Below are 195,831 nucleotides of genomic sequence, written 5' to 3'. Positions count from 1 at the left end.
CAGGGTGGGGATCGCGATCACGCCCATCAGCACGATCAGAATGCTGCAGACCGTGGTGAGAACAGGCCGCTTGATGAACTTGTCGGAGAAGGCCATGGATCGTTCAGTTCGCGGTCTTCACAGGAATGCCGTTGCTCAGCAGGGCTGTGTTGCTCACCACGACGGTGTCACCCTTCTTCAGTCCTGACTTCAGGGGATAGAGATTGTTCTGCAACTCACCCAGTTGCACCGGTTTCTGCACCACGATCGGAGTGGTGGGGGGGAGTTTCTCCAGCTTTTTCTTCTGCTTGTCTGGAACGGAGGCTGAGGCCTTGATCTTCGGCAGGGCCTGGCTCAAGGGAACCGTGACGTAAACGAAAGGTTGCTGAGCCTGCATGAACACCGCCTGCACAGGCACGGCTAGGGCCTGCTTTTCCCCTACGACGATCTGACTCTTCACGAACTGACCGGTCTTCAGTTGGCCGGTGAGATTGGGGAAGGTGGCCTTCACCATCAGTGCGTTGGGGGAGCTGTTGGAGCCGCTGACGCCGAAATAGGGGGAAATAAAGGACACTTCCCCTTCCCCTTTGACCGGAGGATTGGTCTGGGAGGTCACGTTCACGGTCTGGCCGATTTTGACTTCGCCCGCTCTCGTGGCGGGGATCTGCATCAGGGTCCAGAGGGTGGAGTTGTCCACGATGCCCGTGATCGCTTGGCCGGCCTTTACGTAATCGCCCAGCTTTACTGAGTCGAGGTCGCCCACCACGCCATCGATCGGTGAGCGCACAAACTTGTAGCCAAGGGTGGCGGCATCGGCCAGGACCTTGTCGCGGGAGGAGATCGCCTGGGTGACGTACTGATCACGCTCTTTGGCGGAAGAGGCCCCGTTCTTGAAGAGAAACTCGTAGCGCTCGGCGTTGAGCTTGTCGGTGCGCGCTTGGGCCCGGGCAGCGTTCAGAGCTGCACTCTGTTGCACATTGTCGAGCTCGAGGATCGGCTGCCCGGCCTCTACCCGTTCACCGGCTTTGGCCAGCACCTTCACGACACGACCATCGGTTTCAGGTCTTAGCGACACTGTGGTGGTGGATTCCAGCATGCTGATTGCTTCAATGCTCGGCTGGAAGTTGGCTTCGGCGATACGGGCCGTCTTGACCGTCAGGATCTTTCCTGCCTCTGGCTTGGGCGCTCCACAGGCAGCCAGCAACGTTGCAGTGGTGAGGGTCAGCGCCAGTGTTCGCCGCACAGTGTGATGTCCCTGCTGCTCGGAACCTACTGGTTTTTTCTTGGGCCGTCGGTTGTTGTGTTTGTGCTTTGGCAAGCGTTGGTTGATGGGACTTGCTCGTCAGTGATTCGTGATTGATCAGCAGCTGTGAACAGACGTTGTATCCACGCTGACAACAACGTTCTTCACAGCTTTTCCACAGGCCTGTTCGTGCGAATCCTCCGCCAGATGAGGCCTAGGCCTGCCTGACGGGGAAAAGCTTTTTTCCCCTTGACGACGGGCTGGACGACCTCTAGGTGTTGTAACGCAAGACACATTTTATCCCTGATAACCCTGTGGTGCACAGGCTTTGCTGAATCAGTAAGGGGCTAAGTCGAAGTTGTTCCGTTTTTTTGACATCGCCGCGGTTGCCATGGCGTGATGGATGGGTTGACAGCGAAAGCCTGAGTTGCGCGAGACCCCTGATGCGATGCCTGTCCACGTGAGTGTGGAAAACCAAATGCCTGAGGATTTGCATCACGCCATGGGGGTGTTCATCGAGGAGCACCCCCAGTGGGATCAGTACCGTTTGGTTCAGGCCGCCATTGCTGGCTTCCTGTTTCAGCAAGGTTGTAAGGACCGTGCCGTGGTGCGCCACTACCTCGGTGGCTTGTTCCGCCGCGACACCAGTTCCCATCGGGTTGAGCCCTCCTGCTGACTGAGGTCAAGCGCCGAAGCCGTGATCGGGGCACAATGCGCTATCTCGCTTCAAGGCCCCATGGCTCACCGCCTGATTGCGTTGCTGGCCGTTCTTTGGATTGCGGTTGTGCCGGGCCTGCCAGCAGCGGCCTTGGGCCCCAGTGATCTGGAGCGCCAGTTGGCGAGCAAACAGGGAATCGCCGACTTGATGCCGGCTTTTCGCGATGGCAAGGGTCGGTTCCAAGTGCCGGATCCCACCAAGGATCCCCAGGCTTTTCTGAAAGCTCAACAGACCCTCACGATCCTGATTGATCAGGCGGAAAGTCAGGCTCTCCATCGCCTCAGTCCCAAGGAGGTGCAGCGCCGCATGAGCGGGTCGCCCACCCGCTTGCCCCCGGTGTGGAAGCGTTCTGAAATCGCTGTGCGCACGGATGGCCAAGTGGCGGATTGCGCCGATTCAGGCCCCAAGTGCTCCGCCTATGGTTCGGCCTCTTTTCTCAACACATTGGAGCCCATCAAAGGCTTGGAGCGAAGTTTTTATCGCAGCGTTTCCAGTGATGGCTCCGTTCCTGCGCTTGTTTATTTGCAGCCCACAGCCGTGCCCAGCGTGAGCAGGATCCTTTTGGCGGCGGCCAATTCCGCTGGTGTTTGGATTCCTGCGGCCTATGCACTCGGGCCAGCGGGAGGCGATGCTTTCTTGATCGTGAACAACTGCCTCGACCTCGCTCAGGAAGAGAACGGAGCTCTCAAGCCGTCAGCGATGCTGGTGGCCGCGCTGCAGTGGGTGGACTGACAGCGGCCCGTTTCATTGGCACGCTTGAGTTCGATTGCGCTGGGACTGCAGCGATCCACCGTTATGGCATCCGATCAACGCCCTGGGCAGAACGCCACGCCGAATCCCCAGTTGATCCATCGCCTGCTCGAGGTGATGGAGCATGAAATTGTGCCCCTCACAGCAAAGGAGGTTATTAAAGGCAACAAACTCTTTGGCGCTGCAATGCTGAATAAGCATGATCTATCCACGATCATTGCTGACACCAATCAGGAGACATTGAATCCTTTGTTTCACGCCGAAGTGCAAACAATTAATCACTATTATTCAATGCCAAAGCAGCAACATGTCGCCCCCGGCGATGTGTTGTTCCTGGCAACCCATGAGCCTTGCACGCTCTGCTCGTCGGCGATTACCTGGGCTGGTTTCGACAACTTCTATTACTTTTTTAGTCATGAAGACTCGCGAGATTCCTTCAAGATTGGCCATGATCTCAAGATCTTGAAGCAAGTGTTCAAGCACGAGCCGGGTGGCTATGCCCGCGAGAATGACTACTGGACGGGCTATGGCATCTGCGATCTGATTGAGAACTGCGCTCCAAGTGAGCGTGCCGCCTTCGAACAGCGCGCCTCGGCTTTAAGGGGCACCTACCAACAACTCTCTGATCTGTACCAGCAACGCAAGGGCCAGGGCCAAGTTGACGATCCTGCATTCATCCCCCTTGGATGAATTAGGGCGTCGTTGCTGACTGAGAAGGTGAGCGGATCAGACAACCAAGACCCACTGCAATCGCCACGGGAATGATGAAGGCTGTCATTGCTTCTTGGTAGAAGCGGAAGGAGAGAACGGTGTCATCCGTCAGCTCTCCGCCCACTCCTGCCATCAAGGCCCCAGCCCCCATGAAGACAATGGTGAGCAGCAGCGGAGATGCCACCAACGCAGCGCGCTCGGAGAGCTGCTGACGCACAAACGCAAGTCCGAGCGGTGCTGCTCCCAGGCCAAAGCCCAGCAAGAACAGCACCACAAAGGCGACTCCCTCGCTGAGCCGCACACTGATCAGAAGCATCATCATCAGCAGCGCCAGAATGGAGAACCATCGGGCTGGCCGCTGCAGACCTGTGCGCTCAGCCCAGACACCACTGATCACTCCACCCAGGCCCAGGCCCAGCACCGTCATGGCATTGATCGTGGCCGCAAGATTGGCCTTGTGGGCAAACACATTGATCTGAAAGCGGATGTTCCAGAGATCCTCAAGGGCCAGGAAGCACGAGAACAGGCCAAGGAAATAAAGGGTTCCAACCCAGAACGGCAGGCTGCCGAGACACTCCCGTAACCCTGATGCGATCGTGCGCCATCCCAGCGCTTGTGATGGAGCTGGAGCGGGGTCCATCCCATTCCCCAGGTCTCCAAGCAGGAGAAGCATCAGCCCAGCCAGGATCAGCAGGATCACAGCGCACAGGCTGAACAGGCGTGATGGCGTGTGCACCACCGGTACAAAGGCCAACAACCCCACCAAGGCACCAGCGCCATTGGCTGCGCTCTGGCTGATGTTGAGCATCAGTGGGAAGCGCTTGGGAGCGATCCTTCCGATCACATGCACCACGCCCACGAAGGCCATGCCAAAGCCAATGCCCAGGAGCACCCGAGCCCACAGCAAGGACAGGAACGATTCGGCCGTGACCATTCCCCAGGCTCCGATCGCTGCCACGACAGCGGTGCAGGCGATCAGTGGCCGCAAGGGGACGCAGGTGAGCAGCAGGCCAAGGGCGAATTGGGAGAGGGAATAGGCAACAAAGTAAGCACCACCGATCAGTCCCAACTGTCCTTGGGAGAGGTCGAGGTGTACCGCCAAATCGCCAGCGGCAATCGCGTACCCAACCACGCACACCAGGTTCATGCAGAAGAAGGCCTGCACGACCACCCATTGCATCCAAATCGGTCGCATCGCGTTTGCTGCGTTGGTTGTGGCCACCGTTTCATCATGATGAGCCTGTCTGTTGCCCAACCAGGCTGTTGTCTTTTTTGGGAATCGCCGGGCTGACGGCCCTGGGTTGGTGGTTGTCGCGCCGATGGATTTGGGGTCAGAGGCTGGGCGTCACCATGCTGGTGCTCCTGCTCGGTGTGGCGGTCCGCAATGGCCTCGGCTGGCAGCCGGACGCGCGGGTTTCGGGTTGGATCAGCGGTCCACTGACGTCGCTGGCGATCGCTGAGCTGCTGCTCGCGATCAGGCTGAAAACTTTGTTGCTGCGGGCCCGGCCGCTGTTGCTCCTCTTTGGCGTTGTTGTGCTGGCCACCGTGGTGGGCGTGGTGGTGGGTGCCGTTGCACTGGCGCAACCCCTCGGCGATCAGCGCTCCGTGCTCATGGGCCTTTACACCGCCACGTTTTCCGGTGGCAGCCTCAACCTTGTGGCGGTGGGGCGGATTTTGAATCCGCCGGATGCGTTGCTGGCCTTGGCGACAGCTGCTGATCAGATTGTGTTCACGCTCTGGTTCGCGTTGAGCGTTGGGTTCGGCCGCAGTGATCGTCTGAAGCGATCGGTCGGTCGGCCGCCGTCGTTGGCGCTCTCTCCGTCAGCCTCCCAGGCGCAGCCTGCAGGGTGGGTCTGGCCAGCGGCACTGCTCTGGGGTCTGGTCGCCCTCGGGCTGAGTGATCTGTTCAGCAAGGGTCTGGCTGGCATTGGGTTTGCGGCCCCCTCCATCCTTGTGCTCACCACGGTTGCTGTCGTGCTGGCCCAGGGTCCAGGCGCGGAGTCGCGGCGTGCTTGCAGCGAATTCGGTCAGTTTCTGATCCAACCGTTTTTCGCTGTGGTGGGCTTGGGGACGCCACTCGCTGGGGTGTTGACGGAGGGCGTCTGGATTCTTCTTTACGCCGCCATTGTGGTCGGCATGCATGGTGTCCTCGTGCTGGTGTTAGCGCGCTGGCGCGTTCCGCTTGCAGACATGCTTGTGGCTTCCCAGGCTGCGATCGGGGGCCCCAGTACTGCCCTCGCTTTGGCCACGGCCATCCATCGGAATGATCTTGCGGTGGCAGGCGTGGCCCTTGGCCTTCTGGGATATGGACTGGGGACCTACCTCGGGGTAGCAATGGCGGCCTGGGCGGATGGAAGTTTTCTCCAGATCGCCTCGTAGGACACCGGATCTGGAGAAACAACGCTGGGAATGGCTGTTGTGGTGATGGTCAATTGATCATTCTCGAGGTGGGTGATGCGGTGCTGGTCTGTGCCGATCCAGTTCGGATCAGCAGCAACCTCCACGTGATGGACAACGCCTGCAGCCGTGAGGCTGTAGCGCCCTGCGTAGCCATAGGAATGACGAAAGAGATCTGCTTGTTCGGCAACGTCAGCGGCCCCGGCACTGGGGGACCTTGTTGATCGTCCGGCTTTGCACAGCACCGCACTCATGCGCCCATCGGCGGTGTATGTCAGTTGGCCCAGAGGTTGCTCACCCCAGATGGGAACGGCCTCTGCGCCTCCCGCATCACGGATGGTGAGGCTCTCCAACGACCAGCTGCCCACGATGGTTGCCGAAGGCAGCGGTGATCGGTCACCGGCGAGAGGAGGGAAGGGGCTCTGGGCGATGAGGTCGCTTATTCCGAGGGCGTCTCGCCAATCACTCAGCGGTCGTTCCCAACCCTCTTCCCAGCGTTGAGCAAGGAGTGGTTTTGCCCTGGCTCCGAGGCTGAGGCCGTAGGCAACAGCGACGCCGAGGTCGACCGTTCGATCGCTCCCCTTGGTTTGGCTTGCCTCAGATTCGCTCACGCGGTGGATCAAATCCGCACTGATGAGCAGGGCGCTCCCCGGCCAGCGCAGTTGTTCTGTGGTCAGGCCGTTGGCAGCAGCTTCGCCAGCCATGGTGATCGGCAGCCCGGCAATCACATGCCAGATGTCGTGGGTGTGGCGAATGCGGTGTTGCAGATAGGTGTCTTCGCAAGAAACGGAGTCACCCAATTGGGGGTTGGGCAATTGGTTCAGCCCTTGTGATGCCATGAAGGTTCCATACACATGTCCCAGAGAGCCGGCCGGCATCGACCGCAGATCGCTCAGTGATGGCCATTCACCCCAGTACTGCTCGGCGATCAGCGGTTGGATGGAGGGATCCTCTTTGAGGCGATTGCGAGCGGCCTGGGCCACGTCGGTCCCGTAGCTGGCATTCAGCAGATCAAAAGCGTGATCAAGATCGTCGGGATTGCTGCAGAGTTTTGCCAGGTCAACAGCTAACCGTTTCAGCAGACTCTTGCTGTTGGCGGGCATGGAGAAGGCTTGATCAATGCAGGCAAACAAGCTTATGAACGAAAAGCGGATGGCTTCAATGCATCGGCGTGCAGGGGTAGGGAGGGCGTCTCTCCGTGTGATCGCGCCTGAACCCAATCGCACGATGCTGTCTGGTGGGAGGTTCATGGCCGCATGGACCCTGTTCTGAAGCTGTAGATGTTCACCGAGGACGGCGGCTGGCCCGAACCCTCGCAGCACGTCGATCCCACAATCGATAGTCCTCGCTGAGTTTTGAGATCCCGAAGGAAGGGTATCGACATCCACGATCTTGCTTCGCCATTGTTTGGATGGTGACGGGGGCTCACACTGCTGAGGAAGTGCATCGCTGTGATGCCCGTTGATGAGGCGATCACGCGGATTGTGAGGTTTTAGCGAAGAACTGCGCTCATGAATGTTTGGCAGCTTAGAATTCTTCAGGAATGATGATGAATGGGAAAGTAACTGGTTTGCTGCGAAGGAATCAGCGCTGTAAGCGTCTTTTCTTGATTGCTAATCTGCTGTTGATTGGTTGGGGTTTTTGCACTCCAGCCGTTGCATTGGCAAAGCCTCGTATTTTAAGGGTTGGCGTGGTTGATGGGAGCCAGCCTTGTAGTTATCGCGAAGCTGGTGTTTGGAAGGGACTGGCTGTTGAGCTTTGGACGCAAGTTGCGCAACGCGAAAATCTGCATTACAGGCTGTTGCCGATGTCTTCTATTCAGTCGATGTTGGATGCGACACGCTTGAATGAACTTGATGTCGCTGTTGAATGTATCAATTTAAGTCCTGGTCGGCTTCGTAAATATCAATTTAGTTTGCCTTTCCAGGAGGATGGTCAGGCTGTCATGGTTGCCAATGATCCTTTCAGTTTGAGTCGAGCTTTTCTTGCGGCGATGCTCAGTCCTTCGTTGGTGCGAATGGTCGCTCTTTTGACACTTTTGTTGTTTGTGATGAGTGCACTGGTTTGGTGGGTTGAGGATTACTCGAGTTTGGTTGAGCCTCGGGGGAAGAGTCCCTTGCATCGCTTTGTCAAAGTCTTTACGATTATTCTTACTGGTGAGGGTGATGCGGAGATTGTTGATACGACGAGAGGTCGCGCTGTATTGATGGCGGCTTATGTTGTTCGGAATATTTCTAGTGCGGTTTTGGTGGGATTTCTCACTGTTGAATTGGTTCAGGAAGCGCAAGGTTTGGCGAGTCGTCGTTTGAACTCTTTTGATGAATTATCGGCGATGCGCGTTGGTTATAAGTCTGGAACTGTCAGCGAGGAATTATTGAAAGAGCTTGGAATGCAGTTGGCTGATTCTTCGCGTCAGTCCCAGTCTGCACGTGTTCCGATTGATTCCATTCGTGATTCCTTGTTTGCTCTCAAAGAGGGTCGCGTGAATGCGGTGCTGGCAGATGAGTTGCAACTTCGTTATCTCCAGTCGCATGGGGGTTCTTCCGGAATCATCCCTGTTTTGTCGATGTCTGGCATTCGCCCAGAACTTCAGGGATTTGCCTTGTCCCCCAAGCTTAATCCTGAAACGGTGAAGCGCATCAACCTTTCGATTAGCCAGCTCAAGCGCAACGGTTTGGTCCAGCAGCTTCGCAATGAAGCGCTCGCAGGTCCAGGCTCTGCGAGCAATCGCTCAACGTTTTAGGCTCTTCCACGATTGAGCTCAATAGAAGGCGATCGACAAAATCCTGCCAGCTTATGCTTTGCTTGTCGCCCATAAAAAACAAATGCTTGTTCTTTTGACGTGAGTGGTGACTGGTCGATGCTCGTCAGGAGTCGGTCGAGTTCGCCGTGGTCGAGACGATCGTTGCCATTGGTATCTACTGGCATTAAGTAGAGCAGTAAGCGCTCCTCTTCCTGTCGCAGTCGTTGACGTCGTTGGATGAGCAGATTGAATTCATTGTGGTCGATTCGTCCATCAGCATTGAGATCCATCGAAGCTATCGTTGCCTCTAATTGATCATTCAGGGCTGATGTCCGTCGTGGTTGGGTACCATTGCTTGCCTCGTCTATTGCCAGTGCATGACGCAGTTCTTCAAGGCTGAGATTGCCATCACGATTGCGGTCGAGCTGACTAAAAAGATGTTGAATTTGGTAGTTTCTTTCTGTTCTTGGCTGTTCCAATCCAACGCTTGAGAAAGTGCTTTTGGTTCGTTGTTTCAGGTTTTGGCGGAAAGAGCCCAGCCGCTCGTTCGCCACGAAAAACTGTTTGCGATGTTCTTTAGGGGTGACCACGGCATGCAGGGCAACTGGAATTAAGGCCGGCAGCGCTCGTCCAGCCAGGCGCTGCATCAATCGCTGAGCCAGGATTGACAGCATTTGGATCAAGCAGTTGTGGCTGAGATTCTGCTGTTATCAGTCCCGGTTTTCGGTCACGTGAAGCCCATGCTGCCGATTGCCAGAGAGCTCGTCAGGCGTGGTCATCGTGTGCGCTGGCTGACAGGCGCTGCCTTCCGGGAGCGTGTCGAGGGAACCGGTGCGGACTACTGCGCTTTTCAGGAGGGCTTTGATTACTCACGCCCCGAGCTGGTGCCTGATCACCTGCAGGCTGATCGTGACTGCCTGCATGGCCTGAACAAGTTGCGCTTCGATCTCGCCACGTTTTTCATCGGGCCATGCGAAGGGTATTGCAAGGATTTGCTCCGCCTCCATGAGGAGAGTCCCGCTGAACTGCTGGTGTGCGACAGCTTTTTGATGGCCGGTGCCTGGTGGGCGGAAAAGACCGGTCGACCTTGGGTTCAATTGTGCTGCACGGTGCTGACCTTGCCCAGTCGTGCCTTGGCGCCGTTCGGGCTTGCGCTGCCTCCGGATGATTCTTGGTCGGGTCGGATTCGCAATCGCCTGTTGCAGCGGATCACGCGATCGGTGTTGTTTCGATCGCTTCGCAAGCGCGCCGATCAGGCTCGGCAGGCATTGTCTTTGCCTCCGGTCCGTCCTTGGCTGTTTGATGTTGTGTCGCCTCATCTCGTGCTGAGCGGAACGGTGCGGAGCTTCGAGTACCCCAGGCCCGACTGTCCGCCGCAGGTCCTGTTCGCTGGCCCCTTGCTGGAGAACAGCGATGAAGCATTCACGCCTCCAGCGTGGTGGACTGACCTTGACCACGCCACGGTTGTGCATGTCACGCAGGGCACGATCAGCAATGATCCCGCCCAATTGCTGCGCCCCACATTGGACGCACTGGCTGATGAGCCTGTGCTGGTCGTGGCTTGCACGGGGCGGCTTGATGGTGGCCTCGAATCGCTGGGCCCCTTGCCTGCGAATGCCAGGGCGGCCAGCTACATCCCCTATGCCGCCTTGCTGCCGAAAACATCGCTGGTGGTGAGTAACGGCGGGTTTCAGGGTGTGCAGGCCGTGCTGTCCCATGGGATCCCGATGGTCACGGCTGGTGAGAGTGAGGACAAACCTGAGGTTTGTGCGCGTCTGCTGCGAACCGGCGCTTCGATCGATCTGGCGACGGCCAATCCTGAGCCGGCATCCATCCGTGCGGCTGTCCGCCAGGTTCTCGATGACCCATCATTCAGCCTTGCAGCGGCTGCACTAGCCCAGGAGGCTGCAGAGGCTGGAGGGGCCAGTGGAGCCGTGGATGCGATCGGCACGGTTCTGCGCGACTTCAAGACGCCACACAGATAATTCACCCCATAGGGTTTGCAGAATTCAAATTGTTCTGATTGATGCCATATTTCAGCCTCTGGAGAAAGTTATAGAACTCGAGAGAGAGGTCTCTGAGATGGTCTAGAGGCTCCGTGAGTTATGCCCACAAGACCCTGTGCTGAAGGCGCACGACACTGTCGAGGGTGTCTTAGTTTCTTCAACATGGGCGTCAAGAGGCTCCCAAACGGATGCAGTTCTTGTCCTGGCAGCAGCATCTCGGTATCGCGTGGGTCAGGTGACGCTGATTCAGCTCCACTCCAACCGGCCTGTTCCCGACGGATTCCTAGGGGACTGCTTTTGAAGAGCTGCATGCCCTTCGTATGATTGGATCATGAGCGTGGCTTTGTCTTCTTGTTTGCTGGCAAGACTAAGTTCAATCAAATGATGACAGGGACAGGCAAAGCAGGTGTACGGAAAAAGCGTGGCAAGTTCCTGCGGCCTATCTTTCTCCCCAGAAGCTGCTGCTGGTCTCCAACAGATTGCTCGTTTCCGTGCATTCCAATTGGAGAAGATCTGATAAAAACCGCCAAAGACATCCAAAAACCTCCATGTTTTTCGCTAACTGATACAAGCCAGATTCTTTTTTAAGCTCATGCCTTACTTGTCGGATTAAAACTTGTCGAAGGCTCACTCCTGAGTAGCGATGAATAAGCAGGGGGGAAACAGCTGGCGAAGGACTGACCCGACGAATGGACTAACGGGATGCTCAACACCCTCAATGTGGTCCGTGAAATGGGACTGAAGAAGTCCGACGTTCACGATTCTCTACTCCGAATACCTCCTTTTAGAAGCACTAGGTCCGATACCTCACCAGGAAGCAATGGGACCGACTGTTGAAGAAGGTGATGGAACTCTTTAAAGGAGGAGCACGAACAGACCTATTAGTCTCGCAATACCAGGACCTTCAATTCTCCAAAGTGAACAACTAGAACCAGAGGAACTGGATGGATGTCTACGTCTGCTTGAACCCCATGCGGTTCTTTTGTCTTTGGGAAGAAGAGCCCCCCACGAATCAGAGTGGAGTGGTTCCAAGACAGAGGTGATCGTCTGCGTACTGGAAATCAGTAAAGGGGATAGGAACAAGCAAGAGATCACTCACTCGAGGGCTGATGCTGTGGAGAACTGGAGGCGGATGAATTAGAGGAGACCCATAGGATTCCTGCTGTTCCTTCACATCAAAAGATTAGGGGAAAAAACAAATCCAGAAATTGGTCGATGATTTGAAGACGCAAAGGCGACCCCTCCTAACTCTTCTCTTCCTCTCCCCGCACCCTGAGAAAATTATGGAACTTGAGGAGTTGCTGATCTTTAGATCACTTATGCTGGGGTTCCTTTTTTATGTCGGCGGTTCTTAGTCGGCAATTATTCGGGCACATAGGACCAACTTGCCTTCCTACAGCAAGCAAATATTTTCTCACCTCAGTATTGCTTTAGTTCCGATATTCTTGGTCTGCAGGTATGACAGCGACGAGCTCTTGCGACAAGTATGTGTGGGCAGGTCTCGAACATTTAAAGATGGGCAAATGCAGTCCAAGTCGAAAGCCAAAGAAAATGTCATGCCGGAGCTTCAAGGTGCCACGGCTCTGCTAAAGCGATTGGCAGGAAAAGGCGAATTAAATTTATACCCAAATAAATCTATTTCACATGCAAACCTTCTCTGAACGATAGAGATCATTTCGTCGTCATAGAAATCAATGTAGTTAGCTGTTGAAGAAGATGAAGAATTCTTTCTGGGAAGCGATAAATGCTCCGGTAACAGCAAGAGTTTAGAGACGCAATTAAAGTCTTCTTTTAGAAATTCATAATGCCCTAAAAAATCAACATTGATCGTGTTGTTCCCATCAACAAAGAAATCTAATTGAGAGCGCATGGAATGCAGCTTGTTAATCCATGTTTCCCCTGCTTCGCTGAGAACAAGAAAATTTTTGAAGCTTTTAATTGTATCAATTTCCTTCCTGGGGCGTGATTCATCAAGGTATCGATAAAGTGAATACATGCGAGACCATGGATTTCGAACGAATCCAAACCTAAAATAGCTACTGATTTCTTTAGACAGCTCTTTACTTTTTCCCGAAAAGCGACACTCATGCATGGAGCAAAACTCTTGAAGGGTTTCATGCTTAGTCTTCGCCAAAAGGAAACGATTATCTCCCGGAAGACTCCTAAGAACATGAGTAAGGCTTGATCCGGCAACCTTTGGGACGTGTACAAAAATAAATTTATATTTGTCGTTGATAACCAAAATTCATGACTTTAGCTAAATATAATTTTATCATTACAGCCTCTGGTCAGGTGGGAATATTAGAGTTCGATCTGTAGCTGTAGGGCGCAGGCGGGGGAATCCAAAAACAGAAAATAGGTCGCACAGCTCCTGCCGGAGCCCTACGCCAAAAGGTTTAACCTCAATCCCAGAATCAAGCGCAAGCTAAATGCTAAGTCTTGGATTTTGTCGAATGGTGATAAGAAACACCCTGAAAATTTGATTTCGGGTTTGGATCATATTAAGGCGACACCCAGATTGAGTTGGGTGTCAACCGTGACCGACAGATTCAGATGGGCGACCGTCTGACATGACGAGGGTATACCACTTCATGCCCGATCAATGATGGTGATTGCTGGCCGACGTCGATTGATTCAATTGACCAGATCTTTCCGTTGTGTCTTGTTTGCGGTCTTCACTGCTCATTAAGGCCTAGTTTTCTGATCAAGGGCTCAATCTTGCGTATGTCGATTCAGTTCATCGGGCCTGAAAGTCGCTGCTCTCTATCCCAGTGCCCAGGCAATTAACTTCACGCCGGAGGGATCCAAGGATTGAAGTTATTTCCAGATTGTTCTGAGCACTGTGTTGTGGTTTGAGATTGTGGTTGCTCTGTTCAGATCTTTGCGTTTGAACTCTTATAAAATTTGAGTAAATCTCGCTCAGATCGACTTCTGCAAAATCAAGAAATTACTCTCCTGTAATCAGTCGTATAGCTTGCGTTGCTTGTTGGCGAGATCCAGGGTTCTTAGTGCTAGACGATGTAGAGTTTTCGCTCAAAAGGTTTCTCCTGCTTCAAGCGAGCGTTCTCTAGGAGTAATGCTTCACCCTGTTCGATTTCTTGCAGCGCTTTGGTGCTCAAGTTCCTTTAGGGCGCGGAAGCGATAATCATCTTCTTGACGGAGGCCATGTAGGCACCAACTGTTGATGAAGCTCTCGAAGCTATTGCGGGCTTCCAACTCGGCAATGACCTTGCGAGTTGTTCAATGCTTATTGACTTATTTTAAGTTATTGCCACCACCAGTGCTGGTTGGATGGTGCTCACGATGATGGCCAATGTTGCTGAGTTTGAAACACGTTGGCTCACCGAGCGCACTAAGGAAGTCTTGGCGGCTGCAAAGGCCAGAGGAGTTTGTCTTTGGGGGTTCCGGGAAGGTGCTGCTGAGAAGGCTTCGGAGCTTAAGCAGAAGGCCATTGCTGAGACTGACGGTTTGTGTGGAGTCCTTGAGCCAATGGTGCGTGCTGGTTTGAGTTACGGGGCCATGGCTGATGCGCGCGCAGTTGTCGGCAAGTTCAGCAGTACAGGACGTCGTCCTCTCGCTCCGCCACAGATCGGTCGGATACTTCAGCGCTTCGGCTTATCGGGAAAGTTTCTGGTCAGTGATCAGGCTTGGGTTGCTGCCTGATGGGGCAACGTAGAGACGCTGAGTATTGCGACCTCAATGCGATAGCGCCTGAACTCAGCAAGTCTTTGTTGGCCTGGTGGGAGGTGCATGGCCGCAAGGACCCTGCGCTGAAGCCCTGGATGTTCAAGGCCGACGGCCTCTGGCCAGATCCTGATGATCTGCTCGACCCCTACGGCGTTCTGGTCGCCGAGGTGATGCGGTGCTCTGCGGCATAGGCGACTAGCTTGTCTGTGTCGGGCAAGCCTCTCCATGGCGCTGGCTTATTCCTATCGCCGCGTTTCCAGTGGTGGCCAGGCACAAGGCGATAAGTCAGGTCTGCAGCGCCAGGGTTGGTTTGGCCAGCGTTGCAGTCGCTGTCGCGGCTTGGAGCATTAGGCCCAACAGAACGGGCAGTGTCTGCAGAGGCCGTTGCCTGGATGGGTGTGTGTGAGTGGTCATGGTGTCAGTCCTCTTGGGGTTGGCGGGCTTGAAGGGCGGCCTGTAGGCAGTAGGCCAGCGATATGGCACCAGCATCTGGATGCCCCAGGCTGCGCTCACCGTGGGGCCGGGCTCGTCCTCGCTTGGGCAAAAGATCAGCGGTTGCCTGGGCGGCCTTGAGGGAGACAGCTGCTGCATCGTTCAGTGCTGCTTCCAGGCCAAGACCCTGTTTGAGGTTGTTGTGCAGACGTTGGTGAAATGGTTCGAGAGCATCAAGCATGGTTTTGTCCCCCAAGGAGGCCTGCCCAAGGGTGCGGACTGCCAGCAGTGCCGCTTCGATCGCTGTTGTCACCTGCTCGTCTACGGGACGATCCGAGATCCGCGCCAGGCTCTGACCGGCCGCCAGCAGTGCACCACCCCAGAGGGCGCCGGACGCCCCGCCGCCATGGTCCGACCAAGCTTCGCCGGCTTCCATCAACACTTCACCGGTTTCGCAGTTCTTGGCAAGGGCGGCATGGGCTGCTGCGGAGGCTCCCCGGATCCCGCGCACCATGCCGAGGCCGTGGTCACCATCTCCGGCGACGGCATCCAGTGCACCGAGTTCCTCCTCCCGTTGACAGAGGGCCTCTTCAACCGCTCTGAAGCGCGCCAACAACATCCGCTGCGGCGCGGTTAATTCGGCTGATTCGGCGGCGCTGGACTCGGCTTGTGGAGCTTTTGCGGAAGGCTGTCTGCCGACTGTGCTCGTGCCGGCGCCCGGAAGGGACGTTGCGATCTGGGCATCCAACCCACGTCGGTAAGCGGGGCTGTCGGCTGGGGCCCTCCAGAACGGTTCCAGCTCCGCATCCAGCCAGAACAGGCTGAGTGAGACTCCTGCCATGTCGAGGCTGGTGACTAGCTCACCGCATTCGCAATCGGCCACCGTGACGCCGGCCTGCTTGAGGCTGTCGCTGATCGATGCGAACAGTACGAACAGTTCCTCATATTTGAAGCCCCCGAGGCCATTGAGCAGCACTACAACACGCTGTTCCGCTGCCGTTACGTCCAATGGGCGTTCGTCCAGGAGCCGCTCCACCAGCAGCGAGGCAAGGCTGTCGGCATCACAGAGCGATCCCTCGCTCAGCCCCGGTTCCCCGTGCAGTCCCATGCCGATTGCCATCCGGCCACTTGGCACGGTGAAGAGCGGAGTACTCGCTCCTGGAAGTGTGCAACCGCTAAAGGCCACGCCCAGCGAGCGGGTGCGGGCATTGGCTTTTCGGGCCAGATGCTCCACCGCATCCAGGGACAACCCGGCCTCGGCGGCCGCACCAGCCACCTTGTAGACGGCTAACCCTCCGGCGATGCCTCGACGCTGTTCCATTTGATCGCTGCCGGCGCTGGCAATGTCATCGGTCACCGTCACGATCCGTACGTCGATGCCCTGGCGTCGCAGTCGCTCGGCTCCGAGACTGAAATGGAGGACATCGCCGGCGTAATTGCCGAAGGTCAGCAACAGGCCGCCGCCCTGCTCCACGGCGGCGCCAACCCGCTGCACCTGCCCTGCCGAGGGTGAAGCAAAGATGTTGCCGCAGACGGCTGCGCTGGCCATCCCAGCCCCAACCAAGCCAGCAAAGGCTGGATAGTGGCCTGAGCCTCCGCCCACGACCACGCCGACCTGGCCCGGGCCCATGGGGCTGAGGCGGATCACGCCACCGTCAACACGCTTTACATGTCGGGGATGGGAGGCGGCGAAACCATCGACGGCTTGCTCTGCGAACCGAGCCGGGTCTGTTGGTAGATAGCTCATGTCCAACTCTATGCAGAGTTGAGCATCCTGGTCAGCACGTTTGCAGCTGTTGTGATGACTGATTCAGAGGTCGCTGCCGATGCCCCTTGAGATCGCCGTGCCCTCAACTCAGGCGCTTCTGTCCTGGTGGGAAAACGAGGGCCGTCGCGACCCAGCCCAGAAGCCCTGGATGTTCAAGGCCGACGGTCTCTGGCCAGAGCCTGATGATGCGCTCGACCCCTACGGCGTTCTGGTTGCTGAGGTGATGCTGCAGCAGACCCAGCTGCAGGTGGTGCTTCCCTACTGGACTCGCTGGATGGAGCGGTTTCCTCAGCTCGACACTCTGGCCGAGGCGGATGAGCAGGATGTGCTCCTGTGCTGGCAGGGGCTGGGGTACTACTCCCGAGCCCGACGATTGAACGCTGCCGCTGGGATGCTCGTGGCGATGGGAGCAAGCGGTGCTGACCCCAGTGGTTGGCCGCGAGCACTCGACAGTTGGTTGGCCTTGCCTGGGATTGGCCGCAGCACCGCTGGCGGCATCCTCTCGTCGGCCTTCAACACTCCTCTGGCGATTCTGGATGGCAATGTGCGGCGTGTGCTGGCTCGGCTGCAAGCCCATCCCACGCCACCGATGCGGGCTCAGGCGCAGTTCTGGCTCTGGAGTGAGGCGTTGATTGCAGCTGCACCCGGCCGCGCCCGTGACTGCAATCAGGCCTTGATGGACCTGGGAGCAACGCTTTGCACGCCCCGCAATCCCAGTTGTGGGATCTGTCCTTGGAGTGACCATTGCGCTGCTTACGCTGCCGGCACCTCTGAGGCTTATCCCGTGACCGACGCTCCCCGTAGCCTTCCGTTCTCCGTGATTGGTGTGGGTGTGGTGCTCAACCAGGCGGGGGAGGTGCTGATTGATCAGCGCCTCAACGAAGGTTTGCTCGGTGGGCTTTGGGAATTCCCTGGGGGGAAACAAGAGCCTGAGGAGGTCATTACGGACACCATTGCCCGGGAGCTGCGGGAGGAGCTGGCCATTGAGGTGGCGGTGGATCAAGAGTTGATCACCGTTGACCACGCCTACAGCCATAAGAAGTTGCGCTTCATCGTGCATCTCTGCCGATGGGTGTCGGGTGAGCCCCAGCCTCTGGCCAGTCAGCAGGTGCTCTGGGTGAAGCCCGAAGAGCTCGGCAAGTACCCCTTCCCAGCAGCCAATGCCCGCATCATTGAGGCGCTGCATGGGCATTTCAAAGAATTGGCAGCAACATGAGCCATGGCCATCCTGCAGAGATCTGCAGGATGTTTGATGGTGAGCTCGCCTCCTCAGGTTCTTTGCGTTGGAGAGGCCTTGGTGGATCGGCTTGGTCCTCTGGGGGGCGATCCGAACACCGCTGCGCCTAGTGATTGCGACGATCGCCTCGGTGGTGCTCCGGCCAATGTGGCCTGTGCCCTGGCTCGTTTGGGGACGCCTGTGGCCTTCATCGGACGGTTGGGTCGTGATGCGATCGGTGACAGCTTTCTGGAGTTATTGAATGATCGAGGGGTGGATCTGCGCGGGTTGCAGCACGACGATCAGCGGCCGTCACGGGTGGTGCTGGTGCGACGCGACGCTAGTGGTGAACGGGTGTTTCAAGGATTCGCAGGCGATCGTGGTGCCGGCTTCGCCGACCAGGCTTTGGATCAGGCCGTATTGGATCCGCACTGGTCGTCTTTGGCGAAAGCAGCCCGCTGGCTGCTGATCGGCACCATTCCACTGGCCAGCGCTTCATCGGCGGCGGCGTTGCGATCGCTTTTGGCTCAGGCGCAGCGGGATGGCGTGCGGGTGGCCCTCGATGTGAACTGGCGACCCACCTTCTGGGACCCTGGCGCCGATCCCGCGGCTGGACCCGATGCCCAGGCCCTCGCTCTGATGCAGCCCCTGGTGCAGCAGGCCGATCTGCTCAAGTTGGCCCGGGAAGAGGCCGAGTGGCTGTTCCACACCAACACGCCGGATCAGATCAGTGCGGCCCTGCCTCGGCACCCGGATGTGGTCGTCACTGATGGTGGTGAACCCGTGCAGTGGTGCATCGCCGGACAGTGCGGCTCGATGCCGGTTCTGGCGCCGCCGCAAGTGGTGGACACCACTGGTGCGGGTGATGCGTTCACCGCCGGCCTGCTGCATCAATTGGTGTGCCTGGCGCCGGTGGCAGGTCAATCCCATCAGCTGGATAATGCCGCGGTGAAGGAGGTTGTGCGCTATGCCGCCGCCTGCGGTGCTCTGGTTTGTACCGGTGCCGGTGGCATTGATCCCCAGCCGCTGCCGTCCCGGGTGCTGGAGTTTCTGGAGCAGGTGTAGCGACGGCGGTTCTTGGCATTGATCTGGGGTACCACTTCCACGAAAGGGCTGGTGGTGGATGCCACGGCTTACGCAGCACCACTGTTGCCGGGACCTGAGGAGACGGGCTTGCAGGACAGACATGTGGTCTATCAGCAGCTTTATCCAGCGCTCAATCCGTTGTTCAGCCAGATCAGCAGGATTCAACCGTGATCGCGTGGCTCCCCATGAACTGCAGGGCTTCCTCCCGGTTGAACACGCTGCCGGTGGCTGATGTGCTGCGTACACAACTGGCTCCGAGGGCGCTGCCCCAGCGCAGGCAGGTGGGGAGATCATGGCCCTGAAGCAGAGCGGCGATGAAGCCGGCGTCGAAGGCATCTCCGGCGCCGGTGCCTCCCTGGAAATCGGTGGCATACGCACCGGCACGCAGCTTCAGCTGATCATTCAGCAGATGGGCGCCCCGATCTCCTTCGGTGATCACAACGGTTCGTGCGCCGGCGGAGCGGAAGGCTTCGGCTTGCTCCCAGGGATTGCTGAAGCCTGTGAGCAGGGCGGCTTCGTCGTTATTGGGAAGAAACACATCGGTGAAAGGAAGAAACCGTTGCAGGCGCTCCATGGCATCGGCATCGCCCACCTGCACCACATCGAGAAGAATGCGGGTTCCTGCTTTCCTTGCCTGGGCCAGGCGCTGGAGCATGGCTTCGCTTTCGAGGCCATCCAGCATCAGAAATCCGCCGATGTAGAGCACGGAGACCGATTCCAGCAGTTCGTCTGGGATCAATGCGGCGGTCATCGCTGTGTTGGCTCCGGCATAGGAGATGAAGCGCCGGTCCTGATCGGTCACGTTGATCACCGCGGTGGAGGCGGTGGCCACCTCGTTCGAGCGCACCACACCGCGCGTGTCCACCCCTGCAGCATTCAGGGTTTGAACGATGAAGTCAGCCAGCACGTCGTTGCCGACGCAGCCGCTGATCCCGGTCCTCACCCCCAGCTTGGCCAGATCGAAGGCGGTGTTGGCGGCGCAGCCTCCCAAGCTGAGCTCCATGCGTTCGGTTTCCATCAACTGCCCCTGGTTGGGCAACGCCGGAACGGGATGACAGACCAAATCAGCACACAGCAGGCCGAGGCAGAGGCAATCCACGGGCGGGGTTGATCACGGCACGGTGGATCCTGACACCTTGTCCACTTGCATCAGCTGCTGGGCTGCTGGCAAAACGAAATGCTGTGTTGCCCTGTTTGAGCGGGACACGCGCCCTCGTTCGCTTCACGCAAGCCTGAAATTTCGGAGACTACGCAAAGTTTCACCTCCACGTTTCTCAGGACGTTTCAACTCATGGTTATGCCATCGCGGACATCAATCCGGCCGATGACATCAACGTGCCTGTGGACGGTTCCTTCAGGCCCGAGCATGATCGCTCCTGATTGGACTTGGACGTGCCATACGCATTCACCGTCACCACCCCACGGGGACAAGTTCCCATTGAACTGCTCTGTGGCACGTTGAAGTCCTTGAAGGGAGAAGACTGCAAAGTATTTTCGGTGGTGGGAAATGAACCTTATTTCGTGCCCCACTTTTTGAAGCATTACCGAAAATTAGGGGCCTCACGATTCATATTTTATTTAGATCGTCCAAGTGAGGACCTCTATCAATACGTCATTAATCAGCCAGATGTAACGGCGTTCACCTCAAAAATGTCCTTTGGGACTGTCATGGGAAAATACTCCAATGGAGCGCTTTTCCGTTGGCATCATTTGCTGAATGACATGCTTACCGAAAAGCTTTTTTCTAAAAAATGGGCACTATCTGTTGATGTTGATGAGTTTGCAGTGCTCCCTAGTCGGTTTTCAACATTAGATCACTATTGCCACCATCTCGATGGATTGGGTGTTGTTCATGTTGGTGCCCCAATGATTGAGTTTTATTCGGAAACTTTAGCTCAATTGGATCATTTGGATTCTAGTGTCGATCCTTTTTCTGCATGTCAATATTTCGACTGTGGTCCCTACTATGAATGGTCTCCTGATCAGCAAAGTCCAAAACCTATCTACGCAGGGATTAGGCAAAGACTCTTTGAAAAAGTTCAAAGCCAGTATCCAGAGCATTTTGAGCAAATTGTATCGGCGGGCTATCGCTATCAGCCACCTAAAATGTGGAAAGTGCCTTTGCTGAAGCACGGTCAAGGTGTGAAAAGAATTATGAAACATGAGGCGACCCGTCCTCCCTACATTCCACAAGGATTGGCTTTAGTGCATTTCAAGTTTTTTCCTGGCTTTATACACAAAATTGTGGACGCTATTCAGCAGTCTCAATATTATCGGAATTCTATGGAGTACAAATTAATACATTTGGCTCTACAGAAATTTCCTGATTATTGTTTGACGGGTGATCGTCGAACGTGTGTTTATCAAGGGCCTGATACTTTGGTCGAAGCCCGACTTTTAATCAATAATTAGTGGTTGCTATCTATTGCGACCATATTGTTTGCAGCAATTGCAAATGTGTGTTGAGGCTAGACCTTTCAGCGAGCTTGAATCCCTCTTCGCGCATGTCTTCCGGATATTTATTTCGCAAAATTTTGCTTGCTTCGTCGGGAGTATTGTAAAGAAAGCCAGCACCGCCAATATAGTCCTTCAGGTCTGGTCGAATGTTGCGCATTAGGATTCCAAGTCCGGAAGCTTGCGCTTCCGCAATGGCCATGGGCCAGCCAACATTTTTGAGATAAGGGCATGCTGTATACAAAAGCCAATGATGTTGTTTGTACTCCCTTGCCATCAGCCAGGGCTCAACGCATTTTTTGATATTAACTCTGTTATGGATTGAATTATTCTGTTGTTTTAATTCTTCAACGTTATATCCTATTGCGTAGAGATTGAAAGTTATCCCTGGATTTTTGTCGGCGATGAAGAAGAATTCTTGCATATTCTTCTTGGGTATGGCTGCGCCCACATTCAGAATACCTTGTCCATTGTCGCCTCTATTGGCAAATCGTTTGACATCGACAACCGGGTACGAGGTAAATATTTTATGGCTTTTTATCCCGGCGTCCACGAAATTTTTTTTCAGAAATGGGAAGCAAATAATTCCACAGCATCGGTCTGAATTGATAGCGTCTTTGTACTGTGATAGGTAGTCGACGTGTTTCCCGATTACGTCAAATGAGTGTGTTCTTATGGTGTATTTGCAGCCACACAATAAAGCGGCTTTGTGTGCGAGGTGGGTAAGGTGCAAGTAGTGGCTATGAATGATATGTGGTTTTAGTTTTTGACATATTCGTAATGCTTCTTGTTTGCTTTTCGCATGCTCAAATGGCAGGTGATCTTGGTAGGGAGTGTCGTGACTAGCAAGACTTATGATTTTGACCTCACAATATGGCATGAGTGCTCTGGCTTCATTCTCTTTGTAGGTTTGAGAGAGCTGTGGGTATTCGGTTAATAAAAATACGACAAGTGGCTTCATTGTTGGGTTACTACGATTCATGCCTTAGCGCACAATAGCAAGATGGTTCCTTTTGTGAATTGAGGCAATCTCAGCTAATATTAAAGAATGGTTGTTGACAACATGGCATATGACCAGCGCTATACTTGACTATTGGAGTTAAAAAGCAGCTGAGAATTGTTTTTTAATTATTAATTTATGAATGTTCTTATCGCTCTTCCGCATTACTTCAAAGAAGCCGACCAAGCAACCTATGGGTCAGATCGACGGGGCCAGCGGCAAGCACGAAGCATTGCACTAATCCAATGCCTCAGCAGCTTGCTTGCGATGCGAAAGAATGCAGACGACTTGATCTTAAATATCCGTGCCAAGGGACTACAGAGTACTGGCTCGTTGTTTAAACGTCGTGAGGTTACGCTCGAGATTCATGTGTTTACGGACGGGATCAATATGATCAGCCCTGTCCTGAACATGTTCAAAGAGAGCATCAGCGTGCATACGTTCGAGCTTGACAATAGTCGCCATCTACCCCTGAAAGCGCGTGATCATCTCGTTGAGAACGGACATGCCTATGACCTCTGCCTGTACATGGAAGATGATCTGATCATTCGCGATAGCGAATTTTTGGATAAGCAAATCTGGTTCATCGAAGAAAGCGAACATAGAGCCGTGCTAATGCCGCACCGCACAGAATGGGTTCCCAATGGAAATGGGCAACGACTACTCGTAGATGGACCATTAAAAAAAGAGTTTATCGAGCGATTTTATATACCGAAATGCAATGCTGCCCAAGGGACGTACAAGGGTCGAGACGTCATTTTTGATCAACCTGATAACCCACATTCGGGACTCTTTTGCATCAGTGGAGCGCAAGCAAAACAATTGGCAACGCAGGAGCAACCTGTGCATGGATTTATTGGCCCACTGGAAACAGCGGCAACGTTGACGGTTTTGCGTCGGTATTTGGTGTTGAAACCGGCTTGGAAGGATCGTGATTTTCTCTGGATCGAGCACGGACATCCGTCCTTTCGAGGCTACTGTTCCAAGTGGTCCAAGCTCGATGATTCGGTTGAGATCAATGAAAATGAAAGGCCACAACTTTCGCAGTAATACTGCAAAATTAATGGATCATCGCTGCGCAATAAGTGAGGTGCAATGGCTGTCAGTATGACGTGAATAGCCTTGGTGGGGAAGCAATAAACGGATGATCTTGATGGCTTAGGTATTGAGTCAATCAATCATGCCTGTGCATAAAAACGCCCTTGTTGTATCCAGGCCTGCCGCTGTCGGCGAAAAATTGATCAATAACTGCAAGATGTGCACTCTGAAGCTGTCTCGGAGGAAGACAATTGATTACTATCAACTGTGCTGTTTTGGGCCGGCGTGCCGGCTTCGGTGCTGATGTTCATCGTTCTGCCGGCAGTACCCACCATGATCACTGCCTGGATCGTCCGCCCATGAGCATCACCCTGATCTCCGCGCTGATCGCTCTTGCTGTGTATCTCCTTGCATTGCTCTGGCTTGGTGCTCAGAGTCTTGGAGGCCAAACCAACAGCGCCGACTCCTATTTTTTGGCCGATCGCCGTCTGCGTGCTGGCGTGTTGTTTTTTACGCTGATCGCCACGAATTTCAGTGCGTTCTTTTTTCTTGGTTTTGCCGGCGCGGGGTATCGCATCGGGATCGCGTATTACCCAATGATGGCTTTTGGGACAAGTTTCGCGGCTTTGAGCTTTGGCAGTCTTGGCTGTCGGCTCCGGAAACTCAGCGCTCAACATGGCCTGATTACTCCTTCCGAATTGATTGGCCATCTCTTGCCGGGGGAGGGAGTACGCCTGTTGGTGCTTGTGGTGATGGTGTTGTTCACCCTTCCCTATCTAGCTCTCCAACCACTGGGTGCCGGTTATTTGCTGGAGAGTCTTACTGGTGGCGTCGTGCCTTTCGAAGTGGGAGCCGTGCTGCTGACGGTCGTGATTGTGCTCTATGTCGTGGGCGGTGGAATGCGAGCTGTAGCGCGGACTGATGTGCTTCAAGGCGTCTTGATGTTTTCACTGATGCTCATGGCTTTTGTGGCAATTTCCAACGGTGTGGGTGGAGTTCAAGCTGCAAATCGCACGCTTTTGCAAAAGCTTCCTGATCTGTTTAGCGCTGCTGGACGCAATGATTTTTTGAGGTCCCGCGTGATGGTGAGCTACCTGCTGCTTTGGCCTTTGTGTGTGCCGATGTTTCCGCAGATGCAGATGCGTTTTTTTGCTGCTGGCGATGACCGCTCGCTGAAGCAATCGATGGTGCTTTACCCCGTCGTGGCGGGAGTGTTGTTCATTTGTCCTGTGATGATCGGGATGTGGGGGCATCTTGCTTTCCCTGATCTTGTGGGTCGCGCATCCGATCAGATCATGCCCTTGATGTTGGGTCGTTACAGTCCGGAGTGGTTGACAGGACTGGTGATGGTGGGCGCCTTGGCTGCGTTTATGTCCACCCTGGACTCGCAGTTGTTGGCACTCTCATCGATGCTCACGCGCGACCTATACAAAAGGTATTGGCGTTCGCAAGCTTCATTGCAGGAGCAGGTGCGTGTCGGCCAGCTTGTGGTGATTGCCCTTGCTGTTGCTGGTCTGGCGATCGCCCTGCGTCCGCCGGAGGCGATTCTGTCGCTGGCCACCCATGCCTTTTCAGGTCTCGCAGTGCTGTTCCCGATGCTTGTGGGTGCTGTTTATGGCTTGCGATGGTCCACCTTCGCTGCCATCGCGTCGGTGATTTCGGGGGAATTGATTCTGTTGGGGCTTGCAACAGGCTTAATTCCTGAATCGATACAAGGAGGTTTCCTTCCTCTAATCCCAGCACTTGTTGTGGCATGCATGATTTTAGGAGTGGATTACATAATCACCCGCTCTGTAAGTTCTGCTGAAATCTGATCGGATCTTAGTGAAGTTGAAGCGTTTTTTTAGGACTGCAGGCCCAGGCCAGTTGTCGGGTCAGTTCAGCCTCAAGCACAGGGGCGACATCAAGCAGTTCTCGAAAGTCTGAGCCGTGAAAGGTTAAGGCCACAAGGCCAAGCTCACAGGCGTGAATGTTGTCACGGCCACCACTTGTACCTGAACCACCTAGGTAATCCAGCAATCCGAGAAATCTCAGGGGTGAGTCGTTGGTTGTTGGTGCTAAAAGCACTGTCTGGTTATTGAGTTCACAACCACCGCTGAGCAAAATAAAGACGCCGTCTTCTGAAAGTGTGATTTCTTCGCCTTGTTTCCAGGCCTGAATCGAACTGAGTGAGGGCAGTCTGCTCAGTGTTCTTGGCTCCAGAAGACTCAGGAGTTTTTGTCCCGCTGGTCGTTTCGCCAATCGGGTCAGTTCCTCATTCTCGTCGGGAGTTTGTCCAAGGCGAACTGCGGTGGCCCAACGCCGCGTTGAGGGATCAAACGATGACTTGGCAACGCTTTCGAGCACTCCTTCAGGCGAGGGAAGGTTTTGAAAATTGAGAGTGGCTTGTGGTCGTTGTTTTAACCAATGACTGAGTGCAAGGGTCGTGTTGTCTTCACTGCTGAGGAAGGTGTAGACGGTGTCTGGGATCGAGGCCAGCAGGTTGAGTTGATCCTCTTTGGGCCACTCCAGAGACTTGGCATTGAGGAAGCGTTGCTGAAGCTCGACCAAGGGTGGCATCAGCCTCGCAATGTGGTTGTCAATGCTGAGGAGCAACGGAAGTAAAAAGGGACTGTTCTTCGTTGTTTGGCGAAGAACCCAGCGTTCGCTGAGATGGCCCTCAATGGCTTGGTAAAGCTGATCCAGCTCTCGTTCACTACGGATTGAGTCGGGGGAGAACTCAAGGATCGTTTCCTGCCAGCTCTCGTTGTCGAGGCCGCTTTCGATTCGGATGCGCTCGAGTTCTTGACTGACAGCCTCTGGGATCAAGTCGGGTGTGATCGTTCTGCAGTGGCTGATGCGAAGCAGATGTTCAATTTCTTCCACGGCGGCACTGCGGCGGAGCTTCAGGCCTGCAAGATCCATTGCGCTGAGTTGCTGCAGCCTTGGATTTTCTGCCTCCAGCACTTCAATGGCCGCGCGGTGTTCGTCTTGGCTAAGACCAAGACTTAGTCGGAGTTCCTCGAGTTTTACGAAGGCGGTGCGGCGATCCAGGCGCCCCTGCTCCAGCTGTTCTTTCAACACGTTGCTGTAGATGGCTCGTCTGTCGCTTTTGGCGTTAGCAGGCAGTGCCTTCGCCAAGGTGAACACTTCAGAGGGAGTTAGATCGTCGAGACGACGCCCTCCGAGCCACTCGGAGAGCTGATCGCCAAGTTTCGTCAATTGCTTGCGCAGGCTTGTACTTGTGCTTTCGCGTTCATAAAGCTGCTGATTTCGGTTCCAACCCCGGTAGAGCCACATGGCCATGATCGCCATGACTCCCAGCTTGAAGACCGCATGTCCCCGTGGTCCGGTCAACGGCAACGGACTTCCCTTGAATAGGAAATAGCTATTCACCGCGATGACGGTGCTCAGCAATCGGGTTCGATGAATTGCGGTTGTTTTGGCATCTGGAAGATCGTTATGCAGGAAGTAGTTTTCCTGCCACTGTTGGATCTGCTGAAACAGGAGCCGGGAGATCAAGGCAGCGGCCGAAATAATGATCGGAACGGCGATCAGCCTCGGAACTGTGGGCCAGCCATCCGGAAGAATCGACTCCCATGCCATTGAGGCCAGACGGTTGTCGTAGGAATAAAGGTGACTTTTTAAGTAGTCGAGATAACTGATTGATGGGTCTGTTGGCGCATAGCTTTCGATGATTAGAAAGAAGCTGATTACCAAGCCTGGATAGGAATACCAGGCCCAGTTGAGGCCTCGTTTCCTTTGGAGATTGGCCCAGTAATGACGCTCAGAGTCAATGTCCATGCATGGTTTGATGCAAGCCACACAGGCGCTGGCATCGGCCTGCCCCACGTTGTCTGCCTTTGTACGGCACATCGATTGTGTCGTTCGTGATGTTGGGTTGAGATGGGCATCGCGGCCGGGCAGGCTTCGAGGACCGGTAATCACCTGCTGTGCCACTCCAAAGGGGCAGATGTATTGGCACCACGACTTACCTGCATAAGCCCATCCAGTGACGAGGGCACCGAGAAGCACAGCTCCGCTCATCACGGCAAGGACGATGCCATTGCTGTTGGCGATGAGGATGCGCATGCTCAGACCGGCGATCAGCAGGCTCCACTGCAACTGGATGTGATGGCGGCCAAGCCAAGATGATTCGTCAACGAAGACCAGCCTTTTTTTGCCGCGCTGATCGGTGACGGTGCGCTGAATCCCAAGGGCTTTGGCCAGCTGAGAGACGAAGGACAGTGGGCAAAGTCGACGCCAAAGGGCGTGGCTGAACACCACGCAGAGCAACACGGCAGGCAGGCCGATATTCCAGAAAATGTCATTGGCAACGCTGTCGCTGCAGATGCTGAGGTCGCTGCAAATCGCAGGGCGTGCCACATAGCCAGTGGGAAGCACCATCATCAACAGCAAACCCAGCCATCCAGCCAGTAACAACCAGCGCAGACCATGAACGCGCTTTTCATCAAGAGCTTCAGGGGGCATATTTTTTGGACAACTCCTGCTGTCGGTCTAGATGCTGTTCTTTGATTCAGCATCCATGGGCAACGTCGGGTGATGCAATTTGGCGCTGCGTCCGCCGCTCGGTGCATAGGTGATGTCCAAGCGCCAGGCTTCAGGAAGGGAAAGATTGAGGCGTTCCGGCCATTCCACCGCCATCAGGGCTCCTATCGCGCGGGCTTCTTCTTCTTCTTGCAGAAACAGCTCATCGGCTGACCCTGGAGCTTCCAGTCGGTAGAGATCCAGATGGATGAGGGGCGGATTCCCGTCTTGGTAGTGCTGGGCTAAGGCAAAGGTTGGACTGGTGATTGGTTCAGTGATGCCACAGGCCTTCGCAAGGCCTTGCACCAGAGAGGTTTTGCCCGCTCCCAGTTGGCCCTGCAAAAGCAAGATGCTTCCCCTGGGCAAATGCTTGACCAAGTGCTGTCCAAGCCGTTGCGTCGTCTCAAGGGTCTCAAGGTCCCAAACACTCTGTGTAAAGTCCAAATCGAGCGAGCCCGAAGCCTCGGCGTCTCTGCAGAGATTCACCTCCACGTTTCCCAGGGAGCAACAACTCATGGTGGCAGCGCCCACAACCGCGACGGAACTGAAGCTCGGCGCGGATTTCGTTATCGCGGACATCAATCAGGCGGAGTTCGGCCGCAAAGAGCTGGACATCGCTGAGACCGAGATGCCTGGTCTGATGGCCTTGCGTGAGAAGTACGGCAAGGAGAAACCCTTGAAGGGCGCCCGCATCGCCGGCTCCTTGCATATGACCATCCAGACGGCCTGTCTGATCGAGACCCTGGTGGAGCTCGGCGCCGAGGTGCGCTGGGCCTCCTGCAACATCTTCTCCACCCAGGATCATGCGGCGGCCGCCATGGCTGCCCGAGATATCCCGGTGTTCGCCGTCAAGGGCGAGACCCTGGAGGAGTACTGGGATTACACCCACCGCATCCTCGAGTGGAGCGACGGTGGCTCACCCAACATGATTCTGGATGACGGCGGCGATGCCACCGGGCTGGTGATGCTGGGCAGCAAGGCCGAGCAGGACATCACCGTGCTCGATAACCCTGGTAACGAGGAAGAAACGTTCCTGTTCGCCTCGATCAAGAAGAAGCTGGCCCAGGACCCCAGCTTCTATAGCCGCACCAAGGCTCAGATTCAGGGCGTGACCGAGGAGACCACCACAGGTGTGGCCCGTCTTTACAAGATGCAGAAGAGCGGTGAGCTGCCCTTTCCTGCCATCAACGTCAACGACTCGGTCACCAAGAGCAAGTTCGACAACCTCTATGGCTGTCGCGAGTCGCTGGTGGACAGCATCAAGCGGGCGACCGATGTGATGGTGGCCGGTAAGCAGGCCCTGGTGATGGGCTACGGCGATGTGGGTAAGGGTTCAGCCCAGTCCCTGCGCGGTCTTGGCGCCACTGTGTGCATCGCTGAAGTGGATCCGATCTGTGCCCTGCAGGCGGCCATGGAGGGCTACCGCGTGGTCCGTCTCGAGGACGTGGTCGGGGACATGGACATCTTCGTGACTGCCACCGGCAATTACCAGGTGATCCGCAATGAGCACCTCAAGAAGATGAAGGACGAAGCCATCGTCTGCAATATCGGCCACTTCGATAATGAGATCGATGTCGCTTCCCTCAAGGAGTACGAGTGGGAGAACATCAAGCCCCAGGTGGATCACATCACGCTGCCCAGCGGCAACCGGATCATCCTGTTGGCCGAAGGCCGTCTGGTGAATCTCGGCTGCGCCACCGGTCACCCCAGCTTCGTGATGAGCAATTCCTTCACCAACCAGGTGCTGGCTCAGATTGAGCTGTTCACCAAGGGCAATGAGTACGGCAAGGAGGTGTATGTGCTGCCCAAGCACCTCGATGAGATGGTGGCCCGTCTGCACCTTGATCGCATCGGCGCCAAGCTCACCGAGCTGAGTAAGGATCAGGCCGATTACATCAATGTGCCTGTGGAGGGTCCCTACAAGCCCGACCACTACCGCTACTGATCCTTCTGCTCGGTTGCCCGCGTGCCCCATGGAAGACTTGCGCGAGCTTGCGCAGGCTCCATGGGGCTTTCTGAATTCGTCACCCAGCTTCCGGAATGGATCGGTCAGGCCGTTGCCGCCAATCCCTTGGCTGGGTATGGAGCGATCTTTGCGGCCATGTTCCTCGAGAACCTGTTTCCGCCCATTCCCTCCGAATTGATCATGCCCCTCGGGGGGTTCTATGTGCAGCAGGGCCAGCTGCAGTTCATTCCCGTGGTGCTTGCCGGGCTTCTGGGCACCGTGATCGGTGCACTGCCTTGGTACGGCATTGGCAGGCTGATCAATGAGGAGCGCATCGAGCAATGGCTCGGGCGCCATGGCCGCTGGATCGGCATCAGCCCGGAAGAACTGGCCCGCAGCCGACGCTGGTTCAGCCGTTACGGCACAGCACTCGTGTTCTGGGGTCGCTTGGTTCCAGGCATTCGCACACTGATTTCAGTTCCGGCAGGAATTGAACTAATGCCGATCACGCCCTTTCTGATCTGGACCACAGCAGGGAGCCTGATCTGGACCTTGCTGCTCACCATTGCCGGCATGGTTTTGGGAGAGGGGTACAGCAATGTTGAGCTGTGGATTGATCCCGTCAGCAAGGTGATCAAAGTGCTGCTGGTGATCGCGGTGATCGCCGGTGGCATCTGGCTGGGCCTGAGGGTCTGGCGGCGGCGCAACGCCGCCGACTGAACCGCGCCTCAGAAGGGAACGTCCTCGTCGCTAGCGCTGCCACCACCGAAGCTGTTCCCACCACCGAAGGCTCCAGCGCCCGATTCGCTGTCACGCTTGGAGCCGAGCAGCTCAAGCCGATCCACTCGCACCACGGGTTTGCTGCGTTCCTCTCCGCTGTTGCGGTCGGTCCAGCGGTCGAGCTTGAAGCTGCCGATGATCCCCAGGAGGGACCCTTTCTTCACGTAGTCGGCGGCCACCTGGGCTTGCTTGCCCCAGATCTCCAGGTTGAACCAGTCGGGTTCGTCATCACGACTGCGGCGATTCACCGCGATGCTGAGGTTGGCGACCATGCTGCCCGATTCGAAATAACGGACTTCGGGGTCGCGGCCGGCACGGCCGACCAGGGTCACGGAATTGACTCCCATTGAATCTCTCCTGTTAGTGGGTCAATGATGCGCCACGGCTGTCAGAACTGACGGTTGTCGTGGCTGCCTTCAAGGAGTTCCACCTTCATCGGTTGATGTAACAGATGGGCCTGGAAACTGCCCCTATGATTCTTCGAACGATGTCTCAGCCAGTGCTCTTCCGTCGCTTCCAACTGTCCCGCGACATCGGTATCGACCTCGGCACAGCCAACACCCTGATTTACGTTTCAGGCAAAGGCATCGTGCTCCAGGAACCATCGGTGGTAGCGCTGGATCTCGAGCGGGGTGCAACGCTCGCCGTGGGCGATGAAGCCAAGTTGATGCTGGGGCGCACCCCAGGCAACATTCGAGCTGTGCGTCCGCTTCGCGATGGCGTGATCGCCGACTTTGACGCCGCTGAGCAGATGCTCAAAACCTTCATTCAGAAGGGCAATGAGGGGCGCGGCATCGTGGCCCCTCGGCTCGTGGTCGGCATCCCCAGCGGTGTGACCGGGGTTGAGCGCCGCGCCGTCCGGGAGGCTGGTCTCGCCGGTGCTCGGGAAGTGCATCTGATTGACGAGCCAGTGGCGGCTGCCATCGGTGCCGGACTGCCGGTCACCGAGCCCGTTGGCACCATGATTGTGGATATCGGCGGTGGCACGACCGAGGTTGCCGTTCTCAGTCTTGGCGGCACGGTGCTGAGCGAGTCGGTGCGGGTGGCTGGTGATGAAATCAGCGATTCCATCGGTGTTTATCTCAAAAAAGTGCACAATCTGGTGGTGGGTGAACGCACTGCTGAAGACATCAAAATTCGGATCGGTTCGGCCTTCCCTGACAACGAGTTCGATCAGACCGTGATGGATGTGCGTGGTCTGCATCTTCTCTCCGGGCTTCCCCGCACCCTTCAGTTGCAGGCCGGTGATCTGCGCGAGGCCATTGCCGAGCCTTTGAATGTGATTGTGGAAGCCGTCAAGCGCACACTTGAGCGCACCCCTCCGGAGCTCGCAGCCGACATTGTGGATCGCGGCATCATGCTGGCCGGAGGCGGAGCACTTGTGCGTGGCATCAGTGACCTGATCAGCCATGAGACCGGCATCTTTACCCACATCGCCGAAGACCCTCTGCTCTGCGTGGTGAAGGGGTGCGGGCAGGTGCTCGAGGATTACAAACGTCTGCAGCGCGTGTTGGATACCCCTGAATTCGTGAGAGCAGCGGCTGCCGTCTGACCGTCATGGGGTTGTCCCAGAGGCCTCAGGGGTCTCGATTGCGCTCTTTTCGCCGGCTCTGGCCCTGGTTCATCCTTCTTGTGGTTCTCGGCCTGGTGCGGCTGAGCAAGGGCGCCGGGTTCGCTGACGCCTTTGCTCTGCTCAGCCGGCCTTTCTGGCCTGGCTCAGCGCAGCGGGAGTGGATTGAGTCGGCCGTCCGTCAAGACGCTACGTCCCGCCTTCAGTTGCTGGAACAGGACAATGCACGGCTGCGCGGCCTGCTGGAGCTCGACCGGTTGTCCTCGGGCGATCGGGTGCAGGCGGCTGTGATTTCACGCACGCCATCGGGCTGGTGGCAGCAACTGGAGCTCGGTAAAGGGTCCTTCAACGGCATCGCTAAGGATGATGCGGTGATTGGCCCCGGTGGATTGGTCGGCCGCGTTCAGAGCGTGACCCCGGCCACCAGTCGGGTGCGCTTGCTAACGGCACCGGGGAGCCGCATCGGCGTCTGGTTGCCGAGAACCCGTCAGCACGGTCTGCTGGCAGGCCTTGGCACGGCACGCCCACAGCTGCAGTTTCTGGACAAAGAGGTGCAGGTGCGGCCTGGTGATCTCGTGAGCACATCCCCGGCCAGCACCCTGCTCCCCCCAAATCTGCCGGTGGCCGTCGTGCAGTCCATCAACCTGCGCGGCGTTCCCGCTCCGACCGCCCTGGTGCAGTTGATTGCTCCTCCCGATGCCATCGACTGGGTGCAGGTGCAGGTGCGTTGATTTATGGCTCGATTGCACCGTCAACCGATCTGTGTGGCCTCCGCCCTCCTGGTTCCCCTGTTCCAGCTGGTGGCTCCCTCCTGGTTGGTGTTGGATGGGGTAGGGCCCAGCTGGGCGATGCTCTGGTTGCTGCCTTGGGCGCTTGTGGATGGCCCAGTGTCCGGTGGGATTGCAGGTGCTGCGCTCGGTCTGGTGCTCGATGGCCTCAGCTTGGGGGATAGCAGCCAGATTCCTGCATTGGTGCTGATGGGATGGTGGTGGGGCCGCCTCGGGCGACGCGGTCAGCCGATCCAGCGCAGTCTCAACATCGGATTGCTGGCTTGGATCGGCACCCTGGTGCTGGGGTTAAGCCTCTGGTTGCAGCTGCTGATGCTGGAATCGGCCGACGTGCTGCTTCAGGCCTGGGCCCTGCACACCACCCTGGCCCAAGCCCTGATCACTGGACTGTTGGCGCCGATGGTCGGATCCTGGCAACTGCTCCTCTGGCGACGCCGCGCACCTGCATGACCTTCAAGCAACGACGACGGCGGACGCGGCAATGGCTGGTGGGCCTGGCTCTCGCCGGTGTGGCGACGCTCGGCTGGGGATGCCGAAGGCCGGCGGCACCGGAGGGGACGCTTCAGCTCTGGACCCTGCAGCTGGCACCCAAATTCAATCCATATATGACCTCGGTCATCAAGGCCTGGGACACGCGCCACCCTGAAGCACCGGTGCGGTGGACCGATCTGCCTTGGGGATCGGTGGAACGCAAGCTGCTGGCAGCAGTGTTCGCGCGCACGGCCCCGGATGTGGTGAATTTGAACCCCCCCTTTGCCGCCAATCTGGCCAGTAAGGGAGGGCTTGCGGATCTCACGCCGCTGTTGCCCGATGGTGCGGCAGAGCGCTACTTGCCGTCGGTCTGGGATGCGGCTCGGGATCCAGAGGCCGGACAGATCGCAATCCCCTGGTACCTCACGGTGCGTCTGAGCCTGGTGAACCGCGACCTGCTGCGCGAAGCAGGCCTGGACCAAGCACCCCGGCGCTGGGAGGAAATACCCGCCTATGCCAGGGCGATCCGCGAGCGGACTGGGCGTTATGGGCTGTTTGTGACCGTGGTGCCGGATGACTCCGCTGAGCTCTTGGAGTCGATGGTGCAGATGGGTGTGACCCTGCTCGATGATCGCCAGCGTGCGGCCTTCAACACCCCGGCCGGCCGCAAGGCTTTTGCGTTCTGGACGGATCTCTACCGGGAAGGCCTGCTGCCGAGGGAAGTGGTGAGCCAAGGGCAGCGACGGGCGATCGAGCTGTATCAGAGCGGGGAGTTGGCGCTGCTGGCCAGTGGTGCTGAGTTTCTGCGCAGCATCCAGACCAATGCTCCTGGGGTGGCGGCGGTCACCCTGCCTCAACCGCCGCTCACCGGTGCCGATGGAACGGCCAATGTGGCGTTGATGACCCTGGCGGTGCCGCGCCAGAGCGACCAGGCAAAGGAGGCTGTGGAGCTAGCTCTGTTCCTCACCAATGGCCCCAACCAGGCCCGTTTCGCGAAGGAAGCGCGAGTGCTGCCCTCGTCTCTGAAGGCTCTTGAGCAGGTGCGAGCTGAGCTGAAGTCCGAGCAACCGGCCAGTGCGGACGAGGCACAGATCCGTGAAGCCCGTTTGCTGTCCGCCGACACCCTGAAACGCGCACGGGTGTTGGTGCCGGCCACGCCAGGTATCAAACGGCTGCAGAGCATCATCTACACGCAGCTGCAGAGGGCCATGCTTGCTCAGATCAGCAGTGAGCAGGCTTTGCTGGAAGCGGAGCAACAATGGAATCGCTACGCCAGCTCCCGCTGGCCTTGATCCGCGACCCACTGATAGGGAGCGCCCTGTGTCGTCAGATTCTTAAAAGAACCCAAAGGCTGGATTTGGGGAGAGGGTTTGGCCTCAATCCGTTCAGGTTGAACGGTAGGGTTGCGTTTCTTCATTGACCATTTGATGTCAGACGGGCCATCCCAGCTTTTAAGTGGCCAGGGCCCCGTCAACAGCGGACCGGCAGCAGACAAAGCAACCCTGTTGGTGGTGGATGACGAGCCTGCTGTTCGTCGCGTCTTGGTGATGCGTCTCCAGTTGGCTGGTTATCGCGTGGTCTGCGCAGAGGATGGTGAAGAGGCACTTGAACTCTTCCATCGGGAGTCTCCCGATTTGGTAGTGCTCGATGTGATGCTTCCAAAGCTTGACGGTTTCGCCGTGTGCCGCCGTTTGCGGGCTGAATCCTGTGTGCCAATCATTTTCCTTTCGGCCCTCGAAGCCATCTCAGAGCGGGTGGCCGGCCTTGACCTCGGTGCTGATGATTACTTACCTAAGCCCTTCAGTCCAAAAGAGCTAGAAGCGAGGATCGCGACCATCCTTCGTCGTGTAGGCCGCGGCTCGGCAAGTGCAGAGCCGAGAGAACTACCGACTGGTCAAGGCGTTGTGAGGGTCGGAGAGCTTGTCGTGGACACCAATCGCCGGCAAGTCACCCGAGGCAGCGAGCGTATTGCGCTGACTTATACCGAATTCAGCCTGCTGGAACTGCTGTTCCGTGAGCCAGGGCGGGTGGTTCCCCGTGCTGAAATTCTGGAACAACTCTGGGGTTACCCTCCCCGCCGATCCGCCGACCTGCGCGTTGTTGATGTGTATGTGGCTCGCCTTCGGGGCAAACTCGAGCCCGACCCCCGCAATCCTGAGCTAATTCTCACTGTGCGTGGAATTGGTTACTCATCCCAACGGATGGGTGATAACGCACCGGTAGCAGTCGCAGGCTGATTATCGACCTGGGTCCCGTCGACCGGCAGGATGGCGCCGACTGCATTCTGCTCCGTGTCTGATCTGCGTGAGACCCGCCTTGAGAAGGTGTCTGCCCTGCGCGACCAGGGCCGGGAGCCCTACGCCCTCACCTTTGACCCCACCGACCGGATGGCTCGGCTGCAGACCGATCATGCCGATTTGCCCAAGGGAGAGGAGAAGGATTGCGCTGTGGCTGTTGCCGGTCGGGTGATGACCCGGAGGGTGATGGGCAAGCTTGCTTTCTTCACCCTTGCCGACGAAACCGGCACGATCCAGCTGTTTCTGGAGAAGGCGGCGCTCGGTGAGGCCTTTGCTCAGATCACGTCTCTTGTCGACGCCGGCGATCTGATCGGCGTGCGTGGCACGTTGCGCCGCACCGACAGGGGGGAGTTGTCGGTGAAGGTGGCGGAGTGGACCATGCTCACCAAGTCCCTGCAGCCCCTGCCGGATAAGTGGCATGGTCTGGCGGACGTGGAGAAGCGTTACCGCCAGCGCTATCTGGATTTGATCGTCACGCCCCAGTCGCGTGAGACCTTCCGTCGCCGGGCGTTGACCGTGAGTGCGATCCGGCGCTGGCTCGACGAGCGCGAGTTCCTGGAGATTGAAACGCCCGTGTTGCAGGCGGAGGCGGGTGGAGCTGATGCGCGCCCGTTCATCACCCACCACAACACACTGGATCTGCCGCTTTACCTGCGCATCGCCACCGAGTTGCATCTGAAGCGCTTGGTGGTGGGCGGTTTTGAGCGGGTGTACGAGCTGGGTCGTATCTTCCGCAACGAGGGGATGAGCACCCGCCACAACCCTGAGTTCACCTCGGTGGAGGTGTATCAGGCTTATACCGATTACCTGGGAATGATCGACCTCACCGAGTCGATGATTGCGTCGATTTGCCAGCAGGTTTGTGGCAGCACGCGGCTCGCCTATCAAGGCACGGAGATCGATCTCACCCCGCCCTGGCGCCGGGCGACGATGCATGAGTTGGTGGAAGAGGCCACAGGCCTCGACTTCACGACCTTCTCCGATCGTGAGGCGGCGGCTGAGGCCATGGCGGCCAAGGGGCTTCCCGTTCCAGAGAAGGCCGATTCCGTAGGTCGTCTGCTCAATGAAGCGTTTGAGCATGCCGTGGAAGCCAACCTGACCCAGCCCACGTTCGTGCTCGATTATCCCGAGGAGATTTCACCTCTGGCCCGCAAACACCGCAGCAAGCCCGGCCTGGTGGAGCGTTTCGAGTTGTTCATTGTTGGACGGGAGACGGCCAATGCTTTCAGCGAGTTGATTGATCCGGTCGACCAGCGCGGGCGCCTGGAGGCTCAGCAGGCCCGCCGGGCGGCCGGCGATGAGGAAGCCCAGGGGGTGGATGAGGACTTTCTGCAGGCGCTGGAAGTGGGCATGCCTCCCACAGGAGGCCTTGGCATCGGCATCGATCGCCTGGTGATGCTTCTCACTGACAGTCCCTCCATCCGTGATGTGATCGCCTTCCCGCTGCTGCGTCCGGAGGGGTGAGTATCAAGCTGGACCACCGGGCGAGCGTTTGGGCACCCTCGGGGTGGATAATGGTCAACAGTGGCATGGTCCCTTTCCAATGAGTGGTGAGCGCGTAGGTTTCCGCTTCAAGCACGCCGATGCGGTGGTCAAGCGCAATCCCCAAGGCCGTTCCCGCCGCGGCTGGGTGATGGAGCCTGTGGAGCAGACCACCAGCCGGGGCACCAAGATGCCCGCCTATCGGATTCGCTGGCGCGACAGTGAGCGCCCTGAGATTGTGCTCCAGCACATGCTGATCGCCGATCCCGATCCCACCCCTCCGCCGGAAAATGTGAGCCTGGAGCCTCCTGCTCCCAAGGCCTGATTAAGGAAGCGCTCGAGGCGGCGGTCAGTTGAGACCTTGGCGTTGCCGGAGCTCTTCCAGCTCCTGTCTGGCTTCGAAAAGGGCCCAGTCTTCATCAAGGCTGCGTCCTGTGGATTCACTTGTGGCCTGCCGGCGCAGATCGCTGATCTGCTGATCCAGGCCTTGAAAATCGCGTCCGAGTGTCTCCAGTTCACTCCAGAGAGCCCGGCCCTGCTCCATCAACGTCTGCACGTGGCGTTCAGCTCGAACCGCCAGTTCCTTTTCCCCGGCGGCGTCAGCCTTGCGGCTGCGTACACCCCAGGCCTGGACTTGTTCCGCCAGGGATAACAGCTGCCGGCGCAGGTCTTTGGCCTGACTCTGCATCTGATCCCGGCGACGGTTCAGGTCATGCTGGCGGTCTTGGAGATGCTGCTCGCGCAGCAAGCGATCCTGATCCGGGTTCGCCTGAAGAAAGGCATTGAGCCGATCCTCCAGGTTGCGTTCCAGTTGATCCAGCCAGGTCGGAGCCATCAGTCCACAGCCTCGTCGACGATCTCATCCGGTGCACGGGTGATCAGGGGCGCTTCAATCTCTTCCTGCAGGGGGGTGATCGCCCCATCCCGCGAGCGCAGCAGCAGCTGGGTGAGTCGGGCCACCGACCCGTCCCCGAGCTCCAGCTCACTGAGGCGCTCGAAGGCTTGCCGGTACACCGTCTCCAGCTCCTCCATCAGCGATTCCCGCTGCAGTCGCACCGTGCGCCGTTGCTCTTCTCGACTCATGGCGGTGCCTCGCTCGGTTTCTGGGCTCAGTTTGCCGCTTCCAGCCAGTGCAGGGAGAGATCGTCGGCCGGGTCGTGCCAGCGCTGCCTCCAACACCAGCCCGCTTCCGCGGCCAGGGCGCGGGCCATGGCCGGGGTGTATTTCACGCTGTATTCGGTGACCAGCGGTTGCTCGGCAGCGAAACCCCAGCATTCACCGGCGATCGACACCGACTGAGGCTCCCGGCTCACGAGGGCCATGCGTACCCGGTGCTCAGCAGCCTGCCAAAGCGCTTCGTAGCGGAAAGACTCCGGGTCGAATGTGGCCCCCAGCTCCGTGTTCAGCCGATGCAGCAGGTTGCGGGCGAAGGCGGCGGACACGCCGGCGGCATCGTCGTAGGCCGCCTCGAGCCGTGCGGGTGTCTTGGGCTGATCCAGGCCCAGGAGCAGGGGCCCGCCATCAAGAAGCTGCCGGAAACGCCGCAGCAGCGCAACAGCCTCCAGGCGGGTGAAGTTTCCCAGGGAACTGCCCGGAAAAAAGCCAATGCGGCGCTGGTCCTGCAGCAGAGGATGCTCCGGCAGGGCTTTCAGTTCGCTGTGATCGCAGCAGATGCCCAGCATGGGCACGCCTGGATAGCGGCTCTGCAGTGCGGCTGTGGCCTGGCGGAGATGGGCGGCGCTGATGTCGAGGGCGACGTAGGCGGAAGGTTGGAGGGCGTTGAGCAGGGGGCCGACCTTGCGGGCACTGCCAGCGCCGAACTCCACGATCACCCCGTCTCCCAGGGCGGCGGCGATCGCTGCCGCCGAGCGCTCCAGCAGCCCAATTTCCGTGCGCGTGAGGCTGTACTCGGGCTGCTCGCAGATCTGATCAAACAGCCGCGACCCCTCCGTGTCGTAGAGGAACCAGGCTGGGAGCTGGCGTGGCTCCTGTCGCAGGCCGTGCCGCACCATCCGGAGCATGTCCGCCGCCGGTGGATGTAGGTCGATCAGCTCTGGTCTCGAGGGCGTGAGCGTGGTCATCGAGCCAGGCGCAGACCTGCCGCCATCCAGCGACTGGCTGGGGGAAAGAAGTTCCGGTAAGTGTCGCGGGAATGGCCCCTGGGTGTGAGTTGACTGCTGCCCCGCAATACGAATTGGGAGGTCATGAACTTGCCGTTGTATTCGCCTACGGCACCGCTGGCCGCCTGGAATCCCGGGTAGGGGCGGTAAGGACTCGACGTCCATTGCCAGAGCTCACCGTGGCTTTGCTGCAGCTGCTCGCCATGGGTGTGGCTGGCTCGTTCCCATTCCGCCTCGCTGGGCAGGCGAGCCCCGGCCCAGCGGGCGTAGGCATCTGCTTCAAACCAGCTGAGATGACGTACTGGCCTGTGCTCTGCCAGGGCACAGCGTCCTCCAAGGGTGAACTCCCAGTGCCAGGGACCCTCGCCGGTGGGATCCCCCCGCCAGTAGCGGGGTGCCCTCCAGCCACGATGGCAGCATTCCGTCCAGCCTTCGCTCATCCAGAGCTCGGGGCGGTCGTAGCCACCAGCGTCGATGAACTGCCGGTAGTCGCCGTTGGTCACGAGGCGATCGGCGATCTGGAACGGTTCCAGCCACACCTTGTGTCTGGGCGTTTCGTTGTCGAAGTGAAAGCTGGCTCCTGCATGCCCCACCTCCACCAGGCCGCCTGTGCAGGCCAGCCAGGTGGGGCTGACGTCATCGGTGTGGATTAATGCGGGCTCCTGCCAGTCCCTTCGATAAGCCGGTTCGAGGGGTTGGCGGCTGAAGCCGTCGAGCAGATCCATCAGCATCAGCTCCTGATGCTGTTGCTCGTGCTGCAGTCCCAGTTCCACCAGGTCCATCCAGGGCGCGTCGTCGCAGCTCTCCAGCAGGCGTTCGAGAGCCGCGTTGACCCGGCTCCGCCATCGGCTCACCTCCCGCATCGGCGGACGACTCAACAGGCCCCGCTGGGGACGTGGTTGGCGCGGACCGACGGCTTCGTAATAGGAATTGAACAGGTAACTCCAGCGGGCATCGGCCGGTTCATAGCTCGGCTGGTGGGGCCGCAGCACAAAGGTTTCGAAGAACCAGGTGGTGTGGGCCAGATGCCATTTTGGGGGGCTGGCATCGGCCATCCCCTGAAGGTTGAGATCTTCAGTGTCCAGCGGTTCGATCAGGGCTTCACTGGCATGCCGCACGGCCATCAACCGGTTCAGAAGCGTGCCGGAGGCCATAGCGGGTGGGCGCACTGGCGGTGACCCTAGGGGCTACACACCCAGGTGTCAGCAGGACACAGCCTTTACCATCAGCCAACCATCGCCTCCATGTTGTGATCGGCACCCTGCTGGCTGACCGGTACCGCTTGGATCGCTGCCTGACCGCCGATCCCAGCCATCCCCAGGGAGCACTTTGGTGTGCGGAGGATCAGATGGCCGGCGGAGTACCGGTGGCGGTCCGTCAGCTCCAGGATGCTGAGGCCTCGGAGCGCATCCGTGCGCTCTGGCCGGCGATGCAGTCGGTTCTGCATCCCCAGATCCCCCGCTTCGGCGGATTGCTTGAAGAGCAAGGAAGCCTGTGGCTGGTGCGGGAATGGCAGGAAGGATCAAGTCTGCTTCAGATCCAAGAGCAGCGCCTGGAGCGCCAGCTGGTGTTCGGGCCGGGAGAAGTGCTGTTGCTGTTGCGTCAGCTGCTGTCGCCTCTGGCCGTGCTGCATGCACAGCAGCTGGTGCATGGTGATCTCAACCCCCGCAATCTGCTTCGGCGTGACCAGGACGGTCTGCCGGTGCTGATTGATTTCGGTTTGCTTCAGCGCAGCGGTGAGCAGCCGGTTCCCGGGGCTTCGGCAAGCTATGCCCCGAGAGCTCAGGGTCGGCAAGAGCCCGCTCAGGCCTGGATGGACCTGCACGCCCTGGGGGTGACAGCTCTCACGCTCTTGAGTGGACGTCCACCCGAGAAGTTGCTGGCGGCTCAAGGGGACGACTGGAGCGTTCCGGCAGATCTGGATCTTGAGCCGTCCTATCGCGAGGTGTTGGGTCGCCTGCTTTCGGAACAGGGCGATCAACGCTTTTCCACCTCTAGCGAGGCGCTTCAGGCGCTTCAGCGAGTCACCATGCCCGAGTCCACTGGTCCCCAGCCTCGGATCGACCGCACCGTGGTGCTGGCGCCGGTGGTGGTGGCTCCTCAGGCTCCGCAACCAGTTCCTGATCTGCTGCCTCAGCCTCAAGCGACTGCGTCCGGGGGGGGTGACGACCGGATGCGTCCTCGTGCTGAACAGCGTCTGCAGGCGGCTGAGGGCGGGATCTGGCCGGTTGTGGGAGCTCTGTTGGTGTCTGCGCTGGTGGGTACGGCGATCGGCTGGTTTCTTCTCAGCCGCAGCAATCCCCCTGGAGGTGCACCCTCCACGGAGCCCGATGTGATTGGGCGATCCCCCACGGCCAGCCTTCCGCCTGCAGAGGTGGATCAGCGTCAGCTGCTGCTGAGCCGCCTGAGAGCCCTGCAGGTGGATCGCAGCTGGTTTCTGCAGCTTGTGGATGCCAGTTTGCTGGCTCGTTTCCCAGAGCGTGGTGGACGCCTGCCCAGCGATTCACTTGAGGATGCACCCCTCAGGCGTGTTTGGAATGAATTGGCGGAGGAATGGCTGGCCCGAGTTGAGCAGCTTCCTCCGATGCTTCGCGGCCGACTGGGCCGGCTCAACAATTCTGATTGGCAGAAACAGCGACAGACGCTCGTGCAGCAGGGGGTGAATGCCAAGGTGGTGGAGCAATTGGTGAGTGCGTCGGCCCAGACGCTCCTGCCCGGTGTCGCTACGGGTGTGAAGCCGCCAGAGCCATTCCGGCAACTCTGGTTTGCGGCGGCACTGCGCAGCCTGGAGGATGTGCGCATCGAATCGGTGAAAGCCCGTGCAGGGGCGCCAACGGTGCTCTCGAGCCGGGTGCCCGCAGGTGGGGCTCGCCTGATTTCGATCACTGTTCCCGCCGGACGCCGGTTGGTGCTGGGGATCAACGGCACACCGCTGATGCAGATGACGGTGTATGGCTCCGACGGGGACGTGGCGGCGGATCGCGGGCCGTTGCGGGTGGTGACCCTTCCGGAAGACGCCGGATCGCCGTTGCAGGTGCTGGTGACCAATGACGGTGTGTCCTCCGGTTTGCTCACGCTGTCCTGCCGGGCGGATCGCCCGGCGTCGAAGCCCCTGCCCGCTGTGGATCCCGATCCCATTCCCGATCCGGCCACCGGGGCCGAGGGGCCCGTGGAGGCCTTGCCGGAACCGCCAGGGCCGAAACCGGCAGGGGTGGAGGAGCCATCGGCAGCGGAGGAGTCAGAGCCGTTGGTGGACGCAGACGCGCAGTCCACGTCTTCCGACACGAACTAGTAACGATTTTGCGTCGAATCAGTAACGCGACAGTGCTGCTCGGGTCTCTTTTTTGATTTGCTTGTCTTTTTCTGCGGCACGCTTGTCGTGGAGCTTGCGTCCTTTGCCCAAGCCCAGGGTGAGTTTGATCCAGGAACCCTGCAGATGCAGATTAAGGGGAATCAGCGTCAGTCCTTTCTGGTCCAGCTGGCCGCGCAGTTTGTCGATCTCCCGCCGGTGCGCCAGCAGGCGCCTCACCCGCAGTGGGTCGTGGTTGAAGTACCCGCTGGCATGGGTGTGGGGGGAGATGTGCACATTGTGCAGCTGCAGCTCTCCATTGCGGATCAGGCAGAACCCGTCGCGCAGGTTGGCCTGCCCGGCCCGGATTGATTTCACCTCGGTGCCCACCAGTTCGATGCCGGTTTCCAGTGTTTCGAGGATGTCGTACTGATGCCGGGCTAGGCGGTTATCCGCCAGCAGCCGGTTGGCTGCGGCGCGCGCTGCAGCGGCACTCTTCTTGCCTCCTCCTTTGGCCATCCCCCTTTAGGCCTCTCAGCCGCTTGATTCCCCGACCCTATCCAGAGGTCGGTACCCTTCCATCATGGCGATCGTTTCCTCTAACGCCGCATCTCAGCGTCCGCGGCCGGATCGCGTCCCGGATCGGGTGGTGGATGGGGCCCGTCAGGAGGGGGATGACGTCGATCTCGCACGGGCTGGTGTCAAGGAGGACAGCCTGCGGCCCAAGCGGCTTGCGGATTACATCGGCCAGCGAGAACTGAAGCAGGTGCTGGGCATCGCTGTTCAGGCGGCCATCGGCCGCGGCGAGGCCCTCGATCACGTGCTGCTCTACGGCCCCCCTGGCCTGGGCAAAACCACCATGGCCATGGTGCTCGCCGAAGAGCTGGGCGTGACCTGCAGGATCACCAGTGCGCCTGCGTTGGAGCGTCCCCGCGACATCGTGGGGCTGCTGGTGAACCTGCAGCCCAAGGATCTGTTGTTCATCGATGAGATTCACAGGCTGAGCCGGGTGGCCGAAGAGCTGCTCTATCCGGCCATGGAAGACCGCCGCCTGGATCTCACCGTGGGCAAGGGCAGCACAGCGCGCACCCGAGCCCTCGATCTGCCTCCCTTCACGCTCGTGGGGGCCACCACCCGGGCTGGTGCTCTGAGCTCGCCGTTGCGCGATCGCTTCGGGTTGATTCAACGGCTCGAGTTTTACGGCCTGGAGGATCTGCAGGCCATCGTGGAACGGGCCGCTGGACTGCTAAATCTCGAACTCAGTGAGGCGGCCTGCACGGAGATTGCCCGCCGCTGCCGGGGCACCCCCCGAATCGCCAACCGTCTGCTGCGCCGGGTGCGCGACGTGGCCTGCGTGCGGGCCTGCGAGGGCTGCATCGATCAACACCTCGTGGATGAAGCCCTCACCCTGCATCGCGTTGATGGCCGGGGATTGGATGCCAGTGATCGCCGCTTGATGGAACTTCTGCTGCAGTCCCATGGCGGTGGTCCCGCCGGCCTCGACACCCTGGCGGCCGCCTTGGGTGAGGACCCGTCCACCCTGGAGTCGGTGGTGGAGCCGTACCTGCTGCAGCTCGGTTTTCTGCAGCGCACCCCCCGGGGCCGGGTGGTGACCGCTGCGGGTCGGGGTCATCTCGGTTGGCCAGAGGGTCAGGAGCAGGTGGCATGACGCGATTGCGCCATTGTTTGACCTTGCTGGTGCTGCTCGCCTTGCTGCTTCTGCCCGGGCCGGTGATGGCGGCAGGCGATCCTGAGGCCGGAGACTTGCCGCGTCTGTTCGATCGGGCCTTGAGCCTGAGCCGCCAGGGCGATCCGGAGGCGGCGCTGCCCCTCTGGGATGAAGTGCTGGAGATGGCGCCGCGGGATGCTGCTGCCTGGAGCAACCGCGGCAACATCCGCTTGATGCTGGGGGATCCTGAGGGTGCGATTGCCGATCAGACCCGCTCGATCGCCCTGGCACCGGAGGATGCCGATCCCCACCTCAATCGCGGCACTGCTGAGGAAGCCTTGCAGCGATGGCCTGAGGCCGCGGCTGATTACGACTGGATCCTCCAGCGCGATCCCCTCGATGCCTCGGCCCTTTACAACCTCGGAAATGTGCGTGGGTCTGAGGGCGACTGGGCCCAAGCCCAGCGTCTGTATCGCCAGGCCGCCGATGCCCGTCCAGGCTTCGCCATGGCCCGCTCCAGCGATGCTCTGGCCCTCTATCAGCTCGAAGATCTTCCTGAAGCCGAACGTCAGCTGCGCAACCTCATCCGCCGCTATCCCTTGTTCGCTGATGCCCGCGCCGCACTCAGCGCACTGCTCTGGCGCGAAGGCTCTCGTGGTGAAGCCGAAAGCCATTGGGCCGCGGCTGCCGGACTGGATCCCAGTTACCGGGATTCCGCCTGGCTTGCGCAGGTGCGGCGCTGGCCGCCGACGCCGATCGCTGATCTCGAGCGCTTTCTCGCCCTGGAGGTGTCATGACCTCAATGTTGCCCTGGACTGAGCGCCTGGAGGCGATGCTGCCGGAGTTGATCGACTTCCGCCGCCATCTCCACTCCCATCCCGAGCTGAGCGGTGAGGAGCACCAGACCGCCGCCTTGATTGCGGGTGCTTTGCGGGAGGCCGGCTGGCGGGTGCGCGAAGGCGTGGGTCGCACCGGTGTGGTGGCGGATCTCGGCCCGGAGCAGGGTCCCAAACTCGGTCTGCGGGTGGACATGGACGCTCTGCCGGTGGAGGAACACACGGGGCTGCCTTACGCCTCCTTGCGCCAGGGGGTGATGCATGCCTGCGGGCACGACCTGCACAGCACCATCGGCCTCGGGGTGGCCCGGCTACTGGCTGGTGAGCCCGAGAGGCCAGTGGGCCTTCGCCTGCTGTTTCAGCCCGCTGAGGAACTGGCCATGGGGGCTCGTTGGATGCGGGAGGCCGGAGCCACTGAAGGGCTGGATGGGTTGTTCGGCGTGCACGTGTTCCCGTCCCTGCCGGCGGGGAGCATCGGTGTGCGCAGCGGCAGCCTGACCGCCGCAGCGGGCGAGCTGGAGATCGAAGTGATCGGTGAGGGGGGGCATGGCGCCCGTCCCCATCAATCGGTGGATGCGATCTGGATCGCCTCGCGGGTGGTGACGGGGTTGCAGGAGGCGATCAGCCGAAGGCTGGATGCGCTGCATCCGGTGGTGGTGAGTTTCGGACGCATCGAGGGGGGGAAGGCCTTCAATGTGATCGCCGATCGGGTGCGATTGCTTGGCACCGTGCGTTGCCTCTGCACAGAGGTGCATGACCGACTGCCTGCCTGGATCGAGGACACGGTGCAGGCCCTGTGCGCGGGGTTCGGCGCTACCGCTCAGGTGCACTACCGATGCATCTCACCTCCGGTTCATAACGACTCGACCCTCACGGCTCTCTTGGAACGCAGTGCCATCGAGCACCTGGGTCAGAGTCAGGTGCAGAGGCTGGAGCAGCCTTCCCTGGGGGCCGAGGATTTTGCCGAGCTGCTCAAGGACGTGCCAGGCACGATGTTCCGGTTGGGAGTGGCTGGGCCCGAGGGCTGTGCACCGCTGCATAACGGCCATTTCCTGCCGGATGAGGCCTGTCTGGGCGTGGGGATTCGTGTACTGACAGCGGCGATGCTGGCCTGGGAGCCACCGGCATGAATCGCCCCCCCCGTACCCGGTTGTATGTGCTTCTCTCACTGGCAGCGCCTCTGCTGGTGCTTCTTGGAGTGGTTGCTCTGTTGCAGCGAGAGGGAGCTGACAAATATCAGTCTCTCCCTGCCATTCTGGTGGGAACCGGCCTGGTGATCCATGCGGTGGTGGGCCGTCGCCGGCGGCGCCATCGGCTGCTGGTTGCTCTCCGCGATAGTCGATTCGAGGAAACCTGATCCGATGGCATCCACATCTGAACCGTCCCAAGGGGACGCCCCTGATCTCGAGGCCCTCAGGAATGCCATTGCTTCTGGGGATCCCACGCGAGCGATGCCCGCCCTCACCAAGCTGCGCTTCTGCAGCGATGAGGAAGCGGTGCCCCTGCTGGTGCTGGGAACGCAGCAGCAGGCGTTTCTGGTGCGTTCTCTCAGCTGCAGCGGTCTTGGCTACAAACGCACCGAGCAGGGGTGGATGGTGCTGGAGCAGCTCCTTGGCAGCGATGAGGATGCCAATGTGAGGGCTGAGGCAGCCAATGCCCTGGTGAGTTACGGCGTGGAGCGCTCCTGGCCGTTGCTTCGCACTGCTTTTGAGGCTGATGGTGCCTGGCTCGTGCGCTGCAGCATTCTCTCCGGACTGGCGGAACAACCGGAGATCAACCTGGCCTGGCTGTTGGAGCTGGCCGAGATCGCCATCGTGGATGGGGATGGCACGGTGCGGGTGAGTGGGGCAGAAATCCTTGGGAGGATCGTTCGAGAGTCCCAGGATCGTCCCATCGGCGAGCAGGCCCGTGTCCTTCTGCAGCCTTTGCAGCAGGACCAGGATCACAGGGTGGTAGCCGCAGCGCTCAATGGTCTTCAGGTGGGGTGATGTCCTGCTCCCCAGGACTCTTGCTAGCGTTTAAAAACCACTAGGGGTGCCCTGGACGTCTTCTTTGGCGGTTAGGGCTGAGATCACACCCTCCGAACCTGATCCGGGTCATGCCGGCGCCAGGGAAGTGAATGCACGTGATCTGCGGTTTGTCGACCGGCTCCTGGCAGTTCTCTCGCCGAACGAATCATGCGCGCTTCCTGGGTTGAGTCCCGACGCGGACAGGCCAACGTGTCCCAGATGCACTTCGCACGCCAGGGTGTGGTGACGGAGGAGATGGCCTACGTGGCCAACCGTGAGAAGTTGCCTGAATCCCTGGTGATGGAGGAAGTCGCCCGGGGTCGCATGATCATCCCGGCGAATATCAATCACACCGGTCTGGAGCCGATGGCGATCGGCATTGCCAGCAAGTGCAAGGTGAATGCCAACATCGGCGCTTCGCCCAATGCCTCGGATGCGGCCGAAGAGGTGAACAAGCTGAAGTTGGCGGTGAAGTACGGCGCCGATACGGTGATGGACCTCTCCACCGGTGGAGTGAACCTCGATGAAGTGCGCACGGCGATCATCGATGCATCGCCTGTGCCCATCGGCACAGTGCCTGTGTATCAGGCACTGGAGAGCGTGCATGGTTCGATCGAGAAGCTCGATGAAGATGATTTCCTGCACATCATCGAGAAGCACTGTCAGCAAGGTGTGGACTACCAGACGATCCACGCCGGTCTGTTGATCGAGCACCTTCCGAAGGTGAAGGGACGTCTCACCGGCATTGTGAGCCGGGGTGGCGGCATCTTGGCCCAGTGGATGCTGTATCACCATCGTCAGAACCCCCTGTTCACGCGTTTTGACGACATCTGCGAGATCTTCAAGCGCTACGACTGCACCTTCTCTTTGGGTGATTCCTTGCGCCCTGGCTGCCAGCACGATGCCTCCGATGCAGCGCAGCTGGCTGAGCTGAAGACACTGGGGGACCTCACCCGTCGCGCTTGGACCCATGACGTGCAGGTGATGGTGGAGGGACCAGGCCACGTGCCCCTCGATCAGATCGAGTTCAACGTGAAAAAGCAGATGGAGGAGTGCAATGAAGCGCCCTTCTATGTGCTGGGTCCCCTGGTGACTGATATCGCCCCCGGCTACGACCACATCACCTCAGCGATCGGTGCCGCCATGGCCGGCTGGCATGGCACGGCGATGCTTTGTTATGTGACCCCTAAGGAACACCTAGGTCTTCCCAATGCCGAAGATGTCCGCGAGGGCCTGATTGCCTACAAAATCGCTGCCCATGCGGCCGATATTGCCCGTCACCGGCCCGGTGCCCGTGATCGTGATGATGAGCTCAGCCGCGCCCGTTACAACTTTGACTGGAACAAGCAGTTCGAGCTCTCTTTGGATCCCGAGCGTGCCAAGGAGTATCACGATGAAACCCTGCCGGCAGACATCTACAAGCAGGCCGAATTCTGTTCGATGTGTGGACCCAAGCACTGCCCGATGCAGACCAAGATCACCGATGAGGATATTGAAGGCCTCGAGAAGGCTCTGGAGAGCAAACGCGGTGCTGGTGAATTGGCTGGGGTGAAGATGGAGAAAGCAGACTGATTGTCTGTAGAGGTGTTCGGAGGGAGATGCTCTTAATTGACGTCTCCTTTCAATCGCGACTGGAAGTCGGCAATGGTCCGGTCGAGGCCAGTCGCGAGGGAGATCGTTGGCGTCCATGCCAGAGCCTGGATGGCAAGACTGATCACAGGTTGTCGCTGAAGCGGGTCATCCTCGGGTAAGGGCTTGTTGATGATTTTTAATTCGGGATTGATGCGATCGCGAACCATCCTGGCGAGCTCTTGGATGGTGAATTCGTCCGGATTGCCAATGTTTATTGGTCCGGTGTGGTCGCTGTTCATCAGGCGGATCATGCCGTCGATTAGATCGTCGACGTAGCAGAACGAACGGGTCTGGGAACCGTCGCCGAAGAGTGTGAGCGGCTCGCCTTTGAGGGCTTGAACGATGAAGTTGCTGACAACGCGGCCATCATCGGGAAGCATGCGAGGGCCATACGTGTTGAAAATGCGCATCACGCGCACTTCGGTGTTGTGCATGCGTTTGTAGTCGAAACAGAGCGTCTCGGCGATGCGTTTGCCTTCGTCGTAACAGCTGCGGATTCCAATGGGATTGACAGACCCCCGGTAACTCTCGGGTTGAGGATGTACTTCTGGATCGCCATACACTTCGCTGGTGCTGGCTAATAAAAGTCTGGCTCCGACGCGTCTTGCCAGCCCCAGCATGTTGTAAGTGCCAAGAAAACTGGTCTTGGCGGTTTTAATCGGATTGAACTGATAGTGGATGGGTGATGCGGGGCAGGCCAGATGCCAGATTCGGTCGACCTCGAGTTTGATCGGTTCGGTGACATCGTGGCGGATCAGCTCGAAATCAGGGTGGCCCATCCATTGGGCAATGTTGCTTTTTCTTCCAGTGAAGTAATTGTCAAGGCAGATCACTTCTTCCCCTGACTTCATCAGGTGGTCGGTGAGGTGTGAGCCGAGGAAGCCTGCGCCTCCCGTGATCAGATTGCGCATGCCGTTATGGTCGCGTAAGCAGGCGATTGGTGCTCAAGAAAAAAGGCGGGAGATTCTTTCCCCCGCCCCGTCTGTTGATCCCAGCTGAAGTCTGGCTCAGCCCAGCAATGCCTTGGATTTGGCTACCACGTTCTCAACCGTGAAGCCGAACTTCTCCATGCAGGTGCCTCCAGGAGCGGAGGCACCAAAGCGATTCATCGTGACACTGTCGCCATCGAGGCCGATGAAACGGTGCCAGCCGAAAGCTTCGGCTGCTTCCACCACGATGCGCTTGCGCACCGCAGTAGGCAGAACTTGCTCTTTGTAGGCATCGCTCTGCTCATCGAAGAGCTCCACACAGGGCATGGACACAACGCGCACCTTCTTGCCTTCAGCACTGAGCTGTTTGGCGGCCTGCACGCAGAGGTCAAGCTCTGTGCCGGTGCCGATCAGGATCAGCTCAGGCGTGCCGTCGCAGTCTTCAAGGATGTAGCCGCCGTGGGCGACCTTGTCGATCGAAGAGTTGGCCTGGTTGGCCATGCCCTGGCGGCTGAGGCAGAGAGCACTGGGGCGATGACGGTTCTCGATGGCGAGCTTGTAGGCTCCGCTGGTTTCGTTGCCATCACCAGGGCGGAACACCAGCATGTTGGGGATGGCCCGCAGGGACGGGATGGTTTCGATCGGCTGGTGGGTGGGGCCGTCTTCGCCGACGCCGATGGAGTCGTGGGTGAGGACGTAGATCACACCCAGCTCGCTCAGCGCCGACAGGCGCATGGAGCCACGCATGTAGTCGGCGAAGACCAGGAAGGTGCCGCCATAGGGGATCAGGCCGCTGTTGTGATATGCAATGCCGTTGAGCACAGCGGCCATGGCGTGCTCGCGCACACCGAAGTGCAGATAACGCTTCTCGGGGGTTTCCGGTTGATACGAACCGGTCTCACCCTTGATATCGGTGTAGTTGGAGTGAGTGAGGTCAGCGGAACCACCGATCAGCTCGGGAAGGTTGGGACCCAGGGCACCCAGGCAGATCTGGGAGTGCTTGCGGGTGGCCAGTCCTTTGTCGTCGGGGGTGTAAGTGGGGAGCTCCTTGTCCCAGCCCTGGGGCAGTTCACCGCGGAGCATGCGCTCAAACTCAGCCGCTTCGGCTGGGTACTGGTTGCGGTAAGCGGCGAGGGTTTGATTCCACTCAGCCTCTTGGCTGGCACCACGCTCTATGGCCTGGCGGTACTGGTCGTAGGCCTCCTGAGGTACTTCGAAGGGGCCATAGCTCCAACCCAGCTGTTTGCGGGTGAGCTCGGCTTCTTCCTCACCCAGGGGAGCACCGTGCACACCGGCGGTGTCTCCCTTGTTGGGGGAGCCATAGCCGATGGTGGTGGTCACCTTGATGATCGAGGGCTTGTCGGTGACGGCCTTGGCGGCTTCGATCGCTTTGGCGATGGCGTCCACGTCGGTGTTGCCATCGGCCACGTGCTGCACGTGCCATCCATACGCTTCATAGCGCTTGAGCACGTCCTCGGTGAAGGACACGTCCGTGCGGCCGTCGATGGTGATGTGGTTGTCGTCGTAGAGCGCGATCAGCTTGCCCAGCTTCAGGTGGCCGGCCAGAGAACAGGCTTCCGAGGCCACACCTTCTTGATTGCAGCCGTCGCCCATGATCACGTAGGTGTAGTGATCAACCACCTGGGCGTCGGGCTTGTTGAACTTGGCCGCAAGGTGGGACTCAGCAATCGCCAGACCCACGGCATTGGAGATGCCGGCACCGAGTGGGCCAGTGGTTACTTCCACGCCGGGGGTTTCAAACGTTTCCGGGTGTCCCGGAGTTTTCGATCCCCACTGACGGAACTGCTTGATGTCCTCGATGCTCACCGAGTCGTAGCCCGTGAGGTGCAGCAAGGAGTACAACAGCATGCAGCCGTGTCCAGCGGAGAGGACAAAGCGGTCGCGGTTGAACCACTTCGGGTTCTTGGGGTTATGCCTCAGGAACTTGTCCCAGAGGGTGTAGCCCATCGGGGCGCAACCCATAGGCAGGCCAGGGTGGCCGCTCTTGGATTTGTTGACGGCGTCAACAGCAAGGAAACGAATGCTGTTGATGCAGAGCGTGTCGAGAGAGGCGGGCGCTGCGACCATGGTTCAGAAGTGAGTTGCGGACAGTTTGAAGGAGGGGTGCGGTGTCGCCGCTCACCCCATCGAGCGGAAAGCCAGGCAGACGTTATGGCCGCCGAAGCCGAAGGAGTTGGAAAGCACCGTTTCCAGTTTGTGGTCTCGGGCTGTATTGGGAACGACATCCAGATCACAGTCGGGATCTGGATTGGCGTAGTTGATCGTGGGGGGTACCACGTTGTGCTGCAGTGCTAGCACGCAAGCCACGGCTTCGATCCCGCCTGAACCACCCAGCAGGTGACCGGTCATCGACTTGGTGGAGCTCACCGGGATCTTTAGGGCACGGTCACCCAGAGCGCTCTTGATGGCGGCGGTTTCGTTGCTGTCGTTGGCGGGAGTGCTGGTGCCGTGGGCGTTCACATAGTCAACGACGCAAGGATCAATGCCCCCATCCTCAAGAGCGAGGCGCATAGCAGCCGCTCCGCCGACTCCACCCGGAGTGGGTGAAGTGATGTGGTGGGCATCGCAGGTGGTTCCGTAGCCCACGATCTCGGCAAGAATGGTGGCGCCGCGTGCCTCGGCGTGGCCGAGGGTTTCCAGCACCAGCAGACCGGCACCTTCGCCGATTACGAACCCATCACGGTCTCGATCGAAGGGGCGGCTGGCAGTTGCCGGATCATCGTTGCGGAAGGACAGGGCCTTGGCGCTGGCGAAACCGGCCACGCCCAGGGGGGTGATCGCCGACTCCGCTCCGCCGCAGAGCATGGCATCGGCTTTACCCAGCTGGAGCAGGCGGAAGGCATCGCCGATGGCGTTGGATCCGGCGGCACAGGCGGTGGATACAGCTGAACTTGGTCCTTTGGCTCCCACGGCGATTGCCGCCAGACCTGTGGCCATGTTCGGGATCATCATGGGCACGGTGAATGGACTCACACGGCTGGGGCCCTTCCCTTCCAAGACATGGGCTTGGGTCTCCATCATGAGCAGACCGCCCACGCCAGAGCCGATGATGATGCCGATGCGATCAGCGTTCTCTGGAGTGATGTCCAGGCCGGCATGGATCAGGGCTTGTTTGGCCGCGACAACACCGAATTTGCAAAACCGATCCCAGCGTTTGGCTTCCTTGGGTTCGATGAACCCAGACGGATCAAATGCTTCGACTTCGGCCGCGAAGCGACAGGCATGCCGAGACGCATCGAACAGGGTGATCCCTGCGACGCCATTGCGGCTGGACGTGAGTCCATCCCAGTAGTCGGCAACGCTGTTGCCGATCGGTGTCACCGCGCCAAGGCCGGTGACCACGACGCGTTGGAGACCCTCCACCATGCTGCGGAACCTCAGGCCTGCTTGTCTTCGATGTACTTAACGGCGTCGCCCACGGTGGCGATGCCTTCGGCGGATTCGTCGGGAATTTCGATGTCGAAGGCTTCCTCCAGGGCCATCACCAGCTCGACGGTGTCGAGCGAATCGGCGCCTAGATCGTTCTGGAAATTCGACTCCGGCTTCACTTCACCGGCGTCGACGCTGAGCTGCTCCGCCACGATCGAACGGACTTTTTCGAGGATCGCTTCCTGAGACATGGCCGTGAAGACGGGACGCCGCATCTTACGGGCTAGCGCAGGCAGCACCGGCCACGGGCGTTAACAACAGTGACGGCAGAGCGCGAGCTCGATCCCAGACGCGGGCGTGACAGGTACGTTGACTTCAAGTCAACCGCACTGAGACGGGTTCATGTCCCACGCCGTCAAGATCTACGACACCTGCATCGGCTGCACCCAGTGCGTGCGTGCCTGTCCCCTCGATGTTCTCGAGATGGTTCCTTGGGACGGTTGCAAGGCTGGTCAGATCGCCTCGTCCCCTCGCACCGAGGATTGCGTGGGTTGCAAGCGCTGTGAAACCGCCTGCCCCACCGACTTCCTCAGCATTCGCGTCTATCTCGGCGACGAGACCAGCCGCAGCATGGGGCTGTCGTATTGAGCGACCTCTCGGTCTTTCGGATCTATTACCCATAAGCTCAGCCCGGCACTGCCGGGCTTTTTTGTATGTGCGGAATCGTTGCGGTGATTGGCTCGCGGGACGCAGCACCGCTGTTGCTTGAGGGTCTTCGTCAGCTGGAATATCGCGGCTACGACTCTGCCGGTGTGGCCACGGTGGAGGCAGGGCAGCTGCATTGCATCAGGGCCAAGGGCAAGTTGGTGAACCTGTCGGCACGGGTGGAGCGTGAGGGAGCCCCGGGGTTGGTGGGCATCGGCCATACCCGCTGGGCCACCCACGGCAAACCCGAGGAGCACAACGCCCATCCCCACCGTGATGGCAGCGGTGCTTTGGCGGTGGTGCAGAACGGCATCATCGAAAATCACAGAGAACTGCGGGAGGAGCTCACCGCCAACGGCGTGAGCTTCCGCTCCGACACCGACACGGAGGTGATTCCCCACCTGGTGGCTGCGGAGTTGGGACGGTTGCAGGCCGCTGGCCGCGGCGCTGATGGAGCCCTGCTGCTTGAGGCCGTCCAAGCGGTGCTGCCCCGTCTGCAGGGGGCCTACGCCCTGGCCGTGCTCTGGGCCGAAGTTCCAGGGGCACTGGTGGTGGCCCGCAAGGCGGCCCCTTTGTTGATCGGTTTGGGGGAAGGGGAGTTCCTCTGCGCCAGCGACACCCCCGCCCTGGCGGGCTTCACCCGCACGATCCTGCCTCTGGAGGATGGCGAGGTGGCATTGCTCAGTCCGCTCGGCATTGAGCTCTACAACGCCAGCGGAGCGCGGCAGCAGCGCAGCCCTTCTCTGCTCAGCGGCCAGGAGCATGTGGCCGACAAGCGGCACTTCCGCCACTTCATGCTCAAAGAGATCCATGAGCAGCCCGAGACTGCTCGGCTCTGGGTGGAGCGGCATCTGCCGCCGGGGTTGCCGGCACAGCAGCCGGTGGCCTTGCCCTTCGATGAAGCTTTTTACGAGGGTATCGAGCGCATTCAGATCCTGGCCTGTGGCACCAGTCGCCACGCTGCTCTTGTCGGGGCCTATCTGCTTGAGCAATTCGCTGGTGTCCCCACCAGTGTGGATTACGCCAGCGAGTTCCGCTATGCACCGCCGCCGCTGGCTCCCAATACCCTCACCATCGGTGTCACCCAGTCGGGTGAAACGGCGGACACCCTCGCGGCCCTGGCGATGGATGTTGAGCGCCGCCAGGGCCATCGCGATCCAGCCTTTGCGCCTCGGCAGCTGGGAATGACCAACCGGCCGGAGAGTTCCCTGGCCAGGCAGGTGCCCCACATCCTCGACATCGGTGCGGGAATCGAGGTGGGTGTGGCGGCCACCAAGACCTTCCTTGGCCAGCTGCTCGCCTTTTATGCCCTAGCCCTGGGCTTTGCAGCTCGCCGCAACAGCCGCAGTGAGGCGGACATCGCCGGGTTGATCACGGAGCTGCGGGGTCTGCCGGAGCAGCTCAGTGCCTTGGTGGAGCAGCACGATCAACGCTCAGAAGCGATGGCGCACCGGTTTGCCGACACCCAGGATGTGATTTTTCTGGGGCGCGGCATCAACTATCCGATTGCGCTGGAAGGGGCGCTCAAGCTCAAGGAGATCAGCTACATCCACGCCGAGGGCTATCCGGCCGGGGAAATGAAGCACGGGCCGATTGCCCTTCTCGACGCCCGGGTGCCGGTGGTGTCCATCGCCGTGCCCGGGAAAGTGTTCGAGAAAGTGCTCAGCAATGCCCAGGAAGCCAAGGCTCGCGATGCCCAGCTGATCGGGGTGGCGCCTGAGGGTCCGGATACGGATCTGTTTGATGAGCTGCTGCCGGTGCCGGCGGTGAGCGAGTGGATCAGCCCCCTGCTCACGGTGGTGCCGATGCAGCTGCTGAGTTATCACATTGCAGCCCATCGGGGCCTGGATGTGGATCAGCCCCGCAACCTCGCCAAGAGCGTCACTGTGGAGTGAGTGCGCCCCTGGCGGCCGCATTGCTGCGGCCATACACGTCGTCGAAGCGCACGATGTCGTCTTCTCCCAGGTAAGCCCCGCTCTGCACTTCGATCAGTTCCACCGGGATCCTTCCCGGGTTGGTGAGCCGGTGCCGGCAACCGAGGGGGATGTAGGTGCTCTGGTTCTCGCCGATCAGCTGCTGGTCGCCATCGCGTTCCACCAGAGCTGTGCCCTTCACCACGATCCAGTGTTCGGCGCGATGGTGATGCATCTGCAGGGAGAGGCTGGCTCCGGGCTTTACGGAGATGCGCTTTACCTGCCAGCGGCTGTCTTCGACTACGCCGGTGTAGTGGCCCCAGGGCCGGTAGATCTTGCGATGGGCCTTGCCCTCTGAGCTGCCATCTGCCTCCAGCTGCTTCACGATCGTTTTCACGTTCTGGGCCTGGCTGCGATCGGCAATCAGCACAGCGTCATCGGTTTCAACCACCACCAGGTTCTCCACGCCCAGGCCCACCACCAAGCGGTGTTCGCTGCGCAAGTAGCAGTTGCGGCTGCCCTCGCTGATCACGCGGCCCCGCAGCACGTTGCCGTCGTCATCGCGATCGGCGGTCTCCCATAGGGCGCTCCAGCTGCCGACATCACTCCAGCCTGCTGCCAGGGGAAGCACGGTGCCAAGCTCGGTTTTCTCCATCACGGCCACGTCGATGGCCACATTGGGGCATTTGGCGAAGGCTTCGCGCTCCAGGCGGAGGAAATCAAGATCGGCCACGTCCTGTTCCAGGGCGGCGCGGCAACAGCTCACAACCTCCGGTGCCAAACGCTCCAGTTCGGCCAGCATGGCGCTGGCCTTGAATAGGAACATGCCGCTGTTCCAGGTGAAGCGGCCGCTGGCAAGGAACTGCTCGGCTGTGGCGCGGTCGGGCTTCTCCACGAAGCGGGCGATCGGCACGGGGGTGAGGGCACCGGGTTGCAGCGGTTCGGCCGCTTCGATGTAGCCGTAGCCCGTTTCCGGCGTTGTGGGCACGATGCCGAAGGTCACCAGCCGGCCGGCCTCCGCTTCCGTGCGCCCGGCGTCGATGGCGGTGCGGAAGTGGGCGGCATCACGGATCACATGGTCGGCGGCGAGCACCAGCAGCAGCGGGTCCTCACCACGGGCTGTGGCCTGGAGTGCGGCGACGGCCACGGCAGGAGCCGTGTTGCGCCCCATGGGCTCCAGCAGGATCGCGCCGGGCTCCACGCCGGTCTGGCGCATCTGCTCGGCCACGATGAAGCGGTGGTCGTCGTTGCAGATCAGTAGGGGAGGCGCCAGGTTGTCGAGTCCCTTCAGCCGCTGCTGGGTTTGTTGTAGGAGGGTCTCATCGCCGCTCCCCCCTAAGGGCCAATACTGCTTGGGATAGCTGGCACGGGAGAGGGGCCAAAGGCGCGTGCCGGTGCCGCCACAGAGAATGACCGGGATTAGAGGGGTGCTCACCGGATGCCATACATGTGACTAATATTTTCTCCCACCATCCTGGACTTTGTCTGTATTGGTTCTCAGCGCATGGTGCGCACGGCGTCGGTCGTTTTGCTCATGCGGCTAAACATCAGCTGGAAAATTGTGCGTTTTTGCAGTTTGATTTCAGCGTTGAGGGCCATGCCCGGCTGAAGTTCGAAGGTTTTGCCGTTTTTGCTGAGGCTCTGGGCACTGAGGGCCAGGGTGACGGGAAAATGTGGGTAGTCGTAGGGCGGTTCCGGCGGCAAGGAGTCCTGGCTTACCAGGGTGACCGAGCCTGGGAGCGTTCCATAGATGGTTTTGTCGTATGTGGTGAAGCTGATCTCGGCATCCTGGCCAGCACGGATGAAGGCGATGTCTGAGTCGCGGGCGAAGGTCTGGGCTACGAGGTCGTCAATCGGAACCAGCTTGAGGAGGGAGGTGGTGTTGTTCACCACAAGGCCTGTCTGAGCCTCCAGGTCGATCACGGTGCCAGCGACCGGAGCCCTGAGGGTGACCAGGTCAAGAGCGTTCTGAGACTTCACCAAGGAGGCTCTGAGCTGAGCTTGAACGCTTTGTGATTGGAAGGAAATGGTTTGCAGCTGCTCCCTGGCTTCGGCCAGGGAGCGTCGGGTTGCTTCGAGCTGGCGTTGCTTTTCAATCAATTGCAGCTGAGAGCTGGCACCCTGTTCCGCCAGCTGTTTGAAGGGCTCAAGGATCTGCCGATCGATCTCGAGCTGGGTCTCCAGACCTCGGATCGTTTCTCTGATGCGGGCCTGCTCCGATTGAAGACGAGCGGCTTCCGCTTCGAGCTGCTTTTGCAGTTCATCAACATTGCTGGTCTGGACCCGCGGGTCGAGCACCACAAGCTCCTGACCCTGTTGAACCACATCGCCGCTTTTGACCAACACCCTCTTCACCACCCCAGGCTCTGGCGTGGTGAGGTCTTGAGTGCTGCGTCGGGTGACCAGTTTGCCGGGCACCGAAACGATCTGATCGATCTTCACCGTGGAGGCGAAGTACACCACCACGAAAAACAGAGCTGAAAGGCTTCCGACCAGAACAGCCGGTAGCACTGGAGACGGCCTTGATTCCAGTCGCAGCGCTTCATCGCCCGATTCATTGACGCGGTTCGCTGAGGGGCTGGGGAGAGATTTCTGAGACATCGTGAAGGTGAAGGCTCTTGAGCTACCGGATTGCGGGGCAGACCGCTCAGACCACAACAGCTTCCTGCTGCTGCGCCAGCTTGGCAAAGGCGCCTTGCAAGGCCATCAACTCGTTCCAACTGCCCTGCTCCACCAGCACACCGCGGTCGAGCATGAGTATTCTGTCAGCGCTTCGCAGGCAACCGAGCCGGTGCGTGACCACAATCATGGTCTGGTTCGTGAACCGTTGGCGCAGGCGGCGCAGGACAAGGGTTTCTGTGGTGGGGTCGAGGGCCGAGGTGGCCTCATCGAGAATGATCATGCGTGGGTTCTGAAGCACCATCCGGGCAATGGCAATTCGCTGCTTCTGGCCGCCGGAGAGACCGCCACCGCGTTCGCCCACCTGGGTGTTGTAGCCGTCAGGCAGCGTCATGATGAATTCGTGAGCACAGGCCACGGTGGCGGCCTGCACCACGGCCTCGTAGGGCGCATCCGGCATGTTCAGGCGCAGGTTGTCCATCACCGTGCCGTCAAACAGGATCGATTCCTGCGGTACGAAGCCCAGCTGGCGCCGCAGACTGCCGATCTGAACCTTGCTGATATCAACACCATCGACGAAGACCCGGCCTTCATCAGGTTTGTAGAGGCCATCAAGGAGCTGCACCAAGGTGCTTTTGCCGCTGCCGCTGGTTCCCACCAGTCCGACCACTTGGCCCGCGTCGATGGACACATCGAAATGATCCATTTGGCTCTGTCCGTTCAGGCCATAGGAGAACGACACCTTTTCGAAATCAACACGACCTGTCACGGACGGCAGCGGCAGCATCGAGCCGCTGGCAAGTGAATCTTCCGCTTTCTGACTGAGTACATCGGCCAGGGAGTCCATGGCGGCACGTGCTTCTTGGTACTGATCTGAAACGGTTGATAACGACACCATCGAGCCGGCGATAGTTCCACCCAGAATCATGAAAATAAAAATGGCCCCTACAGATCCCTCGCCGTTGATTGCAAGAATAGCTCCGGTCAGGATCAAGGCGACGCGGCTCGCCTTGGGAATCAGTTTGTTGATTTCTCCGGAAATGGTCTTCATTTGACCAACCTTGAAATCTTCACCGGTGAAGATTCGGTAGCGGCTGAGCCATTGCCAGCGGGCCTGCGTGGCGAAGTTCTGTGTTTTCAGCGTGCGGATGGCTGTGAGGCACTCCACAAGGAACCCCTGCGATTTCGACCAGGCGCGATTGCGGCGGCTGATCAGGCGTTTAATCACTTTGGAAGTGAACCAGGTGTTGAAGAACATCAACGGAACCTTGATCATCACAACCAAGGTCATCAGGGGTGAGATCGACAGCAGGATGATCGCCAGCATTGGAATGAACAGCACATCAATGGCGGTGTCGATCACGGTGCCTGTGAGAAAGGCCCGCACCTTGCGCAGGTCATTGAAGCGGTTGGCGAGGTCGCCGACCGTGCGCCGATCAAAGAAGCGCATTGGCAGACGGAACAGATGCCCCACCATCTGACCGCCGAGGTTGGTATCGATCCGGTCTGAAAGGTCGGTGGTCAGCACGTTGTTCAACAGGGCGAGCACAGCCTTGACACCGATCAGAAGGCTCATGACGCCGACGATCGGCCAGAGCAGGCCCAGATCTCTGGTGATGATCACCACATCGATGATCTGCATGATCAGAAGGATGAAGAATGTATCCAGCACCTTCTGCACAAATCCGCTGATGAAAATCAGCAGCAGCTGTGGGCGGTATGGGCGAATGACTTCCCAGAACCAGCTCAAGTCGAACCGCGTGGCCAGTTGATCGCTTTCGCTGGATTCCGCAGGGCGGATCAGCATCAACTGGAGTGGGCCTTCACCCCACTGTTTCAGTTGCGCTGGGCTGAGTTTGCGGATGCCGTCTGTGGGGTCGGCCAGCACCAGGCCGCGCGCACTCGCTTCTTCCACCAGAACGAAGCGATCATCGAGCTTCAGCAACGACGGCGTCTCCAGCCGGTGCAGGCTGTTGGTGGGTGCAGCGAGGGGGCGAACCTCGAGGCCCAGACTCTCCAGGAGCTGACCCAGATGCAGAAGCGTGATCCCACCCAGCCGTGATTCACAGTCGCTGAGCAGCATCCGCGCTGTTTCACGAGGAAAGGGGAAGCGGTAGCGGTTGGAGAGGCGCTGCAGGCAGATCAATGCAGTTTCAAGACTCCCTTCGGCACGCCCGCGCATCTGAGGAATGCGCAGGGTGTAGTCCGTGAGCCCCAGGCTGGATGGGGCGATGGGATCGGGAAGCTCCTCCGCATCTCGGGCGCTTTGCCAGAGCGGTTCAGGAGCTGATCCCGAGCTGGCGCGGCTCGTACTCGGTCGGGTGGCCCGGACGGCCAGGGCTTCGTTCAAGGCGTCTCGGCGGATGCCGAGCAGACGGCCTCCGAGTGGTAACTCGCGCGACTCCTTGGAGGGGGACCAGTGTTCGATGGCTACACCGAGGGGTGCCCGGGGCGTCAGAGGAGCACTGGGAAGCCAGAGCCAGTTGTCATCTAGGGGGCAGGCGCTGCTCAGCGCTTCGCCGCTCAGCAACTGGAGGGCACCCGGGCGCCAGAGTTCTGTGAACAGTCCTGGGAGATCGCTGTAGCGATGGGGTTGGCGGCTGATCCAGGCCATCAGCAGCTCCGCAAGCTCACTTCTGGCCGGCTCCAGGCATCCCTTCTGAAGGGTTGGATCACTCGGTAGGAGTTGGAGAAACTGACGCGCGGGCAGGGCCGCTACGACGGTCGGCTCCATGGCGGTCACCGCTTCGCAGGGGCGGTTGCGCACCAGCCCGCACCAACCGATGGCCTCACCGGTGAACAAACGCGCCAGGGTGAAGGGTCCGCTTGCAGGGTCGTCACCGATGAGACGAACAGCTCCTTCGGCGATGAACATCACCTGGTGGGGAAGTCTGTCGGACTGCAGCAGTGGTTGACCGGTGCGGTACCTCAGCCATTCCAGCTTGGCCCGCTGGGAGGCCAGAAAGTTCTGAAGAGGAATCGGCAGTGCGGTGACGTTTTCGCTCATGGCAGGGGAATGGAACAGGTAGACCCCGGCTTGGGCTCCCCAGCCTGGAGCGATTTGATGGTGTCAGTCAGCCAGCGGCGATACAGCCGCTGAATCAGGTCAAGTCTGTCATTCCCGTCCCATTGAGCCGGTTGGCGGCTATCGAGCCGAAGCACAATCGTGCGCCCGTTGCCAAGCTGCAAGGGTGGCTGAATCACTCCCGGAGTGATACGCAGGAGTAGCCGGTCGAGAGGCGCGTCCAGATCTTCGAGGCGCAGCGGGCCAAGTCGGCCACCGGTCTCACGGCTACGGCCAATCGATAGCGGAGCCAGTTGGGCAAAACTGACATCGCCTTCTTGCAGCCGAAAGGCCCACTCCTGCGCAAGATTGGCATCCTTGGTTTGCAGCACCGAGAAGCAGAATCGGTCGAGCGCTGATCCTTTTTCGAGAAATTGATCGTGGGCCTGATTGGAGAAGTGGGCCACCTGCCATTCCTCCAGGGTGCAATCAACGGCGATGAGACGTTCGATGGTCCGTCCGAGCCAGAGGGTGAGCAGTTGGGTGCTTTCAAGGGCATCAAGCACTTCGGTACTAGGCCACTCCAGAGAGATTGATGAGATGTGATGAGATGGGGAAGGCTGATTCATGGGTTCAGTGCTGGACGTGCAGAACCGAGTTGATGCAGTCAGAAGGGCTGCGTATGAGGCGATTCAAGAGGCTGACTGGGAAGCGGCGGAAGGGTTGCTGCGTCGACTCATCCAGCTCAACCCTTCGGCAGGGGTGGATGTGTGGGACCACCTCGGTTTCACCTTGCTGATGCAAGGAGATTACCTGGGATGCCTGGAGGTTTTGAAGCCGTTTGCCAGCCACCCTCAGCGCAGTTTCTGGGTGCAGCACAAGCTTGGTGATGCCTATCGGGGCCTGAATCAGCTCGATGATGCCGTGCGCTCTTATCGCCTCTCGCTCCAGGAAGGTTCCGACAGTCCGCTCAGTTTTCGCAATCTGCTGCAAGTGTTGGATCGCCAGGATCCTCGGTTGGCCCTGGGGGAGCTGAAGCGTTGGCGGCAACTGGCCACAGGGATGCCGGACGCGGCCTGGGATGGTGCCCGGCAAGCGGCTTTGTTGGTGCCAGGTCCAGCCCTCGTGCAAACGCTGCAAAGCTGGGGGTTGGCGGATGGTGACTGTCGCCAGCGTTTGCTGAAAGCGGCTTGTTACGGAATGGACATCGATCAGGTCTGCGATCTGCTGCGGGAGGCCGCGGCACAGCCAGCAGGGCTGACAGCCTGGGAACAGGCACTGCAAGAACGCCTCAAGCGCTTGAATCTTTTGCCGTTGTCGCGTTCGGCAGCCACCAACGGCCGAGGCGCTGCCTCACGACCGCAGCCAAGCGGTGGGGGCTGAGCCGCTCCCTGACCAATCGGCTGCCTGCATCCCCGAGTTGTTCTGCATGGCCGGGGTTTCCGGCGAGGCGGCGCATGGCCGCTGCAGCAGCTGAGAGATCGGGTTCAGCCCAGTGGCAACCAGCGAGGTAGTCGCCATAGCTCCGTTCCAGAGGCTGGAGCTGCCAGGGAATCAGTGCTGCACTGCCCGGCGGCATGAAATCGAGGTTGCCGGAGTAGCCCGTGGCGATCACGGGCATACCCAACGCCATCGCTTCGGCAAGAGTGAGCCCGAATCCTTCGGCGCGGTGCAGGCTGACGAGGGCGTCGGCTTCGTCGTAGAGCGCATCGAGCTGCTCATTGCTCAGCAAGGCCTTGATCCAGCGGATGCGCGGATCGCCCGCTGTCAGGGCATCCATGGCCATGGCCTGTTCCGGAAACTGTTCGGCGCTGCTGGCTTTGATCAGCAGCTGAACCGAGGGTTGATCCTGCGCATGTCTGGGAAAGGCCTTTTGGAAGGCGCGGATCACCGCTTCCGGGTTTTTGCGCTCCGGAGTGCTCCAGAAATCGAAGAGCGTGAGAAAGGTGAAAGGGAGCCGGTCTTGGCGTTGGCGGCGCTGTTGCTGACGCAGTCGGCGGCGTTCGTCCAGGTGCGACCAGTCGGGGAGATGGGGTAAGGCGATCACTGGAATCGGTGATCGCAGAGCGAGGGACTGTGCCGTGAAACTGCTGGGGCACCAGATTTCGTCGTAGTCGCCAAAGAAGCGCTCCCATCCATCAGGAAACGCTTCAAGCTCCCAGGCCCAGTAACCGATGCGCAGGGGTGCGCTGAGGGGTTGGCGTTGGAGCAGTTCAGGATTGCTGGCGAGGATGTTGGGGTTGGTGTGGACCAGGTCCACTTGAGGGGTGATCTGCTGCTGGTCTAGGCATGACGTGTCCTGCGGCATGGCTTGCACTGCGGCATGACTGGCCAGTGCCAGATCCACGTAGTCGAGGGTGCAGCCTGCGGCCTGCAGGCAGCGGGCCGTGGCCCGGGCTCCTCCGGCGAGCCCAAAGCCAGCGCGGAGGTGGCCATAAAAACGCACGTGCATGGCTTCGGTCTAAACCCATGCGTGATAATGCCCAAACGAGGGTCATTTGACCGATGACCTGACGATGAATACCTGGGGTTGACGATGCAATCGCAACGGGAGTCTGCTGAGCAACGCCGTCGAGACCTGCATCGGCACCGCATCACCGGGACGCTTGAGGGGGCACGGTTCGCGACGGCTGTTGCCAGCTCTATTGGTCTTCCACTGGCTGCCTTGCATGAACACGTCGGTCCTTATCCCTTGTTTCTGCCTGGTTCGGATAACACCACGGAGACCCACCAACAGTTTTATTCGCAACATGCCGAACAGGAGCAGCTTTACCTAGCGCTCTGCCGACGCGTGGTCGAGGTCATCGGAGAGCCCTGTTTTGTGCAGCGTATTCCCACGTATCGATTTGGTTTGCCAGGGAATCGTTGGGTTGGCAATTATCATCGTGATTCAGATTTTGGGCATAGTAATTACGAATTCAATGCCATTTGTGCGCTCACTGTCATGAAGGGCAGTGCTGCTTTGCATGTGGAGCGAGATGCTGGCAGCCACTGTTTTGACCCTCTCGAGCTTGATGCTGGTGAATTAATCCTGTTCGACCACATCGATCGCTTGCATGGCTGTCCGTTGAATCGTGAAGGGGTTTCGGTGGCGAGCATTGACTTCCGCTTTGTTCCCGAGCGCTTTTCCACTGAAGCCTTCCGTACGGATGCCACCAGTTTGAATACAGGTACGGCTTTTCTGCCGGGGCATTACTTCACCAAGGAGCCGATCTGATGGGGTTTCGCAGCGTTCTGAAACGGAATCTGCGGCTGGGTTTGAACCGCAGTCAGGCGTCGTGGGAGCGAATGATTGGCCCCATTCAGGCCCGTCGTAATCGCGATCGCCTTCGTTCGATCAATGCTCTCGATCGCATTCAGGAGGTGCGGTTGCCGGGTACGGATTCGTCCAAGCTCGATCACTTGGTTCTGTTTTCCCATTTCCATCCAAGGGGTTGGTTGCAGCGCTGCATTCGCCGTGAACTGGCGGATCTGCGGGGGCGCGGCTGGCAGGTTTTGCTTCTCAGCGACCATCTCGATGCAGCGGCACTGGCCTGGTGTGATTCACAAGAGATCGGTTGGCTGCGACGCCGGAATGAAGGACGCGATTTCGGGGCTTTTCAGGATGGTTGGCTGATGTTGCGCCACCGTGGTCTCTCGGAGAGCATCGAGCGACTGGTGATGCTCAATGACAGTGTTTACCCCGTGGTGGACCTTGAGGGGAGTAGCTGGCCGATGTTTCTCGACGCGCGTGATGCGTCGGTGGTGGGTTTCAGTGATTCCTTCCAGAACGGCTATCACTTGCAGAGTTATGCCTTGAATCTGCCCGGGGCGATCTTGCAACAACCCTGGTGGGAGTCGTACTGGGCTACCTATCCGGGCTGGGGAGGCATGACCATTGCCATTCGTGATGGAGAAATCGGTTTGTCTCAGTTGTTGCTTCATCAGGGTGTTGCCCTGCGGGCGCTTCACCCAGTGAGTCGGCTCCGGGCCCAATTGGCCAGTGCCCATCTCTTGGAGCAGCTTCAGCTTCACTGTTCCAAGGAGGCGTCCCAGTGGATTCAGCAGCAGCTGCTGAGCACCGGCTTGAGTTCATTGAATTACGTATCGCCAGCTCACTATTGGGCCATTCCTCTGCTGTTAGATGGCTGCCCCTTTCTGAAGCGATGGCTGATGGAAAGCAACGTGAATCAGATGCTGGATCCCTTGCTGGTGGCTGGCGGGCAGGTGTCGCTGGTGGATCCTGACGAATTGGTGGATTACCTGCGGCCACCGGTGACCGGCTTTGCGGGATGAGCGGAGAAAACAGCGATTGTGTTGAGCGAGTGGCGACTTTGATGCTGTTCATTTGTAGTGATAGATCATGCTCTTGATCTGCGCTAAACTGCTTTGAAAAGGTGATGCTGATTATTCAAAGTTTGGTATTTTAAGAGCACTATTTATCAATATACTGAATAGATTTAATCGTAATTGGCGAGAATATCGGGTAAGCTGATTCTGAGATAGCTTCAGTGGTTGATCGGATCGCCGGAGATGTTGAGCGAAGTGATGGTGAGGTCTTGATCCCTTTTAATGAATTCAATTCTACATTCACGGCCAATATTTTATTGAGATCGATGGTCGTCTCTGCAGGTAAATCAGTGATGGTATTGACGAAATCCCCTTCGCCAAGGGTTGGGGGTCATTCCCGCGTTTCTTTGGAGCCAGGCTGCTACCCGCGCCTTTGCGCATGATCCCGTCTGAAGCATTGTTGAAGGCGAAGCCGGTTGAAGGGTGATATGAGCCAAATCGATCGGCCCTCATCTTCTCAAATGTGAATGCAGCCTCAGGCTATTCGAGTTTGCTTTGCATCAGTATGGTGAAAAAGAACATTCGCTTGAGGCAAATGAGTTGGTAGTTGGTGAGCACAGTTGATTCTGAATAGTCTCGCCTGGTTGTGTATAGTCATTGCTCTTCGGCTACATTTTGGAGACATAAAAAAGGGGCACCCTTGGCACCCCCTTGAAGAGCATAACTCTAATCAGTAATGCAATAGTAGATGTTTGAGATCAAACGATCTGGAAATCATCGGGGAATTCGAATGCATCGCCTTCGGAGATGACTTCAGTGGTTCCCTCGACTTCGCCGGACTCGTTCAGAAGAGTGACGGTGAAAGATTGACCGTCTTCAGCGAAGTCAACTTCGACACGGCTGAATACATCAGCTTCGATGGCAATCTTGTCTTCACCGGACGTGAAGTCGGTGATGATGTTGACGGAATCACCTTCGAACTGGTCAACGGTCCAGTACACCGTGTCGGCACCTGCACCCAGAGTGACGGAGTCGCTGCCGGAGCCAACACGAACCAGATCATCGCCAGCACCTGCGTTGATCCTGTCGTCGCCAGCGCCGCCACGAATGAAGTCGCTACCTGCAGATCCACCGAGCTGGTCGGGGCCTGCACCACCATTGATGTAGTAGGCGAAGTCACCTCCGAGTCCGCCTTCTTCGATCGTGCCGCCTGCTGCGTCAGCAATCGTGCCTTCTTCAGTTTCGATACTCAGGTCAACGCTAGCGCCTGAAATGGGAGCACCATCGAGGTTAGCGATGACAGCGCCATCGAAATCCTCAGCAACCTGGAAGGCTGAACCTGAGCCATCAAGGGCGTTTCCGGCAGCATCAAATGCTGTGGTGATAACAATCTCGTCACCGACAGCACCGTCAAGAAGGACGTTGGCGTTGTTAACACCTGAGGCAGCGAGGATGGCGCCGCCATCACCAGGGCCATTGATTTCAATGGGGCCGCTGGTGGGATCGGTTACTACAAAACTGTCGCCAGAGACACCGGTGCTGGAGGACCCAGCTGCCGGATTTTCGGCCGCGGCGGCGTCAAGAGCCGGAACGGGCGTAATGAAAATGGACACGTTGAAGAGGGAAATGCTTCGGTCCGAAATTAAAGGAAATCACAGGTTCTGTAACGCTTGGTATGCACTACTCGAACCATCCCACTGGTGATTCCTTGGTTTCTGTCGCGGATTGCTGACAATGGCTTTGCAGGAAGGCTCTGAGCTCTGATTCCAGGGATTTCGGGAGTGTGCTCCTGCGTCCAGGATTCACGTTGCGGGCTACCCACGCCTGCATCCAGGGCTCAGGATCGGAGTCAAGGCCAAGAAACCCCAGTACTTCACTCAGCTGGGGGCTTGGCTGGGAGAAGAGCCGCTCGCTTGAGATCACGAGTAGCTGCTGGGAACTCGGCAGAGATGATCGCCATCGCTGGAGGTGGATGTCGTAAAGGCTGTCCTGGAGCGCTCCAGTGCCGATCCGCCCCGATCTGGCCAGGGTGTCGGCATCGAGTGATTGCAATGATTCCAGCTCTTGGCTCAGCCAGGACTCCACGCTGCCTTCCAGTCCCTCGAGGCGTTGTAGGTGCTGGACCCAGCTCACAGCGCGCTCAAGAGGATCGCGGAGGAGCACCATCGTCTTGACATCCGGGATCAACTGGGTGACCCGCGCTGGGGCCTCTGGGTGGCTGAAGACATTGGGTGTGGCTTCTCCGCGCAAGATTCCGCTGCCGTCTTGAAAGCGCGGAAATTGGGCGCAGTACCACGCTTCTCCGAGGTGGTAATCGCCATCGAAGAAGTGCAGTTCCTTGCGCGGATGTCCCCAGATCTGGGGGTGTTCGCGTAACCAGGCGAAGAGCGATGTGGTTCCTCCTTTGGGTACACCCAAAACGAGGAAGTCGGGAGGGGTCGGTGCCAGGTCTTCGTCTGCTAACAAGCTTGTCCTTTGTCCAAGCTCCAGGCGCACAGACTTTTGAGCTGTTTTCCCCGCTTGGATGAGATCTCCCTGGCGCTGCTGGTACAAGCTCAGTTGCTGGAGCGGCAAGGCGCGCTCTGGATGGCGTCGATGAAGCTGTTCATAGAACCTCACGATGGGTCGCAGCATGTCATCGCTGCAGCGGCAGTACTGGAGCACGGTGTGCACGTGGGCGGGATTCGCATCCCGTTTGAGTGAGCGCAGCAGCCAGCGTGCGGCTTGATCGAACTCTCCTGTGGAGCGATGAAGCAAGCCGAGGTGATAACTCGCAACGGCAAAGCTGCTTCCATCACGACAGGAGCGACGTAAGGCTTTTTGGGCTGCATCAATCTGATTCAGTTGCTGCAGGACAAGGCCGCGCTGCAGAAAGGCCTGACCCCGTGCTTTGCGCCAGTTCAGGAGGTCCAGGCAGTGATGAGCCCGTTCAAATTCGCGCATCTGGCGAAGCCAGATTCCTGTCTGCAAAATCGCTGTCTGCCGGTCGTCTGCGCGAACAGCTTCAGTGAGAAGTGGCTTGAGCCAACGATCCAGTCGTTTCCAGTTGGGTTTCTGCTGAAACGCTCGCTGTAGGGAGAACACCTGTGACGCATTGAGATTTCCCCGACGGGCTTGGCGCCGCAAGATTGGCCAGAGCGCTGGCAACGAGTCACTCGTCACTGTGCGTTCCAGTTCTCTGTTTGTGGGTCATAACGCCAGATCTGAGCGTTGGTGTTTGGAATCCTTTCACCTGGATCGGCTGTCAGAACGAGATCAACGTCGCCATGGCGTTCAGGGTCCCAACTGGGCCAGAGATCAATCCGCGTGTTGGGAAGGAGGCGTTGGGCCTGTTGCTCAAGCCAAAGAGGGTCATGGCTGTTGATGAGATAAAGGCGTGTTTGGCTCGCCGCTGTCGAGTCGAGCTGGTCGGCCCAGACCTTCAGGACATTTGGATCCTCAAGGGAGACCAAAACAAGCGTCCGGCAGTTCAGAACACATTCATCGGGGAATGGGGAACAGGCCTGAAAGGACGGTAAGGCGGGTGGTTCCTGACCGTCCAGCAGGGCGAGCGAGCGTTCGGCGCGCATTGCCTGGAGCGCTTTGCGTTGAAGCTCAGGAGCAAATGCGTGTTGTGGATCTCTTTTCAGGGTTTGCCTGGCGTAGTGAAAGGCAAGTGTTGGTTGCTGTTGACGCAGGGCCTGGTATCCCAGACGCATCAGAGGCCAAACCTGTTGCGGTTGCAGGGTATGCGCTTGCGTCCACCAGGACTGGGCTTCGTTGAAGCGCTCTTGCTTTTCAAGCAGATCGGCCATGGAGCAGCAGAGCCGGGATGACAGCGTGTCACCTCGCTTTTGCATCGCTATGAGCAACGGGTGAAGCAGATTGAGGGCTTCCGTGAAATGCTCAGCCTCCAGCCATTGATTCAGCAATTTGACCAGATCATTTTCGGCCAATTCAGGTGGGTCGCTCAGCAGTTTTTTCTGAAGTGATGCAGCTTGTTTGAATTTTTTGCGCTCAAGCAAAACCGCCAGGCGTTCCCAGCTGTGGCGTTGGTCAGAGTCTGAGAGCAGTTGTACTGCCTGTTGGTTTTCACCGATTGCTCCCAAAAGTCTGGCGAGCGCAGGACGCAGTTCTTCGGAGCTGGGAGGCAGGAGACTCCAGGTTTGCCACTGCGCGGCCGTTTCGGCATCACCGCAGGCTCGACGCCAGCGGGCAATGCGTTCGAGCAGTACTGGATCTGGAGTTGTCTCCTCAGCCAGGCGGGCCAGAGCCTGCCGCAACTCTTCTGAAATCCTCGAACTGCTCATGAAGTCAATGATGCCAGAGCTTCTGCGGCAGGGCTTGACTCAGTTCCAAGATCAATGGGGAAAGCCAGAGGACCTGCATACAGCCATTCCTGCAGGGGCAAGGGGGTAGGGCGTGTCTCCAGTTTGCGGTGTCGGAGCTGTCGGCGGGCGATCAATCCGTCGAAATAAGGCGGTTGATAGGCGGGATTCACCAGCTCAATCACTTCACTCCCAACGGGAGCAGCCAAAAGATTGGCCATACCAGCCCCATGAGGTGCGATCACGAGATCGGTCTGCATCACCTGAGCCTGCTGTTCGCGGATGCTGCCTTGCTGCATGAAGGGTGCACGCAACTTGGTACTCCAGTGTTGTTCCCCGATCACCGTTCGGTGCAAGGCTCCAGGTCTGCCGAACCAGAGGCGAGTGCTGCCCTTCGCCGCCGTCGCTCTGGTGGCTTTGGATGGACCTGGGAGATCCCAGAAGCGTTCCAGCCAGGCGAGGTTCGCCGATGAAGGTTTGCCGAAACTGCTGGCAAAGCCAGGCACGATCAGCGTGCTCGCCGACAGGTGATCGCAACCAGGAAGGAGGCGGCTGCGGTTGATCCCCAGTCGTTCCAGACCATCTCTCACATACGACTTGTCCCCCCCGTTATGCCAGACACGCAGGTTGGGCCAGCGCTTGAGCGCTTCCCCCCAAACGCGCCCCAATCTGGGAAGCAGCTCCAGTTGCCAGTGAAAGAACATTTCTCCGGAAAGTTCAGCGACAGCGAGAACGGGGCTATCAACGACTTGGGCTTTCGACAGGGTTGATTCCGCCGCTTGCAACATCTGAAGACTGAGCGGTCCGAAGGCTTCCTGGTGGCGACAACCAGGCCATGGCCAGGGGTAATGGCGGCAGAGGTTTGTTTCGTAGCAACTGTTTTGGTTGATCACGGCCACACCGTGGCTGTGCGACCAGACGTTGCGATGTCGTTGCACCCAGATGCGACCGTTTGGGATCGCATGGAGATAAAGGGGAGGATCCTCAGGGGGTGGTAGCGCCTGGCAATCGACGCATCCCGAGGCTTGACAGGGCACGATCGGCCAAGGTTCCGGGGGATCGCTGGGTGCCGCCAGCCAATGGGCCCCGCTTCCATAGCCAAGCCGTGCATGCAGGTCGGCGAGCATCTGATCGAGCCGGTCGTTGCGGCCACAGCTCCAGGCCCGTTCGAGCAATTGCACAGCTCGTGAGGGCACTTCCGGCAGTGCCACTTCTCCCCAGCTCTGCAGCAGCCTTCCGAGCTGGTGCACTTCTGTGTCTGTGGGCGTGTGGACCAGCAGCTCATGGGCCAGTTGGATCGCCTGCCGACTGATCGAGGCCACAGGATCGGTTTTCAGAGTTGCAGCTGCGGCTTGCAGATGGCGATGCACTGCTGCGCTGTCCTGCTGGAGCAGCGCTTGCCATGCTTTCAAGGTGGCCAGCGGTCGTCCAGCTTCCAGGTCGGCCAGGGCCTGGGCATGGAGGCTTGAAGCAGTCTCCCGGGTTGGGCTCATCGCTGCAGAAGCATGGATTCCGCCTGCCGCCAGAATGCGCTGGCTAACAAGTGCTCACGATTGAATGGAGCGCCGATCCGCATGCTGCTGCGGTGCATGGCTTCGATCAAGTGCACCGGACGGCGCACGAGGGGATAGGGGCAAGATGCCATGGCACCTTTAAGCAATTGCAGTGCCAGGCTGGAGTTTCCAGCTTGCCACGCTTGCCATGCAGCCCAGGTGGCTGTGCTGTAGCGCTGGTCCTTGGCCCATCCCACCTGTGGATTCGGAAGGGTGTTGAGGTGATGATCGATCACCGACAGAAGGCCCTTGAGTTGGGGTTCCAGTCGACCGCTGGCATTGCCAGAGTGAATGCGATAGCGCACAAGCGGTTCATGAATCCAGTCTCCTTGGTGCCCTGCTGCTGCCAAGCGAAGGATCAGATCGACATCTTCGGAGTGGCGCAGGGCTGGATTGAAACCTCCCACCTGCAGGAGAGCGGATCGGCGGACGGTCCAGGCGCTTGGCAGAACGGCTTTATGTTCCATGAATTGGTGCCAGCTGAATCCAGCCCCCTCGTCCCAGGGGCGAACGGGTTGCTGCCGCTCACCCTGGGCGTTGCAGCGCCACCAGCCCCCGTGCACATGGCTGAGATGGGGGTTGGACGCCAGGTGATGCAAGGGCTTGCTGAGTCGTCCGGCGAAGGGGCGATCGTCGGCGTCGAGAAAGGCAATCACGGCGGCTCGGCTGGCCATGATGCCTTGGTTGCGGGCTGAGGAAACACCTTCTCCTTTGCCCTCGAGCAGTTGCCAACGTTCCGTAGGCCAGTGGGCACAGAGCTGACGAATGAGATCAGCACTACCGTCTTGGCTTCCGTCATCGACCACCACCAACTCGAAGCCCGTGTCCCAGTCGTGAACAAGTGCCGCCAGCAAACTCGGCAGCCATGGAGTTGCATCGCGCATTGGCACCACCACGGACACGCTGGGGGTGGCGGATGGCATCGCAAGGGCGGATTGAGTCGAAACAGCACTCTGCCGGATGGCTGCGAGAATTCTTGGGATTTTCGGCTGGATATGCCACGCTCATCGCGCCGCAGAGCTGTTCAACGGGCCTCTGCGCCGTCTTCCGTGACACGGGTTCGGCGCCGCAGTCGCAGATCTCAGGCTGAGACCAATACTTTTCAATCTTCACCTACTCCTTCCAAAGTGTCACCGATGCCTTCTGACGCCGAACAAACCAGCCAACCCAGTGGCGCGATGGCCGATCGTTATTACGAGCTGGCTGAGTCGATGAATCAGCGGGGGGCCATGGAGCTGGCGGTTCCCTTCTATCGCCAGGCGGTGGCCCTCTTGCTGGCTGAACGTGAGTCGTTGCAACAGCAGCTTCAGGGTGGTGCGGTCTCTCCCGCTCTTAAAGGCAGCGCTGACCAGGACGCATTGCACGGTCTGCTGGAAGCGGCGGATGTGCTCACTGACAAGCCAGTTGCTGCTGAACCCGCAGTGCAGCCTGTCGAGCCCTCTGCATCTCCAGCACCTGCGTCTCCATCCGTTGATCAAGATCAACTGGAAGCTCAGATCGCTGAACTTTCGGATGAGTTGTCGGCCAAGACGGCCCTTCAGGTGATGGCGGGTTTGAAAGCGCTGGCTGATCAAACCAAGGGCCAGCTGCCGGCTTCAGGCTTGGCCTTGCTGGGCAAGACTCAGATGGTTTTGGGAAAACCTGCGGATAGCTTGAAGAGCTTTGAAGCAGCACTCGTTAAGGACCCTCAATCCTTGGATCTACAGATCAATGTGGGTGCTGCCCACCTTGCCAACCAGAATGTGGATGCTGCTCTTGAGTTCCTGCGGGGGGTTTGGACAGCAGGATTGGATCAGATTGATGAGAAGTCACAATCAGCGTTGTTCCGCAATCTCTCCTCGGCGGAAGGGAAGGCAGGTCGGCCGTTAGTCTCTCTACAACTTCACCGGAGCTGGTTAGCACAGTTACCGGATTCTGTGCCCATTGAACGCGCCTTGAAGTGCGCCACTCAGGGTCTCAAATTAGGTGAGAATGATGGGCTGATTCAGAAAGAAGCTCTTCAATTGTTACGTGAACTGAGGGCAGTTCACCCATCGGAGAGTCAGGTCATCCAGGCACTGGCTGATGGGTTGGAATCAGTAGGAGATTACAGAGAAGCTGCACTTCTCTATCGGGAATTACTTAAATGATTCAAATGTTGAACTAGTTGATAATCGAATTTAAAAGTATTTTTGAATCTTTTCTGAAGGTTCGAGTTCGTGGTGAGCAGCTGCTTAAGTGATGCACTCTTTGGAACAAGTTTTTTACTGCACAAGTCAGCCAGGGTGAAGACACTCGCTTCAGGCTGATCGGAAAATGTCCATTCTTCAATCGGCAGTCGAGTGGAGTTCTTTTTTTCCGGAAGGAAATCCTCAAACCCCATACTTTGATTAATATATTTAAGGTCTTCATCAAAACTTTCTACCCTGAGAGGGTAAACTGCTTTGGAGTATTTTACAATATTATTGTAAAGGTTCCACTGCTTTTTGTTAGCGAGTTGCGGCGCAAAGTGCCCATTTAAATCATTGCGGTCAATGGTTGGATGAGTGATTGTTAAAATGAATTTTTTTAGCGAGAGTTTATTGACGGCTTTTGCATAATTCACTCTCTTTCTCTTGCGTTTTTTAGTTTTGCTTTCATCTTGTTCCTTGCGCTGAAGTGCTATAAATGTTTTAAGAAAGCTCTTTGCGAATTTCTGCAGCTTTTTAGGGTCCTCAGGTAATACAAGGCCTTGCTCTCCGCGAATCAAAAACTTGTTCACGAAGCTGCTTGTCATCCTTTTGACCGGATCGCGGTGAGAAACGATTAAATGGTCGATCTGAACATTATTTAAAAGCAATTCTTTTGCTTCGCTGAAGTCGTAGTTGCCATAACCTTCTCTACCCAAATAGGCTCTTGGTTTGTCTGTGCACTCTGAGAGTTCTTCAAAATTATGATCAATCCAGTAAACTAGCGATGTGCAAGCACATTTTTCAGCCCACAAGATCATCGTTTTTCTTGAAGGGAGATAATAAAAATGCATTCTATTTAAGCTAGATAGTTAATGATAACATATATCGATTGGGGCAGTCGCTCTTATGCTTGCTGAGAGGTCGCACGAGCCTGCTGGTCGGTTCTGAGGTAATGAAGCCACATTGTGCAGAGAGCAGTCTCCAGTGTCGATGACCTCCTTGCTTTCAAAAAGAGCTCAATCGGTTTTAATTAGACTTATTCAAGTTTCGAATTCATCAGGGGAGGAAGTGTGTGATCGCGTGACCCTGATGTATAATCATTAAAAGGTTTGTGCTATGAAACGGGTTGGTATTGCCCAAATTCTCGCAGGGCATGATGAATGCACAGTTCCATTGATTTTGGCGTTAAATCGCTTGGGAATCTATGCTGATGTTTATATCAACAATGAACTACGTGAAAAACGAGGAGACCTATTTCAGAGTTTGCATGTTGAGCACCATCAAATTTATATCGAACAGTCTACAAAATTAAAGACGCTTAATCCGCCCCCTCCATGCAATCGGGTTTTCTGGCTCGGCGTGATGGGAAATAAAGTCAAGAAACTAATTTATCTGAACAAGGAATATTCTTTGCCAATCATGTTTTGGACGACATTTGCGAAGAAGCCATCGCCGATGTTTGAATATTGTCAAGAAATAGGTATGCATCTCTATGCCTTTGTTCACGATGCAAGAAATGGCAAATTATCCCGTGTCTTGGCAGGATTGTCATCGGTCACGTCTGTTGTATTTTCAGATGGAATGGTGGATGCATTTTCGCTCCATGCTGAAAAGATCAAGCCACTAAAATTTTATCTTCCACCTCTTTCGGACCTTTCCAAGCGTCAAGGTCTTCAAGGACGAGAGGTTAACAACAGCAATGATTTACGAATCGTTGTTCCAGGCCGAGTTGCCTACGCAAGACGCGATTATGGTTTATTGATTGATTTTGCGAAGTCTTTGCTTTCGCAAGAGACGCTGAGTGTTGAGCCAACATTTGTCATTGCTGGAGGTATTTCAGGCGATGAGGGTAAGAGGTTTATGGATGATTTGGCATCCCAAAATCTTTTGAAATACTTCGAATGTCCGTGCATATCCTTAACCTCGGATGGCGCTCCTTTTATGAGCTATGAACAGCTTTTTTCTTGCCTTCTTGGTTCAGACTTGGCCGTTTCTAACAGCTTAGCCGTTAAAGGAGATTACACAAAGGTGAGTGGAGCCATTAATCTCTGCATTAATTTTAAACTACCAGTGCTGTATTTAAATGATTATCCGTTGTATCCTGAATTCAAAGATATGGCATCGATTATCATCGACTCATGTGATCAGTCTCAGGTGAGTGCATTTGCAAAGGAGATGCCTCAACTGGTGGTTCAAAAAAGGAAGGAAACACACCTTCTGAAGGACTCTATGGAGCAATGGAATCAACAAATTATACAGGAAATATTATCGCGGCACAAGTAATGTTGCCGCGATCAATCTAATCAGAATCATTGTAATTCAATTGCCTCGTCTTAGCTTTTTGTCGATAGGAATGCAGGTTGCACTGGGAGGGTGTATTGGTTGAATATCATTGTCTGATGGTTTTATTTTCAATCCTTTGCTGTTATCGTTTATTCGTTATTTGATGAGATCATGTTGCTTGTCAATAGGTGACCAGGCCCTTGACGTCATGCGTTTCAGGACCAACCGATCTTGTTGCTTGTTCTGACCCTGGCTGAGTCTCAATCGAGCCAACTTTTGGTTCTTGTCACATGTTGCGGTAGAGTCAGTTCATATGTCGGCGAGCAAATGAAACGTCCTGCCAATGTGTTTTTTGTGACACATAAATGTGGCAATCATTTTTTTGAATCTGTTTTTACAAAAGATCCCACATTTTCAAATCTTCAGTCAGTTGATCTAAGCTCGTCCAAACAATTGCCCGGAGAAACACCAAACAGTTTGGCAAATGTCAAGGGAGATTTTCTTAACCTAAGATGCAGAAATTTTGATCCAATTTCTATACTTAAGCTCTTAAAGCATTTAGATCCAGAAAAAACCCGTTTCTTTTTAGTCGTCAGGCATCCTGCATCTTTTTTCAGATCTGCATCGTCTTATCATGTCAAAAGTCCTGAGCGGTGGAGCAAAAACAGGATTTATAAGCACTTAGGGGATCGAACATTAAATAGTGCACTGCTTGAAACCGATAATGCCGATGATCGTCTTATTCTGACCATGAAACACTTTGGTTTTGCTTGGTATTTGCCACAGCGTTGGTTGATGAATGCTGAGTTTCTAAAATCTTCTGATTTAAATTTTAGTGTTCTTAAAACCGAAGATCTTTTTACGGATGGAACTGCCTCATATTTTGAGACCCTTGCATCTACTATGTCCCATGATGGGTATCAGATAGATGCTTCTCATCTGATGAATGCATCCCCAATCTTTATGAAAGAATTGCCACCCCATTCAACTGGTGAGTTTCGAAAAAGCTCCTTTGACGGATACGGCGACAAAGCTTTAGGCTTTTATAATCAACATTTTAAAAGCCTAGAGCAATACTTTTACCCATCATAGTCGATCAAAGCTTAAGGATTGAACTATCGCCGTTCGTATCCAAGCAACTCATAGTCAAGGCGGTAGAAATCATCGACTTTGTTTCGTATTTCAGGATTAATCGTATCGATCTGATGTCTGACTTCGTCTGAAATTTTTTGTTGATGGCTATTACGTGGTTTATGTAATTCGTATTTTACCTTTTCGGAGAATTTGCCACAAAGCGAGGGCAACTTTTGGTTAATCTCTTTGATGTCTATGACCAGCGGTTTTGCGATGTCAAAGGATGATTCAAGGCCGGCGTAGAGATATTGAGGTAAAAAATGGCATCCATAGAAGTGGCTTACTCCTTGAAACTGATAGGGGTCAGATTCAGAGTATTTTCGATTTGCTTTTTGAATAAAGTTTTGACAATAAGCCTCAAACGATTTATCTTGCGGGCTGATAAATCGCTTGCACTTTTGCGATACTTTCCGCGTGTACTCAGAAACAAATCGATCCCAGGGATGTCTTACGATAACAAATGATTTGTATTCATCGAAGATCCATTTTGGTGCGGCTTCTCGAATCAACGCGAAGCACAGATGGTCAAGTTCGTAACAGTTGCTTGAAGTTTTATGGTTGCCATATAAATAATGATAGGAGACTGTTTGAGGGCTAAAAGTAGAAACTGGCAGTCCCAAGCTCGTGAGAATTGCGTCATTGATTGAAGTTCCTCCACAGCGGGGGTTGTGAACATGAATGAGCTTTGCTTCGTGAAAGATAGGCATTGGAATTGCTATTTGCTTCGTGTTTAAGAGAGAATGTGTTTGGAGTACTGAGGGTGTTGCGCATAATATGTCTTTTGGAACACATCGAGATCAATGCGTTCGGCAATTAAGCTACATGCCTTCTCCCCAAGGGACGTCAAGGGAGAGTATTGCTCAACCTCATTCTTATAGTCAGAAAATGTTTTTTCGTCCCGCTCATGAGTTTTTGTATCTCGCTTTGTCGAACGGCTTGGGACCTTAGGCGGTGATTTGACTTCGCAGAAAAATTGTAAATTGTTCAAAAATCTGGAAACATCGCAGATTATATCTTCGTAATAGGCGATTGCAACGTTGGTTGGACAGTTTTTCTTGAGTTCAAGGTAAGATTCTGTTTTTCTGTTCCACAGTTCAACTGGAGAGCTTAGGTATGATTCAACGAGATTGTCGCGAGCGTTCGTTAGGATTGGTTGCTGAATAAAATCAGTCAGATCCTCGGATGGTTGAGGGAATAGATTGTATGGGCGTCTGTGTAGAGCTGAAACAAAACGCCACGGATTGCGAATGAGGCAGATGAAGAGGGTTTGTTCGAATTTTGGATTCTGCTTGAGTTGATTGCTACTGACTGCGGCATGTTTCCATCCATAAAGCTCAGGTATATCTTTTGCGCGATCGCTGTCAATCAAGCGTTCTAATATTATAGACCGAAGAGCTGGATTTCCCTTTGTAAGGTTTGGATTGCAAGTGATGATGTGTTCAAGGTTTCTGCGTGACGCTTCACTTGCCCCATCTGGGTGAACTAGCAGCTCTGCATTGGTATTGTTGCGGAGCAGTTTGATGAGGAAGTGGGTACCGGTGTTGCGTTCTCCAAAAACTTTAATGAACATTGGCTTGGGATTTTGATGGAAGTTTGTTTGATGTCGCAGTGAAAAGCTAAAGCTTTAAATGCTCTCCGCAGAGCTGTTCTGCATCTTCTAAGGCCCCGGCAAAAAATGTTTTCATTTTTTCAGTTGTGTCTGGGTCCAGAGAGAGCTTGATATCTGTCTCGTTCACTTTTTGTTGCAGACATGTTTCAGCTAAGGGGCGATCCACAACCAGGCCGGTGCGGTCTTCAAGGGCTTGAAAGGCTTTCTCTGGCTGCTGCGTCAACGTGTCGAGGCTCAGCACGAGGGCTCGATCTCCAAACACTGCTTGCAGGCGTTGTTGCGCTTCACGGTACTGATTGAAGCGCAGTTGAGCTCTAACCCATCCATCCTCCTCTCCTTGATCAAGCAGCAGGTTGAGGTTGCTCAGCAATGCATCATTCTCAGGCATGGGTTGTTCGGCGGGCCGCATGTAAAAGTGCCGCAGTTTGTAAGCCGAGAGGAACCGTTTGGCAGGGTTCCGAACCATCAGCACAGGCACAACGTGACCTGCGAACTGATCATGGACTCCCTGGAGTTGCTCTTCACTAAGCAGCATGTATTCCGGAGTCACCTCCCCAATCCATTGGTGATGCATCAGACAAGGTCGGAATAAATCCAAATAATTCACTTCGCTGATGTCACGTTCGCTGAAAATTGTGTTGGTGCGAATTTCACAGATCAGGCGTTTGCTTCCTTTCGCCTGAGCTGTGGCCAAGTCACCATGTTGATTCCTCAGCCGCTGGAGTTGATTCTTGGAGAAGCTCTGCAACGCCTTGCGAGGACGGAGATGATGGAGGGAATCAAACACATGCAGCTCCTTTACGGGATGCATGAACAGACCCTTCACGCTTTGATGCAGCAGCCGGTAGAGCAGGGTTGAACCGGCTCGTTGAGAGCCAACGCCAAGCAGCAAGCTCTGGGAGGTGTCGGTGGGTGATGAGTCAGTCAACGGTCGGGCTGGTGGTGATTTGACAGTGAGGGTTCGTTGATTGTCAGCGGTTGGATTGGATGTGGAGGGTCTCTTGCAGGGCTTTGGCGAGTTGCTCCACGTTCCTGGCTTCCACTTTGCGGCCATTGATTCCATCTTGGATGGGTTGGGCCAGGGCGCCGATATCGCTGGCAATCACCCAAAGACCCAGCTGCAGAGCCTCACGGGTGACCAAGCCAAAGCTCTCCGGCCAGATTGATGGTGCGACCAGAACGTCCTGGGACGCGTAGAAGCCATTCATCTGTGCCATTGGAATGGGTGCACAGAACTGCACAGGCGTTTTGCCCCATTGCAGGCTGTAGCTGGGGTCGCCCTCATCGAGGCGATGGTCGATCACCGTGACTCTGGCCTTGGTGCCGAGACCGGCCTGCTGCACGGCCGCCCTGAAGACGGCATAGCCCTTGTGCACGGCCATCCCGCCAACCATGCAGATCTCGATGGGATCATCTGGCTTGCGTTGGCGGCATTGTTTTAATTCCTGTTCTTCCGGCTGGGCCACTGTGTTGGTGCGCACGCCCATGCCGCGCACTCCGGCCCTGCGATGCAAGTCGGCGAAGGTGTCGGAGACAGCCAGTCGCTCCTGTGCACCATCGAGCAAGGCAAAGAGATCGCGGCGGCGGGAGCGTGCTGCCTCTTTGCTGGCGTCGGGTGCATCGCTGTCGATCGCGGACAGAGGGTCGATTGGGTCCACGGCGGTTCCGTCGTCGCGTGTCAGAAACTGCAGCTGGCTGAGCCACCAGCCGTCATGCAGGACCACGGTGTAAGGGATTCCCATCTCTTTGGCCACGCTCAGTGGAGCAGCCGTGATGATCTGCATGGAGTGAGCTTCAATGGCATCGAAGCCCTCCCGCTCGAACCAATCGCGGCAGAACGCTTCGACCTCACCATCGAAATGCCAGTCCCAGGGTTTCGGTGGCACGCTCAGGCGTACGACCCTGGCCCCGTGCCAGCTGTGGATATCAAGCGGCATGGCTCCTGCTGAAGGAGCCCCTTGCCAGGGGGAGAGATCCACACACAGCACGGTGACGTCTGGCGCATTCTCCTGAGCCAAAAGCTCTTTCACTCGGTTCTGAGCTACCCGGGTTGCGCCGCCCACGGACTGAGGCGCAAAGAAACAGTTGATGACCAGCTGTTTGCGGCGTCGAGACGGGGCTTGGGCGTTGGCATCGTTCTGATCAAGCTCTTCCCAGAAGCGTTGTCCCTGGGCTTGTCCGAACAGCGCTTTCGCCCGTTGCTGGGCGTTGACGGCCAGCTGGGAGCGAAGCTGGGGGTTGTGGATCAGTCGTTCAAGCGCCTGCACCCAGCCGTGGCGATCGGTGGCGAACAGCACATCCTCGCCATCCTGGAGGATCTCCTGATACGTGGCAGTGGGGCTCACGACTTAGGCCAGCCCCATCAGGCTGTATTCCATCCATTTGATGGCACTTTTGGCGTCGGTGACGATCCCGGGCTCCAGCGGTGCCAAGCCGATGTGGGCACGGCCCACGTGGCGAAGGTAGGTGGGATAGTCGCTGAAGGGCAGGCTGCGAATGCGCTCGCAGGCCACCGACTGCAGTTCCTGCGGCCATTCAATGCTGCCCACCAGATCGAGCTGCAGAGCAGGGTGCTTTTCAAGCACAGTGGCCAGCGCTGGTGCTAGCTCCTCCACCCACACCTGCTTGTGCGCCAGGGTGCCGCTGGACACCAGCAGCCTGAGTTGGTCTGCTGCCGCCTCTTGGTGCTGCAGGGGCTCGATGGCTCTGGCTTTGCGGCGCAGGGGCGGTGGTGCCATGTTCGCCAACACCATCACGGGTTGCTGGCTGTCGGGATGCAACGTCCTCCAGCGTGTCGCCAGCGTGCCGGTAGAGACAATCAGCGCATCAGCTTCCGTCATGGCCGCCTGAAACAGTGGGGCATCCATGGCAAGCCCCGTGTGCAGACTGGCTGAGATTGTGCCGCCGTAACTGTCTAGAGGTGGCGGGAAATTCTCCTGATCGAAAATCAGATCATCGATGTCGTAGTACACGGTGAGGCCCATGCGCCGTGCAAGGCCCATGGCGCGAAGCACGGGATAGGTGCCGGGTAGGCGGCAGACCACCACCCGGTCGGCCCAGAGCAGGGCGGACGCCACAGACCAGTTGTTGCAGTGCGCCACATCAAGAATGATTACCTCGCGATCGAGGGACTCCAGCTGTTCTTTCTTCTGTTCAACCCGGTAAAGGAAACACTGGGGCAGGGACGCATTGGCGAGCAGAAGCCAGCGCCGGGCTGAGCACTTCTGAGCGGGCAGGGGTGCAAGGCCCGGGGGATTGAGCGACTGGGTGGTGAGGGCGCTGATCAGGTTGAGGCCGCGGCGGCGCAACTCCTGGGCAGCGTTGATCGGCCCGCTGGCGAGGGCCATGGCATTGGTGTCATCCAGCACCCGTGTATTCAGCTTCCAGAGCAGCAGATCAACATCAGCACGCACCTGACTGCTGCGGGGGCGCTTGGCGAACTGATGCATCAGCTGCTGCGCGGTGGCCTGCCCCTGCTGCAGGTCAAGGGGCAGGTGACGTCCAGCCAGTTCAAGGTGTGCCCTGCAGAGACCGGCCTCAGCATTTATGGATCGTTGTTGTTTGGGGATGCGCAAGAGATGTCGGTTGGCTTCGACCGGGCGCGCTGCACCGAGGGCCATCAGTCCGCAGCGTTCATCCAATACGCGACGTTCGTTGTCTGAAAGCTCTGGTAAGAGAGCGAGCTGTTCGAGCAGGGTCAGCGCTCTCCAGTTGTCATTGAAATGCTCTGCGGCTACTTGCGCGACAGCCAGCACCAATAGAACCAATTCTTTGCTGTGTTGTGACCAGCCGTTGGTGAAACATTGGCTCATGGCTGTGACCATGTCAGCCAGAGTGTTGACCCAGAACTGATCCTCTAAATCGTTGTGTGGTAGCCAGAGCGTTTCCAGCAATGCACCGGCCAATGCCCTGGGCTGAACCAGTGTGCTGCTGTTCTGATCCATCAACACGCCCACCGCGATCAAAAGCAGTGGTGCGCGCGTTCCCAATGGGCTGGGGCGGCCAGCTTGCTCGCCACCCTGGCGGATGGCTGCTGCCAGCTGGATTGCTTCCGGCCAGCGCCCGCAGCGGGCCAGGGCCGCTGCAGCGTCCAGCCAGGTGAGCACCTGCGAGGCCGGCAGGCTGCGCTGCTGCTGCAAGGTCACAATGCGGGCGGCGGCGGCTTTGTGGTCCCCCGCTTGCAGTGCTTCTTGCACCTGCAGGTGGATCAGGCGGCATTGCACCCAGTCGTTGCCGGGGAGCAGCTTGTCGGCCTGGCGGTAGGCCTCCAGGGCAGCATCAGTTGCCCCGAGTGCGTCGCGGGCGCGGCCCAGCTCCATCCAGGCGTGACCGAAATCGTTCTTCAGGGCAATGCAGCGTTCCTGGGCAGCAGCTGCGGGTGCCCATTGCTCCCGCATGGCGAGACTGCGCCCCAGCAATTGAAAGCCATAGGGGAAGTCTGGAAGAGCTAGGCAGGCACGACGCAGTGGTGCTTCGGCCTGCTCGCTCAGCTCCAGTTCGAGAAGGGCACGCCCTTCCAAGTAGTCGAGGTAGCCACTGAGCTGGGGCTGGTCGCTGCTGTGGGGCTGCTGCCGTTGGGCGTAATCGAGCAGTTCGCTCCAGGCTTCGCTCTCCTCCAGCACCTGGGCCTGTTGCTGCACCTCACTGGGATTCAGTCTTGAGGAACTCATGTCTTGTCCGCAACGACCAGATGCGCGGATTTTCGCATCGTGGCGATAACTTCAAGCAAGTTGAAGAGGCCGTGTGTGTCACGTTGGCGATCGCTGGGTTGGGGAACAGCTCTGGCGCTGCTGGTGGTGTTGTTGATCGGTATCCAGCTCGGTCGTCTGCCGTTCCGCTATCGCCACTCCCTGTGGCAGCTCCAAGGCGCTGCCCTCGGTGGCGTGATCGGTTTTGCGTTGGGTCAGGTCAGCGCTCGCATCGGCCGCCGTCCATGAACCCTTCGACAGCTGCTGAACAGCTGTACAGCGCTGGCCGGAAGGCCTCGGAGCAGGGCCATTGGATCGCTGCCGAACCACTGCTGCAACGGGCGGTGGCGCTCGCTCCTGAGCATGGTTCGGCTCTGCATCTTTTGGGCAAGCTGCGCCAGCAGCAGGGGAATCACGCTGAGGCTTTGCAGTTGCAGGAGCGCAGCTGCCGGGTGGACCCGGCTCTTGGCTGGAACTGGTTCAGCGCCGGTGAACTCTTGGCGCAGCAGCAGCGCTGGGCCGATGCGCAGACCTGCTTCGAGCAGGCATTAGCGCGACTCCCCGGTGAGGTCTGGATTGCCGATCACTGGCAGCAGGTGCAAATGCGCTTGCTGCTGGGGGGGGAGGTGCTGCGCGATGGGTTCGGCCCCCAGGCCTATCGCTATTGGATTGACCACTGCGAGCAGCGGTTGCCGCCTTCGCCGCTACCCATGGTGACCCCCTTCTGGCTTTGGCGCGAGAACCACTGGCTTGCACTGCATGGCTCAGCACCTTTGCAACCGCAGCCGGCTCCCCTTGGAGAGTCCCCTTGGCCCGAGGAAGGCTGGTTGGTGCTGTTAGCGCCTGGGGTGCAGCTAAGGGACGGGGTGTTGCCGGCGTTGGAGCGCTGGTTGCAAGGCCAGCAGCCGGGGCCGGATCTGGTGTATGGCGATGAAGACCGATTGGATCGGCAGGGTGAGCGCTGCGATCCCTGGTTCAAGCCGGGCTGGCTGGAGGAGAGTTTCTGGGCCAGCCCCTGGCTGGAAAGCTGCAGTCTGTGGCGCTGCAGTTGGCTGCGCCATCAGTGCTTTCCATTGCCCCCAGCTGATGGGCTGGGACGCTGGCGTTGGCTGCTGGAGGCCTTGAACAGGCAACCCCAGGTGCAGGGTTGGCCTCAATTGCTCAGCCATAGCCCGCCGCAGCCTCCACCCGATCTGCGCCTTCAGGGCCAGAAGGCCCAGCTGTTGCGGGACCAGCTCAAGCAGCGGGGGGAAGCGATCGCGGCGGTGACGCCCCATGCGGAGCTGCCTGGTTGCTTTGCACTGAAGTGGGCGCTGCCGCAGCACTGGAGCTGCAGCGTGATCATTCCCACCCGGGATCGGGCTGACCTGCTGGCGCCTTGTTTGCAGAGCCTCTGGCGCACGACGGCAGTGGCGCGTCAGCAGGGACTCGCGCTGGAGCTGATTGTGGTGGACAACGGTTCGGTGGAGCCAGCGACGACGGCGCTGCTGCAGGGCTGGAGGCAGCAGCTGGGAGAGACGTTTGTTGTGTTGCGCGACGACGGCCCGTTCAACTGGAGCCGGCTGAACAACCAGGCGGCGGCCCGGGCCCAGGGCGAGTTGCTGCTGTTGCTGAATAATGACGTTGAGGCGCTGCAACCGGGCTGGTTGGAGGCGATGGCGGCTCAGGCTCTGCGCCCGAAGGTGGGAGCTGTGGGGGCGTTGTTGCTGTATCCAGATCGAACCCTGCAGCACGGGGGGCTGGTGGTTGGCCTCGATAGCCATGCAGAGCATGCCTACCGGCAGTTGCCGCTCGAGCACGGAGTGCATCGGGGCCGTAGTCAACTGCTCAGTCGTTGGGATGCCGTGACCGGCGCCTGCTTCCTGCTACGCAAGCAGTTGCTGGAGAGTCTGGGCGGCTTTGATGAAGGGCTGCCTGTGGAGGGCAACGATGTGGATCTCTGCCTGCGCTTGGAGCAGCTGGGGTATCACCAACTGATTCCGCCGCAGGCGGTGTTATTGCATCACGAGAGCCAAAGTCGTGATGTGCGCCAAAGCAGCACTGAAGCAAGGGCGGTGCTGCGGTTGCAGCGGCGTTGGGGGGTGCGCTTGCAGAGGCCCGGACCCTGCTGGCCCATGCAGGCCGACGGAATTCATCCAGACGGCAGGCCCAGGGGACTGGAACAGCTCCCGTAATCTGGTCCAACCTGGATTGACTCCCATGATTGCCACCCTGCGCGCCTTTTTGGTGAACAGCAGTCGGGCTTTGGGGGTGGAACCACAGCATCTCAATGATCCAGCTGCCGACGGAGATGTGCAGACGGCGCTGCTGAAAGATGTAATCGCCTTGCGCGAAGCCGGTGATGCCGATCGCTCTTTGCTGTTGCTTGAGGCTGCCATGGAGGCGGGCCTGGTGAGCGATTGGGTTGAGGCCAACAGAGCGCGGGCCCTGCTGGCTTTGGGGCGTGAACAGGAGGCCTTGCCCTTGCTCGAACTACTTAGCGCCTGTGGAACGGAAGCTGTGGCAGCTTCTGCTAAGGAACTTCTGTTGGAGCATTGGAAACAAACCTCTCAGTCCGATAGCGATGCTGAGGGTGAACAGGAGGAGCCTGCTGTTGATGGTGAAGAGGAGCAAGAGACCTTGATTGCCAATGATCGACCCATTGATCATTTGTTCACGAATTCGCATCGATCGGTTTCGGCAATCAATCAGCAAAAATTTTCATCTATTGAAGAAAAATTTAGTTCATTACTTACTTTTGGAAGGCAAGAGAGTCATTGCGACTTCTCTTTAATTGATGCTTATTTGCAGCATGCATCTGACAAGGATTTGCATCATACTGTTCTGGAGCAGGCGATTGCTTTACGCGAAACTGGACACTTTCAAGAATCGATCATGATCTTGGATTGTGCATGGCAAGCGGGAATTCAATCTGAGTGGATTATTGATAATAAAGTGCGCGTTTTACTGTCTCTTGGAGATGTTGAGAGCGCATCGAGTCTGCTGCAATTCCTTCAGCCTGATGAAACGCAAGAGCACCTGCGCAAGGCTATCAATGATCACCAGGGCGAAATTGCAAAGATCAAATCTTATTTCGCTAACTATGCCAATGCCGATTATCTTCGCAAAAGATATTTTTCTTTGAAAAATAAAACAGAATATGCATCTGTTAGGAAGCCCCAGGCCTCAGTCGATCAATGCCTTGCATTAGCAATTCAATTTAGAGAGGCGAGTAAGACTGAACAAAGTCTCTTGGTTTTGTTGTTGACAGCGGTCGAAGTTGATTACAACCCTTGGATCGAAGATAATTTTGCCCGCTTGGCTTGCAAGGCTGAAGATTGGAAGCGTGCTAACCAGCATTGGAGCAATATTATATCCAGTTCAGCAGATATCAATGCAACGGAAACAGCATTCGAAGCGATTAAAAGGCTAGAAAGTAAGGACGACCTTCAGAAACAAGTTGCGGTTGAGTTATTTGGACACCTCTTGTTTGAAGAAGCTCGCTTAAAACTTTGTCAGAATGGAGATGCGGAAATTGATTTAAACGACCTTGCAGAAAGATTTTGGAACTACGATGACTCCGTTGATCAATATTTAACTGGAGAGATCAATTGTTTTGTCTGGCAAGATTTTATGGGGGATGATTTAAGGCATGCAGCAAGATATTTGCTCAGAAACAAGCTTTATAATGGATTGAGTTTTTTAGAGGCAATTGCTCATGATGGAGGTCCTAAATTATCGGCAATGAGGTCGCGATGTAGTGAGTATTTTGATCAAGATTTTTATTTCTCTCAACGTAAAGATCTTGATCCTACTCTCATTAATGGCCTTGATCATTATTTGGAATTTGGCTGGAAAGAAGCTCCGGCGGCTGACGTCTATGTTGATCCCTCTCCTGATTTTTCCAGTAAAGAATATTTATCTTTGCAGAAAACTTGTGGGCTAAATCCTTTGTACCATTATGTATGTTGCAATGTTCTGTCTGGCAATCATGACCATTCACAATCAGCCATTGATATCAAGGATTCTCTGATCAGTGAATTTGGCCATGGGGTTTTACTCCCTCCCCAGAATATTCATCGACATAGTCAAGCTCTTGCAGCTGAAAATTTTCAAAATACTCCTTATTTTGATCCCAAAAAATTGTGGTCGATATGTGGCTCTGATGATGACTTTAGCTCAATGAGCATCCATTTTGTTATTCCTGATTTCTCAAAAGGTGGTGGTGGTCATATGACGATTTTCCGAATGATTCGTCATTTGGAAGAGAAAGGTCATCGTGTGTGTGTTTGGGTTATTAATCCAGAACGGTCTAATCATTCAGCTGACTTGAGAGAAGATGTTGTCAAGTTCTATCAGCCTATAAGAGCCAAAGTATTACCATTAGATTCTTCATTTCACTATGCTTCTGGAGATTGCATCGTTGCTACAGGCTGGCAAACAGTTGATTTTGTTCGACAATCTAAGGGGTTCCAGGCTCATTATTATTTCATTCAAGATTATGAACCCTACTTCTATGCTCGAGGAACGAGCTCTGTTTTGGCAGAACACACCTACCAATACGATTTGGCTTGTATCTGTGCGAGCCCATGGCTTGACAAGCTAATGACAGATAAGTACCAACGTTGGAGCCGCTTTTTGTGGCTTGCATACGATCACAATATTTACAAGACCAGTGAAAAAAAGATTCAATCTAAGTATCAAGAACTTAATGCTGATTGCTATACGGTGCATATTGCAGTGTATGCACGTTGTCATACTGAGCGGCGTTGCGTCGAACTCGCGCTTGAGTCTTTGGAACAGTTGTCGAAACTAAGTGCTAATTTTGTGGTTCACTTTTTTGGTGATGAAGATCTTGATATCAATCCAAGCTATAAGGCTGTCAATTATGGCATTCTCGATCACGAGCAACTTGCTAAACTCTATCAATTTTGTACCATTGGCTTGAGTTTTTCGGCGACCAATTATTCGCTCTTGCCTCAAGAAATGATGGCTGCGGGACTACCAGTCTTTGATTTAAATGTAGAGAGCACGAGAGCCATTTATCCTGAGAATGTGATTCAATTGATGGCGCCTTGTGCGCAAACAATTGCGAATACTCTGAATCATTATTCAAGAGATCCACAGCTATTGCAGCAACAGGCATTGGCGGCCTATGAATGGGTTGTGCAGTTCAGCTGGGAACGCGCAGGTGATGATTTTGAAAGGGCTTTGATTGATCGCTTGTCTGAGAGAGACACTCATGAACCAAAAAATTCTTATTCAATAGAAAAAATTCATCAAAATAGCCACAACGATCCTGCTAAACCTTACAAGGCTTCGATTGTTATTCCGACCTACAATGCAGGTCCCTTATTAGAACAAGTTCTTGAGTCTGTTGAAGCGCAACAAACTCCTTGGGAGTTTCAATGTGTGATTATTGACAGTGGAAGCCAGGATGAAACATTTCGGATTTGCAACAAGTTTAGTGATCGTCTTCCAGCTTTAGATCTTTATCAAATACCCAAGGGCGAGTTTCAACATGGTTATACCCGCAACGTCGGCGTTGATCTAAGCAACGCTGAATTCGTAGCGTTTATTACCCAAGATGCTATTCCAGCCAACGACAAATGGCTTTATAACTTAGTGAACGCACTAGAGTCAACACCAAATGCTGCTGGCGCATTTGGACGGCATGTTGCTCATGATGATGCTGATCCGTTTACTCATCAAGAACTGAAAAATCATTTCAAAGGTTTTGATCAACTGCCGGTGGTGATGTCTCTTACGACTGATCGAGAATCGGTTGTTGAAGATGATGAGGGTTGGAGAAAAATCCTTCACTTTTATAGCGATAACAACAGTTGTTTGCGCAAGAGTGTTTGGCGCTCATTGCCGTTGCCTTGTGTTCCCTATGGTGAAGATCAATTATGGGCCGATATGCTGATCAGAAATGGATATGAAAAACTTTATGTTAGAGATGCTGTTGTTAAGCACTCGCATGACTATAACGCTAATGAAACTTTTGAACGAGCATTAACCGAGTCAGAATTTTTCTCATCCTGCTTTGGCTATAATTTTCATCAACAAATTCAGTCTGCTTACAATGGAATTTCTGCTGATTTGCAGAATGTTTTAACAGAGGGAAAGCAATTGGGTTGTAGTGATGCGCAGATGATTAAACGCAGCTCTAATGTATATGCGAAGCATTTTGGGTGGTTGAAAGGTGTTGAGATTATTTGATCCTTCAATAAAATGCTCTTCTTTTTGTTCTCTCTCTCGCTGGAGATATTTCTAGATATTTCTTGCGTTTGCTACAATAGGCTGTCGCAAATCTTCTGGTGTTAAGCTCAGCTTAGCTTGGTAAGTCATGCCGCCGCCTGCCCAACATATCAAATTAGTAACTTCTTTCTCATCAAAAACATGTCGTTCTCTAGTGTTGGCGCAATCTACAAGCATATTATTGATATTAGCTCCGTTTTAAATACATCTGAAAAAAATATTTTGTTGAATCAATTGTCGGCATCGCCGGCATTAGGTGATACTTTTCATGCCATCACTGCGGTACTGATGGGAATGATTTATGACTGCCATACCCCTTCAGGTGACAACAAGATGCCTGACAATTTTGATTTCAAAGTCATATCTCTGAAGAATTCTGGTCGCATTTTTGATTTCTACAATTCATGGCCCCTAGACAAGCATGTTTCAATATTTGAAGGGACTAATGCACGATCACAAGATTTCGATATTGAATCTGAACGTTTCTATAATTCACATATCAAAGGCACTCTTACTGCTTCAGATTTAGGACATATGGGATGCACTTTGTCACATTACAAACTTTGGGATCAATCAGAGATTGATGAAGATGGTTACTTGTGTGTATTAGAGGATGATGCAATCCTGATGCCTTATGCTAAAAATCTTTTCCCACATATTGCGGCCAATATACCATCTGATGCGGATATTGTATTTATCAATGGAAGATCTTCGGAAAAACTGTACATTACTTCCGGAAATCGCCCCCCATATTCTTTTCCGGTTTTAGACTTATTTGTAAAAAAATCAGATCTTTACAGTATTATGAACAATAATTATAATTTCTTGCCTAAAGGGCTTGGAGCCAGTTCACCACTTCGGCATTGGTCTGGAACAGATGGTTACATTTTAACCAATAAAGGGCTTGACAAGTTGAAAAAATTTATAAATACTCGCGGCATACCTTCAATAGCACCTAGAGGTGCAGGCTCTAACATCGATTGCATTCTCTCCTTGTTAACAGCATCTAAATCTGATATTGGTACAAAATCAATTGGTTTTAATATAAAAAATAAGAATGCACGTGATTTGCTCGATACTACTCCATATTTAATGGGTTATGTAACTCGATATCCATTACTCGATACGCGAGACAGTTTGGGTTATTCTCACCAAAATCGTACTCTCCAAGCACTAAAAACTCCAACCGAAGATGAGATAGATATGATTCGTGATGCAGCATTCCTTATGTCCAAAATCGAGAAAAGTCAATCAATAGCCCTGTTAGAACTATGTCATAAATATCGTCCTAATGGTAAAGTTTTAAAGAGCCGGTTGGATAAATTGAAATCAGAACAAATAGAGACTGCGCAAATATGCATGAAGAAACATCTAATGTTTGTTCATATCCCTAAGTGTGGTGGAACATCGATCGATAATAGCGGTCTTTTTTCTCATAAAGTCTTGGGTCATAGAAGTTACTCAAAAATGATCCAAATGGTTGAGCCTTATTCACATAAATATCGTGTTTTGGTTCTATGTCGTAACCCGTGGGATCGACTCGCGTCTGCTTTTTATTATTTATCAGAAGGCGGATGTGGTAATGTTATTGACATGAAATACAAAGAAGATTTAGTCGGTAAATTTAATGGTAATTTTTCACTATTCTTAGAATCTTTTTGTGAGGATCCAAAGAGCTATTTAAATTGTATGCATATGCGTCCATCTATAAAATTTATAAAACCTAGCACATGTGCCAATCCGCTATATATTCAAAAGTTAGAAGAACTTTCAGATCCTAGCGGTATGTTTGATTTTGTTGGCGAGCAGTTTAACATAAGACATGACAGAAAAAGAAAAATTTATCCCGCTAAACGTACTTATTCAGATGCTTCTTTTCAGCAAGTTCGTGAAATATATTATGAAGATTGCGTAGAATTTGGGTATCTAGAGTATATGCTTCAAAATATTAGGAATTAGTTTTGAAAATCTTGAATAATGGCTGCTTTTGAAAGCGCTGTCGCATTACCACTTCTCAATAATAGCGTTTTGCGTTTAGTGACTTGTCGGAATGATATGAATTACTCCGACCTGCAAAAAATTACTGCCAATTAATTATATTTTTAATATTTTTCTCGTTGGAGGGGCGGTCTTCTGGCAATTTGAATGCATTGACGAGAGAATGTATTCATGTTGAGTTGCTAAAGGGAAGAGAAAGCTCTCTCGAAAAACGGTTTTTCTACTTAAGCAATCCTGTCTATCTAAGATATTGTAGCCGCTTAAACAACTTGGTTCGATTACTGTCTAATTTTTAAGACTCTTAGGCCATATCACTTTTGGGGATTAATCCACCTGGTGTTCTATGCTCAAAGCGAATTCCTTCCGCTTGGACTTATTGAATGATGACAAGAGTTCAGAGCTATTGGTTGAAACCATAAACGTTAAAGTTGTTTGATTCCTTGGTTTAGCATGCTAAGGTTAATGAACCTTTGAGTGAGCACTTTGGTGGCATTGGCGCAATTGCTGATTGATAAAGAAGTTCAATTTAATAGGTTAAAGGTAAAGTTTGCGGATTACGCGGGATGTGCCTCAAGCGTTGACCTGAGACAGATTAAAAATAACCTTATCGTTATTCTGACTACACAGCGAACTGGTTCAACTCTGTTATGCCAAGATATTGAGTCGGCTTTGCGCTTAGAGTATTCGCCTACAGAGGCATTTATTCCCTTGCTTCAGGGGTTTTCGAAGAGAGCGATTGAGCCTAATGACATTGGAGTAAAATTAGAGAGAATCTTGCAGAGTTGTTCGGGCGGAGACTTTAGTGTGTTCAAGATTATGATTGATTATGCTGGTTGGTTGGGTTTTTTATGTGCCGATAAAAATGCTGCATTAAATTTATCTTATGCGCAACTCTCTGCTTTATTCGTTGACAGGCTTAAATGCATTGATCAATTCAGCCTTCGCCGACTTGTGAGGCTAGACAGAAAAAACAAACTCAAGCAAGCGGTGTCCAGGTTGATTAATTCAATGGGGTTGCCTACGCACATTCAAACTGAAGATGATGCAATCAATTTTGAAAATCAGCTTAAAAGAAAGCTTTTTCAGCACCCTAATTATCATTGTATGATCGTGGATCAGTTGGGTATCATTTTGAGGCAGTCATGCTTGCTTGACGAATGCTTGCTTTGCTTGAATGAGACAGAGCTGTATTCTTGCTACGAGTTTGAAGCAGATCTTTTGAATAAGCAAGACTGTTATTTGAGCTCTTTAGTGGATGGCAGTGAGTTTAGGATTTCTAAAATACAGAGAAAATTAAAGCCTACATCGGGGCAAATCTCTCGAGAAATGCTGCGAAAGCTGCGCCAAGTTGTTGGTTCGAATGACTTGTAGCATCTGCTGTTAAAGACCTGGTTGTCTATTGTCTTAAATAAGTTCTTTTGGCTGTAATTTTATGCTCTTAAAGTAGGTCTTTCTAAAAATCAAATCTTGCAGACTTGTTTTGGTTGTTAATATTATTGCAAATTCTTGAAATGAGCCCCTGGCTGATTGGCGGCACTTATTATGCGCTCTTTAGCGAAATTTATGATTTACCTCCGGGTAAGCTGGCGCAGGCTATTTTTTACTTGATGTTTTGGTGTCAGTTCGAATGTTTCTGTAAGTTGGCAGCGTCGACAGCTTTCTATGTTTATTGGTGCTATACTGATTTGTTCAGTGCTACCATGAAAAAGTCGATCATAAGCTAGATTTTTAGTTTAAATTCCTTGGACCTATTTTTTAATCAACCACTTTTATTTGTCAATCCAGCTTAATTCATTCAGGCCCCCCAAAATCTTTCATTATGGCGACTAATTGGCTCTCTTTTTCAAAGTTGCAATTCCATCTTTTCTGAACATAGTCAATGATAAATTTAATTATTGCGGCTACGCAGCGATGTGGGTCGACGATGATCCTCGAGGATTTGAGGAATGCAAAAGTCTTTGGTTTGCCCGAGGAATACTTTATACCATGGTACAATAGTGAAAAAATAATTAATGTAAAGCGAGAGCTAGAGCATATTAATCGAAAGTCGAGAGGGGCGAATAATTTCTCCTCTGTGAAAATCATGGCTGATCAGTTGAAATGTATCGACCGTAAGCTTTCAGGCTCTAAACTTACTCCGTCAGGGCAAAATGGCTCGCAGTTTATGCCATGTGTAGCGGAACTATTCAGAAAATCATATTGGGTTTATGTAAAGCGTGACGATGTTTTGAGGCAAGCAATCAGTAGGCATATGTCAATTGAAACCAAGATTAACCACGCGACGCAAAATAATACAGATAGTCATTTTGCGGGGAATTTGTTAAAAGGCTATACCGCTTCATATAATGAAAGTGCGCGGTATGATTTTCAAAAAATTAAGCGTCATTGCGGCAATATTGTTATGGAAAATATTATCTGGGCGAACTTCTTTAAAGTGAATAAGATATGCCCATTGACTTTGACCTACGAACAGTTATGCTCTGATAATAGCTTTGCGTATTTGAATAGAATCGCTGGCTTTATTGGTGTCGATTTTAAAGTTGATAGTATCTCATTTCCTCGGCGTCAGATGGTGAAGCTTTCTAATCGGAAAAACGACAATTGGTATTTTAAGTTTCTTGCAGATATCAATGGCAAGTGATCGCTATAAGCGGTAGGTGAGTAGGGGTAATGATGTTTCTGGTTGTTATGTTTGATTATTTATTTTGGCTTGTTTGCTTGGTTTGATGTTCGTTATTGATTGCGCCATTGAAGATGGTCTAGATACCATTGCACAGTTGTCTCAATCGCTGTTGAGAAATCATGCCGCGGTTTCCAGCCGAGTTCGGTCTCAATCCGGGTGGGATCGATGGCATAGCGGCGGTCGTGGCCAGGACGATCCGTCACGCGAGTGATCAGTTGTGAATGGGGAGCTCTATCTGGCTTCAGTTGATCCATGTGGCTGCAGATGCACTCCACCACTTCGCGATTGTTACGTTCGCCGTAGCCTCCAACGCAATAACTCCGGCCTGATTCGCCTCTGCATGCTGCCAGCAGCAGGGCATCGACATGGTCTTCCACATAGAGCCAGTCCCTTACATTCAGTCCATCGCCATACAGCGGAATACGCTCACCTGCTGCTGCCTTGAGCGTGACGACAGGAATGAGTTTTTCGGGAAATTGCCAGGGGCCGTAGTTGTTGGAACAATTGGTCAATACCACCGGCAAGGCATAGGTGTGGTGCCAGGCGCTCACCAGATGGTCACTGGCTGCCTTGCTGGATGAATAGGGGCTGCGTGGGTCGTAGGGAGTGGTTTCAGAAAAACGGCCTTCTGCGCCCAGTGAGCCGAAGACCTCATCGGTGCTGATGTGATGCAGGCGGAAGTGCTCTTTGCGTTCACCGTTGAGGGTGTCGTAGTGCTCCCGTACGGCCTGAAGCAGGTTGTAGGTGCCGGTGACGTTGCTCTCGATGAACACTCCTGGGCCTGTGATGGATCGGTCCACATGGCTTTCGGCCGCTAAGTGCATCACCAGATCGGGATCCGCCGCCTGCACCGCTTCGCGCACAGCTGTGGCATCCGCGAGGTCGACCTGTTGCAGTACGTGGCGTTGGTCAGCCCCATCTCCGAGTTCGCCCAACACTTCCTCAATGGAGGTGAGATCGCTGGCGTAGCCCATCTTGTCGAGGTTGAACACGATGGCGTCGCTCTCGCGCAGCAGGCGTCGCACTACAGCACCGCCAATGAAGCCGGCTCCACCGGTGACCAGCACTCGCCGCCGGGATCCCAGCAGTTCAGCAGCATTTGGCATGGAGTTGGTCATCACTATCAAGGGGTCGTGGGGATGGCCTGCAGCACATCCTTGAGGGCTGCGCGCCAGGGCTGGGCCTGCAGCTGCAGCACCTGACGGCTGCCCTGGCAATCCAGCAGTGAGTAGTTCGGTCGTTTGGCCGGCGTTGGATAGTCGGCGGTTGTGATCGGATTCACTGTGGCTGCACATTCCAGCAGACCCAGTTCCATTCCCAGCTCACCCACGGCCACGGACACGTCGTACCAGCTGGCAGCCCCGCCATCACACCAGTGCAGCACCGGCGGGAGAGCGGCGCCTTGGCTGTGGCGCTGAATGGCTTGCCAACAGGCACTGGCGAGGTTGAGGGTGCTGCTCGGGCAGCCCACCTGATCGGCTACCACGCCTAACAGCTCTTTGTCTCGATGCAGGCGCAGCATGGTGAGCGCAAAGTTTTTTCCCACCGGCCCGATCACCCAGCTTGTGCGCAGCACCAAACCCTGGCCGCTCGCGCCCAGCAGCGCTTCCACCGCCTCCTCACCGCTGGCCTTACTGGCGCCATACACCCCCAGGGGATCGCGGCTCTGATCCACCCGGTACGGGGACCCCTGCTGCCCGTTGAACACGAAATCGGTGCTCAGTTGCAGCAACCGACCGCCGTGCTCCCGGATCGCTTCTGCAAAGGCGCGTGGGGCGGCTCCATTGACGGCGCCAGCCAGCTCCGGCTCCGCTTCTGCTTTGTCGACAGCGGTGTAGGCGCCGGCATTGAGCACCCAATCGGGGCGGTGCTCAGCCACCGCCTGCCGGCACGACGTTGCATCAGCTAGATCCAGGGCCAGAAGGCCCTCACCGCCATTGCGGCTGCTCGCTAGGAGTTCCATGCCCGCCGGCGCAGCATCGATCAAGGCCTGCCCGAGCTGGCCTGCAGCACCAGTAAGTAACACCTTCATCAGAACACGTCTCCAGCTGCCTTGGCCTGATCCAAGGACGCAGCGTCTGCATCCTTGCCTGACAGGCTCACCTCAGCTCCGCCCAGCTGATCGAGGGGCCACTGGATATTGATGCTCGCGTCATTCCAAACAATGGCCCGCTCACACTCCTTGTTCCAGAAACCCCGGGCCTTGTACTGCACTTCAGCGACAGGGCTCAAGGTGAGAAACCCATGGGCAAAGCCCTCTGGCACCCACAGCTGTTGCTTGTTCTCCGCACTCAAGTGGGCCCCCACCCATTGCCCGAAAGTGGCTGAGCCTTGGCGGATGTCCACCGCCACATCAAAGATTTCGCCAATGCTGGCTCGAACCAGCTTGCCCTGCGGTTCCGGCGCCAGTTGGTAGTGCAAGCCCCGCAGCACTCCCTGGACGGAGCGGGAGTGGTTGTCTTGGGAGAACACAACAGTTTCACCAGCGGCCTCATCGAACTTGCGCTGATTCCAACTTTCAAAAAACCAGCCGCGCTCATCGCCGAACGCCCGCGGGCTGATCAGCAAAGGCCCTGCGATGGTTGCCCCTTGGGGGCTTTGCAATGGTTCAACTTGCATGGTTGATCTCCAATGAGCGCTGCAGAGCGGCGTGGTCTCCAGTGCTTTCTCCAAGCACCTGGAGAAGGTAGGTGCCGTAGCCGCTTTTTTTGAGGGGCTGGGCCAGGCGTTCCAGTTGCTCATCGTTGATCCAACCCTGGCGCCAGGCCACCTCCTCAGGGCAGCCCACCTTCAGTCCCTGGCGATGCTCGAGGGTGCGGATGTAGCCACAGGCCTCGTGCAAGGAGTCGCAGGTGCCGGTGTCGAGCCAGGCCATGCCCCGGCCCATTAGCTCGACTCTCAATGCCTCATCCTTGAGATACATCAAATTAAGGTCGGTGATTTCCAGCTCCCCGCGGGCGGAGGGTTTCACCTGGCGGGCGCGTTCCACCACTGATGCGTCATAGAAATACAGACCCGTGACCGCGTAGCGGCTTTTGGGTTGGGCCGGCTTTTCCTCCAGGCTGAGCACGCGGCCTTCGGCATCGAATTCAGCAACGCCATAACGCTCTGGATCGCTGACCGGATAGGCAAACACCGTGGCACCGCGCTCCTGCTCGTTGCAGCTTTTGAGCTGGGGGATGAGGTCGTGGCCGTGGAAGAGGTTGTCGCCCAGCACCAGTGCAGCGGGTGCTCCATCCAAGAAGTCAGCGCCGATAAGGAAAGCTTGGGCTAGGCCGTCGGGGCTGGGTTGCACGGCGTAGTCGATTGTCATTCCCCAGCGGCTGCCGTCGCCCAGCAGGCGCTCAAAAGCATCGCGGTCGTGGGGCGTGGTGATGATCAACACCTCACGGATCCCGGCCAGCATCAGCGTGCTGAGCGGGTAAAAGATCATCGGTTTGTCGTACACCGGAAGGAGCTGCTTGCTCACCGCCTGGGTGATGGGATGCAGGCGCGTACCACTGCCGCCGGCCAAGATAATTCCACGCCTCGACACTTGCTTCGACGCCATCGGAGGATTTGGAAGTTTTGTCTAAATAGCACAACATCCAGCCGCTTGGGAAGCACGGCGCGTTTTGCGCCAGCAGGCGAAGATCTGTTTGCTTTGTTGAAGATTCTTTGGTGTTTGCTATGGCCTTCGATCTCTTTTCTTTTACAGAAAGCTGAATTGAAGTTGATTAGATTTCTGTTTAGCTTGTTTTGTTTTTACGTGTAGTGCCGACGATGGTGTTCGCGGGCTGTTGACAGTGGTCGGGTTTTGAGCAATCTTTTTTGAAAAAATAGGCGAGTCGATATTTGGTTAGCAAAAAAGTGTTGGAGATCTGTGTCTTTTGCGGATCGAGAGGATTTGCGGTGATTGGCTGTGGTGTTGATTTGGCGGGAAGGGCTGTGCTAGTATTAGATTAAATAAAAATTAAGTTCGTCTAAGAAACATGAATGTAGGCGAAGGGCGGCGAGGTTCTCAGTCTGATCTCGTGCTTCTCAAATCTCTTCACTATTTCATTCTTTCTTGCGGGCGGAGTGCTTTGCATCTACCAGAGAGTGATGAAGCTATAGAAGGTCTAGATCTGCAGACGTTAATTTTAAAAGAAGCGATTGCAGCGCGGAATGATCAGCAAGCGCAACTGTCGCTTGATCTGCTCGAGACAGCGATCGAGCATGGGTTTGATTCGTGCTGGATGTTGAACAACAAGGCGTTGGCCTTGCGGCAGATGGGAGATCTGGCCGGTGCGATTGCGGTTTGGAGTGACCTTGCAGATCTCGATGGACCGCTTGATTTCACCGAGAAAGTAAAAGGGCAACTCGAGGCAGCGCAGGAGCAACTGGTTGAGCAGCAACGAGAGCAATCGGGAGCTGTGTTGACAGCGCTGCATGGGCTTTTGGATCAGGCCAAGCGATCAGCGCTGCACTTGCCCGTGCGTGGTGCAGATGCAGACGATCTGGATCTGCAGACGTTGATTTTAAAAGAAGCGATCGCAGCACGGAATGATCAACAAGCGCAACTGTCGCTTGATCTGCTGGAGACAGCGATCGAGCATGGGTTTGATTCGTGCTGGATGTTGAACAACAAGGCGTTGGCCTTGCGGCAGATGGGAGATCTGGCTGGTGCGATCGCGGTGTGGAGTGACCTTGCCAATCTCGACGAACTTTCAGGTTTCACCGAGAAAGTAAAAGGGCAACTCGAGGCAACGCAGGAGCTACTCGCTGGGCAGCAACGAGAGCAAGCGGGAGCTGTGTTGACAGTGTTGCATGGGCTTTTGGATCAGGCCAAGCGATCAGCGCTGCACTTGCCAGTTCGTGATGCAGATACAGAAGGATTGAATCTGCAGACGTTGATTTTAAAAGAGGCGATTTCAGCGCGGAATGATCAGCAAGCGCAACTGTCACTTGATCTGCTGGAGACAGCGATCGAGCATGGGTTTGATTCGCTCTGGCTTGTGCACAACAAGGCGTTGGCCTTGCGGGAGATGGGTGATTTGGCCGGAGCGATCACGGTGTGGAGTGATCTTGCCAATCTCGATGGACTCCCAGAATTCACCGAGAAAGTGAAAGGGCAACTCGAGGCAACGCAGGAGCTACTTGCTGGGCAGCAACGAGAGCAAGCGGGAGCTGTATTGACAGCGCTGCATGGGCTTTTGGATCAGGCCAAGCGATCAGCGCTGCATTTGCCCATTCGTGATGCAGACACAGAAGGATTGAATCTGCAGACGTTGATTTTAAAAGAGGCGATTGCAGCGCGGAATGATCAGCAATTGCAACTGTCACTTGATCTGCTGGAGACAGCGATCGAGCATGGGTTTGATTCGCTTTGGCTTGTGCACAACAAGGCGTTGGCTTTGCGGCAGATGGGCGATCTGGCTGGAGCAATCGCGGTGTGGAGTGACCTTGCCAATCTCGATGGACTCCCAGAATTCACCGAGAAAGTGAAAGGGCAACTCGAGGCAACGCAGGAGCTACTTGCTGGGCAGCAACGAGAGCAAGCGGGAGCTGTATTGACAGCGCTGCATGGGCTTTTGGATCAGGCCAAGCGATCAGCGCTGCATTTGCCCATTCGTGATGCAGACACAGAAGGATTGAATCTGCAGACGTTGATTTTAAAAGAGGCGATTGCAGCGCGGAATGATCAGCAATTGCAACTGTCACTTGATCTGCTGGAGACAGCGATCGAGCATGGGTTTGATTCGCTTTGGCTTGTGCACAACAAGGCGTTGGCTTTGCGGCAGATGGGCGATCTGGCTGGAGCAATTGCGGTGTGGAGTGACCTTGCAGATCTCGATGGACTTCCAGAATTCACCGAGAAAGTGAAAGGGCAACTCGAGGCAACGCAGGAGCTACTTGCTGGGCAGCAACGAGAGCAAGCGGGAGCTGTATTGACAGCGCTGCATGGGCTTTTGGATCAGGCCAAGCGATCAGCGCTGCATTTGCCCGTTCGTGATGCAGACACAGAAGGATTGAATCTGCAGACGTTGATTTTAAAAGAGGCGATTGCAGCGCGGAATGATCAGCAATTGCAACTGTCACTTGATCTGCTGGAGACAGCGATCGAGCATGGGTTTGATTCGCTTTGGCTTGTGCACAACAAGGCGTTGGCTTTGCGGCAGATGGGCGATCTGGCTGGAGCAATTGCGGTGTGGAGTGACCTTGCAGATCTCGATGGACTTCCAGAATTCACCGAGCAAGTGAATGAACAACTGCAAGCAACGCAGGAGCTACTTGCTGAGCAGCCTCGACGGCAAGCGGGTGCAGTGTTAATTGCTCTGCATGTGCGTTTGGATCAGGCCAAGCGATCAGCGCTGCATTTGCCCGTTCGTGATGCAGACACAGAAGATCTGGATCTAGTGAAGTTAATTTTAAAAGAAGCATTTGAAGCGCGCAGAGATGGCCAAGCGCAGTTGTCGATTGATCTTTTGGAGATAGCGATCGAGCATAATTTTGACTCACTCTGGCTGTTCCACTACAAGGCTTTGGCTCTAAGGGACCTGAGTAAATTTGATGCTGCTCTTCGTATTTGGACTGATCTTTCTGTTCATAGGATCAAAGGCTTTAGCGAGCAAGTTCAACGTTGTCTTGATGAAGTGAAGCATCACCGCGTACTGGCGAATGCAGCCGATGCAGAACGAAGCGGAAACTTAGAGCTTGCTATTAACGTTTTGGTTCAAGCTTTGGTGGATTATCCCGATAACGAGATGCTCAATGCTGCACTCGCTGGCTACATGCGTAAGCGTCGTTCTGGTGACGTTGAAGAGTCTGATGCTTTTCAAACAGCACAATACTCAGACCAGCTGGATATTAACAGTGCTTTTCTAATGGAAATTCAGAGAAAGTTGAAGTTGTCTGATAGCGGCGATTAATGCTTGGGAGTGATTTGACATGGCCTTATGTTTTCGATCGACTGATTCTTGAAATCACCTTTTTCATGTCGTTGGCTTGTTGATTGTATTGCTGGAGTAATTCTTCCTTGGATCGTGAATCCAAGAAATAGTGTTCAAGTTCTTCCTGTACCTGATGGAGCTGCAGCAGAGTGAGTTCGGCTTCTTCACGAGCGTCGTTGGTTTGTTGATTGTATTGCTGGAGTAATTCTTCCTTGGATCGTGAATCCAAGAAATTGTGTTCAAGTTCTTCCTGTAGTTGATGGAGCTGGAGCAGAGTGAGTTCGGCTTCTTCACGAGCGTCTTTTGTTTCCGCTTGCGCGGCTTTGAGTTGTTCTTGAAGCGCGTTCAGCGTGTCGCTGAGATCCTGGCTGTCCTCTGGTGGTGATGCCTGGGGGCTGGCTTGCAACCGCAAGGCGAGACCGCCGATTACTACGCTAAGGATGGCAACGGCTGCGATCAGTGTGAGATCGAGGGCTGTGAGGGCATCCAGGCTGGTGGGCATCAGAGAAGCTTGGTCTGAAGTTATTGTTGCAGTAATGGACTCATTGCCCAAGCCATCAGGGCATAAAGAAGTCACTGTCCCTGCTGACGGGTGCAGAGTTCTCATGTCATTGTCAATTTTTACGCCAGAGCAACCGGGCGGCTGTGGTTCCACGTTGGGCCCAGAGTTCTTCCAGGCGCTTGAGATATCTGGCCCCGGCGGCTTCAAACGAAAACCGCTTGCGATAGTCAGCAAGCACCATTGCATCGCGACTGGGATCAGCCGCTTCTGGGTTGGTCGCGATCGCATGTCTGCGTTCAGCGACTCGCTGACAAAGGTCTGCGGCATGACCCAAATCCGGTTCAGCCCAACTGTGGCCATCAGCGTTCGGATAACTACCCCGAGGGATCGGTGCTTTCCGCCAGCGCACAGGATGGGCAAGGGGGCCTTTGCAGAAATCAGTGTTTCCACCGAAATCAGTCGTAATCACATCTACCCCCAGCTGTAGAGCTTCTGCCATACCGCGCCCAAAACCTTCGGAGCGGTGTAGAGAGAGGAATACATCACAGCAGCCGTAGAGCGACAGCAGCTCATCCCGCGGCAGACTCTCGGCAATCAAAACAATTCTGGAATCTTCTGCGGCACGGGCCTGCAGCCACTCCCATTCAGCGCTGAAACGCCGGGGGGGAAATGTTTTGATCATCAGGGAAACTTGCTCAGCCAATGGATGGCTGGGGCAATCGCGGCCGAATGTGGCGGGTAGATGGGGCAGGGGGAAGGCCCTTTGAAACACCTCGAGTGCTCCCATCGGGTTTTTTCGAATGGCGGTGGAGTTGAGATCAAAGCCGTAGCTGAACAGCACCGCCTCGGTCGGCAGGCCATGGCGCTGACGCGTGGCAATGCGGGCTGCGGCGTTACAGAAGCGATCAGGGTCTGTGATCTCTGCCGCCATCGGCATCACCTGCATTGGCCTACCAGCTTCTGCTGCTGGACCCGCCAAGGCTGCCGCTGTGAAGTGACTGGAAGGCCAGAGCTCATCAGCCACATCCAGCAATGGCAACCAGGCGTTGGGCCACTGTTGTGTTTCCCATGGCCAACTCGCGATGGTGTAGCGCTCACGCAGGGGATCACTGCCGACTTGGCGCAACCAGCGCGCCTGAATCGGTGCAGCCATACACACCCAATTGAAGGCATAGGGGCCACCTGCGGGGTCCGTGCAGATCAATGGCTCGAGGGTGCGGTCACTGCAGGCCGCACCGTTGGCGGCAGGGTGGTGGATGACGCAGCAGGGCACACCAGCGACTTGCAAGGCTTGAGCGGCCATGCGGATGTCTTCTCCAATGCCAAACATCTCAAAGGCATGGCCAATCAGATTCACCCCATAGGGACGCTCTTGAAAGGGTGTGATGGTTTTTGTAGATGGTTGATGGCCATTGGGTTGCCAGGAGCAGTGCTCACTTTGCGGATGAGGAGGTGGATCACCGGTGAGCCAGGTGCTTTGCAACTGCGTTGCAGCGTTAGGGCTTAGGGAGGGTTGAGCTTGTGCAAACAGATCATGCAGGTGGGCTTGAAGGTTGTCTTGCTCTGGGAGCTCAGCGAGACCGAGTTGCAGTTCCAGGGCGTAGTTGTGGAGGCGGGTTGCGTCAGCGGATCCGAACTGCCTGGCCAGAAGCTTTGTGGCTTCCAAGGCCACCTGGGCGCGTTGCTTTGAGGTGATCGTGCCACTGTGCAGGCGAGTGCGCCCTTGCAGATGAGGGATGTAGCCAATGCGATGGGGAAAGGCAGCGAAGGCCCTGAGCCAGTAGTCGAAATCGAAGGCGGTACGACATTTTTCGTTAAAAGAGCCCAGAAGCACACCCATGGAACGGCGGAAGACCACGGCGGGCTGGCAGATGAAGCAATGGGATTGAAAGCCACTGAGACTTACGGATGGAGGAAGAGTGGGATAGCGCTGAACCAGGCCGCTCTCCTCGTTGAATTCCTCACCTTCCCCGTAGACCATCAACCATTCAGGGTTCTCAGCCAAGGCATTAACTGCACGCGCAAAAGCCCCTGGAGGTGATAAGTCGTCGGCATTGAGCCATCCGATCAGGGTGCCGCGAGCGGCTCTGAAGGCTTTGTTGAGGGCCTCTGCCGGACCAGCGTCAGAGCGGCTGATGATGCGAAGGCGTGGATCGGCACTTGCCATAGTTTCCAGCGCTTCCAGGCTGCCATCGGTGGAACCTCCATCGGCCGCGAGCAGTTCGAGGCATTCCGGTTGGGAAAGCACTGATTGAACCGCTGCCTGCAAGAAAGGCCCGGCATTGCGGCAGGGCATCAGCACGGAAATAGAGTGTTTGCCGGACAAACGATATCTTTAAAAATTTTTCTTCTTTGTAATATTAGCTTGTCTGGTCAAGCCTTTGATTGAAAAAAAACTAGGAAGCAGATTGACTTAGTTCTGCCTTTTTATCTGGCTCTTTGACGGAGATGGCGAAGCCTCAGCTTATGGAATTCGTCTTCCAGCTCCTGTAGTTCCGCGGTTTTTGCAGTTAGTTCATTCTGAGTGGCTAATAATTCTCTTGACTTAGCTTCGTTTTGCTGTTGCGCAGAGGCTTTTACCTTATTTCGTGCATGAAGGTCGCGAGACACCTTATGCAACTTAGCTTCTTTGGCTTCCAGTTGCTTTTTGAGCGCTGCTCACTGCTTCTGTTTTCGTTTTTCTCCTTTACAAGCGCATCCCGCTTAGTGGCCAGCTTCTGCAGCCTTTCTTCTTTGACTTCTAGGTTCTGCTTGAGCTTGATCAACTGCCGCTGCGATTTTTCTTTGTCCTGCTCTTGCGCATCGCGTTCGGTTGCCAAACTTTTGAGCGCATCTTGAGTGCCTTTTAGTTATCCCTCAAAGCTTTTGATTTATTCTTGCCTAGTTTGATCGCCTAAGAAGGCTTGCCCCAGCTCTACTTGAACTTGATGGAGATGAATCAAGGTGAGCTCGGCTTCTTTACGAGCATCGTTTGTTTCTTCATCAAAAGCCTTGAGCTGTTGCTCCATCTCCGCAACCGTCTGCAGAGCTTTCATTTTCTCTTTCGCTCGCGCATTAAGCGCTCCCGCCGCCTTTAGCACCTCAACAAGCAGACGTCTTACTCCTATAACCACTGGACTAATGCATCAGGCACTTAACATTCATAAATACATGAACCTATTAAGCTTAGAAATTAAAGTCAGTATTTAAAAATACAAACAAATAAGACGACGCTTTTAAGGGAATTCAGCAAAGTAAAAGCCTTAGAAGCCAAAGGAGATTAATTTATGCCTTGCAAATTTTACAATGGGAACATTTCCAATAGAGCATGAAAAACATAGAATATAGCAATAAAAATAAATTAATTTAAATTCAAAACTCTGAGACAATTTCTTCGAATCCATTTCGTATCATTGATGCATAGTGCTTATCAACGAATTTCCTGCATTGCTCGCCTGATAAATAATCTTTCCAGTATCCGTCGGTCATTTTATTGAAGAATTTAGCTTCACCAAACTTCTTATCGTTGTGCCGCTTAAGAGTGGCTTCAGCCTGCTGTCGAAAACCGGAAGCAAGCTTAGAAGCACTTATATCAAGAAAGTCTGATAATTTTAGAATCGCTGGGCAATATTTTTCAGTTGCAGAACAGGAAGATGCAGAAATATTTAATAGATCTGAAAATAAAATTTTTAAAACTTCTAGATTTGAATAGTCATAAGACGATGCAAATTCCGCCCAAGGACCTGACATTGAATAGAAATTCAAAATTACAGTGCCATTTTTACTAAAGTTATCAAGAGCGTCATCCAACATGCCTTCATCTCTCAATTTCTCAAGTGAAAACACGTCCAAGAAATCATTTTTAAAGTTAAAATCAAAACGTGGCATCAAAGCCGTAATTGCCCTTATGTGATGTGGTTGGAGATTGTTGCCATAATTAAAATACTCTACTCGAAAAAAATTAATTGCACTTAGCAATGTATCAAACGGATTTCTATTTATTACAATTACTTTTTTCACTTCCCCAAAGTAAATCTCATCAAGATTGGCGAATCGAGAGAAGTGGTCGTGTGTCTTGATTGTATAAATCTCAGAATCAAACAAAGGATTTGCTATCGGCTTTTCTTTATTTTTCTTAATAACGTAAATATCGAAAGGGGACTCAATTATATTTCCTGCATAAAGTAATGATTCTCCGAGCAAAGTATTCCCACTCTTAGGAAATCCAGCACACAACAAAGTTTCCAAAATAAATTGCCAAATTTAGTTTTTATCATAACCTAACTTAGGCCAGGCTGCTCTCCGGCTTGATGTAAATAATAATCAAATTAAAATTTAAGAAAGAGCCACGTTTGAAAATCCCTCTACCACTTGCTCCTTTTTATCGTTTGAAGAATTAAATTATTTCACTAAATTAATCAGAACAAGGTTTTAGTATACTTTTTAGCTTTAAAAACATAAAACTGTAACAAGTATCTAAAATAGTTACTTCTCTATGCATTTGATATGGTGTAGCCAACAAAAATTAAATTCAAGTAGTTCACACTATCATTGAATTCATATAGGCTATCAACAAGCACTCACATATTACTTAAATGAATAGTTGCATACGAATTGGTAAGGTAAACTTTACTCATTTGCTTTTATGATTAGATTGTATTGTGTGAGCTCTAATATCGTCCAATGTGCAGAAAATTGTTAAATAAAGCTCTCCGAGTAAAGATAAACACTTTTATATCTCTCCTGCTAGGTGCTTAATATAGCAACTTATCCCTACAAAAGCACTCATATTGCGTCAATCTATTGGAAACTTGTGTTGAAATATATCCTTATATACTAATGAATATTTCTTTTAAAAGCCAATATAATAATCCTTGAAAGAGCAATAGTCCTCGTTTATCATAACCCCTAAATCCACCATAAAAGCAACATTCTTAATTGGCTTCGATTGATACATTTACAGGTATCAATTAATAGGAAATATAACTCTGCTTAATCATGATCTATTTTGCAAATCTTTCTTCAATTCATGAATTTCTGACTTTAATTCTGATATTTGTTGATAGCACAAGTTATAAATATCGTCAGTCCTTCTCATTATCTCAATGATAGATTGCTCGATATAATGATCATTGTTTGATCTAGTCTCATTGTAATTAAATACATATTCTTTTTCATCGTATTCCAAAGGTTTATTAAAGAAGTTAGCCTGTATATACTTGATAAGTTTATTGAGTTGCTTGCTCTCATCGTCGAAACTAGATGTACTTAGTCCACCAAGTGCAAACTTACTGATCACGCCTGGAAAATACTTGGCTGAGAACTTGTGTTGGACCAATGCTTGTACATTAAAGATGTAATCACTTCCAAAAGGAAATTCATCAACAAAAAAAGAACAATTGTTAAATACTTTGCGATCGTATAACAATGCCTGGTGGTGAATATTTCGATTCTTGAGGCAACTTTTATTATGCACCGACTCATTGCTACAAATCCTGCCTGGGACAAAAGATGGGTGATCATATGTGTCTGATTCATTAATAACATAAGGCATAAAATCACCAAATATTATATCAGCTTTTGTTTTTTTATTAAAGACAGCTAACTCTCTACACGTGCTTGGTGAAAAGAATGTGTCTCCACTATTGAGAAATATAAGTTTATCTCCTAGCGCCAAACTGACTCCCTTCTCCATGGCTGCGTAGATGCCGTTATCAGGTTCACTTGTTAAGTGGGCAACATTACTTTTTTTAATTATATCTACGGTCCCATCTTTAGATCCTCCATCTATTATTATATGCTCCACATCTGGATAGTCTTGACTCTTTACGCTGTCTAGTGTCAAAGATATTGTATCCGCACAGTTGAGTACAACTGTTATTACCGATACTTTCATGAAAATTATAAACAAACAATTATGATATCATTTGACCATGTTTATACTTACATGCTGGTTACAAAATGAAATCAATAATATCTTTCTTATGTATCCATCATATTACACCTAAGCAAATGCACTATTCAAAATTTGATTAAATTTTAGTATAATTCGGAATTAATATTCTCATATGAATAATTTTTTCATTTCTAGTCGTTTCAATAAAGCCAGATTTTTTATATAAGCTCAATGCTGCAATATTTTGAACATCTACGGTCAGACAAACTTCAGGTATATTTTTGTTTTTTGCATATTGTAAAAGATAATTGACCATTCGTTTCCCAAGACCCTTGCCATAAAATGCTTCTTGAACACAAACACCTAACCAATTAGATCCTTCGTGAGGGTCTAAATGCCCGTAGGCAACCGGATTTTCAAATGTATCAAATGCAAGACATGTAATAATATGATTACTAATTATATCATGTGAACGAGTATTAAAATATCTAAAAGTATTCGAAGCATTGCCTAGATTAGCAATAAATTGCTCAATTAAATCAACCTCAGAGCATTCAATTTTTCTTATGTAAAATAAATCTGAGCGATCTCCAGTCTTTAATAAGTTAGACATCGTCTGTTATGAATTTAAATTTTTTGAGTTCTTGGTAAAAAGTATCATAGAACCACGCCGGGACTCCTTCAAAACAAGATGAATGGAGTATTGTTAAGCCATCTTCATAAAGGTCTGAATTAGTAAGCAGCGATAATAAATCAGTGGGTACATCAGAAAAATACCTATTTCTGATCATCGACTTTTCTATCTGTGGACGATCTGTGGCTAACATTTTTTCCGAAAATCCACCTTCTAAGTAGTTAACAATGAAGCGGCTCAGGTGAAACGATTTTTTTTTGTGCTTAACTATAATTCGAGCATTAAACTCTTGATCTCCATATATCCTATAATTCAAATCAAAGTTACCATAACTACTAAATAATTTGTGTCTATAAAAACAGACCTGATGGCAGGGGGTATTGTTTGCATATTGATGTGTGAAAAAATTCTTATACTCAATACTTCGCTTGACAGCACCCTTATTATCGACAATTTTCATATTACCATAAAACATCGAAAATTCATCGTATTTAGATTTATTAATTTCCGACATGACGTCAAACACTACATGATTATCTACAAGTACATCTCCTGAATTAAGAAAATAAATAAATTCCCCGGAAGAATGTTTCAAGCCAGTATTCATTGCATCATAGATTCCGCTATCTGCTTCAGAAATGATCTTTATGTTTGCGCCACTTGCTTTTATCTTATTTAATGTTGAATCAGAACTTAAGCCATCGACAATTATATGTTCAATAAAATCGTAGGTTTGTTGCATGACACTATTAATAGTTGCTTCTATGGTTTTTTCGGCATTTTTTACGACGGTGATAATGGATAACTTTGGTAATTTTGTGGTATTGCATATTCGCGTATCGCCTGTAGCCCATTGAATTGCTTCGTTAATACTCTGGACATATTTGTCCATTTGCAGAGAAGCCGCATTAACCAATTGCTCTTCGGAAGGTAATTGATAAGACTCTTGCCATACTTGTTCCATTTTTTTGCATAAATCAACGGGATCTCTTGCTTTAAAGTACTTAACTCTTGGATTTGAGGGTATTTCTTTATTGACTTGAATATCTGAAATAATTGATCTTACCCCTAAAGCTTCTGAATCATATATTGAACCACCACCCGGTCCACCTTCAAATAGTGTCGGTTGGATTACGGATACACAGTTTTTCATAATGTCAATTTGATGACTTTTTGGAATGTAGCCCAAAAAAGTCAGATTTTCTTTTAACTTTAGTGAATCGACTAAAGACATTAAATCACTAATATAATTAGGAAACCGAGAATCCTCCATTTTTCCAGTAAATACTATATAGCCATCACGATATGTCTCAATAAAATTTTTCAAGGCCTGTATTGGGGTTTCGAGCGATTTATGCACCCAGAACTGATTCGAAATTAAAAAATACTTTTTAGGCAAACCGTAAAAGGTTCGTGCATTAAAATCCTTTGAGATTGTGGTTTTATTGATTTGCGGTGTAAAAGGCAAGGCGAATATATTTGCAGGGTTTGCATTAAAAAATCTCACTAAATCTTCTTTTACAAAATTTGAGTTTACTATTGTTGATTTGCAGTTTTCTATGATATTTTTGAAATATATATCGCGAGCGTTTCGCTCTTCAACGCAAAAATTCTCAGGAATGTGGAGGTGCTGGCAATCATACAAATATGCTACTGAGGGAGTATTTGTCCCGTAGTACACTGCAGGCAAAACTACATCTATATCGTGTTCAATACATATCCTGTCAATACTTGCTATTTCATCTTTTTTTGGCGAATAAGGTAAAATCTTAATATCCTTCATTATATCCTCGCCCAATTTTGAGTTCAGATGATAACGTAAAAGTGTTAGACCAGATTTTTTATACAATAAATAGTCTGCATCTTCTTCAGAATAAAAATGAACATTTCCAGTATTAAGTAAAATATATAATTTAGTTTGAGGAATGTTTTTTACTCCCCTTATGAAGTTGCGTAAAAAATCTGCAGCCCCTGGTAGATGAAGAAAATTAAGTGTAGATATTGCAATTCTCATTTTACTTTTTAAGTGCTTGAATGACGAGATTAGAGATATAGTCTACCTGATCAAAAGTAAGCTCTGGGTAACTTGGAAGATTAAAGCCTCTTTCCGATATATCTTCAGAAATGACATAATCACCGCTACTGCCTTCGTAAATAGGCATTAAGTGAATTGGAGGGAAGAGTGGACGAGTTTCAACACTATTATCCTTAAGTAATAATCTAGCATTTACGCATTCTTGAGGAGATGGTAACAGGATTGAGCAAATCCAATAGGAATGAACTGATGAGCTGGATTCTTCGTGAAAAGTAATAGGATAATTCTTGAAGTTATAGGCATAACGATGTGCAATCTCTCTTTTTTTCTTGAGTATTTCATTTATTTTCTCTAGTTGAGCAAGACCAATGGCACAACAAATATTAGTCATTCGGTAATTGTAACCAATGGAATCATGCCAGTATTCTCTAGTCTCAGAAAGCCCTTGGCCTTTGGCTTTTTTGATGAAGTGGTAAATATGCGGATCAGATGTAGTAACCATGCCACCTTCACCGGTAGTTATCGTTTTATTACCATAAAAACTAAATGTAGAAACGTGTCCAAAATTTCCTACATGCTTGTTATTGAACTTAGAGCCAATGGCTTCAGCGCAATCTTCAATAAGAAAAATGTTATTTTTTTGTGACACGGCTACAAGCTTATCCATGTCGCATGGGTGACCGTATAAATGGACTGCTAATATAGCCTTCGTTTTGCTAGAAATTCTCTTTTCAACATCTTTAGGGTCTAATTGCCAAGTGTTCTTATCAATTTCGCAAAATACTGGAGTGGCTCCAACGTAAGTTATCGCATTTACACTAGCGATATATGTAAGTGTTGGTACGATCACTTCATCACCAGCTTTCAAGCCTAAGCTCAACAAGGCAAGATGTAGAGCTGCGGTACCATTGCAAATTGTTGTTGCATATGGCGAGCCTACATATTCAGAAAAACATCTCTCAAACTCTTCAACAAATTTACCCTTGGATGAAATCCAAGTAGATTTCATGCATTCAGAAACATATTTTTCTTCTTTGTCGGTTAGCCAGGGCTTGTAAAGAGGAATTGGTGAAGTCATGTGCTTAGGTGTGAGGATGATTAAAAGGTTCTGAAAAAAAGAAATTAGTGTTTATTTGCGAAGTGTAATCGAGGTTTGAAATTATTTTATCCGGCTTGTTCCGAGATGAAATCTATGACAGTTCTTTTTATTCCTTGGTTCAATTTGATTTTAGCGCTCCAGCCAAGTTTATTGATATTAGAGACGTCCAGCTGTTTTTTCGGAGTGCCGTCAGGTTTTGCACTATCCCAGATAACAGAGCCTTCATAGCCGATTGCATTTGCAACTAATTTGGCGAGCTCTCGAATAGTTATGTCAACTCCTGTGCCAACATTTAAAAATTTATTTTCTTCAGAATATGGATTCCATTTTTCTAGCGCATAAACGCAGGCTTCCGCGAGGTCATCCACATGCAAGAACTCACGCATCGGCGACCCTGTCCCCCAACAGGTCACAGTCTCCGCTCCTGATTCTTTTGCCTCATAAAAACGTCGGATCAAAGCAGGCAACACATGGCTATTCTCAGGATGATAGTTATCTCCAGGCCCATACAAATTCGTAGGCATCAAACTAATCGCGTCAAAACCATGTTGCCTCCTCAATGACTCACACAATTTAATCCCCGCAATCTTGGCTATCGCATACCACTCATTCGTCGGTTCCAAGGCGCCAGTCAATAACGATTCTTCTTTGATCGGCTGTTCAGCAAACTTCGGGTAAATGCAGCTGCTTCCCAAAAACAGCAAGCGCCTAACTCCATTGCACCATGCTGTTTCAATGACATTAGTTTGAATCTTGAGGTTCTCCAATAAGAAATCAGCTGGATAGGTGTCATTGGCATGAATACCGCCCACCTTGGCTGCCGCAAGTACAACAACAGACGGCTTGTTGTTTGCAAACCAACGCTGCACGGCCTGGGTATCAAGCAAGTCCAACTCATCTCGGCTTGCTGTGAGCAGGTTCTCGTAACCACTGCGTTTTAAGGCCCGGCAGATCGCGCTGCCCGCCATGCCGCGATGGCCGGCCACAAAAAAGCAGTCGTCTTTGTGGATCAGCTTTTCCATCAGCCTTGGCTCCGCTTGCCCCGAATTGCAGCTGGATTCGTCGGTGGGTTCTCCATTGATCCCACCACATTGAATCCTTTCAACCTCAGGATCGCCTCTTTGCGTGCTTCCTCTCTATCGGCTTTCACCATGTCAGCAACCAGCTCTTCAAGAGTGGTGGTAGGTGTCCAACCCAGTTTCTCATGGGCCTTGCTGGGATCACCCAGCAACGTCTCCACCTCCGCTGGGCGGAAATAGCGCGGATCAATCCGCACCACCACTTCGCCGGTGCTGCGGCGACCCACTTCATCCAGCCCCTGGCCTACCCATTCCAGCGCACCCCATCCCAGTGCATCTGCGGTGAGCTCGATGAAGCGCCGCACGCTCTCCTGCCGGCCAGTGGCAATCACGAAGTCTTCTGGTGGCCCCTCCTGCTGCAGCATCCGCCACTGCATCTCCACGTAATCCCGGGCATGACCCCAGTCCCGCAGGGAATCGAGATTGCCCATAAATAGGCAATCCTCAAGCCCTTCATTGATCCGCGCTAAGCCTCGTGTGATTTTGCGGGTCACGAAGGTTTCACCGCGCCTGGGGCTCTCGTGATTGAACAGGATGCCGTTGCAGGCATACATGCCGTAGGCCTCGCGGTAGTTCACCGTGATCCAGTAGCCGTAGAGCTTGGCCACGCCATAGGGACTTCTCGGATAGAAAGGCGTGCTCTCTTTCTGTGGCACCTCTTGCACCAGGCCATACAGCTCACTGGTACTGGCCTGATAAATCCGGGTTGTGTCTGATAACCCCAGAATCCGCACAGCCTCCAGGATCCTGAGGGTGCCGAGAGCATCGCTGTTGGCGGTGTACTCCGGCGCTTCGAAGCTCACCGCCACATGGCTTTGGGCCCCAAGGTTGTAAATCTCATCCGGCTGCACCTGCTGGACGATCCGAATCAGGTTGGTGCTGTCGGTGAGATCGCCGTAGTGGAGGATCAACCTTGGATCTTCTTCATGGGGATCCTGATATAGGTGATCAATCCGATTGGTGTTGAAGCTGCTAGTCCGTCGCTTGATGCCGTGCACCTCGTAACCTTTCTCCAGGAGGAGCTCCGCTAAGTAGCTGCCGTCTTGACCGGTGATACCGGTAATTAAGGCTTTTTTTATCATCAGTCCTTAGCAGGGTGCTGAAATTTTCAATACTTTCCCACAGCGACTCCAGCATCAAAAGCCCGCGTGCCCTCCAGGGATCGCAGGGACTTGTGTGTCGCTTGGGAGATCTGCTCCCTTCACAAGTTGATCAAAGGTGCTTCGAGATGCCACTGCCGCCGAATGGATCGGCCGCCGGCACTAAATTCCTTACACCACATTCCCGGGCGCTGCTTGGTTACTTCAGTTCCCAATTGCAAGGCTCTGTCGCGGGATGAGCGGCGCAGCTGCAAGCGCCAGCAGTCCAAGGATTTGCAGCAGGGTTGGTTGGAGGATCTACAGGCATCTGGGTCAGTAGGTCGTGAGGCCTGGCAGGTGCAGCTCTGGCTCGGATTGTTTCCGGTGAACCGCCGGCAGTTGGGCCGACCAGGACTGTTGAACGCCAGTGTGTCCACGATTCGGGAGCACTTGAACAGCAGCTACGGCCAATTGCTAGAGGCGATGCTGCTGGATCCCGCCCTGCAGATTTCCCTCAATGGGCCGGCCAATCACCGCCGCAATCCCAATGAAAATCTGGCGAGGGAGCTACTGGAGCTGTTTTCGCTAGGCGAAGGCAACTACAGCGAAACCGATGTGAAGGAAGCTGCCCGGGCCCTCACCGGCTATCGCCTGAAAGCGGATGGCCAGATGGAGCTCATGCCCCGCCGCCATGATTCCGGGCCCCACACCATCCTCGGGCGTACCGAGGCCTTTGATGCCCCCAGCTTGGCGGCCTGGTTGGCTGAGCAGCCAGCCACCGCGAGTCATATCGCGCGCCGGGTGTGGCGGCGTTGCATTGGCACCGACCCCTCCCCGGCACGACTGCAGGCCGTGGCCACCGGCTGGCGGGCGCAGGATCTATCCCTGCCTTGGCTGATGCAAACCTTGGCCTCCTCGCCGGAGGCTGAGCAGAGTCAGCGCCAGGGCCTGCGTCTGCGCGATCCTCTGGAGCTGGTGGTGCGCAGCCTGCAGCTGCTGGGCAGTGACCACCCCGATGCGATTGCGATCAGCCTGCGCGGGCTGCGCGCCATGGGGCAGGCACCGTTTGAACCACCCTCGGTGAAGGGGTGGCCAGTGAATGAGGAATGGTTGAACCTGCGCTGGTTGCAGGCCCGCCGCCGCACCCTGCAGCAGTTGCTGGCCGATGAGGAGGTTTGGGACACGCGTCAACTGCCATCCACCTTGGCCGCCAATCTCACCGATCTGCCGCCGTTGGCTCTGGCTTTGCCGGCCGCCGCCGATCGTGACAGCGTCGCTGCCCTGTTTGCTGATCCGGTGTGGCAGCTGGGTCTATCGCCTGCCTTGCGCTGATGTCAGAGCTTCATCTCTCTCGCCGCACCCTGCTCACCGGTGTGGCCGCAGCTGCCGCCACCGGCGGCTTGGGGGCGCTGGCGCAGGCCTTTGCTTCCGGCCGCGGGGCTTCGTCGTCGTCGCACGTGTTGGTGCTGTTGGAGCTGCGCGGCGGTAACGACGGCCTCAATACCCTGGCGCCGATCCGTGATCCTGCCTACCGCCGGGCCCGGCCCACCCTGGCCCTCGGCGATGACGCCATTGCTCTTGCTGATGGATTGGCTCTGCACCCGGCCCTGGCGCCATTGGCACCTCTCTGGCGGCGTGGACGCCTGGGCTTTGCCCTCGGTGTGGGCTGGTCCAGCCCCAAGCGCAGCCATTTCAAGGCGGCGGATCAATGGGCCGTGGGTGATGCCTCCGGTGAGGGTGCCGGCTGGCTGGCCCGGGCCTACGGCACCAGGGCTCAGGTCGGTCCACTGGTGGCTTTGGATGCGTCTGGTTGCGCCGCCACGGAAGGTGGTACGCCGCTGGCACTCCAGCTGGGGCCTGCGCAATTAAGCGGCCGATCCTTGCAGGCACCCAGCCCGCTGGTGGTGGAGGCCAGCCCGGTGTTGCGTCAGATGATCGCTTTGGAATCGGCCGGTGCCAGGGAGCTGGAACGGTTACGTGGCGTGCTGGCCCCACCGCCGGTGGGGTTGGACTTACCGGCGGGCAGCTTGGGCCGGCAGGTGGCGCTGGCCCTGCGCCTGATTGGCAGTGGCCAGTGCCCGCCGGTGCTGGCTCTGGCCCAGGGTGGTTATGACACCCATAACAACCAGGGCCGCCGCCATCAGCGGGTGCTCAACCAGCTGGCCCTGGCTTTGGCGGGATTGGATGCTGGCTTGCAGGCCATGAAGCAGCGGCCGGCGCTGACGCTGTTGGCGGTGAGTGAGTTCGGACGCAGGCTGCAGGAAAACGGGTCGGGCGGCACCGATCACGGCAGTGCTTCGGTGGCTTTGCTGATGGGTGATCGCATCCCAGGGCCGTTCTTCGGCACGTATCCGAGCTTGAGCAACCTGGACGACCGCGGTGATCTGCAGCCCACTCAGTCGCCTGAGCAGCTGTATCGCCGGGTGTTGGCTTTGGGGGCGTGACTCAGTGTGCTGTTTGGAATCTGGATTGAAGCGAGCTCAAGTGATGAACGATCGGCTATAAATAAGAACAAGGGGTCGCGGATAGCGACGAATAACCCTTTCACTCTCACCTCGATGAGGTAGCTGATGAGCATCAAAGACATCACAGCGTCTATTTCTGAAGCGGAAAAAATTCCGGCAGGAAAAGTGCGCAAGATCACTAAAGCGCTTCTTGAGCGCATCGGTGAAGCCATTGACAATGGCGAAAAGCTCCAACTCCCGGGGCTTGTATTCACTCCTCGCACGCAGCCCGCTCGGGAAGCAGAAGGCGATAAGCCTGCTCGCCCTGAGCGCAAGACAGCAACGCTTCGCCGCCGCACGGTGAAAGAAGACAGCGCGACAGAGGAGGTGGGCTGATTGAATTGCTGTTGCATCCACTGGATGTGACCAAAGGGAATTGCTTCTATCCGCGGCGTGGGAAATGCTTCAACCTCGTCGCGGATTTTTTTCTCTAAAAGCTTGATTTGATTGACCTTATGGATTTTTACTATGTTAAAAAATCTTTCTAATTTTTTCGGCAAAGGTTCATCTGATCAGAACGTGGCTCCACAGCCCCTCTGGGAATCCGGACCATCTGATAAAGGGGGTGACTCTGTTTCTCTGGAGGTTATCGAAACCATCCGCGATCTGAAATGCTTCCTTGCCGACGGCAAAATGCAGGTGGCGTTGTTTGGTTCACCCTCGGAACTTCCCGATGGTTGGCTGCGCAATTGCCCATGGGATCAGGTGTTCCGTTCGTATCCCAATCTGCTGCCCCTGGATCAGCGTCTTTCACTGCAGGAAGCCCAAAAGCTTGTTCCCTTGCTGGACGGCTTCAGTGACAACACGGAAACCAGTGATGAGCCCCTATTAATTGAAGACCCTGACGAGAGTGATTCTGGCTCTGCACCGTCTGAAAGCGAGAAGATCCCTGCCACCGCTTTCCGCGACTGGGTGAAGGACGTCAGCGAGTCCAGTGGCTTTGAGGCCAAGGCCGTGAAGAGTGTCGCCAAGGCGCTCGCCTCCGAGATCCAGCAGCGCATTGATGCTGGCGATTCGTTCAAGCTCGGACCGTTGCGCTTCCATAGCTGCTCGTTCAGCAACAACAACAAGTTCACCGGCTTTTTCTCCCGCGTGTCCCGCTCTTGAGTGCTGCGATCACCGCTGTTCTGCTTGTGCTGGCCATCGTCACCTTCATCGGTGGCTGGTTAGCACCAGAACTCGTGGCCTTGACGGCCGCCGCCCTGCTGATTGCTACCGGCGTGCTCACGCCTTCAGAGGCCCTGGCTGGTTTTGGCAGTCCGGCTCTCATCACCTTGTTGGGTCTGTTTGTACTCGCGAACGGGCTGTTGCACAGCGGCGCCTTGGATCGTCTGCGTGAGCTTCTGGCGTCCCCGCGCATCCGCACCCCCACCCAGCTGATGGCGGTGCTCGGCTTTGTGGTGGCACCGATCTCCGGGTTGATCCCCAACACACCGATTGTGGCGATCCTGATGCCCGTGCTTCAGGGCTGGTGCCAGCGCCGGGGGGTGAGCCCTTCGCGCATTTTGATGCCCCTTTCGTTCGCCACCTTGATTGGTGGCACGCTCACGCTGATCGGTACCTCCACCAGCCTGCTGGCCAGTGATCTGGTCACCAGCCTTGGCTATGGCCGCCTGGAATTGCTCAGTTTCACCACCATCGGCGTCCCCGTTTGGCTGCTCGGGGCTGGGTACCTCGTGCTCGGCAGCCGCTGGCTTCCCGACCATGGTCAGCCGGAGGCTGAAAACCTCAGGTCCCTCAGTCAGGACGGCTATCTCACGGAAGTGGTGCTGCCGGCGGTCTCCCCCCTCTGCGGTGTGACCCTGCGCAGCAGCCGATTGCAGCGCCGCTTTGATGTGGATGTGCTGGACGTGCACCGTCAGGGCCAGCGACTGCAGCCACCGTTGGCTCAGTTGCGTCTGCAGGCCGGTGATCGCCTACTGCTTCGCTGCAATCGCCAGGAACTGTTGCGCCTTCAGCAGGATCGCATGGTGGATCTGGCCGGAACCTTGCTGGCCGATGGTTTGGATCAGCTGCGCCATGCCGAAGTGCTGGTGCCTTCAGGCTCCCTGCTCGCTGGCGCCACCCTGCGGGAATTGCGCTTCCGCCAACGCTTCAATGCCACCGTGCTGGCAGTGAACCGCGCCAGCAGCACTCTCAGGGACCGCCTCGGCCGGCTCGTGTTGCGGGAAGGCGACATGCTGCTGCTCCAGGCACCGTTGGATGCCTTGCGTGGTTTGCAGCAGACCAGTGATCTGGTTGTGCTCGATCAGCTGGATGACGACCTGCCCAGCACCCACCGCAAGGGATTGGCGGTGACGGTGATGGTGTTGGTGCTGCTGCTGGCGGGTTTCCAGCTGATTCCGCTGGTGGCGGCTGTGCTCCTGGGGGTTGGGGTGCTGGTGATCGGCAACTGCCTCGATGCCGGTACGGCCCTGCGATCGATCCGCTGGGATCTTTATCTCTTGCTTGGGGGCATCTACAGCTTCAGTGTGGCGCTGCAGAAAACCGGTCTCGCCGCGCAGGTGGCCGATGCCTTGCTCCAGGCGCTGCAGGGCCGGTCCGCCTACGTGGGCTTGGTGGTGATCTACGTGGTCACGCTCGTGGCCACGGAATTGTTGAGCAATGCCGCCGCGGTTGCTCTGCTGCTGCCGATCGCCGGCGCGGTGGCTGAAGGCCTGAATCTGTCGCCGATGACCTTCGCCATCGCCGTGGTGTTCGCCGCCAGCCAAAGCTTCCTCTCACCGATCGGCTATCAAACCAACTTGATGGTGTTTTCCCCCGGGCGTTACCGCTTTCTCGACTTCTTCCGTTTTGGCTGGCCCCTGTCGTTGAGCTATTCCCTGCTGGTGCCGGCTTTGCTGCTGTGGTGAGCGTTGCTACCGAGTCGGCAGGGCCTAAAGCTCCAGCAGTCCCGGTGGTGGCGTGAGCAGGATCCAGCCGTCCTGGAGATTCACTTCCGGCACGATCGCCTCCACAAAGGGCACCAGTAGCTTGCGGCCGTCGGGCCGGGTGATTTCCAGGAGGTCATTGCCGCCGCTGATCAGATCCGTCACGGTGCCGATCGCCTCGGCCTCACGGCTCAACCGTGCTTCCAGGCCCACGAGGTCGAGCAGATGGAACTCCCCTTCCTCAAGCTGAGGCCGATCATCCGCCCGCACTAGCAGCGTCTGTCCCACCAGTGCTTCGGCGGAACTGCGGTTGTCGATGCCCTTGAAACGCACGATGAACAGGCTTTTGCCTGGTTGCTGGCGGCCGCTGGTGAGCTCGATTTCCCGAGGGGGGGATCCTTGGGTCTGCAGCCAGCGGGGACCTGGTTGGGTGAAGCGTTCGGGGAAGTCGCTGGCCGGGTTGACGCGCAGTTCGCCCCGCAGCCCCTGGGCGCCAACGACTTTCCCTACAGGAAGCCAGTGGTCTTCCTCTTGGACGTCACTGGGTGGAAAGGCTGGGATTACCACTGAAGCGTTCACGATCGTTAATTGATCATGGCTTCACGCCAGAGGCGGTTTGATGCCATCACGAAGGTGATGGTTGATTCCAGCGCAGACTTACTTAGGACACGACAGCGCGTGGGCTGTCGGAGCGATACTGGAGGTCTGATCGATCCCATGGCCATGGCTTCCGCTGCTCCGATCCTTCCCGGCGCCACGGTGACGGTGGTGGATCAGCGTTCGATTTACAACGGTTACACCGGCTTTGTGCAGCGGATCAGTGGTGACCGGGCTGCCGTGCTTTTTGAAGGCGGCAACTGGGACAAGCTGGTGACGATGCCACTCCGCAATCTCAGCGCCGACTGACTCCCATGGAGCGTGCCCTGCGCCAGCGGCTTCGGCGGGTTGTGCTCGATTCCGACACCCGCGCAGGCCGGATCTACAACCTGGTGATTTTCGGCACGATCCTGCTCAGTGTGGCTGGCTTGCTGGTGGAGCCGCATCCGATGCGTGTGGCTGCACCCGGTGAGATCCCTGCCTGGGTGGATGAGCTCGAACGGGGCTGCCTGTTGGTGTTCATGGCCGATTACCTGCTGCACCTCTGGGTCTCCCCGAAGCCACTGGCCTATGCCCGCAGCTTCTTCGGGCTGATCGACCTTTCGGCGGTGTTGTTCTTCTTTGTGCCGCAGATCAGCAGCGGCCTGATCCTCTGGATTTTCAAATTCGGCCGCGTGCTGCGGGTGTTCAAGCTGCTGCGCTTCATGGATGAGGCTCAGTTGTTAGGGCGGGCACTCAAGGCCAGTGCCCGCCGCATTGGCGTGTTTTTGTTTTTTGTGGTGATGGCCCAGGTGGTGTTGGGCTATCTGATGGTGGTGTTTGAAAGTGGTCACCCCAACACCCAGTTCCAGACCGTGGGCCAGGGGGTGTATTGGGCGATCGTGACCATGACCACGGTTGGCTACGGCGATTTTGTGCCCCAGACCGTGTTGGGTCAGGTGCTGGCGGCGGTGGTGATGCTGCTCGGTTTCGGGATCATTGCCATCCCCACCGGCATCGTCACTGCGGAAACAATGCAGCAAATCCGCAAGGACACGCGGGTCTGCACCCATTGCGGCCATGCCGATCACCGCCGCGAAGCCTTGCACTGCGATCGCTGCGGGGCGCCGTTGCCCGTTGTGGCTGGATAGGCCTAAGCGCGACCCGAACTGGAGTCTTTGAGCTGCGCCATCAACGCCTCCGCTGCCTGTTGTTCGGCTTCACGCCGTGATCCGCCCCAGCCGTCGGCAGCAAGATCCGGCGGCAGGGTCACTGAGGCCTGAAAGCGTTTCGGGTCGCCATGGCGCTGGCTCACTTCGCTGCAGGCGTAGCGGGGCAGACCCAAGCCCCGGCCTTGGCTCCATTCCTGCAGGGCTGATTTGCTGTTGCCCCGGTGGGGATCGGCGAGCACCGCCTCGGCGCTCCTCTGCCAATGGGGCGTCAGCCAGGTCTGCACCGCTTGCAGCCCGGCAATCCGGTACATCGCACCGATCAGCGCTTCACTGAGCTCGGCGCGGATCGTGGCCGCTGCGGTGGGATCACCGCTGGCCTTCGGGCCGATGCGCCACCACTCCTCGATCGTGATGGCTTCTCCGAGCTGCGTGAGCCAGCGATCACTCACCAGCTGGGCCCGCAGACTCGAACGCTCCCCCACCGGCATCTGGGGATAGGCCACAGCGATGAATTCACTCGCTGCCAGGCGCAACACCGCATCGCCGAGAAACTCCAGCTGCTCGTGGTGGGGATGCAGACCGCTGGAGGTGTGGGTGAGGGCTTCATTCAGGCAGTCGAGCTCTTCGCGCTGTAGCCGCTCAGGATGGTTTCCCAGTTCGTTCCACAGCGAACGCAGTTGTGGATCGCGGTTTGCTTCCTGCATCACAGTGTTGTTCCTGCGCCTTGAAAGGGGTGAAAGCAGGACATAAGCCGGGTTCTGTTCTCCCTTCCGCAGAAGGGGGGTGATCATCTATCTGGGATCGCCGTTACCGACGACCTCGAGCGGCTCACAAAGGCGGAACGGGGCCAATGGCCAGCCAACGTTCCTGGGCCTTGCTCCCGGCCGGGGTTTACCGAGCCAGCACCTCTCGATGCTGCTGGTGCGCTCTTACCGCACCTTTGCACCCTTGCCTGTGCCAAAGGGATTGCTCCCATGGGGCCATCGGCGGTGTGTTTCTGTGGCACTCTCCTCACGGTCACCCGCACTGGGCGTTACCCAGCAAGCCTGGCCATCGGGGAGCCCGGACTTTCCTCAACTGCACCTAGGCACAAGGCTCAGGTGCGGTCGCGATCACCTCGCCTGCTTTCAAACCCCATAATGAAGCGTGATGGGGCTGTAGCTCAGCCGGATAGAGCGACGGTTTCCTAAACCGTAGGTCGTGGGTTCGAGTCCCGCCAGCCCCGTGATGACAAAGACTGACACCGGTAGTCACTACTACATTTGGTGGGGTGGTCATACGTCACGCTCCCGCTAGCGTTGCTGCAACGAAACCGGATCCATGACCCAGCTTCACGATCTGCGGTTAAGGCTTCTTGTTCAGCAGGAAAGTGAGCGCATTGCCGACTCCCAACCTGCTGACCTTGATCTGTCGGTGGTTCAGGCCCGCTGTCTCTGTTGGCTGGCCCTGTTGGCTGAAGCCCATGAGGACCAGGCCAGCGATGCAGAGCGCCGTGGTGATACCGAGCAGGCGATGGGCTGGTTTGCGGATTCCATGCGCTTGCGTGATGTGATCCACGTGGTGACATCGATTGAGATTCCCCTGCCTGCTGTGGTGGATGGTGATGACAGCGGATTTTCCTCGGAACCACCGCTTGCCGCCTGATCAGGTGCCATGATGTGAGTTGAGCTGTGGGTCGTCGGTGCCAGAAGAGCCCTGTCAATGCCCGGATTGTCAACGTTTCTACCGGGAGCATGACCGGCTGATCCGGGAGAATCCAACCCTGCGTCAACAGCAGGAGCTGAGCTGGGCGGCTCTCCAGTCGTTCAGAACCCTGTCAGGGCGTGTGCTTGAGGATCTCCAGAAGCAACACGGGCCTCGCACTAATGAGGGTCAGGTGCATGCCACGCCAGTAGGTGGTGTGGATGAGCCCACTGATGCGCTTCAACAGGCCATGGCCGATTTGGAGAACATCAACGCCCATCTCTTCTCGATTGAGGCGTTGATGGAACGCATTTTTGATGTGCGTGTGCCAGACGATATCGAGCAGAAATTCCGCGAACTGGCTGGTGAGCTGGCCCCCGATCCGTTGAATGCCGATCGTCTGCGCCTGAACCGCCTGTTGCACCAAACCCCGGATCTACCCGACCGCGGTTGATCGCCGGCAGAGCCTGGCGATCATGCCCTCTTCATCAGCTGGCACGATCACCAGCTCCAGATTGGGAAGCCAGGCCAGGGCTTCGTCAAGTTCTCCGCGCAGTGATTGATCGTGTTCCCCGATTCCGCCGGTGAGCGCCAGCACATCCACGCCCTGCAGGCTGGTGGCCATCGCCCCGATCAGCTGCAGCAAACGCTGCCGGAACACATCCAGCGCTAGCAGTGCTCCCTGGTGGCCTGCGGCCGCTTGCTCGCGGATGTCGCGCATGTCGCCGCTCAGGCCAGATAACCCCTTCAGGCCTGCTTGTTTCTGCAGCAGATTCGACAGCTCGGCTTCGCCCATGCCCTCACGCATCAGCTCCAGCAGCAAGCCTGGATCAATGCTGCCGCAGCGGCTGGCCATCACCAGCCCCTCCAGCGGCGTGTAGCCCATGGTGGTGTCGATGCAGACGCCTCCTTTGATTGCGGCCAGCGATGCCCCGGCTCCCAGGTGGGCGCTGATCAGCCGCAGCTGCTCAGGATCCCGGCCCTGTTGCTGCCATTGAGCCGCCATGGTTTCAGCCACATGCTGGTGGTTGATGCCATGGAAGCCGAAGCGCCGGAAACCCTTTTGTCTCAGTTCCAGCGGCAGGGCGTAGGTGCTGGCTGCTGCCGGCAGGGTGCTGTGGAAGGCAGTATCAAAACAGGCCCATTGGGGCAGATCCGGCGCCCAGCCACGGGCCCAGGCCAGACCCTTCAGGGCTGGAGGATTGTGCAGAGGCGCCAGGGGCACCAGCTCCTGCAGGGTGGTTTCCACTTGGGCATCGATGCGGGTGGGGGCAGTGAAGTGTTCGCCGCCATGCACCACCCGGTGACCCACCAGGGTGATGCTCTCGCGATAGGGCTCAAGCTCTGGTGCCAGCCAGCTGTTCAGCACTCCATCGAGGTTGTCTTCAGGCTGCAGGCTGCGCCCGCTGTGCCAGGGAGTGGCCCCGGTGGAGTCCACCAGGGCCGCCTTCAGGCTGGAGCTGCCGAGATTGATCACCAGCGCCAGGTCCTGCATTCGGGGTGACTCAGCGCACGTCGCAGGTGATCTCCACCGGCATTGCCTGCACCTTCCAGATGTCGCGGCAGTAGTCGCGGATGGAACGGTCGGAGGAGAAGAAGCCGCTGCGGGCGGTGTTCAGCAGGCTCATGCGGTTCCAGTGCATACGATCGGCCCAAGCCAGGCTTACCGCATCCTGCGCCCGCAGGTAATCGGCGAAGTCGGCCATCACGAAGAAGGGATCGCTGCCGGTGAGGTTGTCGAGCAGCGGGCGGAACAGCTCGCCGTCACCGTTGCTGAAGTGGCCAATCTCCACAAGGCGGACGGCTTCTGCCAGCTCGGGGATCGATTGAACGACCTCCCAGGGGCGATAGCCACCCTGCTTGAGGGCTGCGATCTCCTCCACGGTCTTGCCGAACAGGAAGAAGTTCTCTCCGCCGACTTTTTCGCGGATCTCCACATTGGCGCCATCGAGGGTGCCGATGGTGAGGGCTCCGTTCATGGCGAACTTCATGTTGCCGGTGCCTGACGCTTCCTTGCCCGCGGTGGAGATCTGCTCGGAGAGATCCGAGGCGGGATACACCTGTTCGCCCAGCTTCACGTTGTAATCCGGCAGGAACACCACCCGCAGGCGGCCGTCCATGTCGGGATCGGCATTGATCGTTTCAGCAATGCCGTTGATGAAGCGGATGATCAACTTGGCCATGTAATAGCCAGGAGCGGCCTTGCCGCCGAAGATCACCGTGCGCGGGGCCATGCCTTCGGCCTGGCCGTTCTTGATGCGCAGGTATTGGGTGATCACCTGCAGGGCATTGAGGTGCTGGCGCTTGTACTCGTGGATGCGCTTCACCTGCACGTCGAACAGGCTGGAGGGATCCACCAGTACGCCGGTGTTGCGGTGGATGTAGCCCGAGAGTTTGCGCTTCACCGAAAGCTTGGTGTTGCCCCAGTGCTCCAGGAAGCCATGGTCGTGCTGACGCTCTTCAAGCCGGCGCAGCTGTTCCATGTCGGTGATCCAGCCCGGTCCCACGTGCTCGTCGAGCAGGGTGGACAGTTCCGGGTTGGACAGGGCTACCCAGCGGCGGGGGGTGACACCGTTGGTCACGTTGGTGAATTTCTCCGGCCAGAGCGCGGCGAACTCGGGCATCAGTTGTTCACGGACCAGATCGGAGTGCAGCGCCGCCACGCCGTTCACGTGGTGGGCACCGATGGTGGCCAGGTGCGCCATGCGCACGGCCTTGCCACCGTCCTCATCGATGATCGAGAGCTTGCGTTGGATGGTGTCATTGCCTGGGTAGCGCAGACGCACTTGCTGCAGGAAGCGGCGGTTGATCTCATAGATCAGTTCCAGGTGGCGGGGCAGCAGGCTGCTGAACAGGTTCAGGTCCCACTTCTCCAGGGCCTCGGGCAGCAGGGTGTGGTTGGTGTAGGCCACCGAGCGGGTGGTGATGTCCCAGGCCTTCTCCCACTCCAGGTGGCGGTCGTCGATCAGCAGGCGCATCAGTTCCGCCACAGCGATGGCGGGGTGGGTGTCGTTGAGCTGAACCGTCCAGTACTCGGGGAAGTTCTCCACCGACAGGCCGCGGCTGTCGAGGCTGCGCAGCATGTCCTGCAGGGAGCAGCTCACGAAGAAGTGCTGCTGCTTAAGGCGCAGACGGCGTCCTTCATCGGTGCCGTCGTTGGGATAGAGCACCTTGGAGAGGGTTTCGCTGCCCACCTTCTCTTCCACGGCGCCGTAGTAATCGCCGATGTTGAAGGCGTAGAAATCAAAGCTTTCCGTGGCATCCGCCCGCCAGAGGCGCAGACGGTCGCAGGTGTTCACGCGGTAGCCCAGCACCGGCACGTCGTGGGGGACGCCGATGGCGTGTTCGGAGGGGATCCAGCGGGAGCGGTAGTTGCCCTTGTCATCGATGTAGCTCTCGGTGCGGCCGCCGAAGCCCACGAAGCAGGCCTGATCGGGCTGGGGCAGCTCCCAGGGCCAGCCGCCCTTGAGCCACTTGTCGGTGACCTCAACTTGCCAGCCGTCACGGATCAGCTGGTCGAAGATGCCGAACTCGTAGCGGATGCCGTAGCCGGTTGCTGGGATTTCCAGGCTGGCCAGCGACTCCATGTAGCAAGCCGCGAGACGGCCCAGGCCGCCGTTGCCCAGTCCGGGCTCTTCCTCGACCTCGAGGATCTGCTGCAGGGATTCAATGCCGAAGCGTTTGAGCGCTTCTTCGGCTTCCTTCTGGATACCAAGATTCAGCAGGTTGTTGGCCAGCTGGGGACCGATCAGGAACTCGGCTGAGAGATAGGCCACCGTGCGCTGGGGCCTGGCGCGGATCGCTTCCTTGCTGGCGAGGAAGCGGGTCATCAAACGGTCGCGCACCGCATAGCTCAGGGCCATGTAGAGGTCATGGCGGCTGGCGGAAGGAGCGAGTTTTCCCAGGGTGAAGAACAGGTGCTCGGTCATGCCGTCAAACACGGACTCGGCATCCAGGCCGGCACGTTCGGGATCGGCGTAACAGCCTGGAGTGGGCAGGCGCAGGTCGAGGGGCTGGGAGCTACTCATGGGAGGGTTGGCAAAGGGGCTTGGAAACGTTGAAAGAGAGGTCTGGATCAGCGCTGTGGTTCAGACAGCACAGGAGCTGCGGCCCAGGCTCCAGCGCCAGTTGTTGATCTCAGGTGCATCGGTGCCGTGCTCATAGGCGTAAGCGCGGTGCTTGTGGATTTCGTCCTTCATCTGTTCTTTCACGTGGGCGGCCCGGGAGCCGAGAGAGTCCACGCGGTCGATTACATCGATCACCAGGTTGAAGCGGTCGATCTGGTTGCAGATGGCCAGTTCTAGAGGCGTATTGATGTTGCCTTGTTCCTTGTAACCGCGCACGTGGAAGTTGCTGTGGTTCGGGCGGTTGTAGGTGAGGCGGTGGATCAGCCAGGGATAGCCGTGGAAGTTGAAAATCACCGGTTTGTCTGGAGTGAACAGGCTTTCGAAGTCCCTGTCGCTGAGGCCATGGGGATGGTCTTTGGGGTTACCCAGGGAGAACAGCTTCACCACGTTCACGTAGCGGATCTTGAGATGGGGAGTTTGTGAACGCAGAATTTCGATCGCTGCGAGGCATTCCTTGGTGGGGATGTCTCCAGCGGAGGCCAGCACCACATCGGGTTCATCAGGATCAACACCGCAGTTGTCGTTGCAGGCCCACTCCCAGATGCCGGCGCCTTTGGCAACGTGGCGGCGAGCCTCGTCAAGGGTGAGGTACTGCAGGTGCTTCTGCTTGTCCGACACAATGATGTTGGCCACATCGGTTTCGGTGAGGGCCTTTTCAGACACCGCCAGCAAACTGTTGGCGTCAGCCGGCAGATACACCCGGGTGATGCTTCCCTTCTTGTTCCCCGCCAGGTCGATGAAACCGGGGTCCTGGTGGGTGAAGCCGTTGTGATCCTGCCGCCACACGGTGGATGAGATCAAGCAGTTCCAAGGACCGATCGGCGCTCTCCAGGGGATCTCTTCGCAGTGCTCCAGCCACTTGCAGTGCTGGTTGTACATCGAGGCCACGACGTGGGCGAAGGCCTCGTAGGTGTGGAAGAAAGCGTTCCTGCCGGTGAGCAGATAGCCATCCATCATCCCCACCAGGGTGTGCTCAGAGAGCATCTCCACCACGGCGCCGTCGCGGGCTAATTCGCTGCCGTTGAGGTCTTCGGGCAGGAAATTCGCCATCCAGGCCTTCTTGGTCGTCTCATAGACAGCCTGGAGGCGGTTGGAGGCCGTTTCGTCTGGGCCGAAGAGGCGATAGGCACCGGGGTTGTGGTTGATCAAATCGCGGATCAGTTCCCCAAGGGGGTAAGTGTTCTCCTTTTCGGTGGTACCGGGGCTCTCGACCGGGACTTCGTAGTTGCGCAGCTCCGGGAAGCGCAGATCTTTGCGCAGCACCCCACCGTTGGTGTGCGGGTTGGAGCCCATGCGGCGATCACCCGTGGGAGACAGCGCCCTGATCTCCTCGCGCACGGCGCCGTTGTCATCGAAGAGCTCCCAGGGGCGATAGCTCTTCATCCAGTCCTCGAGCAGGCGCAGGTGATCTGGGTTGGCTTTCACATCACCGATCGGCACCTGGTGAGCGCGCCAGAAGTTCTCGATCTTCTTGCCATCAAGTTCCTGCGGACCGGTCCATCCCTTGGGGGAGCGCAGCACGACCATCGGCCAGCGGGGGCGGAAGGCTTCACCACTGCCGCGGGCCTCCTCCTGGATCGCCCGAATTTCGAGCACGGCCTGCTCCATGGCCACGGCCATCTTGCGGTGCATCTCCATTGGATCGGAGCCTTCCACGAAGATCGGCGTCCAGCCCAGCCCGCGGAACAGGCTTTCCAGCTCGTCGTGATCGATGCGGCTGAGGATCGTGGGGTTGGCGATCTTGTAACCGTTGAGGTGCAGCACTGGCAGCACGGCACCGTCTTTGATCGGGTTGATGAATTTGTTGATGTGCCAGCTGGTGGCCAGAGGCCCGGTCTCCGCTTCCCCATCACCCACGCAGGCGACCGTGATCAGCTCCGGGTTGTCGAACACCGATCCAGCCGCATGGGAGAGCACGTAGCCGAGTTCACCACCCTCGTGAATCGAACCGGGCATCTCCGCAGTGCAGTGGCTGCCGATGTGTCCTGGGAAGGAAAACATCTTGAAGAACTTCTTCAGGCCGTCTTCATCCAGCGACTTGTCGGGATAGCGCTCGGTGTAGCTGCCGTCGATGTACACCGGCCCGCGGGCGCCAGGGGCCCCATGGCCAGGACCGGACATGTAGATCATGTCCAGGTCGTAGGTGTTGATCAGCCGGTTGGCGTGGGTCCAGATGAAGGCCTGGCCTGGGCTGGAGCCCCAGTGGCCCAGAAGACGGTTCTTGATGTGCTCGGGCCGGAGCGGCTCCCGCAGCAGCGGATTGTCTTGCAGATAAATCATTCCCACCGCCAGGTAGTTGGCGGCCCGCCAGTAGGCATCAAGGCGCTGCAGTTCGTGATCCGAGGGCGCCTGGAGGTTGTCCGCGCCTGAGACATGCAGGAAGGGTGTAACCGTCATGCGAACCGCGAAGTGTTTGCTGGGTAAGCGGAAGGTAGCCAGCTCAACCGGGGGCGCTCGTTAAGAACCGCACATCCTCATCGTGGCCTGGCCCACGCCGTTTCGGCATGGGTGCATGCGGTGCAAAAACCCATTTGCAGATAAGGTCCGCGGGAGAGGCTTTAACGATTCCGATGCTCGCTGCAGCGATGCCGCCCCTGCTGGCGGAGATCTCAGCCCACGACCTTGAAATGGCCGAAACCCTGATCGGGGTGGCGCGTTTCGCCTTGATCTTCGTGGCCGCGCGACTGCTTGCTGAGGTGCTGGTGCGCCTTCAACTGCCCACCATCCTCGGAGAACTGCTCGCTGGTGTGTTGATCGGTGCCTCTGGCCTGCACCTGCTGGTGCCTCCGGAAACGCAGGTGGAGCTCAGTAATGGGGTGATCAGCCTGGTGAGTGGCCTGGTGAATGTTCCCCCGGAGGCCGTGCCGGACATTTACAACGAGAGCTTCCCTTCGTTGGAATCGGTAGCGGAGCTCGGGCTCTATGCCCTGCTGTTCCTTACCGGTCTCGAGAGTGAACTCGAAGAACTGATCGCCGTTGGCGCCCAGGCGTTCACCGTGGCCGTGGCCGGAGTGGTGCTTCCCTTCGCCCTGGGTACCTGGGGACTGATGGCCATCTTTCATGTGGATGCCATCCCGGCGATCTTTGCCGGTGCCTCGATGACGGCCACGAGCATCGGCATCACGGCCAGCGTGTTCGGTGAACTCGGTTTCCTCAAAACCCGGGAAGGGCAGATCGTGATCGGTGCGGCCGTTCTCGATGACATCCTCGGCATCGTGATCCTGGCGGTGGTAGTGGCGCTGGCGTCCGGCGGCTCCCTGGAGATCGGTCCGATCGTGAAGTTGGTGGTGGCGGCCGCCGTGTTTGTGGTGGCGGCGATCGGTCTCAGCCGCACTGCCGCTCCGGCCTTCGACTGGATGATCGACAAGCTGAAGGCACCGGGAGAAGTCTTGGTGGGCTCCTTCGTGATCTTGGCCCTGAGCTGCTTCACCGCCACAGCCATCGGCCTTGAAGCTGCTCTCGGAGCCTTCGCGGCCGGCCTGATCCTCAGCAGTTCAAAGCACAACCACGCCATTCAGCAGGCGGTCCTGCCGATCGTGACCCTGTTCGCCACCATCTTCTTCGTGCTGGTGGGCGCCGGTATGGATCTTTCGGTGATCAATCCTTCCGATCCCTCCAGCCGCACGGCGCTTGTGGTGGCCGGCTTCCTTCTGGTGGTCGCCATCATCGGCAAAATCGCCGCCGGCTGGGCCTTTGTCAGCAAGCAGCCCACCCGCCGGTTGGTGGTGGGTCTGGGGATGATGCCCCGCGGAGAGGTTGGTCTGATCTTCCTGGGCCTCGGCACCAGCGCCAAGCTGCTGTCGCCCTCACTTGAGGCCGCCATCCTGTTGATGGTGATCGGCACCACCTTCCTGGCTCCTGTGCTGCTGCGCCTCGTGCTTGGGGGCAACAAGCCCGATGACGGCGACAGCGTCAGCGACGACGTGGCAGCAGAACCGGTGGGCCTGCTTTAACGCCGGGCCAGACTTAGAAACAGACCCCAGCCGATGGTGATCAGGGCCAGGCTCGAGGCCCAGCCTGGACCGAGGGCCCATCCCAGGATCAGCTGCATCACCACCCCCACGGCCAACGCCAAAAGCAGGCTGCTGATCACCAGGGCGGCCTGACGCCACGACTCATTCAGCGGGCCGCTTTCCAGGCTCGCTTCAAACCGGCTCAAGGGTCCGCTGAGCGGTATGTAGAGGGCCAACGCCCAGAACAGTCCTCCGCTGAGGGTGGCTCCCTGAAGCAATGGGCTGACGCTGTCGTCGAACATCGCGGTGTCGGCGGTCCGGTGGACCACCTGAGGAATGGGACGCCTAGCATCGCGGGCCAAAGCAGTGGGTGTGGTGAGCAACGACCAGGCAGCGTGGTGGCAGTTCAATGGCCATGCCGTGCACGGTCTGTGCGCAGGGTCAGAGCTGGACCAGAACCCCCAAGTACTGGAGCGCCCGGCACTCCTGCTCGTTCATGGGTTCGGAGCCTCCACAGATCACTGGCGGCACAACATCCCCGTGCTGGCCCAGACCCATGAGGTGCATGCCGTGGATCTCCTCGGCTTCGGTCGCAGCGCCAAGCCCGCAGGTCTCACCTATGGAGGCGCGCTCTGGCGTGATCAGCTGGTTGCCTACGTGCAGGAACGGATTGGCCGTCCCACAGTGATTGCCGGCAATTCCTTGGGTGGATTCGCTGCCTTGGCCGCAGGTGCTGCTCTTGGGACACAAGCGGCTGGGGTGGTGCTGCTCAATGCCGCGGGTCCCTTCAGTGATGAACAGTCCGCCAGCCCAGGGGGGTGGGGAGCCATCACCCGGCGCACCATCGGCAGCGCTCTGCTCAAAAGCCCGGTGCTGCAGCGGTTGCTGTTTGAGAACCTGCGAAGGCCCGCCACCATCCGTCGCACGCTGCGGCAGGTGTACATCGACAAGACGAATGTCGATGACCAGCTCGTGGAGTCGATCAGACGTCCGTCGCTGGACCCGGGAGCCTTCGGTGTGTTCCGCACTGTGTTCGATATCCCGAGCGGTCAACCCCTGGATGAGCTGTTTGCCCATCTGCGGGCGCCGTTGCTGCTGCTGTGGGGGATCCGCGATCCCTGGATCAATGCCGCTGGACGGCGATCCAGCTTTCAGCGCCATGCTCCCGAGAACACCACCGAAGTGGTGCTCGACGCCGGCCACTGCCCCCACGATGAGGTTCCCGATCAGGTGAACCGGGCCTTGCTGGACTGGTTGGACGCGCGTGTTTGCAGGAACACCTCGGATTCGCAGCCAGCCCGGTAATTTCCGGCCAATCTTGGGTGTCCAAGTCCTGTGGCTATGACCTTCCGCCAGCAGTCCGCTCCCTACGCCCACTGGGAATATGTGCATCCCAGCAGCGGTGATCGCCTGAGGGTCGTGCCCGAGCGCGGTGGTCTGGTGAGCGAATGGCTCTGCAATGGGCGCGAAGTGCTCTACTTCGATCAGGAGCGCTACTCCGATCCTGCCAAGAGCATCCGCGGCGGCATTCCCGTGCTGTTTCCCATCTGCGGCAACCTGCCGAACGACAGCCTGCCCCTGGCTAGCGGCACCTACACCCTGAAGCAACACGGTTTCGCTCGCAATCTCCCTTGGACGGTCGAACTGCTCGAGGATCAGAGCGGTGTGCGGCTCTGCCTCGTTGACACGGCCGAAACTCGGGCGGCTTATCCCTTCGCCTTCCATGTGCAGATGGAGATTCGCCCTGTTGCGTCCGCTCTGGAGATTGTGACCACGGTTTCCAACACCTCCGAGGCCGGTGGCGAGGCCATGCCGTTCAGCTTCGGCTTGCACCCCTACTTCAACGTGACCGATCTGGCCCAGACCCAGCTCGAGGGTCTCGCCCCCCGCTGCCTCAATCACCTTGAGATGGCGGACGCTGAGACGGCCTCACAGTTGGGTCGTCTACCCGATGGCGTGGACTTCCTCACCCGTCCGTCCGGACCGGTGACTCTGGTTGACACAGCGGCTGGCACCCGTCTGCAGCTGCAGCACCAAGAACCCATGGACCTCACGGTGGTCTGGACCGAGCCCCCTCGCCCGATGGTGTGCCTTGAACCCTGGACGGGGCCGCGGCAATCGTTGGTCAGTGGCGATCGCAAGCTGGAACTGAGCGCCGGCCAGAGCACCACCCTCACCTGCCGCTATGAGGTGAGCGATTGTGATTAAGTGCCATTTCCTGCGCTGAGCGAATGAGGGTCAAGAATCTTTTTCTTCATCTTGGCCTTCCTAAGTGCGGTAGCAGTTCGATTCAGTCAGCGTTTTCTCTTTGTCCAGAGCATGTGGACAAAGACGGTGATCCCCTTCGTTACATTGCGATGATGAAGGGAAGGGTTCTGAGTCCCGAGCTCGTCAAGGAGCGGGCCCAAAGAAACGCGTTTGGTTACACATCAAGTGCCGCAGCTGAAATCCTTGTCTGTCGTCCACAACGTTCAAAACAACAGGCCTCCCGATTCTTTAAGGAGCAGTCAGGCGCGTCTCTGTTTCTCTCGAATGAGGGCTGGGCACAAGCTTTTTCTCTCCCAGGGTTTTGTGAGGAGATCAACGACCTGATTGAGGTCTGCTCTCCGATTAAGACCACGATGATTGTTGTGGTCCGTCCTCCGGTGGAATGGATCAACTCCGCATGGTGGCAATGGGGTGCCTGGCAATCGGAGCCCAACTTTGAGCGCTGGTTTCCAGTGATGTTGAAATCACTTCAATGGCATTACAAACTGAACATCGTGAAGGAGCGATTCCCTAAGGTTGATCTACGAGTGTTGCCCCTCAAGCCCACCCTTCTGACGGACATCGCAATGCTGTGTGGGTTGGAGGCAACGGCATTTGCTTCTGTTGGCAGTGTTGCCAATTCCTCGCTTCCTGCGGTTGTTCTAAGGCTTTACCAAGCTTTCCCTGAACTGCGTCCGGGGCCGCATGCCTCTGGAATCGATTTTTCAATCCTTCGTGCACTGAATGACCATTCGACTGCTTTTCGACGGGCTCCATGGGTGATCAACAGGGAACTGATTCAGCAGATCCTCACGCAAACAAAAACCAGCAGTCAGGCTCTGACGGCTTGGATGTCAGAGCAGGATGCTGCAGATTTCAAGCAAGACCCGCGTTGGTGGTCTTCCGATGCCTATCAAGACCGCGAGTATGAACATCCTCAGATGCAAGTCCACAGCTTTGATCTGGCGAAGTACGCCAAGGTGATCACCATTGCTTACCGAGAGCTCCACCTTCAATCACTTGCGACTACCCAGGAAGCGACCCCAGGCAGTCGGCCCCGGGAGAGTTGAAGCCTCGGGTCGAACTGACGCTTCACCGCTTCGATCAGGGGCCTGGAGGGAGCATCCAACCAGGCGTCCAGCGCCTGCTTGTTGTCCGGTTCTGACGGTTGAGTCAGCACCGTGACCTCACCTCCCAGGCGCACCACCTGTCGGCGCAATGCTGCAATCGCATAGGTGGGGGTTGCCGGGCCCTGTGCCTGCCAGGCATCGCCGCTGCCTGTTCCTGCGGCCAGTTGACAGCTCCAGCCTTGCAATCGCTGGAAGGTTTCGTCGTTCAGCAGGTCGATACCGCGTGCCGGCGGCAGGCTCAGGCGTAGCAACCAGGCTGGGTCTGACGCTTGAGGGATTGGGGCTGGGAGTGGATGGCTCCATGCCTGCCGTTCCGTCTTCAGTCGCAGGTCATCGGCCAGGGCTTCGATTTGACTCAGCTGTGCGTCTACGGCGGCATCGCTGATGCTGGCCACCCCCAGCCTGAGGGTGCAGCCCTGGTCGGGTGTCGTTTCCCAGTTGATCCAGTCTGGGGTGAAACCGCCGCGGATCACCGCTTGGCGAAGGGGCTCCAGGCCGGACGGCTCTCCGCGCACCAGCAGCAGGCGACGGGCCTTGCGGATGGGCTGCACCCGCAGGGTGACTTCCGTGATCAGGGCCAAGCTGCCCCAGCTGCCGCAGAGCAGCCGCATCAGGTCGTAGCCGGCCACGTTTTTCACGACCCGCCCGCCGGCCTTGGCGGTAACGCCATCACTGCGCATCAGGCCGATGCCGATCAGTTGATCACGCACCCCCAGATGCCGCTGGCGGAGGCTGCCGGAGAGCCCTCGGGCCACCAGCCCTCCCACTGTGCCGGCGCTGCTCCCGAGCTCCCTCGCGGTGCCCCAGGGCCAGTCCACCGGTAGCCACTGATGGTGTTCGGCCAGGGCGTTCTGCAGATCGGCCAGGGGCAGCCCGGCCTCCACGGTGATGGTGAGGTCATCCACGGCGTGGTCGATGATCCGGTTGAATCGGCGGGTGCTCACGGCTGGGCCTGCCTGCTGAAGCGGCGGCCCCCAGTGCAGGCGACTTCCCAGCCCTGCAGGCGTCCAGGGACGGCCACTGCCATGCAGGTCGCGCACCAGCGCGCTGAGCTCAGCTTCGCTGTGCGGCTGCAGCAGCGTCTCGGAGAAGGCCTCAGTGATGGTGGGACTGAACGCGCGAGATGATCGTGCCATGACCATTGTCGTGATCGACGACGATCCCACCGGGTCCCAGACGGTGCACAGCTGTCCGTTGTTGCTTCGCTGGGATGTGGACAGTCTGCGCCGGGGCCTGCGCCATCGTTCATCGCTTCTGTTTGTGCTGGCCAACACCCGTGCGCTTCCCCCCGAGGAAGCCGCTCAGCGCAACCGGGAGATCGTGGATGCACTCCAACAGGCTTTGGAGGCCGAGGCCATCCCCGAGTCCGAACTCCTGCTGGTGAGTCGGGGCGATTCCACGTTGCGCGGCCACGGTGTGCTCGAACCGGCCGTTCTCGCTGAGGAGCTGGAAGCTCGTTTTGGGCCTGTGGATGCCACCTTGCATGTGCCGGCCTTTCTGCCTGGGGGGCGCACCACCGTGGATGGGGTGCATCTGCTACACGGCGAACCGGTGCACACCACGCCGTTTGCCCAGGATCGGCTGTTTGGTTTCAGCACCAGTGCTCTCGATGCCTGGCTTGAAGAAAAGAGTGCTGGAACAATTCCGGCGCACTCGGTGCTGCGCCTGGGACGAGACCTGCTCGATCGTGCGGTCGACGAGGTCCCTGAGGGCGGAGAAGCTCTGCTGGACTGGCTGTTGGCTTTGCGGGGCAATGCGCCGGTGGTGGTAGATGCCGAGTGTCCGGCGCAACTCGATGCCCTCGGGGTTGCTGTGCACCGGTTGGAGGGGCGCAAGCGCTTTCTGTTTCGCGCCGCCGCGAGTCTGATCAATGGTCTGGTGAACGCTGGCAAGACTCCTTTAGGGCCCCAACCCCTCTCTGCAGCAGGTCTGGCCAGCCTGCGTCGTCGGGATTCAATGGGGGTGGCCTTGCCCGGATTAGTGCTGGTGGGCTCCCATGTGCCCCTGGCCGATGTGCAATTGGCGGAGCTGCTAACGGATGACCGTTGTGCCGGCCTGGAACTGCCGGTGGCGCGGATTGCGCGGGTGCTGGAGGGAGGGACGCCCGACCTGCTGCTGGCTGATCTCGAGCGCGAGTGGGGGGAGCATCTGCAGGCATGTCTGGCCAGGAGGCGCACACCGGTGCTGTTCACCAGCCGCGGAGAGCTCACGTTCGGCGACGGTGCTTCGTCCCAGAGGCGGCGCCTGCAGTTCGGCTTGGAGCTGGCCCAGCTCACAGCCAGGCTGGTGGCGGCACGGGCACCTCAGCTGGGCTACGTGATCAGCAAAGGCGGCATCACCACCGGCACCCTGCTGGCGGAGGGGCTGGACCTGGAGGCCGTGCAGCTCGAAGGGCAGTTGCTGACGGGCCTGTCACTGGTGCGTCCTTTGGTGCCTCGAGGGTTGCCTTGGGATGGGCTGCCGATCGTGACCTTCCCTGGGAACCTGGGGGATGCAAGCACCTTGGCGGAGGCTTGGCGGCTGATGGAGTCAGGCTGAGTCAACAGCGGCCTAAGTCTTTCAAGCGATGGTCAGGTCGGCGGCGCGGGCCAGCAGCTCCATCGGATGCAGCACCTTCGGTCCGTCCTGTTGCAGATGGCGACGCAGTTGCAGGGTGCAGCCGATGTTGGCGCTGGCGATCACGCTGGCCCCGGTGCGGCTCAGATCCTCCACCTTGAGTTGTCCCAGTTCGGCCGCTTCTTGCGGCTGCACCAGGTTGTAAATCCCGGCACTGCCGCAGCACACACCAGCTTCCGTGGCCTCACGCAGCTGCAGTTCGGGGATCATGCGCAGTAACTCTCGCGGCTCGCTGCTGATGCCCTGCCCGTGAATCATGTGGCAAGCATCGTGATACGCCACGGTGATCGGTAGGGGTTGCAGGGAGGCGCGGAATGGTTCCGACAGGCCTCGTTCTGCCAGAAATTCATGCACGTCGAGCACGGGGCAGGAAAAGCTGCTTTGCTCGTCACTGAGGAGTTCGCCATAGGCCTTCATCGTGTGGCCGCAGCCGGATGCAGCCACCAGCAGGGCGTCGAGGCCCTCAGGTCCTGCGGCTTCCTCGAAGCTGCGCACCAGATTGCTGGCCAGGGAGCGGGTCTGCTCCATCTGTCCCTGGTGATGACTGACCGCACCACAGCAGCCCTGGTCGACGGGGATCACCACCTCGAAGCCATTGGCCTGAAGAACGGCCAGGGTGGCTGCATTCACCTGGGGGTCAAAGCAGCGTTGCACGCAGCCCAACAGCAGGCCCACCCGGCCGCGCCGTTCGCCTCTGGCGGGTGTTAGCAGCGGGAACCGATCGGCGAAGCCTTCCGGCGCCAGCGGCGGCAGCAGCGCTTCCATGGCTTCGAGTTGAGGCCCGAGTAGGCGGGAAAGACCGCTTCGCCTGACCAGGGTCTGAAGCGGACCTCCCGCATAGGCCCGCAGGGGGGTGAGCAAAGCCCGTAGGCGGCTGGGATAGGGCAGTACTGCCAGTAGGAGCTGCCGGAAGGTCTGTTGCCAGGGGCTGCGCAGCTCCGCTGTGTTCAGTTTCGGCCGGGTTGCTTCGATCAGCTGGTCGTAGCGCACGCCGGAGGGGCAGGCACTCACACAGGCGAAGCACCCCAGGCAACTGTCGAAATGGGAGGCCACGGTGGCATCGAGCTCGAGCTCACCCGCTTCAATCGCCTTGAGGCTGTGGATGCGGCCACGGGGGGAATCCATCTCTGTGCCCAGCACCCGGTAGCTGGCGCAGGTGGGCAGGCAGAAGCCACAGTGCACGCAGGGGTCGGTTGCACTCTCCGGAAGGCCGGCAAAGCTCTGCGTTTGAGGCGTAGGACCGGGCGGCGAGCTCATGGATCCATTGTGATTGCAGCAGAACCGATGCTGTCGGAACTGTCTGGGACTCTGTCGTTCAGTGATGACTGATCGTGATCCATCTGCTTGATGCCTGTGATCCTGAGAATCATTCCGCTGCGTTCGCTCGGATTGTGTCGGTAGATGAGCTCAGTTTCTAGTCCGTTCAGGATTGGATTCAAGACATTGATGTTTTTGTCGACATTGGCAATGAGATCTCCGGGCGCTGGTGTGTAACGCATGCCTTTGTTGGCTCCGTCTTTAACGATGAACGCCTTGCTTACTGGCTCGTATTCGATCAGGGATCTGTAGTGAATGCGATTAAGGTGGCGTTTGGATGAAAGCCATGAATCCTGGCTGATGATGAGATGCACGTTGGCCCCTGACTCGCGGACTTTTTTGCAAATTCGATCGAGCTTTTCGTAGGTTGCTTGTGTGGAAGCCTGGTCGAATTTCTGTTCGGCGATCGTTTTGGCGAAGGTTTTGTCCATCAGTGTGTGATCGGCTCCGATGATCAAGCTTGCTGATGCTGCCGCCGCCATGATCTTGACGCTTTGTTGATGGTGGCGTCGCTGCTTGGGTTCAATAAGTTGCATCCATGCCCAGCCGATGTTGATTGTTGCGATCAATTGAACCGGTAATGCCAAGTAGCTGTTGGCGTCGAACGCATAGGTGAGAGCTAATGCGGTGGCGTAGGCAAAAGCGGTGATGTTGATGGAGTCCAGGATCGTGAATGTGAGGCGCCTCCTGAGGATTGCTCCAGCCCTGGTCAGGGCGACAGCGCCAAAGAGATAGCAGCGAATGTCGAGAACCAACCCTCCTGGAGCGTTGTTGTTGTAGGCACTCCCTCCGGCAAAGCTGCTGGGGATCAGCGCTAAAAAGATATAGCTTGCGATAAAGACAAGGCTCAGGCTGCAAAGCCAATGTTCAAGGCGATGATTTGGCTTGTCTTTTGATTGGTTTGTGATCGAGTCCGCTATCCATAAAGAGGCAGCCGGTGTGATGAAGAGAATGACGGCAATGTCTTTGATGTAAATGCCAAGCAGTGCCCAAAGAAAAGTGAGGTAAAAGTAAGATGCATGTGATGTTTTTCGATAGAATGCATAGGTGGTGATATAAAGCATGAAAACAAGGCACAACAGCCGCTCGCAGTAGATCACATGAAAGAAGGCGGTTCCTGTTGATGGGTGGATTAAAAAGAGGAGTGTCAGCAAGAGGATGGTCGACTGTTTCGCGAGCTTGCTTGATGTCAAGTCGTTGAGGAACTTGATGCTCAATAAAACGATGCTGATCAGTTCGGCCACGCTCACCAGGATCCAGGTTTTGATGTGGATGGTGAACCAGCTCAGAATGTGAAGGTCCTGGTGAGCGAGTGGGAAAAAGCGATAATCGGTTCGTCGCATTGTTTCGCTAACGAAGGATTGTCGGATTGAGAAGTTATCGAGAAAGTGTCCTTTGACGAGCTCTGGATACCAGCCGAGCATGTCTTTGTGCAGGTAAGTAATGCCGGACATCATCGCGACGCCGTAAGCGATGAAGAGTGCACTTGAAATTGGATTCTTTTTGATGAAACGCAGCAGCGATTCGATGGGCTGTTTGGATTGGTGCTCGGATCTCAGCGTCTCGCGCTTGCGATTGACATAAATACGCTGGACCAAACAAATGATGACCAGGGCAAGAGCGATCAGCCAGATGTTGTGTGTGATCTCCTGGTAACCAAGTAGGAGATCTTGGCCTGACTTGGAATTCGGAGGGGGGAGTGCTTGAGGACGCTGCCGAACCCAGACCCACAAGCCAATCCCGGCTGCGCTCAGGGCGATCCACGCCGTCGCCAGACGCAACAGCCAATGTTTCTCTCGCCCGTTCAAGATCCCTGGCCTTGCTTAGAACCGCTCGATGATCGCTTCGGCGAAGCCGCTGCAGCTCACCGGATCCACCTTCGGTTCCATCAAGCGAGCGAGGTCATAGGTGACCTGTTTGTCGGCAATCGCTGCACTCAAACCTTGGGTCACCAGGTCAGCAGCCTCTTGCCAACCAAGGAACTCCAGCATCATCACGCCGCTTAGGATCACAGACCCGGGGTTGATGCGATCAAGTCCGGCGTGTTTCGGTGCCGTGCCGTGGGTGGCTTCAAAGATCGCGGCGGTTTCGCCGATGTTGGCGCCGGGGGCCATGCCCAGACCGCCCACCATCGCGGCCGCAGCATCGGAAATGTAGTCGCCGTTGAGGTTGAGGGTGGCCAGAATCGAATACTCCTGAGGCCGGGTCTGGATCTGTTGGAAGATGCTGTCGGCGATGCGGTCGTCGACCAGCACCATCTCTTTCCACTTGCCGCCGCCATGGCTGGAACCGATGGCATCGATCACGGCCTGCACTTCCGCATCAATGTCAGCCTTTTTCTCGGGGGTGAGGCTGTCGTAGCCGGGCTCGATCATGCGGGCGTTGGCTTGCACGCTCAGGGCTGAATCCGTCTCGAGGTTGCCGAGGATCCAGCTCTCGCGCTCCGTGATGCAGACATCGCGAAATTCAGTCGTGGCCAATTCATAGCCCCAGTCGCGAAAGGCGCCTTCGGTGAACTTCATGATGTTGCCCTTGTGCACCAGAGTCACGTGGCGCTTGTTGCCCTCCAGGCGCAGGGCGTGCTGAATCGCCTTGCGGATGTGGCGTTGGCTGCCGTGCTTGCTCACCGGCTTGATGCCGATGCCTGAGCCTTCCGGGATCTGGCGTTTGCCCAACTTTCCGTTAGCGGGGATCACGACCTCGTTGAGGTGCCTGCGCAGCTCCTGGCCGACGGCGTCATCGGCTTCCCATTCAACGCCCATATAGATGTCTTCGGTGTTCTCCCGATACACGATCACGTCCAGATCTTGGGGACGTTTGTGGGGGCTGGGTGTGCCTTCGTAGTACCGGCAAGGGCGAACGCAGGAATAGAGATCAAAGATCTGGCGCAGGGCCACGTTCAGCGAACGAATGCCGCCGCCCACCGGTGTGGTGAGGGGCCCTTTGATGGCCACGCCGTAGCTGCGGATTGCTTCAAGGGTGTCTTCGGGCAGGTACTGATAAGTGCCGTAGAGCTCGCAGGCTTCATCACCGGCGTAGACCTTGAACCATTCGATGGTTTTGGTTCCGCCGTAAGCCTTGGCTACGGCTGCATCCAGCACCTTCTGGGTGGCGGGCCAGATGTCCACGCCAGTGCCATCGCCCCGGATGAAAGGGATGATCGGGTTGTCGGCCACCACGGGTTGGCCGTTCTCGAAGCGGATCGGCGTGCCCTGGCTGGGGGCGGTGAGCTTCTCAAACTGGGCCATGGATGATTCGCCGCCTCGCGGCATCACGTTGTGGCGAGCCTATGACTCAAAGTGCGATCCCTACAGTTCATTTGAGATTTGGCCGCCAGTCCGATGACGAACCGTGATGGTGTGTGGGTGGTGGCGGCCTGTTTCAACGAAGAAGCCGTGATCAGCCGCTTCATCGAGCGGGTGCTGGCCGTGCCTGGGGTGGACCAGCTGGTGCTGATCGACGATGGTTCTAAGGATGCAACCGTGGATCAGATTCGTGGTTTCCTGGCCGATCGCCGCTGCCTGGGCGAACCGGTTCCGGTCACGCTGTTGGAGCTCACCCGCAACTTCGGCAAGGAGGCGGCGATGCTGGCCGGTCTTGATCACGTTCGCGGACGATGTGCTGCTGCTGTGTTGATCGATTCCGATCTGCAGCATCCACCGGAATTAATTGAAGCGATGGTGATGGAGTGGCGTGCAGGGGCCGAAGTCGTCACTGCCGTGCGCGATGACCGCGACCAGGAATCGCGACTGAAGGTGTTGAGCGCTTCTTGGTTTTACCGGGTGTTCAACAAAGTGGTGGATTCCATCCAGCTGCAGGAGGGGGCTGGGGATTTCCGTTTGCTTGATGCTCAGGTGGTGGAGGCATTCACCCAATTGCGGGAGTCGAGCCGGTTTTCCAAAGGGCTACTGCCTTGGACGGGATATCGCAGCGCGGAGCTTCCTTATCAGCGGGTGACCAGGGCGGGTGGCACCACGTCGTGGAGCCCGCTCAAGCTCTTCAGTTATGCCTTCGACGGGATTTTCTCTTTCTCTGTTCTTCCCTTGAAGGTGTGGACAGGTCTTGGTGTTCTCGTGTCGAGTTTCAGTCTTTTCTATGCCTTGGTGATTGCGCTGCGGACGGTTCTTGTGGGCAGAGATGTGCCCGGGTACGCCTCCTTGATGGTGGCCATGCTGTTCCTTGGTGGCATTCAGTTGATCGGGATCGGTGTGCTGGGTGATTACATCGGGCGGATTTATGTGGAGGCCAAGGCCAGACCCCATTACTTCATCCGCAGCATTCATCAGGCGTGACGCTGAGCGCTTGAAGAGCACGCCATTCCTTTTGCCTCCAGGGAGACGCCGCAAATGGCTGTGAAACCGTGAACCCCTCCTGGGCGATGTTTTGTTCCAGTGGGGCTCCAGGATGGGCCAGCAGAAGCGAGGGGGTGCAGTGGTCTGGAGAGCGCAGGCTGGCGAGCTCACTCCAGGCAGCCCGAAGCGGAGCACCGGTCATCCGTCCTGTGAACAAGACTCCGGCGAACCCTCCGTTGCTGGTGATTCCGTGCTGCCGGAAGGCTCCCCTGGCGCGGCGGCTCAACAACTGAAGAACAAGCCATTTGATCAGCCCTGCGTCGCGGCAGGATTGCAACCAGCATCTCAGTGGAAGTCCAGTGGGCAGAGGTTCATCCGTGCTTCGCAGCCAAGTGATGCCAAACCTGCTGGAACGGGCGAGCACGGCATCGAGCACCACAGGAACCAGATGGATGTGCTGATGGCCGTCCAGTGCGATGGGCCCCTCGCCTCGCATGGCTTGAAATTGTCTGACCTGCGCGTCAATTTCATGTCCCAGCTGTTTCACAAGCCTTGCCCGCCTGGGATGTCGAGGCGGCAGCAGTGACAGGAGCAGCCAGTGTCCAAAGGACCGATGCAGATGTCCTTGGTGATCCACCAGATCAGGAATTAAATCGGGCGGAGCACTCGACGGCCCCTCTGTGAGACAAAGATGCAGGCAGAGTTGCAGTGTCGGTCGGTCTGCCGCCAGCACGCTCCAGGCTTTTGCCCCTTCAGTTGCGACTGGACCATTGACCAGCAGGCTGGTTCCCTCCAGCAGTCCTTCCTCTGCCAGCGTGAGGATGGCCTGATTGGTGGCGTGGCTCAAGCCGAGATCATCGGCATGCCGGCGTGGAGGTGACGTGCGATTCGTGCGTCGACGCAGGCTGAACTGTGCGGCCTGTGACCAGATCAGGGCATTCAGCAGTGTGGGAGTGAAAACCAGAACGACGACCTCGGCCGAGGTGGGAAGCCAGCCTGGTAAGGCCAGCGGAAGAACGCTGCTGACGGTGAGGTTGACGGCGTACTGCAGAGCGAACCAGCGCCGGGCGAACTGCTGACCCCCTGTTTCAGGGCGGAACGTGACGTGGGCATGGCCCACATAGCTCGCCAGGGAAGCGGCAAGGAAGGCCAGTGGATTGGCGATCCACCAGGGCATGACAAGCCCCAGGCTCAGAAGCACACCGGCGTGAACAGCAGCGGCTCCGACGCCCACCAGGCTGTACAGGCTGAGCCGAGTGCTGAGAGTCCTCAAGATCATGGTCGCAACCGTAACGGCTTCTGGCGTCAGCACTGATCACCATTCACCCTAAGCACAGTGATCGGAGGCCAGTGAACGCAGCAGACGCCGTTGACAGCGTGGCGCTGGTCCAGGCCCTGGCCTCGGCGGTCACGCTTGTGAAGCAGCACTTTCCTGCCGCTCGGGCCAACCTCAGCCCTTGGAGAGATGACCCCCAGACCCGTCGTTGGCAGGAAGACGAGACTCTGGATCTGTCTTTTCATTTCCCTGGCTGGAGTCCTCGGTTGCAATGCCGGAGCCTCCTCTTACAGCTGCGCTTGAAACGCACGGCTAGGGGTGGGGCTCACACCTCCCCTGAGCTGCTCGGTGTGCTGATGCGTGGCATGACCTTCGATGGTGAACGCTGGCGCATGGCCACCATGGGCGACTGGAGGCCGGAAGGGTCCCATCTGCCTCAGCGTGAGCAGGTGCTCCAGTTGCAGCAGGTTTGTCGTGATCTCTTCGCTCTCTTTGCCGATTCAGCTGCATCCGACACCGCGGCGTAACCCTTCGCAACCCTCCAGCCGTGTTTTCGGACATCGCTTTTATGGTTGCAAACACTGAACAGACGCTTTCCCTATGCCCGTCGCTCTCGCCTCCCAGCTCCGTGAAGGCACGAAAAAGTCCCACACCATGGCCGAAAACACCGGGTTTGTGAGCTGCTTCCTGAAAGGTGTGGTGGACAAGGGCAGCTACCGCACGCTGGTGGCTGATCTTTATTTCGTCTATGCCGCCATGGAAGAAGAAATGGCGCGTCTCGCCGATCATCCGGTGATCGCTCCGATCGCCTTTGCTGAACTGAACCGCCGTGAGGCTCTTGAGCAGGACCTTGCTTATTACTACGGAGCAGATTGGCTTCAGCAGATCAAGGCAACCCCTGCGGCTCAGGTCTATGTGGAACGCATCCGCCAGGTTGCTAAGGAGTCTCCTGAGCTGCTGGTCGGCCACCACTACACCCGTTATCTCGGTGACCTTTCCGGTGGCCAGATCCTCAAGAACATTGCCCAGAAGGCCATGAACCTGGGTGAGAACGATGGATTGCACTTCTATTCCTTCCCTTCGATCGCCGACGAAAAGGCCTTCAAAACCACCTATCGCGCTGCGATGGATCAGCTTCCGATTGACCAGCCCACGGCTGATCGCATGGTGGAGGAGGCCAACCATGCCTTCCACCTCAACATGAAGATGTTCCAAGAGCTTGAAGGCAACCTGGTGGCTGCCATCGGCAAGGTGCTCTTCGGCTTTCTCACCCGCCGTCAACGCGCCGGCAGCACCGAGGCTGTGGCTGCTTGATTCCATCCGCCGCTTCTTTGCTACGCATTCGGGTTCTGGTTCCAGGCACCGGGGCCCGATTTCGTTGCGGCGGATTGAGCGTTGCCCTGCAGACCGCCCGGTTGCTGGCGGGCCTTCGCCCGACAGAAGTGGTGACCTACCGGGAGAGAGAGAACGATCACGCTTTTTTCGATGATCTACTGAAGCGCGAGGCTGCACCGGGTGACAGTCTCTGGGTGGTGAGCTGGGGATTTGATGTTCCTGGGTTGTTGAGAAAGCTCCGCGGACGCCCTGCGGTCTATCAGGCACACAGCAGCGGGTATGGCTTTGGTCTTCCGCCGGCAGTCCCGGTGGTCGCCGTCAGCCGCAATACCCTTGGCTACTGGGGTGATCGGGCGCCTCGCAATCCCCTCTTTCTCGTTCCCAATGCCCTTGAGCCCCAGTGGTTGGAACGTGGAGCGCGTCCGATCGGGCTAGGAGCTGTTCGATCCAGGCGCCCGATCGATGTGCTGGTGCAGAAGCGCAAAAGCAGTCCTTACGTCCTCAACCGGCTGGTCCCTGCCCTGCGTGCACGGGGGTTGACGGTGGAGGTGCAAAGCGGCTGGGTTGATGATCTTGTTGGCTTGTTCAACAGTGCTGGCGTGGTTCTCTACGACTCGGCTGAGTATTGGCGAGGCCGCGGGGTGAGCGAGGGTTTTGGCCTGCCGCCGTTGGAAGCCCTGGCTTGTGGCTGCGTAGTGTTCAGCAGTTTCAATCATGCGTTGGCTGACAGCCTCACCCCGGGGGTCACCGCTCATCAGATCGGTCAGGGGTCTCTAGACAACGATCTCCTGCGCATCAGTGCCGCTGCCGTTGATCCGGAGAGCTGGGGGCCCGATGCTTCGTCCCTCGCTGTTGTGCTGGAGAACGTCACTGAAGCCCGTTGGCTTGAGCGTTGGCGAGCCACGCTCAGCCAGTTGGACGCTCTTGCCGAGCGCCAAGCCCTCGGCCTGGATCCTGCGGCATCTCTGACCAGTCCATCCACCCGCCGTCTGCGCTGGGGCCAGCGTGGGGATCGGCTGCGAAGCAAGGTGGTCAATCGGTTGCCCGGCTGGCTGCGGCCGAGCTGATCAGACCGGCCCCCGGTCTTTAATAAAGCTCTGCAAGAACAGGCATCTGCCATACGGGCAGAGTCTTCGGCACCTTCGTTCATGCCCTTCAAGAGCCAGACCTGGAATGAACTGAAGCTGTTGCTCCAGGAATTGTCGTCCAGACGCCTGCGGTTTTTAGCTGTGGTGCTGCTGGCGTCTCTGTTTCAGGGGATCGTCGACATCCTTTTGGTCGGACTCCTGGCTCGTCTCGTTGGTCTCTTGGCGGGCGCGAAGCTTGGGGATCAGATTCCCGGTATCCGTTTTTTCGGCGGGGGGCTTCTCGATCAGGCTGGCTGGATCGTGGTTCTGCTGATCACGGCGTACTGGTTCGCTTCGGGAATCCGCTTCGGCGTTGCTTTGCTCGAATCTCTCCTAACGGCTGAGATCTGGTCTGATCTTGTTAACAAGGTATATAACAATTTAATGCTGCAGCGCTATGAGTTTTTCATGCATAAGCGCACATCAGTGTTGTCAGAGCGCTTCAATCGCATCCTCAGCAGGGTGACCGGCGCTGTGATCACTCCAATGATTGCAATCGCAGGAAATTTGCTTTCCGTGTTGGCGTTGATCGTGGGTGTGATTTTTGTTCTCGGTAGTTCATCCCTGCTGATTTTTACTTTGTTGCTGGCAGCTTATGCTCTCTCCTCAAAGATTATTACCCCCTATCTGCGGTTAGCCGTTCGTCAGAAAAATCGATATTCCCGAAGACTTCATGTCATCTTCTCAGAGTCGTTGAAATCGATGCGTGATGTGCAGATGTATTCCTCGCATCGGTTTTTTGTTGATCGCTTCTCCCGTGAAGGAGTGCAGGCCAAGCGCAATGACAGGCTCTCGAGCCTGCTTCCCAATGTGCCGCGCTTCGTGATCGAACCTGCGGGCATCACCATCCTGTTCGCGGTTGGACTCGCTCCCGCAATCGTCACCGGAGACGGTGACCGGCTTCGTGACGCTCTGCCCGAACTCGCCACGATCCTTGTGGTGCTGCTGCGGATTTCTGGTCCACTCCAGTCTGTCTTCCGCAGTATCAATAAGCTCAGAGGCGGTCTTCCCGAAGTCAAAGACGCCATTGAGTTGCTGCGCATGCGTCCGCAGCGATATTCGCTCGGTGATCCCGGGGTGCCCTCTCCAGATGGAGTCATGCCCAGGCGTCTGATTGAGCTCAATGACGTCAGCTTCAATTACTTCGGGAGCGAGCGTCCCGTTCTGGAGGGTATTCATCTCTCGATCCCGGTGGGATCGCGTATCGCCTTTGTTGGGAAAACCGGCAGCGGCAAGACCACCCTGGCTCACGTGCTGCTTGGTCTCTACACACCCACCACCGGAGAACTTCTTCTGGATGGCGTTCCAGTGTCTGATGAGGAGATGCCCGCATGGCAGGCCAATTGTGCATTCGTGCCCCAGAACATTCGTCTGCTCGACGCGAGCGTGCGCGAAAATGTTGCGTTCTGTGAGCAACCCGATGCCATTGATGATGAACAGGTCTGGGCTGCATTGGAAGCGGCACAATTCTCCGAATTTGTTGCTCAGATGCCCTACGGCCTGTTCACTATGTGTGGTGAAAATGGCATGAAGCTGTCTGGCGGTCAGCGGCAGCGTCTATCACTTGCCAGAGCTTTTTACCGGCGCGCCAAGCTGATGGTTCTTGATGAAGCCACCAGCGCACTTGATAACAAGACCGAGCATGACGTGATGCAGGCTCTTGATCTGATCGGTCGCCGCTGCACGATGGTGGTCATTGCTCATCGTCTGTCCACCGTCAAAAAATGTGACCGGATTTACCAGGTGGATCAAGGGCGAATCATCGCTTCCGGTGATTTTGAAACGTTGACACGCACATCACCTAGTTTTCGTGAAATGACGATGCTGGATGTGGTCTGAAAGCCATGGCAGACATTGTTCTTCTGGCCACGGCCGACTGGGATCATCCGCTCTGGACCAATAAGCAGCACGTTGCCTGTGCCCTGGCCGAGCTGGGCCATCGGGTTCTGTATGTGGACTCCCTTGGTGTGCGCGGCCCTCGGGTCGATCGCGCTGATTCCGGCCGGATTCTTCGGCGGTTGCGGCGCGGGCTGCGCCTGCCACGACAGGTCCGTCCCGGTGTGTGGGTGGTGTCTCCCCTGGTGATCCCAGGGCAGACGCAGGGTGTGGCTGGCCGACTCAATCGCTGGAGTTTGAATCTGTGCCTGTTCGCTGCAGACCTGGTTCTGGACCTGCGACGTCCTCTGCTGTGGACGTTCAACCCCCAGACCCGTGCCTACCTGCGCTTAGGCAAGTTTCACGCTGTGATTTATCACTGTGTTGATCGGATCCAGGCGCAGCCGGGGATGCCGGTGGCCGCTCTGGAAGCGGCAGAACGGGATCTCTGCGGAGCCGCCAATGCCTTGTTCACGACGGCTCCTCAGCTGCTGCAGTCGCTTGGACCCCTGAATGCGGGGAGTCACTATTTCGGGAATGTGGCGGATGCCGACCACTTCGGCCAAGCGCTTGAGCCTCAGCGGCACGCCCCAGTCGACTGGCCAACGATTCAAGGGCCCGTGCTGATCTTCATCGGTGCGATCGATGCCTACAAATTGGATCTGACGATGCTCGAGCGTTTGGCGCCATCCACGCCTGAGTGGACTTATGTCTTCATCGGTCCGGTCGGAGAAACGGATCCAACAACGGATATTTCGTCTCTTGAAGGCTTGCCCAACGTGCATGTGCTCGGGCCGCGGCCTTACTCCACCCTTCCGGCTTATCTGGCTCAGGCCGATGTTGCCCTGCTGCCTCTGCAGATCAACGACTACACCCGCCACATGTATCCGATGAAGTTCTTCGAGTACCTTGCCGCCGGCCTGCCCGTGGTGGCCACGGACATTCCATCGCTCGCGGATCAAGGGGATGTGGCTTGGCTGGTTCCGCCGGAACCAATGGCCTTTGAGCAGGCGATCCGCAAGGCTCTGGCAGGAGAGGGGCCAAGCCAGAACCAGCGCTTGGAATGGGCCGCGGGTCACACCTACCGCAGCCGTACGGCCGCCATGCTCCAGTGCCTGCGTCAGCACGGTCTGATGCCTGAGGAACCGCTGGCTCCTCAGGCTCCTCCTTATCACCATGTGCGTAGTCAGTGGAGTCGGGCCCACCTTTCAGCTCTGGGACGCCTTGGGCCGGTGAGAATCCTCGAGACGCTGGGTCTTGTGCAGGCGGCTGAGGCTTGTTTGCGTTACTGGCTTCGGCGAGAGCCGGGCAATGTCACCCTTTTGGCTGCTTTGGCGCAGAGACGTCTGTCTGTCGGGGACAACTTGGGTGGTTGTGAGTTGATCGAACGGATCTGGGCGGAGGACGGCGAGGCCGAAATTCTCCATCAATTGCTGTTTCGGCGTGGATCCAGGCCTGGATCCAAGGTGGATCAGCTGGCCCTCTTCGATGTGCTGGCCGCCAGTCCATCGCTACCTCTGCATTACGCCGGCTATTGCCGGGTGGTGCGCACCTACCGGGCCATCGATGCCAAAGATCCGAACGCTCTGCGACGGGGGGTCTTGGGTCTGGAAGCGATTCTTCTGGAGCTGGAGCGTGATCCCGATACCTATCGCTGTCTCAAGCCCAACCGCGAGAACAGAGCCAAGCTGCTGATTTCCGCCCAGCTCACGCGGCTGCGGGCGCTAATGGCTCTCCAGGACACGGCCGCTCTGGCTCAGGCCTCCCGGGAACTGCTGGAGAGTGCCCGTCGTTACGACCCCTTCGCGATCGATCGCAACACAGCGACGCGGATGACGCGCAACATCATGCGCAGCCTCACCATTGCTGCGGTGATGGCCTGGCAGAAAGCCGAAGCCCAGCGCTTTGCTGATGTGTTGGGCGAAATGGAGCGGTTGCGCAAGGCCTGTCATGCCGATCGCTTTGATCCGATTGCCAATAAAACTCAGGAAGATCACCGTGGTTTCGCCGATGCGGTGGTGGCGATGTTGGCGGCCTGTCGCTGGTCGGTGACGGACCCCTCCCAACGGCCGGAGCTGGAGTGCTTGGTGGACCCTGTTCTGTTGGTGTACTTCCCTGATCTGCGCCGCAACCGGGCCGAGAAAGCGCGTCGTTTTCTGCAGTCGTTGCAGCCCGTCGCTCAGTCCTGATGGGGGGTCTGCGTGTCGCGTTCTCGATCGACTCGCTCAAGCTGGGCGGAGCCGAAAGGGTGTTGCTCCAGTGGGCTCAATGGTGCAAGGACGAAGGCTGGTCGGTGCTCGTGATCACCCGCCATGGGCCCGACCGGGATGCCTATCCAGTGCCGAATGGTGTGCAGCGATGCCAGGAACCAGGGTTGCCGGCTCCCCTTGAGCGGCTCGGCTGGTTGGCCTTCCCCTTTCGCGTCTGGCAACTGCGCCGGCTCTTGATGCAGAAACGGTGTGATCTGGCCGTGGGCATGACCACCCTGCCGGCCGTGAAGTTGCTGCTGGCCTGTGCCGGACTGCCTCTGCGCACTGTGGTGTCAGAGCGCAACTATCCGCCCGCTAAACCCCCGGCTCTGCCCTGGCGCTGGTTGCGCAAGCTCACCTATCCCTGGGCTGATCTGCACCTGGTGCAGACCCGCATCACCGGCGCTTGGTTACGTCAGCATTGTGGTGTGCGTCGTCAGCGGCTGCTGCCCAATGCAGTGAGCTGGCCGCTGCAGGATCGTGAGCCACTGATCGAGCCTGAAGACTGGTTGGCACCGGAGCTGCCTTTGATCCTGGCCGCGGGAACCAAGGCGCGGCAGAAGGGATTTGATCGCCTGATGCCTGTGTTTGCCGAGCTAGGCCTGGCGGACTCCCGTTTGCACTTGGCTGTGCTGGGTCTGACTTCAGGGACTTATCACGGGCAGGATCAGCAGGCTTGGTTGCGCGAACGGCTGGGGGCGGATTCCGACCTGCAGCGCCGGCTGTTGTTGCCTGGGGTTTGCGGCAGCATGACCCGCTGGTATCGCAGGGCCACGGTGTTTGTGCTGCCCTCTCGCTATGAGGGCTTCCCCAACGTGCTTCTGGAGGCGATGGCTGCTGGGTGTGCCTGCATCGCCAGTGATTGCCTCACGGGCCCATCGGATCTGATCCGCGATGGAGACAACGGTCTGCTGTTGCCCGCCTCGGCAACCTCCAATGACTGGATCGAGGCTGTTGCCGCACTGCTTGCTGATTCAGAGCGTCGTCGGCGTCTGGGAGAGCGGGCGATCCAGGTGCGTGAGCGCTATTCCGCCGATTGCCTGCGCCGTGATTGTCTGGAGGCCCTGCGCTCGACCCGCCATGGATGACCTCTGGGTTGTACTCCCCCACCTCGGTGCCGGTGGTGCCCAGAAGGTCGGCCTTTTGGCTGCAGAGCATTTCGCGGCCCAGGGCCTGAGGGTTCGGGTGCTGTCGCTGCGTCACAACCATCCGATCAAGCACCGGTTGCCTGAGAACGTGACCGCTTTCGATCTCGGGCCTGATCAGGATGACTTCAGTGTCCATCCTTGGTTGCAGGACGTCTGGAACCGATCGCTGCTGGCTCGCGGACGGCGTTTTTGCGTGGCTCAGTGGATCAAGCTGCGCCGTTTCGTAATTCGAGTGGTCACGGCCCTGGTGCTGCGCTGGGTCCAGCTCACCTGGCCCCTTTTCGAGCAGAGGATCCAACCCGGTTCTGAGGCATCAGCCGTGCGTCTGCTGAACCGCTGCATGCGCCGGATCGGTGGAGATCGCTACCGGCGTCTGCGGCAGCTGTTCCTGGAGCAGCGCCCGAAACGGGTTCTGGCTCTGCTCACCAAAACCAACATCCTCTGCTGTGCTGCGGTGTGGGATCTACCGATTCATCTGGTGGTGTCGGAGCGGAATGATCCCCGTCGCCAGAGGCTGGATCGGCTTTGGAATCGACTGCGCCGCGTGTATTACCGCCGCGCTGATGTGGTGACGGCCAATACCGAGGGTGTGCTCGAAGCCCTGCAGGCAATGGGCACCTGGCAGCGCCTTGATCTCTTGCCCAATCCCCTCCCCGGTGGCCTCAATCTGCAGGGTTCATCGGGGTCTGCAGCCCGCGATTTCGAGGTTCTTGCAGTGGCGCGGCTTGTTCCTCAAAAGGGCCTCGACCTGCTGATCCGGGCCTTCGCTTCCCTGCCAGAGCCGGTGCGGGCCGGCTGGCGCCTTGTGCTGGTGGGGGATGGTCCGGAGCGCAACGCCCTTCAAGCACTGGCCCAGCAGCTCGGCATCAGCGTTCAGGTGGTGTTCGAGGGGTTCCAGTCGGATCCCCTGCGCTACATGCAACGCGCATCGATTTTTGCGCTGCCGTCCCGTTTTGAGGGCATGCCCAATGCCCTGCTGGAGGCGATGGCAGCCGGCTTGCCATCAGTGGTGAGCGACGCCTCGCCTGGTCCGTTGGAGATGGTGTGCGATGGCTGCCAGGGCCTGGTGGTGCCCAACGAAAATGTAGAAGCGTTTGCTGAAGCTTTGCAGCACTTGATGGGTGATCAGGCCCTGCGTGAGCGCATGGGGGCGGAAGCACGGACCACCCTGCGCGCCCTTGACTGGGAGGTAGTGGAACCCCATTGGCGCTCTGTGCTGGCTCTGCCGTGACCGAGGGCCTCTCCACCAGGTTCACCCATCGTCTGCTGATGCTGGCGCCCACCCGTCGTGCGGTCAGCGAAACCTTCATCCGCGCCAATCTCGAGGGGCTGCCTTTCGACGTCACTGCCTTGTTTGGCGATGAGCGGCCACCGGGACGGCCGGTCGCTCTGGCCTATGGCCTGGCAATCCTGCTCAGCAAAGTGCTGACCCGGTTGCGGTGGTTGCGTTTGGCTGAGATGCCTGCTGCGTGCGTGGTCTGGTGGCAGATCCGGCGAGAGCGTCCCGATGCGGTGCTGGTGGATTTCGGCTTTGAGGCGGTGCGAGTGATGGAGGCCTGTGCCTGGAGCGGCGTTCCCTTGGTGGTGCATTTCCGAGGATCGGATGCGTCCGCTCGTGATCGGCTTGGGCTGCTGGGGAAGCGCTATCGGCGGCTGTTCGCGATCGCCTCCGGTGTTGTGGTCAAGTCACGTCCGATGGCCGACACCCTTCGATCCCTCGGTGCTCGCCCCGAGCGGTTGCTGATCAGTCCCTCGGGGGCCAATGCCAGGCTCTTTCACGGCAGTGATCCGGCTGCTGCTCCAGTGGTGTTTCTGGCGGTGGGGCGCTTCGTGGCCAAGAAGGGGCCTCTTCACACCATCCGGGCTTTTTCCCAGGTTTGCGAAGGTCTGGGGCCTGAGCAGCCGGACTTGGCGCTCTGGATGGTGGGCGAGGGTCCTTTGCTTGCCGATGCACGCGCATTGGTGCGCAGCCTGGATCTCAATGAGCGGGTGCGTTTCCTCGGCGTTCGCGGCCAGGAGAAGGTGGCGCAGCTGATGCGTGAGGTGCGTGGATTCGTACAGCACTCCCTCGTGGCTGCCGATGGTGATAGTGAAGGGAATCCGGTGGCCGTGATGGAAGCCCAGTTGAGTGGTCTGCCTGTGGTGGCCACGCGCCATGCGGGTATTCCCGAGGTGGTGCTCGATGGAGAGACCGGTTTTCTTGTGGGGGAGGGCGATGTGCAGGGGATGGCTGAAGCGATGATGCGGTTGGCGGTCGATCCAGCCCTGGCGGCACGTCTGGGAGATGGTGGCCGGCGCCGCATTCAGAAGGGGTTCACGATCGACCACCACCTCCACCAGCTTTCCTCCTTCCTGCTTGCCGTGATCGGGGATGACGAGCGATGACCCGCAGACTTCTGTTAATCCGCGGCCTCGGTCACAGTGGCACCACCATTCTTGATCTGGCCTTGGGGGCCCATCCCCAGATGGTGGGATTGGGGGAAGCCGCAAGGATCCTGGACCGTCCTGCCGTGGGTGAAGAACACCGGGGTCCGGCCCAGCTGCGCGGTGATCTGCGTTTTCAGCGGCGTTGCACCTGCGGGACGCTTGCGGCCGAGTGTCCCGTCTGGGGACCGATGCTGACCTGGCTGCCAGCCCATGAGGCCCAGCCCCTGGCCGACAAGATGCGGATGCTTCTGACGGTGGTTGAAGCTGCTTCAGAGGCCGCACCCAGCTGGGTGGTGGACTCTTATCAGGGTGATTTCGTGTTGCCTTTTCATCAGGATGACGACCTGGAAATCCGCATCCTGCATCTCACCCGCGACCTGCGTTCCTGGGTGCATTCCCGCTCAAGGGATGGGCGTCAGCGGGGTCAGTGGCTTCCCGGCGTGAAACCGTTGCTGCGCTGGTGCCGGATCAATGCCCGCCACGAGCGATGGTTGCGCCGCTGCGGGAAACCGGTGTTCCGGCTGGGGTATGAGGAGTTGGCCTTGCAGCCGGAGCCCAGCCTGCGTCGTCTGTGTGCCTGGCTGGAGATCCCCTTCGATCCGCGCATGTTGGAGCCTGCCTGCCACAGCAGCAGCCATGTGCTGTCTGGCAACCGTCTGCGGTTCGACCCTGAACGCAGCGGTGCCATCCGTTACGACGGCAGCTGGATGGCAGCCCCTGCTGGTTTGGCCCAGTTGGCTCTGGCCCTGCCCTGGGTGGCGGCCCTCAACCGCCGTTTGGTTTATTCCGAGGCCTTGGCGGAGTCGGACGGTCCGCGAAAGCGGTAGATGCGGCCGTTGCCCCGGTGGCGGCTGTAGCGATACACCAGTTCGTAGCGGTCTAGTTCGTCTCCGAGAAACTTGAGATTGCCCTTGTCGATGTCCATCAGGAAGTCGCCGGCTTTCGGGGTGTAGGTCTCGCCGCGTCCGATTCCTGCCACTGTGGTGTAGGTCATGGTGGACGGATCGAGAAAGATCAGGCGATCCACCTTGAAACGATCGATGTGGCGTTTGCGCCGGAACCAGGATTTGGTGAACACGAGGTTTACTTCCTCCCCGCGTCGCTTGGCCTTGACGGTGAGGTCGTCGATCTTGTTGAAGGTGGTCAGCCAGGAGTGTTGTTTGGCTTTGACCGCACTCACCCGTTCGATGAAGCCATCCTCCTGAAAATGTTCCAGGCCGAGCAGGCCGCCGCTGGTCACGATGGCTGCGGCGCTCAGTGCCATGGGTGACTGGATGCGCCGGCTGAGGGTGGGCGTGATCCAGGCACACCAGGCGAAGCTCAGATCAAGCACCGTCACCAGCTGCACCGGCAGGCTCATGTAGCTGGTGCCCTCGTAGCCCATAACGGCATAGAGGGCTCCCATGTAAGTGAGGGCCGCAGCATTGAGTCCATCCAGAAGATTGGCTGAGGATCGCTTGCAGCTGATCAGAACGATGCGCAGGCCGATGAAGATGAACAAGATCCAGCTGCGCAAATCACCGATGAATCGGAACCCGTCATCCGAGCCATAGGCCTCTTTGCCGTGATACAGGCTGGGCAGATAGCTCAGGTAGGTGTAAGCGAGCGCGAAGACGACCATCAGGCTCATTAGCCAGAGTTCCAGGCTGTAAGCACCCATCCAGTTGCGCAGGCGCTTAACGGTCAGGTTGTGAGCTGGGAAGGCTGGGTAACGATCCATCAACCCGGCCGCACCGGTCATCAGGGTGAACGCGGCGGGTGTCACGAACAGCAGCAAGCCGATGTCCTTGAAGAACATCCCCACCAGGGCGAAGAGAAGGCTGAAACACCAGGCCTGACGGCCTCCCGTGCTCTGGTAGTGCAGATAGAAAAAAGCAAAAGCAACGAAGCAGAGCGTGAGCATCCGTTCCGCGTAGATCAGCTGAAAGAAGGCGAAGCCAGTAGCCGGCGCAAACAGCAGCAGCAGGCTGACCATCAACAGCAGATGCTTGGGAGTGGGAGGGTGCACCAAACCCCGCACGATGCGGGTGGCCAGGATCACGATGGTGAAGGCCTCTGCTGCACTCACCACCATCCACACCTTCACATACGGCGTGAACCAGCTGAGAACGTGCAGGTCCTGGTGGGCGAGCGGGAAGAAGCGGTAGTCATTGCGGAGCATGGTCTCCGCAATGAAGTCGTAGCGGATTGAGAAGTTGTCGAGCAGATGGTGGTCAAGGATGCCGTCGTACCAGCCCACGAGCTCCGGGAACAGCCAGCTGGTGCCGTTCACCATCGCCACCGTGTAGGCGCTCCACAGCAGCAGCACCAGGGGGTGCTCCCTCGAAAACGTCAGCAGTTGTTTGGCCCAGTTCCCCCGTTTGAGGGGAGGTTGGTCTGCGTCTTCAGGCGGCGTCTCTGATCGCAGGCCGATCCAAAGCAGCGACAGCACGGCGATCGCCAGCAGTGCCAGAGCGATGTCGTGAGAGGTGCGGTTGTAGGTGTAAAGCAGGAGCTTCCCAGCCGCACTGCGAGGGTCAGGGAGCCAGCGCATCGCCTGCTGCAGCCAGAGCCAGGAGCCAATCCCGGCTAGGGAGAGGATCGCTGCGACGCTGCTCAGCAGCATCCAGGGCTGAAAGCGCCGGATCATCTTCGGCATTGACATGCAAACTCAGCGGTGGCGGAAGATGCGCCCAGCCCGCTTGGCGGTGCTGTGGCGGTAGATCTCCGCAAAGGCCTGGCCATCCTGCCCCAAATCCTTGCGCTCGCGTTTGTCGATCGTGAGTAGAAAATCACCCGGTTGGGGCGTGTAAGCCTCTCCCCGGTTGAGGCCTTCCACCACGGTGTACGTGCGGCGCTGGCGGTGGTACTCGATCAGTCGGTCCACCGCCAGCGGTTTGAGGGTGTGCTGATTGAAATAGGAGCGCATGAAAATCACATTCACCGGCTCTCCCTTCTCCCGGCTGTCGCGGCTGAGTGCTGCCATGGCATCGAAGGTTTCGCGCCAGCGGCGCTGCGTGGTTTTGATCGTGCGCACGCGCTTGCTGAAGGTTTCTGAGGCGCGGTGTTCGAGGCCGACCAGCACCAGGCTTCCGGCCATCCCCAGGGCTGCGACCGTGGCAGAGGCTGGACGGCGACCCAGACGCGGCACCAGCCAGCAGCACCAGATCCAGCCCAGGTCAAGCACCGTGACCAGTTGCACCGGCAGGGTCCAGAAGCTGGCGTAGGGGTAGCCGACGCTGGCCCAGAGGGCGACCGCGTAGAGAATGACCGCCAGATTGAGCCCGTCCAGCAGGTCAGTAGACCGTCGGTTGCGAACAAGAGGCAGCAGCCGCAGAGCGTTGAAGCCGAAGAGAGCGATCAGTCGCCAGTCCGCATCCAGGCTCCAGCGTCCCTCGCTGCTGAAGGGTGTGGCCTGGGCGACAAGGCTGGGCAGAAGGCTGAGCGTCACGTAGGAGACCGCCACCACCGGCACAAGGGCGATCAGTGCGCTCTCCAGGGATCGCCAGCGCCGAGCGGCCGGAGTGGTGAGCCAGCGCAGCAGAGCTGGGATCACGAACAGCAGCACGGCGATGTCTTTGACATACACACCGAGCAGTGCCCACATAAGAGTGAACGCCCCGGACCGTCTGCGGCCGCTCTTGATGAAGCGCCAGTAGCTGAAGGCATAGCCGGCGAACAACACCGTGAGCAGCCGCTCGCAGTAGACCAGCTGGAAGAACCCCCATCCGGTGGCCGGTGCGAAGAGAAACAGCAGGGCCATGCTCAGAAGCAGCCCAGGGACCCGCGGTGGTCCCACCATCTCCTGCACCATCCGGGCGCTGAGCACCACGATCGCCATCAATTCGACCGCACTGACCAGCATCCATACCTTCACGTAGGGCGTGAACCAGCTGAGGGCATGCAGGTCCTGGTGGGCGAGAGGGAAAAAACGGAAGCTGTTGCGCTGCATCGTTTCGGCGATGAAGCGCTCTTGCACCTGGGGCTGGTCGAGCAGCGGACTGTGGATGAAGCCTTGGTAGAGGTCGGGCAGTTCCGGATAGAACCAGCTGGTGCCCTGCACCATCGCCACGGTGTAGCCCGCGAACACCACGGTCACAACAGGGTGACGCCGGATCCATCTCAGGATCCGGAAGGGCAAGGGTTGGGTGCGCTGATCTGTTGGGTCCTGGTCTTTGGCGGCGATCACGAGGAGAGTGATCACACCGAGCGCCACCAGGCTGAGAACCAGGCCGTGGCTGATCTGGTTGTAGGCCAGCAGCCATTGCTTGCTGGCGGCCTGAATCATTGGATGGTGAGGGCTGGCAGGGATTTCACCAGGTCATCCACAGCCTTGAGTTGGGAGAGGAAGGGTTCCAGTTGCTCCAGCGGCAGGGCGCTCGGTCCATCGCAGCGGGCCTGACTTGGATCTGGATGGGACTCCAGAAACAGACCTGCCAGTCCGATGGCCATTCCGGCGCGGGCCAGATCCAGCACCTGACTGCGGCGACCTCCCGACGCCGCACCGCCGGGATCACGGCACTGCAACGCATGGGTGACATCAAAAATCAGAGGCAAGTCGTCGCAGCAGCGCTTCATGACGCCAAACCCCAACATGTCCACCACCAGGTTGTCGTAGCCAAAATTGCTGCCGCGCTCGCAGATCAGCAACCGCTCATTGCCGCACTCGCGGAACTTCTCCACCACGTTGGCCATCTGAGAGGGGCTCAGAAACTGCGGCTTCTTGATGTTGATCACTGCGCCGGTTTGCGCCATCGCTTCCACCAGATCCGTCTGGCGGGCCAGAAATGCCGGGAGTTGGATGATGTCGCACACCTCTGCAGCTGGAGCGGCCTGCTCGGGTGTATGCACGTCCGTGATCACGGGCATCCCATGGGTGTCTTTGACGGCCTGAAGCATCGCCAGGCCCTCCTCCAGTCCGGGTCCACGGAACGAGTGAACCGATGATCGGTTGGCCTTGTCAAAGGACGCTTTGAAGACCAGAGGGATCGCGAGCCGGCGGCAGACATCGGCGTACTTCGCTGCTGCATCGAGGGCGAACTGCTGCGACTCCAGCACGTTCACCCCGCCGATCAGCACGAAGGGCGCGTCGTTGGCGAAGGTGATTGACCCAAGACTGACCTGCCGCGCTGCCATGGTTGTGCTTCCAGGGCCGAAAGCCTAGGCCTCGTGCTGGAGCGGGCCGTAATCTGCGCCCAGACCAGGCCTGCCGGTGACGACCCTCGCTCCGATTCCGATCTTCATCGGTTACGACCCGCGGGAGCGGGCTGCCACCAATGTGCTGATCGACAGCCTGTATCAGCACAGCACGTCGCCACTGGCGATCACGCCCTTGGTGACCCCCCAACTGGAGGCTCAGGGGCTGTACCGGCGCCAGCGGGATCCCAAGCAGAGCACGGCGTTTTCCTTCACCCGCTTTCTGGTGCCCCATTTGATGGGGTATCAGGGCTGGGCGATTTTCATGGACTGCGACATGCTCTGCCGCGGTGATATCAAGCAGCTCTGGGACCAGCGGGATGATCGCTATGGAGCGATGTGCGTGCAGCACGAGCATGTGCCCGGCGAAACGGTGAAATTTCTGGGGGAAGTGCAGAGCGCTTACCCGAAGAAGAACTGGAGCTCGCTGATGTTGCTGAACTGCAGCCGCTGCACGGCGTTGACCGTGGACTATGTGAACAGGGCCACAGGATTGGAACTCCACCGATTCCATTGGCTGGAGGGCGATCATGAGATCGGTGCCTTGGATGCTGGTTGGAACCATCTCGTGGATGTGCAGGACGCACCCACGGCGGCTGCGGAAGAAGGTGGTCCGCGCTTGCTGCACTGGACCCTCGGCGGCCCCTGGTTCAGGGAGCAGCGCACGATGGGTGGGCCGCTTGCGGCGGAATGGTTCTCGGCCCGTGATGACGCCATGAAGCTCTGGGACTGATGACGATTCAGCGTTCAGTGGTGGCGGTGCCGGCCCGGTTGGCGTCCTCCCGCTTGCCCGACAAAGTATTGGCGGAGATTGGCGGCAAGCCAATGATCCAGCGGGTGCTGGAACGCTGCGCCCATGCCGCTGGGCCTGCAGCAGTGGTGCTCTGCACGGACAGTTCTCGGCTGCAGCAGCTGGCTCAGGGGTGGGGTTTTCCGGTGCTGATGACTTCGGACTCTTGCAGCTCCGGTAGCGAGCGCATCGCCTCCGTGGCCGACCAGCTGGTGGCTAAGGCCTGGGTCGAGCGGGTTGATTGTTGGGATGAACCGCAGAGAGCCGAGCGGCTCCGCACCACGGCCGTGATCAATGTGCAGGGTGACCAGCCCTTTCTTGACCCTGCTGTCGTAACTGCGATGGTTGAGGAATTCGGACGGCGCGAGCCTGTGCCCGCAGTGGTGACACCGATCTACCGCTTGACCGCGGACACCATCCACAATCCAGCCGTCGTGAAAACCCTGGTGGCCCACGATGGCCGGGCGTTGTACTTCTCCCGTTCCGCCATCCCCCATGTCCGTGACGTGGATCCCGCTGACTGGCATCGGCATGCGCCTTACTGGGGACATGTGGGTATGTATGGCTTCCGGGGGGATGTGCTGGCCCAATGGGATCAACTGCCGGCTTCTCCTCTTGAAGATCTCGAGCGCCTGGAGCAGCTGCGCTTGATCGAAGCCGGGCATACGGTCGCCACCTTCAGGGTGGAGGGAACCTCACTCTCTGTGGATACACCGGAGCAGCTGGAGGAGGCCCGCCGGATGGCTCGCACGTAGGGATGGGGGCGATCTCACGCCTTGAGCTGCCAGGCATTCCCCCGGAGTTGACGTTGGCCCTCGTCGAGCAGGTTCGACTCCAGGGGCTTGGGCGGTTGGCTCTGGTCGGTGGTGCCGTCCGTGATGCCCTGCTCCATCAATGCTATGGGGCCTCCTGGACAGGGCTTCCGGATCTGGATCTGGTGCTGGAAGGATCCTGCGCTGATCTGGCCCGTGGTCTCCAGCAAAGGTTCGGTGCTGAGCGGATGCCGTGGCTGCAGTTGCATGAGCGCTTCGGCACGGCGGAACTGATGCTGGATGGCGTGCTGATCGATCTGGCCGGTGCCCGTGAGGAGCGGTATCCCCTACCGGGCGAGAACCCAATCGTTCAACCGGGACCGCTCGAAGAGGATCTGGCACGCCGGGATTTCACGGCGAATGCCATGGCGTTGGTGTTGCATGGCGATGGCAGCCAGCAGCTGCTGGATCCCCATGGTGGTCTCGACCACCTGGCTTCACGGCAGTTGGTGTTTTTGCATGAGGCCAGCGTTTCTGATGACCCAACGCGCGTGATTCGCGCTGCCCGTTATGGCGCCCGGCTTGGATTCGATCTCGATTCGGGATCCCTGCAGCAGTTGAAGACCACGCTGGAGCGCTGGCCTTGGGCCTGGCGGCATGGCGATGTTGTGGATGAGGTGCCTCCAGCCCTGGGGACCCGCTTGCGTATGGAGCTGGATCTGCTCCTGGAGCGGGAACCCTGGCCGCAGGCTCTGACCTTGCTGCAGAAATGGTCTGCGCTGCCTCTTCTGGATCCGTTGTTGCAGAGCGAGGCCAAGCTCATATGCAGATTGCGGCGGGCTGCACGTCTGCAACTTCCCTTGCTCAGCGCCTTGATCGCCGCAGCCGAGGAACCCGTCGCTCTGGCTCAGCGGCTTGAGATTCCCATGCAGCAGTTGCGCTGGCTGGAGCAACTGCAAGCGCTGCGGCACTGGCTGGAGCAGGAGGTGTTGCCCCAGCCATGGCGCCAATGGGGAGCTCTGGAGTGGACCTCACGTCTTGAGCAGGCCAACTGGTCCGCGCCGGTGGTGGCTTTGGCGGTGATCGAAACCCCACTGTGCTGGCGCCCGATGCTGCGCTGGTGGGGGCGCTGGCGGCATGCGACCGCCTCGGTCAGCGCCAGGGACTTGATCGCCCAGGGCATGCAACCTGGACCGCTGTTAGGGGAGGCGCTGCGTCGCTCCCGGGATCAGGTGCTGGAGGGACTGCGATGAAGCGCTGGCTGGTGCTTCTGGTGTCTGCCGACTTTGGACCGATGGGCTTGCACCACAGGCAAGAGCTTTCAGCCCAGCTATCCCGCACTGATTCCCTGGTTGGCCCTGCTCCTGCTGAGCTGGTGGTGGCACAGCTTCGTCGATTAGGACCCTGCGCTCAGCAGGCGTTTGCAGCGTGAGCCTCGCCGTTACTCACGTCGTGCCCGTCTGCTCAATCTCAGTGATCGGATGGAGGTCGCAGCCGGGCGAATGAGTCCACCGTCTGTCCCTTGGAGGGATGGCGATGCGCTGCAACGTGCCTTGATCAGACGCCCAGCGCCCGACCAGCTCTGGCTGGCCGACAGTGGCCGGGTATCGCTGTGAGCCTGAAGTGCTTAGCGGCACCAGCGGCTTGCCGTTGGCCAGTGCTGTTCAAGGTCAACCTCAGGAAGCAACTGACGCACGGCTTTGACATCATCGGCGAGCGACTGTCCTAATTCAGCCAAGAGATCGTCGGGGATGTCAGTGCTGCTGTCACTCGCATTCACGCGCTGGTCCCAAGCTGGTTCGTGGTAACGAAGACCGAGGAATGCACAGAGTTGCGCATACGTTTCGGTTTGAAACAGCGTTTCATAGAGACCGAGATAGCACTCCTGGATCCCAAAACTGTGTCTGAGGTTCTCCAGGGTGCGGCCGTAATCACTGCGCAGACTCGGGCCCTTGCGCACCCGCTTGCGTAAGCCGGCGATTTCACTCGCTGCATCTCGCTTGCCGAGCTTGCGTTGTTTCATGCGTTGGCTGGAGATCAGCCGCTCGATCGGGTCCCGCATGAGGAACACAGGACGCACGTTGATGCTGCGTTGTCGGAAGCCGGATTGGATTAATTGAAGCGTGTTTGCTGATAGTGCCGCATACGACGGCGTGATATCTCCGGTCAAGGTGACTGAGCAGCCTTTGCGGCGCGGTCTGCGCAGCAACCAGGCGAAATAGTCGAAGTAGAGGTCTGGCTGGCGGATGAACAGCTGGCGCATCCAGCTGCGGGGCTGAATCCAGCTGCGGGGCTGGCTTAGCGACATCTCAATGCGCCGGAACCGAGCCAATTCCGGCATGGTTCGGGCATCGTGCACGTGGTACTCCTTCAGAACGCCGAAGTCCGTATCAGCCCTGCGCTGCAGCTGTTCATGTAGCCAGGTGGTGCCGGCTTTCTGAGCCCCGAGTCCCAGCAGGAAAACGCCACCGGCTGGAGAGAGTGACTCAGTCATTGCGGTCACGCCAGCCGTGGCGGCGCAGCGCCGCCCAGTCCCCACGCGCCTGCAGGATGCGTTCCGCCAGTTCCCTTACAGCACCGTGCCCACCGCGGCTCTGCAGCACAGCATCGGCCTGTTGCCGCAGGGGGCGACAGGCATCGTTTGGTGCCAGCAGAAGTCCCACGTGACCTCTGACCGCTAGGTCGTTGAGGTCATCGCCGAGGAAGGCAGTGCGGGATTGGGACACACCGAGTTCCTGTCGCAGTGCAGCAAGGGCCGGTGGTTTGTCCTTAATGCCAACCAGGCAGTGTTTGATGCCCAGCTGGCGTGCCCTCACCTCCGTGGCACCGCCTTGGCCGCCACTAAGAAAGGCCAGATGCAGGCTCGCTTTTTGAAGCAATCGCAGCCCGAGTCCGTCGCGCACATCGAAGCGTTTCTGCAGCTGTCCGTCAGGGTTGAACCAGAGCCCGCCATCGGTGAGCACACCATCCACATCCAAGACCAGCAGCTGGAGCGTGGCTAACCGCTGGCGCTGCCTGTGCCATTGCCATTCGCGCAGCAGGTGTTGCATCAGGCCAGCCCGGCCTGGACGAGATCGTGCAAGCGCAGCAGACCATGCAAGCCATCGTGCTCATCCACGACCGGCAGCACGGAGATCGGTTTGCGACGGTTGTGCTCCATGCGCTGAATCGCTTCCACGGCCAGGATGTCGGCCGACACCGTGATCGGATCCGCCGTCATCAGCTCGCCAGCGGTGAGCGCTGGCCAACGTTCTGGACCGTGATCACGCAGGGCTCGGCGCAGATCGCCGTCCGTGATCAGTCCCAGCAGACGGCCTGGTTGGGCGGGGTCCTCTACCCAGCCGCTGCCGATCGCCCCTTGGGTTAGGCGACCGATCACGTCCGGTAGTGGCGTCGTGGGTGTGATCGATGGCAGCTGGGCGACAGGGATCATCAGATCAGCCACCGTCATCGTGAGCTGCTTACCCAGGGCACCGGCTGGGTGGTTCAGGGCAAAGTCGGCTGAGGAAATCCCGCGCCGTTCCATCCACACCGCCGCCAGGGCATCGCCGATGGCCATGGCCACTGCGGTGCTGGCCGTGGGGGCGAGGTTGAGAGGGCAGACCTCCCGATCCACGGAGGCGTCGAGCACCACATCACTGCCGCGGGCCAGGGAGGAGTCGGCCCGTCCCACCAGGGCGATCCGGGCCGTACCACGACGTTTGAGATGGGGGAGCACTTCCAAAAGCTCTGCCGTTTCTCCACTGTTGGACAGCAGCAGGCAAACATCGTCAGGAGCGACCACGCCCAGGTCCCCGTGCAGGGCATCAAGGGGATTGAGGTAAAGGGCCATCAGGCCGATGGAGGAGAAGGTAGCGGCAATCTTGCGGGCCACGATCCCGCTCTTGCCAACCCCCGTGATCACCAATTTGGCCTTGCGGTCAGCACAGCGCTCCAGAAGGGCCAGTGCTCCCTCAACCTCGTCTGCAGACAGCTGAGAGGCCGCCGCCGCAATGGCGGCAGCCTCTTCCTGCAGGCAGCGGGTGAGTGCGGACACGATCGAATGATCAAGTTGGTCGGCATTCTCGGCCACGACAGGAATGCTGTGGTTCATGTCTGGCAGGCTTAGAACCACCAGATCGGTAACTGTTGACAGGATTGGTCCAACGACTGGCCTCCCCTTGGCTGGATCTACTGCTGCCGCTCTCGCTCCTAGGGCTGGCGTGGCAGCGCAGCGGCGATCCCGCGGGGATGATCTGGATCCTGGCGCTCTGGTGCAGTCTGAAATTGCTAGGGAACCTGCCGGGGCAGCCGGCCTATGCGGTGCTGATCGGCGTTCTGGCAGTGAGCGTGGGAGCTGTGATTCATCCGGTGAGCGTGGCGGCGCCCACCGATCTCATCCTGGTTCTGCTGGCGTTTGCTGCAGGCTTGCGCCAGTCACCGGCGCAGTGGCCCCTGGCTCTATGGATCGTGCTGTGCACCGTTGTGGTGTCGCTTCCGTTTGTGGAATTCGATCGCCTGAACGGCAACCTCGATGTCATTCCCTGGTCTGCCCTGCGTGATCGTCTTCCTCAGGAAGCCCTTCGCATCCAAAAGATCACGATCAACCGCAGCGGATACCTATACGGCTTGCTGACGCTCGTGGGGTACGGGCTGTTCCGCTGGGAGGCGCGGATCTGGTGGTCCCGTGGGGCGGCGCTGATCGGTGCGCTCAGTTTCGTCCTGGCCTTTGGCACAGGCTCACGGGCCGCGCTGCTGTTTCCGATCCTTGCCGTTGTTGTCGCTGAACTGTGTTGGCAGCGTCGCCGGTGGGTGGCTCGCCATGGCCGAGCTTTGGCGGCTGCCGTTCTCGCCCTGTGCCTGGTGTTCAACGTGGCGCTGTATGCCCCCTTCAGCCCATTGGCGAACCTGAATCCAAGCGATGCCGGGCGTGCCCGCGTGGCTCAGTGCTTCGTGCTGCGGTCATTGCAGGCGGGCCCTGATCTGTTCACCGGCCAGGGGTATGACCGGGTGTCGGACCATTGCGCCGGCAAGGTGTTTCTCCCCGGCTACACCACGGGCATTCCCCATGCGCACAACGTGTTTCTGCAGGTGCTCGCCGATCAGGGGCTTGTCAGCCTGGTGCTGCTGCTGATCGCCTTGGGGCTCACCTTTCAGCGCTTGTTTCAGGGATTGGCCGGGGATCAGGGGCCGCTGTGCAGGCTTGCTTTGGCCTGTGCTGTGTTCATCCTGATGTCGTCTCTGGTGGAATCCACCCTGTTGAAAACGTCCCTGCAGCAGGTGATCACTGGTTACATCCTGGCTCTGGCCTGGATGCCTGGTGCGGCGCTTCTAAAAGCCAATGTCCGTACCATCGCCCCATGAGCTTTCTCGCCGGCCTCAATGACGCCCAGCGCCGGGCGGTTGATCACCATGAGGGGCCCCTGCTGGTGGTGGCTGGTGCGGGTAGCGGCAAGACCCGGGCCTTGACCCATCGCATTGCCCATCTCATTGGGGAGCACGGTGCCGATCCCGCCCAGATCCTGGCTGTGACCTTCACGAACAAGGCAGCCCGTGAGATGAAGGAGCGTCTGGAGCTCCTGCTTGCCCAGCGACTGGCCCAGAGTCAGTTCGGCCAACCCTGGAGCACCCTGCCGCCGGTGGAGCAGCGTCAGCTGCGCTCACGCATCTACCGGGAAGTCACCAAGGAGCTGTGGATCGGCACCTTTCATGCCCTTTTCGCACGGATGCTCCGCTACGACATCGACAAGTTCAAGGACAGCGAAGGACTCTCTTGGACCAAGCAGTTCTCCATCTACGACGAGGCCGATGCCCAGAGCCTGGTGAAGGAGATTGTGACCCAGGAGCTTCAGCTTGACCCCAAGCGCTTCGAACCGAAAAAAACCCGTTGGGCGATCAGTAACGCTAAGAATCAGGGGTGGCTGCCCGATCAGCTCGAGGCCAATGCCGAGGGGCAGCGGGGCAAACTCACCGCCGACGTGTACCGGCGCTACCGCAAGGCCCTCGCGGCCAACAATGCCCTCGATTTCGATGACCTGCTGTTGATGCCGGTGCAGCTGCTGCAGCAGAACGAGCAGGTGCGCGGCTACTGGCACCGCCGTTTCGCCCATGTGCTGGTGGATGAATATCAAGACACCAACCGCACCCAGTACGACCTGATCAAGTTGCTGGTCACTGACGGCAAGGATCCCCAGACCTACGACAACTGGACAGGTCGGTCGGTGTTTGTGGTGGGCGATGCCGATCAGAGCATCTACAGCTTCCGGGCGGCGGACTTCACGATCCTGATGGGCTTTCAGGACGACTTCGGAGACCAGGAGCCCGATGAGGCCACCCGCACCATGGTGAAACTGGAGGAGAACTACCGCTCGACGGCCACGATTCTCGAGGCTGCCAATGCCTTGATTGCGAACAACAGCGAGCGCATCGACAAGGTGCTGCGTCCCACCCGCGGCGAGGGGGAGCTGATTTCTTTGACCCGCTGTGATGACGAGATCGCCGAGGCCGAAGCGGTGGTGCATCGGCTGCGGATGATGGAAGCAGCCAACCCCGAGCTGACCTGGGGGGACATGGCCTGTCTCTATCGCACCAATGCTCAGTCGCGGGCGCTGGAGGAATCCCTGGTGCGCTGGAGGATTCCTTATGTCGTGGTGGGCGGCCTGCGCTTTTACGACCGGAGGGAAATCAAGGATGTGCTCGGCTACCTGCGCCTGCTGATCAACCCTGCCGACACCGTGAGTTTGCTGCGGGTGATCAATGTGCCCAAGCGGGGCATCGGCAAGACCACGATCCAGCGGCTCACTGATGCGGCCAATCAGCTGGGCATTCCCCTCTGGGATGTGGTGAGTGATCCCGAAGCGGTGCGCTCCCTCGGTGGCCGTTCCGCCCGGGGCTTGCTGCAGTTCTGTGAGCTGATCAACGGCTTGCGCGAACGTGTGTCCACCACGCCCCCTTCTGAACTGATTCAGCAGGTAATGGAGCTCAGTGGCTACGTCAGCGAACTGATCACCGAAGGCAGCGATGAGGCCGAGGAACGCAGGCGCAATCTGCAGGAGCTGGTGAATGCAGGTTTGCAGTACCAGGAGGAAAACGAGGAGGGAGATCTCGAGGGTTTTCTGGCCTCTGCGGCTCTGGCCAGCGATGCCGATAGCAAGGACACCGCCGCCGATCGCGTCACTCTGATGACCCTGCACAGCAGTAAAGGTCTGGAATTTCCGGTGGTGTGCCTGGTGGGTCTGGAGCAGGGGCTCTTTCCCAGCTATCGCTCCCTTGACGATCCCGCTTCGCTGGAGGAAGAGCGGCGGCTCTGTTATGTGGGCATCACCCGGGCCAAGGAGCGCCTGTTCCTCTCCCATGCCAGCGAACGACGTCTCTGGGGTGGCATGCGCGAACCGGCCGTGCCGAGTGTGTTCCTCTCCGAACTGCCGGAAGCGCTGGTGCAAGGAGAGATCCCGCGCTCAGGAGGCGCTGCGATCCGCCGGGAACAACGTCTAGATCGCCTCACTCGCGTGGACCGTGAGCAACCCAGCAGCGCCCCTGCTAACGCGGTGCGTCGGCGTCAGGCCGGTCCAGCGCCCGGTCGCAGCTGGAGCGTGGGTGACCGGGTGCTGCACAGCAGCTTCGGAGAAGGAGAGGTCACCCACACCTTCGGTAGTGGCGAGAAGGTGTCGATTGCGGTGAAGTTCGCAGGGATGGGTCCCAAGATCCTGGATCCGCGCTTGGCGCCGATTGAGCCCTTGCCGTGAGCTTGCTGTTCAGCTCGAGGCCAGGGCCACCGAGCCGATTGCAGTCCAGGGGCTGGATTCGGCCTGAAGTAAAGCGTCAGCCAGAGGGCTGGTCACGCTGATCAGCAGCGGTCCGCAGGTCTGGGGATCGACCAGTAACTCGAGCAGAGCCTGGCTTTGCAGGCTGCCCACGAGGATGTTGCCCAAGTGCAGGGTCACCAGGCCCTGATCGAGCAGGCCCCATGAGCGCCTGTTGGCTGGAGCAAGACTGCTGGCTAGACCGCTCTCGAGCAAGGGCAGGGCTCCAGGCAGTGCGGGAATGGCATCCGCCTGCAGAGTCACGCGCACGTGCTCAGGGGTCGCAGTTGGCCCCAGCATCTCGCCGAGGTGGCCCAGGAGGCCGAAGCCTGTGATGTCGGTGGCCGCATGAATGCAATTGGGATGGATCTTTTGAAGCGTGAGCAGCTCTTCCAGCAGGTGGTGCTGACTGGTGGACATCTGCTCCAAAGCCTTGTCCAGGTCTGAAGGGTGCGTTTTGCCTCTCATCGCTGCCGCGAACAGAACCCCCGTGCCCAGAGCACGGCTGATTAGGAGCTGGTCTCCTGCCTGAAGACCGCGTTTGGGCCATGGCCGCTCCGGTGAAGCTCCGGAGACGCTCAGGATCACTTGGATGTCCTGGCTTGGGGGTGGGCTCCCAGCCTGACGGCTCTCGAGTGTGTGTCCTCCCAGCAGGCTGGCTTGCTGGGGTTGCAGCGCGCACTGGATGCCCGCCAACGTTTGTTCCAGCAACCATTCCTGATCGGCAGCGTCGCCGAGGGGAAGGGTGACCACCGCCTGGGCCGCCTGCACACGCGCTCCGCAGGCCCACAGATCTGAGCAGGCATGCAACGTTGTGAGCCTGGCGTTCAGCCAGGGGTCGCTGATCAGCGCTGGAAAACCATCCACGCTTTGCAGAAGCGGTTGTCCACTCACTGCTCGGCTGCCAGGCAAGGGATTTGCATCTTCGGGCGCTGATCCCAGCGTCTGTAGTCCAGCCCGGCTGAGGGCGGTTTCCAGGTGATGGGCCGGTAATTTCGCCGCGCATCCGTTGCAGCGCATCGTTTCCGGGTCCGCCGCCGCGTAATCCATGGTCGATTGGGTTTTGAAGTGGCGGATGAACCGGCGGTCAATGCGCTCTTTCCAGTTCCACAGCCAACCCTTGGGTCCAAGGACCCAGGGCCCCCAGAGCAGCCAAGCCACAGCTGTTCCCTGGCGATGGCCTCCCAGGAGCTGCAGGGCTCGAGTTTGGGGGCTCCAGTGATGTAGCGGTTGGCCGCGTCCGGCGGCTTCCAGATTGCGGGCCAAGGGCTTGGCCGCACGCACAGCCCAGACGCCGGAGGGCGGGCGGACCGCTCCGTTGACCACAGCGCAGTCACCGGTGGCGAAGAGCTCCGGGTGCCCGTGCACCTGAAGGGTCGCGTCCGTTTGCACCCGACCGCTCTGGGGACAACAAGGCAATCCACTGGCTGCCAGCCAGGCTGGCGCCTGGCTACCTGTGCAGCGCAGTCCTGGCCCTTCGATGGTGGGTTCTCCGTCGCTCACCACACAGTGCTTGATGCCGGCTGCGGTGATTGCCTTGGCCAGCTCCGGCCGCGGTTGCCCAGGTTTGCTGATCAGTTGCAGGGGCCGCGCCGGCCAGCGTTGACGTAGCGCTAAGGCCACTTCCAGGCCCGCCAGTCCGGCGCCGAGGATGGCAAAAGGGGGCCAGGTGCTCTGCGGTGCTGGGTTGCGATCCTCCCGCTCAAGCAGGGCGAGGACGGGCTCCAGGGGTTTGATTGGCGTGAGTTCGTGCGTGTTCCCCTCGCAGCGGGACTGCGAGGCTGTGGTGATCGCGCCAACGTTGAGACTGAGGCAATCAAAACGCAGTGCCGGTCGGCGTTCCAGGAACAACTGACGCTCTGCAAGATTGATGCCCGTGATGGTGGCGATCACCAGGGCGACTCCAGCCTGGTCGGCGAGTCGGCGCAGGTCGATGTTCACCTCATCAAGGCTGTAACGGCCGGCGATCAGACCTGGGACCATTCCCGAGTAGAGCGTGGTGCTGCACTGGCTCACGAGGATGATGAGCCCGTCGGGTCGTTTCTCGGGGCGCATCGCCCAGCGACGCAGCAATAGTGCATGGCTGTGGCCACCTCCGGCCAGCACCAGAACACTCATGGCTCGCTGGCGTAGCCCTGGGGATTGGCGGATTGCCAGGCCCAGCCATCCCGGCAGATGTCCTGAAGTGAGCGTTGTGTCTGCCACCCCAGTCGCCTGAGCGCCTCGGCCGGATCGGCCACGGTGATGGCGGCATCGCCGGGTCGGCGGCTGACGATGGCATGAGGAATGGGGCGTTTGCTGGCTTCAGCAAACGCCTGAATCACCTCCAGCACTGAAATGCCTCGGCCGCTGCCGAGGTTGAGGCTGAGCAGCTGTGGCGGCTCCTCCAGCAGGCAGTCAAGGGCGGCGCGGTGACCTTCAGCGAGATCCATCACATGGATGTAATCGCGGATGCAGGTGCCGTCCGGAGTGGGCCAGTCGCCGCCGAACACATGCAGACATTCCCTCCGGCCCACGGCCACCTGGCTCACGAAGGGGAAGAGATTGTTGGGAATGCCGAGGGGATCTTCACCGATCTGGCCGCTGGGGTGCGCACCGACCGGATTGAAGTAGCGCAGGCAGGCGATCCGCCAGAGTTCCTGGGCGCTTGTAGCCAGGTCGTTGAGCAGGCGTTCCGCCGCTGCTTTGGTGTACCCGTAGGGATTGATCGGCTGGATCGCCGCCGTTTCCGGAATCGGCCCGTGGTCGGGGTAGCCGTAGAGGGTGGCGCTGCTGCTGAACACAAAGGTGTGGCAGCCGTGGTTGGCCATCACCTTCAGCAGGCTGAGCGTGCCGTGCACATTCACGTCCCAGTAGCGCAGCGGTTCAGCAACCGATTCGCCCACGGCCTTGAGTCCTGCGAAGTGGATCACCGCATCAATCGGCTGGCCCTGCGCTTCGGCCTGTTGGAAGATCGCCTCAAGGCAGGGGGTATCGCGGATTTCCCCTTCGACAAACTGCAGGCGATCCGTCGGTCCCGCCTTTGATGCCGGTGCAACCCCTGCCAGAGACGCGACGCGGTTGAGTGAGGCCAGAGAACTGTTGCTGAGGTTGTCGACCACCACAAGCTCATGGCCCGCGTCCAGAAGGACGAGGCAGGTGTGGCTGCCAATGAAACCGGCACCCCCTGTGACGAGGATCTTGGCCATGAGAGCTGATTTGATCTCTGGGGATTGAAGCCTAACGGTGGCGATTTAACGTGAATTCTCTATTGCGAGTGCAATGCTTCGCGAATGCATCAGGTTGGGCTTGCGCAATCGGTGTCGGTTCATCTCAAGTGGAGCTAATCAGTTGTTGTTTCGATTAGGGCATCGCTCTGAATCTTGCGTTGACATCCGTCCCGAATGTCTTGATCAATCGCTCTTCAATTGTTTGCCTGTGTGAGGCCGCTGCATGGACTGTCGTCTCTCAGTGTTGGTTGTTTCAAGAACTCCGAGTTTGCTGAATCGCTTGCTGGAGTCATTTCCGTCGGCCTGTTCTCTGCCGCTGGCCGATGTTGAAATTCTCTGCTCCTGGAATGGTTCGATCGTCGATGAGGCCTTCATCCATGTGCCCGATGGATTGTTATTCCGTGTGGTGTCGAGGGCGCCCTATCACTTTGCTGCAAATGTGAATTCACTGGTCCGGTTGGCTCAGGCAGAGTCCCTGCTTCTGGTCAATGATGATGTCATCCTCGACCGTGGAAGTGTCGACTCTGCTTTGGCGGCCATGGCCTCTCAAGCTCAAGTGGCCCTGATTGGATCCCATCTGCGTGGTTTGGATGGACGCCTGACCCATGCTGGAATTCTCTTTGACTGTTTTGCCTCTCCCTTCCATTATTTGGAGTCGCTTGTCTCTGCGGATCACACGTTTGTACTCAGAGATGAGGCACGTGTTGTTGCTGCTTCCGGCGCCCTGATGTTGATCAGGCGATCGGCTCTGGTTCAGCTCAGGATGAATGAGGCCTACTGCGTCTGCGGTGAGGATGTTGAGTTCTGCCTTGATGTTTGTGAAATTCTCGGATCCAAAATTCTTTGCTTGCCAGAGTTCAGTGGTGTTCACGAAGCGGAATCAACCCGCTCGTCCATGCCTGGGCAGGGTGCGAATTCCAGTGATCAGGTATTGCTCAAGGCTCGACGCAAACGCTTTGAACGCCGTGCTGGGTGCAAGGTGCTGATCGATGAGTGGAGGTTGCAGCGGGATGTGGCTTGTTTGTGTGTACGAGAGGGGCATAAGTCGCTTCCCGGTGTTGCGTTGATGGCGGTGACTCTTCTTCGTTCCGGACTCTGGATCAGCTGGCGCGTCGTCAGTTCTGTGCTGTCCAGGTTTGCAAGGTGTTGAGCCAGTGGTGTCTGGCAAAAAGCGCTTGGTAGCGCCTGCGCGCCTCGATGCCCAGGTCGTGGCGTTTCTCAGGGTTATGCATCAACAAGGCCAAGACATTGGCAAGCTCGTCGGGGGTTTGCGCCCATGGCAGACCCTCCAGCTGACAGACCCAACCCATGCCTGAGCGCCGGCGATCAAACGCGAGCGCTGGAATGCCGGCGGCCATTGCCTCCAGCTGCACGATGCCGAAGGCCTCGTTGCTGCGATCTGAAGGAAGCACCAACACATCAGCTGCGGCGATCTGCTGCAGCTTGGCGGCTTCATCCAGTTGTCCCAGGAATGTCACCGGAGCGTCATGACCCATCAGGGAATGGCTCAGGGTCTCGAAGGCATCGCGATGGGGGCCGTCACCCACGATGTGGAGCTCCCACCCCTGACTCAATTCGGCCAGCGCGTTCAGTAACCAGTCCAGACGTTTGTAACTGGCGAGGCGTCCGATGAACAGCACGCGCATCGGTCGCCCAGGCTCGACAGGGCGGGCCGGGATGGCGAGGAGCTGTTGTTCCTGTGCATTGCTGAGGCAGCAGGGCAGCACCTGCACCCGCTTGGAGACACAGCCCTGGTGAATGAGCGCCTCCTCCAGCACCGGTGAGGTGGTAACAACTCCATCCAGGAGAGGCAGAAGCCGCAAGGCCAGCCACTGATACAAAAGGAACAGGCGACCACTGAACCCTGGAGACTGTTCGAGAAAGGAATGCCAATGGGCGGTGACCCGGCGCCGCGGCCTCAAGACCTTGGCGGCAACAAGCAGAAGCAGCACACCAGGAGATGGAAGGTGGCCATGGAGGTGTTTGCTGCTGAGCAGAAGCCTTCCCAGGATCCGTGTCGGCCAAGGCAGTTGCAGTCGCGCTACGGGCGGGCTGCAGGGCAGCACCTGTCGCGGATAGCTCACTGGGCAGGAATCGATGGCGTGGCTGGCCTGCCGTTGAGGATCAAAGCTGTAAACGCGGCCGCCCCAGACGCTGGCGAGCTCGTGGGCGACCCGCTCAACGCCGCCAAATCCGGGGGGCCATTCCCGCAGCAGCTGCAGGATTGTCTGGCTCACCGGAGGGCCGTCCTGTTGCATGAAATGGAGTTCTTCAGACCGCGTAGTACTGCCTATACCACCGGGCAAAACACTCCACACCGGTTTCAATCGGGGTGTAGGGCTTGAAGCCCACCCAGGCCTCCAGGGCTGTGGTGTCGGCTGCGGTGGCGACGACGTCTCCGGGTTGCATTGGTTGGAAGTCTTTGATGGCGGTTGTCCCCAGCGCTTGCTCCATCACCTCGATGAACCGCATCAGAGGCGTGGGTTCGTTGTTGCCGATGTTGAACACTCGGTGAGGAGCTGCCGCGGTGGCCGGATCCGGGGCCAGTGGATCAAAGTCGGGATTGGCTGAGGCAGGCTTGTCGCAACAGCGCAGCACACCTTCCACGATGTCGTCGATGTAGGTGAAGTCGCGCTGCATCTTGCCGTGGTTGAACACCCGGATCGGTTTGCCGGCAAGAATGGCTTTGGCAAACAACATCGGTGCCATGTCCGGTCGGCCCCAGGGGCCGTAGACCGTGAAAAAGCGCAGACCGGTCGCCGGCAACTGATAAAGATGGCTGTAGGTGTGCGCCATCAGCTCATTGGCTTTTTTGCTGGCGGCGTAGAGGCTCACTGGATGGTTCACGGGCTGTTGCTCGTGAAACGGCAGATTGCGGTTGCCGCCATACACCGAGCTGCTCGAGGCATACACCAGATGCTCGGTGCCATGGTGCCGGCAGCCTTCGAGGATGTGGCCGAAGCCCACAAGATTGCTCTGGATGTAGGCGGCTGGATTCTCCAGGGAGTAGCGCACCCCCGCCTGCGCTGCCAGGTTCACCACCACGCGCGGACGCTCAGCCGCGAAGAGCTCCATCAGGGCTGTTCCGTCTTCCAGGGCAAGCCGTTCGAAGCGCCAGGCTCCTTGAGGCGCCATGGCTTCAATGGTCTGCAGGCGCGCCTGCTTCAGCGAGGGGTCGTAGTAACTGTTGAGGTTGTCGATGCCGATCACGCGGTCGCCGCGCTTCAACAAGCGCTGCACGAGGGCAGCACCGATGAATCCGGCCGCACCGGTGACGAGGATCGGACGGGACTGATCGCCGCTCATGCCTCTCCCTCGCCCACGCGCCAGAGGCTTAATCCGGCATTTTCAACCTCGGTCGGAGAGACCACCGAGCGTGCATCGAACACCCAGGCGGGCTGGCGCATGAGCTTCGACAGCGCGCTCCAATTCAACTGCCGGTAGTCCCGCCATTCGGTAAGGATCAGGACAGCATCAGCACCAGTGACCGCTTTTTCCACGCTGGCACTGGGCCACCAGGTGCCTTCACCGCTGAGGGAGGCGCGGGTCGGGCCCGCGGATCCATCCGGAGCCTCGCTGGCCTGGAGCTGCAGATCCCGGGCGATCTGCTCGGAATCCACTTTGGGGTCGTGAATGGCCAGCTGGGCCCCTTCCACGAGGAGGTCTTTGGCGATCCGGATCGCGGGTGCCTCACGGGTGTCGTTGGTGTCGGCCTTGAAGGCGAAGCCCAGGATCGCCAGCCGTTTCCCCGTCACCGTGCCGAACAGCTTCTGCACCACCAAGCGGGCGATGCGGTGTTGCTGCCAGGTGTTCAGGATGACCACCTGTTCCCAATAATCCGCTACTTCCGGCAAGCCGAAATGGCGGCAGAGGTAAACCAGGTTGAGAATATCTTTCTGGAAGCAGCTGCCGCCGAAGCCGGGGCCCGATTGCAGAAACTTGGGGCCGATGCGGCTGTCGGTGCCGATGGCCCTCGCCACTTCACGCACGTCGGCACCAGTGCTCTCGCAGAGAGCGGCTACGGAATTGATCGAACTGATGCGCTGGGCCAGAAAGGCATTGGCGGTGAGCTTGGAGAGTTCGCTGCTCCAGAGGTTGGTGCGCAGAATCTTGCTGTCATCCACCCAGTGCGCATAGACCGAGGCGAGCGCTTCAATGGCTTCCTCTGTATTGCCGCCGATCAACACTCGGTCCGGTGACTCCAGATCGCGGATCGCGGTTCCCTCGGCCAGAAATTCCGGGTTGGAGAGGACAGCAAACGATCGATCACCCTGGGAGGTGTCTGCCGACGCGAGAATAGTTTGCACCGTTTCCGCGGTGCGCACCGGCAGGGTGCTTTTTTCCACAACGATGGTGTGGCCCTGGGCCGATTGAGCCACCTGTCGAGCGCAGGCCTCCACCCAGCGCAGGTCACTGGCTTGGCCTGCCCCCAACCCCTTGGTCTTGGTGGGTGTGTTCACGGAGATGAACACCATGTCGGCGGCGGCGATGGCGTCGGCAACCCCTGTGGAGAAGTGCAGGTTGCGGCCCCTGGCCCGCTTCACCACGGCATCGAGGCCGGGCTCGTACACCGGCAGCTTGCTGAGATCTCGGTCGTTCCAGGCATCAATGCGGGCCTGATTGATGTCAACCACCGTGACTTGAATCTGTGGGCAACGATCGGCGATCACCGCCATCGTCGGCCCCCCTACATAGCCGGCACCGATGCAGCAGATGCGTTGAATTGGTGATCCCATCGCTGCGTTAGCTGGCCCATTGTTGGGGCAACGTTACCGCCAGTGGCTTCCAGGCATCACTTCCTCTCTTGATACTCAACGGCATGCCAGGGTTTCCAAGAGCGCCGGGAGATCCACAGCGGGATCATTCCAGGGCAATGTGTGTTCCTCACCATCTCCTTGCAAGCGTTTGATCCTCACAATCCCCTGATCGACTTCGCCGTCGCCCAGCACCAGTGCTGATGGGGCCTTGCAGCGATCAGCCCGCTTGAACTGTTTGCCGAACGCGGCTCCTGAACCATCAAGTTCCACGGCGAGTCCGGCGTTGCGCAGGTCGCGGGCCAGGCCGAGGGCTACACCCTCGGCCTGGTCTCCACGATTCACCAGATACACATCCGGTGCTGCGTCCGACGCGTTGCCGAGCATCAAGAGCAGACGCTCCATGCCGAGAGCCCAGCCCACAGCTGGAGTGGCCGGGCCCCCAAGTTGCTGAACGAGTCCGTCGTAGCGACCGCCACCGCAGACCGTGGCCTGGGCGCCGAGCTGGTCGCTAGTGATCTCAAACGCTGTGTGCCCGTAGTAATCCAGCCCGCGTACCAGGCGGGTGTTGTGCGTGAAGGGAATGGAGAGTTGGGTGAGCAGCGCCTGCACGTGTTCAAAACGTGAAGCACTTTCGGCGCTGAGGGCTGCTTGCAGCGTTGGAGCGTCGTTAAGAAGGGCCTGGGTGGATTGGTTTTTGCTGTCGAGAATGCGCAGCGGGTTTGTGCTGAGACGTTTCTGTGAATCGGCATCAAGCTGATCGCTGCGCTCCTCCAGCCAGGTCACCAGGGTGTTTCGGTAGGCCTGGCGGTCTTCCGATGTGCCCAGGGTGTTGATTTCTAGCTTCACGTGTTCCAAGCCCAGATCAGCAAGCAGATCCCATGCCAGGGCGATGACCTCCACGTCGCTGCGGGCACTGCTGACACCGAGGCATTCCACACCGATCTGATGAAACTGCCGCTGTCGACCAGCCTGAGGGCGTTCATAGCGGAACATCGGGCCTGAATACCAGAGCTTCTGAACTCCCTGACTCAGCAAGCCATGTTGGACGGCGGCGCGGACAACCGATGCCGTGCCTTCCGGTCGCAAGGTGCAGGATCGTTCACCACGATCGAGAAAGCTGTACATCTCCTTCCCAACGACATCCGTTGCCTCACCGATGCCGCGGGCAAATAATTCGGTGACTTCGAGCAAGGGAGTGCGAATTTCCTCCAGGCCTGCACGACGGAAGTGTTCGCGCGCAACGGCTTCCACGTTTTGCCAGCGCCGCGTTTGCTCGGGCAACAGGTCCACCATGCCCCGCAGGCTCTGCAGTTGGCTCATCGGCTCTCAACTTGTCGTGAGGCAGTCTGACTGCCGCCCAAACTCTCATCAAAAAACCCGCCCATCCCAGAGGGTGGCGGGTTCGAACAAATGCAAGAGGCTGCAGTGATTCAGGCTGAACCAACGCCTGTGTAGGAGCCATAGAAGAACAGACCCACCACAAACAGCACAGCCATGCCACCGGCAGTGGCCACGAGCCAGAGGGGAAGGGTTCCTTCAGTCCAGCGGGAACGCCAGGCGACGGCGGGGCGACCATCAGGTAGACGGTCAGGAATTCTTCCGTCAGGAAGATTGGATTTCTTGCCACTCATGAATCAGAACCTCAGTTGAAGAAGTAACTGGAGAAAAGAATGCCTGTGGTGAAGACCACAAGAAGGCCCAGATAAAGACTGGTGCGGTTCAACTCGACGGGCAAGTTGTTGGGATTGGGATTGCGCTCCATGGTTCAGAGAGTTGAGAGATCAGCGGCGAACGAACTGCATGGCTGCCAGGGCGCCAAGAAAAAACACTGTGGGAACGCCCAAGGTGTGAACAGCGAGCCAGCGCACCGTGAAAATTGGGTAATTGCGTGGCGTGGAGGTGGCGGGAGATTGCGTCATGGTTCTGGTTTATTTCAGGCGCTGGTCAAGGTCGGACTTGCCTTCGTAGCGCTGGCTCACCACTGGAGCTTTGCTTTCGCTGGCCTGGAAATAGGCATCAGGGCGAGGTGTTCCGAAGGCGTCGTAGGCCAGGCCGGTGGACACAAACAGGAAACCCGCCAAGAAAATGGAGGGCAGTGTGATGGCATGGATCACCCAGTAGCGGATGCTGGTGATGATCTCGAAAAACGGGCGTTCCCCGGTGGAGCCGGCGGCCATGACTTCGGGCGTATCAGCTTGGTGATCCTAGGGGTAGGGCTCCGGCCATTGCGGCTGGAGCCTGCCCATGGTTACGAAGCGTTGTCCGTTCGCGGCTGATCCCTGCGCTCAGCTCACTGCCGTCCAATGCAGCATCAAGCCACGTTCTCCGAGAAGAAACGCGTGGTCTTGGCCTTCGCTGTCGTCAAAGACGAACCGATTGAAATTGGTCGGTGCCTGCCGGCTTTCGGGATCGCGCTCCCAGCTGTCACCTCCGTCCCGGCTCACCAGCAGGGTGCCGTTGCCGCCACCTGCCCAGATGGCACCATCCTTCGACCAGGCCATATCCATATAGCCGTAGCCGTTGGTGATGGGAATGATCGGCTTGTTCCAGCTCTCAGGGTCTTCAGCATTGTCATTGAGTCGGATCTGAGCGCCACGGGCCACCATCCATAGGTTTCCATCCGGCTGGTAGCCAATGCTCTGCAGCCTCTGGCTGCTCACGCGCTGATGCACCTGCCACACCTCTTGTCCCGGAATCCAAGTGGCGTAGAAATTGCCCAGGCTGCTCACACTCACGTAGCCGCCATCGGCACTGCGGCGCAGGTCGCGCACTGCACCGGCGGCATCACTCACCTCCGCTTCCCAGCTGCCGCCGCCGTCACGGGTGCGATACACAGCACCAACGTTGGTGGCCAGTTCAGCACTGTCGGCTCCCAGTGCGGTGATGAGATAGGGCTCGCCAGGCAGCTTGGTGTCGAGGAACAAGCGGGTCCAGTTTTGGCCGCCATCAGTGGTGTGCATCAGCAGGCCAGGCTGGCCTGCGATCCAGCCATCGTCGCCTTCAAAAGCGATGCTGAGCAAGCGGAAGTTCTCCTCATCGGGGAGGTCAAGGCTGCGTTCGTTCCAGCTGGACCCTCCGTCGTTGGTTTCAAGGATCAGGCGGTTGCTGCCCACCAGAAAGCCGTGATCCGCACTGGTAAAGGCCACATCCAGAGGATTGGCGTCGGTGTTGAGGTCCACCACCTGCCAAGGACTGCTCGTGGCCACGGGAACACGGGTGGTGACGCAGCCTCCGAGGCCGAAGCCGATGCAGGCCACCAGCACGAGCTGGATCAGGGGTTTGAGCAGAGAAGACATGCGAGGCACAGAAAACAACGGATCGACGCGCTCAGCGCAGGGAGTAAAGCGAAAGGAAAAAGGCAAATCCGAGGAGCAGGCCGCCAAAGATCAGAACATTTTTCTGTCCTGGGGTCAGTCGATTGACGCCCAGGCCGTAATTCAGGTTTTCCTCGAAGCCACTGGCCTTGGAGCGGGGGCCGATGTCTCGGAAGGCGCCGACCCTGCTGCGGCAAACGGGGCAACGGAAACTTGCCACATCCAGATCTTCGAAGGCGGTACCACTCGGAATCGCCAGCTTCTTCACCCCTTCATCGGGGTCGTACACATAGCCACAACTGCGGCATTCGAAGCGGTGGGTGCGCGGATCGCTTGCTTCGGCAAGGGTCTGTTCAGTAGGAGCCTGCGGGGCCTCGGCTTCAGAGTCCGCAGCTGCAACGTTGTCTGAGGCCTGTGATTCGTCGCTCACCGTCGCTCATCCGGGCTCGATCACTCTATCGGCGTGATCACAGCCAACGTCAGATGCTGCCTGCAAATGCCAGACTGACCCCCAGATCGGAGCCTATTGAATGTTTGTGCTTCCGGGATACGACGCCTTTCTCGGCTTTCTGCTGATCGCAGCAGCCGTACCGGTGCTGGCGTTGGTGACCAACAAACTGCTGGCTCCCCGTAGTCAGGCTGGAGAGCGACAGCTCACCTACGAGTCGGGTATGGAGCCGATCGGTGGTGCCTGGATTCAGTTCAACATTCGCTATTACATGTTTGCGCTGGTCTTCGTGATTTTCGATGTGGAGACCGTCTTTCTGTATCCCTGGGCTGTGGCTTTCCATCGCCTGGGCTTGCTGGCGTTCATCGAAGCGTTGATTTTCATTGCCATCCTTGTGGTGGCTCTCGCCTACGCCTGGCGCAAGGGCGCCTTGGAGTGGAGCTGACCCCATGACCTCTTCCACTGATCGTTCCGCCATGGCCGGAGACACCCCTTCCATTCAGGCTCTGCGCGATCTGCGCGAGGCCAGTTGCGGTCCAGTTGCAGGAGCTGCTGACGGTGCCCCCACGGTGACCCAGGACCTGAGTGAGAACGTGATTCTCACCAGCCTTGATGATCTGCACAACTGGGCCCGCTTGAGCAGCCTTTGGCCGCTTCTTTACGGCACGGCTTGCTGCTTCATTGAATTTGCGGCGCTGCTCGGGTCACGTTTCGATTTCGACCGTTTCGGGCTTGTGCCCCGCAGTTCACCGCGTCAGGCCGACCTGCTGATCGTGGCCGGCACGGTGACGATGAAGATGGCTCCGGCCCTGGTGAGGCTTTATGAGCAGATGCCTGAGCCCAAGTACGTGATTGCCATGGGTGCCTGCACGATCACCGGTGGAATGTTCAGTGCCGACTCCACAACGGCGGTGCGCGGTGTCGACAAACTCATCCCCGTTGATCTCTATATGCCGGGTTGCCCCCCCCGCCCGGAGGCCATCTTTGATGCGGTGATCAAATTGAGAAAGAAGGTGGCCAACGAATCCGTCGCCGATCGTCGTCAGCTCAAGCAGACCCACCGTTATTGCACCGTTGCCCACGCGATGACTCCAGTGGAGCCCATCGTCACGGGTGCCTATCTCCGTGCTGAAACCCAAGTGGCTGCTCTCCAACCCGGTGCAGGCCTGCCGATGCCTGCCTTGGAAACCGCTGACGCTGTTCAAACTTCTGAGCCCTCATGAGTACCACCCCTGACAAGCAAGCGAATGATGACGCTCCAGTCGCCGTGGCCCCTGCGCCTGGCCTGGTCAGCCAATGGCTGAGCCAGCAGGGCTTCGACCATGAAGTTCTTGAGCCCGATCACGTGGGTGTCGAGCAGATTGCTGTGGAAGCTCTGTTCTTGCCAGTGATCGCTGCGGCACTCAAGAGCCATGGATTCGATTACCTGCAATGCCAGGGCGGCTACGACGAAGGCCCCGGAGAGCGGCTGGTGTGCTTCTACCACCTGTTGGCGATGGCGGAAGTCACCGAAGGTGGCGCCAACCAGGTGCGCGAGGTGCGTTTGAAAGTGTTCCTGTCCCGTGAAGGGCAGCCCAGTGTTCCTAGTCTTTATGGGCTGTTTCGAGGTGCCGACTGGCAGGAGCGGGAAACCTTCGACATGTTCGGCATTCAGTTCGAAGGTCACCCTCATCCCAAACGCTTGCTCATGCCGGAAGACTGGACAGGATGGCCTCTGCGCAAGGACTATGTGCAGCCTGATTTCTACGAAATGCAGGACGCCTATTGATCAGCTGCTTGCTGAGCTGCTGATCCCTGAAGATCTTTCTTGTGTTTGCGATAGAAACGCATCACTGCCAGTGCCAGCGAACGTGGGTCGTGACGCAAGGTGGCTGTAGGCCTGCTTCCCTGTAATGGTGCCTCCATCACTTCGTACCCTTCGGAGATCAATTGCCGCCTGTTACAAACAACGGGGTCAGCGCCTCTGGATCGATAGTGAGCGATCAAGGGAGAATCCGCGATCGCTTCCTGGGCCAGTACCGCATCGAACAGTCGCTGGTTGATGCCAAGAGAGGCCAGCTGCGCTTCGATCGCTCGTAGGTGACCGCTCACATCGAGCCCATCGGTTTCTCCGGGCTGGGTCATCAGATTGCAGATGTAAAGCCTTGGGGCACGGCTGCGTTGAATCGCTGTCACCAGCTCGGGCACCAGCAGATTCGGAAGCAGTGAGGTGTACAAGCTCCCAGGTCCGAGCAGGATCAGATCCGCTTGGGCAATGGCCTCAAGGGCTCTCGGGAGAGCTGGTGGTCGTTCAGGTAAACAGCCCAGACGCACGATCGGATTCGGCGCTTTGCCAATCGCGGATTCGCCCTCAATGCGCCGCCCATCCTCAAGTTCCGCCCACAGCCGTACGTCGGCATTGGTGGCCGGTACCACCTGGCCCTGCACGGCCAGCACGCGGCTCGAGGCGGTGATGGCTGTCTCGAGATTGCCGGTAATCGCTGTCAGCGCAGAGAGAAAGAGGTTGCCGAAGCTGTGGCCTTCCAGTCCTGTTCCCGAGGAGAAGCGGTACTGAAACAGGCGCGTCAGCAGGGGCTCCTCCGTGGATAGAGCGGCAAGACAGTTGCGGATGTCTCCAGGCGGTTGCACCCCCAGTTCGCGGCGCAGCACGCCGCTGCTGCCTCCGTCGTCGGCCACCGTGACGATGGCGGTGATGTGGCTGCTGTAGCGCTTCAAACCGCTGAGCAGGGTGGACAAGCCAGTGCCACCACCGATGGCCACGATGTTTGGCCCCCGGTTCAACCGGCTCTTCGCGCGCAAGGCGTCGACAAGAACAGTGTCTTTTTCGGGAGCGAGAGCCTGCTGGATCGAACCGAAGCTGCGGCTCTGACCCCAGAGAAGCAGTCCGATCCCAGCAAGCAGCATGAGAGGACCCGTGATTCCCCGGGGTAGGACCCTGGTGATCCAGCCGAGCACTTCCTGAATGGCCCAGAGGGTCCAGTAGATCGGTTGCAGATCGGCCCATACGGCAGCACCGATGAGGGCCAGTACAAGCCCGATCCCTGAGGTGAGCAGCCAGCGTTTCACGACCAGTCCAGGCTGCAGCCAGCGCATCGCGCGGCGAGAGCGCAGCATCAGGTCGCGCTGCCGCTCAGCCTGCATGGCTCGGATGCGTTGACGGTTTCCGCGGCGTGAAGGACTGGTCAAATGCGATCCGTAGCGAGGGGTTCGCGTCCCTTGCGATCCCCAAACTGTACGGAAGCTGGCCCCAATGGCCATCCCTTCGTGTCGGACGCGGCAGGATGGTGGTTCATGCAACGCGGCCCTGACATGAGTCGGCCGAGCACCACCCCAGCAACAACGCCGACGCCCGTGGTGGAGTTGCGAGATCTCACCATGCAATGGGGCCCCAGGCCCGTGCTCGATCGTGTGTCGCTCACCATGAAGCCTGGCGAGCGGATTGCCGTTGTCGGTCCCTCCGGTGCCGGTAAATCCACGGTGTTGCGTCTCCTTGCTGGATTGCAGCTGCCAACGGGCGGTGAACTGAGCCTCTTCGGTGAACCGCAGACCTACCTGCGCCTCGATCAGCGTCGGCCTCCTGATGTGCGACTGGTGTTTCAGAACCCAGCCCTGCTGGCCTCCCTCACGGTCGAGGAAAATGTCGGTTTTTTGCTCACACGCCTGGGCCGTCTCAAGCAAGCTCAGATTCGAGAGCGGGTGCAGCAATGCCTTGAAGCCGTCGGCCTTCATGAAGTGGCCGACAAGTACCCAGGTCAGTTGAGCGGGGGCATGCAAAAAAGAGTGAGCTTTGCCCGGGCCCTGATCGATGATCCAGACCGGGAGGAAGGAGCCATGCCTCTGCTCCTTTACGACGAGCCCACTGCTGGTTTGGATCCAGTTGCTTCCACGCGGATTGAAGATCTGATTGTGAAAACCACCACGGTGGCTCGGGGCTGTTCTGTCGTTGTGAGCCACGTTCACAGCACGATCGAGCGCTCCGCTGAACGGATCGTGATGCTGTATGGCGGGCGCTTCCAGTGGGATGGAACTGTTGAGGAGTACCGCAATTCAGATAATCCCTACGTTGTGCAGTTCAGGACAGGTAATCTGCGCGGGCCGATGCAACCCTCCGACCACTAATCCATGCGCCGTAGTGTCCGCGAAGCCCTCGTCGGTTTTTCGATTGTTGGAGCGATCGCCGGATTTGCCGGCACCATGCTTTGGTTAAGGGGAGTGCGCTTGGGCTCTGAAACCTGGACGGTCCAAGCTGATTTCCAGAATGCAGGTGGTCTGGCTGACCGCTCTCCCGTTACGTTCAGGGGAATCACCGTGGGAACGGTGCGAGCGATTGAAGTCACTCCTCAGTCGGTAAGGGCCACGCTCGAAATCAACCAGGACTCCCTCAAACTTCCCCTGCCGGTTACGGCCATCGTGTCGGAGGCATCGTTGCTTGGTGGTGACGCCCAGGTTGCACTGAAAACCAAGGGCACCACGCTGCTCAAAGATGCACCGTCCCCCAAGTCGCGCGGGTGCAAAAACAGTGGGGTTCTATGCGACGGTGACACGATTCGCGGCCAGTCGGGAGCCACCCTCACGTCGGTCACCGCCAGTTTAGAGAAGCTGCTCGATCAAGCCCAGAAATCCAATCTGATCCCTGAACTGGTGAAATCCACGAAGCAGTTCGGGACGACCAGCCAGGACGCTTCCAAATTCCTCGACACCGCCGATGAGGCGGCCCAGAACGTGGATGCACTTGTGCAGCAACTTCGTGATGAGGTAGCCCGTGCTCAGCCCACGATCGACAACCTCAACCGGGCCACGGCCGAAGCTGCTTCAGCAGCGGCCAGCATCAATAACCTCGCTAAGGCGTTTGATAACCCTGAAACGGTCAGTGAGCTCAAGCAGACCGTGACCAACGCCAAGCAGCTCACGGCCCGCATTGATTCCGTGGGTGGAGACATTGAACAGCTCACAAAGGATCCTCAGTTCATGCAAGGCCTCCGCAGCGTGATGATCGGCCTCGGCGCCTTCTTCGATGAGGTCTATCCAGCCAGGACGGGCACCTCGAACTAACGGATCAGGGTCAGGTCACGGCATTGATGGCCTCCATGGCCACCGCTGCGATCGCTTGATCACTGGCTTTCGGTAGTTGGACGTATTTACCCCCAGCCGCTTCCGCCAGATCCTTGCCCATGCCGCTGCCGATGAATTTGCGCTCGGTGTCGATCACCAGCAGCTTGAGACCGAGCATTCGGTAACGGCTGGCCACATCGAGCACTTCCTGCTTGAGATCAGGCTTCTCGTCACCTTCAAGTTCCGGCTGGCCCAGAGAGGTGCTGAGGGGAACGTTGCCCCGCCCGTCAGTGATCGCCACCACCACCACCTGCCCGAGATCGCCCGTGGCCAGGGCATTGGCGCCGACGCGGGCCGCCTGGGTGAGGCCGTGGGCTAGCGGTGAACCACCGCCGCAGGGCATCGATTCCAGGCGCCGGCGGGCGGCTGTGATCGAGCGGGTGGGCGGCAGTAGCACTTCGGCCTGATCGCCGCGAAAGGGAATCAGGGCCACTTCATCGCGGTTTTCATAGGCTTCCGTGAGCAGACGGATCACGGCACCTTTGGCGCTCTGCATCCGGTTCAGAGCCATGGATCCGCTGGCATCTACCAGGAAGATCACCAAGGCTCCTGCTTGTCGCTGCAGCAGCTTGGCGCGCAGATCTGCCTCTTCCACAATCACGGTGCGATCCGGTTGGCGTGCCCGGCGTGCTTTTTGGTAGGGAGCAGCCGCTCGAAGCGTGGCATCGACGGCGATGCGCCGGACGGGACCGCGGGGGAGCATCGGTTTCACATAACGGCCACGGCTGTCACTGAGCACCACCGAACGGCTGCCACTGTTGCCGCTCTTGCTCTTAGCGGCGTTGAACAGCAGCAGGTCGGGATCGATCGCAATCGCCTCGGGATCCAGCATGAACTCTTCCGGCACTGATGGAGGTGCCTCGTCCTGCTCCGAGTCCTCGTCGTCGTTGTTGTCGTCGTCGCTGTCTTCTGGCGGATCGTTTTCGTCCTCGCCGGACCCCTCGGGTGGGGGAGGCGTGTCGTCGTTGGTCTGTTCACCGGAGTCCGGTGGCGGCGGAGTTTGATCGTCTGGTTGCTCGGGCGGTGGCGGTGGCTCCATCTGCTGATCCGGTGGTGGCAGCTGGGAGGCGCGTGGCGCAATCACCAGGGCCACCGCCACCTGCAGGTCGTCGGCTTCGACCTGATCGCGGCCACTGAGGGCCGCATGGGCCCTGGCCACGCGCACGGCATACAGCTCGGAGCGATGCCCTTCGACCCCACCGCGGATGGCTTCGGTGACCAGGTATTCGACCTGCTCGCGGCTGATCTGCACATCCGGGAGCCATTGCCGAGCCAGCAGCAGCTGGGTCGCCAGAGCGTCTGTTTCCTCTTTCCAACGCTCCGCGAAGCTGCGGCTGCACTGGCCATGACTGAGTACCGCGTTGGTGATTTCAACTCGCTGCTCGGTGCTCACCAACTGGTTGGCAGAGAGGGCGATTGCAAATCGGTCCAGTAGGTGATCACGAACGTTCCCTTCCTCTGGGTTGTACGTGGCAATCAACAGAGGCCGGCAGGGGTGGCGGAGGCTCAGGCCTTCGCGTTCCACCTGGTTCTCGCCGGCTCCCACTGCGGCCAAGAGGAGATTGACGATGCCGTCATCCAAAAGGTTCAGTTCGTCCACATACAGCACTCCCCTGTGGGCCTCGGCCAGAAGGCCAGGTTGAAACACAGGGCTGCCAGAGCTGAGAGAGGCGGTCACATCCACGGCACCCACGAGGCGATCCTCCGTGATGCCGAGAGGAACTTGAACGAACGGCGCCGGAATCACCCGTGAGGGTGGCTCAGTGCTCAGCTGCTCCCGGGTTGCTGCGTCCCATTCCTCCGCACGGCTGGGATCGAGGTTGCGCCCCGGGCCTGAGGCCAGTCCTGCCGCTTCTGGATCCAGCACGTCGATCGGAGGCAGGAGCGCATGCAGTCCCCGCGCCAGCACTGACTTGCCGGTGCCACGCCCCCCAGCGATGATCACGCCGCCCAGTCCTGGGTCCACGGCTGCCAGGAGCAAGGCGAGTTTGAGGGTGCCATGACCGGTGATGGCAGCCAGGGGAAAGGCGCGGCTGGCCTGATCGTCCTTCACCGCCACACTGCTTGCCACCATGAATGAGTTCAGCCCGTTCGTGAACTCCAGTCTCGCTGATGCCTGACATCGATCACGCACTTGTCGCTGTTGCACTTGGGGCCAATCGACCCAGTGCCGTGGGTTCGCCTCGAGAAACATTGGTGGCCGTTCAGCCGCTGTTAGAGGCTGAGCTTCGGCACTGGGGGAATCACGATTTGAGTTTTCGCTGGTCTGCCCTGCATGACACTGATCCTTTTGGCGGACCGCCTGGTCAGTCCCGTTACTGCAATGCGGTTCTTTTAGTGAAGGGACTCAACATGCGACCCACTGAAACGGCAGCTCTTGACCTCTTAGATCGCCTTCATCGTCTTGAGAATCGCTTTGGCAGGGATAGATCCAGCGAGGAACGTTGGGGCCCTCGCTCTTTGGATCTAGATTTTTTGTTTTGGGGTGAAATGAGGCTGAATCATGCTCGTCTTGTGTTGCCTCACCCTCGGCTTCACTTGCGTGCATTTGTTCTGGCACCCCTGCTGCAGGTTTTTCAATGAAGATCATTGCAAAATCGCTTATTTTCTCACTGAGTTAATGTAATGTCTAATTTTTTAACGTGCTCAATAATGTAAGTAAGCATGAATGATCTTGCTCTTCTTGAACAAGCCTATTTAAGTTTCAAGCGTCATGACTTTGAATCGGCATTGAGGCATTACCGGTCCTTGGCTGAGGCTGGGCGCTGCAATCAGAAAACATTGGATTTTTTCATTCGTTTATGTGAGGAACAATTAAATCAAGTTGATCATGTGCGTGGAAGCCCTTCCCTCCAGGTTGTTTCGTCAGGAAGTGAGTATCGATTGAAAGAGGTTGAGCGTATAAGGGCAAGTGCAATTTTTGATGAACGTTTCTACTCGAATTTGTATGGGCATAAGATCTCGTCGGGGATGTCCGCTCTCGAAGATTTTTGCTCTCGTGGCTGGAGGGCTCGTCGTGATCCGAATCCATTTTTTTCAGTCGCTCGCTATTTGCAGAAGGAAGAAAGTGTTGATCCATCGGGTAATCTTGTTAATCCATTGATCAATTATCTCGATAGTCAGTATGATTTAAAAAAGGCAAAGCATGCTGGTATTTTTGATTATTTTGAATATATCAATCACCCTCTGACAAGCCTTTGTTTTCCTTGCAAGACTGATGATCCAGAGAGTCTTGGGCATCCTTTAAAGATTCTCGTCGTCATTCATGCTTACTATCCGGAGAGTTTGGCGACAATTTTTCCTTCTTTGAGGCATATGCCTTGCCACTTTGATCTTGTTGTCACTGTTTGCTCTTGCGGTGATAAGGAAGTGGTAAAGGAGTATCTGGAAAAAGTTGATTTGCCGATTGATGTACTTGATATTAAGGTTTTGACCAATCTTGGTCGGGATCTATTGCCTTTTGTGCAGGTTATCAAGGGCTTAAAGCTTCAAAATAAAGCATATGATTTTGTTCTTAAATTACATACTAAGCGATCTGTTGCGTCCAGTAAAGGTAAAGAGTTTGGCGGAAAGTGGCTTGAAGGTAGTTTGTCTAATTTGTTGGGCTCGCCTGAGAACGTTAAATATATTTTATTGGAATTACTGCAGACGACTAACTGCGCTCTGGTGTCACCATTGATATCGCTTGACGTATTTCGATTTTGTAAATGGAAGAATAATCTTGCGCCGATATCTCATCTTTTAGATCGCTTTGGTGTTAGAGAAAGCCCTGAAGATTTTATTTGTTTCCCGGCTGGCTCTATGTTTTGGGTTGATTTTAAAGCGGCTGTCTTGATTGCATCGTGTTTTGAAGAGTCACGAGTGCCTCCTGAGCCTTTGCCGAGTAATGGTAGTTATTTGCACGCTTTCGAAAGGCTTGTTCCTTATATCCTTGAGTCCACTCAGAAAAGAATGCAATCCCATTGCAATCTTGACCTAGATCAACTAAGTCCGATCAACTTTAGTTCTTTGATTTCCTTTGAAAAGTTCGAAGAATGGATGACTAGTTCCATTCACCGGTTGGTTCAGTTGATGGCGACAGGTGGTTTCACTCGGAAGTTGCGTTTTACTGCGTATAAAAATTCATCGATCTCTTGTGTCGTGGTTGGTGGCGATCTTGAAAAAATCATGGCGACACTGATTTCGCTCTACTTTTCGAGATCGCTTATCGATTGTCACATTGTGGTTTACTCCTCCTCGCTTGCGTCTTGGGAAATTGAGGATTTGATGCATTTATTCCCTGGAATATCTTGTCAAAAAGAGATTTCAAGTGCTGATCCAGGAGAATGTTTTCTGGGCTTTTTGTCTCAATTGATGTCCGGTGGGGCTATGATTCTTCTGGCCGGTCAAATTGTCAATCCTGTTCAGTTCGGCCATATGCTTGCGCGCTTTTTTGAGGATAAGAGCCGGCTTTGTTCACTTCAATCCGATGATCGGAAGCGTGCAAATAGTGGATTTCCTATTCTGTTAGGTCGCTCTAGATTGTTCATAGAGCTATTGCAAAAGTTTAGCCTCGAAGGGGCTCAAGATTCCGACTTGATCAGTCTCTTGCGTCAATGCTCTTATCATGCTCAACAAGTGCGATCTGATGTATTTTGAAGTCGATTGTCCTACGAGCATGCCGTTGCATGAAGGTCTGTCTCTAACGAGCAATGTGGCCTTGGATGGTAGTGCCTCCATAAGAAGCGGGGCTGGCTCATTTCACGATCCCAGTCATTACTCTCAATACAAGGAATGCATGAATCTGGGCAGGCCGATCAGTGCAGATTGGTAGCCAAAGCCGATCAAAGTTTTCATGATGAGTAGCCATCATCGTTCACGGGGATCAGAGCCTCTGAGAATTTCTTGAGTCATTCCAGCGCTATTTGCAGTCGCCCGATCAGTTGGAACAGCTCAGACTCTTTCGTCTGGTTCTCGGTCTTGATGTTGCTTTTCATGCTCTTGGTGAAGAGCTCCAGTTGCGCGATCCAACAGCTGCTTCTTCCCCTGAGTCGCTTGAAGTGCGTGGTCAGCGGCAATCTCTTGGATCATTGTGCGTCCACTGAGTGATGGAATTTGTGTAGAACTACGGTCTACCCGGATCCTTGGCTTGCTTTTACTTTTGATCATCCAGCCACCTTTTAAGGCAAAACAACTGGCCTGAAATGATTTTCATGGATGTTGCGCCATAGGTAATCACTCGGTTGTCTCACCCGCCATGCTGGTATCCCTTCTTCCCTAACTCCATGGCACCGCTGCCAGCCCCCGAGCCCTTCGAGATGCTGGAAACCATCGAGATAATGCAGGCGCGCAAGATCCGGTTCGAGCGCAATCGCATCAAGCTGCCCATGGGCGTGGAGGGCACGTTTGGGCTGATCCGGCATCCGGGCGCATCCCTGGCGGTGCCGATCACCGATGCGGGCCGGGTCGTGCTCCTGCGTCAATACCGATTCGCCGTTCAGGCCCGCCTGCTGGAATTTCCCGCCGGCACCCTCGAGGATGGCGAGGATCCCCTGGAGTCGATGCAGCGCGAACTTGGAGAGGAAGCCGGCTACAGCGCTGCTCGCTGGGATTGCCTGGGTCCAATGTTGCCCTGCCCGGGCTATTCCGATGAGGTCATTCACTGTTTCCTGGCCCGGCAGCTCACCCCATTGCTGAACCCGCCGGCAGGGGATGCGGATGAGGATTTGGAGGTGTTGGAGATGACCCCGGCTGAGCTCGACGCGGCCCTGGCCTCCGGTGAGGAATGGCTCGATGGCAAGAGTGTTACAGCCTGGTTCCGTGCCAAACAACTTCTGGATCTGTGATGGCGTCAGCACGCACCCTTTTCTGGCACCGGCGTGATCTGCGACTGGCTGACAACACTGGCCTTCAGGCTGCTGTTGCTCTCGGTCCTGCCGTGACCGGGGTTTACGTCCTCGACCCGTCCATCATCACGCCACCTCCGCAGTTGCCGCCCATGGCCCCGGCACGGCTGTGGTTTTTGGTGGAGAGCCTGATCGAACTCCAGGAGCGCTGGCGCGAGGCGGGAAGTCGCCTGCTGGTGTTGCAGGGTGATCCGCTCACGTTGCTTCCCCAGCTGGCTGCGCTCCTGGACAGTTCCACCGTGGTGTGGAGCCGGGATGTGGAGCCTTACGCCCGCGAGCGTGACCGCGGAGTGGCGAAGGCTCTGCAGGCCGATGGACGCCAAGTGCTTGTGGATTGGGATCAGCTGTTGGTGGCTCCGGAGCTGCTGAAAACCGGCAATGGCGATCCCTATCGCGTCTATGGCCCCTTCCTGCGCAACTGGCGTGGGCAGGTGGAACGCCTGCGTCCCAGCACTGTGGCTGCGCCCACAGACCTCCAGGATCTGACAGCGGAGCAGCAGCAGGCGATCCGCTCCACGGAGACGGCGCTTGGCCGCCTGTGGGCGGATGGGCAGCAGGCTTTGCAGCGTCTGCAAACGGAGCATGGATTCGCCGGTATGGATCTCTGTCCTTGCCGTCCAGGTGAAGTGGCCGCTGTCGATCAGCTGGCCGTCTTCGCGGATGGTCCTCTGCTGGGTTACGAGCCCGATCGCAATTTTCCTGGCACCGCTGGCACCTCTGGTCTGAGTGCTGCACTCAGTGTGGGCACGCTGAGTCCGAGGCAGGCCTGGTGCGCGGCTCAGGCCGCTAAGGATCTGGCCCGTAGTGATGAACAGCGTCAAGCCATCGCCGTGTGGGAACAGGAGCTCGCCTGGCGTGAGTTCTACCAGCAGGCCCTGTTCCATTTCCCCGAGCTGGCCGATGGTCCTTACAGGGAACAGTGGCGCCGATTCCCCTGGGAGAACAACGAGGACTGGTTCGACTTCTGGAAGGACGGCCAGACTGGGATGCCGATCATTGACGCGGCCATGCGCCAGCTCCAGCAGAGCGGCTGGATGCACAACCGCTGTCGCATGATCGTGGCCTCATTCCTGGTGAAGGATCTGATCTGTGACTGGCGCTGGGGTGAGCGGGCCTTCATGGAGCTGGAAGTGGATGGCGATCTGGCCGCCAATAACGGCGGCTGGCAGTGGAGTGCCAGCAGTGGCATGGATCCCAAGCCCCTGCGCATCTTCAATCCCGCCACCCAAGCGTCCAAATTCGATGCCGATGGGGACTACATCCGCCGCTGGGTTCCAGAGCTGCGGCATGTGTCCACAAAAGATTTGCTCAGTGGTGAGATCGGTGCTCTGGAGCGCAGGGGTTACCCGGAACCACTGGTGAATCACAAGATTCAGCAGGCCAAATTCAAAGTGCTCTACGCCACCATCAAAGCCTGAAGCATCAGGCAGAGATCAGGCTGCAACGCCGCAGGACTGGCCTGCATTGAAGCCGCGTTGATTCAGCAAGCTTTTGAGCACGGTGATCACCCGGTCTTGTTGTTCCAGACTGAGTTCGGGGAAAATCGGCAGGCTGAGCACCTCACTGCAGAGTTGTTCCGTGACCGGTAAAGACCCAGGAGCCAGATTCAGATCGCCGTAAGCAGGTTGGCGATGAATAGGGATCGGGTAGTAGATGATCGTGTTCACGCCCTGTTGCTGAAGACTTTGCTTCAGCCAGTCGCGGCAGCGGCTGTCTGGCAGTCCATGCTCACTGCGCACCTCCGGGCAGCTGCCGCCGCAGAGTTCCTGCCCGCTTGCGCAGGGATGAACGCGGATCACGAATTGATTCCAGCCATGGCCGCCATGGGCGTCTGGTTCCGGAAGCTGCAAACCAGGAAGATTATCGAGGGCTTCGCAGTAGCGGGCTGCAATGGCACCACGGCGCTCCACCCAGCGACTGAGATGGGGCAGCTTCACGTTGAGCACAGCCGCCTGGAGGGCATCGAGCCTGCTGTTGTAACCGAGCTCGGTATGCAAGTAGCGTCGCGGCATGCCGTGCACGGCCAGTTCGCGCATCCGCTGAGCCAGCTCAGGGCTTTGGCAACACACAGCACCGCCATCGCCTGCTGCACCGAGGTTCTTGGTGGGGAAGAAACTGAAGCAACCCACATCCCCCCAGCTGCCCACGCCCCGTCCGTCCCAATGGGCACCGGTGGCCTGAGCGCAGTCTTCAATCACCCGCAAGCCATGGCGTTCGGCGATGGCCATCAGTCGCGTCATGTCCACGGGCCTGCCGAACAGATGCACCGGGAGCAGCACGCGGGTTCTGGGGGTGATCGCCGCTTCGATGCGGCTTAGGTCGATCAGATAGGTCGACGGGTCCACGTCCACGAAGACCGGCGTGGCACCCACGGCACTGATCGCTTCCGCTGTAGCAAAAAAACTGAAGGATGCGGTGATGACTTCATCGCCGCTGCCGATACCCAGGCCGCGCAAGGCCAGGACAAGGGCATCCGTACCGCTGTTGCAGCCCACGGCATGGGCTGACCCGACAGCCTCTGCGAAGGAGCGCTCGAACGCCTGGATCTCGGAACCGCCGATGTACTGACCGCTGTGCAGCACCCGAAGCGCTGCGTCATCGAGTTCCTGCCCGAGATCCGCGAGCTGTTGGCTGAGACTGAAGGGTGGCACCTGCATGGGGGGCACCTTAAGCCGGGCCCCCGAACCACGGCGGTTCTTGTCCGGGATGCCATTTGATGTTGCAGCCGATCGAGGGGTTTTGTTGGCTCCGCAACGGCTGCCCAGCAAGGACGGCATCCATGGCCTGCCTTAGATCACGGCCATCAAGTTCTGCCGGGTTCCCCGGCCGACTGCCATCCAGCTGCCCTCGGTAGCGCAAAGTCTGCGTTCCGCTTGAACCCGGTGCGAACAGATAAAACTCCGGCGTGCACGCGCCGCGGAGAGCTATCGCCAGGCTCTGCTGCTCATCGAACAGATAAGGAAACGACCAGCCCATGCGTTCGGCTTGCTGGCGAAGGCCCTCAGGTCCGTCCTGGGGATGGGTGATCACGCTGTTGCTCGAAACGGCGAGCAGCGAAATGCTCTGGCCATAGTCGTGTTCCAGGCGGCTCAGTTCCGGTTCCACGTGCTTCACAAACGGGCAGTGGGAACAGATCAGCATCACCAGAACTGGACGAACAGGCAGATCGTCGCGTCCAAGGGTTCCGCCAGGGGATTGTTGCGCCAGCTCGCCGCACACCACCGGCAGATGGAATTCAGGGAGTGGATGCCCTAAGGGAAGCATCGTGGATGGCGTGAGCACCATGCGACCAACCAGGAACCTGCACTGTCGTTGATCTTGGTTCAGAATCCTGCTCTGCGGTGGAGAAGCGTTGGTGCGCTGGGTTCAGACTGCTTTTGCAGGCCTTGCAGTCATGGGTTTCACACTGGCGGGCTGTGCTTCATCACCTGAGTCGTCCTGGGCGGTGTTTCCCCTGCAGCGACGGGTACCCCATGACGGACTGGCTGTGGTCAGTCAGCCCGATGGATTCGGTCTTCACTTGTTCTTGGAAACGGATACCCGTGATCCGGCGGTCTGCAAACCTCGCTGGTTTGTGGATGCCGCACGCCTTTTCAACGGAAACGGAACAGCACCCTTCAGTGCCGGTCTGGCTCCGCGTTCGGAGTTTTTTGAGGCTGTTCAACGGGATTCGGTTTTGACGGCCCTTCAAGACGAGTTGAAGGCTTTATGTGCAGATCGGGCGCCGAAGGCCCGCTGGCAGTGGGTTCAACCGCCGACCAAGGCCTCGGAGGTCGTGCCTGTTGCTCTTCCTGCACTGGAGCAGGAAGACTTGCTCACCGATCCCGCTGAGGAGCTCAAGCGTGAAGAGGCGTTGTTGAACCCGAGCCAATGAAGCCGAGTGACCTCGGCGCTAGAACCCTTCCCAGACCACCGGTTCTGCTTCACGCCAGTAACGGCTGAAGCGGCCTAGGCGCGGTGGCCGCGGCAGGTTCACGAAGGGCTCCGGTTCAAGTCGTTCCAAGGGGTATTGGCTCTCAACCCGTGCTGCGATTCCCGCCAGACGCGGATCCACTGGCACGCTGGTGACGACTCCATCGGCCTGATGCCGCTGGGCAAAACTGATCACCTCGGCCGCCACATCTCCTTTGCGCAGGGTCACGGCACACTCGAGGGCGCTCTCGTAGAGAAAGCCAAGGCGTTTGCGGCTGATGCCGGCGTTCTCGATCCACTGCGTGTCGAATACGAACAGTGCAGGGGCGTCAGGCCATGCGAGCCGGGCAGGGTTGTGGGGGCCAAGGGCTTCCTCGTGGATCCAGAGGATCGGGTTTTGGAACGGCATGGGGTGTGGGGGTTTCGGAATCGGAGGCTCAGCGCTTCGGTCTGGCGAAGGCGGCGCTGGCACTGCCTCGGGTGTTTCCGTTTCTGCGCCGGCTGGGCACATCCCGGATCGCCGGCTGGGGCGCGAACAGCTGCGACTCCAGCTGGTCGTAACTTCCCTCAAACGGGCAGGTGTCTGCGCTCGGGCAGCTCTTGCAATACCTCCCGTCGCTGTAGCGCTCCAGGTTGCCGCGGTTGAAGACGTACGGCTTGTGACTGAAGCTGCTGGCAACCCATTGCCAGCTGAGGTGGTTGCTGGCGGGATCGCCGTCAAGCAGGTGCTCCAGGAACCAGTCGGCTCCTGCTTTCCAATGCACCCTGCGCCAGTGCACCAGATACGCCGCCATCCACATCCGTGCGTGGTTGTGGAGCCAGCCACTGCTCACCAGCTCCTCGCTGAATCCATCCATACAGGCCAGCCCCGTGCGGCCTTCACGCACGTCGTCGGGAAGCTCCCGGCTGTAACTGGAGGGATCGTGGCCGGTCTTCAGCTCCTCTTGGCTCTCATGGATGCCATCGCCGAGATCGCCCCACATCCGCTGCCAGAAATCACGCCAGCCCAGTTCATTGATCAGCTTGCTGCCGTCGTCTCTGCCCTGGCCGCGATCCCGCAATTGGGCAAAGACCGCTTCCCTGATCTCTGCCAAGGTGAGAACGCCGTGTCGGATCCAGGGGGATAAGCGTGTGACGGCCCCCTTGAGATGGTTGCGGCTGCGGCCGTAACGCTTCGCCTCCATCCGCTGAAGCTGGCTTTCAGCCGCTTGTCGGCCGCCTTGAATGCCACTGAGTGGCCCTTGGGCGGAGGGGAATTCGTTGGCAAGCCGTCGATCGAGTGCGTCGCGATCCGGTAGGTCTCGAGGCAGATCCCCTGGCTGTTCAGGCCAGGACAGGGGTGTGATGGGGGGTAAGGGCAGCACCACGGGATCACAGGAACGCCGCCATCCTGTCGATCGCAGGAGATAACTGCGACTGGCTTCTCAGGGCAGGGGTGCGG

176 protein-coding genes, 1 tRNA gene, 1 other RNA gene and 1 riboswitch are annotated in these 195,831 nt (G+C 57.4%); of the genes, 88 read left to right on the top strand and 90 right to left on the bottom strand.

From position 1 onward, the window contains the following. Nucleotides 1–103 precede the first annotated feature (103 nt). Entirely contained in the window at nt 104–1,222 is a 1,119-nt protein-coding gene (locus WH7805_RS08130) for an efflux RND transporter periplasmic adaptor subunit (RefSeq protein WP_038005275.1), read from the bottom strand. A gap of 448 nt (nt 1,223–1,670) precedes the next feature. On the opposite strand from WH7805_RS08130, the gene WH7805_RS08125 reads away from it, so the two are divergent. Together WH7805_RS08125 and WH7805_RS08120 are read left to right on the top strand one after the other, a co-directional pair. Continuing rightward, the gene (locus WH7805_RS08125) at nt 1,671–1,898 is read left to right on the top strand and encodes a DUF2811 domain-containing protein (RefSeq protein WP_006042568.1); all 228 of its coding nucleotides are present in this window, start codon (nt 1,671–1,673) and stop codon (nt 1,896–1,898) included. A 60-nt stretch (nt 1,899–1,958) separates the two neighbouring features. Continuing rightward, the gene (locus WH7805_RS08120; protein ID WP_006042567.1) at nt 1,959–2,672 is read left to right on the top strand and encodes a hypothetical protein; all 714 of its coding nucleotides are present in this window, start codon (nt 1,959–1,961) and stop codon (nt 2,670–2,672) included. 12 nt (nt 2,673–2,684) lie between these two features. Here the strand turns inward: WH7805_RS08120 and WH7805_RS15090 are convergent, their stop codons facing one another. After that, nucleotides 2,685–2,816, bottom strand: coding sequence for a hypothetical protein (locus tag WH7805_RS15090; protein ID WP_255344562.1), 132 nt, complete (start codon nt 2,814–2,816; stop codon nt 2,685–2,687). On the opposite strand from WH7805_RS15090, the gene WH7805_RS08115 reads away from it, so the two are divergent. Then, nucleotides 2,808–3,380: a deaminase gene (locus WH7805_RS08115; protein ID WP_232198985.1), complete on the top strand. Its 573-nt coding sequence runs from the start codon at nt 2,808–2,810 to the stop codon at nt 3,378–3,380. The two genes, WH7805_RS15090 and WH7805_RS08115, sit on opposite strands and share 9 nt — an antisense overlap. 1 nt (nt 3,381) lies before the next feature. Here the strand turns inward: WH7805_RS08115 and WH7805_RS08110 are convergent, their stop codons facing one another. After that, nucleotides 3,382–4,596: an MFS transporter gene (locus tag WH7805_RS08110; protein ID WP_232198984.1), complete on the bottom strand. Its 1,215-nt coding sequence runs from the start codon at nt 4,594–4,596 to the stop codon at nt 3,382–3,384. Between the two features lie 68 nt (nt 4,597–4,664). On the opposite strand from WH7805_RS08110, the gene WH7805_RS08105 reads away from it, so the two are divergent. Further along, the gene (locus WH7805_RS08105) at nt 4,665–5,780 is read left to right on the top strand and encodes a DUF819 family protein (RefSeq protein ID WP_232198983.1); all 1,116 of its coding nucleotides are present in this window, start codon (nt 4,665–4,667) and stop codon (nt 5,778–5,780) included. On the opposite strand, the gene WH7805_RS08100 is transcribed toward WH7805_RS08105, so the two are convergent. Further along, complete coding sequence (locus WH7805_RS08100; protein WP_006042561.1) at nt 5,720–6,901, bottom strand: Coq4 family protein; 1,182 nt, start codon at nt 6,899–6,901, stop codon at nt 5,720–5,722. The genes WH7805_RS08105 and WH7805_RS08100 overlap by 61 nt on opposite strands. Before the next feature lie 446 nt (nt 6,902–7,347). Between WH7805_RS08100 and WH7805_RS08095 the strand changes: the two genes are divergently transcribed. Further along, on the top strand, nt 7,348–8,541 hold the full coding sequence (locus tag WH7805_RS08095; RefSeq protein WP_156783653.1) for an ABC transporter substrate-binding protein: 1,194 nt from the start codon (nt 7,348–7,350) through the stop codon (nt 8,539–8,541). On the opposite strand, the gene WH7805_RS08090 is transcribed toward WH7805_RS08095, so the two are convergent. After that, complete coding sequence (locus tag WH7805_RS08090; protein ID WP_006042558.1) at nt 8,538–9,215, bottom strand: EF-hand domain-containing protein; 678 nt, start codon at nt 9,213–9,215, stop codon at nt 8,538–8,540. The two genes, WH7805_RS08095 and WH7805_RS08090, sit on opposite strands and share 4 nt — an antisense overlap. A 15-nt stretch (nt 9,216–9,230) precedes the next feature. Between WH7805_RS08090 and WH7805_RS08085 the strand changes: the two genes are divergently transcribed. Continuing rightward, nucleotides 9,231–10,526 carry a glycosyltransferase gene (locus WH7805_RS08085; RefSeq protein ID WP_156783652.1) on the top strand — a complete coding sequence of 432 codons (1,296 nt, stop codon included), beginning with the start codon at nt 9,231–9,233 and terminating at the stop codon, nt 10,524–10,526. 1,588 nt (nt 10,527–12,114) lie between these two features. Here WH7805_RS08085 and WH7805_RS13880 read toward each other — a convergent pair. After that, nucleotides 12,115–12,789 (bottom strand): sulfotransferase family 2 domain-containing protein, encoded by a 675-nt coding sequence (locus WH7805_RS13880; RefSeq protein ID WP_071933694.1) that lies wholly within the window; start codon nt 12,787–12,789, stop codon nt 12,115–12,117. A 1,025-nt stretch (nt 12,790–13,814) separates the two neighbouring features. Between WH7805_RS13880 and WH7805_RS08080 the strand changes: the two genes are divergently transcribed. Further along, nucleotides 13,815–14,210: a recombinase family protein gene (locus WH7805_RS08080; RefSeq protein WP_255344572.1), complete on the top strand. Its 396-nt coding sequence runs from the start codon at nt 13,815–13,817 to the stop codon at nt 14,208–14,210. Further along, the gene (locus tag WH7805_RS14420) at nt 14,210–14,425 is read left to right on the top strand and encodes a hypothetical protein (protein WP_006042554.1); all 216 of its coding nucleotides are present in this window, start codon (nt 14,210–14,212) and stop codon (nt 14,423–14,425) included. The genes WH7805_RS08080 and WH7805_RS14420 overlap by 1 nt, the downstream gene beginning before the upstream one ends. A 94-nt stretch (nt 14,426–14,519) precedes the next feature. On the opposite strand, the gene WH7805_RS15085 is transcribed toward WH7805_RS14420, so the two are convergent. Continuing rightward, on the bottom strand, nt 14,520–14,648 hold the full coding sequence (locus tag WH7805_RS15085; RefSeq protein ID WP_255344561.1) for a hypothetical protein: 129 nt from the start codon (nt 14,646–14,648) through the stop codon (nt 14,520–14,522). 4 nt (nt 14,649–14,652) lie between these two features. Further along, nucleotides 14,653–16,413 (bottom strand): dihydroxyacetone kinase family protein, encoded by a 1,761-nt coding sequence (locus WH7805_RS08075; RefSeq protein WP_006042553.1) that lies wholly within the window; start codon nt 16,411–16,413, stop codon nt 14,653–14,655. Nucleotides 16,414–16,492: 79 nt separating this feature from the next. On the opposite strand from WH7805_RS08075, the gene mutT reads away from it, so the two are divergent. From mutT to WH7805_RS14415, 3 genes are read left to right on the top strand one after another with little or no spacing between them, the layout of a single operon-like run. Then, nucleotides 16,493–17,650 carry an 8-oxo-dGTP diphosphatase MutT gene (gene mutT / locus WH7805_RS08070; protein WP_006042552.1) on the top strand — a complete coding sequence of 386 codons (1,158 nt, stop codon included), beginning with the start codon at nt 16,493–16,495 and terminating at the stop codon, nt 17,648–17,650. Between the two features lie 36 nt (nt 17,651–17,686). Then, complete coding sequence (locus WH7805_RS08065) at nt 17,687–18,715, top strand: carbohydrate kinase (protein WP_038005267.1); 1,029 nt, start codon at nt 17,687–17,689, stop codon at nt 18,713–18,715. A 12-nt stretch (nt 18,716–18,727) separates the two neighbouring features. Further along, nucleotides 18,728–18,907: a hypothetical protein gene (locus WH7805_RS14415; protein ID WP_156783651.1), complete on the top strand. Its 180-nt coding sequence runs from the start codon at nt 18,728–18,730 to the stop codon at nt 18,905–18,907. On the opposite strand, the gene WH7805_RS08060 is transcribed toward WH7805_RS14415, so the two are convergent. Then, entirely contained in the window at nt 18,888–19,835 is a 948-nt protein-coding gene (locus tag WH7805_RS08060; protein ID WP_006042549.1) for a carbohydrate kinase family protein, read from the bottom strand. The genes WH7805_RS14415 and WH7805_RS08060 overlap by 20 nt on opposite strands. A gap of 293 nt (nt 19,836–20,128) precedes the next feature. Here WH7805_RS08060 and WH7805_RS13875 point away from each other — a divergent pair, with 293 nt between their 5' ends. Then, nucleotides 20,129–21,148, top strand: a complete 1,020-nt coding sequence (locus WH7805_RS13875) for a glycosyltransferase family 2 protein (protein WP_198005744.1) — start codon at nt 20,129–20,131, stop codon at nt 21,146–21,148. 10 nt (nt 21,149–21,158) lie between these two features. Here WH7805_RS13875 and WH7805_RS08045 read toward each other — a convergent pair whose 3' ends face one another. Next, nucleotides 21,159–22,151: a hypothetical protein gene (locus tag WH7805_RS08045; protein ID WP_006042547.1), complete on the bottom strand. Its 993-nt coding sequence runs from the start codon at nt 22,149–22,151 to the stop codon at nt 21,159–21,161. 177 nt (nt 22,152–22,328) lie between these two features. Between WH7805_RS08045 and WH7805_RS08040 the strand changes: the two genes are divergently transcribed. Further along, nucleotides 22,329–23,240 carry a hypothetical protein gene (locus tag WH7805_RS08040; protein WP_006042546.1) on the top strand — a complete coding sequence of 304 codons (912 nt, stop codon included), beginning with the start codon at nt 22,329–22,331 and terminating at the stop codon, nt 23,238–23,240. A gap of 347 nt (nt 23,241–23,587) precedes the next feature. Further along, complete coding sequence (locus tag WH7805_RS08035) at nt 23,588–25,042, top strand: sodium:solute symporter family protein (RefSeq protein ID WP_006042544.1); 1,455 nt, start codon at nt 23,588–23,590, stop codon at nt 25,040–25,042. A gap of 7 nt (nt 25,043–25,049) precedes the next feature. Here the strand turns inward: WH7805_RS08035 and WH7805_RS08030 are convergent, their stop codons facing one another. After that, nucleotides 25,050–27,698 (bottom strand): 4Fe-4S binding protein, encoded by a 2,649-nt coding sequence (locus tag WH7805_RS08030; protein ID WP_006042543.1) that lies wholly within the window; start codon nt 27,696–27,698, stop codon nt 25,050–25,052. A gap of 27 nt (nt 27,699–27,725) precedes the next feature. Beyond that, nucleotides 27,726–28,271 (bottom strand): tRNA (adenosine(37)-N6)-threonylcarbamoyltransferase complex ATPase subunit type 1 TsaE, encoded by a 546-nt coding sequence (gene tsaE / locus WH7805_RS08025; protein WP_006042542.1) that lies wholly within the window; start codon nt 28,269–28,271, stop codon nt 27,726–27,728. Here tsaE and ahcY point away from each other — a divergent pair. Both ahcY and WH7805_RS08015 read left to right on the top strand, forming a co-directional pair. Then, nucleotides 28,270–29,700, top strand: a complete 1,431-nt coding sequence (gene ahcY / locus WH7805_RS08020; RefSeq protein ID WP_006042541.1) for an adenosylhomocysteinase — start codon at nt 28,270–28,272, stop codon at nt 29,698–29,700. The two genes, tsaE and ahcY, sit on opposite strands and share 2 nt — an antisense overlap. A 60-nt stretch (nt 29,701–29,760) precedes the next feature. Beyond that, nucleotides 29,761–30,420, top strand: a complete 660-nt coding sequence (locus WH7805_RS08015; protein ID WP_006042540.1) for a DedA family protein — start codon at nt 29,761–29,763, stop codon at nt 30,418–30,420. Between the two features lie 8 nt (nt 30,421–30,428). Here the strand turns inward: WH7805_RS08015 and WH7805_RS08010 are convergent, their stop codons facing one another. Next, the gene (locus tag WH7805_RS08010; protein WP_006042539.1) at nt 30,429–30,827 is read right to left on the bottom strand and encodes a single-stranded DNA-binding protein; all 399 of its coding nucleotides are present in this window, start codon (nt 30,825–30,827) and stop codon (nt 30,429–30,431) included. 152 nt (nt 30,828–30,979) lie between these two features. Between WH7805_RS08010 and WH7805_RS08005 the strand changes: the two genes are divergently transcribed. The 7 genes from WH7805_RS08005 (at nt 30,980) to WH7805_RS07975 (ending at nt 37,413) form a co-directional block, all read left to right on the top strand. Further along, complete coding sequence (locus tag WH7805_RS08005) at nt 30,980–32,032, top strand: rod shape-determining protein (RefSeq protein ID WP_006042538.1); 1,053 nt, start codon at nt 30,980–30,982, stop codon at nt 32,030–32,032. A gap of 5 nt (nt 32,033–32,037) precedes the next feature. Next, nucleotides 32,038–32,781: a rod shape-determining protein MreC gene (mreC, locus tag WH7805_RS08000; protein ID WP_038004551.1), complete on the top strand. Its 744-nt coding sequence runs from the start codon at nt 32,038–32,040 to the stop codon at nt 32,779–32,781. 3 nt (nt 32,782–32,784) lie between these two features. Next, nucleotides 32,785–33,288, top strand: a complete 504-nt coding sequence (locus WH7805_RS07995) for a hypothetical protein (protein ID WP_006042536.1) — start codon at nt 32,785–32,787, stop codon at nt 33,286–33,288. Beyond that, entirely contained in the window at nt 33,285–34,601 is a 1,317-nt protein-coding gene (locus WH7805_RS07990; protein WP_006042535.1) for a sugar ABC transporter substrate-binding protein, read from the top strand. The genes WH7805_RS07995 and WH7805_RS07990 overlap by 4 nt, the downstream gene beginning before the upstream one ends. A gap of 135 nt (nt 34,602–34,736) precedes the next feature. After that, complete coding sequence (rpaB, locus tag WH7805_RS07985; protein WP_038005264.1) at nt 34,737–35,546, top strand: response regulator transcription factor RpaB; 810 nt, start codon at nt 34,737–34,739, stop codon at nt 35,544–35,546. A 54-nt stretch (nt 35,547–35,600) separates the two neighbouring features. Continuing rightward, the gene (gene lysS, locus WH7805_RS07980; RefSeq protein ID WP_038005262.1) at nt 35,601–37,070 is read left to right on the top strand and encodes a lysine--tRNA ligase; all 1,470 of its coding nucleotides are present in this window, start codon (nt 35,601–35,603) and stop codon (nt 37,068–37,070) included. A gap of 79 nt (nt 37,071–37,149) precedes the next feature. Beyond that, nucleotides 37,150–37,413 carry a hypothetical protein gene (locus WH7805_RS07975; RefSeq protein WP_006042532.1) on the top strand — a complete coding sequence of 88 codons (264 nt, stop codon included), beginning with the start codon at nt 37,150–37,152 and terminating at the stop codon, nt 37,411–37,413. A gap of 24 nt (nt 37,414–37,437) precedes the next feature. Here the strand turns inward: WH7805_RS07975 and WH7805_RS07970 are convergent, their stop codons facing one another. The 4 genes from WH7805_RS07970 to egtB are packed head-to-tail and all read right to left on the bottom strand — an operon-like array spanning nt 37,438 to nt 40,362. Continuing rightward, nucleotides 37,438–37,923: a hercynine metabolism protein gene (locus WH7805_RS07970; RefSeq protein WP_006042531.1), complete on the bottom strand. Its 486-nt coding sequence runs from the start codon at nt 37,921–37,923 to the stop codon at nt 37,438–37,440. Next, on the bottom strand, nt 37,923–38,171 hold the full coding sequence (locus tag WH7805_RS07965) for a hercynine metabolism small protein (RefSeq protein WP_006042530.1): 249 nt from the start codon (nt 38,169–38,171) through the stop codon (nt 37,923–37,925). Before WH7805_RS07965 ends, WH7805_RS07970 begins: the two co-directional genes overlap by 1 nt. 26 nt (nt 38,172–38,197) lie before the next feature. Further along, on the bottom strand, nt 38,198–39,169 hold the full coding sequence (gene egtD / locus WH7805_RS07960) for an L-histidine N(alpha)-methyltransferase (RefSeq protein ID WP_038004550.1): 972 nt from the start codon (nt 39,167–39,169) through the stop codon (nt 38,198–38,200). Then, nucleotides 39,166–40,362: an ergothioneine biosynthesis protein EgtB gene (gene egtB, locus WH7805_RS07955; RefSeq protein ID WP_006042528.1), complete on the bottom strand. Its 1,197-nt coding sequence runs from the start codon at nt 40,360–40,362 to the stop codon at nt 39,166–39,168. The genes egtD and egtB overlap by 4 nt, the downstream gene beginning before the upstream one ends. A 95-nt stretch (nt 40,363–40,457) precedes the next feature. On the opposite strand from egtB, the gene WH7805_RS07950 reads away from it, so the two are divergent. Beyond that, nucleotides 40,458–42,500, top strand: coding sequence for a protein kinase (locus tag WH7805_RS07950; RefSeq protein WP_006042527.1), 2,043 nt, complete (start codon nt 40,458–40,460; stop codon nt 42,498–42,500). An 18-nt stretch (nt 42,501–42,518) separates the two neighbouring features. Here the strand turns inward: WH7805_RS07950 and smpB are convergent, their stop codons facing one another. After that, entirely contained in the window at nt 42,519–43,016 is a 498-nt protein-coding gene (smpB, locus tag WH7805_RS07945) for an SsrA-binding protein SmpB (RefSeq protein WP_006042526.1), read from the bottom strand. 64 nt (nt 43,017–43,080) lie between these two features. Between smpB and ruvB the strand changes: the two genes are divergently transcribed. From ruvB to thiC, 6 genes are all read left to right on the top strand, one after another. Further along, nucleotides 43,081–44,166, top strand: coding sequence for a Holliday junction branch migration DNA helicase RuvB (gene ruvB / locus WH7805_RS07940; protein WP_006042525.1), 1,086 nt, complete (start codon nt 43,081–43,083; stop codon nt 44,164–44,166). Beyond that, nucleotides 44,163–44,963, top strand: a complete 801-nt coding sequence (locus tag WH7805_RS07935; protein ID WP_006042524.1) for a tetratricopeptide repeat protein — start codon at nt 44,163–44,165, stop codon at nt 44,961–44,963. The genes ruvB and WH7805_RS07935 overlap by 4 nt, the downstream gene beginning before the upstream one ends. Further along, complete coding sequence (locus WH7805_RS07930; RefSeq protein WP_006042523.1) at nt 44,960–46,132, top strand: amidohydrolase; 1,173 nt, start codon at nt 44,960–44,962, stop codon at nt 46,130–46,132. The genes WH7805_RS07935 and WH7805_RS07930 overlap by 4 nt, the downstream gene beginning before the upstream one ends. After that, on the top strand, nt 46,129–46,359 hold the full coding sequence (locus tag WH7805_RS07925) for a DUF3188 domain-containing protein (RefSeq protein WP_038004548.1): 231 nt from the start codon (nt 46,129–46,131) through the stop codon (nt 46,357–46,359). The genes WH7805_RS07930 and WH7805_RS07925 overlap by 4 nt, the downstream gene beginning before the upstream one ends. A gap of 4 nt (nt 46,360–46,363) precedes the next feature. After that, nucleotides 46,364–46,990, top strand: a complete 627-nt coding sequence (locus WH7805_RS07920; RefSeq protein WP_006042521.1) for a HEAT repeat domain-containing protein — start codon at nt 46,364–46,366, stop codon at nt 46,988–46,990. 32 nt (nt 46,991–47,022) lie between these two features. Beyond that, nucleotides 47,023–47,133: riboswitch (TPP riboswitch) on the top strand. 46 nt (nt 47,134–47,179) lie between these two features. Further along, nucleotides 47,180–48,583, top strand: a complete 1,404-nt coding sequence (gene thiC / locus WH7805_RS07915; RefSeq protein ID WP_006042520.1) for a phosphomethylpyrimidine synthase ThiC — start codon at nt 47,180–47,182, stop codon at nt 48,581–48,583. Nucleotides 48,584–48,615: 32 nt separating this feature from the next. Here the strand turns inward: thiC and WH7805_RS07910 are convergent, their stop codons facing one another. The 4 genes from WH7805_RS07910 to acpP all read right to left on the bottom strand — a co-directional run bounded on the left by WH7805_RS07910 (nt 48,616) and on the right by acpP (nt 53,213). Next, the gene (locus tag WH7805_RS07910; RefSeq protein WP_006042519.1) at nt 48,616–49,554 is read right to left on the bottom strand and encodes a UDP-glucuronic acid decarboxylase family protein; all 939 of its coding nucleotides are present in this window, start codon (nt 49,552–49,554) and stop codon (nt 48,616–48,618) included. A gap of 96 nt (nt 49,555–49,650) precedes the next feature. Further along, the gene (tkt, locus tag WH7805_RS07905) at nt 49,651–51,660 is read right to left on the bottom strand and encodes a transketolase (protein ID WP_006042518.1); all 2,010 of its coding nucleotides are present in this window, start codon (nt 51,658–51,660) and stop codon (nt 49,651–49,653) included. 51 nt (nt 51,661–51,711) lie between these two features. Beyond that, nucleotides 51,712–52,959 carry a beta-ketoacyl-ACP synthase II gene (fabF, locus tag WH7805_RS07900; protein ID WP_006042517.1) on the bottom strand — a complete coding sequence of 416 codons (1,248 nt, stop codon included), beginning with the start codon at nt 52,957–52,959 and terminating at the stop codon, nt 51,712–51,714. An 11-nt stretch (nt 52,960–52,970) separates the two neighbouring features. Further along, the gene (gene acpP / locus WH7805_RS07895) at nt 52,971–53,213 is read right to left on the bottom strand and encodes an acyl carrier protein (protein WP_006042516.1); all 243 of its coding nucleotides are present in this window, start codon (nt 53,211–53,213) and stop codon (nt 52,971–52,973) included. Nucleotides 53,214–53,364: 151 nt separating this feature from the next. Between acpP and psaC the strand changes: the two genes are divergently transcribed. Together psaC and glmS are read left to right on the top strand one after the other, a co-directional pair. Then, nucleotides 53,365–53,610, top strand: a complete 246-nt coding sequence (psaC, locus tag WH7805_RS07890; protein WP_006042515.1) for a photosystem I iron-sulfur center protein PsaC — start codon at nt 53,365–53,367, stop codon at nt 53,608–53,610. Nucleotides 53,611–53,675: 65 nt separating this feature from the next. Beyond that, nucleotides 53,676–55,562, top strand: coding sequence for a glutamine--fructose-6-phosphate transaminase (isomerizing) (gene glmS, locus WH7805_RS07885; protein ID WP_006042514.1), 1,887 nt, complete (start codon nt 53,676–53,678; stop codon nt 55,560–55,562). On the opposite strand, the gene WH7805_RS07880 is transcribed toward glmS, so the two are convergent. The 4 genes from WH7805_RS07880 to WH7805_RS07865 all read right to left on the bottom strand — a co-directional run bounded on the left by WH7805_RS07880 (nt 55,549) and on the right by WH7805_RS07865 (nt 61,832). Further along, on the bottom strand, nt 55,549–57,015 hold the full coding sequence (locus WH7805_RS07880) for a mannose-1-phosphate guanylyltransferase/mannose-6-phosphate isomerase (protein ID WP_006042512.1): 1,467 nt from the start codon (nt 57,013–57,015) through the stop codon (nt 55,549–55,551). The two genes, glmS and WH7805_RS07880, sit on opposite strands and share 14 nt — an antisense overlap. 62 nt (nt 57,016–57,077) lie before the next feature. Next, a complete protein-coding gene (locus tag WH7805_RS07875) occupies nt 57,078–58,181 on the bottom strand; it encodes an HlyD family secretion protein (protein WP_006042511.1) in 1,104 nt (367 codons plus the stop codon). A 46-nt stretch (nt 58,182–58,227) separates the two neighbouring features. Next, nucleotides 58,228–61,206, bottom strand: coding sequence for a peptidase domain-containing ABC transporter (locus WH7805_RS07870; RefSeq protein ID WP_006042510.1), 2,979 nt, complete (start codon nt 61,204–61,206; stop codon nt 58,228–58,230). Then, nucleotides 61,203–61,832 (bottom strand): hypothetical protein, encoded by a 630-nt coding sequence (locus tag WH7805_RS07865; RefSeq protein WP_156783650.1) that lies wholly within the window; start codon nt 61,830–61,832, stop codon nt 61,203–61,205. Before WH7805_RS07865 ends, WH7805_RS07870 begins: the two co-directional genes overlap by 4 nt. Between WH7805_RS07865 and WH7805_RS14410 the strand changes: the two genes are divergently transcribed. Further along, on the top strand, nt 61,831–62,586 hold the full coding sequence (locus WH7805_RS14410; RefSeq protein WP_156783649.1) for a M48 family metallopeptidase: 756 nt from the start codon (nt 61,831–61,833) through the stop codon (nt 62,584–62,586). The two genes, WH7805_RS07865 and WH7805_RS14410, sit on opposite strands and share 2 nt — an antisense overlap. Here WH7805_RS14410 and WH7805_RS07855 read toward each other — a convergent pair. Continuing rightward, entirely contained in the window at nt 62,495–63,655 is a 1,161-nt protein-coding gene (locus WH7805_RS07855; protein ID WP_006042507.1) for a glycosyltransferase family 4 protein, read from the bottom strand. The genes WH7805_RS14410 and WH7805_RS07855 overlap by 92 nt on opposite strands. Before the next feature lie 84 nt (nt 63,656–63,739). On the opposite strand from WH7805_RS07855, the gene WH7805_RS07850 reads away from it, so the two are divergent. Together WH7805_RS07850 and WH7805_RS07845 are read left to right on the top strand one after the other, a co-directional pair. After that, nucleotides 63,740–64,420: a hypothetical protein gene (locus tag WH7805_RS07850; protein WP_006042506.1), complete on the top strand. Its 681-nt coding sequence runs from the start codon at nt 63,740–63,742 to the stop codon at nt 64,418–64,420. After that, nucleotides 64,420–65,478 carry a hypothetical protein gene (locus WH7805_RS07845; protein ID WP_006042505.1) on the top strand — a complete coding sequence of 353 codons (1,059 nt, stop codon included), beginning with the start codon at nt 64,420–64,422 and terminating at the stop codon, nt 65,476–65,478. The genes WH7805_RS07850 and WH7805_RS07845 overlap by 1 nt, the downstream gene beginning before the upstream one ends. 752 nt (nt 65,479–66,230) lie before the next feature. Here the strand turns inward: WH7805_RS07845 and WH7805_RS13560 are convergent. The 5 genes from WH7805_RS13560 to WH7805_RS07820 all read right to left on the bottom strand — a co-directional run bounded on the left by WH7805_RS13560 (nt 66,231) and on the right by WH7805_RS07820 (nt 72,255). Next, a complete protein-coding gene (locus WH7805_RS13560; RefSeq protein ID WP_006042504.1) occupies nt 66,231–67,085 on the bottom strand; it encodes a calcium-binding protein in 855 nt (284 codons plus the stop codon). Between the two features lie 67 nt (nt 67,086–67,152). Next, nucleotides 67,153–68,634, bottom strand: coding sequence for a sulfotransferase domain-containing protein (locus WH7805_RS07835; RefSeq protein WP_006042503.1), 1,482 nt, complete (start codon nt 68,632–68,634; stop codon nt 67,153–67,155). Further along, on the bottom strand, nt 68,631–69,761 hold the full coding sequence (locus WH7805_RS07830) for a lipopolysaccharide assembly protein LapB (RefSeq protein WP_006042502.1): 1,131 nt from the start codon (nt 69,759–69,761) through the stop codon (nt 68,631–68,633). Before WH7805_RS07830 ends, WH7805_RS07835 begins: the two co-directional genes overlap by 4 nt. Next, nucleotides 69,758–71,272, bottom strand: coding sequence for a DUF563 domain-containing protein (locus WH7805_RS07825; protein WP_006042501.1), 1,515 nt, complete (start codon nt 71,270–71,272; stop codon nt 69,758–69,760). Before WH7805_RS07825 ends, WH7805_RS07830 begins: the two co-directional genes overlap by 4 nt. Continuing rightward, the gene (locus tag WH7805_RS07820; RefSeq protein ID WP_006042500.1) at nt 71,269–72,255 is read right to left on the bottom strand and encodes a glycosyltransferase family A protein; all 987 of its coding nucleotides are present in this window, start codon (nt 72,253–72,255) and stop codon (nt 71,269–71,271) included. Before WH7805_RS07820 ends, WH7805_RS07825 begins: the two co-directional genes overlap by 4 nt. A 213-nt stretch (nt 72,256–72,468) precedes the next feature. Here WH7805_RS07820 and WH7805_RS07815 point away from each other — a divergent pair, with 213 nt between their 5' ends. After that, nucleotides 72,469–73,461: a tetratricopeptide repeat protein gene (locus tag WH7805_RS07815; RefSeq protein ID WP_006042499.1), complete on the top strand. Its 993-nt coding sequence runs from the start codon at nt 72,469–72,471 to the stop codon at nt 73,459–73,461. On the opposite strand, the gene WH7805_RS07810 is transcribed toward WH7805_RS07815, so the two are convergent. Continuing rightward, nucleotides 73,440–74,300, bottom strand: a complete 861-nt coding sequence (locus tag WH7805_RS07810; RefSeq protein ID WP_038004544.1) for a sulfotransferase family 2 domain-containing protein — start codon at nt 74,298–74,300, stop codon at nt 73,440–73,442. The two genes, WH7805_RS07815 and WH7805_RS07810, sit on opposite strands and share 22 nt — an antisense overlap. 298 nt (nt 74,301–74,598) lie before the next feature. On the opposite strand from WH7805_RS07810, the gene WH7805_RS07805 reads away from it, so the two are divergent. Together WH7805_RS07805 and WH7805_RS14405 are read left to right on the top strand one after the other, a co-directional pair. Continuing rightward, nucleotides 74,599–75,765, top strand: coding sequence for a hypothetical protein (locus tag WH7805_RS07805; RefSeq protein ID WP_006042497.1), 1,167 nt, complete (start codon nt 74,599–74,601; stop codon nt 75,763–75,765). Between the two features lie 327 nt (nt 75,766–76,092). Continuing rightward, nucleotides 76,093–76,857: a hypothetical protein gene (locus WH7805_RS14405; RefSeq protein ID WP_156783647.1), complete on the top strand. Its 765-nt coding sequence runs from the start codon at nt 76,093–76,095 to the stop codon at nt 76,855–76,857. Nucleotides 76,858–76,880: 23 nt separating this feature from the next. Here WH7805_RS14405 and WH7805_RS13870 read toward each other — a convergent pair whose 3' ends face one another. Genes WH7805_RS13870 through WH7805_RS07785 form a run of 5 tightly spaced genes read right to left on the bottom strand, consistent with a single transcriptional unit; the run spans nt 76,881 to nt 83,178 of the window. Beyond that, nucleotides 76,881–77,606: a sulfotransferase family 2 domain-containing protein gene (locus tag WH7805_RS13870; RefSeq protein WP_071933693.1), complete on the bottom strand. Its 726-nt coding sequence runs from the start codon at nt 77,604–77,606 to the stop codon at nt 76,881–76,883. 23 nt (nt 77,607–77,629) lie between these two features. Then, entirely contained in the window at nt 77,630–78,469 is an 840-nt protein-coding gene (locus WH7805_RS07800; RefSeq protein WP_006042495.1) for a hypothetical protein, read from the bottom strand. Between the two features lie 46 nt (nt 78,470–78,515). Further along, nucleotides 78,516–79,436 (bottom strand): sulfotransferase, encoded by a 921-nt coding sequence (locus WH7805_RS07795; RefSeq protein ID WP_006042494.1) that lies wholly within the window; start codon nt 79,434–79,436, stop codon nt 78,516–78,518. A 43-nt stretch (nt 79,437–79,479) separates the two neighbouring features. After that, entirely contained in the window at nt 79,480–80,853 is a 1,374-nt protein-coding gene (locus tag WH7805_RS07790) for a glycosyltransferase (RefSeq protein WP_006042493.1), read from the bottom strand. 3 nt (nt 80,854–80,856) lie between these two features. Then, nucleotides 80,857–83,178, bottom strand: a complete 2,322-nt coding sequence (locus WH7805_RS07785) for a hypothetical protein (protein ID WP_006042492.1) — start codon at nt 83,176–83,178, stop codon at nt 80,857–80,859. Nucleotides 83,179–83,253: 75 nt separating this feature from the next. Here WH7805_RS07785 and WH7805_RS14730 point away from each other — a divergent pair, with 75 nt between their 5' ends. From WH7805_RS14730 to WH7805_RS07755, 6 genes are all read left to right on the top strand, one after another. Next, nucleotides 83,254–83,445: a hypothetical protein gene (locus tag WH7805_RS14730; RefSeq protein ID WP_006042491.1), complete on the top strand. Its 192-nt coding sequence runs from the start codon at nt 83,254–83,256 to the stop codon at nt 83,443–83,445. Beyond that, complete coding sequence (locus WH7805_RS07775; RefSeq protein WP_006042490.1) at nt 83,442–85,370, top strand: glycosyltransferase; 1,929 nt, start codon at nt 83,442–83,444, stop codon at nt 85,368–85,370. The genes WH7805_RS14730 and WH7805_RS07775 overlap by 4 nt, the downstream gene beginning before the upstream one ends. Nucleotides 85,371–85,395: 25 nt before the next feature. Beyond that, nucleotides 85,396–89,397, top strand: a complete 4,002-nt coding sequence (locus WH7805_RS13555) for a glycosyltransferase (protein ID WP_006042489.1) — start codon at nt 85,396–85,398, stop codon at nt 89,395–89,397. Nucleotides 89,398–89,577: 180 nt separating this feature from the next. Next, nucleotides 89,578–91,395 (top strand): glycosyltransferase family 25 protein, encoded by a 1,818-nt coding sequence (locus tag WH7805_RS13865; RefSeq protein ID WP_071933692.1) that lies wholly within the window; start codon nt 89,578–89,580, stop codon nt 91,393–91,395. 513 nt (nt 91,396–91,908) lie between these two features. Continuing rightward, nucleotides 91,909–92,805 carry a hypothetical protein gene (locus tag WH7805_RS07765; protein WP_006042486.1) on the top strand — a complete coding sequence of 299 codons (897 nt, stop codon included), beginning with the start codon at nt 91,909–91,911 and terminating at the stop codon, nt 92,803–92,805. 508 nt (nt 92,806–93,313) lie between these two features. Continuing rightward, nucleotides 93,314–94,075 (top strand): Stf0 family sulfotransferase, encoded by a 762-nt coding sequence (locus tag WH7805_RS07755; RefSeq protein ID WP_006042484.1) that lies wholly within the window; start codon nt 93,314–93,316, stop codon nt 94,073–94,075. Nucleotides 94,076–94,167: 92 nt separating this feature from the next. Here WH7805_RS07755 and rfbB read toward each other — a convergent pair whose 3' ends face one another. Genes rfbB through rfbA form a run of 4 tightly spaced genes read right to left on the bottom strand, consistent with a single transcriptional unit; the run spans nt 94,168 to nt 97,667 of the window. Continuing rightward, nucleotides 94,168–95,235, bottom strand: a complete 1,068-nt coding sequence (rfbB, locus tag WH7805_RS07750; protein ID WP_006042483.1) for a dTDP-glucose 4,6-dehydratase — start codon at nt 95,233–95,235, stop codon at nt 94,168–94,170. A 5-nt stretch (nt 95,236–95,240) separates the two neighbouring features. Continuing rightward, complete coding sequence (gene rfbD / locus WH7805_RS07745; RefSeq protein ID WP_006042482.1) at nt 95,241–96,149, bottom strand: dTDP-4-dehydrorhamnose reductase; 909 nt, start codon at nt 96,147–96,149, stop codon at nt 95,241–95,243. Continuing rightward, complete coding sequence (rfbC, locus tag WH7805_RS07740; RefSeq protein ID WP_006042481.1) at nt 96,149–96,736, bottom strand: dTDP-4-dehydrorhamnose 3,5-epimerase; 588 nt, start codon at nt 96,734–96,736, stop codon at nt 96,149–96,151. The genes rfbD and rfbC overlap by 1 nt, the downstream gene beginning before the upstream one ends. Beyond that, the gene (rfbA, locus tag WH7805_RS07735) at nt 96,726–97,667 is read right to left on the bottom strand and encodes a glucose-1-phosphate thymidylyltransferase RfbA (RefSeq protein ID WP_050751985.1); all 942 of its coding nucleotides are present in this window, start codon (nt 97,665–97,667) and stop codon (nt 96,726–96,728) included. Before rfbA ends, rfbC begins: the two co-directional genes overlap by 11 nt. Nucleotides 97,668–98,130: 463 nt before the next feature. On the opposite strand from rfbA, the gene WH7805_RS07725 reads away from it, so the two are divergent. Beyond that, nucleotides 98,131–101,007 carry a hypothetical protein gene (locus WH7805_RS07725; RefSeq protein WP_156783646.1) on the top strand — a complete coding sequence of 959 codons (2,877 nt, stop codon included), beginning with the start codon at nt 98,131–98,133 and terminating at the stop codon, nt 101,005–101,007. Nucleotides 101,008–101,032: 25 nt separating this feature from the next. Here the strand turns inward: WH7805_RS07725 and WH7805_RS07720 are convergent, their stop codons facing one another. The 11 genes from WH7805_RS07720 to gmd form a co-directional block, all read right to left on the bottom strand. Further along, nucleotides 101,033–101,683, bottom strand: coding sequence for a hypothetical protein (locus tag WH7805_RS07720; protein WP_156783645.1), 651 nt, complete (start codon nt 101,681–101,683; stop codon nt 101,033–101,035). Beyond that, nucleotides 101,643–103,826: a glycosyltransferase gene (locus WH7805_RS13550; protein ID WP_006042476.1), complete on the bottom strand. Its 2,184-nt coding sequence runs from the start codon at nt 103,824–103,826 to the stop codon at nt 101,643–101,645. Before WH7805_RS13550 ends, WH7805_RS07720 begins: the two co-directional genes overlap by 41 nt. A gap of 280 nt (nt 103,827–104,106) precedes the next feature. Beyond that, nucleotides 104,107–104,349 carry a hypothetical protein gene (locus WH7805_RS07710; RefSeq protein ID WP_006042475.1) on the bottom strand — a complete coding sequence of 81 codons (243 nt, stop codon included), beginning with the start codon at nt 104,347–104,349 and terminating at the stop codon, nt 104,107–104,109. Nucleotides 104,350–104,400: 51 nt separating this feature from the next. Continuing rightward, nucleotides 104,401–104,643 (bottom strand): hypothetical protein, encoded by a 243-nt coding sequence (locus tag WH7805_RS07705; RefSeq protein ID WP_038004538.1) that lies wholly within the window; start codon nt 104,641–104,643, stop codon nt 104,401–104,403. A 238-nt stretch (nt 104,644–104,881) separates the two neighbouring features. Continuing rightward, nucleotides 104,882–105,757 (bottom strand): hypothetical protein, encoded by an 876-nt coding sequence (locus WH7805_RS07700; protein WP_156783644.1) that lies wholly within the window; start codon nt 105,755–105,757, stop codon nt 104,882–104,884. Nucleotides 105,758–106,505: 748 nt separating this feature from the next. Further along, entirely contained in the window at nt 106,506–107,405 is a 900-nt protein-coding gene (locus WH7805_RS13545) for a glycosyltransferase family 2 protein (protein ID WP_156783643.1), read from the bottom strand. Nucleotides 107,406–107,541: 136 nt separating this feature from the next. After that, nucleotides 107,542–108,018 (bottom strand): N-acetyltransferase, encoded by a 477-nt coding sequence (locus WH7805_RS13860; protein ID WP_071933691.1) that lies wholly within the window; start codon nt 108,016–108,018, stop codon nt 107,542–107,544. Next, nucleotides 108,011–110,053, bottom strand: coding sequence for a glycosyltransferase (locus tag WH7805_RS14185; RefSeq protein ID WP_083773573.1), 2,043 nt, complete (start codon nt 110,051–110,053; stop codon nt 108,011–108,013). The genes WH7805_RS13860 and WH7805_RS14185 overlap by 8 nt, the downstream gene beginning before the upstream one ends. A gap of 1 nt (nt 110,054) precedes the next feature. Beyond that, a complete protein-coding gene (locus WH7805_RS13855; RefSeq protein WP_071933690.1) occupies nt 110,055–111,152 on the bottom strand; it encodes a DegT/DnrJ/EryC1/StrS aminotransferase family protein in 1,098 nt (365 codons plus the stop codon). A gap of 86 nt (nt 111,153–111,238) precedes the next feature. Next, nucleotides 111,239–112,195 carry a GDP-L-fucose synthase gene (locus tag WH7805_RS07685; RefSeq protein ID WP_006042468.1) on the bottom strand — a complete coding sequence of 319 codons (957 nt, stop codon included), beginning with the start codon at nt 112,193–112,195 and terminating at the stop codon, nt 111,239–111,241. Further along, the gene (gene gmd, locus WH7805_RS07680; protein ID WP_006042467.1) at nt 112,195–113,334 is read right to left on the bottom strand and encodes a GDP-mannose 4,6-dehydratase; all 1,140 of its coding nucleotides are present in this window, start codon (nt 113,332–113,334) and stop codon (nt 112,195–112,197) included. The genes WH7805_RS07685 and gmd overlap by 1 nt, the downstream gene beginning before the upstream one ends. Nucleotides 113,335–113,547: 213 nt before the next feature. On the opposite strand from gmd, the gene WH7805_RS13535 reads away from it, so the two are divergent. The 5 genes from WH7805_RS13535 (at nt 113,548) to WH7805_RS07655 (ending at nt 118,687) form a co-directional block, all read left to right on the top strand. Continuing rightward, nucleotides 113,548–114,663, top strand: a complete 1,116-nt coding sequence (locus WH7805_RS13535) for a DUF1800 family protein (RefSeq protein ID WP_006042466.1) — start codon at nt 113,548–113,550, stop codon at nt 114,661–114,663. Next, on the top strand, nt 114,663–115,775 hold the full coding sequence (locus tag WH7805_RS07670; RefSeq protein WP_006042465.1) for a DUF1501 domain-containing protein: 1,113 nt from the start codon (nt 114,663–114,665) through the stop codon (nt 115,773–115,775). The genes WH7805_RS13535 and WH7805_RS07670 overlap by 1 nt, the downstream gene beginning before the upstream one ends. Nucleotides 115,776–115,901: 126 nt before the next feature. Next, nucleotides 115,902–116,171, top strand: a complete 270-nt coding sequence (locus WH7805_RS07665) for an HU family DNA-binding protein (RefSeq protein ID WP_006042464.1) — start codon at nt 115,902–115,904, stop codon at nt 116,169–116,171. A gap of 183 nt (nt 116,172–116,354) precedes the next feature. Next, entirely contained in the window at nt 116,355–116,942 is a 588-nt protein-coding gene (locus WH7805_RS07660) for a hypothetical protein (RefSeq protein ID WP_156783642.1), read from the top strand. Next, nucleotides 116,939–118,687, top strand: a complete 1,749-nt coding sequence (locus tag WH7805_RS07655; protein WP_006042462.1) for an SLC13 family permease — start codon at nt 116,939–116,941, stop codon at nt 118,685–118,687. Before WH7805_RS07660 ends, WH7805_RS07655 begins: the two co-directional genes overlap by 4 nt. 24 nt (nt 118,688–118,711) lie before the next feature. On the opposite strand, the gene rimM is transcribed toward WH7805_RS07655, so the two are convergent. Further along, entirely contained in the window at nt 118,712–119,284 is a 573-nt protein-coding gene (gene rimM, locus WH7805_RS07650; protein ID WP_006042461.1) for a ribosome maturation factor RimM, read from the bottom strand. A gap of 144 nt (nt 119,285–119,428) precedes the next feature. Between rimM and WH7805_RS07645 the strand changes: the two genes are divergently transcribed. Both WH7805_RS07645 and WH7805_RS07640 read left to right on the top strand, forming a co-directional pair. After that, nucleotides 119,429–119,611 (top strand): NAD(P)H dehydrogenase subunit NdhS, encoded by a 183-nt coding sequence (locus WH7805_RS07645; protein WP_038005241.1) that lies wholly within the window; start codon nt 119,429–119,431, stop codon nt 119,609–119,611. 5 nt (nt 119,612–119,616) lie between these two features. Beyond that, nucleotides 119,617–120,432, top strand: coding sequence for an ion transporter (locus WH7805_RS07640; protein ID WP_006042459.1), 816 nt, complete (start codon nt 119,617–119,619; stop codon nt 120,430–120,432). Between the two features lie 2 nt (nt 120,433–120,434). Here WH7805_RS07640 and WH7805_RS07635 read toward each other — a convergent pair whose 3' ends face one another. Continuing rightward, nucleotides 120,435–121,157, bottom strand: coding sequence for a ribonuclease III family protein (locus WH7805_RS07635; RefSeq protein WP_038005238.1), 723 nt, complete (start codon nt 121,155–121,157; stop codon nt 120,435–120,437). A gap of 27 nt (nt 121,158–121,184) precedes the next feature. Then, nucleotides 121,185–121,582, bottom strand: an RNA gene (rnpB, locus tag WH7805_RS13625) — RNase P RNA component class A. Between the two features lie 22 nt (nt 121,583–121,604). Between rnpB and WH7805_RS07630 the strand changes: the two genes are divergently transcribed. From WH7805_RS07630 to WH7805_RS07620, 3 genes are all read left to right on the top strand, one after another. Beyond that, nucleotides 121,605–121,678: transfer RNA gene (locus tag WH7805_RS07630), tRNA-Arg, on the top strand. A gap of 95 nt (nt 121,679–121,773) precedes the next feature. Further along, nucleotides 121,774–122,097, top strand: coding sequence for a hypothetical protein (locus tag WH7805_RS07625; protein WP_006042457.1), 324 nt, complete (start codon nt 121,774–121,776; stop codon nt 122,095–122,097). Between the two features lie 37 nt (nt 122,098–122,134). Further along, nucleotides 122,135–122,590, top strand: coding sequence for a hypothetical protein (locus WH7805_RS07620; RefSeq protein WP_006042456.1), 456 nt, complete (start codon nt 122,135–122,137; stop codon nt 122,588–122,590). Here WH7805_RS07620 and WH7805_RS07615 read toward each other — a convergent pair. Genes WH7805_RS07615 through WH7805_RS07605 form a run of 3 tightly spaced genes read right to left on the bottom strand, consistent with a single transcriptional unit; the run spans nt 122,573 to nt 128,660 of the window. Then, on the bottom strand, nt 122,573–123,631 hold the full coding sequence (locus tag WH7805_RS07615) for an acetate/propionate family kinase (protein ID WP_006042455.1): 1,059 nt from the start codon (nt 123,629–123,631) through the stop codon (nt 122,573–122,575). The genes WH7805_RS07620 and WH7805_RS07615 overlap by 18 nt on opposite strands. A gap of 10 nt (nt 123,632–123,641) precedes the next feature. Continuing rightward, nucleotides 123,642–126,164 (bottom strand): glycogen/starch/alpha-glucan phosphorylase, encoded by a 2,523-nt coding sequence (locus tag WH7805_RS07610; protein ID WP_006042454.1) that lies wholly within the window; start codon nt 126,162–126,164, stop codon nt 123,642–123,644. A 60-nt stretch (nt 126,165–126,224) separates the two neighbouring features. Continuing rightward, a complete protein-coding gene (locus WH7805_RS07605) occupies nt 126,225–128,660 on the bottom strand; it encodes a phosphoketolase (protein ID WP_006042453.1) in 2,436 nt (811 codons plus the stop codon). A 188-nt stretch (nt 128,661–128,848) separates the two neighbouring features. Here WH7805_RS07605 and WH7805_RS07600 point away from each other — a divergent pair, with 188 nt between their 5' ends. After that, nucleotides 128,849–130,216, top strand: coding sequence for a cation:proton antiporter (locus WH7805_RS07600; RefSeq protein ID WP_038005236.1), 1,368 nt, complete (start codon nt 128,849–128,851; stop codon nt 130,214–130,216). Here the strand turns inward: WH7805_RS07600 and WH7805_RS07595 are convergent. Continuing rightward, nucleotides 130,213–130,518, bottom strand: a complete 306-nt coding sequence (locus WH7805_RS07595) for a hypothetical protein (protein WP_006042451.1) — start codon at nt 130,516–130,518, stop codon at nt 130,213–130,215. The genes WH7805_RS07600 and WH7805_RS07595 overlap by 4 nt on opposite strands. Nucleotides 130,519–130,552: 34 nt before the next feature. Between WH7805_RS07595 and WH7805_RS07590 the strand changes: the two genes are divergently transcribed. The 3 genes from WH7805_RS07590 to WH7805_RS07580 all read left to right on the top strand — a co-directional run bounded on the left by WH7805_RS07590 (nt 130,553) and on the right by WH7805_RS07580 (nt 133,533). Continuing rightward, entirely contained in the window at nt 130,553–131,521 is a 969-nt protein-coding gene (locus tag WH7805_RS07590; protein WP_006042450.1) for an alpha/beta fold hydrolase, read from the top strand. A gap of 36 nt (nt 131,522–131,557) precedes the next feature. Further along, complete coding sequence (locus WH7805_RS07585; protein WP_006042449.1) at nt 131,558–132,424, top strand: galactose mutarotase; 867 nt, start codon at nt 131,558–131,560, stop codon at nt 132,422–132,424. Between the two features lie 149 nt (nt 132,425–132,573). Next, entirely contained in the window at nt 132,574–133,533 is a 960-nt protein-coding gene (locus tag WH7805_RS07580; RefSeq protein WP_232198982.1) for a hypothetical protein, read from the top strand. Here WH7805_RS07580 and WH7805_RS07575 read toward each other — a convergent pair. After that, nucleotides 133,476–134,729, bottom strand: coding sequence for an FAD-binding oxidoreductase (locus tag WH7805_RS07575; protein ID WP_006042447.1), 1,254 nt, complete (start codon nt 134,727–134,729; stop codon nt 133,476–133,478). The two genes, WH7805_RS07580 and WH7805_RS07575, sit on opposite strands and share 58 nt — an antisense overlap. Between WH7805_RS07575 and WH7805_RS07570 the strand changes: the two genes are divergently transcribed. Beyond that, nucleotides 134,728–136,131 (top strand): four-carbon acid sugar kinase family protein, encoded by a 1,404-nt coding sequence (locus WH7805_RS07570; protein WP_006042446.1) that lies wholly within the window; start codon nt 134,728–134,730, stop codon nt 136,129–136,131. The genes WH7805_RS07575 and WH7805_RS07570 overlap by 2 nt on opposite strands. Before the next feature lie 21 nt (nt 136,132–136,152). On the opposite strand, the gene WH7805_RS07565 is transcribed toward WH7805_RS07570, so the two are convergent. The 3 genes from WH7805_RS07565 to WH7805_RS07555 are packed head-to-tail and all read right to left on the bottom strand — an operon-like array spanning nt 136,153 to nt 140,774. After that, complete coding sequence (locus WH7805_RS07565; RefSeq protein WP_006042445.1) at nt 136,153–137,466, bottom strand: (Fe-S)-binding protein; 1,314 nt, start codon at nt 137,464–137,466, stop codon at nt 136,153–136,155. After that, the gene (locus tag WH7805_RS07560) at nt 137,463–139,307 is read right to left on the bottom strand and encodes a hypothetical protein (RefSeq protein ID WP_006042444.1); all 1,845 of its coding nucleotides are present in this window, start codon (nt 139,305–139,307) and stop codon (nt 137,463–137,465) included. The genes WH7805_RS07565 and WH7805_RS07560 overlap by 4 nt, the downstream gene beginning before the upstream one ends. A 42-nt stretch (nt 139,308–139,349) precedes the next feature. Further along, nucleotides 139,350–140,774, bottom strand: coding sequence for an NADP-dependent isocitrate dehydrogenase (locus WH7805_RS07555; protein ID WP_006042443.1), 1,425 nt, complete (start codon nt 140,772–140,774; stop codon nt 139,350–139,352). A 93-nt stretch (nt 140,775–140,867) separates the two neighbouring features. Here WH7805_RS07555 and WH7805_RS07550 point away from each other — a divergent pair, with 93 nt between their 5' ends. After that, nucleotides 140,868–141,818 carry a glycosyltransferase family 2 protein gene (locus WH7805_RS07550; RefSeq protein ID WP_006042442.1) on the top strand — a complete coding sequence of 317 codons (951 nt, stop codon included), beginning with the start codon at nt 140,868–140,870 and terminating at the stop codon, nt 141,816–141,818. Here WH7805_RS07550 and WH7805_RS07545 read toward each other — a convergent pair. Then, nucleotides 141,793–143,097, bottom strand: coding sequence for a ChbG/HpnK family deacetylase (locus WH7805_RS07545; RefSeq protein WP_006042441.1), 1,305 nt, complete (start codon nt 143,095–143,097; stop codon nt 141,793–141,795). The two genes, WH7805_RS07550 and WH7805_RS07545, sit on opposite strands and share 26 nt — an antisense overlap. A 71-nt stretch (nt 143,098–143,168) precedes the next feature. On the opposite strand from WH7805_RS07545, the gene WH7805_RS07540 reads away from it, so the two are divergent. The 9 genes from WH7805_RS07540 (at nt 143,169) to WH7805_RS07500 (ending at nt 154,082) form a co-directional block, all read left to right on the top strand. Next, a complete protein-coding gene (locus WH7805_RS07540) occupies nt 143,169–143,621 on the top strand; it encodes a hypothetical protein (protein WP_006042440.1) in 453 nt (150 codons plus the stop codon). A 73-nt stretch (nt 143,622–143,694) separates the two neighbouring features. Further along, nucleotides 143,695–144,408: a heme oxygenase (biliverdin-producing) gene (locus WH7805_RS07535; RefSeq protein ID WP_006042439.1), complete on the top strand. Its 714-nt coding sequence runs from the start codon at nt 143,695–143,697 to the stop codon at nt 144,406–144,408. Beyond that, complete coding sequence (locus WH7805_RS07530) at nt 144,405–145,496, top strand: glycosyltransferase (protein ID WP_232198981.1); 1,092 nt, start codon at nt 144,405–144,407, stop codon at nt 145,494–145,496. Before WH7805_RS07535 ends, WH7805_RS07530 begins: the two co-directional genes overlap by 4 nt. A gap of 81 nt (nt 145,497–145,577) precedes the next feature. Then, on the top strand, nt 145,578–147,395 hold the full coding sequence (locus WH7805_RS07525) for an ABC transporter ATP-binding protein (RefSeq protein ID WP_006042437.1): 1,818 nt from the start codon (nt 145,578–145,580) through the stop codon (nt 147,393–147,395). Between the two features lie 5 nt (nt 147,396–147,400). Further along, nucleotides 147,401–149,620 carry a glycosyltransferase gene (locus tag WH7805_RS07520; RefSeq protein WP_006042436.1) on the top strand — a complete coding sequence of 740 codons (2,220 nt, stop codon included), beginning with the start codon at nt 147,401–147,403 and terminating at the stop codon, nt 149,618–149,620. Continuing rightward, nucleotides 149,620–150,768, top strand: a complete 1,149-nt coding sequence (locus tag WH7805_RS07515; RefSeq protein ID WP_006042435.1) for a glycosyltransferase — start codon at nt 149,620–149,622, stop codon at nt 150,766–150,768. The genes WH7805_RS07520 and WH7805_RS07515 overlap by 1 nt, the downstream gene beginning before the upstream one ends. Continuing rightward, nucleotides 150,761–152,059 (top strand): glycosyltransferase, encoded by a 1,299-nt coding sequence (locus tag WH7805_RS07510; protein ID WP_006042434.1) that lies wholly within the window; start codon nt 150,761–150,763, stop codon nt 152,057–152,059. Before WH7805_RS07515 ends, WH7805_RS07510 begins: the two co-directional genes overlap by 8 nt. Continuing rightward, on the top strand, nt 152,056–153,213 hold the full coding sequence (locus tag WH7805_RS07505; RefSeq protein WP_006042433.1) for a glycosyltransferase: 1,158 nt from the start codon (nt 152,056–152,058) through the stop codon (nt 153,211–153,213). Before WH7805_RS07510 ends, WH7805_RS07505 begins: the two co-directional genes overlap by 4 nt. Next, complete coding sequence (locus WH7805_RS07500) at nt 153,210–154,082, top strand: sulfotransferase (RefSeq protein ID WP_006042429.1); 873 nt, start codon at nt 153,210–153,212, stop codon at nt 154,080–154,082. Before WH7805_RS07505 ends, WH7805_RS07500 begins: the two co-directional genes overlap by 4 nt. Here the strand turns inward: WH7805_RS07500 and WH7805_RS07495 are convergent. The 3 genes from WH7805_RS07495 to kdsA are packed head-to-tail and all read right to left on the bottom strand — an operon-like array spanning nt 154,037 to nt 158,370. Next, the gene (locus WH7805_RS07495; RefSeq protein ID WP_232198980.1) at nt 154,037–155,899 is read right to left on the bottom strand and encodes a hypothetical protein; all 1,863 of its coding nucleotides are present in this window, start codon (nt 155,897–155,899) and stop codon (nt 154,037–154,039) included. The genes WH7805_RS07500 and WH7805_RS07495 overlap by 46 nt on opposite strands. 6 nt (nt 155,900–155,905) lie before the next feature. Continuing rightward, nucleotides 155,906–157,522 (bottom strand): hypothetical protein, encoded by a 1,617-nt coding sequence (locus WH7805_RS07490; RefSeq protein WP_006042427.1) that lies wholly within the window; start codon nt 157,520–157,522, stop codon nt 155,906–155,908. Next, the gene (kdsA, locus tag WH7805_RS07485) at nt 157,519–158,370 is read right to left on the bottom strand and encodes a 3-deoxy-8-phosphooctulonate synthase (RefSeq protein ID WP_006042426.1); all 852 of its coding nucleotides are present in this window, start codon (nt 158,368–158,370) and stop codon (nt 157,519–157,521) included. The genes WH7805_RS07490 and kdsA overlap by 4 nt, the downstream gene beginning before the upstream one ends. A gap of 76 nt (nt 158,371–158,446) precedes the next feature. On the opposite strand from kdsA, the gene WH7805_RS07480 reads away from it, so the two are divergent. Genes WH7805_RS07480 through WH7805_RS07460 form a run of 5 tightly spaced genes read left to right on the top strand, consistent with a single transcriptional unit; the run spans nt 158,447 to nt 161,588 of the window. Beyond that, nucleotides 158,447–159,163 carry a glycosyltransferase gene (locus tag WH7805_RS07480; RefSeq protein WP_006042425.1) on the top strand — a complete coding sequence of 239 codons (717 nt, stop codon included), beginning with the start codon at nt 158,447–158,449 and terminating at the stop codon, nt 159,161–159,163. Continuing rightward, nucleotides 159,163–159,975: a 3-deoxy-manno-octulosonate cytidylyltransferase gene (gene kdsB, locus WH7805_RS07475; protein ID WP_006042424.1), complete on the top strand. Its 813-nt coding sequence runs from the start codon at nt 159,163–159,165 to the stop codon at nt 159,973–159,975. Before WH7805_RS07480 ends, kdsB begins: the two co-directional genes overlap by 1 nt. A 2-nt stretch (nt 159,976–159,977) precedes the next feature. Continuing rightward, nucleotides 159,978–161,225 (top strand): CCA tRNA nucleotidyltransferase, encoded by a 1,248-nt coding sequence (locus tag WH7805_RS07470; protein WP_006042423.1) that lies wholly within the window; start codon nt 159,978–159,980, stop codon nt 161,223–161,225. After that, complete coding sequence (locus tag WH7805_RS14725) at nt 161,222–161,404, top strand: hypothetical protein (RefSeq protein WP_006042422.1); 183 nt, start codon at nt 161,222–161,224, stop codon at nt 161,402–161,404. Before WH7805_RS07470 ends, WH7805_RS14725 begins: the two co-directional genes overlap by 4 nt. Then, nucleotides 161,394–161,588: a hypothetical protein gene (locus WH7805_RS07460; RefSeq protein ID WP_006042421.1), complete on the top strand. Its 195-nt coding sequence runs from the start codon at nt 161,394–161,396 to the stop codon at nt 161,586–161,588. The genes WH7805_RS14725 and WH7805_RS07460 overlap by 11 nt, the downstream gene beginning before the upstream one ends. A gap of 11 nt (nt 161,589–161,599) precedes the next feature. On the opposite strand, the gene WH7805_RS07455 is transcribed toward WH7805_RS07460, so the two are convergent. Genes WH7805_RS07455 through WH7805_RS07445 form a run of 3 tightly spaced genes read right to left on the bottom strand, consistent with a single transcriptional unit; the run spans nt 161,600 to nt 164,065 of the window. Continuing rightward, on the bottom strand, nt 161,600–162,466 hold the full coding sequence (locus tag WH7805_RS07455; protein ID WP_006042420.1) for a sulfotransferase family protein: 867 nt from the start codon (nt 162,464–162,466) through the stop codon (nt 161,600–161,602). Continuing rightward, nucleotides 162,459–163,022, bottom strand: a complete 564-nt coding sequence (locus WH7805_RS07450; RefSeq protein WP_006042419.1) for an HAD family hydrolase — start codon at nt 163,020–163,022, stop codon at nt 162,459–162,461. The genes WH7805_RS07455 and WH7805_RS07450 overlap by 8 nt, the downstream gene beginning before the upstream one ends. Next, the gene (locus WH7805_RS07445) at nt 163,022–164,065 is read right to left on the bottom strand and encodes an SIS domain-containing protein (protein ID WP_006042418.1); all 1,044 of its coding nucleotides are present in this window, start codon (nt 164,063–164,065) and stop codon (nt 163,022–163,024) included. Before WH7805_RS07445 ends, WH7805_RS07450 begins: the two co-directional genes overlap by 1 nt. A 35-nt stretch (nt 164,066–164,100) precedes the next feature. On the opposite strand from WH7805_RS07445, the gene WH7805_RS07440 reads away from it, so the two are divergent. Then, complete coding sequence (locus WH7805_RS07440) at nt 164,101–165,315, top strand: O-antigen ligase (RefSeq protein ID WP_006042417.1); 1,215 nt, start codon at nt 164,101–164,103, stop codon at nt 165,313–165,315. Next, the gene (locus WH7805_RS07435) at nt 165,312–167,696 is read left to right on the top strand and encodes a UvrD-helicase domain-containing protein (RefSeq protein ID WP_006042416.1); all 2,385 of its coding nucleotides are present in this window, start codon (nt 165,312–165,314) and stop codon (nt 167,694–167,696) included. Before WH7805_RS07440 ends, WH7805_RS07435 begins: the two co-directional genes overlap by 4 nt. A 9-nt stretch (nt 167,697–167,705) precedes the next feature. On the opposite strand, the gene selD is transcribed toward WH7805_RS07435, so the two are convergent. Both selD and galE read right to left on the bottom strand, forming a co-directional pair. Then, on the bottom strand, nt 167,706–169,871 hold the full coding sequence (gene selD / locus WH7805_RS07430; RefSeq protein WP_006042415.1) for a selenide, water dikinase SelD: 2,166 nt from the start codon (nt 169,869–169,871) through the stop codon (nt 167,706–167,708). Beyond that, nucleotides 169,868–170,941: a UDP-glucose 4-epimerase GalE gene (galE, locus tag WH7805_RS07425; protein ID WP_006042414.1), complete on the bottom strand. Its 1,074-nt coding sequence runs from the start codon at nt 170,939–170,941 to the stop codon at nt 169,868–169,870. Before galE ends, selD begins: the two co-directional genes overlap by 4 nt. Before the next feature lie 244 nt (nt 170,942–171,185). Here galE and WH7805_RS07420 point away from each other — a divergent pair, with 244 nt between their 5' ends. Beyond that, nucleotides 171,186–172,112, top strand: coding sequence for a glycosyltransferase (locus WH7805_RS07420; RefSeq protein WP_006042413.1), 927 nt, complete (start codon nt 171,186–171,188; stop codon nt 172,110–172,112). Here WH7805_RS07420 and WH7805_RS07415 read toward each other — a convergent pair. The 10 genes from WH7805_RS07415 to WH7805_RS07370 form a co-directional block, all read right to left on the bottom strand. Further along, entirely contained in the window at nt 172,078–173,199 is a 1,122-nt protein-coding gene (locus WH7805_RS07415) for a glycosyltransferase family 4 protein (protein WP_232198979.1), read from the bottom strand. The genes WH7805_RS07420 and WH7805_RS07415 overlap by 35 nt on opposite strands. A 34-nt stretch (nt 173,200–173,233) precedes the next feature. Continuing rightward, entirely contained in the window at nt 173,234–174,268 is a 1,035-nt protein-coding gene (locus WH7805_RS07410; RefSeq protein ID WP_006042411.1) for an NAD-dependent epimerase, read from the bottom strand. After that, nucleotides 174,265–175,698 (bottom strand): nucleotide sugar dehydrogenase, encoded by a 1,434-nt coding sequence (locus WH7805_RS07405; RefSeq protein WP_038004529.1) that lies wholly within the window; start codon nt 175,696–175,698, stop codon nt 174,265–174,267. Before WH7805_RS07405 ends, WH7805_RS07410 begins: the two co-directional genes overlap by 4 nt. A gap of 75 nt (nt 175,699–175,773) precedes the next feature. Then, nucleotides 175,774–177,039, bottom strand: a complete 1,266-nt coding sequence (gene hisS / locus WH7805_RS07400; RefSeq protein WP_006042409.1) for a histidine--tRNA ligase — start codon at nt 177,037–177,039, stop codon at nt 175,774–175,776. A gap of 110 nt (nt 177,040–177,149) precedes the next feature. Next, nucleotides 177,150–177,350 (bottom strand): photosystem II reaction center protein J, encoded by a 201-nt coding sequence (locus tag WH7805_RS07395; protein ID WP_006042408.1) that lies wholly within the window; start codon nt 177,348–177,350, stop codon nt 177,150–177,152. An 11-nt stretch (nt 177,351–177,361) separates the two neighbouring features. Then, the gene (locus tag WH7805_RS07390) at nt 177,362–177,481 is read right to left on the bottom strand and encodes a photosystem II reaction center protein L (RefSeq protein ID WP_006042407.1); all 120 of its coding nucleotides are present in this window, start codon (nt 177,479–177,481) and stop codon (nt 177,362–177,364) included. A gap of 19 nt (nt 177,482–177,500) precedes the next feature. Next, nucleotides 177,501–177,638, bottom strand: a complete 138-nt coding sequence (gene psbF, locus WH7805_RS07385) for a cytochrome b559 subunit beta (protein ID WP_006042406.1) — start codon at nt 177,636–177,638, stop codon at nt 177,501–177,503. 9 nt (nt 177,639–177,647) lie between these two features. Continuing rightward, on the bottom strand, nt 177,648–177,896 hold the full coding sequence (gene psbE, locus WH7805_RS07380) for a cytochrome b559 subunit alpha (RefSeq protein WP_006042405.1): 249 nt from the start codon (nt 177,894–177,896) through the stop codon (nt 177,648–177,650). A 108-nt stretch (nt 177,897–178,004) separates the two neighbouring features. Further along, entirely contained in the window at nt 178,005–179,015 is a 1,011-nt protein-coding gene (locus tag WH7805_RS07375) for a photosynthesis system II assembly factor Ycf48 (RefSeq protein ID WP_006042404.1), read from the bottom strand. 31 nt (nt 179,016–179,046) lie between these two features. Further along, on the bottom strand, nt 179,047–179,463 hold the full coding sequence (locus tag WH7805_RS07370; RefSeq protein WP_006042403.1) for a rubredoxin: 417 nt from the start codon (nt 179,461–179,463) through the stop codon (nt 179,047–179,049). 100 nt (nt 179,464–179,563) lie between these two features. On the opposite strand from WH7805_RS07370, the gene ndhC reads away from it, so the two are divergent. From ndhC to WH7805_RS07355, 3 genes are read left to right on the top strand one after another with little or no spacing between them, the layout of a single operon-like run. Continuing rightward, entirely contained in the window at nt 179,564–179,926 is a 363-nt protein-coding gene (gene ndhC / locus WH7805_RS07365; RefSeq protein WP_006042402.1) for a photosynthetic/respiratory NAD(P)H-quinone oxidoreductase subunit C, read from the top strand. 31 nt (nt 179,927–179,957) lie between these two features. Beyond that, the gene (gene nuoB / locus WH7805_RS07360; protein WP_006042401.1) at nt 179,958–180,704 is read left to right on the top strand and encodes an NADH-quinone oxidoreductase subunit NuoB; all 747 of its coding nucleotides are present in this window, start codon (nt 179,958–179,960) and stop codon (nt 180,702–180,704) included. Beyond that, nucleotides 180,701–181,249: an NAD(P)H-quinone oxidoreductase subunit J gene (locus tag WH7805_RS07355; RefSeq protein ID WP_006042400.1), complete on the top strand. Its 549-nt coding sequence runs from the start codon at nt 180,701–180,703 to the stop codon at nt 181,247–181,249. Before nuoB ends, WH7805_RS07355 begins: the two co-directional genes overlap by 4 nt. Here WH7805_RS07355 and yvcK read toward each other — a convergent pair. Next, on the bottom strand, nt 181,243–182,622 hold the full coding sequence (yvcK, locus tag WH7805_RS07350) for a gluconeogenesis factor YvcK family protein (RefSeq protein WP_006042399.1): 1,380 nt from the start codon (nt 182,620–182,622) through the stop codon (nt 181,243–181,245). The genes WH7805_RS07355 and yvcK overlap by 7 nt on opposite strands. Nucleotides 182,623–182,790: 168 nt before the next feature. On the opposite strand from yvcK, the gene WH7805_RS07345 reads away from it, so the two are divergent. Beyond that, a complete protein-coding gene (locus WH7805_RS07345; RefSeq protein ID WP_006042397.1) occupies nt 182,791–183,600 on the top strand; it encodes an ABC transporter ATP-binding protein in 810 nt (269 codons plus the stop codon). Nucleotides 183,601–183,603: 3 nt separating this feature from the next. Continuing rightward, a complete protein-coding gene (locus tag WH7805_RS07340; protein WP_006042396.1) occupies nt 183,604–184,533 on the top strand; it encodes an MlaD family protein in 930 nt (309 codons plus the stop codon). A gap of 10 nt (nt 184,534–184,543) precedes the next feature. On the opposite strand, the gene WH7805_RS07335 is transcribed toward WH7805_RS07340, so the two are convergent. Further along, nucleotides 184,544–186,667, bottom strand: a complete 2,124-nt coding sequence (locus WH7805_RS07335) for a putative cobaltochelatase (RefSeq protein ID WP_006042395.1) — start codon at nt 186,665–186,667, stop codon at nt 184,544–184,546. A 38-nt stretch (nt 186,668–186,705) separates the two neighbouring features. On the opposite strand from WH7805_RS07335, the gene folK reads away from it, so the two are divergent. Both folK and WH7805_RS07325 read left to right on the top strand, forming a co-directional pair. Beyond that, on the top strand, nt 186,706–187,176 hold the full coding sequence (gene folK, locus WH7805_RS07330; protein ID WP_006042394.1) for a 2-amino-4-hydroxy-6-hydroxymethyldihydropteridine diphosphokinase: 471 nt from the start codon (nt 186,706–186,708) through the stop codon (nt 187,174–187,176). Between the two features lie 81 nt (nt 187,177–187,257). After that, nucleotides 187,258–189,231 (top strand): rhamnan synthesis F family protein, encoded by a 1,974-nt coding sequence (locus WH7805_RS07325; RefSeq protein WP_083773572.1) that lies wholly within the window; start codon nt 187,258–187,260, stop codon nt 189,229–189,231. A 251-nt stretch (nt 189,232–189,482) separates the two neighbouring features. On the opposite strand, the gene WH7805_RS14400 is transcribed toward WH7805_RS07325, so the two are convergent. Continuing rightward, entirely contained in the window at nt 189,483–189,650 is a 168-nt protein-coding gene (locus WH7805_RS14400) for a hypothetical protein (RefSeq protein ID WP_156783639.1), read from the bottom strand. A gap of 207 nt (nt 189,651–189,857) precedes the next feature. Between WH7805_RS14400 and WH7805_RS07320 the strand changes: the two genes are divergently transcribed. Together WH7805_RS07320 and WH7805_RS07315 are read left to right on the top strand one after the other, a co-directional pair. After that, nucleotides 189,858–190,418 carry an NUDIX hydrolase gene (locus WH7805_RS07320; RefSeq protein WP_006042390.1) on the top strand — a complete coding sequence of 187 codons (561 nt, stop codon included), beginning with the start codon at nt 189,858–189,860 and terminating at the stop codon, nt 190,416–190,418. Further along, nucleotides 190,418–191,896 carry an FAD-binding domain-containing protein gene (locus WH7805_RS07315; protein WP_006042389.1) on the top strand — a complete coding sequence of 493 codons (1,479 nt, stop codon included), beginning with the start codon at nt 190,418–190,420 and terminating at the stop codon, nt 191,894–191,896. Before WH7805_RS07320 ends, WH7805_RS07315 begins: the two co-directional genes overlap by 1 nt. 15 nt (nt 191,897–191,911) lie before the next feature. Here the strand turns inward: WH7805_RS07315 and WH7805_RS07310 are convergent, their stop codons facing one another. Together WH7805_RS07310 and WH7805_RS07305 are read right to left on the bottom strand one after the other, a co-directional pair. After that, nucleotides 191,912–193,135 (bottom strand): DegT/DnrJ/EryC1/StrS aminotransferase family protein, encoded by a 1,224-nt coding sequence (locus WH7805_RS07310; RefSeq protein WP_006042388.1) that lies wholly within the window; start codon nt 193,133–193,135, stop codon nt 191,912–191,914. A gap of 10 nt (nt 193,136–193,145) precedes the next feature. Continuing rightward, complete coding sequence (locus WH7805_RS07305) at nt 193,146–193,763, bottom strand: thioredoxin family protein (RefSeq protein WP_006042387.1); 618 nt, start codon at nt 193,761–193,763, stop codon at nt 193,146–193,148. A gap of 109 nt (nt 193,764–193,872) precedes the next feature. Between WH7805_RS07305 and WH7805_RS07300 the strand changes: the two genes are divergently transcribed. Next, entirely contained in the window at nt 193,873–194,352 is a 480-nt protein-coding gene (locus tag WH7805_RS07300; protein ID WP_232198978.1) for a hypothetical protein, read from the top strand. An 18-nt stretch (nt 194,353–194,370) separates the two neighbouring features. On the opposite strand, the gene WH7805_RS07295 is transcribed toward WH7805_RS07300, so the two are convergent. Together WH7805_RS07295 and WH7805_RS07290 are read right to left on the bottom strand one after the other, a co-directional pair. Next, on the bottom strand, nt 194,371–194,799 hold the full coding sequence (locus WH7805_RS07295; RefSeq protein ID WP_006042385.1) for a hypothetical protein: 429 nt from the start codon (nt 194,797–194,799) through the stop codon (nt 194,371–194,373). Nucleotides 194,800–194,827: 28 nt separating this feature from the next. Continuing rightward, nucleotides 194,828–195,754: an FAD-binding domain-containing protein gene (locus WH7805_RS07290; RefSeq protein WP_232198977.1), complete on the bottom strand. Its 927-nt coding sequence runs from the start codon at nt 195,752–195,754 to the stop codon at nt 194,828–194,830. Between the last annotated feature and the right edge of the window lie 77 nt (nt 195,755–195,831).

It is taken from the genome of Synechococcus sp. WH 7805 (genome assembly GCF_000153285.1).
Lineage (GTDB): Bacteria > Cyanobacteriota > Cyanobacteriia > PCC-6307 > Cyanobiaceae > Synechococcus_C.
This window is presented reverse-complemented; position numbering and strand designations above follow the sequence as displayed.

Bases quoted from the DNA above. Each gene is read 5' to 3' on its own strand.
- WH7805_RS08125 (WP_006042568.1), top strand. From the start codon at position 1,671: ATGCCTGTCCACGTGAGTGTGGAAAACCAAATGCCTGAGGATTTGCAT.
- WH7805_RS08120 (WP_006042567.1), top strand. From the start codon at position 1,959: ATGGCTCACCGCCTGATTGCGTTGCTGGCCGTTCTTTGGATTGCGGTT.
- WH7805_RS08115 (WP_232198985.1), top strand. From the start codon at position 2,808: ATGGAGCATGAAATTGTGCCCCTCACAGCAAAGGAGGTTATTAAAGGC.
- WH7805_RS15090 (WP_255344562.1), bottom strand. From the start codon at position 2,816: ATGCTCCATCACCTCGAGCAGGCGATGGATCAACTGGGGATTCGGCGT.
- WH7805_RS08110 (WP_232198984.1), bottom strand. From the start codon at position 4,596: ATGCGACCGATTTGGATGCAATGGGTGGTCGTGCAGGCCTTCTTCTGC.
- WH7805_RS08100 (WP_006042561.1), bottom strand. From the start codon at position 6,901: ATGCCCGCCAACAGCAAGAGTCTGCTGAAACGGTTAGCTGTTGACCTG.
- WH7805_RS08095 (WP_156783653.1), top strand. From the start codon at position 7,348: ATGAATGGGAAAGTAACTGGTTTGCTGCGAAGGAATCAGCGCTGTAAG.
- WH7805_RS08090 (WP_006042558.1), bottom strand. From the start codon at position 9,215: ATGCTGTCAATCCTGGCTCAGCGATTGATGCAGCGCCTGGCTGGACGA.
- WH7805_RS14420 (WP_006042554.1), top strand. From the start codon at position 14,210: ATGGGGCAACGTAGAGACGCTGAGTATTGCGACCTCAATGCGATAGCG.
- WH7805_RS15085 (WP_255344561.1), bottom strand. From the start codon at position 14,648: ATGACCACTCACACACACCCATCCAGGCAACGGCCTCTGCAGACACTG.
- WH7805_RS08075 (WP_006042553.1), bottom strand. From the start codon at position 16,413: ATGAGCTATCTACCAACAGACCCGGCTCGGTTCGCAGAGCAAGCCGTC.
- mutT (WP_006042552.1), top strand. From the start codon at position 16,493: ATGCCCCTTGAGATCGCCGTGCCCTCAACTCAGGCGCTTCTGTCCTGG.
- WH7805_RS08065 (WP_038005267.1), top strand. From the start codon at position 17,687: ATGGTGAGCTCGCCTCCTCAGGTTCTTTGCGTTGGAGAGGCCTTGGTG.
- WH7805_RS08045 (WP_006042547.1), bottom strand. From the start codon at position 22,151: ATGAAGCCACTTGTCGTATTTTTATTAACCGAATACCCACAGCTCTCT.
- WH7805_RS08040 (WP_006042546.1), top strand. From the start codon at position 22,329: ATGAATGTTCTTATCGCTCTTCCGCATTACTTCAAAGAAGCCGACCAA.
- WH7805_RS08035 (WP_006042544.1), top strand. From the start codon at position 23,588: ATGAGCATCACCCTGATCTCCGCGCTGATCGCTCTTGCTGTGTATCTC.
- WH7805_RS08030 (WP_006042543.1), bottom strand. From the start codon at position 27,698: ATGCCCCCTGAAGCTCTTGATGAAAAGCGCGTTCATGGTCTGCGCTGG.
- ahcY (WP_006042541.1), top strand. From the start codon at position 28,270: ATGGTGGCAGCGCCCACAACCGCGACGGAACTGAAGCTCGGCGCGGAT.
- tsaE (WP_006042542.1), bottom strand. From the start codon at position 28,271: ATGAGTTGTTGCTCCCTGGGAAACGTGGAGGTGAATCTCTGCAGAGAC.
- WH7805_RS08015 (WP_006042540.1), top strand. From the start codon at position 29,761: ATGGGGCTTTCTGAATTCGTCACCCAGCTTCCGGAATGGATCGGTCAG.
- WH7805_RS08010 (WP_006042539.1), bottom strand. From the start codon at position 30,827: ATGGGAGTCAATTCCGTGACCCTGGTCGGCCGTGCCGGCCGCGACCCC.
- mreC (WP_038004551.1), top strand. From the start codon at position 32,038: ATGGGGTTGTCCCAGAGGCCTCAGGGGTCTCGATTGCGCTCTTTTCGC.
- WH7805_RS07995 (WP_006042536.1), top strand. From the start codon at position 32,785: ATGGCTCGATTGCACCGTCAACCGATCTGTGTGGCCTCCGCCCTCCTG.
- WH7805_RS07990 (WP_006042535.1), top strand. From the start codon at position 33,285: ATGACCTTCAAGCAACGACGACGGCGGACGCGGCAATGGCTGGTGGGC.
- rpaB (WP_038005264.1), top strand. From the start codon at position 34,737: ATGTCAGACGGGCCATCCCAGCTTTTAAGTGGCCAGGGCCCCGTCAAC.
- WH7805_RS07975 (WP_006042532.1), top strand. From the start codon at position 37,150: ATGAGTGGTGAGCGCGTAGGTTTCCGCTTCAAGCACGCCGATGCGGTG.
- WH7805_RS07970 (WP_006042531.1), bottom strand. From the start codon at position 37,923: ATGGCTCCGACCTGGCTGGATCAACTGGAACGCAACCTGGAGGATCGG.
- WH7805_RS07965 (WP_006042530.1), bottom strand. From the start codon at position 38,171: ATGAGTCGAGAAGAGCAACGGCGCACGGTGCGACTGCAGCGGGAATCG.
- egtD (WP_038004550.1), bottom strand. From the start codon at position 39,169: ATGACCACGCTCACGCCCTCGAGACCAGAGCTGATCGACCTACATCCA.
- egtB (WP_006042528.1), bottom strand. From the start codon at position 40,362: ATGGCCTCCGGCACGCTTCTGAACCGGTTGATGGCCGTGCGGCATGCC.
- smpB (WP_006042526.1), bottom strand. From the start codon at position 43,016: ATGGCCAAAGGAGGAGGCAAGAAGAGTGCCGCTGCAGCGCGCGCCGCA.
- ruvB (WP_006042525.1), top strand. From the start codon at position 43,081: ATGGCGATCGTTTCCTCTAACGCCGCATCTCAGCGTCCGCGGCCGGAT.
- WH7805_RS07935 (WP_006042524.1), top strand. From the start codon at position 44,163: ATGACGCGATTGCGCCATTGTTTGACCTTGCTGGTGCTGCTCGCCTTG.
- WH7805_RS07930 (WP_006042523.1), top strand. From the start codon at position 44,960: ATGACCTCAATGTTGCCCTGGACTGAGCGCCTGGAGGCGATGCTGCCG.
- WH7805_RS07925 (WP_038004548.1), top strand. From the start codon at position 46,129: ATGAATCGCCCCCCCCGTACCCGGTTGTATGTGCTTCTCTCACTGGCA.
- WH7805_RS07920 (WP_006042521.1), top strand. From the start codon at position 46,364: ATGGCATCCACATCTGAACCGTCCCAAGGGGACGCCCCTGATCTCGAG.
- thiC (WP_006042520.1), top strand. From the start codon at position 47,180: ATGCGCGCTTCCTGGGTTGAGTCCCGACGCGGACAGGCCAACGTGTCC.
- WH7805_RS07910 (WP_006042519.1), bottom strand. From the start codon at position 49,554: ATGCGCAATCTGATCACGGGAGGCGCAGGCTTCCTCGGCTCACACCTC.
- tkt (WP_006042518.1), bottom strand. From the start codon at position 51,660: ATGGTCGCAGCGCCCGCCTCTCTCGACACGCTCTGCATCAACAGCATT.
- fabF (WP_006042517.1), bottom strand. From the start codon at position 52,959: ATGGTGGAGGGTCTCCAACGCGTCGTGGTCACCGGCCTTGGCGCGGTG.
- acpP (WP_006042516.1), bottom strand. From the start codon at position 53,213: ATGTCTCAGGAAGCGATCCTCGAAAAAGTCCGTTCGATCGTGGCGGAG.
- psaC (WP_006042515.1), top strand. From the start codon at position 53,365: ATGTCCCACGCCGTCAAGATCTACGACACCTGCATCGGCTGCACCCAG.
- glmS (WP_006042514.1), top strand. From the start codon at position 53,676: ATGTGCGGAATCGTTGCGGTGATTGGCTCGCGGGACGCAGCACCGCTG.
- WH7805_RS07875 (WP_006042511.1), bottom strand. From the start codon at position 58,181: ATGTCTCAGAAATCTCTCCCCAGCCCCTCAGCGAACCGCGTCAATGAA.
- WH7805_RS07870 (WP_006042510.1), bottom strand. From the start codon at position 61,206: ATGAGCGAAAACGTCACCGCACTGCCGATTCCTCTTCAGAACTTTCTG.
- WH7805_RS14410 (WP_156783649.1), top strand. From the start codon at position 61,831: ATGGGTTCAGTGCTGGACGTGCAGAACCGAGTTGATGCAGTCAGAAGG.
- WH7805_RS07865 (WP_156783650.1), bottom strand. From the start codon at position 61,832: ATGAATCAGCCTTCCCCATCTCATCACATCTCATCAATCTCTCTGGAG.
- WH7805_RS07855 (WP_006042507.1), bottom strand. From the start codon at position 63,655: ATGCACGTGCGTTTTTATGGCCACCTCCGCGCTGGCTTTGGGCTCGCC.
- WH7805_RS07850 (WP_006042506.1), top strand. From the start codon at position 63,740: ATGCAATCGCAACGGGAGTCTGCTGAGCAACGCCGTCGAGACCTGCAT.
- WH7805_RS07845 (WP_006042505.1), top strand. From the start codon at position 64,420: ATGGGGTTTCGCAGCGTTCTGAAACGGAATCTGCGGCTGGGTTTGAAC.
- WH7805_RS07830 (WP_006042502.1), bottom strand. From the start codon at position 69,761: ATGAGCAGTTCGAGGATTTCAGAAGAGTTGCGGCAGGCTCTGGCCCGC.
- WH7805_RS07825 (WP_006042501.1), bottom strand. From the start codon at position 71,272: ATGAGCCCAACCCGGGAGACTGCTTCAAGCCTCCATGCCCAGGCCCTG.
- WH7805_RS07820 (WP_006042500.1), bottom strand. From the start codon at position 72,255: ATGCCATCCGCCACCCCCAGCGTGTCCGTGGTGGTGCCAATGCGCGAT.
- WH7805_RS07815 (WP_006042499.1), top strand. From the start codon at position 72,469: ATGCCTTCTGACGCCGAACAAACCAGCCAACCCAGTGGCGCGATGGCC.
- WH7805_RS07810 (WP_038004544.1), bottom strand. From the start codon at position 74,300: ATGATCTTGTGGGCTGAAAAATGTGCTTGCACATCGCTAGTTTACTGG.
- WH7805_RS07805 (WP_006042497.1), top strand. From the start codon at position 74,599: ATGAAACGGGTTGGTATTGCCCAAATTCTCGCAGGGCATGATGAATGC.
- WH7805_RS14405 (WP_156783647.1), top strand. From the start codon at position 76,093: ATGAAACGTCCTGCCAATGTGTTTTTTGTGACACATAAATGTGGCAAT.
- WH7805_RS13870 (WP_071933693.1), bottom strand. From the start codon at position 77,606: ATGCCTATCTTTCACGAAGCAAAGCTCATTCATGTTCACAACCCCCGC.
- WH7805_RS07800 (WP_006042495.1), bottom strand. From the start codon at position 78,469: ATGTTCATTAAAGTTTTTGGAGAACGCAACACCGGTACCCACTTCCTC.
- WH7805_RS07785 (WP_006042492.1), bottom strand. From the start codon at position 83,178: ATGAGTTCCTCAAGACTGAATCCCAGTGAGGTGCAGCAACAGGCCCAG.
- WH7805_RS07775 (WP_006042490.1), top strand. From the start codon at position 83,442: ATGAACCCTTCGACAGCTGCTGAACAGCTGTACAGCGCTGGCCGGAAG.
- WH7805_RS13555 (WP_006042489.1), top strand. From the start codon at position 85,396: ATGATTGCCACCCTGCGCGCCTTTTTGGTGAACAGCAGTCGGGCTTTG.
- WH7805_RS13865 (WP_071933692.1), top strand. From the start codon at position 89,578: ATGTCGTTCTCTAGTGTTGGCGCAATCTACAAGCATATTATTGATATT.
- WH7805_RS07755 (WP_006042484.1), top strand. From the start codon at position 93,314: ATGATAAATTTAATTATTGCGGCTACGCAGCGATGTGGGTCGACGATG.
- rfbB (WP_006042483.1), bottom strand. From the start codon at position 95,235: ATGACCAACTCCATGCCAAATGCTGCTGAACTGCTGGGATCCCGGCGG.
- rfbD (WP_006042482.1), bottom strand. From the start codon at position 96,149: ATGAAGGTGTTACTTACTGGTGCTGCAGGCCAGCTCGGGCAGGCCTTG.
- rfbC (WP_006042481.1), bottom strand. From the start codon at position 96,736: ATGCAAGTTGAACCATTGCAAAGCCCCCAAGGGGCAACCATCGCAGGG.
- rfbA (WP_050751985.1), bottom strand. From the start codon at position 97,667: ATGGCGTCGAAGCAAGTGTCGAGGCGTGGAATTATCTTGGCCGGCGGC.
- WH7805_RS13550 (WP_006042476.1), bottom strand. From the start codon at position 103,826: ATGCCCTGCCGCAATGCCGGGCCTTTCTTGCAGGCAGCGGTTCAATCA.
- WH7805_RS13545 (WP_156783643.1), bottom strand. From the start codon at position 107,405: ATGAAAGTATCGGTAATAACAGTTGTACTCAACTGTGCGGATACAATA.
- WH7805_RS13860 (WP_071933691.1), bottom strand. From the start codon at position 108,018: ATGTCTAACTTATTAAAGACTGGAGATCGCTCAGATTTATTTTACATA.
- WH7805_RS14185 (WP_083773573.1), bottom strand. From the start codon at position 110,053: ATGAGAATTGCAATATCTACACTTAATTTTCTTCATCTACCAGGGGCT.
- WH7805_RS13855 (WP_071933690.1), bottom strand. From the start codon at position 111,152: ATGACTTCACCAATTCCTCTTTACAAGCCCTGGCTAACCGACAAAGAA.
- WH7805_RS07685 (WP_006042468.1), bottom strand. From the start codon at position 112,195: ATGGAAAAGCTGATCCACAAAGACGACTGCTTTTTTGTGGCCGGCCAT.
- gmd (WP_006042467.1), bottom strand. From the start codon at position 113,334: ATGATAAAAAAAGCCTTAATTACCGGTATCACCGGTCAAGACGGCAGC.
- WH7805_RS07670 (WP_006042465.1), top strand. From the start codon at position 114,663: ATGTCAGAGCTTCATCTCTCTCGCCGCACCCTGCTCACCGGTGTGGCC.
- WH7805_RS07665 (WP_006042464.1), top strand. From the start codon at position 115,902: ATGAGCATCAAAGACATCACAGCGTCTATTTCTGAAGCGGAAAAAATT.
- WH7805_RS07645 (WP_038005241.1), top strand. From the start codon at position 119,429: ATGGCTTCCGCTGCTCCGATCCTTCCCGGCGCCACGGTGACGGTGGTG.
- WH7805_RS07640 (WP_006042459.1), top strand. From the start codon at position 119,617: ATGGAGCGTGCCCTGCGCCAGCGGCTTCGGCGGGTTGTGCTCGATTCC.
- WH7805_RS07635 (WP_038005238.1), bottom strand. From the start codon at position 121,157: ATGCAGGAAGCAAACCGCGATCCACAACTGCGTTCGCTGTGGAACGAA.
- WH7805_RS07625 (WP_006042457.1), top strand. From the start codon at position 121,774: ATGACCCAGCTTCACGATCTGCGGTTAAGGCTTCTTGTTCAGCAGGAA.
- WH7805_RS07615 (WP_006042455.1), bottom strand. From the start codon at position 123,631: ATGCAGGACCTGGCGCTGGTGATCAATCTCGGCAGCTCCAGCCTGAAG.
- WH7805_RS07610 (WP_006042454.1), bottom strand. From the start codon at position 126,164: ATGAGTAGCTCCCAGCCCCTCGACCTGCGCCTGCCCACTCCAGGCTGT.
- WH7805_RS07605 (WP_006042453.1), bottom strand. From the start codon at position 128,660: ATGACGGTTACACCCTTCCTGCATGTCTCAGGCGCGGACAACCTCCAG.
- WH7805_RS07600 (WP_038005236.1), top strand. From the start codon at position 128,849: ATGCCGCCCCTGCTGGCGGAGATCTCAGCCCACGACCTTGAAATGGCC.
- WH7805_RS07595 (WP_006042451.1), bottom strand. From the start codon at position 130,518: ATGTTCGACGACAGCGTCAGCCCATTGCTTCAGGGAGCCACCCTCAGC.
- WH7805_RS07590 (WP_006042450.1), top strand. From the start codon at position 130,553: ATGGGACGCCTAGCATCGCGGGCCAAAGCAGTGGGTGTGGTGAGCAAC.
- WH7805_RS07585 (WP_006042449.1), top strand. From the start codon at position 131,558: ATGACCTTCCGCCAGCAGTCCGCTCCCTACGCCCACTGGGAATATGTG.
- WH7805_RS07580 (WP_232198982.1), top strand. From the start codon at position 132,574: ATGATGAAGGGAAGGGTTCTGAGTCCCGAGCTCGTCAAGGAGCGGGCC.
- WH7805_RS07570 (WP_006042446.1), top strand. From the start codon at position 134,728: ATGACCATTGTCGTGATCGACGACGATCCCACCGGGTCCCAGACGGTG.
- WH7805_RS07575 (WP_006042447.1), bottom strand. From the start codon at position 134,729: ATGGCACGATCATCTCGCGCGTTCAGTCCCACCATCACTGAGGCCTTC.
- WH7805_RS07565 (WP_006042445.1), bottom strand. From the start codon at position 137,466: ATGAGCTCGCCGCCCGGTCCTACGCCTCAAACGCAGAGCTTTGCCGGC.
- WH7805_RS07555 (WP_006042443.1), bottom strand. From the start codon at position 140,774: ATGGCCCAGTTTGAGAAGCTCACCGCCCCCAGCCAGGGCACGCCGATC.
- WH7805_RS07550 (WP_006042442.1), top strand. From the start codon at position 140,868: ATGACGAACCGTGATGGTGTGTGGGTGGTGGCGGCCTGTTTCAACGAA.
- WH7805_RS07545 (WP_006042441.1), bottom strand. From the start codon at position 143,097: ATGATCTTGAGGACTCTCAGCACTCGGCTCAGCCTGTACAGCCTGGTG.
- WH7805_RS07535 (WP_006042439.1), top strand. From the start codon at position 143,695: ATGCCCGTCGCTCTCGCCTCCCAGCTCCGTGAAGGCACGAAAAAGTCC.
- WH7805_RS07525 (WP_006042437.1), top strand. From the start codon at position 145,578: ATGCCCTTCAAGAGCCAGACCTGGAATGAACTGAAGCTGTTGCTCCAG.
- WH7805_RS07520 (WP_006042436.1), top strand. From the start codon at position 147,401: ATGGCAGACATTGTTCTTCTGGCCACGGCCGACTGGGATCATCCGCTC.
- WH7805_RS07515 (WP_006042435.1), top strand. From the start codon at position 149,620: ATGGGGGGTCTGCGTGTCGCGTTCTCGATCGACTCGCTCAAGCTGGGC.
- WH7805_RS07510 (WP_006042434.1), top strand. From the start codon at position 150,761: ATGGATGACCTCTGGGTTGTACTCCCCCACCTCGGTGCCGGTGGTGCC.
- WH7805_RS07500 (WP_006042429.1), top strand. From the start codon at position 153,210: ATGACCCGCAGACTTCTGTTAATCCGCGGCCTCGGTCACAGTGGCACC.
- WH7805_RS07495 (WP_232198980.1), bottom strand. From the start codon at position 155,899: ATGTCAATGCCGAAGATGATCCGGCGCTTTCAGCCCTGGATGCTGCTG.
- WH7805_RS07490 (WP_006042427.1), bottom strand. From the start codon at position 157,522: ATGATTCAGGCCGCCAGCAAGCAATGGCTGCTGGCCTACAACCAGATC.
- kdsA (WP_006042426.1), bottom strand. From the start codon at position 158,370: ATGGCAGCGCGGCAGGTCAGTCTTGGGTCAATCACCTTCGCCAACGAC.
- kdsB (WP_006042424.1), top strand. From the start codon at position 159,163: ATGACGATTCAGCGTTCAGTGGTGGCGGTGCCGGCCCGGTTGGCGTCC.
- WH7805_RS07470 (WP_006042423.1), top strand. From the start codon at position 159,978: ATGGGGGCGATCTCACGCCTTGAGCTGCCAGGCATTCCCCCGGAGTTG.
- WH7805_RS14725 (WP_006042422.1), top strand. From the start codon at position 161,222: ATGAAGCGCTGGCTGGTGCTTCTGGTGTCTGCCGACTTTGGACCGATG.
- WH7805_RS07455 (WP_006042420.1), bottom strand. From the start codon at position 162,466: ATGACTGAGTCACTCTCTCCAGCCGGTGGCGTTTTCCTGCTGGGACTC.
- WH7805_RS07450 (WP_006042419.1), bottom strand. From the start codon at position 163,022: ATGCAACACCTGCTGCGCGAATGGCAATGGCACAGGCAGCGCCAGCGG.
- WH7805_RS07445 (WP_006042418.1), bottom strand. From the start codon at position 164,065: ATGAACCACAGCATTCCTGTCGTGGCCGAGAATGCCGACCAACTTGAT.
- WH7805_RS07435 (WP_006042416.1), top strand. From the start codon at position 165,312: ATGAGCTTTCTCGCCGGCCTCAATGACGCCCAGCGCCGGGCGGTTGAT.
- selD (WP_006042415.1), bottom strand. From the start codon at position 169,871: ATGAGTGTTCTGGTGCTGGCCGGAGGTGGCCACAGCCATGCACTATTG.
- galE (WP_006042414.1), bottom strand. From the start codon at position 170,941: ATGGCCAAGATCCTCGTCACAGGGGGTGCCGGTTTCATTGGCAGCCAC.
- WH7805_RS07420 (WP_006042413.1), top strand. From the start codon at position 171,186: ATGGACTGTCGTCTCTCAGTGTTGGTTGTTTCAAGAACTCCGAGTTTG.
- WH7805_RS07410 (WP_006042411.1), bottom strand. From the start codon at position 174,268: ATGAGCGGCGATCAGTCCCGTCCGATCCTCGTCACCGGTGCGGCCGGA.
- WH7805_RS07405 (WP_038004529.1), bottom strand. From the start codon at position 175,698: ATGGGATCACCAATTCAACGCATCTGCTGCATCGGTGCCGGCTATGTA.
- hisS (WP_006042409.1), bottom strand. From the start codon at position 177,039: ATGAGCCAACTGCAGAGCCTGCGGGGCATGGTGGACCTGTTGCCCGAG.
- WH7805_RS07395 (WP_006042408.1), bottom strand. From the start codon at position 177,350: ATGAGTGGCAAGAAATCCAATCTTCCTGACGGAAGAATTCCTGACCGT.
- WH7805_RS07390 (WP_006042407.1), bottom strand. From the start codon at position 177,481: ATGGAGCGCAATCCCAATCCCAACAACTTGCCCGTCGAGTTGAACCGC.
- psbF (WP_006042406.1), bottom strand. From the start codon at position 177,638: ATGACGCAATCTCCCGCCACCTCCACGCCACGCAATTACCCAATTTTC.
- psbE (WP_006042405.1), bottom strand. From the start codon at position 177,896: ATGGCCGCCGGCTCCACCGGGGAACGCCCGTTTTTCGAGATCATCACC.
- WH7805_RS07375 (WP_006042404.1), bottom strand. From the start codon at position 179,015: ATGTCTTCTCTGCTCAAACCCCTGATCCAGCTCGTGCTGGTGGCCTGC.
- ndhC (WP_006042402.1), top strand. From the start codon at position 179,564: ATGTTTGTGCTTCCGGGATACGACGCCTTTCTCGGCTTTCTGCTGATC.
- nuoB (WP_006042401.1), top strand. From the start codon at position 179,958: ATGGCCGGAGACACCCCTTCCATTCAGGCTCTGCGCGATCTGCGCGAG.
- WH7805_RS07355 (WP_006042400.1), top strand. From the start codon at position 180,701: ATGAGTACCACCCCTGACAAGCAAGCGAATGATGACGCTCCAGTCGCC.
- yvcK (WP_006042399.1), bottom strand. From the start codon at position 182,622: ATGCAGGCTGAGCGGCAGCGCGACCTGATGCTGCGCTCTCGCCGCGCG.
- WH7805_RS07345 (WP_006042397.1), top strand. From the start codon at position 182,791: ATGAGTCGGCCGAGCACCACCCCAGCAACAACGCCGACGCCCGTGGTG.
- WH7805_RS07340 (WP_006042396.1), top strand. From the start codon at position 183,604: ATGCGCCGTAGTGTCCGCGAAGCCCTCGTCGGTTTTTCGATTGTTGGA.
- WH7805_RS07335 (WP_006042395.1), bottom strand. From the start codon at position 186,667: ATGGTGGCAAGCAGTGTGGCGGTGAAGGACGATCAGGCCAGCCGCGCC.
- folK (WP_006042394.1), top strand. From the start codon at position 186,706: ATGCCTGACATCGATCACGCACTTGTCGCTGTTGCACTTGGGGCCAAT.
- WH7805_RS07325 (WP_083773572.1), top strand. From the start codon at position 187,258: ATGAATGATCTTGCTCTTCTTGAACAAGCCTATTTAAGTTTCAAGCGT.
- WH7805_RS07320 (WP_006042390.1), top strand. From the start codon at position 189,858: ATGGCACCGCTGCCAGCCCCCGAGCCCTTCGAGATGCTGGAAACCATC.
- WH7805_RS07315 (WP_006042389.1), top strand. From the start codon at position 190,418: ATGGCGTCAGCACGCACCCTTTTCTGGCACCGGCGTGATCTGCGACTG.
- WH7805_RS07310 (WP_006042388.1), bottom strand. From the start codon at position 193,135: ATGCAGGTGCCACCCTTCAGTCTCAGCCAACAGCTCGCGGATCTCGGG.
- WH7805_RS07305 (WP_006042387.1), bottom strand. From the start codon at position 193,763: ATGGTGCTCACGCCATCCACGATGCTTCCCTTAGGGCATCCACTCCCT.
- WH7805_RS07300 (WP_232198978.1), top strand. From the start codon at position 193,873: ATGGGTTTCACACTGGCGGGCTGTGCTTCATCACCTGAGTCGTCCTGG.
- WH7805_RS07295 (WP_006042385.1), bottom strand. From the start codon at position 194,799: ATGCCGTTCCAAAACCCGATCCTCTGGATCCACGAGGAAGCCCTTGGC.